At 68.7% G+C, this 224,197-nt stretch carries 204 protein-coding genes and 3 tRNA genes (1 of these 207 cut by a window edge); 113 read left to right on the plus strand and 94 right to left on the minus strand.

The window, feature by feature from the left end; translation table 11 throughout:
- From N8I71_RS02560 to N8I71_RS02585, 6 genes are all read right to left on the minus strand, one after another.
- On the minus strand, window positions 1–1,327 hold a 1,327-nt coding region (locus tag N8I71_RS02560; protein ID WP_262876364.1), incomplete at its 3' end, for a 2Fe-2S iron-sulfur cluster-binding protein.
- Window positions 1,324–1,590, minus strand: coding sequence for a sarcosine oxidase subunit delta (locus tag N8I71_RS02565; protein ID WP_262876365.1), 267 nt, complete (start codon window positions 1,588–1,590; stop codon window positions 1,324–1,326). The genes N8I71_RS02565 and N8I71_RS02560, both read right to left, overlap by 4 nt.
- A 50-nt stretch (window positions 1,591–1,640) precedes the next feature.
- On the minus strand, window positions 1,641–2,891 hold the full coding sequence (locus N8I71_RS02570) for a sarcosine oxidase subunit beta family protein (RefSeq protein WP_262876366.1): 1,251 nt from the start codon (window positions 2,889–2,891) through the stop codon (window positions 1,641–1,643).
- Window positions 2,888–3,541 carry a TetR/AcrR family transcriptional regulator gene (locus N8I71_RS02575; protein ID WP_262876367.1) on the minus strand — a complete coding sequence of 218 codons (654 nt, stop codon included), beginning with the start codon at window positions 3,539–3,541 and terminating at the stop codon, window positions 2,888–2,890. Before N8I71_RS02575 ends, N8I71_RS02570 begins: the two co-directional genes overlap by 4 nt.
- A gap of 21 nt (window positions 3,542–3,562) precedes the next feature.
- A complete protein-coding gene (locus N8I71_RS02580; RefSeq protein ID WP_406676069.1) occupies window positions 3,563–5,131 on the minus strand; it encodes a trimethylamine methyltransferase family protein in 1,569 nt (522 codons plus the stop codon).
- Window positions 5,132–5,136: 5 nt separating this feature from the next.
- Window positions 5,137–7,587 (minus strand): GcvT family protein, encoded by a 2,451-nt coding sequence (locus N8I71_RS02585; protein WP_262876368.1) that lies wholly within the window; start codon window positions 7,585–7,587, stop codon window positions 5,137–5,139.
- Window positions 7,588–7,863: 276 nt separating this feature from the next.
- Between N8I71_RS02585 and N8I71_RS02590 the strand changes: the two genes are divergently transcribed.
- The 4 genes from N8I71_RS02590 (at window position 7,864) to N8I71_RS02605 (ending at window position 11,893) form a co-directional block, all read left to right on the plus strand.
- The gene (locus N8I71_RS02590) at window positions 7,864–8,718 is read left to right on the plus strand and encodes a universal stress protein (RefSeq protein ID WP_262876369.1); all 855 of its coding nucleotides are present in this window, start codon (window positions 7,864–7,866) and stop codon (window positions 8,716–8,718) included.
- Between the two features lie 126 nt (window positions 8,719–8,844).
- On the plus strand, window positions 8,845–9,816 hold the full coding sequence (locus N8I71_RS02595) for a Bug family tripartite tricarboxylate transporter substrate binding protein (protein ID WP_262876370.1): 972 nt from the start codon (window positions 8,845–8,847) through the stop codon (window positions 9,814–9,816).
- Between the two features lie 40 nt (window positions 9,817–9,856).
- Window positions 9,857–10,360, plus strand: a complete 504-nt coding sequence (locus N8I71_RS02600) for a tripartite tricarboxylate transporter TctB family protein (RefSeq protein WP_262876371.1) — start codon at window positions 9,857–9,859, stop codon at window positions 10,358–10,360.
- 12 nt (window positions 10,361–10,372) lie between these two features.
- Window positions 10,373–11,893 carry a tripartite tricarboxylate transporter permease gene (locus tag N8I71_RS02605; protein ID WP_262876372.1) on the plus strand — a complete coding sequence of 507 codons (1,521 nt, stop codon included), beginning with the start codon at window positions 10,373–10,375 and terminating at the stop codon, window positions 11,891–11,893.
- A gap of 142 nt (window positions 11,894–12,035) precedes the next feature.
- Here the strand turns inward: N8I71_RS02605 and ggpS are convergent, their stop codons facing one another.
- The 3 genes from ggpS to N8I71_RS02620 are packed head-to-tail and all read right to left on the minus strand — an operon-like array spanning window position 12,036 to window position 15,454.
- Window positions 12,036–13,517 (minus strand): glucosylglycerol-phosphate synthase, encoded by a 1,482-nt coding sequence (ggpS, locus tag N8I71_RS02610; RefSeq protein ID WP_262876373.1) that lies wholly within the window; start codon window positions 13,515–13,517, stop codon window positions 12,036–12,038.
- A gap of 12 nt (window positions 13,518–13,529) precedes the next feature.
- A complete protein-coding gene (locus tag N8I71_RS02615; protein ID WP_262876374.1) occupies window positions 13,530–14,315 on the minus strand; it encodes an HAD family hydrolase in 786 nt (261 codons plus the stop codon).
- A complete protein-coding gene (locus tag N8I71_RS02620) occupies window positions 14,312–15,454 on the minus strand; it encodes an NAD(P)H-dependent glycerol-3-phosphate dehydrogenase (RefSeq protein WP_262876375.1) in 1,143 nt (380 codons plus the stop codon). The genes N8I71_RS02615 and N8I71_RS02620 overlap by 4 nt, the downstream gene beginning before the upstream one ends.
- 357 nt (window positions 15,455–15,811) lie before the next feature.
- Between N8I71_RS02620 and N8I71_RS02625 the strand changes: the two genes are divergently transcribed.
- The 3 genes from N8I71_RS02625 to N8I71_RS02635 all read left to right on the plus strand — a co-directional run bounded on the left by N8I71_RS02625 (window position 15,812) and on the right by N8I71_RS02635 (window position 17,487).
- Window positions 15,812–16,705, plus strand: a complete 894-nt coding sequence (locus N8I71_RS02625; protein WP_262876376.1) for a UTP--glucose-1-phosphate uridylyltransferase — start codon at window positions 15,812–15,814, stop codon at window positions 16,703–16,705.
- A 72-nt stretch (window positions 16,706–16,777) separates the two neighbouring features.
- Window positions 16,778–17,359 carry a histidine phosphatase family protein gene (locus N8I71_RS02630; RefSeq protein ID WP_262876377.1) on the plus strand — a complete coding sequence of 194 codons (582 nt, stop codon included), beginning with the start codon at window positions 16,778–16,780 and terminating at the stop codon, window positions 17,357–17,359.
- 52 nt (window positions 17,360–17,411) lie between these two features.
- Window positions 17,412–17,487 (plus strand) — tRNA-Val (locus N8I71_RS02635).
- A 25-nt stretch (window positions 17,488–17,512) separates the two neighbouring features.
- On the opposite strand, the gene N8I71_RS02640 is transcribed toward N8I71_RS02635, so the two are convergent.
- The 5 genes from N8I71_RS02640 to ppsA all read right to left on the minus strand — a co-directional run bounded on the left by N8I71_RS02640 (window position 17,513) and on the right by ppsA (window position 25,295).
- Window positions 17,513–17,761: an acyl carrier protein gene (locus N8I71_RS02640; RefSeq protein WP_262876378.1), complete on the minus strand. Its 249-nt coding sequence runs from the start codon at window positions 17,759–17,761 to the stop codon at window positions 17,513–17,515.
- A complete protein-coding gene (locus tag N8I71_RS02645; RefSeq protein ID WP_262876379.1) occupies window positions 17,758–18,993 on the minus strand; it encodes a dihydrolipoamide acetyltransferase family protein in 1,236 nt (411 codons plus the stop codon). The genes N8I71_RS02640 and N8I71_RS02645 overlap by 4 nt, the downstream gene beginning before the upstream one ends.
- 1 nt (window position 18,994) lies before the next feature.
- A complete protein-coding gene (pdhA, locus tag N8I71_RS02650; protein ID WP_262876380.1) occupies window positions 18,995–20,989 on the minus strand; it encodes a pyruvate dehydrogenase (acetyl-transferring) E1 component subunit alpha in 1,995 nt (664 codons plus the stop codon).
- Window positions 20,986–22,713, minus strand: coding sequence for an acetate--CoA ligase (acsA, locus tag N8I71_RS02655; protein WP_262876381.1), 1,728 nt, complete (start codon window positions 22,711–22,713; stop codon window positions 20,986–20,988). Before acsA ends, pdhA begins: the two co-directional genes overlap by 4 nt.
- A gap of 173 nt (window positions 22,714–22,886) precedes the next feature.
- Window positions 22,887–25,295 carry a phosphoenolpyruvate synthase gene (gene ppsA, locus N8I71_RS02660; RefSeq protein ID WP_262876382.1) on the minus strand — a complete coding sequence of 803 codons (2,409 nt, stop codon included), beginning with the start codon at window positions 25,293–25,295 and terminating at the stop codon, window positions 22,887–22,889.
- Between the two features lie 166 nt (window positions 25,296–25,461).
- Between ppsA and N8I71_RS02665 the strand changes: the two genes are divergently transcribed.
- From N8I71_RS02665 to N8I71_RS02690, 6 genes are all read left to right on the plus strand, one after another.
- Window positions 25,462–26,370 (plus strand): LysR family transcriptional regulator, encoded by a 909-nt coding sequence (locus tag N8I71_RS02665; protein WP_262876383.1) that lies wholly within the window; start codon window positions 25,462–25,464, stop codon window positions 26,368–26,370.
- Window positions 26,371–26,481: 111 nt separating this feature from the next.
- Complete coding sequence (locus N8I71_RS02670; RefSeq protein ID WP_262876384.1) at window positions 26,482–26,955, plus strand: formate dehydrogenase subunit gamma; 474 nt, start codon at window positions 26,482–26,484, stop codon at window positions 26,953–26,955.
- Window positions 26,952–28,466 carry a formate dehydrogenase beta subunit gene (locus N8I71_RS02675; protein WP_262876385.1) on the plus strand — a complete coding sequence of 505 codons (1,515 nt, stop codon included), beginning with the start codon at window positions 26,952–26,954 and terminating at the stop codon, window positions 28,464–28,466. Before N8I71_RS02670 ends, N8I71_RS02675 begins: the two co-directional genes overlap by 4 nt.
- A gap of 133 nt (window positions 28,467–28,599) precedes the next feature.
- Entirely contained in the window at window positions 28,600–31,509 is a 2,910-nt protein-coding gene (gene fdhF, locus N8I71_RS02680) for a formate dehydrogenase subunit alpha (protein WP_262876386.1), read from the plus strand.
- On the plus strand, window positions 31,506–32,339 hold the full coding sequence (gene fdhD, locus N8I71_RS02685) for a formate dehydrogenase accessory sulfurtransferase FdhD (RefSeq protein ID WP_262876387.1): 834 nt from the start codon (window positions 31,506–31,508) through the stop codon (window positions 32,337–32,339). The genes fdhF and fdhD overlap by 4 nt, the downstream gene beginning before the upstream one ends.
- The gene (locus N8I71_RS02690) at window positions 32,329–32,538 is read left to right on the plus strand and encodes a formate dehydrogenase subunit delta (RefSeq protein ID WP_262876388.1); all 210 of its coding nucleotides are present in this window, start codon (window positions 32,329–32,331) and stop codon (window positions 32,536–32,538) included. Before fdhD ends, N8I71_RS02690 begins: the two co-directional genes overlap by 11 nt.
- An 85-nt stretch (window positions 32,539–32,623) precedes the next feature.
- Here the strand turns inward: N8I71_RS02690 and N8I71_RS02695 are convergent, their stop codons facing one another.
- The 3 genes from N8I71_RS02695 to N8I71_RS02705 are packed head-to-tail and all read right to left on the minus strand — an operon-like array spanning window position 32,624 to window position 36,914.
- The gene (locus N8I71_RS02695) at window positions 32,624–33,835 is read right to left on the minus strand and encodes an efflux RND transporter periplasmic adaptor subunit (RefSeq protein ID WP_262876389.1); all 1,212 of its coding nucleotides are present in this window, start codon (window positions 33,833–33,835) and stop codon (window positions 32,624–32,626) included.
- Window positions 33,836–33,841: 6 nt separating this feature from the next.
- Complete coding sequence (locus tag N8I71_RS02700) at window positions 33,842–36,199, minus strand: ABC transporter permease (RefSeq protein WP_262876390.1); 2,358 nt, start codon at window positions 36,197–36,199, stop codon at window positions 33,842–33,844.
- A gap of 7 nt (window positions 36,200–36,206) precedes the next feature.
- Window positions 36,207–36,914, minus strand: a complete 708-nt coding sequence (locus N8I71_RS02705; protein WP_262876816.1) for an ABC transporter ATP-binding protein — start codon at window positions 36,912–36,914, stop codon at window positions 36,207–36,209.
- 175 nt (window positions 36,915–37,089) lie between these two features.
- Here N8I71_RS02705 and N8I71_RS02710 point away from each other — a divergent pair, with 175 nt between their 5' ends.
- The gene (locus N8I71_RS02710) at window positions 37,090–38,859 is read left to right on the plus strand and encodes an IlvD/Edd family dehydratase (protein WP_262876391.1); all 1,770 of its coding nucleotides are present in this window, start codon (window positions 37,090–37,092) and stop codon (window positions 38,857–38,859) included.
- A 247-nt stretch (window positions 38,860–39,106) separates the two neighbouring features.
- On the opposite strand, the gene N8I71_RS02715 is transcribed toward N8I71_RS02710, so the two are convergent.
- The 5 genes from N8I71_RS02715 to N8I71_RS02735 all read right to left on the minus strand — a co-directional run bounded on the left by N8I71_RS02715 (window position 39,107) and on the right by N8I71_RS02735 (window position 42,672).
- The gene (locus N8I71_RS02715; RefSeq protein WP_262876392.1) at window positions 39,107–39,733 is read right to left on the minus strand and encodes a DUF1638 domain-containing protein; all 627 of its coding nucleotides are present in this window, start codon (window positions 39,731–39,733) and stop codon (window positions 39,107–39,109) included.
- 67 nt (window positions 39,734–39,800) lie between these two features.
- On the minus strand, window positions 39,801–40,634 hold the full coding sequence (locus tag N8I71_RS02720; protein ID WP_262876393.1) for an EamA family transporter: 834 nt from the start codon (window positions 40,632–40,634) through the stop codon (window positions 39,801–39,803).
- Between the two features lie 23 nt (window positions 40,635–40,657).
- A complete protein-coding gene (locus N8I71_RS02725) occupies window positions 40,658–41,380 on the minus strand; it encodes a metallophosphoesterase family protein (protein ID WP_262876394.1) in 723 nt (240 codons plus the stop codon).
- 46 nt (window positions 41,381–41,426) lie between these two features.
- Entirely contained in the window at window positions 41,427–41,831 is a 405-nt protein-coding gene (locus N8I71_RS02730) for a GNAT family N-acetyltransferase (protein WP_262876395.1), read from the minus strand.
- Window positions 41,832–41,964: 133 nt separating this feature from the next.
- A complete protein-coding gene (locus tag N8I71_RS02735; protein ID WP_262876396.1) occupies window positions 41,965–42,672 on the minus strand; it encodes a corrinoid protein in 708 nt (235 codons plus the stop codon).
- 151 nt (window positions 42,673–42,823) lie between these two features.
- Between N8I71_RS02735 and N8I71_RS02740 the strand changes: the two genes are divergently transcribed.
- Window positions 42,824–43,927 carry a PA0069 family radical SAM protein gene (locus N8I71_RS02740; protein WP_262876397.1) on the plus strand — a complete coding sequence of 368 codons (1,104 nt, stop codon included), beginning with the start codon at window positions 42,824–42,826 and terminating at the stop codon, window positions 43,925–43,927.
- Window positions 43,928–44,156: 229 nt separating this feature from the next.
- Here the strand turns inward: N8I71_RS02740 and N8I71_RS02745 are convergent, their stop codons facing one another.
- Entirely contained in the window at window positions 44,157–44,408 is a 252-nt protein-coding gene (locus N8I71_RS02745) for an N-(5'-phosphoribosyl)anthranilate isomerase (RefSeq protein ID WP_262876398.1), read from the minus strand.
- A 65-nt stretch (window positions 44,409–44,473) separates the two neighbouring features.
- Here N8I71_RS02745 and N8I71_RS02750 point away from each other — a divergent pair, with 65 nt between their 5' ends.
- Window positions 44,474–45,076, plus strand: coding sequence for an SAM-dependent methyltransferase (locus N8I71_RS02750; protein ID WP_262876399.1), 603 nt, complete (start codon window positions 44,474–44,476; stop codon window positions 45,074–45,076).
- A 68-nt stretch (window positions 45,077–45,144) separates the two neighbouring features.
- On the opposite strand, the gene bmt is transcribed toward N8I71_RS02750, so the two are convergent.
- Complete coding sequence (gene bmt, locus N8I71_RS02755) at window positions 45,145–46,161, minus strand: betaine--homocysteine S-methyltransferase (protein WP_262876400.1); 1,017 nt, start codon at window positions 46,159–46,161, stop codon at window positions 45,145–45,147.
- 228 nt (window positions 46,162–46,389) lie between these two features.
- On the opposite strand from bmt, the gene N8I71_RS02760 reads away from it, so the two are divergent.
- Window positions 46,390–47,058 (plus strand): NYN domain-containing protein, encoded by a 669-nt coding sequence (locus N8I71_RS02760; protein WP_262876401.1) that lies wholly within the window; start codon window positions 46,390–46,392, stop codon window positions 47,056–47,058.
- 21 nt (window positions 47,059–47,079) lie between these two features.
- On the opposite strand, the gene N8I71_RS02765 is transcribed toward N8I71_RS02760, so the two are convergent.
- The gene (locus N8I71_RS02765) at window positions 47,080–47,394 is read right to left on the minus strand and encodes a DUF1476 domain-containing protein (protein ID WP_262876402.1); all 315 of its coding nucleotides are present in this window, start codon (window positions 47,392–47,394) and stop codon (window positions 47,080–47,082) included.
- 173 nt (window positions 47,395–47,567) lie between these two features.
- On the opposite strand from N8I71_RS02765, the gene purC reads away from it, so the two are divergent.
- The 8 genes from purC (at window position 47,568) to N8I71_RS02805 (ending at window position 56,777) form a co-directional block, all read left to right on the plus strand.
- A complete protein-coding gene (gene purC / locus N8I71_RS02770; RefSeq protein WP_262876403.1) occupies window positions 47,568–48,329 on the plus strand; it encodes a phosphoribosylaminoimidazolesuccinocarboxamide synthase in 762 nt (253 codons plus the stop codon).
- Between the two features lie 49 nt (window positions 48,330–48,378).
- On the plus strand, window positions 48,379–48,609 hold the full coding sequence (gene purS, locus N8I71_RS02775; protein WP_262876404.1) for a phosphoribosylformylglycinamidine synthase subunit PurS: 231 nt from the start codon (window positions 48,379–48,381) through the stop codon (window positions 48,607–48,609).
- Window positions 48,609–49,649, plus strand: a complete 1,041-nt coding sequence (locus N8I71_RS02780) for a zinc-binding dehydrogenase (protein ID WP_262876405.1) — start codon at window positions 48,609–48,611, stop codon at window positions 49,647–49,649. The genes purS and N8I71_RS02780 overlap by 1 nt, the downstream gene beginning before the upstream one ends.
- A 13-nt stretch (window positions 49,650–49,662) precedes the next feature.
- Window positions 49,663–50,331 (plus strand): phosphoribosylformylglycinamidine synthase subunit PurQ, encoded by a 669-nt coding sequence (gene purQ, locus N8I71_RS02785; RefSeq protein ID WP_262876406.1) that lies wholly within the window; start codon window positions 49,663–49,665, stop codon window positions 50,329–50,331.
- A gap of 132 nt (window positions 50,332–50,463) precedes the next feature.
- Window positions 50,464–52,170, plus strand: coding sequence for a sensor histidine kinase (locus N8I71_RS02790; protein ID WP_262876817.1), 1,707 nt, complete (start codon window positions 50,464–50,466; stop codon window positions 52,168–52,170).
- Between the two features lie 19 nt (window positions 52,171–52,189).
- Window positions 52,190–53,506, plus strand: a complete 1,317-nt coding sequence (locus tag N8I71_RS02795) for a sigma-54-dependent transcriptional regulator (RefSeq protein ID WP_262876407.1) — start codon at window positions 52,190–52,192, stop codon at window positions 53,504–53,506.
- A gap of 7 nt (window positions 53,507–53,513) precedes the next feature.
- On the plus strand, window positions 53,514–53,657 hold the full coding sequence (locus N8I71_RS02800; protein ID WP_262876408.1) for a hypothetical protein: 144 nt from the start codon (window positions 53,514–53,516) through the stop codon (window positions 53,655–53,657).
- A 483-nt stretch (window positions 53,658–54,140) separates the two neighbouring features.
- Window positions 54,141–56,777 carry an Rne/Rng family ribonuclease gene (locus N8I71_RS02805; RefSeq protein ID WP_262876409.1) on the plus strand — a complete coding sequence of 879 codons (2,637 nt, stop codon included), beginning with the start codon at window positions 54,141–54,143 and terminating at the stop codon, window positions 56,775–56,777.
- A gap of 66 nt (window positions 56,778–56,843) precedes the next feature.
- On the opposite strand, the gene N8I71_RS02810 is transcribed toward N8I71_RS02805, so the two are convergent.
- On the minus strand, window positions 56,844–57,593 hold the full coding sequence (locus tag N8I71_RS02810) for a DsbA family protein (protein WP_262876410.1): 750 nt from the start codon (window positions 57,591–57,593) through the stop codon (window positions 56,844–56,846).
- Window positions 57,594–57,597: 4 nt separating this feature from the next.
- Window positions 57,598–58,944, minus strand: coding sequence for a M48 family metalloprotease (locus tag N8I71_RS02815; RefSeq protein WP_262876411.1), 1,347 nt, complete (start codon window positions 58,942–58,944; stop codon window positions 57,598–57,600).
- Between the two features lie 55 nt (window positions 58,945–58,999).
- Here N8I71_RS02815 and N8I71_RS02820 point away from each other — a divergent pair, with 55 nt between their 5' ends.
- Window positions 59,000–60,145, plus strand: a complete 1,146-nt coding sequence (locus N8I71_RS02820) for a pyridoxal phosphate-dependent aminotransferase (RefSeq protein ID WP_262876412.1) — start codon at window positions 59,000–59,002, stop codon at window positions 60,143–60,145.
- Window positions 60,146–60,221: 76 nt separating this feature from the next.
- Window positions 60,222–61,448, plus strand: coding sequence for an N-acetylmuramoyl-L-alanine amidase (locus N8I71_RS02825; RefSeq protein WP_262876413.1), 1,227 nt, complete (start codon window positions 60,222–60,224; stop codon window positions 61,446–61,448).
- 8 nt (window positions 61,449–61,456) lie between these two features.
- Here N8I71_RS02825 and N8I71_RS02830 read toward each other — a convergent pair whose 3' ends face one another.
- On the minus strand, window positions 61,457–62,101 hold the full coding sequence (locus tag N8I71_RS02830; RefSeq protein WP_262876414.1) for a class I SAM-dependent DNA methyltransferase: 645 nt from the start codon (window positions 62,099–62,101) through the stop codon (window positions 61,457–61,459).
- A 182-nt stretch (window positions 62,102–62,283) separates the two neighbouring features.
- Here N8I71_RS02830 and N8I71_RS02835 point away from each other — a divergent pair, with 182 nt between their 5' ends.
- The 4 genes from N8I71_RS02835 (at window position 62,284) to N8I71_RS02850 (ending at window position 68,448) form a co-directional block, all read left to right on the plus strand.
- Window positions 62,284–64,893, plus strand: a complete 2,610-nt coding sequence (locus N8I71_RS02835) for a penicillin-binding protein 1A (RefSeq protein ID WP_262876415.1) — start codon at window positions 62,284–62,286, stop codon at window positions 64,891–64,893.
- A gap of 86 nt (window positions 64,894–64,979) precedes the next feature.
- Window positions 64,980–66,107, plus strand: coding sequence for a peptide chain release factor 2 (gene prfB, locus N8I71_RS02840; protein WP_262876416.1), 1,128 nt, complete (start codon window positions 64,980–64,982; stop codon window positions 66,105–66,107).
- Between the two features lie 106 nt (window positions 66,108–66,213).
- Window positions 66,214–67,590 (plus strand): amidase, encoded by a 1,377-nt coding sequence (locus N8I71_RS02845; RefSeq protein WP_262876417.1) that lies wholly within the window; start codon window positions 66,214–66,216, stop codon window positions 67,588–67,590.
- Between the two features lie 63 nt (window positions 67,591–67,653).
- Window positions 67,654–68,448 (plus strand): DUF2189 domain-containing protein, encoded by a 795-nt coding sequence (locus tag N8I71_RS02850; protein ID WP_262876418.1) that lies wholly within the window; start codon window positions 67,654–67,656, stop codon window positions 68,446–68,448.
- On the opposite strand, the gene N8I71_RS02855 is transcribed toward N8I71_RS02850, so the two are convergent.
- The 5 genes from N8I71_RS02855 to N8I71_RS02875 form a co-directional block, all read right to left on the minus strand.
- Window positions 68,418–69,926: an MFS transporter gene (locus N8I71_RS02855; protein WP_262876419.1), complete on the minus strand. Its 1,509-nt coding sequence runs from the start codon at window positions 69,924–69,926 to the stop codon at window positions 68,418–68,420. The two genes, N8I71_RS02850 and N8I71_RS02855, sit on opposite strands and share 31 nt — an antisense overlap.
- Window positions 69,927–69,932: 6 nt before the next feature.
- The gene (locus N8I71_RS02860; RefSeq protein WP_262876420.1) at window positions 69,933–70,523 is read right to left on the minus strand and encodes a bactofilin family protein; all 591 of its coding nucleotides are present in this window, start codon (window positions 70,521–70,523) and stop codon (window positions 69,933–69,935) included.
- Window positions 70,513–71,853, minus strand: coding sequence for a DUF5930 domain-containing protein (locus tag N8I71_RS02865; RefSeq protein ID WP_262876818.1), 1,341 nt, complete (start codon window positions 71,851–71,853; stop codon window positions 70,513–70,515). The genes N8I71_RS02860 and N8I71_RS02865 overlap by 11 nt, the downstream gene beginning before the upstream one ends.
- 306 nt (window positions 71,854–72,159) lie before the next feature.
- On the minus strand, window positions 72,160–72,993 hold the full coding sequence (locus N8I71_RS02870; protein WP_262876421.1) for a ferritin-like domain-containing protein: 834 nt from the start codon (window positions 72,991–72,993) through the stop codon (window positions 72,160–72,162).
- Window positions 72,994–73,107: 114 nt separating this feature from the next.
- Window positions 73,108–73,569 (minus strand): peroxiredoxin, encoded by a 462-nt coding sequence (locus tag N8I71_RS02875; RefSeq protein ID WP_262876422.1) that lies wholly within the window; start codon window positions 73,567–73,569, stop codon window positions 73,108–73,110.
- Between the two features lie 138 nt (window positions 73,570–73,707).
- Between N8I71_RS02875 and N8I71_RS02880 the strand changes: the two genes are divergently transcribed.
- From N8I71_RS02880 to N8I71_RS02895, 4 genes are all read left to right on the plus strand, one after another.
- Entirely contained in the window at window positions 73,708–77,034 is a 3,327-nt protein-coding gene (locus N8I71_RS02880) for an AsmA-like C-terminal region-containing protein (protein WP_262876423.1), read from the plus strand.
- Window positions 77,035–77,040: 6 nt separating this feature from the next.
- Window positions 77,041–78,096, plus strand: coding sequence for a tRNA preQ1(34) S-adenosylmethionine ribosyltransferase-isomerase QueA (gene queA, locus N8I71_RS02885; protein WP_262876424.1), 1,056 nt, complete (start codon window positions 77,041–77,043; stop codon window positions 78,094–78,096).
- Between the two features lie 79 nt (window positions 78,097–78,175).
- A complete protein-coding gene (locus N8I71_RS02890; RefSeq protein WP_262876425.1) occupies window positions 78,176–79,483 on the plus strand; it encodes an MFS transporter in 1,308 nt (435 codons plus the stop codon).
- Window positions 79,484–79,529: 46 nt separating this feature from the next.
- Entirely contained in the window at window positions 79,530–80,111 is a 582-nt protein-coding gene (locus N8I71_RS02895) for a DUF924 family protein (RefSeq protein WP_262876426.1), read from the plus strand.
- Between the two features lie 14 nt (window positions 80,112–80,125).
- Here N8I71_RS02895 and N8I71_RS02900 read toward each other — a convergent pair whose 3' ends face one another.
- The gene (locus tag N8I71_RS02900; RefSeq protein WP_262876427.1) at window positions 80,126–82,093 is read right to left on the minus strand and encodes an acetoacetate--CoA ligase; all 1,968 of its coding nucleotides are present in this window, start codon (window positions 82,091–82,093) and stop codon (window positions 80,126–80,128) included.
- Between the two features lie 199 nt (window positions 82,094–82,292).
- Here N8I71_RS02900 and lpdA point away from each other — a divergent pair, with 199 nt between their 5' ends.
- The 4 genes from lpdA to N8I71_RS02920 all read left to right on the plus strand — a co-directional run bounded on the left by lpdA (window position 82,293) and on the right by N8I71_RS02920 (window position 88,885).
- Window positions 82,293–83,687 carry a dihydrolipoyl dehydrogenase gene (gene lpdA / locus N8I71_RS02905; RefSeq protein ID WP_262876428.1) on the plus strand — a complete coding sequence of 465 codons (1,395 nt, stop codon included), beginning with the start codon at window positions 82,293–82,295 and terminating at the stop codon, window positions 83,685–83,687.
- A 43-nt stretch (window positions 83,688–83,730) separates the two neighbouring features.
- Complete coding sequence (locus N8I71_RS02910; RefSeq protein ID WP_262876429.1) at window positions 83,731–84,861, plus strand: MFS transporter; 1,131 nt, start codon at window positions 83,731–83,733, stop codon at window positions 84,859–84,861.
- A 123-nt stretch (window positions 84,862–84,984) separates the two neighbouring features.
- Entirely contained in the window at window positions 84,985–87,843 is a 2,859-nt protein-coding gene (gene uvrA, locus N8I71_RS02915) for an excinuclease ABC subunit UvrA (protein ID WP_262876430.1), read from the plus strand.
- Window positions 87,844–87,991: 148 nt separating this feature from the next.
- Window positions 87,992–88,885 (plus strand): patatin-like phospholipase family protein, encoded by an 894-nt coding sequence (locus N8I71_RS02920; RefSeq protein ID WP_262876431.1) that lies wholly within the window; start codon window positions 87,992–87,994, stop codon window positions 88,883–88,885.
- Here N8I71_RS02920 and N8I71_RS02925 read toward each other — a convergent pair.
- The 5 genes from N8I71_RS02925 to N8I71_RS02945 form a co-directional block, all read right to left on the minus strand.
- Complete coding sequence (locus N8I71_RS02925) at window positions 88,882–90,057, minus strand: cytochrome P450 (RefSeq protein ID WP_262876432.1); 1,176 nt, start codon at window positions 90,055–90,057, stop codon at window positions 88,882–88,884. The genes N8I71_RS02920 and N8I71_RS02925 overlap by 4 nt on opposite strands.
- Before the next feature lie 113 nt (window positions 90,058–90,170).
- Window positions 90,171–92,666: a TRAP transporter permease gene (locus N8I71_RS02930; protein WP_262876433.1), complete on the minus strand. Its 2,496-nt coding sequence runs from the start codon at window positions 92,664–92,666 to the stop codon at window positions 90,171–90,173.
- 116 nt (window positions 92,667–92,782) lie between these two features.
- Window positions 92,783–93,778, minus strand: a complete 996-nt coding sequence (locus tag N8I71_RS02935) for a TAXI family TRAP transporter solute-binding subunit (RefSeq protein WP_262876434.1) — start codon at window positions 93,776–93,778, stop codon at window positions 92,783–92,785.
- Window positions 93,779–94,112: 334 nt separating this feature from the next.
- The gene (locus N8I71_RS02940) at window positions 94,113–95,477 is read right to left on the minus strand and encodes a sigma-54-dependent transcriptional regulator (protein WP_316249111.1); all 1,365 of its coding nucleotides are present in this window, start codon (window positions 95,475–95,477) and stop codon (window positions 94,113–94,115) included.
- Entirely contained in the window at window positions 95,474–97,378 is a 1,905-nt protein-coding gene (locus N8I71_RS02945; RefSeq protein ID WP_262876435.1) for a sensor histidine kinase, read from the minus strand. Before N8I71_RS02945 ends, N8I71_RS02940 begins: the two co-directional genes overlap by 4 nt.
- A gap of 147 nt (window positions 97,379–97,525) precedes the next feature.
- Between N8I71_RS02945 and N8I71_RS02950 the strand changes: the two genes are divergently transcribed.
- Complete coding sequence (locus N8I71_RS02950; protein ID WP_262876436.1) at window positions 97,526–98,797, plus strand: PPC domain-containing protein; 1,272 nt, start codon at window positions 97,526–97,528, stop codon at window positions 98,795–98,797.
- Window positions 98,798–98,800: 3 nt separating this feature from the next.
- Here N8I71_RS02950 and tpiA read toward each other — a convergent pair whose 3' ends face one another.
- Window positions 98,801–99,550, minus strand: coding sequence for a triose-phosphate isomerase (tpiA, locus tag N8I71_RS02955; RefSeq protein WP_262876437.1), 750 nt, complete (start codon window positions 99,548–99,550; stop codon window positions 98,801–98,803).
- Window positions 99,551–99,719: 169 nt separating this feature from the next.
- On the opposite strand from tpiA, the gene N8I71_RS02960 reads away from it, so the two are divergent.
- The 6 genes from N8I71_RS02960 (at window position 99,720) to lon (ending at window position 105,886) form a co-directional block, all read left to right on the plus strand.
- On the plus strand, window positions 99,720–100,082 hold the full coding sequence (locus tag N8I71_RS02960; RefSeq protein WP_262876438.1) for an SUF system Fe-S cluster assembly protein: 363 nt from the start codon (window positions 99,720–99,722) through the stop codon (window positions 100,080–100,082).
- A 159-nt stretch (window positions 100,083–100,241) separates the two neighbouring features.
- Complete coding sequence (locus N8I71_RS02965) at window positions 100,242–100,943, plus strand: DUF3307 domain-containing protein (protein ID WP_262876439.1); 702 nt, start codon at window positions 100,242–100,244, stop codon at window positions 100,941–100,943.
- A gap of 51 nt (window positions 100,944–100,994) precedes the next feature.
- On the plus strand, window positions 100,995–101,381 hold the full coding sequence (locus N8I71_RS02970; RefSeq protein ID WP_262876440.1) for a HesB/IscA family protein: 387 nt from the start codon (window positions 100,995–100,997) through the stop codon (window positions 101,379–101,381).
- Between the two features lies 1 nt (window position 101,382).
- Window positions 101,383–101,706: a TfoX/Sxy family protein gene (locus N8I71_RS02975; protein WP_262876441.1), complete on the plus strand. Its 324-nt coding sequence runs from the start codon at window positions 101,383–101,385 to the stop codon at window positions 101,704–101,706.
- A gap of 45 nt (window positions 101,707–101,751) precedes the next feature.
- Window positions 101,752–102,882, plus strand: a complete 1,131-nt coding sequence (gene tgt, locus N8I71_RS02980; RefSeq protein WP_262876442.1) for a tRNA guanosine(34) transglycosylase Tgt — start codon at window positions 101,752–101,754, stop codon at window positions 102,880–102,882.
- A gap of 604 nt (window positions 102,883–103,486) precedes the next feature.
- The gene (gene lon / locus N8I71_RS02985) at window positions 103,487–105,886 is read left to right on the plus strand and encodes an endopeptidase La (RefSeq protein WP_262876443.1); all 2,400 of its coding nucleotides are present in this window, start codon (window positions 103,487–103,489) and stop codon (window positions 105,884–105,886) included.
- A 147-nt stretch (window positions 105,887–106,033) separates the two neighbouring features.
- Here lon and N8I71_RS02990 read toward each other — a convergent pair whose 3' ends face one another.
- Window positions 106,034–106,219, minus strand: coding sequence for a hypothetical protein (locus N8I71_RS02990; protein ID WP_262876444.1), 186 nt, complete (start codon window positions 106,217–106,219; stop codon window positions 106,034–106,036).
- Between the two features lie 290 nt (window positions 106,220–106,509).
- Here N8I71_RS02990 and N8I71_RS02995 point away from each other — a divergent pair, with 290 nt between their 5' ends.
- Complete coding sequence (locus tag N8I71_RS02995) at window positions 106,510–107,295, plus strand: polysaccharide deacetylase family protein (protein WP_262876445.1); 786 nt, start codon at window positions 106,510–106,512, stop codon at window positions 107,293–107,295.
- On the opposite strand, the gene N8I71_RS03000 is transcribed toward N8I71_RS02995, so the two are convergent.
- Window positions 107,292–107,630 carry a hypothetical protein gene (locus tag N8I71_RS03000; protein WP_262876446.1) on the minus strand — a complete coding sequence of 113 codons (339 nt, stop codon included), beginning with the start codon at window positions 107,628–107,630 and terminating at the stop codon, window positions 107,292–107,294. The genes N8I71_RS02995 and N8I71_RS03000 overlap by 4 nt on opposite strands.
- 16 nt (window positions 107,631–107,646) lie before the next feature.
- On the opposite strand from N8I71_RS03000, the gene N8I71_RS03005 reads away from it, so the two are divergent.
- From N8I71_RS03005 to N8I71_RS03025, 5 genes are all read left to right on the plus strand, one after another.
- Window positions 107,647–107,964: an HU family DNA-binding protein gene (locus tag N8I71_RS03005; protein WP_262876447.1), complete on the plus strand. Its 318-nt coding sequence runs from the start codon at window positions 107,647–107,649 to the stop codon at window positions 107,962–107,964.
- Window positions 107,965–108,058: 94 nt separating this feature from the next.
- A tRNA-Val gene (locus tag N8I71_RS03010) sits at window positions 108,059–108,133 on the plus strand.
- Window positions 108,134–108,265: 132 nt separating this feature from the next.
- Window positions 108,266–109,177: a BKACE family enzyme gene (locus tag N8I71_RS03015; protein WP_262876448.1), complete on the plus strand. Its 912-nt coding sequence runs from the start codon at window positions 108,266–108,268 to the stop codon at window positions 109,175–109,177.
- Complete coding sequence (locus N8I71_RS03020) at window positions 109,174–109,935, plus strand: SDR family oxidoreductase (RefSeq protein WP_262876449.1); 762 nt, start codon at window positions 109,174–109,176, stop codon at window positions 109,933–109,935. Before N8I71_RS03015 ends, N8I71_RS03020 begins: the two co-directional genes overlap by 4 nt.
- On the plus strand, window positions 109,935–111,362 hold the full coding sequence (locus N8I71_RS03025; RefSeq protein WP_262876450.1) for a carnitine 3-dehydrogenase: 1,428 nt from the start codon (window positions 109,935–109,937) through the stop codon (window positions 111,360–111,362). Before N8I71_RS03020 ends, N8I71_RS03025 begins: the two co-directional genes overlap by 1 nt.
- Window positions 111,363–111,365: 3 nt before the next feature.
- Here the strand turns inward: N8I71_RS03025 and N8I71_RS03030 are convergent, their stop codons facing one another.
- The 6 genes from N8I71_RS03030 to N8I71_RS03055 form a co-directional block, all read right to left on the minus strand.
- The gene (locus tag N8I71_RS03030; RefSeq protein WP_262876451.1) at window positions 111,366–112,979 is read right to left on the minus strand and encodes an ABC transporter ATP-binding protein; all 1,614 of its coding nucleotides are present in this window, start codon (window positions 112,977–112,979) and stop codon (window positions 111,366–111,368) included.
- Between the two features lie 5 nt (window positions 112,980–112,984).
- Window positions 112,985–113,899, minus strand: a complete 915-nt coding sequence (locus tag N8I71_RS03035) for an ABC transporter permease (RefSeq protein ID WP_262876452.1) — start codon at window positions 113,897–113,899, stop codon at window positions 112,985–112,987.
- Between the two features lie 4 nt (window positions 113,900–113,903).
- A complete protein-coding gene (locus N8I71_RS03040; protein ID WP_406676070.1) occupies window positions 113,904–114,839 on the minus strand; it encodes an ABC transporter permease in 936 nt (311 codons plus the stop codon).
- Window positions 114,840–114,924: 85 nt separating this feature from the next.
- Window positions 114,925–116,499, minus strand: a complete 1,575-nt coding sequence (locus N8I71_RS03045; RefSeq protein ID WP_262876453.1) for an ABC transporter substrate-binding protein — start codon at window positions 116,497–116,499, stop codon at window positions 114,925–114,927.
- 196 nt (window positions 116,500–116,695) lie between these two features.
- Window positions 116,696–117,826 carry a mandelate racemase/muconate lactonizing enzyme family protein gene (locus N8I71_RS03050; protein ID WP_262876454.1) on the minus strand — a complete coding sequence of 377 codons (1,131 nt, stop codon included), beginning with the start codon at window positions 117,824–117,826 and terminating at the stop codon, window positions 116,696–116,698.
- A gap of 4 nt (window positions 117,827–117,830) precedes the next feature.
- Window positions 117,831–119,429 (minus strand): GMC family oxidoreductase, encoded by a 1,599-nt coding sequence (locus N8I71_RS03055; protein ID WP_262876455.1) that lies wholly within the window; start codon window positions 119,427–119,429, stop codon window positions 117,831–117,833.
- 84 nt (window positions 119,430–119,513) lie between these two features.
- Here N8I71_RS03055 and N8I71_RS03060 point away from each other — a divergent pair, with 84 nt between their 5' ends.
- Window positions 119,514–120,416 carry a LysR substrate-binding domain-containing protein gene (locus N8I71_RS03060; protein ID WP_262876456.1) on the plus strand — a complete coding sequence of 301 codons (903 nt, stop codon included), beginning with the start codon at window positions 119,514–119,516 and terminating at the stop codon, window positions 120,414–120,416.
- Here N8I71_RS03060 and N8I71_RS03065 read toward each other — a convergent pair.
- The 5 genes from N8I71_RS03065 to N8I71_RS03085 are packed head-to-tail and all read right to left on the minus strand — an operon-like array spanning window position 120,408 to window position 125,285.
- Window positions 120,408–121,217, minus strand: coding sequence for an ABC transporter permease (locus tag N8I71_RS03065; protein ID WP_262876457.1), 810 nt, complete (start codon window positions 121,215–121,217; stop codon window positions 120,408–120,410). The genes N8I71_RS03060 and N8I71_RS03065 overlap by 9 nt on opposite strands.
- A complete protein-coding gene (locus tag N8I71_RS03070; protein ID WP_262876458.1) occupies window positions 121,214–121,990 on the minus strand; it encodes an ABC transporter permease in 777 nt (258 codons plus the stop codon). The genes N8I71_RS03065 and N8I71_RS03070 overlap by 4 nt, the downstream gene beginning before the upstream one ends.
- A complete protein-coding gene (locus tag N8I71_RS03075; RefSeq protein ID WP_262876459.1) occupies window positions 121,983–122,771 on the minus strand; it encodes an ABC transporter ATP-binding protein in 789 nt (262 codons plus the stop codon). The genes N8I71_RS03070 and N8I71_RS03075 overlap by 8 nt, the downstream gene beginning before the upstream one ends.
- Entirely contained in the window at window positions 122,768–124,222 is a 1,455-nt protein-coding gene (locus N8I71_RS03080) for an amidohydrolase family protein (protein WP_262876460.1), read from the minus strand. The genes N8I71_RS03075 and N8I71_RS03080 overlap by 4 nt, the downstream gene beginning before the upstream one ends.
- A 4-nt stretch (window positions 124,223–124,226) precedes the next feature.
- On the minus strand, window positions 124,227–125,285 hold the full coding sequence (locus N8I71_RS03085; protein WP_262876461.1) for an ABC transporter substrate-binding protein: 1,059 nt from the start codon (window positions 125,283–125,285) through the stop codon (window positions 124,227–124,229).
- Between the two features lie 228 nt (window positions 125,286–125,513).
- Between N8I71_RS03085 and N8I71_RS03090 the strand changes: the two genes are divergently transcribed.
- A complete protein-coding gene (locus tag N8I71_RS03090; RefSeq protein ID WP_262876462.1) occupies window positions 125,514–126,365 on the plus strand; it encodes an alpha/beta fold hydrolase in 852 nt (283 codons plus the stop codon).
- Window positions 126,362–127,042 carry a pyroglutamyl-peptidase I family protein gene (locus N8I71_RS03095; protein WP_262876463.1) on the plus strand — a complete coding sequence of 227 codons (681 nt, stop codon included), beginning with the start codon at window positions 126,362–126,364 and terminating at the stop codon, window positions 127,040–127,042. Before N8I71_RS03090 ends, N8I71_RS03095 begins: the two co-directional genes overlap by 4 nt.
- Here the strand turns inward: N8I71_RS03095 and N8I71_RS03100 are convergent.
- Window positions 127,005–127,739, minus strand: a complete 735-nt coding sequence (locus N8I71_RS03100) for a glutamine amidotransferase-related protein (RefSeq protein ID WP_262876464.1) — start codon at window positions 127,737–127,739, stop codon at window positions 127,005–127,007. The genes N8I71_RS03095 and N8I71_RS03100 overlap by 38 nt on opposite strands.
- Before the next feature lie 32 nt (window positions 127,740–127,771).
- Here N8I71_RS03100 and N8I71_RS03105 point away from each other — a divergent pair, with 32 nt between their 5' ends.
- The gene (locus N8I71_RS03105; protein ID WP_262876465.1) at window positions 127,772–128,815 is read left to right on the plus strand and encodes a M29 family metallopeptidase; all 1,044 of its coding nucleotides are present in this window, start codon (window positions 127,772–127,774) and stop codon (window positions 128,813–128,815) included.
- Window positions 128,816–128,821: 6 nt separating this feature from the next.
- Here the strand turns inward: N8I71_RS03105 and N8I71_RS03110 are convergent, their stop codons facing one another.
- On the minus strand, window positions 128,822–129,787 hold the full coding sequence (locus N8I71_RS03110) for an isopenicillin N synthase family dioxygenase (protein WP_262876466.1): 966 nt from the start codon (window positions 129,785–129,787) through the stop codon (window positions 128,822–128,824).
- A gap of 198 nt (window positions 129,788–129,985) precedes the next feature.
- On the opposite strand from N8I71_RS03110, the gene N8I71_RS03115 reads away from it, so the two are divergent.
- From N8I71_RS03115 to N8I71_RS03125, 3 genes are all read left to right on the plus strand, one after another.
- Window positions 129,986–130,768, plus strand: a complete 783-nt coding sequence (locus N8I71_RS03115; RefSeq protein WP_262876467.1) for an SDR family NAD(P)-dependent oxidoreductase — start codon at window positions 129,986–129,988, stop codon at window positions 130,766–130,768.
- A 72-nt stretch (window positions 130,769–130,840) separates the two neighbouring features.
- Window positions 130,841–131,632 (plus strand): SDR family NAD(P)-dependent oxidoreductase, encoded by a 792-nt coding sequence (locus tag N8I71_RS03120; RefSeq protein WP_262876468.1) that lies wholly within the window; start codon window positions 130,841–130,843, stop codon window positions 131,630–131,632.
- A gap of 23 nt (window positions 131,633–131,655) precedes the next feature.
- Window positions 131,656–132,069, plus strand: coding sequence for a DUF3830 family protein (locus tag N8I71_RS03125; protein WP_262876469.1), 414 nt, complete (start codon window positions 131,656–131,658; stop codon window positions 132,067–132,069).
- 6 nt (window positions 132,070–132,075) lie between these two features.
- On the opposite strand, the gene N8I71_RS03130 is transcribed toward N8I71_RS03125, so the two are convergent.
- Complete coding sequence (locus tag N8I71_RS03130) at window positions 132,076–132,768, minus strand: GntR family transcriptional regulator (RefSeq protein WP_262876470.1); 693 nt, start codon at window positions 132,766–132,768, stop codon at window positions 132,076–132,078.
- Window positions 132,769–132,922: 154 nt separating this feature from the next.
- On the opposite strand from N8I71_RS03130, the gene allB reads away from it, so the two are divergent.
- Window positions 132,923–134,347 carry an allantoinase AllB gene (gene allB / locus N8I71_RS03135; RefSeq protein WP_262876471.1) on the plus strand — a complete coding sequence of 475 codons (1,425 nt, stop codon included), beginning with the start codon at window positions 132,923–132,925 and terminating at the stop codon, window positions 134,345–134,347.
- Window positions 134,348–134,413: 66 nt separating this feature from the next.
- On the opposite strand, the gene N8I71_RS03140 is transcribed toward allB, so the two are convergent.
- From N8I71_RS03140 to N8I71_RS03150, 3 genes are read right to left on the minus strand one after another with little or no spacing between them, the layout of a single operon-like run.
- Window positions 134,414–135,211: a metal ABC transporter permease gene (locus tag N8I71_RS03140; protein WP_262876472.1), complete on the minus strand. Its 798-nt coding sequence runs from the start codon at window positions 135,209–135,211 to the stop codon at window positions 134,414–134,416.
- Window positions 135,211–135,981 (minus strand): ATP-binding cassette domain-containing protein, encoded by a 771-nt coding sequence (locus N8I71_RS03145; protein WP_262876473.1) that lies wholly within the window; start codon window positions 135,979–135,981, stop codon window positions 135,211–135,213. Before N8I71_RS03145 ends, N8I71_RS03140 begins: the two co-directional genes overlap by 1 nt.
- Window positions 135,978–136,496 carry a Fur family transcriptional regulator gene (locus tag N8I71_RS03150; protein WP_406676066.1) on the minus strand — a complete coding sequence of 173 codons (519 nt, stop codon included), beginning with the start codon at window positions 136,494–136,496 and terminating at the stop codon, window positions 135,978–135,980. Before N8I71_RS03150 ends, N8I71_RS03145 begins: the two co-directional genes overlap by 4 nt.
- Window positions 136,497–136,552: 56 nt before the next feature.
- Here N8I71_RS03150 and N8I71_RS03155 point away from each other — a divergent pair, with 56 nt between their 5' ends.
- A complete protein-coding gene (locus N8I71_RS03155) occupies window positions 136,553–137,581 on the plus strand; it encodes a zinc ABC transporter substrate-binding protein (RefSeq protein WP_262876475.1) in 1,029 nt (342 codons plus the stop codon).
- A gap of 42 nt (window positions 137,582–137,623) precedes the next feature.
- On the opposite strand, the gene N8I71_RS03160 is transcribed toward N8I71_RS03155, so the two are convergent.
- The 8 genes from N8I71_RS03160 to N8I71_RS03195 form a co-directional block, all read right to left on the minus strand.
- The gene (locus N8I71_RS03160; protein ID WP_262876476.1) at window positions 137,624–138,331 is read right to left on the minus strand and encodes an RraA family protein; all 708 of its coding nucleotides are present in this window, start codon (window positions 138,329–138,331) and stop codon (window positions 137,624–137,626) included.
- Entirely contained in the window at window positions 138,328–139,026 is a 699-nt protein-coding gene (locus tag N8I71_RS03165; protein ID WP_262876477.1) for an alpha/beta fold hydrolase, read from the minus strand. Before N8I71_RS03165 ends, N8I71_RS03160 begins: the two co-directional genes overlap by 4 nt.
- The gene (locus tag N8I71_RS03170) at window positions 139,016–139,819 is read right to left on the minus strand and encodes an HpcH/HpaI aldolase family protein (protein WP_262876478.1); all 804 of its coding nucleotides are present in this window, start codon (window positions 139,817–139,819) and stop codon (window positions 139,016–139,018) included. Before N8I71_RS03170 ends, N8I71_RS03165 begins: the two co-directional genes overlap by 11 nt.
- Entirely contained in the window at window positions 139,816–140,943 is a 1,128-nt protein-coding gene (locus N8I71_RS03175; RefSeq protein WP_262876479.1) for a cupin domain-containing protein, read from the minus strand. Before N8I71_RS03175 ends, N8I71_RS03170 begins: the two co-directional genes overlap by 4 nt.
- Before the next feature lie 24 nt (window positions 140,944–140,967).
- Entirely contained in the window at window positions 140,968–142,023 is a 1,056-nt protein-coding gene (locus tag N8I71_RS03180; protein ID WP_262876480.1) for an ABC transporter ATP-binding protein, read from the minus strand.
- 11 nt (window positions 142,024–142,034) lie between these two features.
- Complete coding sequence (locus N8I71_RS03185) at window positions 142,035–142,850, minus strand: carbohydrate ABC transporter permease (protein ID WP_262876481.1); 816 nt, start codon at window positions 142,848–142,850, stop codon at window positions 142,035–142,037.
- On the minus strand, window positions 142,847–143,731 hold the full coding sequence (locus N8I71_RS03190) for a carbohydrate ABC transporter permease (protein WP_262876482.1): 885 nt from the start codon (window positions 143,729–143,731) through the stop codon (window positions 142,847–142,849). The genes N8I71_RS03185 and N8I71_RS03190 overlap by 4 nt, the downstream gene beginning before the upstream one ends.
- 74 nt (window positions 143,732–143,805) lie before the next feature.
- The gene (locus N8I71_RS03195) at window positions 143,806–145,086 is read right to left on the minus strand and encodes an ABC transporter substrate-binding protein (RefSeq protein WP_262876483.1); all 1,281 of its coding nucleotides are present in this window, start codon (window positions 145,084–145,086) and stop codon (window positions 143,806–143,808) included.
- A 136-nt stretch (window positions 145,087–145,222) separates the two neighbouring features.
- On the opposite strand from N8I71_RS03195, the gene N8I71_RS03200 reads away from it, so the two are divergent.
- The 9 genes from N8I71_RS03200 to N8I71_RS03240 all read left to right on the plus strand — a co-directional run bounded on the left by N8I71_RS03200 (window position 145,223) and on the right by N8I71_RS03240 (window position 154,035).
- Entirely contained in the window at window positions 145,223–145,876 is a 654-nt protein-coding gene (locus tag N8I71_RS03200; protein WP_262876484.1) for a GntR family transcriptional regulator, read from the plus strand.
- A 238-nt stretch (window positions 145,877–146,114) separates the two neighbouring features.
- Complete coding sequence (ltnD, locus tag N8I71_RS03205; protein ID WP_262876485.1) at window positions 146,115–147,017, plus strand: L-threonate dehydrogenase; 903 nt, start codon at window positions 146,115–146,117, stop codon at window positions 147,015–147,017.
- Window positions 147,018–147,031: 14 nt separating this feature from the next.
- Window positions 147,032–148,018, plus strand: a complete 987-nt coding sequence (gene denD, locus N8I71_RS03210; RefSeq protein ID WP_262876486.1) for a D-erythronate dehydrogenase — start codon at window positions 147,032–147,034, stop codon at window positions 148,016–148,018.
- Window positions 148,015–149,283 carry a 3-oxo-tetronate kinase gene (gene otnK / locus N8I71_RS03215; RefSeq protein ID WP_262876487.1) on the plus strand — a complete coding sequence of 423 codons (1,269 nt, stop codon included), beginning with the start codon at window positions 148,015–148,017 and terminating at the stop codon, window positions 149,281–149,283. Before denD ends, otnK begins: the two co-directional genes overlap by 4 nt.
- Window positions 149,280–149,927, plus strand: coding sequence for a 3-oxo-tetronate 4-phosphate decarboxylase (gene otnC, locus N8I71_RS03220; protein WP_262876488.1), 648 nt, complete (start codon window positions 149,280–149,282; stop codon window positions 149,925–149,927). Before otnK ends, otnC begins: the two co-directional genes overlap by 4 nt.
- On the plus strand, window positions 149,924–150,709 hold the full coding sequence (locus N8I71_RS03225; protein WP_262876489.1) for a hydroxypyruvate isomerase family protein: 786 nt from the start codon (window positions 149,924–149,926) through the stop codon (window positions 150,707–150,709). Before otnC ends, N8I71_RS03225 begins: the two co-directional genes overlap by 4 nt.
- A 653-nt stretch (window positions 150,710–151,362) precedes the next feature.
- Window positions 151,363–152,361: a tRNA dihydrouridine(20/20a) synthase DusA gene (dusA, locus tag N8I71_RS03230; protein WP_262876490.1), complete on the plus strand. Its 999-nt coding sequence runs from the start codon at window positions 151,363–151,365 to the stop codon at window positions 152,359–152,361.
- Between the two features lie 73 nt (window positions 152,362–152,434).
- On the plus strand, window positions 152,435–153,259 hold the full coding sequence (locus N8I71_RS03235) for a sulfite exporter TauE/SafE family protein (RefSeq protein WP_262876491.1): 825 nt from the start codon (window positions 152,435–152,437) through the stop codon (window positions 153,257–153,259).
- Window positions 153,256–154,035: a hypothetical protein gene (locus tag N8I71_RS03240; RefSeq protein WP_316249120.1), complete on the plus strand. Its 780-nt coding sequence runs from the start codon at window positions 153,256–153,258 to the stop codon at window positions 154,033–154,035. Before N8I71_RS03235 ends, N8I71_RS03240 begins: the two co-directional genes overlap by 4 nt.
- A gap of 24 nt (window positions 154,036–154,059) precedes the next feature.
- Here N8I71_RS03240 and N8I71_RS03245 read toward each other — a convergent pair whose 3' ends face one another.
- Genes N8I71_RS03245 through ccmI form a run of 3 tightly spaced genes read right to left on the minus strand, consistent with a single transcriptional unit; the run spans window position 154,060 to window position 156,013 of the window.
- A complete protein-coding gene (locus N8I71_RS03245) occupies window positions 154,060–154,299 on the minus strand; it encodes a DUF1289 domain-containing protein (protein ID WP_262876492.1) in 240 nt (79 codons plus the stop codon).
- Window positions 154,296–154,781 (minus strand): Holliday junction resolvase RuvX, encoded by a 486-nt coding sequence (gene ruvX, locus N8I71_RS03250; protein ID WP_262876493.1) that lies wholly within the window; start codon window positions 154,779–154,781, stop codon window positions 154,296–154,298. Before ruvX ends, N8I71_RS03245 begins: the two co-directional genes overlap by 4 nt.
- Window positions 154,778–156,013: a c-type cytochrome biogenesis protein CcmI gene (gene ccmI, locus N8I71_RS03255; RefSeq protein ID WP_262876494.1), complete on the minus strand. Its 1,236-nt coding sequence runs from the start codon at window positions 156,011–156,013 to the stop codon at window positions 154,778–154,780. The genes ruvX and ccmI overlap by 4 nt, the downstream gene beginning before the upstream one ends.
- Before the next feature lie 200 nt (window positions 156,014–156,213).
- Between ccmI and N8I71_RS03260 the strand changes: the two genes are divergently transcribed.
- The 4 genes from N8I71_RS03260 to N8I71_RS03275 all read left to right on the plus strand — a co-directional run bounded on the left by N8I71_RS03260 (window position 156,214) and on the right by N8I71_RS03275 (window position 161,470).
- Window positions 156,214–157,458, plus strand: coding sequence for a sarcosine oxidase subunit beta family protein (locus tag N8I71_RS03260; RefSeq protein ID WP_262876495.1), 1,245 nt, complete (start codon window positions 156,214–156,216; stop codon window positions 157,456–157,458).
- A 100-nt stretch (window positions 157,459–157,558) separates the two neighbouring features.
- Complete coding sequence (locus N8I71_RS03265) at window positions 157,559–157,879, plus strand: sarcosine oxidase subunit delta (RefSeq protein ID WP_262876496.1); 321 nt, start codon at window positions 157,559–157,561, stop codon at window positions 157,877–157,879.
- Complete coding sequence (locus N8I71_RS03270; protein ID WP_262876497.1) at window positions 157,876–160,914, plus strand: sarcosine oxidase subunit alpha family protein; 3,039 nt, start codon at window positions 157,876–157,878, stop codon at window positions 160,912–160,914. Before N8I71_RS03265 ends, N8I71_RS03270 begins: the two co-directional genes overlap by 4 nt.
- On the plus strand, window positions 160,907–161,470 hold the full coding sequence (locus N8I71_RS03275; RefSeq protein ID WP_262876498.1) for a sarcosine oxidase subunit gamma: 564 nt from the start codon (window positions 160,907–160,909) through the stop codon (window positions 161,468–161,470). Before N8I71_RS03270 ends, N8I71_RS03275 begins: the two co-directional genes overlap by 8 nt.
- A 36-nt stretch (window positions 161,471–161,506) precedes the next feature.
- On the opposite strand, the gene N8I71_RS03280 is transcribed toward N8I71_RS03275, so the two are convergent.
- Window positions 161,507–162,205 (minus strand): substrate-binding domain-containing protein, encoded by a 699-nt coding sequence (locus N8I71_RS03280; RefSeq protein ID WP_262876499.1) that lies wholly within the window; start codon window positions 162,203–162,205, stop codon window positions 161,507–161,509.
- A gap of 164 nt (window positions 162,206–162,369) precedes the next feature.
- Here N8I71_RS03280 and N8I71_RS03285 point away from each other — a divergent pair, with 164 nt between their 5' ends.
- The 4 genes from N8I71_RS03285 (at window position 162,370) to rarD (ending at window position 165,314) form a co-directional block, all read left to right on the plus strand.
- Window positions 162,370–162,978 carry a superoxide dismutase gene (locus N8I71_RS03285; protein ID WP_262876500.1) on the plus strand — a complete coding sequence of 203 codons (609 nt, stop codon included), beginning with the start codon at window positions 162,370–162,372 and terminating at the stop codon, window positions 162,976–162,978.
- A 121-nt stretch (window positions 162,979–163,099) separates the two neighbouring features.
- Window positions 163,100–163,615: a host attachment family protein gene (locus tag N8I71_RS03290; protein WP_262876501.1), complete on the plus strand. Its 516-nt coding sequence runs from the start codon at window positions 163,100–163,102 to the stop codon at window positions 163,613–163,615.
- A gap of 84 nt (window positions 163,616–163,699) precedes the next feature.
- A complete protein-coding gene (locus N8I71_RS03295; RefSeq protein WP_262876502.1) occupies window positions 163,700–164,395 on the plus strand; it encodes a cyclic nucleotide-binding domain-containing protein in 696 nt (231 codons plus the stop codon).
- Between the two features lie 31 nt (window positions 164,396–164,426).
- Window positions 164,427–165,314, plus strand: coding sequence for an EamA family transporter RarD (gene rarD / locus N8I71_RS03300; protein ID WP_262876503.1), 888 nt, complete (start codon window positions 164,427–164,429; stop codon window positions 165,312–165,314).
- Here the strand turns inward: rarD and N8I71_RS03305 are convergent.
- Window positions 165,274–165,834 (minus strand): LOG family protein, encoded by a 561-nt coding sequence (locus N8I71_RS03305; protein WP_262876504.1) that lies wholly within the window; start codon window positions 165,832–165,834, stop codon window positions 165,274–165,276. The genes rarD and N8I71_RS03305 overlap by 41 nt on opposite strands.
- 130 nt (window positions 165,835–165,964) lie before the next feature.
- On the opposite strand from N8I71_RS03305, the gene N8I71_RS03310 reads away from it, so the two are divergent.
- Both N8I71_RS03310 and N8I71_RS03315 read left to right on the plus strand, forming a co-directional pair.
- Window positions 165,965–167,488, plus strand: coding sequence for a LysM peptidoglycan-binding domain-containing protein (locus N8I71_RS03310; RefSeq protein WP_262876505.1), 1,524 nt, complete (start codon window positions 165,965–165,967; stop codon window positions 167,486–167,488).
- 76 nt (window positions 167,489–167,564) lie between these two features.
- Entirely contained in the window at window positions 167,565–169,442 is a 1,878-nt protein-coding gene (locus N8I71_RS03315; protein ID WP_262876506.1) for an ABCB family ABC transporter ATP-binding protein/permease, read from the plus strand.
- 18 nt (window positions 169,443–169,460) lie between these two features.
- Here N8I71_RS03315 and N8I71_RS03320 read toward each other — a convergent pair whose 3' ends face one another.
- Complete coding sequence (locus tag N8I71_RS03320) at window positions 169,461–170,153, minus strand: winged helix-turn-helix transcriptional regulator (protein WP_262876507.1); 693 nt, start codon at window positions 170,151–170,153, stop codon at window positions 169,461–169,463.
- A 167-nt stretch (window positions 170,154–170,320) separates the two neighbouring features.
- Here N8I71_RS03320 and N8I71_RS03325 point away from each other — a divergent pair, with 167 nt between their 5' ends.
- Entirely contained in the window at window positions 170,321–170,647 is a 327-nt protein-coding gene (locus tag N8I71_RS03325) for a DUF1330 domain-containing protein (RefSeq protein WP_262876508.1), read from the plus strand.
- A gap of 58 nt (window positions 170,648–170,705) precedes the next feature.
- Here N8I71_RS03325 and N8I71_RS03330 read toward each other — a convergent pair whose 3' ends face one another.
- Both N8I71_RS03330 and N8I71_RS03335 read right to left on the minus strand, forming a co-directional pair.
- Window positions 170,706–174,557 (minus strand): efflux RND transporter permease subunit, encoded by a 3,852-nt coding sequence (locus tag N8I71_RS03330; RefSeq protein ID WP_262876509.1) that lies wholly within the window; start codon window positions 174,555–174,557, stop codon window positions 170,706–170,708.
- On the minus strand, window positions 174,554–175,813 hold the full coding sequence (locus N8I71_RS03335) for an efflux RND transporter periplasmic adaptor subunit (protein ID WP_262876510.1): 1,260 nt from the start codon (window positions 175,811–175,813) through the stop codon (window positions 174,554–174,556). The genes N8I71_RS03330 and N8I71_RS03335 overlap by 4 nt, the downstream gene beginning before the upstream one ends.
- A gap of 249 nt (window positions 175,814–176,062) precedes the next feature.
- Here N8I71_RS03335 and N8I71_RS03340 point away from each other — a divergent pair, with 249 nt between their 5' ends.
- Both N8I71_RS03340 and N8I71_RS03345 read left to right on the plus strand, forming a co-directional pair.
- Complete coding sequence (locus N8I71_RS03340) at window positions 176,063–176,902, plus strand: hypothetical protein (RefSeq protein ID WP_262876511.1); 840 nt, start codon at window positions 176,063–176,065, stop codon at window positions 176,900–176,902.
- Window positions 176,903–176,948: 46 nt separating this feature from the next.
- Complete coding sequence (locus N8I71_RS03345; RefSeq protein ID WP_262876512.1) at window positions 176,949–178,340, plus strand: outer membrane protein assembly factor BamB family protein; 1,392 nt, start codon at window positions 176,949–176,951, stop codon at window positions 178,338–178,340.
- Between the two features lie 9 nt (window positions 178,341–178,349).
- On the opposite strand, the gene N8I71_RS03350 is transcribed toward N8I71_RS03345, so the two are convergent.
- Genes N8I71_RS03350 through N8I71_RS03360 form a run of 3 tightly spaced genes read right to left on the minus strand, consistent with a single transcriptional unit; the run spans window position 178,350 to window position 180,802 of the window.
- Window positions 178,350–179,009, minus strand: coding sequence for a YdcF family protein (locus N8I71_RS03350; protein ID WP_262876513.1), 660 nt, complete (start codon window positions 179,007–179,009; stop codon window positions 178,350–178,352).
- Window positions 179,006–180,583 (minus strand): glutamine-hydrolyzing GMP synthase, encoded by a 1,578-nt coding sequence (gene guaA, locus N8I71_RS03355; protein ID WP_262876514.1) that lies wholly within the window; start codon window positions 180,581–180,583, stop codon window positions 179,006–179,008. Before guaA ends, N8I71_RS03350 begins: the two co-directional genes overlap by 4 nt.
- Before the next feature lie 48 nt (window positions 180,584–180,631).
- Window positions 180,632–180,802 (minus strand): hypothetical protein, encoded by a 171-nt coding sequence (locus N8I71_RS03360; protein ID WP_262876515.1) that lies wholly within the window; start codon window positions 180,800–180,802, stop codon window positions 180,632–180,634.
- A gap of 185 nt (window positions 180,803–180,987) precedes the next feature.
- Here N8I71_RS03360 and N8I71_RS03365 point away from each other — a divergent pair, with 185 nt between their 5' ends.
- Window positions 180,988–182,535 carry a trimethylamine methyltransferase family protein gene (locus N8I71_RS03365; protein WP_262876516.1) on the plus strand — a complete coding sequence of 516 codons (1,548 nt, stop codon included), beginning with the start codon at window positions 180,988–180,990 and terminating at the stop codon, window positions 182,533–182,535.
- On the opposite strand, the gene N8I71_RS03370 is transcribed toward N8I71_RS03365, so the two are convergent.
- Window positions 182,528–182,794 (minus strand): DUF6477 family protein, encoded by a 267-nt coding sequence (locus tag N8I71_RS03370; protein WP_262876517.1) that lies wholly within the window; start codon window positions 182,792–182,794, stop codon window positions 182,528–182,530. The genes N8I71_RS03365 and N8I71_RS03370 overlap by 8 nt on opposite strands.
- 207 nt (window positions 182,795–183,001) lie before the next feature.
- On the opposite strand from N8I71_RS03370, the gene N8I71_RS03375 reads away from it, so the two are divergent.
- The 3 genes from N8I71_RS03375 (at window position 183,002) to N8I71_RS03385 (ending at window position 186,615) form a co-directional block, all read left to right on the plus strand.
- Window positions 183,002–184,147, plus strand: coding sequence for a DUF6456 domain-containing protein (locus N8I71_RS03375; RefSeq protein ID WP_262876518.1), 1,146 nt, complete (start codon window positions 183,002–183,004; stop codon window positions 184,145–184,147).
- A gap of 109 nt (window positions 184,148–184,256) precedes the next feature.
- Window positions 184,257–185,207, plus strand: coding sequence for a lipoyl synthase (gene lipA, locus N8I71_RS03380; RefSeq protein WP_262876519.1), 951 nt, complete (start codon window positions 184,257–184,259; stop codon window positions 185,205–185,207).
- A 19-nt stretch (window positions 185,208–185,226) separates the two neighbouring features.
- On the plus strand, window positions 185,227–186,615 hold the full coding sequence (locus N8I71_RS03385; RefSeq protein ID WP_262876520.1) for a tetratricopeptide repeat protein: 1,389 nt from the start codon (window positions 185,227–185,229) through the stop codon (window positions 186,613–186,615).
- Here N8I71_RS03385 and N8I71_RS03390 read toward each other — a convergent pair.
- From N8I71_RS03390 to hpt, 4 genes are all read right to left on the minus strand, one after another.
- The gene (locus tag N8I71_RS03390; protein WP_262876521.1) at window positions 186,590–187,480 is read right to left on the minus strand and encodes a cytochrome c; all 891 of its coding nucleotides are present in this window, start codon (window positions 187,478–187,480) and stop codon (window positions 186,590–186,592) included. The genes N8I71_RS03385 and N8I71_RS03390 overlap by 26 nt on opposite strands.
- A 42-nt stretch (window positions 187,481–187,522) precedes the next feature.
- Window positions 187,523–187,990 carry a c-type cytochrome gene (locus N8I71_RS03395; RefSeq protein ID WP_262876522.1) on the minus strand — a complete coding sequence of 156 codons (468 nt, stop codon included), beginning with the start codon at window positions 187,988–187,990 and terminating at the stop codon, window positions 187,523–187,525.
- 133 nt (window positions 187,991–188,123) lie between these two features.
- Entirely contained in the window at window positions 188,124–188,309 is a 186-nt protein-coding gene (locus tag N8I71_RS03400; RefSeq protein WP_262876523.1) for a hypothetical protein, read from the minus strand.
- On the minus strand, window positions 188,309–188,869 hold the full coding sequence (gene hpt / locus N8I71_RS03405; protein ID WP_262876524.1) for a hypoxanthine phosphoribosyltransferase: 561 nt from the start codon (window positions 188,867–188,869) through the stop codon (window positions 188,309–188,311). Before hpt ends, N8I71_RS03400 begins: the two co-directional genes overlap by 1 nt.
- A 91-nt stretch (window positions 188,870–188,960) precedes the next feature.
- On the opposite strand from hpt, the gene N8I71_RS03410 reads away from it, so the two are divergent.
- Window positions 188,961–189,425: a type II toxin-antitoxin system RatA family toxin gene (locus tag N8I71_RS03410; protein ID WP_262876525.1), complete on the plus strand. Its 465-nt coding sequence runs from the start codon at window positions 188,961–188,963 to the stop codon at window positions 189,423–189,425.
- Between the two features lie 7 nt (window positions 189,426–189,432).
- Here N8I71_RS03410 and N8I71_RS03415 read toward each other — a convergent pair whose 3' ends face one another.
- From N8I71_RS03415 to N8I71_RS03425, 3 genes are read right to left on the minus strand one after another with little or no spacing between them, the layout of a single operon-like run.
- Entirely contained in the window at window positions 189,433–189,897 is a 465-nt protein-coding gene (locus N8I71_RS03415) for a CinA family protein (protein ID WP_262876526.1), read from the minus strand.
- On the minus strand, window positions 189,894–190,391 hold the full coding sequence (locus N8I71_RS03420) for a phosphatidylglycerophosphatase A family protein (RefSeq protein WP_262876527.1): 498 nt from the start codon (window positions 190,389–190,391) through the stop codon (window positions 189,894–189,896). The genes N8I71_RS03415 and N8I71_RS03420 overlap by 4 nt, the downstream gene beginning before the upstream one ends.
- Window positions 190,388–191,572: a bifunctional 2-C-methyl-D-erythritol 4-phosphate cytidylyltransferase/2-C-methyl-D-erythritol 2,4-cyclodiphosphate synthase gene (locus N8I71_RS03425; protein ID WP_262876528.1), complete on the minus strand. Its 1,185-nt coding sequence runs from the start codon at window positions 191,570–191,572 to the stop codon at window positions 190,388–190,390. The genes N8I71_RS03420 and N8I71_RS03425 overlap by 4 nt, the downstream gene beginning before the upstream one ends.
- 202 nt (window positions 191,573–191,774) lie before the next feature.
- Between N8I71_RS03425 and dusB the strand changes: the two genes are divergently transcribed.
- The 9 genes from dusB (at window position 191,775) to hflX (ending at window position 203,614) form a co-directional block, all read left to right on the plus strand.
- The gene (gene dusB / locus N8I71_RS03430; protein WP_262876529.1) at window positions 191,775–192,740 is read left to right on the plus strand and encodes a tRNA dihydrouridine synthase DusB; all 966 of its coding nucleotides are present in this window, start codon (window positions 191,775–191,777) and stop codon (window positions 192,738–192,740) included.
- The gene (locus N8I71_RS03435; protein WP_262876530.1) at window positions 192,737–193,807 is read left to right on the plus strand and encodes a two-component system sensor histidine kinase NtrB; all 1,071 of its coding nucleotides are present in this window, start codon (window positions 192,737–192,739) and stop codon (window positions 193,805–193,807) included. The genes dusB and N8I71_RS03435 overlap by 4 nt, the downstream gene beginning before the upstream one ends.
- 33 nt (window positions 193,808–193,840) lie before the next feature.
- On the plus strand, window positions 193,841–195,217 hold the full coding sequence (locus N8I71_RS03440) for a sigma-54 dependent transcriptional regulator (protein WP_262876531.1): 1,377 nt from the start codon (window positions 193,841–193,843) through the stop codon (window positions 195,215–195,217).
- 126 nt (window positions 195,218–195,343) lie between these two features.
- Window positions 195,344–197,560 (plus strand): sensor histidine kinase NtrY-like, encoded by a 2,217-nt coding sequence (locus N8I71_RS03445; protein WP_262876532.1) that lies wholly within the window; start codon window positions 195,344–195,346, stop codon window positions 197,558–197,560.
- Window positions 197,561–198,961, plus strand: a complete 1,401-nt coding sequence (ntrX, locus tag N8I71_RS03450) for a nitrogen assimilation response regulator NtrX (protein ID WP_262876533.1) — start codon at window positions 197,561–197,563, stop codon at window positions 198,959–198,961.
- A gap of 48 nt (window positions 198,962–199,009) precedes the next feature.
- Window positions 199,010–200,422, plus strand: a complete 1,413-nt coding sequence (gene trkA / locus N8I71_RS03455; protein ID WP_406676067.1) for a Trk system potassium transporter TrkA — start codon at window positions 199,010–199,012, stop codon at window positions 200,420–200,422.
- A gap of 3 nt (window positions 200,423–200,425) precedes the next feature.
- The gene (locus N8I71_RS03460) at window positions 200,426–201,943 is read left to right on the plus strand and encodes a TrkH family potassium uptake protein (RefSeq protein ID WP_262876535.1); all 1,518 of its coding nucleotides are present in this window, start codon (window positions 200,426–200,428) and stop codon (window positions 201,941–201,943) included.
- A 126-nt stretch (window positions 201,944–202,069) separates the two neighbouring features.
- Entirely contained in the window at window positions 202,070–202,303 is a 234-nt protein-coding gene (gene hfq / locus N8I71_RS03465) for an RNA chaperone Hfq (protein WP_262876822.1), read from the plus strand.
- 60 nt (window positions 202,304–202,363) lie between these two features.
- A complete protein-coding gene (gene hflX / locus N8I71_RS03470) occupies window positions 202,364–203,614 on the plus strand; it encodes a GTPase HflX (protein WP_262876536.1) in 1,251 nt (416 codons plus the stop codon).
- A gap of 53 nt (window positions 203,615–203,667) precedes the next feature.
- On the opposite strand, the gene N8I71_RS03475 is transcribed toward hflX, so the two are convergent.
- The 5 genes from N8I71_RS03475 to mazG all read right to left on the minus strand — a co-directional run bounded on the left by N8I71_RS03475 (window position 203,668) and on the right by mazG (window position 207,893).
- A complete protein-coding gene (locus N8I71_RS03475; RefSeq protein ID WP_262876537.1) occupies window positions 203,668–204,768 on the minus strand; it encodes a hypothetical protein in 1,101 nt (366 codons plus the stop codon).
- Window positions 204,769–204,913: 145 nt separating this feature from the next.
- On the minus strand, window positions 204,914–205,813 hold the full coding sequence (locus N8I71_RS03480; RefSeq protein WP_262876538.1) for a DMT family transporter: 900 nt from the start codon (window positions 205,811–205,813) through the stop codon (window positions 204,914–204,916).
- 4 nt (window positions 205,814–205,817) lie between these two features.
- Entirely contained in the window at window positions 205,818–206,075 is a 258-nt protein-coding gene (locus tag N8I71_RS03485) for a hypothetical protein (protein ID WP_262876539.1), read from the minus strand.
- Window positions 206,076–206,277: 202 nt separating this feature from the next.
- Window positions 206,278–206,889, minus strand: coding sequence for an outer membrane protein (locus N8I71_RS03490; RefSeq protein WP_262876540.1), 612 nt, complete (start codon window positions 206,887–206,889; stop codon window positions 206,278–206,280).
- Between the two features lie 212 nt (window positions 206,890–207,101).
- On the minus strand, window positions 207,102–207,893 hold the full coding sequence (mazG, locus tag N8I71_RS03495; protein WP_262876541.1) for a nucleoside triphosphate pyrophosphohydrolase: 792 nt from the start codon (window positions 207,891–207,893) through the stop codon (window positions 207,102–207,104).
- Window positions 207,894–207,960: 67 nt separating this feature from the next.
- Between mazG and N8I71_RS03500 the strand changes: the two genes are divergently transcribed.
- On the plus strand, window positions 207,961–209,124 hold the full coding sequence (locus N8I71_RS03500) for a M20 aminoacylase family protein (RefSeq protein WP_262876542.1): 1,164 nt from the start codon (window positions 207,961–207,963) through the stop codon (window positions 209,122–209,124).
- On the opposite strand, the gene N8I71_RS03505 is transcribed toward N8I71_RS03500, so the two are convergent.
- Window positions 209,121–209,639 carry a flavin reductase family protein gene (locus N8I71_RS03505; protein WP_262876543.1) on the minus strand — a complete coding sequence of 173 codons (519 nt, stop codon included), beginning with the start codon at window positions 209,637–209,639 and terminating at the stop codon, window positions 209,121–209,123. The genes N8I71_RS03500 and N8I71_RS03505 overlap by 4 nt on opposite strands.
- Before the next feature lie 127 nt (window positions 209,640–209,766).
- Between N8I71_RS03505 and speB the strand changes: the two genes are divergently transcribed.
- The 6 genes from speB (at window position 209,767) to N8I71_RS03535 (ending at window position 214,506) form a co-directional block, all read left to right on the plus strand.
- Window positions 209,767–210,729, plus strand: coding sequence for an agmatinase (gene speB / locus N8I71_RS03510; protein ID WP_262876544.1), 963 nt, complete (start codon window positions 209,767–209,769; stop codon window positions 210,727–210,729).
- A 66-nt stretch (window positions 210,730–210,795) separates the two neighbouring features.
- Window positions 210,796–211,761: a lysophospholipid acyltransferase family protein gene (locus N8I71_RS03515; RefSeq protein WP_262876545.1), complete on the plus strand. Its 966-nt coding sequence runs from the start codon at window positions 210,796–210,798 to the stop codon at window positions 211,759–211,761.
- 27 nt (window positions 211,762–211,788) lie between these two features.
- The gene (locus N8I71_RS03520; RefSeq protein WP_262876546.1) at window positions 211,789–212,607 is read left to right on the plus strand and encodes a glutamate racemase; all 819 of its coding nucleotides are present in this window, start codon (window positions 211,789–211,791) and stop codon (window positions 212,605–212,607) included.
- A 277-nt stretch (window positions 212,608–212,884) separates the two neighbouring features.
- Window positions 212,885–213,334, plus strand: coding sequence for a cytochrome c maturation protein CcmE (gene ccmE / locus N8I71_RS03525; RefSeq protein ID WP_262876547.1), 450 nt, complete (start codon window positions 212,885–212,887; stop codon window positions 213,332–213,334).
- A gap of 75 nt (window positions 213,335–213,409) precedes the next feature.
- Complete coding sequence (locus N8I71_RS03530; protein ID WP_262876548.1) at window positions 213,410–214,021, plus strand: holin-associated N-acetylmuramidase; 612 nt, start codon at window positions 213,410–213,412, stop codon at window positions 214,019–214,021.
- Entirely contained in the window at window positions 214,012–214,506 is a 495-nt protein-coding gene (locus N8I71_RS03535) for a holin family protein (protein WP_262876549.1), read from the plus strand. Before N8I71_RS03530 ends, N8I71_RS03535 begins: the two co-directional genes overlap by 10 nt.
- 10 nt (window positions 214,507–214,516) lie before the next feature.
- Here N8I71_RS03535 and N8I71_RS03540 read toward each other — a convergent pair whose 3' ends face one another.
- Entirely contained in the window at window positions 214,517–215,938 is a 1,422-nt protein-coding gene (locus N8I71_RS03540) for a M20/M25/M40 family metallo-hydrolase (RefSeq protein ID WP_262876550.1), read from the minus strand.
- A 293-nt stretch (window positions 215,939–216,231) separates the two neighbouring features.
- Window positions 216,232–216,321, minus strand: a tRNA-Ser gene (locus N8I71_RS03545).
- A gap of 225 nt (window positions 216,322–216,546) precedes the next feature.
- On the opposite strand from N8I71_RS03545, the gene N8I71_RS03550 reads away from it, so the two are divergent.
- From N8I71_RS03550 to N8I71_RS03590, 9 genes are all read left to right on the plus strand, one after another.
- Entirely contained in the window at window positions 216,547–217,425 is an 879-nt protein-coding gene (locus tag N8I71_RS03550; protein WP_262876551.1) for a hypothetical protein, read from the plus strand.
- 213 nt (window positions 217,426–217,638) lie between these two features.
- Window positions 217,639–218,298: a 50S ribosomal protein L21 gene (locus N8I71_RS03555; RefSeq protein WP_262876552.1), complete on the plus strand. Its 660-nt coding sequence runs from the start codon at window positions 217,639–217,641 to the stop codon at window positions 218,296–218,298.
- 11 nt (window positions 218,299–218,309) lie between these two features.
- Entirely contained in the window at window positions 218,310–218,579 is a 270-nt protein-coding gene (gene rpmA, locus N8I71_RS03560) for a 50S ribosomal protein L27 (protein ID WP_262876553.1), read from the plus strand.
- A gap of 142 nt (window positions 218,580–218,721) precedes the next feature.
- The gene (locus tag N8I71_RS03565; protein ID WP_262876554.1) at window positions 218,722–219,261 is read left to right on the plus strand and encodes a GNAT family N-acetyltransferase; all 540 of its coding nucleotides are present in this window, start codon (window positions 218,722–218,724) and stop codon (window positions 219,259–219,261) included.
- A 101-nt stretch (window positions 219,262–219,362) separates the two neighbouring features.
- Window positions 219,363–220,400 carry a GTPase ObgE gene (gene obgE / locus N8I71_RS03570; RefSeq protein ID WP_262876555.1) on the plus strand — a complete coding sequence of 346 codons (1,038 nt, stop codon included), beginning with the start codon at window positions 219,363–219,365 and terminating at the stop codon, window positions 220,398–220,400.
- Window positions 220,388–221,518: a glutamate 5-kinase gene (gene proB / locus N8I71_RS03575; RefSeq protein WP_262876556.1), complete on the plus strand. Its 1,131-nt coding sequence runs from the start codon at window positions 220,388–220,390 to the stop codon at window positions 221,516–221,518. Before obgE ends, proB begins: the two co-directional genes overlap by 13 nt.
- Window positions 221,519–221,525: 7 nt before the next feature.
- Complete coding sequence (locus tag N8I71_RS03580; RefSeq protein WP_262876557.1) at window positions 221,526–222,050, plus strand: antibiotic biosynthesis monooxygenase family protein; 525 nt, start codon at window positions 221,526–221,528, stop codon at window positions 222,048–222,050.
- 61 nt (window positions 222,051–222,111) lie between these two features.
- Window positions 222,112–223,377, plus strand: coding sequence for a glutamate-5-semialdehyde dehydrogenase (locus tag N8I71_RS03585; protein WP_262876558.1), 1,266 nt, complete (start codon window positions 222,112–222,114; stop codon window positions 223,375–223,377).
- A 140-nt stretch (window positions 223,378–223,517) separates the two neighbouring features.
- Window positions 223,518–224,197 carry the 5' portion of a trans-sulfuration enzyme family protein gene (locus N8I71_RS03590; RefSeq protein ID WP_262876559.1) on the plus strand. 511 nt of this gene lie beyond the right edge of the window, so 680 of the gene's 1,191 nt are visible here — the first part of the coding sequence; the start codon lies at window positions 223,518–223,520; its stop codon lies beyond the right edge, outside the window.

Consider the following 224,197-nt stretch of genomic DNA (forward strand, 5'->3'; position numbering starts at 1 on the left):
GCCCCTCGGCGAGCGCGCGGGCGAGGCCGAAGCCGCCGTTGGCCGCGCCCGCCACGCGCATCGGCGCACTGTCGGGGCGGGGCACCAGCGCATCGGCCTCCGCGTCGAAGTCGAGCTTGCCGCCGGCCTGGCAGAACAGGTGAACCGAGGGCGTGTAGCCGCCCGAAACGAGGATCGTGTCGGCGTCGACGTGTTCGCCGCTGACCGTGGCCGCGCCGACTTCGCTCTGCCCGTGCGCCCGCGTCAGCCGCCCGCCCCGGATGAGCCTGACGCCCTCGGGCGGGTCCGGGACCCCGTCGTGCCGGGCATCTGCGATGGTGACGCGGGCGCCGGCCTCGGCCAGGGCGCGGGCCACGGCATGGCTCGCGTCATTGGCGGTGGCCAGCAGGATGCGCCGCCCCGCCACCGCGCCATGAAGCGCGAGGTAGTGCAGTGCCGCCTCGGCCGAGAGGATGCCGGGCCGGTCGTTTCCGGCGAACCAGAGCGGCCGCTCGATCGCTCCCGCGGCCAGCACCGTCTCCTTCGCGCGGATGCGCCAGTGCAGGTCGGGCCGTCCGTCGCGCCGCTGCCAGGCGGCGAAGGTTCCGTGATCGAAGGCGCCCCAGAGCGTCGTGTCGGTCAGCACCCGGCCACCCGCGGCCTCCACGGCGGCGCGCGCGTCGGCGGCGAAGTCGTGCCACGGCCCGCCGTCGATATTGCCCCCGCGCCAGCGCAGCGTGCCGCCGATCTTGCGCGCCTCGTCAAGGAGCCAGACCGTCCGTCCCGCCCGCGCGGCGGCCCGTGCCGCGGCAAGGCCCGCGGGCCCTGCGCCGATCACCAGCAGATCGCAGGCGCCGTCGATGTGCGGATTGTCGGCCGGTGGGGCATGGCCGGGATCGAGCCTGCCGAGCCCGGCCATGGAACGGATCATCGGCTCCCACCGCATCCAGCCGCCGGCCATGAAGGTCTTGTAGTAGAACCCCGCGGGCAGGAACCGGTGCAGGAGGTCCAGGACCTGCAAGCGGTCGCGCCTTGCGTCGGGGGCGGTGTTGACCGACCGCAGCGCCATGCCCTCGCGCAGCGGGACCAGCGTCGCGCGCTGGTTCGGCGTGGTCACGCCATCCTCGGTCACGTCGAGGATCGCGTTCGGCTCCTCCCCGCCCATGCCCCAGAGACCGCGGGGCCGGTGATACTTGAAGCTCCGCCCCAGGATGCGCGGTCCGCCCGCCAGCAGTGCCGAGGCCAGCGTGTCGCCCGCGTAGCCCCGAAGCGGCATGCCGTCGAAGGTGAAGGACAAGGGCCTGTCGCGGTCGATCCGGCCGAGATCCGGGTGCCGCCAGCCGCTCATGGCGTCCGTCCCGGCAGGGCTGCCACATCCGTCACCGCGCGGGTGGCGGTGTCCCGCGTCATCACGAAGAACTCGCCGCAGGTCAGGTGAACCCAGACCTCGCGGGCCGTGCCCTTCGGTGCGTCGTTCATGTAAAGATAGTCGGCCCAGGCGGCATCGGTGACGTCCGGCGCCGGCTCTGGCCGGTGCTTGCCCGCTTCGGCGGCGAAGTGGAACTCCGTCTCGTCGCGCGGGCCGCAGAAGGGGCAGGGGAAGCGTTGCATGTTTGTCTTTCCCGCCTATCGCTTCGCTACCTGAGGCATGGTCCGTCTCCCTAGTGCGCGATGCCGGAGCCCGCGGCCTCGTCGATCAGGCGCCCCTCGGCAAAGCGGGACAGGTCGAAGGGGCGGCTGATCTCGTGGTGGCGGCCTTCGGCAAGCAAATGCGCCAGCAGCCAGCCGCCGGCGGGGATCGCCTTGAACCCGCCGGTGCCCCAGCCGCAGTTGACGTACAGGCCCTCGGGACCCACGGGGCCGAGGATGGGCGAGCTGTCCGGCACGACGTCGACGACGCCCGCCCATTGCCGCAGGAGCTTCAGCTGCCCGAAGGCCGGGAACATCTCCAGCAGTCCCGAGATCACCGTCTCCTGCACCGGCAGGTTGCCGCGCTGGCCATGGGTCGGCACCCGGTCGAGCCCGCCTCCGAAGACCAGTTCGCCCTTGTCCGACTGGCTCACGTAGGTGCCGGTCCCGAGGTAGAGCAGCACCGTGTCGAGGACCGGCTTCACGGGTTCCGAGACGAAGGCCTGCAGCGCGTAATCGTGGATCGGAAGACGCGCGCCCGCCATCGCGGCGAGGGCCGGCGTCGCCCCCGCGGCGGCGAGGCCCAGTCGCTCGGTGCGGATCGGGCCCAGTGTCGTTTCCACGCCCGTGACCGCGCCGCCCTCGATAGCGATGCCCGTGACCTCGCAGTTCTCGACGATATCCACGCCGAGGGCGCTTGCCGCCCGCGCATAGGCCCAGGCGACCGCATCGTGACGCGCCACGCCCGCACGCCCCTGCCAGACGCCGCCGAGACACCGATAGCGCGCATCCGACCCCTGGTTGAGAAGCGGCACGCGCTCCAGCGCCCGGCGGGCGTCCATCAGCTCCCCATCCACGCCGTTCAGCTGCATCGCGTTGGCGATCCGGGCGCAGATCTCCATCTGCGCGGGCGTATGCGCCGCGATCAGCATGCCGCGCTGGCTGAGCATGATGTTGTAGTTCAGCTCCCGGCTCAGGTCCTCGTAGAGCCTGAGCGCGAGATCGTAGAGCGCGACGCTCTCGGGATAGAAGTAGTTCGACCGGATCACCGTGGTGTTCCGCCCGGTGTTGCCGCCGCCGATCCAGCCACGCTCCAGCACCGCGACCCGGCGCATGCCATGGTTCTTCGCGAGGTAGTAGGCCGTGGCGAGCCCGTGCCCGCCGCCCCCCACCACGACCGCGTCATAGGCGGCGGCGGGCCGGACGCGCCTCCAGGCCGCGCGCCAGCCACGGTGGCCGAGCAGGCCCTCGCGGGCCAGCGCGATGGCCGAATACCGTGTCATCGGGCCGCCACCCCGCGCGCGTGCGCCTCGAACTCGGCCACTTGCTCAGGCCGGGGGCGGACGCCCGTGAAGGCGTGCAGGTAGCCCGGGACGCGCGACAGCCGTTCCTCCAGCGTCTCGTTCAGTTCCAGCGCGTAATACCCGATCTGTTGGTAGTAGAGCACGCGGGCGCGGATGTCGGCCTCCTCCGGCGGATATCCGTGGCGGCGGAACATGGCCGCGATCGCCTCGGTCCGGGCGGTGTCGGACCGGTCGATCACGCGGCGCACCGCGCCGTCGCGGCGGGCCCATTCGCGGACCGCGAAGTCGAGCTGATGGTTGAAGCCGTCGGGATCCACGATGCAGCGGAAGAAGTTGTTGACCGCATCGATGATGTCGGCCGAGGGCATCGCGGCATGGGCGAGCAGTATGCCGGTATTGCCGCGTTCCCATTCCGCAAGCAGCTGGTTCAACAGGTCCTTGCGGCTCTTGAAATACCAGTAAAAAGACGACCGCGAGACGCCCAGGCGTTCCCCGATGGTGAGGACCTTCACCTCCGACACGCCGTCCGAGACCAGAAGGTCCATCGCCACGCGCAGCCAGTCCTCCCGCGTGACCTTGACGTTGCCCGCCAGCGGCTCGACCGTGGCGGAGGGGGAGGTGCGAGGCATGCGTTCGGGCTCCGCCATGGCTCAGCTTTCCGGGGCCGCGCCGCCCTCGGCCTCGCGCCGGGCGATGAAGGCATCAAGCGCCTCGTGCCGGTCCTGGGGCAGGACGGGCTCGGCGGGGCGGTCGAGGATGGCTTCCCAGACGCCCGCGGCGCGCTCGGTGGCGTCACGCGCGCCGCGCTCGGTCCAGGTGCCGAAATTTGCGTAGTCGTGCACCAGGGGGGCGTAGAACTCGGTCCCGTAGCGCTCCATCGTCTGCGGTGCGGCGAAGAAATGGCCCATCGGCTCGACCGCGGCGAGGGCGGTGTCGAAGCCGATCTCGGAAGGTCCGGCGCGCTGCCCGGCGCAGAGTTCGGCCACCATGTTCAGGACGTCCACATCGGTCACGATCTTCTCGTAGGATACCGTGAGCCCGCCCTCAAGCCACCCCGCCGCATGAATGACCACGGTCGCGCCGGCCAGAAGGCACCCCCAGAGCCCGAACTGGTTTTCGTTGGCCGCCTGCGCGTCGTTGAGGTTCGAGGCCGATCCCGCGGCCGACCGCCATGGAAGGCCCAGGAGCCGCGCCATCTGACCGGCCGCCAGCGAGGCCTGGAAATGTCCCGGCGTCCCGAAGGCGGGCGCGCCGGACTTCATGTCGACGTTCGAGGTGAAGGTGCCGTAGCAGACCGGCGCGCCCGGGCGCACCAGTTGCGTCAGCGTGATCGCGGCGAGGCATTCGGCATGGCTGAGCGTGATCGCGCCCGCCACCGTGATCGGCGCCATCGCCCCCATCAGCGTGAAGGGCGTCACGATCGAAAGCTGCCCGGCGCGGGCGAAGTCGATCAGGCCCTGCGCCATGGGCACGTCGAGCGTGCGGGGGGAATTCGTGTTGATGATGGTGTAGGCGTAGACCTCGCTGTGGAATGCCTCGTCCGAGAGACCGCGGGCGATCGCCAGCATCTCGAAATTGTCCAGGGTCTGCGGCGTTCCGCGGGCGAAGAGGAAGGGGAACTTGTCCGACAGCTCAAGCTGGGTTCGCGTCGTGAAGTAGTGGCGCAGATGGGTCGGCACGTCCTGCGGCTCGACCGAGGGCGAGAGCATCTGGAAGACGTCGAATTCGTGGGTCAGGCGCGTGAAGTCACGGAAATCGCTGGCCGAACCGGGCCGCCGCCCGCGACGGATGTCGGTGGCATGCGGCGCGCCCGCGCCCGGCTGGAAGTTTAGCGCGCCAAGCTCCAGCGTCACGTCGCGGGGCCGCGCGCCCGCGTTGCACCGGATCGAGCGTGGCGCGGTCGCCAGCGCCGCCTCCACCATGTCGCGCCCGATGAAGACCATCTCCGCCTCGACGCGCGCGCCGCCCGTGGCGAAGATCCGGCGCGCCTCGGGCAGGAGGACCTTCACGCCGAGTTCCTCCAGCGTGCGGAGCGCCGTGAGGTGCATGTTCGCGGCCTCGTCGTCGGAAAAGACCGACATGACCGGGAAGGGGTTGCGCAGCTGACGGTAGTTCACCTCGCGGGGCGGCGTGGCGCCCGCGCCGCCGGGCCGCCCCTCGCCGCCCTCCATGCGGCGGCGCCGCCGCCGGCGTGGGGACGGCGGCTCCGCGACGTCCATCGACGTCATACCGGCCCCATCGCGCGCCGGGGCAGGCCGCGCATGGCGCGTCCCTCGGGATCGTAGGGCGAGGCGGCGATCACGCGCGCCCCGCGCTCGACCCCGACGATATGCGTGCTGAGCGCCGTGCCCTCCGCCGCCGCGTCCCGGTCCACCATCGCCATGGCGAGCGATTTGCCCAGCGTGTGCCCGTAGCCGCCGGAGGTGACGAAGCCCACGCGCTTTCCGTTCCGCCAGACGGGTTCGTAGCCGCTGGCATCGGCGTCGCCGTCCTCGACTTCCAGCGTGACGACCACCTGCGCCGGTCCCGGCCCGCCCCGTTCGGCCAGCGCCGCCTCGCGGCCGACGAAATCGCCCTTCTCCCAGTCGATCCAGCGATCCATGCCGGTCTGGCCGGGCGTGTAGCCTTGCGTGAATTCCGCCGACCAGATCCCGAAACTCTTCTCCAGTCTTAGCGACAGGAGCGCGTTGTAGCCGATCTCGCGCAGGCCGAGGTCGGCGCCCGCCTCCAGCAGCGCGCGGCGCAGCCCGGCATGATCGGCGGCGTTGCAGTGCATCTCGTAGCCAAGCTCTCCCGCCACCGACAGACGCCCGATCTTGCAGCGGTGCAGCCCGATGTCGAAATGCCCGCAGCCCATGAAGGGCAGGGCGCCGATCGGGCCGTCGGTCAGCCGCTCCACGATCTTCAGGCTTTCCGGTCCGGACAGGGAGAACCCGACGACCGCGTCGGAGATGTCGCGCACCTCGACGCCCTCGGTCCCGTGGTCCCAGAACCAGCGCATGTGCCATTCGCGCAGGTAGTAGGACCCCATGATCCACCAGGTGTCGTTTCCATCGGCGTCAGGCCCCCAGTTGAAGACCGTCAGGTCGCCCTTGAGCCGCCCCGTTTCTGACAGCATCGGCGCCAGCCGCGCGCGGCCCGGCCTGGGCAGTCGCGAGGCCATGATCCGGTCGAGCCAGGCCCGCGCCCCGGGGCCGGTGACCTCGAACCGCGAGAAGCCGGTGATGTCGAGCAGGCCCGCCGCCTCGCGCACGGCCTCGCATTCTTCCGCCACGATCGGCATGGCGTTGGAGCGTTTCAGCGTCGGCTTCTCCTCGAAATCCGGCGTCGGCGCGAAGTAGAGCGGCACTTCCAGTCCGTAGCTCACGCCCCAGCGGCAGCCTGCCGCCTCCATCTCGGCGTGCGCCGGCGCCATCTTCAGCGGGCGGCCCGCGGGAAGCTGCTCGTTGGGATAGGTCATCACGAAGCGGCGGGTGTAGAACTGGCCCGTCGTCTCGCGGATGAAGCGCTTGTTCTGCGCGTAGTCGCCATAGCGCGCCACGTCCATCGCCCAGGCATCCGCCTCGGGCTCGCCGTGGATCATCCACTCGGCCAGCGTCTTGCCGACCCCTCCGCCCTGCAGGAAACCAGCCATCACGGCGCAGGCGCACCAGTAGCCGCGCTTGCCGCGCACGGGCCCGACGAGCGGGTTGCCGTCGGGCGAGAAGGTGAAGGCCCCGTTGACCCATGTCTTGACGCCCACTTCCTGTAGCGCGGGATATCGCTCGAAGCCCAGCGTCAGTTCGGTCTCGATCCGGTCGGTCTGTTCCTGGAACAGCTCCATCCCGTAGTCCCACGGCGCGCCGTCCATGGCCCAGTGTTCGTGCTCGATCTCGTAGATGCCGAGCAGCACGCCCTTCTGATCCTGCCGGAGATAGGTAAACCCCTCGAGATCGACGGTCATCGGGACCTCGAAGTTGATCCGCTCCAGTTCGGGGATCGTGTCCGAGATCAGGTAGTGATGCTTGAGCGGCGAAACCGGAAGCTCGATCCCCGCCATGCGTCCGACCTGCTTGGCCCAGAGGCCGGCGGCGTTGACCACGTGCTCGCAGGTGATCGTGCCCTTGTCGGTCACGATGCGCCAGCCCTCGGCGGTCTGTTCCAGCGCCTCGACCCTTGTATGCTCGAAAACCTCCGCCCCCCGCTTCCGGGCGGCTTTCGCATAGGCGTGGACGGTGCCTGTCGTGTCGAGATAGCCCTCGCGGTCGGCCCACATGCCACCGAGAATGCCGTGGGTCGACATGATCGGGTTCAGCTCGCCGCATTCCTCGGGCGTCACCAGGCGGCAGTCCTCGATCCCGATGGACTGGAAGATGCGATAGGCCGATTGCAGCCATTCCCAGCGGTCGGGCGTGCCGGCAAGGGTCAGGCCGCCGGTCATGTGCAGGCCGATGTCCTGTCCCGATTCCTCCTGGATCTCGGACAGTAGGTCGATCGTGTAGGCCTGCAGCGCGGCCATGTTCGGATCCGCGTTGAGCGCGTGGAACCCGCCCGCCGCGTGCCACGACGAACCCGCCGTCAGGACCGAGCGTTCCAGCAGGCACACGTCCGTCCATCCGAATTTCGCCAGGTGGTAGAGAACCGAGGCGCCTACGACGCCGCCCCCGATGACCACGACACGATACTGCGATTTCACGGCGAATCCTCCCTCGGCGAGCCTGTCCGGCAAAGGCTAAGGGCGGCCTCGGCGCCATGTCTAGACATAAGTGTCCACACCGCGCGGACGCCCCCGTCCGGGTCGTTCCCGGCCGCAAGACGCCGCCGCGTCTTGGGCGCCCCGACCGGCGGGATGCGCGGTCTGCAACGATTTCATCAGATATCGTCGGCAAACGCGCTATACCTTCGTCCGGAGATTCCGCACCCGACCGGAAATCAGGAACCGGGGGGCGGGGCAGGTTAGGGAGGACCAGCCATGCTCAAGAGAATACTCGTGCCCGTAAGCGGCGATGGCATGGGAGAAACCGCGCTTGCCCATGCGGCTGCGCTGGCCCATCGGCACAAGGCGCATATCGTCGTCGCCCATTGCCGCGCGCGCCCCGAGGACATGATCCCCTACAGCACGCTTCTGCCGTCCTTCGCGCGCGAGACGATCATGACCCAGGCCTCGGAACTGGCCGACCAGGAGGAGAACGCCCTGCGCGAGGCGCTCCACGGGATGGCGGGGTCGCTCGACCTCTCCGAGACGGAGAGTCCCGACGGCACGCGGGCCACCGTGGAATTCGTCGAGGAATTTGGCCGCGTCACCGACATCGTGAAACACAACGGGCGCCTGGCCGACCTTGTCGTGGTGGTTCAGCCTGACCGCGACCGCAACCTCGGGACCAACGCGCTGAAGGCGGCACTGTTCCAGACCGGGCGGCCCGTCCTGATGTGCCCGCGCACCGACGGCGTCGATCCGGACTTCGGCGCGCGGATCGCGGTGGGCTGGAACGGGTCGCTCGAAGCGGCGCGGACCGTGGCCCTGACGCTCGATCTGGCTGTCGCCGCCGACAGCGTCACGATCCTCGCCGGCGGGCGCGGGGAACCCCACGGAGCCACCACCGAGGAACTGGCGGACTACTACCGGTTGCGGGGCATCGCCGCCGTGATCCACCGGTTCGAGGCCCGCAAACCCGGCCTCGCTCTGTTGGAGAAAACCACCGAAACGGGGGCGGGTCTGCTGATCATGGGCGCCTACGGGCACAGCCACGAGCGCGAGACGCTCTTCGGAGGCAACACCCAAAGCGTTGTCGACAAGGCGAAAATTCCCGTGGTGATGGCCCATTGAAAGAAAATTTCGCGGCGAAATAAAATAAGGCTTGAAGGAAAGCGGTTGTAATTTAGTTACTCCCTTGGCGAGGGGGCCGGACAGGTCCGGCACCTCGCCCGTTTCTGCGAGAGGGGAGGTTCTATCATGACGAAGACGATGCGCGGCCTTGTTCAGATGTCCTGCGCGGCACTCATTGCGATGTCGCCCATGGCGGCCTTCGCCCAGGATTGGGAGCCCCGGCGTCCCATCGATTTCACCATCATGGCCGGCCCCGGCGGCGGCGCCGACCAGATCGCCCGCTTCATCCAGTCGGTGGCCGAACAATACGACATGACCAACCGTCCGCTTGTGCCGACGAACCGCGGCGGCGGGTCGGGTGCCGAGGCGCTGATCCATGTCAGCAGCACGTCCGACCCCGATCACACGATCCTCGTGACGCTGAACTCCTTTTTCACGACGCCGCTTCGGCAGGAAAACCTCGGCATCGACATCCAGACCTTCACGCCGGTCGCGATGATGGGCGTCGATCCCTTCGTCCTGTGGGTCCACACCGACAGCGGCATCACCAATTTCGAGCAGTTCCTCCAGCAGGTTCGCTCGATGGACGGCGAGTTCGTGATGGGCGGCACGGGCACAGGCCAGGAGGACTCGATCGTCATCGCGTTCATGTCGGGCGCCTACGACCTCGACATCAACTACATCCCCTATGACGGCGGCGGCGCGGTGGCCCGCGATCTCGCCGGTCAGCAGATCATGGCGACGGTGAACAACCCCGCCGAAGCCAAGGGCTTCTACGAGGCGGGCCAGTTCGTGCCGCTCGTGGCCTTCTCGGACGAGCGTCTGCCGGCCTATCCCGACGTGCCGACGATGCGCGAGATGGGGCACGACTTCTCCTACTACAACCAGCGGGCCGTGGTCGGCGCGCCGGGCATGTCGGACGAGGCGGCGGCCTACTACGCCGATCTCTTCACCCGTATCTACGAAAGCGACGAATGGCAGGCCTATCTCGAATCCGAGAGCCTCTCGCCGCTGTGGATGAATGCCGACGAGCAGCGCGCCTACTGGGCGACACAGGTCGAAAGCCATCGGGAGCTTCTCGCCAGCCTCGGCGAATGATCCCGCCCTCCGTCAACGTGCCTGGCGAATAGAGGGCGACATGCGCAACGGCGAAATCTTCGTGGCCGGGATCCTGGCGCTCTTCTCCGTATACCTGATGGTGAAGAGCGCCGAACTCCCCATAGGCTTTGTCTCCGGCCGGGGACCGGGCGGCGGCGCCTGGCCCTTCTGGCTGTCGGCGATCATGCTGGTCTGTTGCGGCTTCATCGCCTTCAACTGGTGGCGCGGCACCAGCCCGCCTTCACGGTCGGAAGAGCCGTTTCTCGACAGCTACGGCTGGCGCATGGTCATCACGGTGGGCGGCGCGCTGATCGTGTTCGTGGCCCTCATCGAGGTCATCTCGATGTACGGCGCGATCGCGGTCTTCCTGCTCTACTACCTGCGGTTCCTCGGGCGCCATTCCTGGGGCCTCAGCCTCACGATCTCGCTGGCCACGCCGCTGATCTTCTTCTTCTTCTTCGAGGGTGCGATGCGGATCACGATGCCCACCGGCCTGCCGTTCACCGATCCGTTGTTCGATCTGCTCTACGAAATCATCTACTAGGCGGCATCCGACATGGAAATCCTGTCCCTTCTTGGCGGCGGCATGTTGCTGGCGCTTCAGCCCCTCAACCTCGCGCTGATCCTGATCGGCGTGACGGTGGGCCTGTTCATCGGCGCGATGCCGGGGCTCGGTTCGGTCAACGGGGTGGCGATCCTGCTGCCCATCACCTTCCTCGTGCCCCCGAGCGGGGCGATCATCTTCCTCGCCGCGATCTACTACGGGGCGATGTATGGCGGGGCGATCTCGTCGATCACGCTCGGCATCCCGGGCGCCTCGACGGCGGTCGCGACCACCTTCGACGGTCGACCGCTCGCGCGGCAGGGCAGGGCGAGCCTGGCGCTGGTGACAGCCGCCATCGCCTCGTTCATCGGCGGCACGGTGGCGAACGTCTTCTTCACCGCCTTCGCACCGCTTCTGGCCAGCGTCGCGCTCGCCTTCGGGCCGCCCGAGATCTTCGCGCTGATGCTGCTGGCCTTCGCCACCTTCGTGGGGCTCGGGGGCGACGACATCCCCAAGACGATCTTCTCGATCTGTTTCGGCCTCGTCCTCGGCGCGATCGGCTTCGACCAGATCTCGGGCGCGCCGCGCCTCGTGCTCTTCGACATGAACGGCTTCCTGCAGGGCATCGGCTTCCTCGTCCTGGCCATCGGCGTCTACGGCATCGGCGAGATGATCTGGACCATCGACCAGGCCCGCGGCGAGGTCGAGACGAGCACGCCCAAGATGACCATGCGCGGCATGGCATCGGACGCCGCCGAGGCCACGCGCCGCGGATGGAAGGGCACGGCGATCGGTTCGGTCCTGGGCTTCTTCGTGGGCATTCTGCCCGCCGCCGGCGCCACGCCCGCCTCGCTCATGTCCTACGGCGTCGCCAAGATGATGTCGCGCGTGCCGGAGGAATTCGGCCGCGGCAATCCCGACGGCGTCGCTGCGCCCGAGGCCGCGAACAACTCCGCCTCCACGGGCTCCATGCTGCCGATGCTGACGCTCGGCATCCCCGGCTCGCCCACCACCGCGATCCTGCTCGGCGGCATGGTGATCTGGGGGCTGACGCCCGGACCGCTCCTTTTCGTTCAGGAGACCGAGTTCGTCTGGGGCCTGATCGGATCCTTCTACATCTCGAACGTCGCAGCGCTCCTGATAAACCTCGCCTTCATCCCGCTCTTCATCTGGATGTTGCGGATGCCCTTCACGATCCTCGCCCCGATGATCTTCGTGCTGTCCATCGCCGGCGGCTACGCGGCCACGCGGGACATGTTCGACATCTGGCTGATCGTGATCTTCGGACTCGGAGCCTTCGTCCTGCGCCGCTTCGACTATCCGCTGGCGCCCGCGGTCCTTGCCATCGTGCTCGGCCCCATCGCCGAGCCGACCCTGCGCCAGTCGCTGCTCCTGTCTTCGGGCGATCCCTCGATCTTCTTCACCCGTCCGATTGCCGGGCCGATCACGGTGGTGGCGCTGATCCTGCTCCTGCTGCCCGCGCTGAAGCTCCTGCGCCGGCGCCGGGGCAAGGCGGAGGACGGGGCCGCCTGAGGCATCGGCGTCCTCGTCCGCCTGCCCCCTTCATCCTGGCAAAAAACTCCGGGGGTCCGGGGGCTGGCCCCCGGCGTCGAAACGTTGCCGACGTTCCGACGGTTTCGACTGCCGCGCGCCGGCGCGGCGCGGCCCTTGGTCCTCAGGCCGCGGGTGCCCTGACGCCCGGCCGAAGGGTGCCGGGCGTCCAGCACCGCACGGAATTGGCGTGCACGGCCTTGCGCAGCCGGGCCATGCGTCCGCGCCGTTCGGACGTCTCCATGCGCAGCGCCGAGAGGATGGAGCTGTCCATGGACCGGTTCGAGAAGGGGTTGGTCAGGACCGCGCCACCAAGCTCGACCGCGGCGCCCGCGAATTCCGACAGGACCAGCACCCCGTCGCCATCGACCCGCGCGGCGACGAACTCCTTGCACACGAGGTTCATCCCGTCCGCCAGCGGCGTGATCCAGGCCACGTCTGCAGCCCGGTAGAGCGAGACGAGTTCGGTGAAGGGGATGGCGCGCGAGATCAGCGTGATCGGTTGCCAGTCGAGCGTGCCGAAGCGGCCGTTGATGCGGCCCGCGGTCTGCTCGATCTCGTTCTGGATGCTTTCGTAGGCCGTCATGTTGCGGTTGGCCGAGACCGACACGTGCATCAGGCGCACCTTGCCGATCAGTTCGGGATTGGCCTCCAGCACGCGCTCGAAGCTCGATAGCTGCTCGATCCCGCCCTTGGTATAGTCGGTCCGCCCGACCGAGAGGATCAGGCGGGCGTCGCCGAGGTCCTCGCGGATGTCGCGCGCCTTCTGCGCCGCTTCGGGCGCCTCGGCCTGACGTTCGATGAAATCGACATCGACCCCGACCGGCGTGACGCTGATGTTGACCCGGCGGCCGCCATAGCTCAGCGCCTGCGGCATCGCGCGCTCGGTCAGGGCGGTTCCCTCCGCGATCCACTTGTCGGGAACCGCGACGCGCTCGACGCCGCCGACGTCGAACAGGCTCCGGGCGACGGAGACGAAGTTCGCGGCATAGCGCGGCACATGGAATCCGACGTCGTCGCATGCCAGCAGGCTCTGGACGATCTCCTTGCGCCACGGCAGCACGTTGAACGTGTCGGCGGAGGGAAAGGGCGTGTGGTGGAAGAAGGCGATGCGCACGTCGGGGCGCAGCTTGCGCAGGTAGCCCGGCACGAGCCAGAGGTTGTAGTCGTGCACCCAGACGAGCGCGCCCTGCGAGGCCTCGGCGGCCGCGGCCTCGGCGAAGGCCCAGTTCACCTCGCGGAAATTCGGCCAGTCGACGGGATCGTAGTTGTAGCGTTCCTTGAAGCTGTGAAGGATCGGCCAGAACGCCTCCTTGGAGGTCACGTGGTAGAACTCGCGCACCTGGTCGGCCGAGAGCGGCAGGCGGGAGACCGAGTATTTCCCGTAGGCGTCGTCGATCTCGATCACCTGCTCGAAGCCGGGATCGGAGGGGTCCTCGGCCAGTTTCCAGGCCACCCAGGCGCCGTGGTCGACCGAGCCGAAATAGCTTTTCAGCGTCGGCACGATGCCGTTCGGGCTCGAGTTCTCCTTGAGGACGATGCGCCCGTCCTCCTCGACTTCCTCGTAGGGCTGGCGGTGGTAGACGATGACGAGATCGGATGCCATGGCTGTGCTCCTTCAGGCGGCGTCGCGGCGCAGGACGTCCAGCGCGAGAATGGCCTCGGCGATGCCGGCCGCCCCCTCGCCGGAGGCGAAATGGACATGCTCCTTGCCCTGCAGTTCCGCGACCAGCGCGGGCTCGGAGTTGCCCACGGCGACGGCGGGAAGGCCGAGCGCGAGCATCGACAGGTCGTTCAGCGTGTCGCCGGCCACGAGGCAGCGCTCGTTCGGGACATCGAGATGGGTCAGAAGGCGCAGGAGCGAGGGACCCTTGCTGACCCCTTTCGGCAGCACGTCGAAATAGCGGTCGGCGGACACCAGCGCGTCGAGCCCGAGGCTTGCCACGATGTCGAAGGCGCTGCCGTCGAAGCGCTCGGGGTCCATGTCGTAGCTCACCCGGTAACGGAAGCCGGTGGATTGCAGGCGCAGGCCCGCGACCCGGTGAAGCGCCGCCTGCACGCGCGCGCTCGCCTCGCCCCAGGCTTCCGCGATGGAGGCCTCGAGTTCGGCGATGGGGGACAGCAGGTGATCCTCGTCCACCGAGGCGATGGTGGTGCCCACGTCACCCACCACGTAGTCGGGGCGCGGCACGCCTCCCTTGCGCGTGAGGTTGCGGATGAAGCCCGGGTCGCGGCCCGTCACGAAGATCAGCCCCACATGCGTGCGGTTTCCCTCGATCCAGTCATAGAGGCGCGCCCGCGATGCATCGGAGCCTCCGAGAAACGTGCCATCGAGATCGGTGGCCAGGACAAGCGCCTTGCCGGACATGTCGGGGTGCTGAGCGGTCGTGTGGGCCTGGGTCATGAGAACCTTTCTGCAAATTGTTGAATGGCCGTGTCAGAGGCCGGGTGATCGAAGGAGAGATCCATCGCGCGCGGCTCGGCCTCGATCGGGCGGGACCAGAGCGCGGCGAAGGTGGCGCCGGGTTCGGCGCCATGGTGAAGGATTTCCCGCACCGCCTCGCAGATCGGCATCGAGACGCCGACACGGCGGGCGAGGTCGGTGACCGAGCGCGCATTCATCTCGCCTTCCACGACGACCGGGCGGCCGTCGAAGCATTCCGCGCGCGGGATGCGCTGTCCGAGTTGCAATCCCAGCGACATGTTGCGGGACGTCGGGCTGGAGCAGGTGAGCGTCAGGTCGCCCATGCCCGACAGTCCCGTGACGGTCTCGCGGCGGCCGCCGAGCGCCTCGGCCAGGGCCTTCATCTCGTCGACGCCCCGGGTGATGAGCGCGGCGCGCGTGTTCTCGGCAAAGCCCGCGCCCGTCATCATTCCGCAGGCGATGGCGATGACGTTCTTGACCGCGCCGCCGATCTCGACGCCCACGAGGTCGTCGGAGATGTAGGCGCGGAAGCTCTCGGTGGTCAGGGACATGGCCATCCGCGCGGCCGGGCTTTCGTCCGGGCGCAGACGGTCGGCATAGGTGAAGGGGAAGGCGACGGTCGCGGCGGTCGGATGACCAAGTGCCGTCTCTGTCGCGAAGGTCGGCCCCGAGACGCAGCCCACCGGGCGGTGGCCAAGTTCCTCTTCGGCGACCTGGGTCATAAGAAGTCCGGTCTCGGCCTCAATCCCCTTGGCGCAGATGGCGACGGGAATGCCGTCCGGCGCGTGTTCGGCCACCTGCCTTGCGACCGAGCGCACCGAGCGCGAGGGCACCACGATCACCGCGGCCTCAGCACCGTCGAGCGCTCCGCGCATCTCGTGCACGGCGTGAAGGTTGTCCGGCAGGGCGATGCCGGGAAGGTAACGCGGGTTCTCCGAGCGGGCGTTGATCGCGTCGCAGACCTGCGGATCGCGGCCCCAGAGACGCGCCTCGACCCCGGCGCGGGCGATGGTCGCCGCAACGGCCGTCCCCCAGGACCCTGCGCCGATCACGGCGATGCGCTTGAAGGATGTGGGACGGAACGGGCGCGGAACCCCCGCCAGAGGCTGGTGTTTCATGTCGTCTCGCTGGATTTCAGAGCCTTGCGGCGAGGCGTTGCGACGCGATGGTCGGGCTGCCGGTCTGCCCACCATGTGAGCGGGCGCTCTATGTCGCTTATGAAGCAAACATGTCGCTAAAGGTACATGTCTTTGCGGAAAGGTCAATGCCGCAGCTGCGAAACGACCCCTGTTTTCGGTACCGGCACGGTATGGCACCCCCCGATATGACCACAAAATGCCTGCAGAATGCGCTCATCCGGCGCAAAATGTAGCAGGGAGGTGACGAAAAGCGACAAGTCGGTGTCGTTTTTTGACATCTGCGCCGAGACCCTTAGGTTGCGCTGCATAGCAGCAATCACAAAGAGGGGTTTTCGAATGACATCCGACGTCCGTACCGCCATCTTTCCCGTCGCGGGCCTGGGCACCCGGTTTCTTCCGGCGACCAAGGTCACGCCCAAGGAACTGCTGCCAGTCATAGACACGCCGCTCATCCAGTATGCCATCGACGAGGCACGCGCGGCCGGCATCGAGCGCATGGTCTTCGTCAGCCACCCCTCCAAGGCCGCGATCGAGCGTCACGTGATGGACGACCGCGACCTGCGCGCGACGCTCCGGGCGCGGGGGAAGTCGAAGGTCGCCGCCGAGCTTGCCGAGACGGCGCTTTGCCCCGTGGACGACGACGTGCGCTTCGTGATGCAGCACGAGCCACTCGGACTGGGCCATGCCGTGAACTGCGCGCGCGACGACGTCCTGCCGGGGCCCGTGGCGGTGCTGCTGCCCGATGACCTGATCCTCGGCAAACCGGGCGCGCTGACGGAAATGGTGTCCGCCTATGGCAGGACCGACGCGGGCCACCTCGTCGCCGCGATGACCGTCGCGCCGGAAGAGACGTCGAAATACGGCATCCTTTCGGTCACGCGTCGGGCCGGGCAACTCCTCGAAGCCGACGGCATGGTCGAAAAACCCGCGCCCGAGGCGGCGCCGTCGCGCGAGGCGGTCGTCGGCCGCTACGTTCTCGACGCCTCGATCTTTGACGCGCTCGATGGCCAGGCGCCCGGAGCGGGCGGCGAGATCCAGCTGACCGACGCCATCTCCGAAGGCGCGTCCCGCGTTGGTCTTGCGGGCTTCCGCTTTTCCGGGCGCAGGTTCGACTGCGGATCGAAGACCGGCATGCTGGCGGCAACGCTGCACCTCGCGCGTCAGGACCCCGAATACGCGGCGGTGCTCGCCGAGCTCGATGCGGAGATGGCGGCCGAACGCGCGGCCTGACGGTCTCCGGACGGCTCGGCACGGCGGCGCGCGGCTTGTCCCCGGCGGGCGGCGCGGCTATCGCTCGGCGCCATGACCCCGATGCTTCCACCCCTGTTCGTCCTGCGCCATGGCGAGACCGAGTGGAACCGCGACGGCCGGATGCAGGGCCATCTCGATTCCGCCCTCACCCGACTGGGGCGGGAGCAGGCGGCCCGCCAGGGGGCTATCCTCTCCCGGATTCTGCCCGATGGGTCCCAGGCCGTCTCAAGCGACAGCGGACGTTCCGTGGAGACCGCGCGTATCGCGCTCTCCGGCCTCGGCCTGTCCCTCGCGCTCGACCCGCGTCTGCGCGAGGTCGCGCTCGGCGAGTGGCAGGGTCTGACGCTGGCCGAGATCGAGGCGGGGTGGGCGCCTCTCGTGGCCGGGCGCGATCCGATGGAATGGAAGTTCGACGCGCCGGGCGGCGAGACGCTCGGCGCCCTTGCCGCGCGGGCGCGTGCGATCCTGGCGGACCTGTCGGCCCCCACGGTGATCGTGACCCATGGTCTGACCTCGCGTGTCCTGCGCTGCCTCGCCCTTGGCCGTCCGCCCGAGGATCTGGGCAGGGTTCCGGGGGGACAGGGAGTGGTACACGTGATCGAGAACGGCACGGCGCACCTGATCGCGCAGTAGGCGCGTCGGGCCTTGCCATGGCCGAGGCGCCCGGTCTATGACCCGCCGCGTCGGGTGGTTAGCTCAGTTGGTAGAGCGCTTCGTTTACACCGAAGATGTCGGGGGTTCGAGTCCCTCACCACCCACCATCGGACCGGCAAGCCGACCGGCCGCCTAGGCGGTCGCGTGCCGCGCGAGATAGGCGGCAGCGAGCGCCGGTGTCGCGATCTCGGGATAGTCGCGTTCGGGGATATCGACGCCCAGACGTTCGTGCAGCGCGGCGACGAGGTTCAGGACATCCATCGAGTCGAGTTCAAGGTCCTCCTGGATATGGTCGTCGTCACCCACCGTGTCGGGGTCGATGTCGGGGGCGACGCGGACCAGTTCATCGAGGAACACGGCGCGGAAATCGGTGGCTGTCATAGGTCCTCCGGTCGTTGCATGAGATCTTCGAATTCGGCGATGAAGCGGGCCACCTGGCGGCCGTCGCTGACCCGGTGATCGGCCGACATGGTGAGCGTCACCACGTGGCGCGGCACGACGGACCCCTCCACGACCCAGGGGCGCAGATGCGGCGCGCCGATGCCCACGAGCGCCACCTGCGGCGGGAAGATGACGCCGGTCATCGCCTCGGCCCCCGTGTCGCCGAGGCTCGAAATCGTGATCGTGCCTTCCGTCATCTCCGAGCCGCGAAGCCGCCCGGCGCGGGCGCGGGTCACGAGGTCGCGCATGCCGGCCATGGTCTGCTCCAGCGTCATGGCGCCCGCGTCCATCAGCGCGGGCGCAACGAGGCCGCCGCCCCGCAGCGCGATGGCGACGCCGGGGTTCACGACCTGAGCCGGCACGTAGCCGCGATCCTCCAGGTAATGGCCGTTCATCGTTTTCACCTTCGCCGCGGCGAGCGTCGCGGCGCGCACGAAAAGCGCGCCGAGGAGAATGCGCTCGGCCGGCGGGCACCCCTCGTTCCGCGTCTCGAGGAAGGCGATGGCGGGGTCCACGTCGATGGTCTCCGACAGGTAGAAATGCGGGATCGTCCGCTTGGCCCGCGTCATCGCGGCGGCGATGGCCTTGCGCATCTCCTCCATGGGCGAGGCGCTGGTCTTCGGTTTGCCGGGGGCCGCGTGTTCCACGTCGGCCAGCAGGATCGCGCCGCCCGGGCCGCTGCCCTTCAGCGCGGCGATGTCGACGCCAAGCTTTTCGGCTAACTGTCTTGCGGCGGGCGAGGCGGGCCGCGCTCCGGTTCTGACGGGCGGCGCGGGCGCGGCCGGTCTAGCCGGCGGTGTCCTGGGTGTTTCCGGCGCAGGGGGCGGTATGGGCGGGGCCATCGCGGGCGCGCGGTCCTCGGCAGGTTCCGGCTCGGGCTCAGGCTCAGGCTCGGGCGCCCTTGGCGGCGCTGCTGTCGTCGCGGGTGGCGCCTCGCCCTCGGCCAGCACGGTGGCAAGCGGCGCGCCGACGGGCAGTTCGCGGCCCAGCTCCGCCAGAAGCTCCGTCACCGTCCCGTCCTGGAAGATCTCGATCTCGATCGCGCCCTTCTGGGTCTCGACCACCGCCACCACATCGCCGCGATGGACGGTGTCGCCGGGCTTGACCAGCCATTCGACCAGCTTGCCGGCCTCCATGTCGGCCCCGAGCGACGGCATCGTGAAGACGCCCATCTCAGCGCCCCATCTGCGCGCGCGCGGCGGCGACGATCTTCTCCGCCTGCGGGATCGATGCCTGTTCGAGATGGGCGGGGTAGGGGATCGGAACCTCTTCCGAGCAGACGCGCGAGACGGGGCCATCGAGCGACCAGAACCCCTGTTCCATGATCCGCGCCATGATCTCGGCCGAGAGCGAGCCGGTGCGCCAGCCTTCGTCGACGATCACCGCGCGGCGCGTCTTCGCCAGCGAGGCGAGGATCGTTGCGTCGTCGAGCGGGCGGAGGCTGCGCAGGTCGATCACCTCGGCCTCGATCCCCTCTCTGGCGAGGATTTCGGCGGCCTCCAGCGTTTTCCAGAGCGAGCCGCCATAGGTGACGAGGGACACGTCCTTGCCCTCGCGCCGCACGGCGGCCCTGGAGATGTCGACCGGCCCCGCCGCCTCGTCGATCTGCCCGCTCATGTTATAGAGCATGACGTTCTCGAAGATCAGCACCGGGTCGGGGTCCTGAAGCGCCGTCCAGAGCATGCCGCGCGCGTCCTCGAGCGTCGCGGGCGCCAGCACCTTCAGGCCGGGGATGTGGCCATACCAGCCCTCGAGCGAATGCGAGTGCTGCGCGGCGAGCTGCTTGCCCGCGCCCGTCGCCATCCGGATCACCAGGGGCACGCCGAACTGCCCGCCCGACATGTGCCGGATCGTGGCGGCGGTGTTCATGATCTGGTCGAGCGCCAGCAGGCTGAAGTTGACGGTCATCAGCTCGACGATGGGCCGCATCCCGGCCGCCGCCGCGCCGATGCCCGCGCCCGTGAAGCCGGATTCCGACAGCGGCGTATCGCGGATGCGGTCTTCGCCGAACTCGGCCATCAGGCCCTTCGAGACGGCGTAGCAGCCGCCATACGCGCCCACGTCCTCTCCCATCAGGAAGACGCGGTCGTCGCGCAGCATGGCGTCGCGGATCGCCTGTTTCACGGCCTCGCGGTAGGTCATCTCGACCGTCTTGCCGGAAGGCGCCGGCGGGGCGGGGGGCTCGGGCTGGGGGCCGAGGACATGGTGCGTCAGCGTCTCCACCGGTTCCCAGGTGCCGGCCTCGGCGAAGTCCACGGCCTCCGCGATCTCGGCCGCGACGCATGTCTCGATCTCGTCCACGTCCGACTGGTGGATCAGTCCGTTGTCCAGAAGCCACCCCTGGAAGCGCACGATGGGACCCTTCGGTCGCCATTCCGCGACCTCTTCCTTGTCGCGGTAGAGCTGCGCGTCGAACATGGAATGGGCGCGGAAGCGGTAGGTCTTGCATTCCAGGAAATGCGGGCGCCCGGTCTCGCGGATGCGGGCGATCGCGCGGCGGGCCGCGGCCTCGACGGCGACCACGTCCATGCCGTCCACCCGCTCGGCCTCGATGCCGTAGCTTGCGGCCTTCTCGAAGACATCCGTCTCCGACTCCGTCCGCGCGATTGCGGACCCCATTGCATAGCCGTTGTTCTCGCACACGAAGAGGACCGGCAGATCCCAGAGCTCGGCGAGGTTCATCGTTTCGTGGAACTCGCCCTCTGCGACCGCACCCTCGCCGAAGAAGCAGGCGGTGACGTTCGCCTCGCCCCGCATCCGGTCGGCGAGCGCGAGGCCCCCGGCAAGCGGCAGGCCGCCGCCGACGATGGCGTTCCCGCCGTAGAAGTTCGTGGCGGCGTCGAAGATGTGCATCGACCCGCCGCGCCCGCCGGAACAGCCCTCGGCCTTGCCGTACATCTCGGCCATGACGGCGGTCATCGGCACGCCGCGCGCAAGCGCATGGCCATGCTCGCGGTAGGTGGCGACCACGCGGTCCCTTTCGTCAAGCACCGGGATGACGCCCGCCGCGATGGCCTCCTCGCCGTCGTAGAGATGCAGGAAGCCGCGGATCTTCTGCTGGGTGTAGAGCTCGGCGCACTTGTCCTCGAAGCGGCGGATGCGGATCATGTGACCGAGCAGGTCGAGGACATGTTTCCGGTCGAGGCGGGGTTTGTCTGTCACGGTCATGTCTCGTCGGTCTCCAGCGTGGAAATGTCCCCCTCGGGCAGGCCCAGTTCGCGCGCCTTCAGCAGACGGCGCATGATCTTGCCCGATCGGGTCTTGGGGAGCGTCTTGCGGAACACGACCTCGCGGGGCGCGACTGCGGGGCCGAGTTTCTTGCGCGCATGGCCCCGGATGTCGCGTTCGAGGTCCTCGGACGGCTCATAGCCGGGGTTCAGCGTGACATAGGCCTTCACGACCTCGCCCGCGGTCTCGTCGGGCACGCCGATCACGCCCGCCTCGGCGACCGCGTCATGCTCGATCAGCGCGCTTTCGACCTCGAAGGGGCCGATCAGGTGTCCGGAGGTCTTGATGAGGTCGTCGGCCCGGCCCACGAACCAGAAATACCCGTCCGCGTCCCGCATCGCGAGATCGCCCGACAGGTACCAGCCATCGACGAAGCACTTGTCGTAGCGGGCCTGCTCATGGAGGTAGGCCCGCATCATCGAGGGCCAGCCGGGGCGCAGCGCAAGCTCCCCGATCTTGCCGGGGCCGAGTTCCCTGAGCGTGCCGTCCTCGCGCTCGACGATGCCCGCCTCGATCCCCGGCAGCGGCTTGCCCATCGAGCCCGGCTTCACCTCCATCCCCGGGCGATTGGCGATCATGATGCCGCCGGTCTCGGTCTGCCACCAGTTGTCGTGGAACGGCTGACCGAAGACCTCCGCGCTCCAGATCACCGCCTCGGGGTTCAGGGGCTCGCCCACCGAGGCGAGGAATGTCAGGGACGAGAAGTCATAGGGTTTCGCCACCTCCGAACCTTCGCGCATCATCATGCGGATGGCGGTGGGGGCGGAGTACCAGATCTCCACCTTCTCGTCCTGCACCGTGGAATACCAGCGTTCGAGGTCGAATTCCGCCTCGTCGATCAGCATTGCCGCCCGGTTCACCAGAGGCGAAATGATCCCGTAGGACGTGCCGGTGACCCAGCCCGGATCGGCCGTGCACCAGTATTTCACGCCCGGTTCCAGCCCCAGCGCCTTGCGCCCCGAAAACGCGTGGTAAAGCACGGCGTTGTGGACATGGACCGCACCCTTGGGCTTTCCGGTCGTGCCCGAGGTGAAGTGGATGAGCGCGGGGTCCTCGGGCTTCGTCGCTACCGTCTCGAACTCGGGCGAGGCGGCCGCCATGGCGGGACCAAGCGCGACACAGCCCTCGGGCGCCTCGTCGCCGAGGATCAGGATCAGCCTCAGCGTGTCGATCTCGCCCGCCCAGGGCGCGATCTTGCGGCGGTAGATACCCTCGGTCGTGACCAGCACATTGGCGCTGCCGATCTCCATGCGGGTGCGAACGGGTTCCGGTCCGAAGGCGGAGAAGAGCGGCGTGAAGATCAGCCCGGCCTTCAGCGTGCCAAGTGCTGCCGCGTAGAGTTCCGGCACCCGGCCCGCCATGGCGAAGACGCTGTCACCGGGCTTCAGGCCATGGGCCGCCAGCACGTTGGCGAAGCGGTTCGCCTCTGCCTGCAGGTCGGCATAGGTCAGGTCGCGCCGCTCGCCCGACTTGCCGAGCCAGCGGATGGCGAGGTCGGCGCCGTGGCCGGCGTTCACGTGCCGGTCGAGCGCCTCGTGCGCGATGTTGAGGCCGCCCTTCCACCCTTCCACAAGGCTCCGCGCCTCGTCCCAGGCGTCCGGTGACGCGGTGGCCGGACCGCGCGCGGGGGCGCCGGCCTGCAGGGTTTCGTCCTGATGTGCCATGGTCTTCCTCCCGTCCCGAGCCTGCGGAAGGTTGGCCATCGTGAACATGACCCAGATCAATTACCTGCGCGTGAAACAGCCGGGGTGATCGCAAAGGGAGAACAGGGTGTCTGGCGCAGGAAAGGGACGCCGCCCGGTGACGGGCGGGTCCCGGTTCCGCCGTGCGGCGCCTCTCAGCTGCGCTTCTTCTTCTCGGCCTCCGCCACGTTGCGCTTCACGTCGAGGAAGCTGTCGGGCGTGACCGAGATGGAGTGGATGCCCGCCTCCACCAGAAGCCGCGCGAAGTCCGGATCGTTGGACGGTGCCTGTCCGCAAAGGCCGATCTTTCGGCCCGCCGCGCGCGCCTTGGCGATCGCCGTCTCGATCATCCACAGAACCGCCGGGTCACGCTCGCGGAAGAGCTGCGACAGGCTCTCGCTGTCGCGGTCGATCCCGAGCGTCAGTTGCGTCAGGTCGTTCGAGCCGATGGAGAACCCGTCGAAGCGCTCGGCGAATTCCTCGGCCCGGATCACGTTCGAGGGCACCTCGGTCATGACGTAGAGCTCGAGCCCGTCCTTGCCGCGTTCGAGGCCGTGCTCGGCCAGAACCGAGATCACCTTGTCCGCTTCCTCCGGCGAGCGGCAGAAGGGCACCATCACGACCACGTTGTCGAAGCCCATGTCGCCGCGGAGATACCTCAGCGCCTTGCATTCCAGCGCGAAGGCCTCGCGGTAGAAGTCCGAGTAGTAGCGCGAGGCGCCGCGCAGGCCGATCATCGGGTTTTCCTCGTCCGGCTCGTAGTAGCTTCCGCCGACAAGCTCCGCGTATTCGTTCGACTTGAAGTCCGAAAGCCGCACGATGACCGGATTCGGGTACCAGACCGACGCGATCCGCCCCAGCCCGCGCGCCAGCGTGTCGACGAAATACTCCGACTTGTCCTCGTAGCCGCGCGTCAGCTTCGCGATCGTCTCCTTCGCCTCGCCCTCGGGAAGCGTGTCGTAGTTGAGAAGTGCCAGCGGATGCGCCCGGATCACGTTCGAGACTAGGAACTCCATCCGCGCAAGCCCCACGCCGTCGGCGGGCAGGCGCCACCAGCGCGTGGTCGAGGACGGGTCGGCCACGTTCAGCATGACCTTGGTCTCGGTCTCGGGGATCTCGTCGAGGCTCACGTCCTCGGTCGAGATCTCGCCGATGCCGGCATAGACCACGCCGCGGTTTCCTTCCGTGCAGGACACCGTCAGGTCCTGTCCGTCATGCAACTCGTGGGTGGCCGTGCCGGTGCCGACGATGGCCGGAAGGCCCAGCTCACGCGACACGATGGCGGCATGGGACGTGCGCCCGCCATGGTCGGTGACGATGGCCGCCGCGCGCTTCATGATCGGCACCCAGTCGGGATCGGTGATCGAGGTCACCAGGACCGACCCGTCGACGAACTTGTCGATGTCGGCGGCGGACTGGATCAGGCAGGCGCGTCCGGCGGCGGCGGCGGCGCCAACCGCGAGACCGTCGAGAAGGGCAGGGCCCGCCGGCGTCACGCTGTAGGATTGCAGCACATGGGCATTGGCGCGCGACTGCACCGTCTCGGGCCGGGCCTGCACGATGAACAGCTCGCCCGTGATCCCGTCCTTGGCCCATTCCATGTCCATCGGCAGGCCGTAATGCTCCTCGATGGTCTTGGCCATGCGGGCGAGCGACAGGACCTCCGCGTCGTTGAGCGTGAAGCGCGCGCGCTCGGCCTTCGAGGTCGGCACGTTGCGCGTCATCGCCTCGCCGGGGGCGCCGTAGATCATCTTGATCTCCTTGGCGCCCAGGTCCTTGGCGACGATGGGCGACAGGTCCGGGTTGTCGAGGAAGGGCTTGAAGACCTGGAACTCGTCGGGATCGACCGCGCCCTGCACCACGTTCTCGCCAAGGCCCCATGCCCCGGTGATCAGCACGAAACGGTCGCAGCCCGTCTCGGTGTCGATCGAGAACATGACGCCCGAGGACGCCATGTCCGAGCGCACCATCTGCTGCACCCCGATCGACAGCGCGACGTCCTCGTGGTCGAAGCCGTTGAGGTTGCGGTAGGTGATCGCCCGGTCGGTGAAGAGCGAGGCGTAACAGCGCCGGCACGCGGCCAGCAGCGCCTTTTCCCCGATGACGTTCAGAAAGGTCTCCTGCTGGCCGGCGAAGCTTGCGTCCGGCAGGTCCTCGGCGGTGGCCGAGGAGCGCACGGCGACAGAGGGCGCGTCCTGGCGGGTGCGGGTGGCGAGCTCGGCATAGGCCGCGCGGATGTCCGCGGCGATGGCCTCGGGCCAGACGCCCTTCTCGAAGGCCTTGCGGATCGCGGCGCCCGCCTCCTGCAGGGTGATGCGGTGCTCGTCCATGGCGGCCATGTTCTCGCGGATCACGTGGCGCAGGTCATTGGCCTCGACGAAGGCGCGGTAGGCGTCCGAGGTCGTGGCGAAGCCGCCCGGCACCTTGATGCCCTTCGCGCCGAGGGTCGCGATCATCTCGCCAAGCGAGGAATTCTTGCCCCCCACCTTCGCCACGTCGCCGCGGCGCAGGTCCTCGAGCCAGATCAGGGTGGTCGGCATGGTGATGTCTCCGAGCTTGGTCATTTCGGCCTCCGCCGCCGACGTCCGCCGGCGCGATCCTGTCGTCAGGGTGCACGCGTGGGCGGGGACGGCACCTTGATGCGTGTCAAGCTTCCGAAGGATTTTCCGGCAGGGGAGCATGATTGAGATTTTCTATTGAAATTCGTCTCAGTGATTGCAAGATCGCGGAATGATCGCGAAACTCGAGATGTTCCTGGCCGTCGCCAAGGAAGAGCATTTCGGCCGGGCGGCCGAGAGCCTCGGCATCACCCAGCCGACCCTGTCCACGGGGATCAAGCAGCTGGAGGAAATCCTCGGCGTGCAGTTGATCTTCCGCGGCCATCGCTATGGCGGGCTGACGCCCGAGGGGCAGCGCGCGCTCGTCTGGGCGCGGCAGCTCGTTTCGGACGCGCGCACCTTCCGCGAAGAGATGCGCGTCGCACGCCATGGCCTGTCGGGCCATGTCCGCCTCGCCGTGATCCCCACCGCGCTGACATGGGCGGCGGCCTTGTCCGCCCGCTTTGCCGAGCGGCATCCGAACGTGCGTTTCACGATCCTGTCGCGCACGTCCGCGGAGATCCTCGGGATGCTTGAGAACCTCGATATCGACGCGGGCCTGTCTTACCTCGACAACGAGCCGCTCGGCCGGGTCGTCACGGTGCCGATCTACCGCGAGCGCTATGTCCTCGTCTGCCGGTCCGATTGCGACCTCGCGGACAAGGCGCGGGTGGCCTGGTCCGACCTCGAGGGGCGGCGGATGTGCCTTCTGACGCCCGACATGCAGAACCGGCGCATCATCAACCAGAACTTCATGGCCGCCGGGGTGACCGCCGATGCGCAGGTCGAAAGCAACTCGACCCTCGTGCTGGCCGCCCATGTGCGCGAGGGCGACTGGGTGACGATCCTGCCCTCCGACATGGGGGGCATGCTGGCCGCCGGGGCAGGGCTGTGCATCCGTCCGATGGAGGGGCAGACGGCGCAGCATACCGTAGGCCTCGTCGCGCCCTACCGCGAACCGCACACGCCGGTGCTCGACGCGCTGCTGTCCGAGGCTCAAGCACTTCGCAAATCGGCGGAATCCGTCGCGGACGGGGCGTGAAACGTCGCCCCCGTTTCATTCGGAATTTCTATCACTCAACGGAATAACGATATTGAAACGCAATCGACTGGCGGGCAGGCTTGCGCGCGGAACACGACCGGAGCCCGCGCCATGTCCGCCAGCCACGCAAGCCCGCCCGTCCCGCAGGACGAAATCCGCGCCATCGTCGCGCGGCACCTGCACCTCGAGGGGCCGCTTCTGCCGATCCTGCATGCGCTCCAGGCCGAATACGGCCATGTGCCCGCCGCCGCGCATGGGCCGATCTGCGACGCGCTGAACATCACGCGCGCCGAGCTTCATGGGGTCGTCACCTTCTACCACGATTTCCGCGAGGCTCCCGCCGGGCGGCACGTGGTCAAGATCTGCCGGTCCGAGGCTTGCCAGGCCGTGGGGGGCGACGCGCTCTCGGCGCGGGTGCTGGACCTGCTGGGCCTGTCCTGGGGCGACACGTCGGCCGACGGGCGCGTGACGGTGGAGCCGGTCTATTGCCTCGGCCTCTGCGCCTGCGGGCCGGCGGCGATGGTCAATGGCGCGGTGCGCGGCCGCGTTACCGCCGAGGCACTGGTCGCGGAGGTGGCGTCGTGAAGCTTTACGTCCCGAAGGACGCCGCCGCGAAGGCGCTGGGCGCCGAGGCCGTCGTCGCCGCGATCCGGACCGAGGCGCAGGAGCGGGGCGTCGAGGTCGAGATCGTGCGCACCGGCAGCCGGGGCATGATCTGGCTGGAGCCGCTGGTGGAGGTGGAGCGCGACGGTGTGCGCCACGGCTACGGGCCGATGACGCCGGGCGATTTGCCGGGCCTCTTCGATGGCACGCTTCGGGGGCTCGGGCCGGTCGAGGAAATCCCCTTCTTCGCGCGGCAGACCCGCCTGACCTTCGCGCGGGTGGGGCGGATCGACCCGCTCAGCCTTGCCGATTACGAAGCGGAAGGCGGGCTGTCCGGCCTGCGCCGCGCGCTCGGGATGGAAGACGCGGCCATCGTCGCGGAGGTGCGCGAGAGCGGCCTGCGCGGGCGTGGCGGCGCGGGCTTTCCGACCAGCATCAAGTGGGAGACGGTGCGCACCGCGCCCGGACCACGGAAATACATCGTCTGCAATGCCGACGAGGGCGACAGTGGCACCTTCGCCGACCGGATGCTGATGGAGGGCGACCCCTTCTGCCTGATCGAGGGCATGGCCATCGCCGGTCTCGGGGTCAGCGCGGAGCAGGGTTACGTCTACATCCGCTCGGAATATCCCGACGCGATCGAGGTGATGGAGCGGGCCGTGGCGCTGGCACGCGAGGCCGGGATCCTGGGCGACGTGCTGGGCTCGGGGCGCCGCTTCGACATGGAGATCCGCGTCGGCGCGGGCGCTTATGTCTGCGGCGAGGAGACCTCGCTGCTGAACTCGCTCGAGGGCAAGCGCGGCGTCGTGCGCGCCAAGCCGCCGCTTCCGGCGCTGGAGGGGTTCCTCGGGCGGCCGACAGTGGTGAACAACGTGCTGTCCCTCGCCACGATCCCGGTGATCTTCGAGAAGGGTGCCGCGCATTACGCGTCCTTCGGGCTCGGCCGGTCGAAGGGCACGATGCCGATCCAGATCGCGGGCAACGTGAGGCACGGCGGCCTGTTCGAGACCGCCTTCGGCATGAAGCTTGGCGATCTTGTAGAAGATATCGCCGGTGGCACCGCCTCGGGGCGCCCGGTGAAGGCGGTGCAGGTGGGCGGCCCGCTCGGCGCCTATTTCGCGCCCGCGAGGTTCGACACGCCCTTCGGTTACGAGGAGTTTGACGGCGCGGGCGGGCTGATCGGGCATGCGGGGATCGTCGTCTTCGACGACACCGCCGACATGCGCGGCCTCGCGCGGTTCGCGATGGAGTTCTGCGCGGTCGAAAGCTGCGGGAAATGCACGCCCTGCCGGATCGGCGCGGTCAGGGGCGTCGAGACGATCGACCGGATCGGGGCGGGGGATGCCTCCGCCGTGCCGCTTTTGGTGGATCTTTGCGAGACGATGAAGGACGGCTCGCTCTGCGCGCTGGGCGGTTTCACGCCCTATCCTGTGATGAGCGCGCTGGAGCAATTCCCCGAGGAGTTCACCGGGCTCCGGGAGGCTGCGGAATGACCGGGTTTCACGGCCTGAGGCGCCAGGTTCCGTTTTGGTTTCGGCACCTGCGGTGCCGACCCGGGCGAGGGGGTTTCACCCCCTCGCGCTCCCCCGCGTATTTTGGGAAAGATGAAGGCAAAGGGTTGGTACCATGAAGGATTTCGTCATTCCCGCCTTTCCTCCCGGTGATGATCGCGACATGGGCACGCCCGCGAGGACGGGCGCACCGGTCACGCTCAGCATCGACGGTTTCGAGGTGACGGTGCCCGAAGGCACCTCCGTCATGCGGGCGGCGGCGGAGGCCGGGATCCAGGTGCCGAAGCTTTGCGCGACCGACAGCCTGGAGGCCTTCGGGTCCTGCCGCCTGTGCGTTGTGGAGATCGAGGGGCGGCGCGGCACGCCCGCCTCCTGCACGACGCCGGTGGCGCCGGGGATGGTGGTCCGGACGCAATCGCCCAAGGTGAAGAAGATCCGCCGCGGCGTGATGGAGCTCTATATCTCCGACCACCCGCTCGATTGCCTGACCTGCGCGGCCAACGGCGACTGCGAGCTTCAGGACATGGCGGGCGCGGTGGGCCTTCGCGACGTGCGCTACGAGGCGCCCGAGGGCGGCTCGCTGGCCAACCATTTCGAGGCGCGGAACACCTCGGGCGCGCCGAACCCCGAGTGGATCGCGAAGGACGACAGCAACCCCTATTTCACCTACGACCCGGCCAAGTGCATCGTCTGCAACCGCTGCGTGCGGGCCTGCGAGGAAGTGCAGGGGACCTTCGCGCTGACCATTGAAGGGCGCGGCTTCGACAGCCGGGTCAAGGCGGGCGGGGCGGGGGACGACTTCCTGTCCTCGGACTGCGTGAGCTGCGGTGCCTGCGTGCAGGCCTGCCCCACGGCGACGCTGCAGGAGAAGTCGGTGATCGAGCTCGGCACGCCCGAGCGGTCGGTCGTCACCACCTGCGCCTATTGCGGGGTGGGATGTTCCTTCAAGGCGGAGCTGAACGGCGACGAACTGGTTCGGATGGTGCCCTGGAAGCATGGCGGCGCGAACCGGGGCCATTCCTGCGTGAAGGGACGTTTCGCCTGGGGCTATGCCAACCATTCCGACCGCATCCTGCATCCGATGATCCGCGAGAGCATCGACTTGCCCTGGCGCGAGGTCAGCTGGGAGGAGGCGATCGGGTTCGCCGCCGAACGGCTGCGCGGCATCCAGGAACGCCACGGACGGAAGTCGGTGGGCGTCATCACGTCGTCGCGCTGCACCAACGAGGAAACCTTCCTCGTGCAGAAGCTGACGCGGGCCGTCTTCCTCAACAACAACACCGACACCTGCGCGCGGGTCTGCCATTCGCCCACGGGCTACGGGCTCGGCCAGACCTACGGGACGAGCGCGGGCACGCAGAACTTCGACAGCGTGATGCAGAGCGATGTCATCATCGTCATCGGCGCGAACCCGACGGACGGCCACCCCGTCTTCGCCTCGCGGCTGAAGAAGCGGCTGCGCGAGGGGGCGAGGCTGATCGTGATCGACCCGCGGCGGATCGACCTGGTGAAATCGGCGCATGTGGAGGCGGCCCATCACCTGGCCCTGCGGCCCGGGACCAACGTCGCCGTCGTCACCGCGCTCGCCCATGTGATCGTCGCCGAGGGGCTGTTCGACGAGACCTTCATCCGCGAGCGCTGCGACTGGGACGAGTTCCAGGAATTCGCGGAGTTCGTCTCGGACATCCGACATTCCCCCGAGATGACCGAGATGCTGACCGGCGTCCCGGCCGAGGACCTGCGGGCTGCCGCGCGCCTCTATGCGACCGGCGGGAACGGGGCGATCTACTACGGTCTTGGCGTGACGGAACACAGCCAGGGTTCCACCACCGTCATGGGCATCGCGAACCTCGCCATGCTGACCGGCAACATCGGCCGCGAGGGGGTGGGGGTGAACCCGCTCCGCGGCCAGAACAACGTTCAGGGCTCCTGTGACATGGGCAGTTTCCCGCACGAATTGCCGGGCTACCGCCACGTCAAGAACGCCGACGTGCGCGCGATCTTCGAGAGCGCCTGGGGCGTCGAGATCGACCCCGAGCCGGGGCTCAGGATCCCCAATATGCTGGATGCCGCCGTGGGCGGGTCCTTCAAGGGCCTCTACTGCCAGGGCGAGGACATCCTGCAATCCGATCCCGACACCAAGCATGTCGCGGCGGGCCTTGCGGCGATGGAATGCGTGATCGTCCACGACCTCTTCCTCAATGAGACGGCGAACTACGCCCATGTGTTCCTGCCGGGTTCCACCTTTCTCGAGAAGGACGGAACCTTCACCAATGCCGAGCGCCGCATCAACCGCGTGCGGAAGGTGATGGCGCCCCGGAACGGCTATGCCGACTGGGAGATCACGCAGATGCTGGCCAACGCCATGGGGGCCGGGTGGCACTATACCCACCCTGCCCAGATCATGGAGGAGATCGCCGCGACGACGCCCTCCTTCGCCGGCGTGACCTACGACATGCTGGAGGAAAAGGGCTCGGTCCAGTGGCCCTGCAACGCGGCCAATCCCGAGGGTTCGCCGATCATGCATGTCGACGGTTTCGTGCGCGGCAAGGGGCGCTTCATCGTCACCGAATACGTGCCGACGGACGAGAAGACCGGACCGCGCTTTCCGCTTCTGCTGACGACGGGACGCATCCTCAGCCAGTACAATGTCGGCGCGCAGACGCGGCGGACGGAAAACACCGTCTGGCACAAGGAGGACGTGCTGGAGATCCATCCCCATGACGCCGAGGTGCGGGGCATCAAGGACGGCGACTGGGTGAGGCTCGCCTCACGCTCGGGCGACACCAGCTTGCGCGCGGTCCTGACCGACAGGGTCAGCCCCGGCGTCGTCTACACGACCTTCCACCACCCCGGCACGCAGGCCAACGTCATCACCACGGATTATTCCGACTGGGCCACGAACTGCCCGGAATACAAGGTGACGGCGGTGCAGGTCTCGCTGTCGAACGGGCCGACGGAGTGGCAGAAATCCTATGCCGAACAGGCCGAGCGGGCGCGGCGCGTCCTGCCGGCGGCGGAATGAAGATGGCCGGGGCGCTGAAAGGATCGGTGACGGGCATCCGGGGGCTGGCGCTCGCCGGCGCCGAGCGGCGGGACATCGCCCGCGCGCTGCCCGAGGAAACGCCCGTGGCGATCACCGTCAACGGCTCCACCCAGGCGGTGATGATGGCGAGCCCGGCCGATATCGAGGATTTCGCCGTGGGCTTCGCGCTCAGCGAGGGGATCGTCGGCCGGCTCGACGAGATCGAGGCGGTGGAGGCGCTGGAACTGCCGGGCGGCATCGAGGCGCGGCTCTGGATCGCGCCGGAGAAGGCCGAGGCGCTGGGTGCGCGGCGGCGCGCGATGCTGGGGCCGGTCGGCTGCGGACTTTGCGGGATCGACAGCCTCGAGGAGGCGATCCGCCCCTTGCCGAAGGTGACGGACGCCACGCGTTTCGCGTTCGCCGAGATCGCGGCGGCGGCCGAGGCGCTGCGCGCCCATCAGCCGCTTCACGATCTGACCCGCGCGGTGCACGCGGCGGGCTTCCTCGTGCCGGGGCGGGGCATCGTCGCCGCACGCGAGGATGTGGGCCGGCACAACGCGCTCGACAAGCTGATCGGGGCGCTGGCGCGGGCGGGGGTGGATGTCTCGGGCGGCGCCTTCGTGCTGACCAGCCGGGTTTCGGTCGACATGGTGCAGAAGGCCGCCATTGCGGGCGCCGGCACGATCGTCGCGGTCTCGGCCCCCACGGCCCACGCGCTGCGGCTGGCCGAGGCGGCGGGCATGACGCTTGCCGCCTTTGCCCGGGCCGGGGCGGTGGAGATCTATTCGCACGCCCAGAGGATCACGGAGGATACCAGCGATGTTGCCTGAGAAGAAACTCCTGCGCATGGCCAACCAGATCGCGACCTTCTTCGCCAGCCAGCCGGGGCCCGACAAGGCCGAGCGCGTGGCCGCGCACCTGAAGGATTTCTGGGGCCCCGAGATGCGGGCGGAACTGAAGGCGCTGGCCCGCTCGGGCCACGAGCGCGATCTGGACGACCTGGTGCGCCGCGCGCTGCCGATGATCTGAGGCGGGAAGGCCCTTGCAAGGGCCTTGACCCGCGCCTTGCAAGGCGCGGAGGAAGAGGTTTCGAAACCTCTTCCCCGGCGGCGGATCAGAGCGTGCCGCGGTCGACCACCGCCACGCCGTCGCTGACCGCGTCGCTCGGGTGGGTGACGATCGTGGCGCCGTCCTCCAGCCCGCCCGTGATCTCCGCCGTCCGCGCGCCGCGCCGCCCCACCTCCACTTCGCGTTCCCGCGCGACACCGTTCTCCACCACGAAGACCGACCACGCCTCGCCCCGCCGGAACAGCGCGCCGAGCGGAACCTGCAGCGCGGCATCGCTCTCCCATTCCACGACCCGCAGGAAGACCGAGAAGCCGTGGCCGAGACCCTGGCGCTCGCCGGGCGGTGTCTCGATGCTGAAGATCGCGTCGACGCGCTGCTCCTCGATGCCCAGTGAGGAGACGCGCGTCTCCGCGGCCGGTTCGATCCGTTCGAGCACCGCCTCGAGCGGATCGGGCCCGCCCCAACGCTCCACGATGGCGCGTGTCCCGGCACCGATGCGGACTGCGTCGGACGACAGGAGGTCGGCCACGATCTCGAGGTCGCTCGGGTCCCCCACCGTCACGAGCGGCGTGCCCGCCTGGACGGGATGTTCGCTGATCGTTGCGATGGACAGGACCACGCCATCGGCGGGCGCGGTGAGGACGACGCAGCAATCGTCATCGGCCACGGACCCTGCCACCGGGCCGACCAGCGCCGCCTCGGCCCGTTCCAGCGTGCCTTCCGACATCGCCACGCGGGATTGTGCGGCGGCGACGGCGGCCTCGGCGACGGCCAGCTGCTGCGCCGCCGTCTCCATCTGCGTGACCGTGGAAACCCCGCGCTCGAGCAGCGTCTGGGTCCGGTCGAACTGCAGCCGGGCGAAGGCCTCCTCCTCTCCGGCGCGCAGCAGGTCCGAGCGCGCGACGTCGAGCGCGGCCTCCGCCTCGGCGACGGCGGCCTCGGCCTGCGCCCGGGTGCGCGCGTCGAGAAGCGAGGGGCTGACCGGCTCGACCCGCGCCACGACCGTCTGGCCCGCGATGACGGGGTCGCCCACCGCCACCGGCGCGCGTCGCGCGGTGCCGGCGATGGGGCTCGCCACCTCGAAAAGGTCGCGGATGCGCGTCTGTCCATCGGCGTCGATCGTCACCTGCATCGGCGCACGCACGACCTCGACAATGTCCACGGGCACCGGGTCCGTGCGAAAGGCGACATAGGCGAGCCCGCCGATCAGGGCCACGCCCGCGAGGCTGAGGCCGACGGTTCTCGTGGTCCAGACCATTTGTCGTTACTCCCTTGTTTTCATGACCGCGACCAGGTCCATCCGGTCGATCCGCCGCCGCACCAGCATCACCGACGCGAAGCTTGCGATCAGCACGATGAGGCTGGCGCGGGCGAAGATGTCGGGGCTGAGCACCAGCGGAATGGCGTAGAGGTCCGAGGTGAAACTGTTGGACAGGGCGCGCGCGATCCACGCCCCGAAGAGCCAGCCGAGGGGTTGCGCGAGCAGCGCGAGGAGCATCGTCTCGCCCACCAGCACCGAGGAGACCTCGGCCCGGCTGAAGCCGAGGATGCGCAGGCTGGCCAGTTCCCGTGCGCGTTCGCTGAGCTGGATGCGCGCGCCGTTATAGGCCACGCCGACCGTGATCAGGACGGCGATGGCGGCATAGATCGTGTTCACGACGCTCACGTTCTGGCTGATCGTCTCCTCGAAGGAGCGGCGGTTCTCGTTCATCAGGATCAGTCCGGACAGTGCGGGCGTCTCCTGCAACGCGGCGTGCAGATCGGGCAGGCGGTTCTCGTCGACGAGGACATTGGCGACCGACATGTGGCCCGAGCGGCGGAAGACCGTGTCGAGGAAATCCATGTCGGCATAGGCGCCAAGACCCAGGAACTGCTCGACAAGGCCGGTCACGACCATCTCGTGGGTCTCGCGCCGGCCGGTCATGAACTCGACCTCGACGTTGTCGCCCACGCTCAGCTCCAACTGCTCGGCCAGCCTCTCCGACAGGAGCAGGCCGCCCGGGGGCGCGACGATGGGCTCGCCCTCGGCGCCGATGACGCGGCTGAGCGTGGCGTCCTCCGGCCGCGCCTCGAGCGCCACGCGCTTTTCGCGCGGGCCGTTGCGCAGCGTCGCGGAATGGAATTGCTGCGGCTCGACCTGCAGGACGCCCGGCAGCCGCGCGATCTCGGACAGCGAGGTCTCGGGCAGATCGTGGGAGAAAAGGATCATGGCGTCCTGGCGGTAGGACTGGTTGAAGGCGAGGTCGATGATCCTGGTCAGCGCCCCGAACATGAAGCCGGCGGCGATCACGGCGGAGGTGGCGGCGCCAAGCCCCGCGGCGGTCAGAAGGCTCCGGATCGGCCAGCGGACGATGCTGCGCAGGACCATGATCGTGGTCTGTTTCAAGGCCATCGCCGACATCATCCGGTCGAGAAACCCGCGCCGGAACATCGGTGGCGCGGGCGGCTGCATCGCCACCGCGGGCGCGAGACGCGCCGCCATCAGGGCCGCGCGCGTCGCCCCCAGCATCGTCGTCAGGAGCGCGGCAAGCCCCGACATCGCGTAGACCCAGACCGGCACCCGGAAGATCAGGTAGGGGAAGTCGAAGAAGGTCGCGTATTGCATCGCCATGGCGCGCGCCAGGATGGTCCCGAGGCCCCAGCCGATCCCCGTGCCCAGAAGCGCGATCATCGCCGCGAGCAGGAGGTAGTGCAGGCACACCTCGAGGTCCGAGTAGCCGAGCGCCTTCAGAAGCCCGATCTCGGCCCGGTCGAGCGCCACGATCCGGCTGATGACCATGCCCACGAGGAAGGCGGAGATGGCGAAGAAGATCGGCGGCACGACCATCGCCATGCCCTTGAGCTGGTCGATCTCGGCCGAGACGAAGGCATCGCTGACCTGCGAGGAACGATCGTAGGCGCCCAGGCCCCCGTAGGCGTCGAGGGTGGTGTCGAGCCTGTCCATCACGTCTTGCGGGTTCGCCTCGGCACTGATCCTCAGTGCGAGGTGGTTGAAGGCGCCCGCCATGTCGTAGGCGGCGGCCACGGCGGCCTCGGTCATCCACAGGATGCCGTAGCCTTCGTTGTCGGGCATCAGCGCGCCGGGGCCGATCGTGTAGATGAACTCGGGACTGAGCGCGGTGCCCGTGATCGTAAGCGCCCGGCGCTGGCCGTTGAGATTGGCGTGAAAGACGTCGCCCGCCACGAACCCGTTGGCCTCGGCGAAGGCGGTCGTGACCATGACCTCGTCGGCGCCGGCCGGGTAGGTGCCGCTGCGCAGGACCGGCACGTTGAGAAGCGGCGCGTCATCGGCGGGCCAGGACAGGATCTGACCCATCGCCACCTCGTCCCGGCCCGGCAGGTCCAGGATGGCGCCGCCTTGGACGCGCGGCTCGGCGGTGTAGACGCCCGGGATATCGAGGATTTCGGGCAGAAGCGTGAGCGGTGCGCGGCGCGTGTCCACGAAGATCTCGGCGAAGCGGTTGCGCTCGTAATAGGCGGCGCGCGTGTCGGTGAGCGCGGCGTTCATCCCGAAAGCCGTCAGCAGGATGGCGACGCCGCAGGCGAGCACGACGGCGATGGCCAGTCCCTGCAGCCACAGCCGCGCGAAGTCCCTCACCAGTTTCTTGTCGAGCGCCTGCATGTCCGGGCTACCACGCGATCTCGTGCGGGGCGACGCGGGTCTCGTTGACCTGCACACCCGCGATCTTGCCGTCGGCGAAGAGGATCACGCGATGCGCCATGGCCTGGATGCCCGCGTTGTGGGTGATGACCACGGTCGAGGTGCCGAGCTCGTCGTTGATCGTCTTCAGGACCTCCAGCACCTGCACGCCCGTCTTGCTGTCGAGCGCGCCCGTGGGCTCGTCGCAGAGCAGGACCTCGGGCCGCTTGGCGATGGCGCGGGCGATGGCCACGCGCTGCTGCTCGCCGCCCGAAAGCTCGGCCGGGAAATGGTCCAGCCGGTGCTTCAGCCCCACCATCTCCAGCGCCTCGGCGGCGTCCATCGGCTGCCGCGCCACGTCGGTGACGAGCTGCACGTTCTCCCGCGCGCTGAGCGAGGGCACGAGATTGTAGAACTGGAAGACGAACCCCACGTGATCGCGCCGGTAGCGCGTGAGCGCCCGGTCGCCGAGCTCGGTCAGTTCCAACTCGCGGAACCAGACCCGTCCCGAGGTCGCGTGATCGAGCCCGCCGAGGATGTTCAGAAGCGTCGACTTGCCCGAGCCCGAAGCGCCCAAAAGGACGGCAAGCTCACCCGCGTAAAGCTCCAGATCCACACCCGCGAGCGCGTGGACCTGGACACCGCCCGTGTCGTAGGTCTTGCGCAAGGCTTCGGTGCGGAAGACGTACTGCACCATGTCGTTCACCCCTGTTGGCTCCCGTGTCGCAGATTCGGGAAGGCGACGACTTGATTTGCCTCAAGAGTGGCGGCGCAGGGGCCCGGCGGGGCCTTGCCGGTTGCGGATGCGACCGGTAAAACTGTCGCCAGCCGTCTCACTATTCGGCCCCGAGTTTCAAAATATGGAACCAGCCATGGGCAATACCCGCGCCAATCGCCGCTACCGCAGCCAGGAATGGTTCGACAATCCCAACAACCCGGGCATGACCGCGCTCTACCTCGAGCGCTACCAGAACCAGACCTTCACGAAGACCGAGCTGCAGTCCGAGCGCCCGATCATCGGCATCGCCCAGACCGGCAGCGACCTGGTGCCCTGCAACAAGATCCACGTCTTCCTTATGGACCGGATCAAGGCGGGCATCCGCGACGCGGGCGGCATCCCGATGGAGTTTCCGGTCCACCCGATCCAGGAAACGGGCAAGCGGCCGACGGCCGCGCTCGACCGCAACCTGCAATACCTGAGCCTCGTGGAGGTGCTGCACGGCTACCCGATCGACGGCGTGGTGCTGACCACCGGTTGCGACAAGACCACGCCCGCGATGCTGATGGGGGCCGCGACCGTGGACCTGCCCGCCATCGCGCTCAATGGCGGTCCGATGACCGATGGCTGGTGGCAGGGCAAGCGCGCAGGCTCGGGCACGATCATCTGGGAATCGCGCCGCCTCCTGGCCGAGGGCAAGATCGACTATGCCGAGTTCATGGAACGCGCCTGCGCCTCGGCGCCGTCGCTGGGGCATTGCAACACGATGGGCACGGCCTCGACCATGAACGCGCTCGCGGAGGCGCTGGGCATGACGCTCCCGGGCGCCGCGGCGATCCCCGCACCCTTCCGCGAGCGGATGGAAATGGCCTATCTCACCGGCCGGCGCATCGTGGAAATGGTCGAGGAGGATCTGAAACCCTCCGACATCCTGACGCGCGCGGCCTTCCTGAACGCGATCAAGGTGAACACGGCGATCGGCGGCTCCACCAACGCGCCGCCCCACCTTCAGGCCATCGCGCGGCACATGGGCGTGGAGCTTCATGTCTCCGACTGGCAGGCACATGGACATGACCTGCCGCTCCTCGTGAACATGCAGCCCGCGGGCGAATACCTCGGCGAGAGCTTCTTCCGCGCGGGCGGCGTTCCGGCCGTGATGGGCGAGCTCATCGCCGCAGGCCAGCTCGACGGAAGCGTGACGACCGCCTCGGGCAAGCCGCTCGCGGAGGCGCTGGGCGGTGCCCGCAGCCGCGACGCGGACGTGATCCGGCCCTTCGACCGGCCGCTCCGGGAACAGGCCGGGTTCCTCGTCCTCTCCGGCAACCTCTTCGACAGCGCGCTGATGAAGACTTCGGTCATCAGCGCCGATTTCCGCGCGCGGTTCCTCGAGGACGGTGTCTTCGAAGGCCGCGCCGTGGTCTTCGAAGGGCCCGAGGACTACCACGAGCGGATCAACGACGAGAGCCTCGGGATCGACGAGCGCACGATCCTGTTCATCCGGAACGTGGGATGCGTCGGTTATCCGGGCTCGGCCGAGGTGGTGAACATGCAGCCCCCCGACGCTCTGATCCGGGCCGGGGTCCGGCATCTGCCCACGGTGGGCGACGGACGGCAGTCGGGAACCTCGGAAAGCCCCTCGATCCTGAACGCCTCGCCCGAGGCGGTCGTCGGCGGCGGCCTCGCGCTCCTGCAAACGGGAGACCGGGTGCGTCTCGATCTCGGGGCCGCGACGCTCGACGCCGTGGTGCCGGAGGAGGAGTGGGAGGCACGCCGTGCGGCCTGGAGCCCGCCCGACATCCGCCACCAGACACCCTGGCAGGAGATCTACCGGAGCCATGTGGGCCAGCTCGCCGATGGCGGCTGTCTCGAGTTGGCCACGGCCTACCAGAGGATCGCGAAGGACCTGCCGCGGGACAATCACTGAACGGTCGCCGCCCGGGGATTGCGCCGGCTGCGCCGCCGCCCGGGGATTGCGCCTTCTCCGGGCCTGAAGGCCCCTCGTCGGCGCTGGCCTCCGGCGGGAGTTTTTCTTCCAGGATGAAGGGCCTGACGCGCGATCTTCATCCTGGCAGAAAACTCTCGGGGGATCGCAAAGGGGGCAGACGGCCCCCTTTGCCGGGGGTGCGGGGGCTGGCCCCCGTGGGTCGCCGCGCTTGCGCGGGGATCCTCCGTCAGAGCTCCGACATCGCCGTTTCGAGATCGCCATAGCCGGTGAAGCGCCGCTCGAAGGCGAGGCCGAGGCGCTCCGCGCAGGCCCTTGCCTTGGCGGTCAGGTCCGGGTCTTCGGTTTGCGCCTGGTAGACCAGCGTCGTGTAATTGCCGAAGTACATGTCCCGCAGTTCGGGGTGCCGGTCGAGGCCGAGGGGTTTCGTCACGAAGGCGTCGAACTGGCGGACGAGGAAGTCGGTAAGGTAGAAGGCCGTGATCTCGTCGCGGGCGGCGAAGGCCTCGTTGCCCTCGAAGAAGCTGTAGCAATGCGGCCCCGCGAGCATCTCCACGCCGAGCGCCGCGCAGCGCGCCTGCAGCAGGCCCCCGGTGCCGCAATCGGCGTAGAGTACGAAGATCTCGTCATGGGTCTCGCGCCCCGCCTCGACGGCGCGCGCCACCGCGTCGGGGATCTTCTCGGGGTGGTTGTGGAGGATCGCGGGCAGGCATTGGAGATCGAGATGATCCCAGCCGTTGGCCGCCTTCAGCGCCAGCACCTCGTGCGCGAGCGCGCCGCATCCGATCAGGAGCACGCGGCCCCGTCGCTCGGGCGGAAGCCCCGTGCGGAGGAGTTCCTCGTCGTCGATCCGCATCACCTCCACGCCTCCGCCATGCCGGCCGCCAGTATGCCGCGCGCGGCCCGCGCCGCAAGTTCCGCGCTCATCGCCGGGCGAACCTCGGGCCGAGGACCGCGAGGGCGAGGCCCGCCAGAACGACGACGGCGGCCGCGGCCTCGCCCCGGCTGACGGTTTCGCCAAGGACCAGCGCCGCGACGCTGAGACCCACGACCGGGATCAGCAGCGCGAAGGGCGTGATCGCCGCGGCCGGGTGGCGGGCGAGCAGCGTGCCCCAGATCGAATAGCCGAGCACGGTGGACAGGAGGGCGACATAGACGACCGCGATCCAGCCCTGTGCCGTCAGGGCGGCGATGTCCGCGAAAGGCGCGGGGCCTTCGATCAGGACCGAAAAGCCCAGCATCGGCAGGGGCGGCACGAGGCTCGCCCAGATGAAGAGCGCGGTCATGTCGACCCCCGGCAGACGGCGCAGGACGAGGTTGCCGCAGGCCCATGAGAGCGCGCCGCACAGGACGAGCGATAGGCCGAGGCCGGTCACGTTGCCGCCGCCCGAGATCCCGAAGAATGCAAGGCCCGCGCAGGCGAGCGCGATGCCCGCCGCCTGCACCGGTCGCACGCGCTCTCCGAACAGGAGCGCCGCAAGCACGATGGTCATGGGCGCCTGGCTCTGGATGATGAGCGAGGCGAGGCCTGCCGAAACGTCGGCCTTCATCGCGCTGAAAAGAAAGGCGAATTGCCCGGTGTTGATCAGCAGGCCTATGGCGAGGATCGCGCCCCAGCCGGCGGGTTTGGGGAAAAAGGCGATCAGCGGCAGGAGGATAGCGAAGCGCAGTCCCACGAACAGCAGCGGCGGCAACTCGTCCAGCGCGAAGCGCATCGCGGTGAAGTTCGACCCCCAGGCCAGCACGACCAGGAGCACGAGAGCGAGATCGCGCGGGGGGATCAGCGCAGCCTCGCCACGGGGACGCGGCCCTCTTCGGTCAGGACGAAGGCATCGCGCCCCTCGATGGCCACGGCGGTGACGGGTCCGTCCCAGGCGGCGCCGGTGTCGATGGCGAGCCTGTTGCCATGATGCTCGACCGAGACGACGGGCGTGTGGCCGTGCACGACGAGGGGCCCGTGATCGCCCGGATCGAGCAGGAACCTGTCGCGGATCCAGATCAGGTCGGCCTCGTCCTGTTCTTCCAGGGGCACGCCAGGCCGGATCCCGGCATGGACGAAGAGGCAGTCGCCGGCGAGGTGGGTCAGGGGCAGTCCGGAAAGGAAGACGCGGTGTGCCTCGGGCACGGCCGCGATGGCGTCGTCGTGCAGGCGGCGGGCGGACGTCGTCGCATCGATCCCGTAGGAGGCCAGCGTGGCGCGTCCGCCGATGTTGTCGCCGACATAGCGGCTATCGGACCAGCGGCCGGGTCGGCTTGCCAGAAACTCCACGAACATCGCGTCGTGGTTGCCCTTGAGGATCACGAGGCGCGGATCCTCGGCAGCCGTGGTCCGGAGGTATTCCACGACCCCCGCGCTGTCCGGCCCGCGGTCGACCAGGTCGCCGACATGGACCAGCGGGGCGGCGCCGGTGCCTTCGCGCGCCCGGTCGGCCTCCACGGCGTCATGGGCGGCGCGGAGCTTGTCGAGATGGCCGTGGATGTCGCCGATGGCGTAGATCGTCATGGCCGCGTCATGGCGTAACGGGGGCGTGGAGCGCAAGGGGGCGGTGTCATGCGACGAGCCGCCGGGAGAACATCGCGAGCCGCTCCCCGGTCCTCGCCCAACCGAGGCTCTGCCAGAACCCTTCGGCCATGGGCGTGGGATCGGCGACGACCCAGATCTCGCTGCAGCCCTGCCGCAGGGCCTCCGTGATGCAGGTCTCGACCAGCCGCGTCGCAAGGCGCTGCCGCCGCCATGGCGCGGCGACGCCGATCTCGTTGACCCACCATTGCGGCGGCTTGTCGGGGTGGTGGTAGACGACGCCCGAGCACATGCCGACGGTCAGGTCCCCCTGGATCGCCAGGGCAATGTTCAGGTGCGGTGCGGCGAGGAAAGCGCGCGTCAGTTCGGGATCGACCTGCTCGTCGAAGACATCGGGATGCACCCGCTCGAAGAGCGCTTCGTCCCCGGCCATTGCGAGACGGATGCAAGGAGGCATGCCGCGACTCCCCGTTTGCGAAAGCCACGGGACAGGTCCGCGGCACGGTCGCGTGTCCTGGCCCGTCCCGGGCGTCCGTGAATGACACGGGCGCCCGGATCCCTGCGCCTCAGGCGCCCGCGGCGAGCTGGTTGTGCTTGCGCTTGACGAAATCCTTCGCCGTCTCCACCGCCACGGCGGCGTCGCGGCAATAGGCGTCCGCCCCGATGGCGCGGCCGAATTCCTCGTTCAGGGGGGCGCCGCCCACCAGCACGATGTAGTCGTCGCGGATGCCCTTGTCCTTCAGCGTGTCGATCACGACCTTCATGTAGGGCATCGTCGTGGTCAGAAGCGCCGACATGCCGAGGATGTCCGGCTGCTCGGCCTCGAGCGCGTCGAGATACTTCTCGACGGCGTTGTTGATGCCGAGGTCCACGACCTCGAAGCCCGCGCCCTCCATCATCATCGAGACGAGGTTCTTGCCGATGTCGTGGATGTCGCCCTTGACCGTGCCGATCACCATCTTGCCGATGCGCGGCGCGCCGGTCTCGACCAGCAGCGGCTTCAGGATGGCCATGCCGCCCTTCATGGCGTTGGCGGCCATCAGCACCTCGGGCACGAAGAGGATGCCGTCGCGGAAGTCGTTGCCGACGATGGTCATGCCGCCGACAAGCGCCTTGGTGAGGATGTCGTAGGGGGTCCAGCCGCGCTCGAGCAGGATGTTCACACCCTCCTCGATCTCCTCCTTCATGCCGTCATAGAGGTCGTCGAACATCTGCGCGACGAGTTCCTCGTCATCGAGTTCCGACAGGATGATGTCTTCTTCTTCATCGGACATGGGCGCGTCTCCCGTGATCTGGCTCCGCGCTGCGCGCGTTGGAGCGAAGTGGTAGTGATATGGTGGGAATTCGAATGGCGAATTGCGACATGGGCCATGCGCGGCGCGACCTGCCCTTGCCGATGTTCCGCTTTCGTTCTATTTCTGCGCAATGCATCGAGGTTTCGATCCATCCACGGGCAGGGACGTGGCGCCGCGTGGTCGCGCGGCGCGCTCGAACGAGGCCGGCCGTTTCGAGCGGCACGACCGCGTCGCCGAAGCCGACGGATGGGAGGTGCAGGACCCCGACGCGGTGTCGCCGCCCGCGCTCCGCACCGAGGTGCGCGAGGAGAGGCCGCGCCGCGCGATCACGCGCAACACCTCGCCCGACATCTCCTTCGACCGGTCGGTCAATCCCTACCGGGGCTGCGAGCATGGCTGCATCTACTGTTTCGCGCGTCCGAGCCATGCCTATCTCGGCCTTTCCCCCGGGCTCGACTTCGAGACGAAGCTGATCGCCCGGCCCGATGCGCCGCGCGTGCTGGAGGCCGAGCTTCGGCGGCCGTCCTACCGGCCTGCGACCCTGGCCATCGGCACGAACACCGACCCCTACCAGCCGATCGAGCGCGAGCGCCGGATCATGCGCGGCTGCCTCGAGGTGCTGCAGGGGTTCCGGCATCCGGTGGCGGTGGTGACGAAGGGAACGCTGGTGGAACGCGACGCCGACATCCTGGGCGAGATGGGGCAGGCGGGGCTTGCGCGCCTCGGCATCTCGGTGACGACGCTGGACCCCGACCTCGCACGTCGGATGGAGCCGCGCTGTCCCTCGCCCGCGCGCCGCCTTCGGGCGATCGAGCGGCTCGCCCACGCGGGCTGTCCCGTGCGGGTGATGGTCTCGCCGCTGATCCCGGGGCTGACGGATCACGAACTGGAGGCGATCCTGCAAGCCGCCCGTGACGCCGGGGCGGTCGCGGCGAGCACGATCCCGCTGCGCCTGCCGCGGGAGGTCTCGGGCCTCTGGCAGGACTGGCTCGGCGCGCATTACCCGGCGCGGGTGACCCGTGTCATGGACAAGGTCCGAGACATGCATGGCGGGGCGGACTACGACCCGGCCTGGGGCAGCCGGATGACGGGGCAGGGCATCTGGGCCGACCTGATCCGGGCGCGGTTTCGTCGCGCCACGCGGGCATTGGGCCTTGCCGAACGGCTGCCGCCGCTGCGCACCGACCTCTTCGCACCGCCCCTGGCGCGGGACGGACAACTGAGCCTGTTCTGAGCCCGGGAGAGTTTTGCAAAACTCTCCCCACGCCCTTGGAAGGGCGTTGGCCAAAGCCTTGCAAGGCTTTGGCGCGGCGCACGAGGGAGACGGGCCGCGAAAGCCGTCCAGCGGGCCGCGCCGAGGGCCAGACCCCCGCGGCGCCGGCAGTGCGACGCCTCCGCTCCGCGCGGGTGCCGGGGCGCCGGACAAGGCAGCGGCCTCCAGGCTCGGGACGGGCCGCGTCGTCTCAGTCGAGAAAGCGCACCGGCTGCGCGTTGCAGAACACGACGACCTGCCCGCCATTGACCACCGCGCGATAACCCCGCCGGCGCAGTTCGTGTCGAAAGCGGGGCCAGCCCACGATGCGCTCCACGTCGCGGGCGCTGCGGCGCACCACGCCGCCGCGGATCGCGGAACGGGCCGAGAAGAGATGCACGAGCCACGCCTCGGCCTCCAGGGTGGCGGGACGCGGCGGTGCGATGGAAAAGAGGTCGGCCATGGGCGACAAGCCTGCCCGAATCCGGTTAACGCGATGCTACGGGACAGAAGGATCGGGAGGACGACATGGACTGGAACACGCGCTACGCCGGGCCGGATTTCCTGTTCGGCCGAAAGCCCGCGGCCTTCCTGGTGCGCGAGGCGGATCGACTTCCGCCCGGATCCCGCGTGCTGTGCGTCGCGGACGGAGAAGGGCGGAACTCGGTCCATGTCGCGGGTCTCGGCCATACCGTCACTGCCTTCGACCTCAGTGCGAACGCTGTCGCCAAGGCGCGGCGTCTGGCCGAGGAGGCCGGGGTCGCGGTCGACCTGAACGTCTCGGGTCTCGAGGACTGGGACTGGTCGCAGGAGGTCGATGCCCTGGTCGCGATCTTCATCCAGTTCCTCGCGCCGCCGGCGCGGGCCGAGGCCTTCGCCCGGTTCTCGCGCGCGGTCCGGCCCGGCGGTCTCCTCCTGCTGCATGGATACGCGCCACGACAGGTGGGCTACGGCACGGGCGGGCCGGGCGCGGTCGAGAACATGTACACCCTGCCGATGCTGCAGGACGCCTTCGCCGGCTGGGAGGTGCTCGTCGCCGAGGACTACGATGCCGTCATCGAGGAAGGGGCGGGCCATTCGGGGCGCTCGGGTCTGATCGATTTCGTGGCTCGCAGGCCGGAGGGGCGCTAGGCCGCCGCATGCGCCCGCCTGGGGCGCGGCTTGTGCGACAGGGATGCGCGGCGCGCGGTCAGCCGGCGTCAACCACGCGCACGCCGCCGTCCGCGGCGTTCCCGTGAGGGCGCGCCGCCCTCGGTCCCGTCCGAGCCCGAGGAGAAGCCGCCAAGCTCTGCCGCGATCACCTCGAGCGTCGGCGCCTCGCCGCGCGGCTCGCTTTCGAGCGCGGCCCGCATCGCCCTCAGGTGGTCCGTCTGTGTGCCGCAGCAGCCGCCGATGATCGTGGCACCCGCGTCCCGCGCCAGCACCGCGTACCGCGCCATCAGCTCCGGTGTGCCGTCATAGTGGATGTGCCCGTCGACGTATTTCGGGATGCCCGCATTGCCCTTGGCGATCACCGGCCGCTCGGTCCCGGCGGCGCGGAAACCCAGCACCGTGCGCAGGAGATCCGAGGCGCCGACCCCGCAATTCGCGCCGAAAGCCAGCGGCGGCGGGTCGAGCGTTTCCACGAGATGCGCGAGATCGGCGGAGGTGAAGCCCATCATCGTCCGGCCCGCCGTGTCGAAGCTCATCGTCCCGCACCAGGGCATGCCGGCGAGCCGTGCCGCCTCGGCGGCCGCCTTGTATTCCTCGGGGGCGGAGATCGTCTCGACCCAGAGCACGTCGGCGCCCCCGGCCTTGAGGCCCTCGGCCTGCTCGTGGAACATCTCGACCGCGCGCTCGTGGGTCAGGGGGCCCATCGGCGCCATGATCTCGCCCGTGGGCCCCATGGAGCCCGCGACGACCACGGTGCGGCCCGACGCATCGGCCACCTCGCGCCCGATCTCGGCGGCGAGCTTGTTCAGCTCGAAGACCCGCGACTGCGCGTCATGGAGCTTCAGCCGCGCGGCGGTGCCGCCGAAGGAGTTCGTGAGAAACAGGTCCGAGCCCGCATCCACCGCGCCCTTGTAGAGCGTCGCGATCCGGTCGGGATGGTCGACGTTCCAGAGCTCGGGCGCGTCCCCCGATTGCAGCCCCATGTTGAAAAGCGTCGTTCCCGTCGCGCCGTCGGCGAGGATCCAGTCGCGCTCGGCGAGCAGGGCGGAAAGGGCGTTCGTCATCTGCGGCTCCGTTCGGGGCAGGGTGGGGCGTGGATGCCCCGCATCGCGTCCCATGTGACGCCTCGCCGGCAAAGGGGCAAGGTGGAAATCCTGCATGTTGGTCATGAGGCGGGCTCAAGTTGTGCGGGGAGGGGTGGCCACAAAACTGGCCAAATGCAGTGCCAATCAAGGGTTATGAAAGCAGAAACGACCTTCGCGACCCGCCTGGATGCTCCGCTCGCCCTTTTCGTGGATGGCGAGAACCTGTCGCACGTCCATGCCGATACGATCATCGATCAGGCCGGGCGTCTCGGACCTCGCGCCATCCGCCGCGTCTACGGGGCCGCGGCGAGAGTCGCGAAGTGGAGCGAGCAAGGGACCTTCCGCATCGTGGATTGCGGTTCGGGAAAGAACGGCGCGGATGTCATGCTGGCGCTTGAAGCCTTGGAAGCGGTTCTCCTTGCGGGCTTTCGTCATGTTGCCATCGCCAGTTCCGACGGGGACTTCACGCCGCTGGCCCTCAAGCTTGCCGAGCACGGCGTGCGCGTGACCGGGATCGGCGAAGCCAAGGCGCCCGAGGCGTTCCGGAAGGCCTGCGCGCGCTTCGTCGTTCTGCCAGAGGGCACCCCTCCGAAAACACCGTCATCGCCAGCGCCGATCGACCCCAAGAAGATCGAACGTTGGCTGGAAACCGAGATCGGGCAGGCCAGTGAGCAGAAGATGTCGCTTCAGGCACTCGGATCGCGGATGGCGCAGAAATACGGGGTTACCAAGGCGCAGCTACCGGTCGCCGATTGGGTGACGTTCCTCAGGCAGCTGGAGCGCTTTGAACTGGTCGAAACCGACGGCCACGGCAGAATTGTCATGTTCGCGAAGAAAAGGCCCCCGGGCGACGGGGGCCTCACGGTCATCGACTAGTCGGGTTGATCCGGCCCTGGCTCAGGCCTCGTCCATCAGCTGGCTCTTGGCCACCGCCAGAAGCTCGTCGTATTTCTTGCGCACCTCGGTCTCGGAGACCCGGTCGCCGAGGTCGCCCAGGACCTTTCGCATCACGTCCTCGTGGCCGGCTTCCTCGAAATCCGCCTTGACCACGGCCTTGGCGTATTCGGCGGCCTCGTCCCCGGTCTTGCCGAGGATCTCGGCGACCCAGAGGCCCATCAGCTTGTTGCGGCGCGCCTCGGCCCGGAACATCATTTCCTGGTCGTGGGCGAACTTGTTCTCGAAGGCGTTCTCGCGATCGTCGAAGGTGGTCATCGGGATCTCCGTCTCGAAAGTCTTGCGGTCGGACCAGACCTTACGGCCCCGCGCAAGGGGGCCGCAAGGCGCGATCGACGGCCCGCCTTGCGACACAGCGCGCTTTGGCCTATAGCCTCGCGCATCGACAAGGGGCGTCGCCGACGCCCCGTCTACCCGTTTCCGGAGAGCACATGGCACGCCGCAAGAAGGTCTACGAGGGCAAGGCCAAGATCCTCTATGAAGGTCCCGAGCCCGGCACGCTGGTGCAGTATTTCAAGGACGATGCCACGGCATTCAACGCCGAGAAACGCGCCACGATCGAAGGCAAGGGCGTCCTGAACAACCGCCTGTCGGAGTTCTTCATGACGGGGTTGAACGCCATCGGCGTGCCGACCCACTTCATTCGCCGCATCAACATGCGCGAGCAGCTGATCCGCGCGGTCGAGATCATCCCGCTGGAAGTCGTGGTGCGCAACGTTGCGGCCGGCTCCATCTCCAAGCGCCTCGGGATCGAGGAAGGCACGCCGCTGCCGCGCCCGATCGTCGAATTCTACTTCAAGAACGACGAGTTGGGCGATCCCCTGGTGGCCGAGGAGCATATCCTCGCCTTCGGCTGGGCCGCGCAGCAGGACCTCGACGACATGGTGTCGCTCGCGCTCAGGGTGAACGATTTCCTGTCGGGGCTGTTCCTCGGCGTCGGCATCCGCCTGGTCGATTTCAAGATCGAGATCGGCCGGATCTGGGACGGCGACTACATGCGCCTGATCGTCGCCGACGAGATCAGCCCCGATTCGTGCCGCCTGTGGGACATCGAGACGGGCAAGAAGCTCGACAAGGACGTGTTCCGGCGCGACCTCGGCAATCTCGCCGATGCCTATACCGAGGTTGCGCGGCGCCTGGGCGTGATGCCGCAGGGGCCGACCGGCGTGACCAAGCCCACCCTCATCAACTAGGGCCGGGCGCGGACTTGCGTATTTGAAGAAAGATGAAGGACAGGGTGCGATGAAGGCCACCGTGACCGTGATGCTGAAGCAGGGCGTTCTCGACCCGCAGGGCGAGGCGGTGAAATCGGCGCTCGGCGCCATGGGGTTCGCCGGTGTCGAGGGCGTTCGGCAGGGCAAGGTCATCGAGCTCGACCTAGCGCCGGGCACGACCGAGGCGCAGGTGACCGAGATGTGCGAGAAGCTGCTCGCCAATACCGTCATCGAGAGCTACCGGGTGGAGATGGCCTGATGCGGGCGGCCCGGCTCACGGGCTGGCGTCAGCCGCTCGAGGTGGGCGAGGTCGCCGATCCGTCCTGCCCGCGCGACGGGGTCGTCGTGGAGGTGCTGGCCTGTGGCATATGCCGGTCGGACTGGCACGCCTGGACCGGGGCGGACCCGGTGCCGCTTCCGCATGTGCCCGGGCACGAATATTGCGGCGTCGTGGTCGAGGCGGGACCGGAGGTCCGCTCCTGGGCGGCGGGCGACCGGGTGATCGCGCCCTTCATCCTGGCCTGCGGCACCTGCGGCGACTGCCGGTCGGGCAACCAGACGATCTGCGCAAGCCAGGTGGTGCCGGGCTTCACCTGCGACGGGGCCTTCGCGAGCCACGTGGCCGTGGCCCATGCCGACGCCAACCTCACGCGCCTGCCCGAGGGGATGGATCCCGCACTCGCCGCGGCCCTTGGGTGCCGGGTGACGACGGCGTGGCACGCCCTGACCGGGCGCGCGGCGCTCCGGCCCGGCGAGTGGCTGGGTGTCTGGGGCGGCGGCGGCATCGGGACCGCGGCGCTGATGCTGGCGCGCGCCATGGGGGCGCGCGTGGCGCTGGCCGATGTCGTTCCGGAGAAGCTCGCGCAGGCGCGCGCGCTCGGAGCGGAGGCGGTGATCGATGCGCGCGGCGACGATCCCGCGGGTGCGATGCGGGCCGTGACAGGCGGCGGTGTCCATGTCGCCGTGGAGGCGCTGGGTTTTCCCGAGACGACCGCCAACGCGCTGCGATCGCTCAGAAAGCTCGGGCGCATGGTGCAGGTCGGCATGCCGGCGGGTGAGCATCTGAACATGACGCTGCCCTGGGACGCGGTCTATTCCGGACAGCTTGCCATCTACGGCACGCGGGGGATGCCCGCCCACCGCTATCCCTCGCTCCTCGATTTCCTCGCCGCCACCGGCCTCGACCTCTCGCCGATGATCGCGCGCCGCGTGCGGCTGTCGGACGCTTCGGCCGAGCTTGCCCTGTTCGACGGGCCCGCGCCGCCGGGCGTCGCCGTCATCACCGATTTCGCCGCCTGAAAGGATCAGACCGATGAAAGCCGCCGTCCTCGTCTTCCCCGGATCCAATTGCGACCGCGACCTCGCCGTGGCCTTCCGCGCCGCGGGCTTCGACACGGCGATGGTCTGGCACAAGGAGACGGAGCTGCCCGCGGGTCTCGACGTCATCGGCGTGCCGGGGGGCTTTTCCTACGGCGACTACCTGCGCTGCGGCGCGATCGCGGCGCAATCGCCGATCATGCGCGCCGTGGCGGGTTTTGCCGGGCGGGGCGGTCATGTGCTCGGCATCTGCAACGGCTTCCAGGTCCTGTGCGAGACGCGGCTTTTGCCGGGCGTGCTGATGCGCAACGCGGGGCTGAAGTTCGTCTGCCGGATGCAGGGCCTGCGGGTGGCCACGACCGACAGCCCCTTCACCAGCGCCTACCAGCCGGGGCAGGAAATCGACGTGCCGATCGCGCACCACGACGGCAACTACCAGATCGACGCCGAGGGGCTTGCGCAACTCCGGGACGAGGACCGCATCGCCTTCAGCTATGTCGGCAACCCCAATGGGTCGGTCGGCGATATCGCGGGCGTCCTGTCGGCAAACAGGCGGGTTCTGGGGCTCATGCCGCACCCCGAGCGGGTGGTGGATGCGGCCCATGGCGGCACCGACGGTGCGCCGCTGTTCGCGTCGCTCGCCGCCGCGTTCGTCGCGGCCTGACTTGAGCGGGCCCCGCGCCGCGCATAGTCTGCGCACATGAGCGCGACCGACACCAGGCGCGGCCCGACTGCCGTGGCGCGCCGCGACAGCCAGGAGCCGAAGCGGCGCAGGACATGGGTCCTGCGCATCACCATGGTGCTGTTCCTCGGCATCGCGGTCGCGGTGATCTGGATCTCGAACATCTGGCTGACGGACCGCTTCACCGAGAGCACGCGCAACCGCTCGGAGCTGCGCCTCGCGCTCTACTCGGGCTCCATCATGTCGGAGCTGCAGCGCCATTCGGTCGTGCCGCTCCTGCTGTCGCGCGATCCTGTGCTGATCCGCTCGCTCGAGCAGGACGACTTCACCAGCACCTCGCAGCGCCTGATCTCCTATGTCGAGGAAATCGGCGCGGCGTCGATCATCCTGCTGAGCCGCGAGGGCCGCGTGGTGGCCGCGACCGACCGGCAGAGAATCTCGGAGCTGCGCTCCTCCGATCCTTTTTTCGTTGAGGCCCTGCGCTCTCCGGACACGGTATTCACCTCGAACGAGCCCGAGACTGGGCGCTTCGATTTCACCTTCTCGCGGCGCATCGAGGTGGAGAACCGGCTTCTCGGCGTGATCCTCGTGGAGGTGGATCTTGCGCGGATCGTGGACCAGTGGCGCGGCACGACCGAGGCGGTGTTCCTCACCAATTCCACCGGCGAGATCATCCTGTCGACCGAGCCGCGCTGGCGCGGACGGACGGAGGAGGAAGCGCTCGAGCTCGAACCTGCGCCCTCGGCCATCGAACGCGCGATCGAGGCGACGGGCAACTGGGCCTTCGGCGACCAGGCGGCCATGTTCTTCGGCGCCGAGACGATCCGGCTCGAGGCGCGCATCCCGTTCCGCGGATGGCGCATCGTCAGCTACACCGCCTATGCCTCCGTGCGGGAGCGCGTGAACGGCGTTCTGGCACTCGAGATCATGGGATTCGCGCTGCTGCTGGCGGGCGGTTTCTACGTTCTGAGCCGCCGGGAGCGGTTGAAGTCCGCGGTGCTCTTGCGGGAGTCGGCGGAGCTTCGCCGGCTAAACGCCCGCCTGCAGCGGGAAATCGCCGAGCGCCAGAAGGCCGAGAAGAACCTCGAGGAGGCCGAGCAGAGCCTCGCCCAGAGCCAGAAGCTGGCCGCGCTCGGCGAGATGTCGGCGGCGGTCAGTCACGAGCTGAACCAGCCGCTCGCGGCGATGAAGACATACCTCGCAGGGGCCCGCCTCCTGCTGCAGCGGCGGCGCTTCGAGGAGGCGGGATCGTCCTTCCAGCGCATCGACGACCTGATCGAGCGGATGGGGGCGATCACCCGGCAGCTGAAGTCCTATGCCCGAAAGGGCGGAGACGCGTTCGAACCCGTTGATCTGCGCGACGCGCTGAAGGGGGCGATCACGATGATGGAGCCGCAACTGAGGACCATGAAGGTCGAGATCGACCAGAGCCTGCCGCGCCGTCCGGTGATGGTGCTGGCCGACCGTCTCCGGCTGGAGCAGGTCATCATCAACCTCCTTCGGAACGCCCTCGACGCGGTCAAGGAGATCGAGCCGCGCGAGATCGACCTCATCATCGCCGAAGGGGACGAGGCGGTCCTGACGGTGCGCGACAACGGACAAGGGATCGAGGATCTGGAGAACCTCTTCGAGCCGTTCTTCACCACCAAGAAGCCCGGCGACGGCGTCGGGCTGGGGCTTGCCATTTCGTCGGGGATCGTGTCCGACCTCGGGGGGCGGCTGACCGCGCGCAACGGCGAGACCTGCGGCGCGGTCTTCGAGATACGGCTGCCGCTGTTAGCTGCGGGCGATGCACGGCCCGGCGGGCAGGCGGCGGAATGACCATGGAAGGGATGTCGCGATGAAGGTTGCGATCGTTGACGACGAACAGGACATGCGCCAGTCGATCAGCCAGTGGCTGACGCTGTCGGGCTTCGAGACCGAGACCTACGCCTCGGCCGAGGACGCGCTGAAGTCGATCGGGTCCGACTTCGGCGGTGTCGTGGTCACGGACGTGAAGATGCCCGGCATGGATGGCGTCACCTTCCTCAAGCGGCTGATGGCCCAGGACAGCGGTCTACCCGTCATCCTCATCACCGGCCACGGCGACGTCCCGATGGCCGTCGAGGCGATGCGCATCGGCGCCTACGACTTCCTGGAGAAGCCGTTCAACCCCGACCGGATGACCGAACTCGCCAAGAAGGCAAGCCAGCAGCGGCGCATGACGCTCGACAACCGGGCGCTCCGGCGCGAGTTGTCTGATGGCAAGGCGGTGATGAAGAAGCTCATCGGCTCCTCGCCCGAGATGGAGCGGCTGCGCGAGGATATCCTCGATCTCGGCCAGGCCGACGGCCATGTGCTGATCGACGGCGAGACCGGGACCGGCAAGACGCTGGTCGCCCACGCGCTCCATGCGGTGGGCCCGCGCGCTTCGAAGAAGTTCATCTCGATTTCCTGTTCGGCCTGGAGCGAGGAGCATCTCGCCCAGAAACTGTTCGGTCCCGACCCGAACGATGCGCTGCCGCTGGTCGAGGAGGCCCGCGGCGGGACGCTGTGCCTGGAGGACATCGAGGCGCTGCCGAACGCGCTGCAGGCCCGGCTCCTGACCTTCATCAACGAGCAGGAGACGCCGCCGCAAACGCGGATCATCGCCATCTGCAACGAACACACTCAGGGAAAGACGCTCGAGGACTCGCTCCGGCCCGACCTGTTCTTCCGGCTCTCGGCGATGACGATCATCTGCCCGCCCTTGCGCGCACGCGGCGAGGATATCCTGACGCTTTTCAACCGGATGTCCGAGACCTTCGCCGAGGAATACGGATGCGACGCGCCGCAGGTGACCGCGCAGGAGGCCGCGCAGCTTCTGCAGGCGCCCTGGCCCGGCAACGTTCGCCAGCTCGTCAACATCGCCGAGCGCGCGGTCCTGCAGAACCGCCGCGGCTCGGGCTCGATCACGTCGCTCCTGATGGCCGACAACGAGGCCACCGGCCCGACGATGACGACCGAGGGCAAGCCCCTGAAGGAATACGTCGAGGCCTTCGAGCGCATGCTGATCGACAACACGATGCGGCGACACAAGGGCTCGATCTCGGCGGTGATGGACGAGCTCTGCCTGCCGCGCCGGACGCTGAACGAGAAGATGGCGAAGTACGGGCTGAGCCGCTCGGACTATCTGTGAGGGTGCGATGAGCAACGTCTTTGCCTGGGTCACGAGCGCGCTGATCGTCTCGGGGATCGGCGCCGCGGGGTGGGTTTTGTCGCAAAGCCTTGTCGTTGCCCTTCTGGCCGCGCTGGTGGCTGCCTCCTTCGTGCGTCCCGGCCGCGCCTGAGGCGCCCGTCGCGGGCAACCGTTCCGGGACGCGGTTCTGGGGCCGTTCCGGCCCCCGGCCTTGCCGTAAGCGCACGAAGGCCATTGTCAATTGCACGCGGCTGACCTTAATGTGACGGAACCGGCATCGCGCCGGTGGACCAGTTTCTCTGCATCCCATCCGTTCGCCGCGCAAAAAATCCGCCGCGACAGGGCTCGCAGGTCACTCGGGCGACGGGACGCAAACAGCGTCCGGCCCAACCGCAACCGCCCCTTACGGGGTTTGATGGGCCGCGAGGGTTTACCCGGTGCGGCCGGAGACAGACGCGATGCATGGCGCAGCAGCAGTCGGGGTGAGAAGGCAAGGGGCCGAAGGGCCCTGCGCGGGTCTCACCGGGCGGCGGGCCGCGTCCCTCGCGCTCACGCATGATCGCAACCGCTTGTCCCGTCCTTCCGGCGCCGTGGCGCCCGGGGCGCCGCCAGGTGGTTTGCGGGCAAGGACAAAATGGCAAAGAAGATGCTTATCGATGCCACGCACCCGGAGGAAACCCGGGTCGTCGTGGTCGACGGAACCAAGGTCGAGGAGTTCGATTTCGAGTCGCTGAGCAAGCGGCAACTGGCAGGAAACATATATCTGGCAAAGGTCACGCGGGTGGAGCCCTCGCTCCAGGCGGCCTTCGTCGATTACGGCGGCAACCGCCACGGCTTCCTCGCCTTCTCCGAAATCCACCCCGACTATTACCAGATCCCCGTGGCCGACCGCGAGGCGCTCCTCGCCGAGGAACGTGAATACGCCGAGGCCATGGCCGCCGAGGCCGAGGAGGAGCAGAAACCCAAGCGCCGCCGGTCGCGCCGCCGCAAGTCCCCGGACACGCGGGCGGAAAGCACGGGGTCGGACGCGGTCGCGCGCGGCACGCCGTCCGGCATGGACGTGGTCGATCTCGGCGACACCGAGGAAGAGGATGACACCGCCAAGATGGCCTCCGACGAGGCCGATGGCGCGTCCGACGCCGAAGGGGACGCCGCCTTCGATCATGGTTCGGAGAGCGACGACGTCTCCGCCGACGAGGCCATCGACGACGCATACGAAGATGCCGCCGACGAGGATGGCGAGGACGGGGATGAGGGCGCCGCGCCTTCCGCCGAGACCGTCGCCGACGACGACACCGAGGAGGATTTCCGCCCGGCGCGCAAGCCGCGCCCGCGCAAGTACAAGATCCAGGAAGTCGTGAAGGTCCGGCAGATCATGCTGGTCCAGGTCGTGAAGGAAGAGCGCGGCAACAAGGGCGCGGCGCTCACCACCTATCTCAGCCTCGCGGGACGTTACTGCGTGCTGATGCCGAACACGGCGCGCGGCGGTGGCATTTCCCGCAAGATCACCAACGCGGCCGACCGCAAGAAGCTGAAGGAAATCGCCACGTCGCTCGATGTGCCGCAGGGCGCGGGCCTCATCATCCGCACCGCCGGCAGCCAGCGCACCAAGACCGAGATCAAGCGCGACTACGAATACCTTCAGCGCCAGTGGGAGCAGGTGCGCGAGCTCACGCTCAAGTCCATCGCGCCCGCGCCGATCTACCAGGAAGGCGACCTGATCCACCGCGTGATCCGCGATCTCTACAACCGCGACATCGACGAGGTTCTGGTCGAAGGCGACGCCGGCTATCGCCAGGCGAAGGACTTCATGAAGATGATCATGCCGTCCCACGCCAAGAACGTGAAGCACTACGCCGATCCGCTGCCGATCTTCGCGCGATACAAGGTCGAGGGCTACCTCGCCGACATGTTCAACCCCACGGTGCAGCTGCGATCCGGGGGCTACATCGTGATCGGCGTGACCGAGGCGCTGGTGGCGATCGACGTGAACTCGGGCCGGGCCACCAAGGAAGGCTCGATCGAGGAGACGGCGCTCAAGACCAACCTCGAAGCCGCCGAGGAAGTGGCCCGCCAGCTGCGCCTGCGCGACCTTGCGGGCCTTATCGTCATCGACTTCATCGACATGGACGAGCGGCGCAACAACGCCGCCGTGGAAAAGCGCCTGAAGGACCGGCTCAAGACCGACCGTGCGCGTATCCAGGTGGGTCGCATCTCGGCCTTCGGTCTGCTGGAGATGAGCCGCCAGCGCCTTCGCCCCGGCATGCTGGAGGCCACGACGCAGCCCTGTCCGCATTGCCACGGCACCGGGCTTCTGCGGTCCGATGACAGCCTCGGCCTGTCGATCCTGCGCCAGCTGGAGGAAGAGGGCACGCGCGGACGCGCGAGAGAGGTCCTGCTGACCGCGCCCGTCGGCATCGTCAACTTCCTCATCAACCAGAAGCGCGACTATATCGAGACGATCGAGGGCCGCACCGGCCTGTCGATCCGGATCGAGGCGGATGCGCGGCTGGTCTCGCCCGATTACAAGATCGAACGCTTCAAGACCGCCACGCGCCGCATCACGGCCACTGCGCCGGTGTCCTCGATGGACCCCAGCCTGATGGAAGAGATCGAGGAGGAGGCACAGGTCGAAGAGGCCGAGATCCTCGAGGACGAGGAAGAGGTCACGACGGTCGCCGATACCGAGGAAAACCCCAGGAAGAAGCGTCGCCGCCGGCGTGGCGGACGTGGCCGCCGCAAGGGCGCCAACGGCGAGGATGTCCAGGGGGCCGAGGGCGACACCGCTGAAGGCGACACCTTCGAGGCCGAGACGGCCGAGGAGGAGGCCGACGCGCCCGAGAGCGCCGATGCCGAGGCGTCGGAGGCCGAGGGCGACGACCAACCGAAGAAGAAGCGCCGCGGACGGCGGGGCGGACGCGGGCGCAAGGGCGACAAGGCCGGTGACGACGCGGCCGAAGCCGACGCCGACGCCGGCCCGGGCGATGCGGAACCGGTCGAGCCCGTTGCGGTCGAGGCCGAACCGGCGGCGGAACCTGTCGGCGAGAGCCCCGAGCCCGAACCCGCGCCTCAAGTCGAGCCGGAGCCGGTCGCGGAGGCGGAACCCGCGCCTGAACCCGAGCCCGAGCCCGTTCAGGCGGCAAAGGCCGCGCCCGAACCCGAAGCGGCGCCCGAACCGGAACCCGCGCCCGAACCCGAACCGGAAGCCGAAACCGAGGGCGCCGGGGCCGACGACAAGCCCAAGCGCCGCGGCTGGTGGTCGCTCGGATAGGTCCGGACAGAAAAAGGGCGCCCCGCGGGGCGCCCTTCTTTCTTTGCCGAAGTCGCCTGCGCGGCGTCAGTTCGTTTCGGACCGCACCGCCTCGATGATCTGCAGCATTCCGTCGAGTGGCACGTAGCCCCGCACCAGCTGATCGCCGAAGACGAAACTGGGCGTGCCCGAAATCGACAGCCGCGTGGCCAGATCGCGGTTGTAGGAAATTGTCTGCGCCACGAGCGGGTCGTCCATCGCCTCCATGATCGGGCCGGGATCGAGGCCAAGCTCGTTTGCGGTGGCCATCAGCGAGGCTTCGGTCACATCGCCCCGCATCACCATCAGCGCGTCGTTCATCGCGCCATAGGCGTCGTCGCCATGGACGATGCGCGTGGCGATGGCGAAGCGCGAGGCCAGAACCGACTGTTCGCCGAGGATCGGGAATTCCTTGACCACGTAGCGGATGTTGCCGTCGAGCGCGATCAGGTCCTCGACCTCGGGATGCGCCCGCCGGCAGAAGCTGCAGCGGTAGTCCATGAATTCGACCAGCACCACGTCGCCGTCGGGATTGCCGCCGACCCAGTCGAAGGCCGAGTTGAAGATGGCATCCGCATTGGCGGCGAGGGCCATCGCGTCACGCTCGCCCTCGGCTGCGGCCTGGCGCTGCTCCAGCACGCCGATCGCCTCCATCAGAACCTCGGGGTTCTCCAGAAGGTAGGCGCGGACCTCGGCCCGGAAGGCGTCGCGCTCGGCGGCGCTGAGGTCGGTGAGATCGGCGGCGGCGGGGCCCGCTGCGAGGATGCCGGCAAACGCCAGCGGGGCGAGGTATTTCATGCGCTCATCTCCGTCGTTGGGCGGCTTCGGCCACGCGTAACACATCCTGCGCCCGAATCCACCCGGGCGACCCCTGCGGCAGAAGGGCGATCGCCCGGTTGGCCAGCGCTTCGGCATCGTCCATCCTGCCGAGGATCGCGTAGCGCTCGGCGGTGACGGTGGCGGCGAGGCCCGGCTGACCGGCGCGGGCATGGGCGAGCCCGAGGTCGCGCAGCATCCTGGGGTCGAACGGGTCGCGGGCCTGGGCACGTGTCAGCACCTCGAGCGCGCGCGCGTTCAGCGTCGCGGTGTCCGGGGCCAGAAGCGCCCGGCCGTAGCCCGCGAGGATCAAGGCCTCGTTCGGCGCAAGTTCGGCCGCGCGCGCATAGGCAGCGATGGCGGCGTCATAGCGCCGGCTCTCGAACAGGATCTGGCCCTGCAATTCCTGGTAGAAGGGATCGTTCGGGCGCATCTGCAGAAGGCGGCCCACCTCCGAAAGCGCGCGGTCGGCATCCGGGGTCCGGTGATAGGCGATGGCGCGGCGGAGCGTGGCGATCTCGCCCATGTCGCCCCGGTCGACCCGGTTCAGCGTCCAGGACGGCGCGCGAAGGAAGGCCGAGAGCTTGCCGGTCAGCCGCGCATACCAGTAGAGGCTGGCGGCCGGAGGCTCCGCTCCCGGCGCTTGCGTGGCGAGGAAGGCCTCCACGTTGCGATACCGGTCGCGGCTCAGCGGGTGGGAGCGAACGTAGGGGTCCTGCCGCCCGGCCGACAGCGCCTCCTGCCCGCGGAACAGGTCGAGGACCTCCAGCATCGCGCGCGGGTCGATGCCCGCCGTGACCATGGTGCGCAGCGCCGACTGGTCGGCGCTCGCCTCCTCGGCGCGGGTATGGGCGAAGAAACTGCGCTGTGCCGCGCTCATGCCGCCCGCGGCCAGCCCCACCGCCGCGCCGCCCTCGCCGCTGGCGGCACCCGCGGCTATCGCCAGCAGAAGCCCCATGCGCGCTGCCGTCTGGGCCGAGGCCGCGGCGGCGGGGCGGCTGGTGAGGTGCCCGTTGGCGATATGCGCGGCCTCGTGGGCCAGCACGGCCTGCACCTGGTCGGGACTGTCGAGCCGCAGGAGCAGGCCGGAGGTCACGAAGATGTGACGCGCATCGGCGACGAAGGCGTTCATGGCGCCGTCGTTGACCATGATCACGCGCGTCGATTGCGGCAGGCCCGCGACGCGGAAGACGGGCGCCGCCAGCTCGCGCAGCGCGCGTTCGATCTCGGCGTCGCGGATGATCGACTGCGCGGCGGCCGACAGGGGCGCGAGGCAGGCGAAGGCGGCCAGCATCGCGGCCGCGGCGATGCGACGGGGCAGGCGGCCCGGCATTGACGATCCTTTCCTCGGCTGCTTTGAACCTTCCGGGCAGGATAGGATTTGCACCATGCGGCATTCAAGGCGATCCGAGGTCGATCCCTTCATCGTGATGGACGTGATGGAAGCCGCCCGCGCCGCCGAGGAGGCGGGACGCGACATCGTACACATGGAAGTCGGTCAGCCCGGCTCGGGCGCGCCCGAGGCCGCGCGCCGGCGCCTGGCCGAGGAGATGGAAAAGGGACCGCTCGGCTACACGGTGGCCCTCGGGCGTCCCGACCTGCGCGCCGCCATCGCGGCGCTCTACGGCGAGTGGTACGGGATCGACCTTGACCCGTCCCGCGTGGTCCTGACCTCGGGCGCCTCGGGCGGGTTCCTCCTGGCATTCACCGCGCTTTTCGACGCGGGCGACCGGGTCGGGCTGGGCGAGCCCTGCTACCCGTCCTACCGCCAGATCCTCACGGCGCTCAGCCTCACGCCCGTTGGCCTCGTGACGCAGGCCGAGACCCGGTTTCAGCCGGTGCCCGCGCACCTCGCCGACGATCTCGCGGGGCTGATCGTGGCAAGCCCGGCGAACCCCACGGGCACCATGCTGGGCCGAGACGAATTGCGCGCCTTGTCAGAGGCTTGCGATGCGAAGCGCATCTCGCTTGTCTCGGACGAGATCTACCACGGCCTGCAATACGAGGGGCCCGCCGTCAGCGCGCTGGAAGTCACGGACGAGGTCTACGTCATCAACTCCTTCTCCAAGTATTTCTCGATGACGGGCTGGCGGCTGGGCTGGATGGTCGTGCCGCCCGAGCATGTGCGCATCGTCGAGCGGCTGGCACAGAACATGTTCATCTGCCCGGCCCATGCCAGCCAGGTCGCGGCCTTGGGTGCCCTCAGCCCCGAGGGGCGGGCCGAACTGGATGAGCATCGCGCCACATATACCCGGAATCGCGACATCCTTCTGGCCGGTTTGGCCGAGGCCGGGCTGACCCGGACGGCGCCGGCCGATGGCGCCTTCTACGTCTATGCCGATGTCTCGGACCTGACCGAAGACAGCAAGGCCCTCGCGTCGCGCATTCTCGACGAGGCGGGCGTCGCCGTGACGCCGGGGCTCGACTTCGACAAGACGCGCGGGCACGGGACGCTGCGCTTTTCCTATGCCCGGGGCACGGTCGAGATCGAGGAGGGCGTGGCGCGCCTTGTCCGGTTCTTCAAGGGCGGCTGACGCCTCCAACACGCTTGGGTCCCGCCCGCCGATCTGCTAGACATGGCGCAACCGACAGACATGGGGTCACGAGCCCGTGCGCCGAGCAGTCCAGACGATCCTTTTCGCCCTCGTGGCGTGCCTGTCCGCCTTGCCGCTTGCCGCGCAGGGTTTCGGCGCGCTGGCCCGCGTGGTCACCGAGGAAACCCGCGTCATCATGGCGGCCGATGAAGGGGGCGGTGTCGATCTGACCCTCGGCCTCAGCCAGCCGGTGCCTTTCCGCGTCTTCACGCTCGCCGATCCCTGGCGCGTGGTGCTCGATTTCCGCGAGGTTCTTTGGGACGGCCTGCCGCAGGGGTTCGGCGAGGTTCCGGGCCTGGCCTCGGTCGAGGCGGGGGCGGCCTATGATCCGGGCTGGTCGCGCATGATCCTGACGCTCGAGGCGCCGATGCTGCCGCGCATCGCGGCGATGGAAACGGACCGGGCGACCGGTGCGGCGCGCGTGCGCCTGTCGCTGGAGCCAGCCGGAGACGCGGCCTTCCTTGCCCGCTCGGGCATGCCACCGGGTCTCGCGGCGGGGATCGCGCCGTCGCAGCCCGCCGCCGCGGGGCGGCAGGACGGCCGGCTCGTCGTGGTGCTCGACCCCGGCCATGGCGGCGTCGATCCCGGTGCGGTCCGGGGCGATCACACCGAGGCCGACCTCGTGCTGACCTTCGCCCGGGAACTGGCCGAGGCGTTGCGCCGGACGGGCCGGGCCGAGGTGGTCCTGACGCGCGAGGCCGATGTCTTCGTGCCGCTGCCGACCCGCGTGACGCTCGCCCGCGCCGCCGGGGCCGATGCGCTGATCTCGATCCATGCCGACGCGCTGGCCGAGGGCAGGGCACAGGGCGCCACGGTCTATACGCTGGCCGAGACCGCGTCCGACGCGGCCTCCGCCGCGCTCGCCGAACAGCATGACCGCGCCGATATCCTCCAGGGCATCGACCTGTCCCTGAGCGACGACGTCGTGGCGGGCGTGCTGATGGACCTCGCCCGCGCCGAGACGGTCCCGCGCGCGGATGCCCTGGCCGAAGGGCTGGTGGAGGCGATCGCCGCGGGCAACCTGAGGCTCCATTCCCGGCCCAGGATGGAGGCGGGTTTCACGGTGCTGCGGGCCGCCGACATTCCCTCGGTGCTGCTCGAGATCGGCTTTATGTCGGACGCGGGCGACCTCGAGAACATCCTGGACCCCGACTGGCGGGTGTCGATGCAGGCAGCCCTCGTGGCGGGCATCCTCGACTGGGCCGAGACGGACGCGTTGCGCGCGGACCTCCTGCGCCAGTAGCCGCCGGTTCAAGGCCGGACGTTCGGGCCCTTGGCGCGGGCAAGCCACACGCTGTGTCCCGAAAGGCGCGTATCTTCGGGGCGGAACCACACAAGGTCGAAGCCGTGACGCGCCAGCAATTCGCGGTATTCGCCGGGATCGAGCGAGGCGTGGTAGACCACCGATCCGGCGACCCGGCCCCAGCGTTCGTCCGCCTCGGATCCCGACGTGAACAGGAGTGTCGCGCCCGGCGCGGCGTGTGCGGCGAAAACCGCGAACATCGCGCGCTGATCCTGCGGCGCGAGGTGAAAGAACGAGTTGAAGGCGAGGATCACGTCGAAACGCCGGCCAAGGGCGAGCCCGCGCATGTCGGCATGGATCGCCTCGGCCCCGGGCACACGCGCCCGGAACTCCGCGATCATCGCCGCCGCCCCGTCGACCCCGGTCACGCGGTCGCCGCGTGCCGCGAACCACGCCGCGATCGGCTCGCCCGCGCCGCAGCCGAGGTCGAGCACGGCGAGACCCGGCCCGCGCCCGGAAACGGCGGCGCGAAGCGCGGGGGCCTCCCAGAGGCTCCGGTCGCGCATCCGCGCCCAATCCCTGGCCTCGCGGTCGTAGGCCGGCAGGATCGCCTCGGGACCTGGCCGGTCGGGTAAATCGTCGGCATTTGTCATCCTGCGATCCTGCATCCATCACGATTGCGCGAAAAGCCGCTGCAGGGTGCCACCGGCAGCTTTTGACCCGTTGTGCCGAAGGGCGTATAAGGCCAAAGACCCGGCGTCAGATCGGGCCATGGGGCAGCCGCGCATGTTCGGGCGGAATGCAGGCACAGGATCGGCAGCGAAGGGTTTCTTGAATGCTCCGTTTCATTTTCGGGATTTTCGGCGCCGGGTTCAGCGCGGTGACGCTTGGCCTCGTCTTCGGGGCGCTGGGGCTCGGGGGGCTTCTGTTCCTCTATTCCCATGACCTGCCCGACCACGAAACGCTGTCGAACTACGCGCCCCCCACGATCAGCCGCATCTATTCGCGCGAGGGCGTCGTCGTGGACGAGTTCGCCACCGAGCGCCGCATGTTCGTGGCAGCCGCTGAAATCCCCGATGTCGTCGCGGATGCCTTCATTTCGGCCGAGGACCGCAATTTCTGGGAGCACCAGGGTTATGACCCCCGTGCCATCGTCGCGGCCTTCGTCGAGGCGGTGCGCTCGCGCGGGCGGGACGTGCGCGGTGCCTCGACCATCACCCAGCAGGTGATGAAGAACTTCCTTCTCGACGGCTCGCGCACGATCGAGCGGAAGGTGCGCGAGATCATTCTCGCCGCCCGGATCGAGCGGAGCCTCTCGAAGGAGCGCATCCTCGAACTCTACCTCAACGAGATCTTCCTCGGGCAGAACTCCTACGGTGTCGCGGCCGCGGCGCAGACCTATTTCAACGCGCCGCTCGAGGACCTGACGCTGGAGCAGGCGGCCTATCTGGCCGCGCTTCCGCAGGCGCCCTCGAACTTTCACCCTGTCCGCGACTACGAGCGCGCGGTGAACCGGCGCAATTACGTGCTGCGCGAGATGTACGAGAACGGCTATATCTCCCAGGCCGAGATGGAGCGCGCCACCGCCGCGCCGCTCGAGACGGTGCAGGGTGGGCATATCGAGCCCTACCGCGCGGCCCAGCCGCCGCGGAACTACTTCACCGACGAGATCCGCCGCCAGCTTTCGGCCCAGTACGGCGAGGACGACTTCTTCACCGGCGGCTATGCCGTCCGCGCCTCGATGGACGAGGACCTGCAACTCGTGGCGCAGCGCGCGCTGCGCCGGGCGCTGGAAAGCTTCGATCGTGCGCAGGGCCGCTGGCGCGGGCCGGTCGACCGGATCGACCCGGCGGAGCTCGAGGGCGGGGAGGAGGTATGGCGCGCCGCGCTGGCCGCCGCCGAGATCCCGCGCGACATCGACGGCTGGCACGCCGCGGTGGTCCTTTCGGTCGGTGACAGCAGCGCGCGCATCGGCATCGAGGACATCCCCGAGGACGAGGACGGGCATTTCATCCCCGCCGAGGACGTGACCTGGGCCCGCCCTTTGGACGAGGACGGCAATGCCGGCCCGCAGGCGCGGGTGGCGGGCGATCTGTTGTCGGTGGGCGACGTGGTCCATGTCCGCGCCATGACGCGCGACAGCGATGGCGCCTTCATGCGCTGGACCCTGCGCCAGATCCCCGAGGTGCAGGGCGGGTTCATGGCGATGGACGTGAACACGGGCCGCGTGATCGCCATGCAGGGCGGGTTCTCCTACCAGCATTCGAGCTTCAACCGCGCCACGCAGGCGACGCGGCAGCCGGGGTCGTCCTTCAAGCCCCTCGTCTATGCCGCGGCGCTCGATTCGGGCTACGGGCCGAACACCATCGTCATCGACGCGCCGATCGAGGTGCAGACGCCGGAAGGGATGTGGCGGCCGACCAACGCCTCCAACCAGTTCTACGGACCCGCTCCCCTGCGCACTGGGATCGAGCGGTCGCGGAACCTCATGACCGTGCGCCTCGCGCAGGATGTCGGCATGGATGTCGTCGCCCGCTACGCCGAGCGCTTCGGCGTCTACGACGACATGCAGCCGTTCCTCGCCAACGCGCTGGGGTCCCAGGAAACCACGCTCTACCGGATGGTCGCCGCCTACGCGATGTTCGCCAATGGCGGCGAGCGGGTGGAGCCGACGCTGGTCGACCGTATCCAGGATCGCTACGGACGAACCGTCTACCGCCACGACCAGCGGTTCTGCCCCGATTGCGAGCTTGCCTCGCTCGACGCCGGGCTCGGGCCGCGGATCGTGTCGAACCGCGAGCGCGTGATCGACCCGGTGACCGCCTACCAGATCACCTCGATGATGCAGGGCGTCGTGCAGCGCGGCACGGCCTCGGGCACGGTCGGCGCCGCCGGCATTCCCGCCGCGCTCGCCGGCAAGACCGGCACCACGAACGATGCGCGCGACGTCTGGTTCGTGGGTTTCTCCTCGACCATCGTGGCCGGCTGCTACATCGGCTACGACCAGCCGCGCAGTCTCGGGCGCGGGGCCTCGGGCGGCGGCATGTGCGGCCCGGTCTTCGCCGAGTTCATGCGCGAGGCGGTGCGCGAATACGGCGGCGCGCCCTTCACGGTGCCGCCGGGCGGCGTGTTCTACCCGATCGACCGCTATTCCGGTCAGCGCCTGCCCCCGGGCAGCGCCGGCGAGCACGTGGTCTACGAGCTGTTCCGCGAGGGCGAGGCGCCCTACGAGGGGCTTCTGGCCGTGATCGACGGCGGCTGGGGCATGGGCTCGGACCTGCCGATGTTCGGGCGCGGCGAAGGCGAGGTCGACGCGGCCTCGATCCAGCCGGGCGCGGCCACCGAGGAGCGGCAGGAAACGACGGTCACGACATCGACGGGCGGCGCCGTGCGGGTGCCTACCGGCACGGGTTTCGGCACGCTCAGCGCGGGCGGGCTCTACTGACATTCCGGCGATGACGATATGCGGTCCGCCTTGAGGGGCGGGCCGCGATTGGCTATCTGTCCGGGACCGAAAGACGAGGCAGGACGATGCGCGCAGAGACGCAGGCCAATATCGAGAAGATCCGCAAGTCGCTTGCGCTGCTGGGGCAGCGCATGGGGCTGGAGACGGCGCAGCACCGGCTTGAGGAATTCAACGCCCGCGTCGAGGACCCGAACCTCTGGAACGACCCGGAAAAGGCGCAGAAGCTCATGCGCGACCGGCAGATCCTCGTCGACCAGATCGGTACCTACGACGCGATCAGGTCGGGGCTGGAGGACAACGCCGAGCTGATCGAGCTTGGCGAAGCCGAAGGCGACAAGGAAGTGGTGGCCGAGGCCGAGGCGGCGCTGGCGGATCTGGTGAAGATGGCCGCGGCCAAGGAACTCGAGGCCCTTCTCGACGGCGAGGCGGACGCCAACGACACCTTCCTCGAGGTCAACGCGGGCGCGGGCGGCACGGAAAGCTGCGACTGGGCGGGCATGCTCGCGCGGATGTACACCCGCTGGGCCGAGAAGCACGGCTACGAGGTGGAGCTTCAGTCGGTCAGCTACGGCGAGGAAGCGGGGATCAAGTCGGCGGTCTACAAGATCACCGGCCACAACGCCTATGGCTGGCTGAAGTCGGAGTCGGGCGTGCACCGGCTGGTCCGCATCTCACCCTACGACAGCGCCGCGCGGCGGCACACGTCGTTTTCTTCGGTCTGGGTCTACCCGGTCGTGGACGACAACATCGAGATCGAGGTGAACCCCGCGGATATCCGGATCGACACCTACCGCTCGTCCGGCGCGGGCGGGCAGCACGTCAACACGACAGACTCCGCGGTGCGGATCACGCACCTGCCCACCGGGATCGTGGTGACCAGTTCCGAGAAGTCGCAGCACCAGAACCGCGACATCGCCATGAAGGCGCTGAAATCGCGGCTCTACCAGATGGAGCTGGAGAAGCGCACCGCCTCGATCCAGGAGGCGCACGAGGCCAAGGGCGAGGCGGGTTGGGGTAACCAGATCCGGTCCTACGTGCTGCAGCCCTACCAGATGGTGAAGGACCTGCGCACGAACTACGAGACCTCGGACACGCAAGGCGTTCTCGACGGCGACCTCGACGGGCTGATGGCCGCGACACTGGCGATGAGCGCCAGCGGCAAGAGCCGCGCCGACGCGCGCGCCGGGGCCTGACGGGCATGCGCACGGCCTCGGGCCCCCTTGCGGGAGCCGCTCGGCCGCACGCGGCCTCCGGCGGGAGTTTTTTTGCCAGGATGAAGGGCGGGACGGGGAGATCTCGATGGACCTGATCGGGCTTGGGGCGCGGGAGCTTTCGGCGCAGATCGCGCGGCGCGACGTGTCGCCCGTGGAGGTGATGCGCGCGGTTCTGGAGCGCATCGGTGCGGTGAACGGGACGGTGAACGCCATCGTCAGCCTGCGCGACCGCGAGCGGCTGATGGGCGAGGCGCGTCTCGCGGAGACGGCGCTCAGGGGCGAGGGGCCGCGCGGATGGCTTCATGGGATCCCCGTCGCGGTCAAGGACCTGACCGACGCCAAGGGCCTGCCGACGAGTTCGGGCGCGCCCTTCCTCGCGGGAGAGGTCGCGCAGTCGGATGCCGGGATCGTGGCGCGGATGAAGGCCGCGGGCGCCATCGTCATCGGCAAGACCAACGTGCCGATGTTCGGACTGGGCGGGCATTCCACGAACCGGGTCTTCGGCGTCACCCGCAATCCCGCCGACACGTCGCGGACCGCGGGGGGCTCCTCGGGCGGTGCGGGGGCCGCGCTCGCCACCGGGATGGCCTGGGTCGCGGACGGGTCGGACATGATGGGCTCGCTTCGCAACCCCGCGGCCTGGTGCGACGTCTACGGGTTCCGGCCCACGGTGGGGCTGATCCCGCGCGACGACGCGGCCGCGGCCTTTTCGCCGCGCATCTCGACGGCGGGGCCGATGGCCCGCAACGTGGAGGATCTTGCTGCGTTCCTAGGCACGTTGTCGGGCGGGGCCTTTGCCGGGATCGGAGAGATGCCGCGGCAGCCGCGGATCGGCTGGCTCGGCGACTGGGGCGGCGCCTATCCGATGGAGCCGGGGATCATGGACCTGGCCGAGGCGGCGCTTGCACGGATGGCGGACCTCGGCTGGGCGGTGGAACCCGTTGCGCCGCCGGTGAGCCGGGAGCTTTTGTGGGACAGCTGGACGGAGCTGCGCGCCTTCATCATGGCGCAGGAACTGTCCCCGCATTGGCGCGATCCGGCGCGGCGGGCGCAGTTGAACCCGCAGGCGATCCATGAATGCGAGCGCGGGTTCGCCCTGACCGGCGAAGGCTTCGCGCGCGCCGTCGCACTCCGCGAGGAATGGCTGGCGGCGCTCGATGCGCTGTTCGCCCGCTTCGACGCGCTGGTCCTGCCCTCGACCCAGCTCTGGCCCTTCCCGGTGGAGTGGGACTGGCCGCGCGAGATCGCGGGGCAGGCGATGGACACCTATCACCGCTGGATGGAGGTGGTGGTGCCCGCAAGTCTCGCCGGACTGCCCGTGATCGGGATGCCCGCCGGATGGGGCGAAAACGGCCTGCCGGGCGGCATTCAGATGATCGGGCGGCGGGGCGGGGACGCAGGCCTCCTGGCGCTTGCGCGTGCCTATGGCGAGGCGATCGGGCCGCGGGCGCTGCAACTCTGACGTTCCTTTCGCTTTACGTGTGACCCGGCCCTCCGCTACGCTTTCTGCGGGAGGAGGCGGGAGATGACGGACGCGACCGGGCCGCAGGCGGCGCCATCGAGGGTGCCCGAAATCGCCCAGATGCAGATGGGCGACATCGGCCATGCCCTCAGGCGGGGGCTGAGCGACTTCTGGCGAAAGCCCATGATGGGCCTTTTCTTCGCCAACGTGGCGGTGATGGGCGGCTGGCTCATCTACCTGATGCTGTTTCTGTGGCACATGGAGTGGCTGGCGATCCCGCTGACCTTCGGCTTCCCGCTGATCGGTCCGTTCCTGGCGGTGGGCCTCTACGAGGTGTCGCGGCGCCTCGAGGCGGGGCAGGCGGAATGGCGGCGCAACGACATCTTTGGCGTGATCTGGCGCCAGAGACTGCGGCAATTGCCGCTCATGTCCTGGGTCATCATCGTCTATTACCTCTTCTGGTCCTTCTTCGCGCATATGCTTTTCGCGCTGTTCATGGGGCCATCGGTCCTGACCAACGTGACCTCGTCCTATTCCTACCTGTTCCAGCCCGAAGGCGTGACGATGCTGCTCGTGGGCACCGCCTTCGGCGCGGTCTTCGCCTTCGTTCTTTTCGCGCTGACGGTGGTGTCGCTGCCGCTCCTGCTCGACAAGGAACTGGACTTCGTGACTGCGATGCTGACCTCGATCGCGGTGGTGCGGAAGAACCCCGGCGTGATGCTGGCCTGGGGCGCGACGATCGCGGGGCTGACCTTCCTTGGGATGCTGCCGGGGCTTTTCGGCCTGTTTGTCGTCCTGCCGGTGCTGGGGCACGCGACCTGGCACATCTACCGCCGTGCGCTGATCTCGCGCGACTGAGGCGGTGACGGGATCAGGAGCCATCCGATCGCAGCCCCCGCCGCGCTCAGGGCGGCCGTCGTCCAGGCGAGGCCCGCGAAGGCCTGCGTCATCGCCGTGGCGTGCGCGGGGTCATCGGCGATCGCGCCGAAGCTTCCGCTGCCGCCCGCCGCGGAATAGAGCGCCGCGGCGAGGCTGCCCATCGACGCCACGGCAATCAGGCCGGCCACCCGGGAGACGGCGTTGTTGATGCCCGAAGCGGTGCCGGAGCGATCCTCGGGCAGGCTCGTCATGATGGCGGTCGAGAGCGGAGCCACCACGAGCGCCATGCCGAGCCCCATCAGCGCGGTCGCGGGCAGGACGCCGGTCCAGAGGTTGCGGGTGCCGATCCCGAGCGCCAGCCCCGCGAAGGCCAGCGCCACCAGCGCGCCGCCCGCGCCGATCAGGCGGCCCGGTCCGTAGCGGTCGGCCAGCCGCCCGGACGTCGCCGAAAGCGTGGCGATGAAGACGGAGAGCGGTGCGAAGACGGCCGAGGCCAATGCCTCGGACGTTCCCCATCCGGCGATGAGCGTCATGGGCAGGTAGAACAGAACCGTCGTGAGGGCGAAGTAGACGAGAAACGTCGCGAGATTCGCCGCGGCGAAGGCCCGGTCCGAGAAAAGGCCGAGCGGCACCATCGGATAGGCGGTCCGCGCTTCGCGCCAGACGAACCAGGCGAGGAAGAGTGCGGCGGCGCTGAAGGGTCTGGGGTCCGTGACGCCCTGCGGCCCGGTGAGCCCGTAGGCGAGGCTGAAGAGGCAGGCGGTGATCAGTGCGGCCCCGGGCCAGTCGAGCGGGGTGGGCGGCCCTTTCGGATCGTGGCGTACGTTTCGCCTCAGAAGCCAGAGGGCCACGGCGCCGAGCGGGAGGTTGATCGCGAAGAGAAGCCGCCAGGTCTCGGGGCCGCCAAGGCCGAGGGCGAGGCCGCCGAGGATCGGACCGAGGGCGGTGGTCAGCGCCGAGGCGGCGGCCCAGACGCCGATCGCGCGGCCTCGGTCCGCGCGTGGGTAGGTGCGCGCGATGAGCGAAAGGCTTCCCGGGATCATGAGCGCCGCGCCGATGCCCTTGAGCACCCGGCCGGCGATCATCGTCTCGGCCGTCGGCGCGACGGCGCAGAGCAGCGAGGCGGCCATGAAGACCGCGATCCCGGACCCGAAGGCGCGCGCCACGCCGAAGCGGTCGCCGAGCGCGCCGCCCAGCAGGATCAGCGCCGAAAGCGGAAGGAGATAGGCGTTGTTGATCCAGAGCGCCTGACCGAGCGAGGCACCGAGCCCCGCGCGGATTGCGGGCAGGGCGATGGCGATGATCGTGCCGTCGATGAAGCCGAGCGCCGAGGCGAGGATCGCCGCGATCAGAAGGAAACGCCGGTCCCCTTCACGACAGAAGCCGGGCAGATGGCCCGGCTTCGTCGTCGTTTCATTTTCTGGTTCCGGCCCTCGAGGGCCGGGTCCGGATGCCATTCCGGCTCAGTCCTCGGCGGGTTTGGCCGACCCCATCGGGGCTGCCGCGACGGGACGCGCCATGCCGGGAGCACCGGGGCGCGACTGGCCGCTGGCGAAGGACGACCGTGCGCCCCCGCTCTCGTTGCCGGCGAGCGGATCTTCGGCGCGCTGAACCGAGCCCTCGAAATGGGCGCCCGACTCGATCGCGATGGTCTTGTGGATGATGTCGCCCTCGACGCGCGCCGTCGATGTCAGGCGCACCTTGAGGCCGCGCACGCGGCCCGTGACCTTGCCGGTCACGACGATGTCGTCGGCAACGATCTCACCCTCGATGTTGGCGCTTTCGCCGACGGTGAGGAGATGGGCGCGGATATCGCCCTGGATCGTGCCCTCAACCTGGATGTCACCGGTGGTGCGAAGGTTGCCCACGATGGTCAGATCGGAACTCAGCACCGAAGGGCTGGGCTTCGATTTGCCGCTCTGGGGGGAAGGCTTGTTCATGGAATCTCCCGGATTGGTGGAGCCGGACGATGCCGAGGACCCGGAGCCCTGCGCGTCGCCCTCGGCGCCGCCCTGCTTGGGGCCGGGTTCGTTGATCTTGGATTTAGAAAACATCGCGTCCTGCCGTGATGAAGGTCATCGGGTTCACGGGGTCGCCGTTGCGACGCACTTCGTAGTGAAGATGCGTGCCCGTGGACCGTCCAGTGTTGCCCATATCACCGATGCGATCCCCGCGCGAGACCCTTTCACCCTCACTGACGTGGAGGCGGGACATATGGGCGTAGCGGGTGGTGATTCCGAAGGGGTGCTGGATCTCGACCATGAGGCCGTAACCGCTTTGCCTGCCGGCGAAAATCACGGTTCCGTCGCCGCCTGCATGGATCGGCGTTCCGCGCGGTCCGGCGAAGTCGGTGCCGGCGTGAAGCCGCCGACCGCCGTTGATCGGATCGCGGCGATAGCCATAGCCCGAGGTCAGGCGGAAGTTGGATCGCACGGGCATCGAGAAGGGAAGCTGCTCGGCGGCGATCCGGTAGAGGTTCAGCTCGTCGAGCGCCGCCAGCACCTCGTTGGCGCGGAGCGACATCGCGTCGGGCTCCTCGCCACGGGAGGACATGGTGATCGGCATGAGCGGGCCGCCCTGGCCGGAATAGGTGGAGCGGACCTGCCCGATGATCTGTTCGGTGGCGAGGCCCGCGGCGCGGAACATCTCGTCCAGCGGTTCCATCGACATGGAGACCGCATCCTCGATCTGGCGGAACACGCGTTCCTGCCGTTCCGAGGAGAGCGCCGCGGCGAACTGGAGGTTCTCGACCTCGGACCGCGCCTCGGCCATCTGCGTCAGGCTCAGGTCACGCTCTTCGGCGGTGTCCTCCAGTGCCTCGGTCAGGAAGGCGAGCGTGCGGGCCAGCTCGCGTTCACGGGCAGCGGCGGTCTGCACGGTGCCCGTTTCGGCCTGCAGTTCGGCCTGGAGCGCGGCGAGTTCGGTGCGCGCGGCATCGCGCGCCTGCCGGGTGTCGCGCAGGCCGAGCTGGATGACGTCGATCGCGGTTTCCAGTTCGCGGCGCCGCTCCTCGCTGTCGAGAAGGCGCGTCTGCATTTCCGAGACCTGGTCCATGGCAAGGGCGAAACGCTCCTGCGCCTGGCGCGACTCGGCCGCGCGCAAGTTCAGCGCAAGCTCAAGCTCCGACAGCCGGTCCTGCACCCGCAGTTCCTCGCGCTGTGCCTGCTCCCGGACATTGCCGGCCGAAATCGTGTCGATGAGGAAAATGGATGTGACGATGATCGTCCAGCCGACGAAGAGGCCGAGCCCCCCGATGAGCGCCGCCTGCGTGCCGGGGCGAAGACGGATGAACCGCGTGCCCTCGTCGGATTTCAGGAATAGCCGTTGTTCCGGCAGGTGCCGCTCGAGCATCACATGGATGCGGGTCGTCAGCCGTGATGTCACTGTCAACGCCTCGTGTTCCCCAGTTTCTTTTTTCTACGTTGCCCTGCCGCATCTGCCCGACTGGTCCCATACCGGGTTGGTATGTGCGGTTCCCGTCAGGGAACCCTTCGGGCCAGCCCCTGCAGCTTCGGGCACGATCAAGCCTGCAGCGGGGATAAGCCAGCAGGCGAGCCGTCTCAACACACTACCCTGTCGCGGCGGCCCTGACAGCCGTATGTGCAGGTTTTGAGCGATTTTTCGCCGAGCGTGAGGGGGCGATAGGAACCTTTCCGCCCATCGCGGCGGCCCGGGGGCCACCTTGCCACCTCAGGAAACGGCCTTCCGGTCCTCGGCAAGCGGCCAGTAGAAGTCCGGCGGCAACCCGGCCTCCGCGCGCTTCTCCTCGTTGAAGGGCGGTTTGAGAGCGCCGTGGAAATGGCGCCGGACGAGCGTATGGAACGCATCCTTGGGATCGGTATCGGCGCGGCCGCACAGGAAGTGGAACCATTTCGCGCCATAGGCGACGTGGTGCACCTCTTCGGCATAGATCACCTCCATCGCGGCGACGGCCTGCGGCGCGGCGGGCTCGTCGGTGGCGCGGCGGAAGATGTCGATCATGCCGGGGGTCACGTCGAGGCCGCGCGCCTCCAGCACCATGGGCACAACGGCGAGGCGCGCCATGAGGTCGTGGGCCGTGTCCTCGGCCGCGCGCCACATGCCGGCATGGGCCGCAAGCGTGCCATAGGGACAATCCATCGCCTCAAGAACGTCGCACACAAGATTGAAATGCTTCGATTCCTCGTCAGCGGCGCGAACCCAGTCGTCGTGGAACCCGATAGGCATCGGAACCCCGGAAAACCGGGCGATGATGTCCCAGTGCAGGTCCACGGCGTTCAGCTCGATATGAGCGACGGCGTGCAGGATCGCGCGCCGGCCCTGTGCGCTGCCCGGGCGGCGGCGGGGCACGTCGCGCGGATCGAGAAGCTCGGGCCGGGCGGGCCGGGCCGGGCGGTCGGGCGGCGTGGCGTGGCCGATCGGAGGCGTTTCGCCCGCCTCGCGCGCCGCCTGCCATTCGGCCGCGAACCGGCGGGACAGCGCCGTCTTCTCGCGCCCGTCGGCGGTGCGCAGCACGGCATCGGCCATTTCCGCCAGGGGCATCATCGCGGGAGTATCCACTTCATTTCCGGGCCGTAACATACCGGCATGGTGTGTAAAAACGAAGGGGGCGCCCTCGGGCGTGGCGCCCCCCGCGTGATCCGCCATGCCGTCGGCAGATCAGAGGCCGCGAACGGCCTCCAGCACTTCCTCGGCATGGCCGGGAACCTTCACCTTCTCCCAGACGCCGGCGATCTTGCCGGTTCCGTCGATAAGGAAGGTCGAACGTTCGATCCCCATGTACTTCTTGCCGTACATGCTCTTTTCTTTCCAGACGTCGTAGCGCTCGCAGACATCGCTGTCCTCGTCGGAGGCGAGGATCACGCCCAGCCCGTGCTTGGCGATGAACTTGTCATGCTTGGCGACGCTGTCCTTGGAGATTCCGATGACCGTGGCGCCGGCGGCCTCGAACTCGGCGGCGAGGTCCGTGAAGGCGATCGCCTCCTTGGTGCAGCCCGACGTGTCATCCTTTGGGTAGAAGTAGACAACGACCGCCTTCGGCCTGAGCGCCGAAAGCGTGATCTCGCCGCCGCCGTCGCGGGGCAGTGTGAAATCGGGGGCCATTTCGCCGTTCTGGGGCATGGACCTGTCTCCTTGGCTCGAGCTTGCATGAGGACCGTCGGCGGGGCCGCGGACGGGTTTGCAAGCTAGGCGGTTTGGCGCGAGAATAAAGGGCAAGATCGCGCCACATGACGACCGAGGCAGGACCCCGCCCCAGCGATGCAGGACGACACCGACCAGATGGCCGGCCCGACACCCGCGCCCGCGGACGCCGAAGTGGCGCGCGCGCGCGGCATGCTCTGGTGGTTGGGCTGGACCCTCGGCTTTCTCTCGTTGGCGGCCCTGGCGCTGGCGGGCGGGCTCTGGCTGCGGCTGACGATGGGGCCGCTGACCCTGCCCGAGACACTGCGCGACCGGATCGAAGCGCGGATCGACGACGGCATGGCGGCGGGGCGGCTCCAGATCGGCGAAGTGGCGCTCGACCTGCCCGAGGGCGGCCGCGCCCCGGTGCTGGAGTTCCGCAACCTGCGGCTCAGCGATCGCAGCGGCGCGCCGCGTGCGGCCTTTCCCGCGGTCCGCGTCCTGATCGATCCCGCGCCGCTTCTGTCCGGGCAGGTCCGGCCGCGCCGCGTCGAGATCGCGGGTGCCGGCCTGCGGCTGTCGCGGGATGGTGCGGGGCGTTTCGATCTCGACCTGTCCGGGGCCGCTTCGCCGGCCAGGGTGACGGTTCCCGACACGATGGCGCGGCTCGACGCGATGTTCTCCTCACCGGTCTTCGACGCCTTGCAGGAGGTCACCGCGACCGGTCTGCAGCTTTCCCTCGCCGACGAGATGACCGGCCAGATCATGCGCATCGAAAGCGCGACCGCCCGGCTGACGCGGAGTGGCGGGCAATTGGCGCTGACGGTGGGCGGCGCGCTGTCGGGCAGCCGCGACACGATCCTCGACATCGCCGTTCTGCGCAGCGCGGGCAACGGCGAGACCGAGATCGCCACCGTCTTCCGCGACCTCGCCGCGCGCGATCTCGGCACGGCGAGCCCTGCGCTCGGCTGGCTCGACCCTGTGCGCGCTCCGATCTCGGGGCGGCTTGCGCTGTCGCTCTTCGACGATGGCACGGTCGGGGACCTCGAGGCCCGGCTCGATATCGGGGCGGGGCGCGTTTCGCTGGCCGAGAACGCGGCACCGCTGGAGTTCGACCGGATCGCCGCCGACATGGTTTATGACCCCGATACGCGGCGGATCGCCTTCTCCGCCTTCCGTCTCGATGCTCCGGGTCTCGCCTTCGACGCGGCGGGGCATGCCGACGTGGCGCCGGACGGCAGTTCCTTCGTGACCCAGTTCCGCCTTTCGGACATCGAGGTGGGGCCGGCCGGGCTCTATCCCGAACCGCTCCGGATCGAGGGGGCGACGGTCGATCTGCGCCTGACGCTCGCGCCGCAACTGAGCGTCGAGCTGGGCGAGGCCGTCCTTCACGACGGCGCCTTCCGCTTGGTTGCGCGCGGCCGCGCCTCGGCCGAGGCCACGGGGCTCGCGGTCGCCGTGGACGCTTCGGTGGCCCAAACGGATTTCGCGACGGTGCTCTCCTACTGGCCGGTGTCCGTCGTGCCGGAAACGCGCGAATGGATCGAGCGCAACATCGCCAGGGGCCGCCTTTCGGGCGTCGATTTCGCGGTCCGGGCGCGGCCCGGGATGCCGCTTCTGCGCCACCTGCAGGCCGATTTCGACGGGCTCGAGATGACGCCGTTGCGCCAGGGGCCTCCGGTGCGCGGTGCATCCGGCTATCTGGAACTCGACGGTCCGGGCCTGATGCTGCGGCTCGACGGTGGCGTGATGTCGGCCGGAGGGGACGGCGCGCCGGGGATCGACCTCGGAGGAAGCCTGATGGAGGTCGCCGACGTGACGCGGCGTGGCCCGGACGCACGCTTCCGCATCGAGGGGCGCGGCGGACTTCAGGCGCTCCTCGGCGTGCTCGAAGGCCCGCCCTTCCGGGTCTTCCGCAACAGCGAACTGGAGATCGACCGCATCGGCACGGGCGACGTTGCGCTCACGACGACCTTCACCAGCCGGCTGGAACGCCGCGACACACCCGCGACGCTGGCCGAACTGGGGCTGGAGGGCCGCGCCGAGGTGAGCGGTTTCGCATCGGACGGCCTCGTCCCCGGGCGGCAGCTTTCGGCGGAACGCCTGACCGTTTCGCTCGACCCGGAGTTGCTCCGCGTGAGCGGACCGGCCGATCTGTCGGGTGTTCCCCTGGCCGGGACGTTCGAGCGGCCGATCGGTCCCGACGCGCCGAGGGCCTCGCGGTTGCAGGCCCGCGCGCCCCTGACGCGGGAGGGGCTGGCGCGGCTCGGCGTGGCGTTGCCGGACTGGCTCATGTCGGGACAGGGCGCGGCGGACGTGGTTCTCGACATGCCGGACGGGGCACCCGCGCGGCTCTCCGTCGAGAGCGATCTCGACGGTCTCGCCATGTCGGTGCCCGCGCTCGGCTGGCGGATCGGGCAGGGCACGACGGGGCGCCTCTCGGCGGAGATCATGCTCGGTCCCGAGCCCGAGGTCACCGCGCTCGATCTCGACGCGCCGGGGCTGTCGCTCGATGCGGGGGCCACGCTCCTGCCGGGGGGCGGGCTTGCCCGGCTGACGGCGGCGCGGCTGGTGGCGGGCGAATGGGTCGACGTGCAGGGCGCGCTCGTGGGGCGCGGTCCGGGCATCGCGCCGGCCATCGAGATCACCGGCGGCACGGTCAGTCTCGACCGGGCGCCCGAGCTGTCGTCCGGCGCGGGCGAGGGGACGGCGCCGCTTTCGGTCCGGCTCGACCGGCTGGAGGTGTCGCGCGGCATCGCGCTGACGGGGCTTTCGGGAAGCTTCGACACGGGCGGCGGCGGCCTGCAGGGAGAGTTCCGGGCGGCGGTCAACGGCGAGGCGGAGATCGCGGGGGCGATCCTGCGCGGCGCGAACGGGCCGGACATCCGCATCCAGTCCGAGGATGGCGGCGCGGTCCTGCGCGCGGCCGGCATCTTCCGTACCGCTTATGGCGGGCGCATGACCCTCGGCTTGCAGTCGGCCGGGCCGCGTCGCACCTATGACGGGACGCTCCGGATCGATGGGCCAAGGCTCCGGGACGCGCCGGCGATGGCGGAGCTTCTGAATCTCATCTCGGTCGTGGGCCTGCTGGAGCAGCTTTCTGGCGAGGGGATCAACCTCGGCACGGTCGATGCGCGCTTCCGGCTGTCGCCGGACCGCCTGACCCTGGCGGAAGGGACCGCGGTCGGCCCCTCGCTCGGCATCTCGATGGACGGGATCTACGACATCCCGACCCGGCGTTACGAGATGCAGGGGGTTGTCTCGCCGCTCTACATGGTCAATGGGCTCGTCGGCGCCTTCTTCGCGCCACGGCGCGAGGGGCTGTTCGGGTTTTCCTACCGGCTGACCGGTGTCGGCGATCAGAGCAACGTGGCGGTTAACCCGTTGTCGATCCTGACGCCCGGCATCTTCCGGGAGATCTTCCGCCGCCCGCCGCCCGAATTGACAGAAACGCCCTCGAACTGAGCCAAGATGAAACTCGACGATTTCGATTTCGACCTGCCCGAGGGGCTGATCGCGACGCGGCCCGCGCGTCCGCGCTCCTCCGCGCGCCTGCTGGTGGCCGACGGTCCGATGACCCGTGACGCCCATGTCTTCGACCTGCCGGCGATCCTGCGCCCCGGCGACCGGCTGATCCTGAACGACACCCGCGTGATCCCCGCGCGGCTGACCGGCAAGCGCACGCGGTCGAGCGCGCAAGGGCCGGTCACCGCGAAGATCGAGGTCACGCTGATGGAGCCGCAGGCGGACGGCACGTGGTCGGCGCTCGCCAAGCCGATGCGCAAGCTGGCGCTTGGGGAAACGGTCGTCTTCTCGCCCGAGCTGTCCGCCGAGGTGGCATCGCTGGAGGGGCGGCTCCGGCTTCGCTTCAACATTGCGGGCGAGGATTTCGACGCTGCGCTGAATGCCTCGGGCGCGATGCCGCTGCCGCCCTACATCGCGGGCAAGCGGGCACCCGACGAGCGCGACCGCGAGGATTACCAGACGATCTGGGCGAAGCGCGCGGGCGCGGTGGCCGCACCCACGGCCTCGCTCCATTTCGACGAGGCTCTGATCGAGGCGCTGACCGGGGCCGGGATCGACTTCACCTTCGTGACCCTTCATGTCGGTGCGGGGACCTTCCTGCCGGTGACGGTGGAGGACGTGACCACCCACAGGATGCACGCCGAGTGGGGCGAGGTGCGCGAAAAGGCGGCCGACGAGATCAACGCGACGCGCGCGGCGGGCGGCCGGATCATCCCAGTCGGCACCACGGCGCTGCGACTGATCGAGACGGCGGCGGCGCTGGACGGCACGATGCGGCCCTTCGAGGGGGACACCGACATCTTCATCTACCCCGGTTATGCCTGGAAGGTGACCGACGCTCTGATGACCAATTTCCACCTGCCGAAGTCCACGCTCATGATGTTGGTCTCGGCGCTGATGGGGCGCGACAGGGTGATGGAGATCTACGCCCATGCCGTCGCCACGGGCTACCGGTTCTTTTCCTATGGCGACGCTTCCCTTCTGATTCCGTCGCGAATCTGACAGACGGGAGGGGTCTCGCATCGCGAGGCTTGGGCCGGAGACCGGCGCAGACGCGGATCGAAGGGAAGGAACCACCTCCATGCTGTCTGTTCTGCGCGCTTCCTGGGCGCTGCTTCTGGGCATGTTCATCCTGCAGATCGGCAACGGCCTGCAGGGCTCGCTGATGGGTGTGCGCGGCGCCATCGAGGGGTTCTCGACCTTCGAGATCTCGCTTGTCGCCTCGGCCTATTTCGTGGGTTTCCTCGGCGGCAGCCGCGTCGCCCCCCGGATCATCGCCCGTGTCGGCCACGTGAGGGTCTTCGCCGCGCTCGGCTCGCTCATCTCGGCGGTGCTGATAACTTATCCGGTGATCACAGACCCCTATGCCTGGATGGCGCTGCGCGTGCTCATCGGCTTCGCGCTCTCGGGGGTCTACGTCACCGCCGAGAGCTGGCTCAACAACGCGGCCACCAACGAAACGCGGGGCCAGTCGTTGTCGGCCTATTCGCTGGTGCAGATGTTCGGCCTCGTGGGCGCGCAGGCGATCCTGTCGGCGGGCGATCCCTCGGGGTACCTGCTGTTCATCATCCCCTCGATCCTCGTATCGCTCAGCTTCGCGCCGATCCTGCTGTCGGTCTCGCCGACACCGGCATTCGAGGCCTCGCGCCCGATGAGTCTCAGGCGGCTTTACGACGCCTCGCCCTTCGGCGTGGTTGGCATGACGCTGATGGGCGCGGTTTTCGCCGGGCAGTTCGCCATGGCAGCGGTCTATGCCACCGAGCAGGGGTTGAGCCTCGGGCAGCTTTCTGGGTTCATCTCGTCGTTCTTCGTCGGCGCGATCTTTCTGCAATATCCGATCGGCTGGCTGTCGGACCGGATGGACCGGCGCAAGCTGATCGTGGGGGCCTCGGCGCTTGGCGGGATCGTGGGGCTGGGCGGCGTGTTGTTCGCCGACATCTACCCGGTGCTCATCGCGATCGGCGTGTTGTCCGGCGGGCTGACGCAGCCGCTCTATGCCATGTTGATCGCCTACACGAACGATTATCTTGAGGTCGAGGACATGGCGGGGGCCTCGGGCGGCCTTGTCTTCGTGAACGGGCTCGGCGCCATCGCGGGCCCGCCGATCATGGGCATCCTGATGGCGCAGATCGGGCCCGGGGGCTTCTGGCTCTTCATGTCGGCGGTCCTGCTGCTGATCACGGCCTACGGCCTGTGGCGCATGACGCAGCGCGCGTCCCTCTATGCCGACGAGGAGGACTACGAGGCGGTCTCCTATGCCTCGCTCATGCCCGGCGCCGCCTCGATGGTTGCCGTGGAGGCCGCGCAGGAGTTGTATGCGGAGGCGGCCGAGGAACAGGCCGAAAACGCCGAGGAGGCGCGGGCGGACGCGGAGAAGTCCGCACAGTGAGTTCCGCGTTTCGCGGGACGGAGAAGGCAAGGGAGGAACGGGCAGCATGGAGACTTCCGCAACAGGACCCAAGACGGTCCTGGATTTCTGGCTCGGGGCGGGACCCGAGGCCTGGTATCGGCAGGACGATGCGTTCGACGCCGTGATAAGGGACCGGTTCGGGGCGCTCTGGGAGGAGGGGGCCGGGGGCGGTCTGGACGAGAAATGGGCGACGAACCCGCAGGGCGCCCTGGCGCTGATCGTGCTTCTGGACCAGTTTCCGCGCAACATGTTCCGGGGCGACCCGCGTGCCTTCGCCAGCGACGACCGCGCGCTGTCGACGGCATGCTACGCGATCGACCGGGGCTGGGACCTGCGCATCGACCCGCCCGAGCGTCAGTTCTTCTACATGCCGTTCATGCATTCGGAACGTCTGACTGACCAGGATCATTGCGTGCGCCTGATGGCCGAGCGGATGGCGGGCACCGACAACCTTCTGCATGCGCGCGCCCACCGGGAGATCATCCGGCGCTTCAGCCGGTTTCCCTACCGGAACGAGGCGCTGGGCCGCAAGACGAGCGAGGCCGAGCGCGCGTTCCTCGACGAGGGCGGTTACGGTGCGATCCTGAACGAGCTGAAGGACGCCTGACGGCGGATCGGGGATCACCCGGCCAGGTGATCCTCGGCGAAGCGGTCGAACCAGTCGAGGCAGCCGGGATTGGCCATCGCGTCGGGGGTCGCGACATCCGCCATGGCCCGGCCCAGGAGGCGCTTCTTGATCGGCACCTCCATCTTCTTCCCGGTCAGCGTGTAGGGAATGTCGGGGGCCACGGCGATCCGGTCGGGCACATGGTGCGGGGACACGCGGCTTTTCAGGGCCTGAAGGATCTCGGTCTTCAGCGCCTCGGACCACCCCGATCCCGGCGCGAGCTTGAGAAACAGGATCATGCACGACGGTCTGCCGAGGTATTCGAGATCGACCACGAGGCTGTCGGCCACGGCCGGGTTGTCCTCGACCACGCGGTAAATGTCGGCGGTGCCCATCCGGATGCCATGGCGATTGATGGTGGCGTCCGAGCGGCCGTAGATGATCGCGCCGCCATGGGGCGTGATGCGCACCCAGTCTCCCTGCCTCCAGACGCCGGGATAGGTGTCGAAATAGCTGCCGCGGAGCCGTGTGCCGTCCGTGTCGCCCCAGAGGCAGAGCGGCATCGACGGCATCGGCCGCGTGCAGACCAGTTCGCCCACGTCGTTCTCCACCGGGTTGCCGTCCTCGTCGAAGGCCTCGACCGCGGCGCCAAGCGCGCGCGCCTGCATCTCGCCGACATGGACGGGCAGGGTGGGACTGCCCGCGAGAAAGGCGCCGGAGAGGTCCGTGCCGCCCGCTATGGGCGAAATCCAGAGGTCGTCCCGGATGGTCTCGTAGAGCCATGCGTAGGCTTCCGGCGGAAGCGGCGACCCGGTGGAACCGATGAGCTTGATCCGGCTGAGGTCCGCCTCGTTCCGGGGAACCGTGCCCGCCTTCATGCAAGCGGTGTAATAGGCCGCGCCCGCGCCGAAGACGGTGACGCCCATGGCCTCCGCAAAGCGCCACAGACGGCCCATGTCGGGCGTGCCGGGGCTCCCCTCCGCGAGCGCGATGGTCGCCCCCGTCAACAGCCCGCCGACCTGCGCGTTCCACATGATCCAGCCGGTCGAGGAATACCATGCGAAGGTGTCATCGGGACCGACATCGCAATGCAGCCCCACTAGCTTGGCGAGTTCGAGGATCACGCCGCCATGGCCATGCACGATGGGCTTGGGACTTCCGGTCGTGCCGGAGGAATAGACCACCCAGACCGGATGATCGAAGGGCAGCATCAAGGGCGCGGCACGCTCGCCCCCGGCCATCAGCCGGTGCCAGTCGTGGCGCTGCACGTGGCCCGGCTCCACCGCCTCGGCGGCATCCATCGTGATCCAGTGCGCGACGCTCGGCAGGCCCTCGAGAAGGGCGGAGACCTCCGCGCTTCGGTCATGCCACTTGCCTCCGAAGCGGTAGCCCGACGCGGTGATGAGCGCTTTGGGCCCGATCTGGCGGAACCGCTCCAGCACCGTGGGCGCGCCCATGTCCGGCGCGCAGAGCGACCAGGTGGCCCCGATCGAGGCGCAGGCGAGGAAAGCGACGATCGTGTCGGGCGTGTTCGGCAGGTAGCCGACGACGCGGTCGCCCGTTTCAACGCCGATCCCGCGCAAGGCGGCCGCCATCGTGGCGACACGTTCGGCGAGGTCCGTCCATGCCAACTCATGCCGCGTCCCGTCCTCCGCCTCGTGGCGGATCGCGATGCGGCCTGGCTTTTCATTTCGCAGGACCTCGGCCGCGAAGTTCAGGGTCGCGCCGGGAAACCACTCGGCGCCCGGCATCGCTTCGCGTGCGAGGCCCGCGCCGGGCGGTGACCCGAACGCCAGGCCATGCCATTCCGCGAAGGCCAGCCAGAACGCGCCCGGATCCTCGACTGACCACGCCCACAGCGCGTGATAGTCCGGAAAAGTCCTGCCCGTGCGCTGTCCGGCCCAGTCCATGAAGGCGGCCATGCGGCTGGCGGCGGCGAAATCCGGTCGGGGCGTCCAGGCGGGCGCGGTTGCGTCGGGCATCTTCCGGATCTCCGTAGGGGGGCGCAGGGGTGCCGGAAGAAGCGTAGCGCCCGTGCGCGGGCGGCCAAAGGAAAAATCCCGCCCGCCCGCCGCAGCCATGACCCACGTGCAATGCCGCCCGCCTGCGACCGATCGGCCTTTGCGCCGGATTGGCAGATTGTTTAAGGGTAAACAAACGACTTTCCGCGGGAGATCGAACGTGGCTGCACAGAATTTCGACGTCATCGTGATCGGGGCGGGTCCCGGCGGCTACGTGGCCGCCATCCGCGCCAGCCAGCTTGGCCTGAAGGTGGCCATCGTCGAACGCGAGCACATGGGCGGCATCTGCCTCAACTGGGGCTGTATCCCGACGAAGGCGATGCTGCGGTCCTCCGAGATCTTCCACCTGATGCACCGCGCAAAGGAATTCGGACTGTCGGCCGACAATATCGGCTACGACCTCGACGCCGTGGTGAAGCGCTCGCGGGGTGTCGCCAAACAGCTCAATTCCGGCGTCGGCCACCTGATGAAGAAGAACAAGATCACGGTCTTCATGGGCGAGGCGACGCTGCCCGCGCAGGGCAAGGTCAGCGTGAAGACCGAGAAGGGCACCGAGGACCTGACAGCGAAGAACATCATCCTCGCCACCGGGGCGCGCGCGCGCGAATTGCCTGGGCTCGAGGCCGACGGCAAGCGTGTCTGGACCTACAAGCACGCGCTCGTGCCCCCGCACATGCCCAAGAAGCTTCTCGTGATCGGTTCGGGCGCCATCGGGATCGAGTTCGCGAGTTTCTACAACACGCTCGGCGCCGACACGACGGTGGTCGAGGTCATGGACCGTATCCTTCCCGTCGAGGACGCCGAGATTTCCGCCTTCGCCAAGAAGAGCTTCGAGAAGCAGGGCATGAAGATCATGGCCAAGGCCATGGTGAAGAAGCTCGACCGCAAGGCCGACAAGGTGACTGCGCATATCGAGGTCGGCGGCAAGGTCGAGACGATGGATTTCGACACGGTCATTTCCGCCGTGGGGATCGTCGCCAACACCGAGAACCTCGGTCTGGAAGCGCTGGGCGCGAAGATCGATCGCAGCTTCGTCGTCACGGACGACCATTGCCGGACGGGGGTCGAGGGGCTTTTCGTCATCGGCGACGCGACGAACGGGCCCTGGCTCGCGCACAAGGCGTCCCACGAGGGCGTCATGGTCGCTGAGATCATCGCGGGCAAGAAGGTCCATCCGGTCAAGCCCGAGAGCATCCCGGGCTGCACCTACTGCCACCCGCAGGTGGCGAGCGTCGGCCTGACCGAGGCCAAGGCGAAGGAGCGCGGGCACGAGGTGCGCGTCGGCCGCTTCCCCTTCATCGGCAACGGCAAGGCCATCGCGCTCGGCGATCCCGAGGGCATGATCAAGACGATCTTCGATGCCAAGACCGGCGAGCTTCTGGGTGCGCACATGATCGGGCCGGAAGTGACCGAGATGATCCAGGGCTATGTCGTGGGCAAGCAGCTCGAGACCACGGAAGAGGACCTGATGCACACGGTCTTCCCGCATCCGACGATCTCCGAGGCGATGCACGAGGCCGTTCTCGACGCCTATGACCGCGTGATCCATATCTGAAGCCGTCGCCCCTGTGCCGGGGCGCAGGGCGAGAGGACGGCAGATGCAGGACGGGCGCACGCCCTGGCCCCTGATGGGCGCGCTCTACCTCGGCGGGCTGCTCGCCGCGGGACAGTTCGCGAAGGTGTCCCTCACCCTCGGAGCGCTGGCGCAGGCCTATCCCGGGGCCCCCGTGGCCTTCGCGGTGTCGGGCGTTGCGGTCATGGGCATCCTGTTCGGTGTGCTCGCGGGCGGGATCACGGCGGCGATCGGGGCGCGGCGCGCGATCCTCATCGGCCTTGTCATCTCGGCGGTCGCGGGCGGTGCGCAGGCGATCCTTCCGGCCTTCCCGCTACTCATGGGGCTGCGCGTCGTGGAAGGCGCGGGGCATCTCCTGCTCGTCGTGGCGATCCCGACGCTGGCGGCGGCGCTGGCGGCAGAGCGTGACCGGGCCTTCGTCATGGGCATCTGGGCGACGTTCTTCGGTGTGGGTTTCACCCTTGCGGCGCTCGTTATCGGACGGGCCGGGGCAGGGACCGTCTTCGCGGTCCATGGTGGCCTGGCCGCCGCGCTGGCGCTGCTCTTGTGGTGGATGCTGCCGCGCGGCGTCACGAACGAACGCCGGCCGCTGCCGAGGATTGCCGATCATCTCACGATCTACACCACCCCGCGTCTCTTCGCGCCGGGCCTCGGCCACGGCATCTACGCGATGATGTTCCTCGCGCTCGTCACCTACCTTCCCGCCGCGCTTGAGGCTCCCTGGCTCTCGCCCGTCCTGCCGTTGGCGGGCCTCACGGGCTCGCTCCTGACCGGGCCGCTCGCGCGCCGGATCGTGCCGGGCCGTCTGGTCTGGGGCGGGTTTCTCGCGGTGGTCGCGCTCTTCGCGCTGACCTGGCTCGCCGGGCCGCTCGCGCCCTGGGTGGCCATCGTCGCCATGGCGGTCTCGGGCATCGTCGCCGGCGCGGGGTTCGCGGCCGTTCCCTGGCTCAACAGCACCAATTCGGACCGCGCCCTCGCCAACGGAGCGCTGGCGCAGCTCGGCAATGTCGGCACGTTCTCGGGCACGCCCGTGCTTGCCGCGCTCGGGCTCGGCGCCGCGATCCCGATGGCCCTGGTCATCGGCCTTGTGGGCGCCGGGATGACCGCGATCGCCTATCGCGCGGCCGCCCGCGCGCTGCCGATCCGCCCTGTCTGACCCTCCTCGCGCCAATGTTCCTGTGCGGAACTCGGCCTGTTCACTTTCCGTTCTCATTTTTCGGTTGGAGACTCGCCGAGGCTCCCCTAGGTATGACCGAGTGGTTAACCGGGGATTGGCGGCATGCCCGAGCTGAAGTCAATCGAGGTGCGCGGCGCACGCGAGCACAACCTCAAGAACATCGACCTGGACATTCCCCGTGACCGGCTCGTGGTCATCACGGGGCTGTCGGGGTCGGGCAAGTCCTCGCTGGCTTTCGACACGATCTATGCCGAGGGCCAGCGCCGCTATGTCGAGAGCCTGAGCGCCTATGCGCGCCAGTTCCTCGACATGATGCAGAAGCCGGACGTCGACCATATCTCCGGCCTCTCGCCCGCCATCTCGATCGAGCAGAAGACGACCTCGAAGAACCCGCGCTCGACCGTCGGCACGGTGACGGAGATCTACGACTACCTGCGTCTCCTCTTCGCCCGCGCCGGCACCCCCTACAGCCCCGCCACCGGCCAGCCCATCGAGGCGCAGCAGGTGCAGGACATGGTCGACCGCGTCATGGCGATGGAGGAGGGCACGCGCGCCTATCTCCTCGCGCCCATCGTGCGCGACCGGAAGGGGGAATACCGCAAGGAGTTCCTGGAACTCAGGAAACAGGGGTTTCAGCGCGTGAAGGTGGACGGACAGTTCCACGAGCTCGACGATCCGCCGACCCTCGACAAGAAGTTCCGCCATGACATCGACGTCGTCGTCGACCGCATCGTGGTGCGCGAGGGGGCGGAGACGCGGCTCGCCGACAGTTTCCGCACTGCGCTCGACCTCGCCGACGGGATCGCGATCCTGGAAACGGCCCCGGCCGAAGGGGAGCCCGAGCGCATCACCTTCTCCGAGAATTTCGCCTGTCCCGTCTCGGGCTTCACCATCCCCGAGATCGAGCCGCGCCTCTTTTCGTTCAACGCGCCCTTCGGCGCTTGCCCGTCCTGTGACGGCCTCGGCGTCGAACTCTTCTTCGACGAACGCCTGATGGTGCCCGATGCGGCCCTCAGCCTCGAGGACGGCGCCATCGCGCCCTGGCGCAAGGGCAAGTCGCCCTATTTCCTGCAGACGATCCAGGCCATCGCGCGGCATTACGGCTTCGATCCGAAGGCCGCGTGGAAGGACCTGCCGGAGGAGGTTCAACAGGTCTTCCTGCGCGGCTCCGGCGAGACGGAAATCCAGTTCCGCTACGACGAGGGCGGGCGCGTCTACCAGGTGAAGCGCACCTTCGAGGGCGTCATCCCCAACATGGAGCGCCGCTACCGCGAGACCGACAGCGCCTGGATCCGCGAGGAATTCGAGCGCTACCAGAACAACCGCCCCTGCGGCGCCTGCGGCGGTTATCGCCTGCGGGAGGAGGCGCTGGCGGTCAAGATCGCGGGCCTGCACGTGGGCCAGGTCGTCGAGATGTCGATCCGCGAGGCCTTCGCCTGGTGCGAGACGGTCCCCCGGCACCTCTCGAAGCAGAAGAACGAGATCGCCCGCGCGATCCTGAAGGAAATCCGCGAGCGGCTGGGCTTTCTCAACAACGTGGGCCTCGAATACCTGACGCTCAGCCGGAACGCCGGCACGCTTTCGGGCGGGGAAAGCCAGCGCATCCGGCTCGCCTCGCAAATCGGTTCCGGCCTCACGGGCGTGCTCTACGTCCTCGACGAGCCCTCCATCGGGCTCCACCAGCGTGACAACGACCGGCTGCTCGGCACGCTCAAGAACCTGCGCGACCAGGGCAACACGGTCATCGTGGTCGAACACGACGAGGAGGCGATCCGCGAGGCCGACTACGTCTTCGACATCGGCCCCGGCGCGGGCGTCCATGGCGGGCGGATCGTGTCCCACGGCACCCCGGCCGAGATTGCCGCCGACCCCGCCTCCGTCACCGGGCAATACCTGTCGGGCACGCGCGAGATCGGCGTGCCGGCGGAACGGCGCGCGGGCAACGGCAAGGCCGTCACGGTGGTGAACGCCACCGGCAACAACCTCAGGAACGTGACCGCCGAGTTCCCGCTTGGACGGTTCGTCTGCGTCACCGGGGTCTCGGGCGGCGGCAAGTCGACCCTCACCATCGAGACGCTGTTCAAGACCGCTTCGATGAAGCTGAACGGCGCGCGCCAGACGCCCGCGCCCTGCGAGACCATCACGGGCCTCGAACACCTCGACAAGGTCATCGACATCGACCAGCGCCCCATCGGGCGCACGCCGCGCTCGAACCCCGCGACCTACACGGGCGCCTTCACGCCGATCCGCGACTGGTTCGCGGGCCTCCCCGAGGCCAAGGCGCGCGGCTACAAGCCCGGGCGCTTCTCGTTCAACGTGAAGGGCGGCCGCTGCGAGGCCTGCCAGGGCGACGGCGTCATCAAGATCGAGATGCACTTCCTGCCCGACGTCTACGTCACCTGCGAGACCTGCAAGGGCAAGCGCTACAACCGCGAGACCCTGGAGGTCCAGTTCAAGGGCAAGTCCATCGCCGACGTGCTCGACATGACGGTCGAGGACGCGCAGGACTTCTTCAAGGCGGTGCCCTCGATCCGCGAGAAGATGGATGCGCTCGTGCGCGTGGGGCTGGGCTACATCAAGGTCGGCCAGCAGGCCACGACGCTTTCGGGCGGCGAGGCGCAGCGCGTGAAACTGTCGAAGGAGCTGTCGAAACGCTCCACGGGCCGCACGCTCTACATCCTCGACGAGCCCACGACCGGCCTGCATTTCGAGGACGTGAAGAAGCTCCTCGAGGTGCTGCACGAGCTTGTCGACCAGGGCAACACCGTCGTCGTGATCGAACACAACCTCGATGTGGTCAAGACCGCCGACTGGATCGTCGACATCGGACCCGAGGGCGGCGACGGCGGTGGCGAGATCGTCGCGGTCGGCACGCCCGAGGACGTGGCCGCGGTCGAACGCTCCCACACGGGGCGCTATCTCGCGCCGATGCTGAAGGCGCGCAAGCACGCCGCCGAATAGCGCGGGCGCCTTGCCCCTTCATCCTGGCGAAAAACTCCGGGGGTGAGGCCGCAAGGCCGAGGGGGCAGCGCCCCCTTTTCGTGCGGTACGACTTCCCGTGGTCCGGTCGCTCCGATAGGGTCGGTTCGGCATACGAAAGGGTGGCGGCATGGCCCGTAAACCGAAAATCGGTCTGGCACTCGGCTCGGGCGGCGCGCGGGGCTGGTGCCACCTGGGCGTCCTTTCCGTACTGGACGAGATCGGCTGCCATGCCGACATCATCGCGGGCTGCTCGATGGGTGCGCTCGTGGGGGCGGCCGAGGCGGGCGACGCAAGGGCCGAGCTCGAGGCCTGGGCGATGGGCCTCACGCGCGGGACCTTCCTCAAGCTCATGGATTTCACCCTTTCCCGGGGTGGTCTCGTGGCCGGAAAGGGCATCGCCGACGTGCTGGGCGAGTGGGGTCTCGATTGCGACATCGGCGATCTGCCGCGCCGGTTCGTGGCGGTGGCGACCGACCTGCAATCGGGCCGGGAGGTCTGGCTTCAGGACGGGCCGCTCCTTCCGGCGGTGCGCGCCTCGGTCTCGCTGCCAGGCCTCTTCTCGCCGCAGCTGATCGAGGGCAAGTGGCTGCTCGATGGCGGGCTGACCAACCCCGTGCCGATCTCGGTGGCCCGGGCGCTCGGGGCCGACGTGATCGTGGCGGTGAACCCCAACGCCAAGCCGACCGGGCGCGTCTGGGTGCCCGAGCGCGGCGGCGATCTCTGGGACGGGATCGTCGAGGGGCTTGGCAGCATCCTGCCCGACGCGCTTCTCGGGTCCGAGCCCGACGGTCCGCCCGCGCCGCAGGGAACGGAAGTCGTGAACGCCTCGATCGACATGCTGATGGACTACCTGCGCCGCACGCGTCTGGCGGCCGATCCCCCCGACGTGATGATCGACGTGGACCTCAGCGGCCTGTCCGTCATGTCCTTTTTCCAGGCCGAGGAGGCCATCGCCGCGGGCCGGGCAGCCGCCGAGGCCGCGGCCGACGACATCCGGAAGGCGCTCGAGGCGGTCCTCTAGCGCGCGGCCCGGCGCACGCGCAGCGCCTCGAGGCCATGGAAATGGTAGATGTCGGCGTAGCTCGGGGCCTCGGCCAGCGCGAGGCCGGGCCAGGTGTCGAACAGGATCGGCAGCGCGATCTGCAATTCGAGCCGCGCGAGCGGCGCACCGACGCAGAAATGCAGCCCCGCCCCGAAGGCGAGGTTGGCGGGACCGTCCGTCCGGTCGGGCCGGAACGCCTCCGGCGCGTCGTAGGCGCCGGCGTCACGGCCGGCGGAGGCGAGGAGCAGGCCCACCTCGTCGCCGCGCCGGAACGTGTGGCCGAACATCTCGACATCCTCATAGGCCCAGCGGGTGAAGAGGTGCAGCGGCGGATCGAAGCGCAGCACCTCCTCGACGAAACGCTCCGCTCCCGCGCCGGGGCGCGTGCCGGTCTCCAGCGCCAGCTTCACCGCGTTGCCCATCGTGTGGACCGTCGCCTCGTGCCCCGCGTTCAGAAGCAGGATGCAGGTCGTGATCATCTCGTCCGTGGTCAGGCGGTCGCCGGCCTCTTCCGCCGCGATCAGGGCCGAGATCAGGTCGTCGCGCGGCTCGCTGCGTCGGCGGTCGACATAGTCGCGCATGAAGGCCACGAATTCCTCGGTTGCGGTCACGGCCGCGTCCTCGTCCCCGCGCGTCCGTCCCGCCTGGTACATCATCACCATGGCGTTGGACCACCTCAGGAGATCGGGGGCCATCGCCTCGGGGACGCCCAGAAGACGGGCGATGACGATGACGGGGATCGGTCGGCAGAAGGCGTCGAGCAGGTCGAAATCGCCCTCCGGGAAGGCGGCCGCGAGGTCGCCTGCGAGCGTTGCGATCTCGGGCGCCATGGCCTTGATGCGCCGCGACGTGAAGGCGCGCAGCACGAGGCTGCGCAGGCGGGTATGGCGAGGCGGCTCCAGTTCCAGCATCGAGTGCGCCTCGACGGCATAGAACGGGGCGAGGTGGTCGGGGATGGCGCGGGGGTGGACCGGCTCGCGTCCGAAGCGCCGGTCCCGCAGGAGCGTGTTGACCGCCTCGTGGGTCGTGGCCACGGGCATGGCGTAGTCGTCCCAGTGGACGAGCGGTCCCGAGGCCCGGGCGCGGGCGTAGAACGGGTAGGGATCCTGGACGAAGGCCTCGTCCGTGGGCGGCTGGCGGAGCGTCTTCATGGCGCCTTATTGGCAGCACCGCGTGCCCTTGGCCATGGCTGCGATGCGTATTTGGGGAAAGATGAAGGGCAGGGCGCGCCGAACCCGGGCGCGCCCCGTCCGCCCGGGTTTCCTCAATCCGCGCCGCGCACCGGGATCGTTGCGTCGGGGCTCGGGTGGAAGACCCGCTGGATCAGGTAGACCGCCACCGCCGCGCCGATGCCGACAAGGTCGGTCACGAGGCCGCCCTCGATCATGAAGAGCGCCGCGAGGACGAGGCCGACCCTGAGGAACCAGGCCGCGCGCCCGCCGATGAACCAGCCCTGCACGCCGGCCGAGAGCAGGAACACCCCGAAGGTCGCCGTGATGCCTGCGCGGATGACCTCGAACCACGTTCCGTCCATCAGGATCGCCGAGTTGTAGAAGAACATGAAGGGCACGATGAAGGCCGCGATGCCGATCTTGAAGGAGGCGACCGAGGTCTCCATCGGGTTCGCGCCGGAGATGCCGGCGGCGGCATAGCTGGCCAGCGCCACGGGCGGCGTGATGGCCGAGACGACAGCGAAGTAGAAGACGAAGAAATGCGCCGTGAGTTGCGGGATGCCGAGCTGGACGAGGCCCGGCGCGACGACCGAGGCCGCGACCGCGTAGGCCGCCGTCGTGGGCATGCCCATGCCGAGCAGGATCGCGATGCACATGGCGAAGAACAGCGCCAGGAGCTGCGAGACGCCCGCGAGATCGAGCAGCACGTTGGAAAAGCGCGCCCCGACGCCTGTCAGGCTGATGACGCCCACGATGATGCCGGCGCAGGCGCAGACGGCGATGATCTGGATCGACATGACGCCGGCCAGTTCGAGGGCGCGCAGCATGCCCTTGATGCCGAGCCCGGTCTCCGTTCCGCCTGCGAACTCGCGCAGGGAGATATAGGCGAAGGTCACCACGACGACGAGCGATGCGATCAGCGACAGCGTGGTGATGGAGGCGGGCGCGGCCGCCCCGGGTTCGCTTGCGGGCGACAGGATGTAGAGCAGGAACAGCCCGACCGACAGCGCCGCGATCGTCAGCACCAAGAGCCGCTGCAATGTCCATTGCCCGCCGGCGTAGAGCGAGAAGTGCTCGGGGCGGGCCCAGCTGACGACGACCGCGGCGACGGTGGCCAATGTCCCGGCGCGGATCACCGAATAGCCCATGAAGAGGGCGGCGATCAGGATCACGATCGGCAGGAACAGGAAGACCTTGCGCGCCATCTCGCGCACCTTGGGCAGTTCGTCCTCGCGCATGCCGCGCATGCCGAGCTTGGCGGCCTCGAAGTCGACCATGAAGTAGATCGAGGCGAAGTAGAGGATCGCGGGGATGATCGCGGCGATGGCGATCTCCTGGTAGGGGATGCCGGTGATCTCGGCCATGATGAAGGCGCCCGCGCCCATGATCGGCGGCATGATCTGTCCGCCCGTCGAGGCGGCGGCCTCGATCGCGCCGGCGGTCCGCTTGTGGTAGCCGACCTTCTTCATCAGCGGGATGGTGAGCGAGCCGGTGGCGACCACGTTGCCGGCGGAGGTGCCGTTGATCATGCCCATCAGGCCCGAGGCGAAGATCGCGACCTTGGCAGGGCCGCCGCGGGCGCGCCCGGCTGCGGCGAAGGCGAAGTTCACGAAGTAGTCGCCGACCTTCGAGGCCTGCAGGAATGCCGCGAAGATGATGAAGAGGATGATGTAGGTGGAGGAGACCGCCGTCGTCGGCCCGAGGATGCCCGCATCGGTGTAGACGAAGCCGAAGAAGCGCTGCCAGGTGAAGGGCTGCTGCACCGCGAGGATGCCGGGCAGGAGATGCGCGGTGAAGGTGTAGACGAGGAAGATGCCGGTGATGATGACGAGCGCGAGGCCCGCGACCCGGCGCGTCAGCTCGAGGATCATGGCGGAGCCCGCGGTCGCTGCGAAGGCCACGCCGATCGGAACGAAGGGCGTGCCGACGGAGTTCCGCGCCGCGGTGCCGTAGATCGGGATGAGGTAGAGCGCCACGACGATCCCGCAGAGCGTGAGGACGGCGTCCGATGCGGTGAAGCGTTCACGCCCCCGCCGCTCGAACCAGCCGGTGACGATGGCGCCGAAGGTGGCCAGAAGGAGCGGCAGGCCGAACCAGCGCACCTCGGTCTGGTAGATCTCGGTCCCCGGGAAGGCGGCCCAGGTGGTGAGCCCGCCCATCTCCGGCATCTCGCCCGATGCGATCATGTTGGCGAAACCGATCGCCGTGGCGCCGGCCACCAGCGCGGGGATCGCCAGAAGCGCCGCGATCAGCGTGACAATCTTCGTGTCCGGGCGAACGGGCCCGTTCTCGGAGAAGGTATGGGCCGAGAACAGCAGGAAGCCGAGCCCGAGCGCGCCCGCGATATGCAGGATGCGGAAGTTCCACGTCTCCATCGGCAGGGAGGGCAGGAACGGGATGTCGACGCCCGTCCAGTCCGAGATCGACACGCCGTTCAGCGCGATCATGTGGAAGGCCGCATAGACCGTGGCGATGAGCGCGACGACAAGCTGCGCACGTCCCGTGAAGAGGCGGCGGTTCCCCTCGATGGGTTCCTCGTCGACGCCCTCGGCAAGGACCTGTTCGCTGGCGGTGGTTTCTGTCGTCATGATCCGTCCCCCGGGGCGCCGGCGCGCGCTCTCGTTCGTTGTGCGGGTCGCGCCCCTCGGGTGGGCGCGACCTCGTTTTTTCTTTGGTGTGCGGAGCCCCTGGGGCCCCGCCGGGATCACATGGCCGAGTGGATCATGTCGTCGGGGATATCGGCCCCGGCGTTTTCCTCGAACCAGCGTGCCGCACCGGGGTGCCACATCATGACGCCGTTCTTGTCCCAGTGCTCGGCCAGCGTCTCGCGGGCGGCGGCGTGGATGCCGACCATGCGCTCGTTGTCGGACATGACCGTGTCAACGACGGCGTAGACGAAGCTCTCGGGCAGGTCGCAGTTGGCGATGGCGAAGTTCCACATCGCCACCGAGCGCGCGGGCGCCTCGAGCGTGGTGTAGGTATCGGCCGCGATGTTGTAGGCCGAAACCGGGAACGCCGCCATGATCTGGGCCTGCTCTTCCTCGGTGAACTCGATGATGTTCACGTCGGTCTGCACCTCGAGCTGCGACACGGCCGGAACCGGCACGCCCGCGGCGAAGGCGATCACGTCCAGGACGCCGTCCTGCAGCTGCGTGCCGAGGTCGGCCCAGCCGCCGTTGCGGCGCTCGAATTCGACGCCGAGCGCTTCCATCATGCGCGGGAAGTAGGTGTCCGAGGTCGAGCCCGCGGGGCCGAAGCCGATGCGTGCGCCTGCGGGGATGTCGGAGATCTGCGTGATGCCCGTGGAAGACAGCGCCGTCACCGAGAAGGGCGTCTGGTACATCGGGAACATGGCGCAGGCGTTGGTCATCTGCAGGCCGGGCGCGATCGGGTTGGTGCCGGCGAGCGATTCCGCGGCCGGGCCCATGGTGGTCATGCCGAACTGTGCCTCGCCGGTATGGACGAGCGCCATGTTCTGCATCGGTCCGCCGGTAACCTCGGCGCCGCCGGACAGGCCCAGTTCCTCGGCCACGAGGTTGGCCCAGCCCGAGCCGTAGACGAAGAAGGTGCCGCCCTGCGAGGCGGTGCCGACGGTGAAGCTTTCGGGCCAGCCTTCGCGGTCGGCATGGGCGTCGGCGAAGACGGCGGTGGCGGTCAGCGCGGTCGTGGCCGCGAGTGCGGCGATACGGGTCAGTTTCATCGGGTGTCTTTCCCTCCAGGTCGGTGTTCGCACCGTCGGGACATGGAAATGCGCGGGACGGGGCACGCCGCGTGCGGCGTCCGGACCGTCTCGTCTCCTCCCTGCCGTCCTTCCGGCGTTGATGCGGGCCGGGCTCCCTCCCGGTCCGTCGCGGTGCGGGATGGACCGATCCGCCCAGCCATGCAACCGCTGCAGACCCGGTTTGCGCTAACGTCAGCGGTTTTCAGGGGGCGAGGGGTCGATATCGACCCAAACGCGCGTCGGCTGTGTTACCGACAGGTGACATTGCGCGGGATCGGGGCCGCGCCGCGGCCGTGCCGGCCCATCCGGCGTTTCAGTCCGGACGGAAATCCTGCCGGTCGAGACCGTGTTTCTGCATCTTCTCGTAGAGCGCCTTGCGGCTCAGGCCGAGCGCTTCGTAGGTCGCCTTGACGCTGCCGCCCTGCGCGGCGAGCGCGGCCGCGATCAGCGCCTTCTCGTGGGCCGCGACACGTTCGGCGAGGCTTTCGCCCGGGCCGGCCTGGCCGGGCCCGCCTTCGAGGCCGAGGGCATAGCGCTCGGCGGCGTTGCGCAACTCCCGCACATGTCCCGGCCAGTCGCGCGCGGCCAGCGCCGCCAGCACGGCGCCCGGCACCTGGGGCGTGTCGCGTCCCGCCCGCGCCACCGCATCGGCGAGAAACCCCATGAAGAGCGCCGGGATGTCCTCGCGCCGCGCGTCGAGACCGGGCACCCGGAGCGTCACCACGTTCAGCCTGTAGAGCAGGTCGGCGCGGAACTCGCCTGCGGCGGCGGCGGCCTCGAGGTCGCGCTTGGAGGCGGCGACGAAGCGCACGTCGAGCGGCATCGCCTCGTTCGAGCCGAGCCGCGTGATCTGCCGGTCCTGGATGGCGTGCAGAAGCTTGGCCTGAAGCGGCATCGGCAGGCTGTCGATCTCGTCGAGAAAGACCGTGCCGCCGCGGGCATGCTCGAATTTGCCATAACGCGCCCGCGTCGCGCCGGGAAACGCGCCGCTTTCGTGGCCGAACAGCTCGCTTTCGATCAGCCCCTCGGGAAGTGCGGCGCAATTGACCTGCACGAAGGGCATGCCGGCCCGCCTGCTGGCCTCGTGAAGCGCGCGGGCGACCTGTTCCTTGCCGGTGCCCGTCGCGCCCTCGATCAGGACGTCGGCATCGGTGCCGGCCACGGCCCGCAACCGCTCGCGAAGGGACCGCATGGCGCCGCTCTGGCCGCTCAGGCGGGCCGCGATCGGGTCGGGCAGGGCGCCGCCCGCCGCCGCCACGCTCCGCAATGCGCGGTTTTCCAGCGTCAACCGCCGCTTGTCGAGCGCGCGCGCCACGCTCTCGGTCAGGCGGGCCGGGGCATATGGTTTTTCGAGAAAGTCATAGGCGCCCTCGCGCATCGACTGCACCGCAAGCTCCACGTCGCCGTGGCCCGTCACGAGGATTACCGGCAGGTCGGGATCGCGCGTCAGGCTTTCCCGCATCAGGCTCAGCCCGTCCATCCCCGGCATGCGGATATCGGTGACGAGGATGCCCGGAAACCCGCGCGAGAGATGCGCGAGCGCGGCCTCCGCCCGGTCGCAGAGGATCACGTCCAGATCGGCCAGTTGCAGCGTCTGCGCCGCGGCATGGCGCAGGTGGCCCTCGTCGTCGACGAAAAGGACGGGCCCCGGCGGCATCCCGATGACCGGACCGCTCATTCCGCCGCCATCCCGCCTTGCGTCTCTGCGGGCGCCGCGCTCCGCCTCAGCGTCACCGAGAAGACGGCGCCGCCCTCGGGGTGGTTGAGAACCGACAGGCGCCCGTCGAAATCGCGCACGATGTTGTAGGAGATCGAAAGCCCCAAGCCGAGGCCCTGTCCCGGCTCCTTTGTGGTGAAGAACGGGTCGAAGGCCTGCGCGAGCGCGTCCTTCGACAGGCCCGGACCGTGGTCGCGGACATCGAGCCGGCAGGTGCCATCCTCCGGCCCGCCCTCGGAAATCAGCGCCATCTCGATCCGCGGCACGTCGTTGTCCGCCATCGCATCGAGCGCGTTGCTGAGGAGGTTCACGATGACCTGCTGCAGGCGTACGCGCCCCCCGAGGACCCAGGTCTCGGGGTCCGGCGCGAGGTGGCGAACCTCCGCGCCCGCCTTGGACAACCGCGGCTGCATCAGTTCCAGCGCGTCGGCGATCACCGCGCCCAGCGGCACGGGGCCGGTCTTGTCCTGCGGGCGGCGCGCGAAGTTCCTCAGGTGCCGGGAGATCGTCGCCATCCGGTCGGCCATGGCCGAAATGCGCCCGACATTCTCGCGCGCCTCGGCCGCCCGCCCCCGGTCGAGGAAGGTCGCGGCATTGTCGGCGTAGGACTTCACCGCGGCGAGCGGCTGGTTGAATTCGTGACTGAGCGCGGCCGACATCTGTCCAAGTGCCGCGAGCTTGCCGGCCTGCACCAGTTCGGCCTGGGTTCGGCGCAGACGCTCCTCCGCCGCGCGGCGCTCTTCCACCTCGCCACGCAGGCGCGCGTTGGCCTCGTCGAGGTCGCGCGTGCGGTCGCGCACCCGGGCCTCCAGTTCGGCCTGCTGGCTGTGCTGCCGCGCGAGCCGTTCCATCAGTTGCGCGCGCCGTTGCACCACCACCGCCGCGATCAGGCCGCTGACGACAATCAGAAGCAGGACGAGGCCGAGCACCGTCCAGGCCTGGGCTATGGCCGGCGCCGTCGGCGTCAGGATCGACACCCGCCAGCCCGGCGCGGCGATCAGCGCGGTCTGGAACACGAAGTCCTCGGCGCCCCCCTCGGCGTCCGTGACGGTCATCCGCTCCATGTCCGGGCCGAGAGGCGTCCGGCGCGCCTGAAGCGGTTGCAGCGCGTCGAGCGGGTATTGCCGCGTCGCCGCGATCGCCTCGATCGCGGGTTCGGGCACGGGGCCGAGCGTCCGGAAGTGCCAGTCCGGACGATCGGACAGGAAGATCACGTTGCTCGTATCGGTGACGATGATCGTGCTTTCGGAGTTGGCCCAGGTCTCCTCGTACCCGTCGAGCGTGATCTTCACGGCAACGACGCCGAGCCGCTCGGTCTCGGCGATGACCGGGGCGGCGAAGAAATAGCCGCGCTGGTTCGACGTCGTGCCGAGGGCGTGGAAACGGCCGACGCCCTCGGACAGCGCCTCGGTGAAATAGGGGCGGAACGCGAAGTTGCGCCCGAGAAAGGACGCCTCCGAGCGATAGTTCGAGGTCGCCACGGTCCGCCCCTCGAGGTCCATGACGTAGATGTCCGACACGTCGAGCGACAACGCGCTCTGGCGCAGAAGTTCGTTGGTGAACGGCACCAGGCCGGCGTTCTCGGGCTCGCGCAGGAGCTGGACGAGGATCGGGCGTTCCGCGATCAGGGCGGGCAGCGCCTCGGTCCGCTCCAGCGCGCCGCGCAGCACCTCGGTGGCGAGCCTGAGCGTGGCCCGGTCGGACGCGCCCGCGCGCTCCAGGTAATGCGCCTCGATTCGGGGCAGCGCCGCGAAGGCGAGAAGAACCGCGGCCGCCAGCACGGCCAGAAGCCCGCGCAAGGCGCGCCGCGGGCGTGCGGCGGACGGGTCGGGCAGGGGGGCGGTGGCGGTGCGGTCGATCATGGCCGCCCGAGTATGGCCCTGTCGGCAAGGGCTTACCAGCCTGCGCGCGCGCGATGCCAGAGCTTTCGCTGGCGCGGCGGTGCGCAGCCGGTCTATCGTCGGCCCGGGCCGCGGCGAGAGCGCGGCGTCCGAACCGGAGGAGTCGCGATGAAAGCCCAGTCCACCGCATTGAGCCTTGCCGCGCTCTGCCTGCTTGCCCATCCCGCGCTGGCCCAGGCGCCCGAGTGTGGCGGGATCGGTGCCGGGGGGGCATGGATCGGCGGGACGCCCGAGGCATCGGACCCTGCCATGGCGGCCGATGCCCTGACGCTCGGCGGGGTCTCCGTGCCGCTGGGCGCCCCCGCAGTGGCGCTGTTCACGCTGTCCGCGCCCATGCCCCTCAGGCTCGAGGCGGCCTCGGCGAACGGGGACCCGGTTCTGGAACTCTACGACGCGTCGGGCGCGCTGATCGTCACCGATGACGATTCCGGAGGCGGCCTCGACTCGCGCGCCGAGACCGAGCTGGCTCCGGGTGGCTATTGCCTTGCCGTGCGCGGCTTCGGGGGCTCGACGCTTGCCGCCGATATCCGGGTGGGCCGTCTGGAGCACGAGCCGCTGACGGTCGGACTTGCCGGCGGCTTCTTCGAACCCGGTGGCGGGCTGACCGGCCCCGAATTCGTCGGCATCCAGCCCTGCACCGCCGATACGCCGGCTGTCGCCCTGACGCAGGGTCCGATCGAGGCCGCGCTCGATCTGGGCGGGGCGCAGGCGACGGGGACCGTGACAGACACGCCCTATTACAGGTTCACCCTCGCCACCCCGCAAAGCCTGTCCCTGCGCGCCCATAACGAGGCCGCGGACCCCTACATCTACCTCTTCGACGGATCGGGTGCGCTTCTTGCGGAGAACGACGATTACGCCAGCCTCAACTCCCGCATCGACATGACCGACCCGCCGTTGCAGCCCGGCACCTATTGCGTGGGCATGCGCGCGCTTTCCGATCCCGACCTTCCGGTGACGCTCCAGGTTCTGCGGTTCGATGCGGCGGCGGCCGAGGCGGAACTGATCGCATCGGGCGAGGCCGCGCCGCCGCTCGACGGCTCCTGGCCGGTCACCGCGATGGGGCTCCTGCCGCCGGTCTCGGTGCGCGACCTGCAGGTGCAGGGCACCCAGGCGGTTTGGCTGTCCTTCGAGGTGGGCGCGCCCACGCTTCTGGTGATCGACGCGGTGGAGGTGCGGGACTCGGACCCCGTCATCATCCTTTACGACGCGGGCGGCCAGGAGATCGCCTACAACGATGACAGCAACGGGACGCTGAACAGCCAGATCCTGACACGGCTCGATGTCGGCATCTATCTTCTGGCCGTGCGGCAATACTCCGATGGCTACATGGGCACGATCCGCCTGTCGGCCGAGCGTTTCGTGCGCGCGCCGCAGTAGCGCTCAGGCTTCGTCGAGCGCGGCGATGATCGCGCCGAAATCGGTGGCCTTCAGCGAGGCGCCGCCCACAAGCGCGCCGTCGACGTTCGACACCGCGAAGATCTCGGTCGCGTTGCCGGGCTTGACCGACCCGCCATAAAGGATGCGCACGGACCGTCCCACGCCCGCGCCGAAGCGCGCCTCCAGCCGCGCGCGGATGAAATCGTGCACCTCGCCGATCTGGTCCGTGGTGGGCGTGCGGCCCGTGCCGATGGCCCAGACCGGTTCGTAGGCGATCACGAGGTTGTCGCCGGTGACGAGGTCGGGCACCGAGCCCGCAAGCTGGCCCGAGATGATGTCGAGCGTGTTCGAGGCGTCGCGCTGTGCCTCGGTCTCGCCGACGCAGACGATGACCCGAAGTCCCGCCGCAAGGGCCGCGCGGGCCTGCGCGCGGACGTCGTCATCGCCCTCGCCATGGTCGGCGCGCCGCTCGGAATGTCCAACGATGACGTAGGACGCGCCCGCGTCGGCCAGCATCGCAGCCGAAAGATCGCCGGTATGGGCACCGCTTTCGGCCGGGTGACAGCATTGCGCACCAACCTTGACCGGGCCGCCGGCCGCACGCGCGGCCATGAGCGAGATCAGCGTCGCCGGCGGGCAGATCAGCACCTCGGACCGTGGCGCGGGGTGAGCGGCGGCAAGCGCGTCGATCTCCGCCAGGTCGGCGGCGAGGCCGTTCATCTTCCAGTTGCCCGCAGCCAGTTTCACGCGCATCGGCCCGTTCCTTTCCGTGTGGGAGGGGTGCGGCCCCGTGGATGGCAAGATAGGCCCCCGGGGTCAAGCCGGGCGTCCCGGACCGGCGGGTCTTTACCCCCTGCTCGGTAATCCTTATATCTTTGCTCAGATTTCGCCGACGGATACCAGAAGGCAGAGGACCGGACGCATGGCCGAGAACCCCGAGATGATGGAAGGCGCGCCGCTGATCCGGCCGTCGAGCACCGACCATCCCCTCTACGACACCATCGTGGAGGCGTGCCGGACGGTCTACGACCCCGAGATCCCGGTGAACATCTTCGACCTCGGGCTGGTCTACACGATCGACATCGCGCCCGACAACGCGGTGAACGTCGTGATGACGCTGACCGCGCCGGGCTGCCCCGTCGCCGGAGAGATGCCGGGCTGGGTCGCCGATGCCATCGAACCGCTCGAAGGCGTGAAGCAGGTCGATGTCGAGATCACCTGGGATCCGCCCTGGGGCATGGACATGATGTCGGACGAGGCGCGCCTCGAGCTTGGCTTCATGTAGGCCATCGCCTGCGATCCAACCTGTTGCGGCCTCTCCCCACCCCAGACACTATCGCCGTCCAACCGACGGAGCGCGCCTTGCCCCCATCCCTGAGATCCGGTGGTGCGCAAGCGCCCCGAGCGGTCCATCCGGGCTGCGAACGGTCGGGAACGCCGCGCCATGCTTGAGACCTTCGCGGCACTTCTGCTGGCCCATGTCCTTGCCGACTATGTCCTGCAGACGCGCTGGATCGTCGTGTCCAAGCGTGGCCCGGGTTTCGCCGTGCATATCGGCCTCGTCTTCGTCACCGCCCTGCTTTGCCTCGGGCAGGTCTCCCTGCCGGTCCTTGTCGTGACGGCGGCGCATCTCGCTATCGATGCCACCAAGACCCTGCTGATGCCCTCGCGGCTCTGGAGCTATCTCGCCGATCAGGCGCTGCATCTGATGTCCATCGCGACGGTCGCCGCCCTGTTCCCGGAGGCCTGGGCGCTCGGGGTCTGGGCCGACATGGCGCCGGCCTGGATACCTGCCGCGATCGCGGGACTGGCCGGACTGATCTTCGCCACGCGCGCAGGCCAGTTCGCCATCGATTATCTCGTGGGCGGGAAGGCCGGCGAGGCGTCCTCCGGGCAGGGGGCGCAGACCGGCCTCGTCGAACGCGCGCTGGTCTTCATCAGCGTGACGGTCGGTCAGCCCTGGTGGGCCGGCGCGCTCCTTGCGGCCAAGGCCGCCTGGATCGGCCTGTCCGGCGCGCGCCGTCCGGCGGCGCTCGGCCGGATCGCGACCGGAACGCTGGCAAGCTTCGGTTGGGCGTTCGCCACCGGTCTCGCGACTGCGGCAATCGTCACGCGTCTTGCCGCCGCCTCCCTTGGCGGCCCTTGAGAAAAGGCGGTTTCGCACATACACTCAAGTGGGAGCAGAAAGGACGCATCCATGTTCGGCATTCCCGGCAAGCAGGCCGTTTCCATCACACCGGCCGCCGCCAGGCAGATCGCGAAGCTGATGGCGCGCGACGGGTCGCAGGGCCTGCGCATCGGCGTGAAGAAGGGCGGCTGCGCGGGCATGGAATACACCATGGACTACGTGACCGAGGTCGATCCCCATGACGAGATCGTGGAACAGGACGGCGCCCGCGTGATGATCGCCCCCATGGCGCAGATGTTCCTGTTCGGCACCGAGATAGATTACGAGGTTTCCCTGCTCGAAGCGGGCTTCAGGTTCCGCAACCCCAACGTCGCGGATGCCTGCGGCTGCGGCGAGTCGATCAAGTTCAAGGATGTCGAGGAACTCGAGGCCGAGCAGGCCGCCGCGCGCGGCTGAGATGGCCGTCTCGCAGGGCGATATCGACCGTGCGGTCGAGTTGTTCTCGGGCCTTGGTGACATCGCCACGCGCAAGATGATGGGCGGTCTCTGCCTTTATCACGAGGGCACGATCTTCGCGATCCTGATGTCCGACGGCGCGCTGCTTCTGAAGGGCGCCGGGGATTTCATCGACGAACTCGAGGCTGCGGGATGCACCCGCTGGACCTATTCCCGCGAGGGGGGCAAGCCGACCGCTATGCCCTACTGGTCCATGCCCGATGCCGCTTTCGACGATCCCGACCTCGCCTGCGACTGGGCGCGAAGGGCGCTGGCGCATCTCTGAGGCGCGGGACTTGTCCCGCCGCGCGAAACGCGCGACAGGGGTGCCATGGCTGACCGTTTTTCCTTCTCTCTCAAGGCCACCTCCGGCAAGGCGCGCGCAGGCGTCATCTCGACCCCGCGCGGCGAGATCCGCACGCCCGCCTTCATGCCGGTGGGGACGGCCGCCACCGTCAAAGCGATGCTGCCCGAAAGCGTCGCGGCCACCGGCGCCGACATCCTGCTCGGCAATACCTATCACCTGATGCTGCGCCCCACGGCCGAGCGCATCGCGCGGCTGGGCGGCCTGCACCGCTTCATGAACTGGGAAAAGCCGATCCTCACCGACTCGGGCGGTTTCCAGGTGATGAGTCTCGCGGACCTCAGGAAGCTGAGCGAGGAGGGGGTCCAGTTCCGCTCCCACATCGACGGATCGCGGCACATGCTGAGCCCGGAGCGGTCGATGGAGATCCAGAAGCTTCTCGGCTCGGACATCGTGATGTGCTTCGACGAATGTCCCGCGCTGCCTGCCACCGATGACGAGGTGGCCCGTGCCACGCGGCTTTCCATGCGGTGGGCGGAGCGGTCGAAGGCGGCCTTCGGGGATCGGCCGGGGCACGCGCTCTTCGGGATCCAGCAAGGTGGCGTGACGCGCGAGCTTCGCGAGGAAAGCGCCGAAAAACTCAGGGAAATCGGGTTCGACGGCTACGCGGTCGGCGGCCTTGCCGTGGGCGAGGGGCAGGAGGCCATGTTCGGCGTTCTCGACTATGCGCCCGATATGCTGCCGCAGGACCGCCCGCGCTACCTGATGGGCGTGGGCAAGCCCGACGACATCGTGGGTGCCGTGGCACGCGGGATCGACATGATGGATTGCGTCCTGCCTTCGCGTTCGGGGCGGACCGGGCAGGCCTTCACCCGCCATGGCGTCGTGAACATCAAGAACGCGCGGCATGCGGACGATCCGCGCCCGCTTGACGAGGCGTGCGCCTGTCCCGCCTGCCGTGGATATTCCCGCGCCTATCTGCACCACGTCTTCCGCGCGGGCGAGATCATCGCCTCGATGCTCCTGACCTGGCACAACCTGCATTACTACCAGGAATTGATGGCGGGGATGCGCGCCGCGATCGCCGAGGACCGGTTCGCCGCCTTCGAGGCGGCGTTCCACGCGCGCCGCGCCGAGGGTGATATCCCCCCGCTCTGACACGCCGCAGCCTCTCCCGCGTCGACACGCCGCCAGCCAAAAACAATGGCCCGCCGGAGGGTGAAAACCGGCGGGCCTAGTCGAGTGGGAACAGGGGCAGTCCCACCCAAGTTCAGGGTTTGGTGTCCCGCTGTTAACCTCGCGGTCGGCCGTCGGGATCGTGGATGACTATGCTCCCTTGGACCCGCGGGAAGACAATTCCCCCCGTTTGTTGGTCGGCCATAAATCCGCCGGACCGGTCCTTCCCCCAGATCGGCCTCCACGCGACGTTGGAGACACCTGAACCATTGCATACGAAAAAGTTGCAGGAAATTGATCCATGTCAACTTTCCCGCGGATACCGCCGAAATCTGTGGATAGCTCGTGCCGTGAACCTTCGTCGCAGCATGGTGCCGGGTTCGCGGCCGGTTTCGCCATTGTGGCCGCAGGCCGGGGGATGCAGACTGTTCCCCATTCCGGGCGCATGGGCAGAAGCGGTTGAAACCGACGGGGCCGCGCCCCAGATTCCACTCTCCTGACCGGGGAGGGCCAGGAGGCTGCCGCATGACGGGGCCGACGCACCGCGAAAAGGTGGGCCCTTCTGCCAAGAACCGAGGAAGGCAAGATGCCAGAGCATAACGCAACCTATCCTGTCCTGCCGCTGCGCGACATCGTGGTGTTTCCCCACATGATCGTGCCGCTCTTCGTCGGGCGCGAGAAATCCGTTCGCGCGCTGGAAGAGGTGATGCAGGACGACAAGCAGATCCTCCTGTCGAGCCAGATGGACCCTGCCGTGGACGATCCGACGCCCGACGGCATCTACCGCGCCGGCGTGCTCGCCAACGTGCTGCAACTGCTCAAGCTCCCCGACGGCACCGTGAAGGTGCTGGTCGAGGGCCGCGCGCGCGTGCAGATCGAGGAATTCACCGCGACCGAGGATTTCTTCGAGGCCCGGGTGTCGCCCCTCGCAGAAGAGCCGGGGGACCCCGCGGCGGTTACCGCGCTGACGCGGTCGGTGGCCGAGGAGTTCGAGAAATATGCCAAGGTGAAGAAGAACGTCCCCGAGGACGCCCTGACCAGCGTCTCGGAGACGACCGATCCCGCCAAGCTCGCCGACCTCGTCTCGGGGCATCTCGGTATCGAGGTGGCACAGAAGCAGGACCTGCTGGAGACGCTCGACGTGGCCGAGCGGCTGGAGAAGGTCTATGGCCTGATGCAGGGCGAAATGTCTGTTCTGCAGGTCGAGAAGAAGATCAAGACCCGCGTGAAGTCGCAGATGGAGCGCACGCAGCGCGAGTATTATCTCAACGAACAGATGAAGGCGATCCAGCGCGAGCTGGGCGATGGCGACGAGGGCGGCGAAGTGGCCGAGCTCGAGGAGCGTATCGCCAGGACGAAGCTGTCGAAGGAGGCCCGTGAAAAGGCCGAGGCCGAGATCAAGAAGCTCAAGTCGATGAGCCCGATGAGCGCCGAGGCGACCGTCGTGCGCAACTACCTCGAGTGGATGCTGTCGATCCCGTGGGGCGTGAAGTCGCGCACCAAGAAGGACCTTGGGCGCGCCCAGAAGGTGCTGGATGACGACCACTTCGGGCTTGAGAAGGTCAAGGAACGGATCGTCGAATACCTCGCCGTGCAGCAGCGTTCGGCCAAGCTGAAGGGGCCGATCCTGTGCCTCGTCGGCCCGCCCGGCGTGGGCAAGACCTCGCTCGGCAAGTCCGTCGCCAAGGCCACGGGGCGCGAGTTCATTCGCATATCGCTCGGCGGCGTGCGCGACGAGAGCGAGATCCGCGGCCACCGCCGGACCTATATCGGCTCCATGCCCGGCAAGATCATCCAGGCGCTGAAGAAGGCCAAGACGACGAACCCGCTCATCTTGCTCGACGAGATCGACAAGATGGGACAGGACTTCCGCGGCGATCCGGCCTCGGCGATGCTGGAGGTTCTGGATCCGGAGCAGAACTCGACCTTCGCCGACCATTACCTCGAGGTGGAATACGACCTCTCGAACGTGATGTTCATCACCACGGCGAACTCCTACAACATGCCCGGGCCGCTTCTGGACCGGATGGAGATCATCCCGCTCGCCGGCTACACCGAGGACGAGAAGCGCGAGATCGCGCGGCGGCACCTGCTGCCCAAGCAGATCAAGAACCACGGTCTGAAGGCGAGGGAATTCGCCGTCACCGATGAGGCGCTGACCGACGTGATCCGCTACTACACCCGCGAGGCCGGTGTCCGGAACCTCGAGCGTGAACTGGCCAAGCTTTCTCGGAAGGCGCTGACCAAGATCCTCAAGAAGGAGACGGACCACGTCGAGGTGACGCCGGATACTCTCGAGGACATGCTGGGCGTGCGCCGCTTCAAGTACGGCCTCGCCGAGAAGGAGGACCAGATCGGCGTCGTCACGGGGCTTGCCTGGACGTCCGTCGGCGGCGACCTCTTGTCGATCGAGGCGCTGCGTCTGCCGGGCAAGGGCCGGATGAAGACCACGGGCAAGCTCGGCGACGTGATGAAGGAGTCGATCGACGCGGCCGCCTCCTACGTCCGGTCCATCGCGCCGAAGATCGGGGTGAAACCGCCCCGGATCGACCGCTGGGACATCCACGTGCACGTGCCCGAGGGCGCGACGCCCAAGGACGGGCCGAGCGCGGGGATCGCGATGGTGACCTCCATCGTCTCGGTCCTGACGCAGATCCCGGTCCGCAAGGACATCGCCATGACGGGCGAGGTCACGCTGCGCGGAAACGTCCTGCCGATCGGCGGGCTGAAGGAAAAGCTTCTGGCGGCCCTGCGCGGCGGGATCACCACGGTGCTGATCCCGGCAGAGAACGCGAAGGACCTGCCCGAGATCCCCGACAACGTGAAGGAGGGGCTGACCATCATCCCCGTCGCGCACGTGTCGGAGGTGCTGGAGAAGGCGCTGGTCCGCGCGCCCGAGCCGATCGACTGGGACGAGGAGGCCGAGGAGGCCGCCGCGGCGCAGGCGAAGCTCGAAGGCGGCGGGGAGGCAGCGGTCGCGCACTGAGCGCGGTCGCCCACCGACCAGTGACATGAAAAAGACCCGCCGCGTTCCATCGCGGCGGGTCTTCTTTCTTAGCCCATTGGGCCATCCGCGGGCTTGGGTTTCGCGGGCGGCACCCCCGGGCTGCCGTCATCGAGGCCCTGGGGCCTGTCAGTGATGCGTGACTGCCGCCACGAAGATCAGGAACAGGATCGGCACGAGGATCCCGCCGCTGCTTGCGGCCGTGTCCTCGATGATCACGGCGGGGGTCATGGCGGGTTCGACCATGCCACCGGCATGGGCAGTTCCGGCGACGAGCGCGAGGCTGATCGCGGCGGCAGAGGCGAGTCTTTTCATGGGTTTGGTCCCTGGCAGCTGGTAAAAAGTTCGTGGCCACCCCGGCACGTGCGGAGGGCGCAGGCCAACTGTCGGAGGTGACGCGGGCCCTTTGCAAGCGATGGGCGGAATCTTGCCGGCAACGAGTCACCGAAATGACACTGGTTTGCCGTTCTGCGTGGCCTGCGGACCACGATCGACGGCTCGCGCCGCTTTTTTCGGGGCCTCTTCTTGATCGGCTCGCGGCAAAACGGAACCTGTGGATAAAATTGACGCAGGCGATTCTCCCGTCGCCGCCAAGAGAGTTCTTCATGCCGGATCTCAGCCGACGCCATCTGCTTCTGACCGCGACTGCCGCGCTGGCGGCGCCGGCGCTCGTCGGGCGCGCGGAAGCGCAGTCCTTCGTCGAGGCGGCCTTTCCCGGCCGTGGCTCGATCGACTCGGGCATGCAGGCGACGGTCACCCGGATCTCGACACGCCAGCCGCTGGTTGCATTGACGTTCGATGACGGGCCGCACCACAGCCTGACGCCGCAGCTGCTCGACCTGCTTGCGGGTTACAACATTCGCGCGACCTTCTACGTGATCGGATCGCGCGTGGCGCAGCATCCCCAGCTTGCCGCGCGCATCGCCTCCGAAGGGCACGAGATCGGCAACCACACGTGGTCCCACCCGAGCCTTTTCGGCCATTCCGATGCCAGCATCCTGAACCAGGTGGACCGGACCAACGAGGCGGTGATGAACGCCGTGGGGCGCATCCCGGTCACGATGCGGCCACCCTATGGCAACCTCTACCCCCAACAGCGTCTGATGCTGCACGCGGCCCGCGGCATGCCGACCGTCCTGTGGTCGGTCGACCCCGAGGACTGGCGCCGCCCCGGCAGCTCGGTCGTGGCGCAGCGCATCGTCAACCGGAGCCATCCGGGCGACGTGGTGCTGGCCCACGACATCCATGGCGCCACGGTCCGGGCGATGCCGGCGACGATCGAGGGGCTGGCCTCGCGCGGTTTCCGGTTCGTCACGGTGTCGGAACTGATCGGATGGCCGCGCTGGGATAGCCGGCGCATGCGCATCGCGGCGCGGAGCCAGCAAGGCTAGGACAGCCCGCTCAGCCCCCTTACGCAAGAAAGCTGGCCAGTGCGCTGCCGGTCGGTTACGCTGTATCTCAAGCGGAAACAATCAACCGCAGAGGACCAGAGCAGAAAAATGGCGACATCGACGAAGACTGGCGCGGCGCGCAAATCGACCCCCGCGGGATCCCGGAAGAAGACGACAGGGACGGCCAGGAAGACCGCGGCTTCTAAACCGGCATCCGCGGCCACTGCGGCCAAGACGGCGAAGGCGCCCGCGACCGGCAAGACCCCCGCGAAGACCACCACGGCGAGGACCGGCAAGGCAACCTCCGCTTCCGCCGCCGCGAAGGATGCGCCCAAGGCGCCCGCGAAGGCCGTGACGACACCGGCGTCCGGCGCCGACACTGCCGCAGGCCCCGATGTGGCGGTCGCGGCGACCGCTCCGTCCGCCGAACCGGTGCGCCGCGGCGACCTGCTCGACGCCGTCGCCAAGCGCAGCGCGATGCGGCGCTCGGACCTCAAGCTCGCCATGGAACTCGTCCTCGAAGAGGTCGGCCGGATGCTGGAGGACAGCGACGAACTCGTCGTGCCGCCGCTCGGCAAGATCTCGGTCAAGAAGCGGGTTCCCCGGCCCGGCGGCGACATCCTGACGCTCAAGCTCAAGCGGACCGGAGGCGGCGGTCCGGGCGCCTGAGCCCGGCCGGCCGGCCGCACCGGTCGCGCGCCGCAGGTGCCCGATTGCCCCCTTGCGAACCCATCCGAGGATGGCTAAACCGCCTCCACTCGGCGGGTGATTAGCTCAGTGGTAGAGCGCTTCGTTCACATCGAAGATGTCGGGGGTTCAAATCCCTCATCACCCACCAGTTCCCTCCTGATCGCCAACTTTGCCGGGCGCCGTGTCGCCGCGGTGCCGATCCCGCGCACGGGTTGTGGACGCCGCGTCTGACTTGTCCTACCACCTTGGCTCGAGGGCGGAGGACAAGGGAGGGACCGAGATGCCACTGACCATGACCCGAGAGGTCTTCATCACCTGTGCCGTCACCGGCTCGGGCGGCACCCAGGACCGAAGCCCGCATGTCCCCCGCAGCCCCAAGCAGATCGCCGACAGCGCGATCGACGCGGCGCGGGCCGGCGCCGCGATCGTGCATTGCCACGTGCGCGACCCCGAGACGGGCGCGCCCTCGCGCAGGCTCGACCTCTACCGCGAGGTGACCGAGCGCATCCGCGAGGCCGAGGTCGACGTGGTCCTGAACCTCACCGCCGGCATGGGGGGCGACATCACCTTCGGCCCGACGGAGCGCCCGCTGCCGCTCAGCGAGGCGGGCACCGACATGGCGGGCGCCGCCGAGCGCGTCGAGCATGTGGCGCAATGCCTGCCCGAAATCTGCACGCTCGATTGCGGGACGATGAACTTCGCCGAGGCCGACTACGTGATGACCAACACGCCCGGCATGCTGCGCGCCATGGGGCGGATGATGACCGCGCTCGGCGTGAAGCCCGAGATCGAGGCCTTCGATACCGGGCACCTGTGGTTCGCCAGGGAACTGGTGAAGGAGGGCGTGCTCGACGCCCCCGCGCTGGTGCAGCTGTGCATGGGCGTGCCCTGGGGCGCGCCGGACGACCTCAACACCTTCATGGCGATGGTCAACAACGTGCCCGAGGACTGGACCTTCTCGGCCTTCTCGCTGGGGCGGAACCAGATGGCCTATGCCGCCGCGGCCGTTCTCGCGGGCGGGCATGTGCGCGTCGGGCTCGAAGACAATCTCTGGCTGGAGAAGGGCGTGCTCGCGACGAACGCGCAGCTCGTGGAACGCGCGGTCGGCGTGGTCGAAGGCATGGGTGCGCGGGTGATCGGCCCGCAGGAGGTGCGCGAGAAGCTCGGGCTGACGAAACGGGCACCGAAGTGAGTCGCCGGATCGTCATCACGGCCGGCGCTTCGGGGCTGGGCCTCGCCATGGCGGAGGCGTTCCTCGAGGCGGGCGACCGGGTGGCGGTTTGCGACGCGGATGCCGATGCCGTGGCCAGCGTGACGAAGGCCCATCCGGGCATGCGGGCGGAGGTGGCGGACGTCACGGACCCGGCCGCGCTCGGCACCTTCTTCGCGCAGGTGGAGGCCGATTGGGGCGGGGCGGACGTCGTCTGTTCCAACGCGGGCGTCGGGGGGCCTGCGGGCCATATCGAGGATATCGGCTACGAGGACTGGAAGCATTGCCTCGCCGTGAACCTCGACGGCGCATTCCTGACCTGCCGATGGGCCGCGCATGTGATGCGGGCACAGGGCAGCGGGCTGATCCTGCTGACCAGTTCGATCTCCGGCCTTTTCGGCTTTCCGCAGCGCACGCCCTACGTGGCTGCGAAATGGGGGATCGTCGGGCTGACCAAGGCGCTGGCTTCCGAGCTTGGCCCGGCGGGGGTGCGCGTCAACGCGATCTGCCCCGGCGCGGTCGAGGGGCCGCGCATGGACAGGGTCATCTCGATGGAGGCGGCCGCGCGGGGCGTGAGCGAGGAGGACGTGCGGCGCGGTTTCACCGACGGTGTCGCGCTCCGCCGTTTCGTGCGCAAGGACGAGGTCGCGGCAATGGCGCTGTTTCTCGCCTCCGACGGGGCGGCGGCGATCACGGGCCAGGCGCTGGTGGTGGACGGACATACGGAACGGGTGACGTGATGGCGAAGAAGGCAGCGATTATCGGCGGGGGCGTGATCGGCGGCGGTTGGGCCGCACGGTTCCTGCTGAACGGCTGGGACGTGGCGGTGTTCGACCCCGACCCCGAGGCGGAACGCAAGATCGGCGAGGTCCTCGCCAATGCCCGCCGGTCCTTGCCGGGGCTCTACCAGCGTGCGCTGCCGCCCGAGGGGACGCTCAGCTATCATGGCGAGCTGGCGGCGGCGGTCGCGGGGGCGGAGTGGGTGCAGGAAAGCGTGCCTGAGCGGCTCGACATCAAGCATCGCGTCTTCGCGGAGATCATGGCAGCGGCGCCTGAAGGGGCCGTGATCGGAAGTTCAACGTCGGGCTACAAGCCTTCGGAACTGAACGAGAAAGGTGCGCGCGCGATCGTCGCTCACCCGTTCAATCCCGTCTACCTTCTGCCGCTTGTCGAGCTGGTCGGCGACCCTGCCGAAACCGCCCGCGCCGCCGACGTGCTGCGGGGGATCGGCATGTACCCCCTGACCCTGCGCCGCGAGATCGACGCCCATATCGCCGACCGTTTCCTCGAAGCCGTCTGGCGCGAGGCGCTCTGGCTGGTGAAGGATGGCGTGGCCACGACTGCGGAGATCGACGAGGCGATCCGCATGGGGTTCGGCCTGCGGTGGGCGCAGATGGGCCTGTTCGAGACCTACCGCATCGCCGGTGGCGAGGCGGGGATGCGGCACTTCCTGGCGCAGTTCGGGCCCTGCCTGACCTGGCCGTGGACGAAGCTGATGGACGTGCCGGAATTCACCGACGAACTCGTGGACCTGATCGCCGGCCAGTCCGATGCGCAGTCCGGCCACCGCAGTATCCGCGAGCTCGAACGCCTGCGCGACGACAACCTCGTGGCGATGATGCGCGCGCTTCGCCGCACGGGCAGCGGGGCGGGCGGCGTGATCCTTGCGCACGAGGCCACGTTGCCGGTTGCCGCGGAAGGGCCGGATGGCCTGCCCGTGACGCTTCAGATGCAGATCCCGACAAGCTTCGTGGACTACAACGGCCACATGAACGAGGCGCCTTATCTCGAGGTGGGCGCCCGCGCCTCCGACCGGCTGATGGAGATGGTCGGCGCCGACGCCGAGTATATCGCCGGGGGTCTCAGCTACTTCACCGCCGAGACGGATATCCGGTATCTCGACGAGATCGATATCGGCGACAAGGTGACTGTGACGACGCAGATCGTGGGCGGGGACGGGCGCAAGCTGCACCTCTTCCACCGCTTCTGGATCGGGGGCGAGGGGCCCGCGGCGACCGTCGAGACGGTGATGCTGCACGTGGATCTCTCCACCCGCCGCGTCGTGGCGCCCACCGGGTCCGTGGCCGAGCGCGCGGCCGCAATGGCCGCCGCCCATGCCGACTATCCGATGCCGGAACGCCTCCTTCTGAACCGGCCGCGTGCCTGAGTCTCAGGCCGCGCCGCGCCGCTCCAGGAGGCGGGTAAGCCAGTCGGGGTCCATCTCGGGCACCGAGGACAGGAGGAGTTCCGTGTAGGGTTCGTGCGGCGGGGCGAACATCTCGGCTTTGGTGCCCTGCTCGACGACACGGCCCTGCTGCATCACCACCACCTCGTCGGCGATGGCGCGCACCGTGGCCAAGTCATGGGTGATGAACATGTAGGCCAGCCCGAATTCCTCCTGCAGCCGGTTCAGGAGCTTCAGGATCCCCTCCTGCACGATCTGGTCGAGCGCGCTCGTCACCTCGTCGCAGATGATGAGCTTGGGTTCGGCCGCCAGCGCGCGCGCGATGCCGATGCGCTGCTTCTGCCCCCCCGAAAGCTCGCCCGGGAGCCGGTCGATATAGGTCGCGGGGTCAAGTTCGATCAGGTTCAGAAGCTCCTTCACCCGCTCTTCCAGCACGCGCCCCTTGAGGCCCAGGTACATCTGCGCCGGACGTCCGATCAACTCGCGCAAGGTGAGCTTGGGGTTCAGCGCGGTGTCGGCCATCTGGTAGATCATCTGCACCTGGCGCAACTGCTCGCGCGTGCGGCGGCGCAGTGCGGCGGGCAGGGCGTTTCCCTCGAAAAGCACCTCGCCCGATTTGGGCGGCAGAAGCCCCGTGATGACTCGCGCCGTCGTGGATTTGCCCGAGCCGCTCTCGCCCACGACGGCGACGGTGCGCCCGGCATGGATGTCGAAGCTCACGTCTTCCAGAACGTTGACCGTGCCGTAGGCGGCGGTCACGTTCCGCACGGAGACGATGGGCGTTCCCGAGGCGGGCGGCTGTTCGGCGCGGGCGAAGGTGCGCACGGCCCAGAGGCTCTTGGTGTAGTCCTCGCGCGGGGCATCGAGCATCTGCCGCGTTTCGGCCTCCTCCACCTCGTCGCCGCGCAGGAGCACTTTGATCCGGTCGGCCGCCTGCGCCACCACCGCGAGGTCGTGGGTGATGTAGATGGCCGCCGTATCGAACTGCCGGACGATGTCGCGGATGGCGGCCAGCACCTCGATCTGCGTCGTGACATCGAGCGCGGTGGTGGGCTCGTCGAAGATGATGAGGTCGGGGCGGCAGGACATCGCCATCGCCGTCATTGCGCGTTGCAACTGTCCGCCCGAGACCTGGTGCGGATAGCGGAAGCCGATGCTCTCGGGATCGGGAAGCTGCATCCGGCGGTACAGGTCGATGGCGTCGCGCTCGGCCTCTTCCCGGCCCATGACGTGGTGGACCACGGGCGCTTCGCAATACTGGTCGATCAGCTTGTGGGCGGGATTGAAGCTCGCCGCCGCGGACTGGGCCACGTAGGCGATGCGCGCGCCGCGAAGGTCGCGTTTTTGCTTCTCGGAGATGGTGCGCAGGTCGATCCCGTCGAAGACGATGGACCCGCCCGAGATCCGGCAGCCGTCGCGCGCGAAGCCCATCGCGGCAAGTCCCACGGTCGACTTGCCCGCGCCGCTTTCCCCGATCAGGCCCAGAACCTCGCCCTTGTGGAGTGTCAGGTCGATGCCCTTGACGATCTCGGTCCACTCCTCGCCCGAGCGGCCCTCGATCCGCAGACCCCTGATCTCCAGCAATACCTCACGGTCCATCGCGATCACTCCTTCAGGCCCGAGGCGCGGTAGAGCTGCCAGTCCACCACGAAGTTCACCGCCACCGTTAGCAGCGCGATGCATCCCGCCGGCAGAAGCGGCGTGATGTCGCCGAAGGTGATGAGCGTGGCGTTGTCCCGCACCATGGAGCCCCAGTCGGCGGTCGGCGGCTTGATCCCGAGGCCCAGGAAGGACAGCGACGAGATGGTGAGGAAGACGAAGCAGAACCTGAGCCCGAATTCGGCGACCAGCGGGGCGAGCGCGTTGGGCAGGATCTCGCGCCGGATCAGGAACCAGGCCCCTTCGCCGCGCAACTTCGCGGCCTCGATGTAGTCCATCACGACGATCCCCTGCGCCACCGCCCGCGCAAGGCGGAAGACGCGCGTGGCATCGACCGCCGCGATCACGAGGATCAGCGTCAGGACGGAGGTGCCGAAGATCGTCAGCAGCAGCAGCGAGAAGATCAGCGCGGGGATCGACATGAACGCATCCACGATGCGCGACAGGACCTGGTCGAGCCAGCCCCCCGTCAGCGCCGCCCAGAGCCCGAGGATGGAGCCCACGACGAACGCGAGGGCCGTCGTTGCGAAAGCGATGCCCACGGTATTCCGGGCGCCGTAGATCAGCCGTGAGAGCATGTCGCGGCCGATCCTGTCGGTGCCCAGCAGGTGTTCCGCGCTCCAGGCCTCGAACTGGTTGCCGACGATCTCGCGCTCGGCGAACGGGGCGAGGGCGGGGGCGGCGATGGCCACGGCGGCATAGATCGCGATGACCAGGAGGCCGAAGGCGGCGGTCAGGGGGATGTCGTTGGCGATGCTGCGGGCCCGCCCGGACAGGCCGGCACGGGCGGCTGCGCGCAACGCGGCGGCCAGTGCGAAGAGGCCCGCAAGGCCGATGATGACGGAGACGGCGAAACTCATCGGCCTACCTCCTGTGCATCAGGCGCGGGTTCGTGATCGTCGAGAGCACGTCCGCGAGGAGGTTGAGCGCGATATAGGCCGCCGCGAAGATCAGCGCGACCGCCTGCACCACGGCGATGTCCCGGTTCGACACCGCGTCGACCATCAGTTGTCCGAGGCCGGGATAGACGAAGACGACCTCGACCACGACGACCCCGGTGATGAGGTATGCGAGGTTCAGCGCGATCACGTTGATGATCGGGGCCAGCGCGTTGGGGACCGCGTGGCGCAGCACGATGCGCAAGGGCGAGAGGCCCTTGAGGCGCGCCATCTCGATATAGGGGCTGGCCATCAGGTTGATGATCGCGGCCCGCGTCATGCGCATCATGTGCGCCGTGACGACCAGCGTCAGCGTCAGCGCGGGCAGGAAGGTCATGTAGATGCGATCGCCGAAGGTGGTGGTCGGGTTGATCCGCACCATCGAGGGGAAGATGCCCGTCTGCGCAAGCCAGAGCACGAGGATGTAGGCGACGAAGAACTCGGGGAAGGAAATCGCGGTCAGCGCGCCGGCATTGGCCGCGCGGTCGAAGATCGAGTTGCGCCAGAGGGCCGCGAGGATGCCGAGCACGAGCGAGATAGGCACCGCCAGCGACGCGGCATAGAGCGCAAGGAACACGGTGTTGCCCAGCCGCGCGCCGATCAGCTCCGAGATCGGGCGGCCGTTCGAGAGCGAGACGCCGAAATCACCCGTCAGCGCGCCCGAAAGCCAGTTCCAGTAGCGCACCGGCGCTGGATCGTTCAGGCCCAGCTGTTCGCGCAGCGCGGCCAGCGTCTCGGGCGTCGCCCCCTGACCGAGCAATTGCTGCGCGAGGTCGCCCGGCAGCAGTTCCGTCGCGCCGAAGATGATCAGCGAGACAATGAAGAGAAGTCCGATCCCCAGCGCGACGCGCAGGGCGATCATCCGGATCACGTTCGACAGGGGTCCGTCCTCCCTCGGGGCTTAGGAAGGCCCCCGGCGCTGGTCGCGCCGGGGGCGAGGGAAGGGATCAGGCCATCCACCAGCGCTCGACGCAGCGGAAGCCGTCGAAGTTCCAGTTGGCCGAGATCTGCTCGGGCGTGCCGATCTCGTTGGCCACGGCCATCACGTAGTTGTTGTACATCGGGATGATGGTGGAGCCTTCGAAGGACACGATCTGCTGCATCTCCATGTACATCTCGCGCCGCAGCTCCTCGTTCACCTCGGAGCGGGCCGCCACGAGAAGCTCGTTGAACCGGTCGTTCGACCAGAAGCTCTCGTTCCAGTCCGCGCCGGCCGCGTAAGCCGTGGTGAACATGTGGTCCTCGACCGCGCGTCCGCCCCAGTAGGTGGCGCAGAAGGGCGTGTCGCCGTTGGGGTTGAGCCAGACGTTGGACCAGTAGCCGTCATTGGGCACGCGGTTGACGGTCATGTTGATGCCCGCCGCCCGCGCGGTTTCCGAGAACATGGCGCCCGCGTCGACCGCGCCCGAGAAGGCCGCATCGGCCACCGCGATGGTGACATCGAGGCTGTCGAGCCCCGCCTCGCGCAGGTAGAAGCGCGCGCGGTCGGGATCGTAGGTCTTCATCTCCATTTCGGTATTGAAATAGCGGTTCGCCGGGCCGATCGGGTTGTCGTTCGACACCGCGCCATGGCCGCCGAGGATCACGTCGACCATCGCCTCGCGATCGATCGCGTATTTCAACGCGAGCCGGATGTTGTTGTCGTTGTAGGGCGCGGCGCGACTGTCCATCGGGAAGCCGTAGTGCGCGTTGCCGGGGATCGACAGGATGCGCGCGACGCCGCGGCCTTCCAGCATGCCGATGGTGGCCGGATCGACCTGGTCGATCAGGTGAACCTCACCGGTGATCAGGGCGTTCAGGCGCGCGGCGGGGTCGAGGATCGAGACAAGCTCGATGCGGTCGAACCATGCGCGGTCCGACTTCCAGTAGTTGGGGTTGCGGTTCAGCGTCGACTGCACGCCATGCTCGAAGCTTTCGACGATGTAGCCGCCGCAGCCATCGGTGGAGGCGGGGTCGATGCGCCCGTCCATGCCCGGCATGATCGGGACGTGGTAGTCCGTCATGAGGTAGGGCAGGTCGGCGTTCGGCGCTTCCAGCGTGACGATCACGGTGTTGCCGTCCGCGCGCACGTCGGTGATGGCGGCCAGCAGCGGCTTGACCACCGAGGTGCTGTCTTCGCCACGGTGATGGTTGATCGAGGCGACCACGTCCTCGGCGGTGACATCCTTCCCGGAGTGGAAGGTCACGCCCTGCCGGATCGTGAAGACCCAGTTGGTGCCGTCGTCGGTGTCCCAGCTCTCCGCGATCTCGGGCAGCAGCTGACCGTCGGCGCCGACCTCGATCAGGTAGTTGTGCCGCGCCGCCGCGAAGGTCTGCACATAGAGGTTTTCCCACAGGCCGGGGTCGAGGCTGTCGGTGGTGGAGCCGTGGCCGATGCCGACGCGGAAGGTTCCGCCGCGGCTCTGGGCGCGGGCGGCGCCTGCCGTGTGCGGCAGGATGAGCCCCGCGGCCGTCACGGCGGCGGCCCCCTTCAGCACGCCGCGGCGCGACAGCGGCATGGCCGGAATTCTGAGTTTGGTCATGGTCGGTCTTCCTCCCGTTGGTCTGCCCGTTTCGCGGTCTTGCGCGGGCATGGTTCATTCGGTTTTCCCGTTGGACCCCGGAGCGGCTTCGGCATCGCGAACGCGGACCGGGTCGTGATGGGTGCGATCATACATGCCAAGGCCGCGCGACAAAGCCTTGATTTGCCCCGGAAGGACGGTTTTCCGGCAGCGGCGGTCATGGCGCGGGCCAGGATGCTGCGTCCTCCGGCCAGGCGCTGATCTGCGCCCTGGCGCGGGCCAGCCATTCGGGCGCGATCTCGACGCCCCAGCCGGGCGCATCGCCGAGGATCGCGTGGCCATCCTCGATCACGTAGGGGTCCTGGGTGAAAAGGCCGTATTGCCAAGGATAATACTCCGGTCCCTCGATCGAGAACTCCAGGTATTTCCCCGCGTTCGGGATCGCCCGAAGCAGGTGCATCGTGAAGAGCGTCACCATCGACAGGTTCGCGCAATGCGGCGTCACCGGAAGTCCCGCGGCCTCGGCCATGCGGCAGACGCGCAATGTCCGGGCCATGCCGCCCAGATACATGACATCGGGCTGAACCACGTCGACGGCGCGCATGTCGATCATCCGCCGCCAGTCGGTGAGGTGGCAGTCCTGTTCGCCGCCCGTCACGTCGATCTCGAGCGCGTCGGCCACGGCCTTCGTCTGCTCGAATTCCCAGTAGGGGCAGGGCTCCTCGTAGTGGCAGAAGCCGTGGTCTTCCAGCATCCGGCCCACCTCGATGGCGCGCGGGACGGAATAGCAGGAATTGGCGTCGATCAGGAGGTCGGCCTGGGGCAGGGCGCGGCGCATGGCGGGAATGACCGCCTCGGTCCGGCCGGGCCACTCGTCGCGGTCGCGCCCCACCTCGGACCCCGCGCGCACCTTGAAGGCGGTATAGCCATGCTCGCCCGCAAGCCGTGTCAGCCGCTCGGCCTCGTCCTCCGGCGTGATGTCGCGCCGCATCGAGGAGGCGTAGGCGCGGATCTTGCCCGGGCTTCCCCCCAGAAGCGAGACCACCGGCAGGCCGGCGCGCTTGCCGCGCATGTCCCAGATCGCGGTATCCACGCCGCCCATCGCGCGGCGCAGGTAGGAACCGGGGAACTTGTGTTCGCGCTCGGTCACGAAGTCGAGCAGGTCGTCGAGGTCGGTCGCGTCCCGCCCCAGCACCCAGGGCGCAACCTGCCGGTGCAGCACCGTGCAGGTGATGTCGGAATGGTAGGTCGAGACCTGCCCCCAGCCCTGCGCGCCGTCCTCCATCGTCACCCGGACGAAGCCCACGTCAGGGGTCGAGAAGGTCTCCAGTTTCGCGATCCGGTCCATTCCGTCAGGTCCCTGCGAGGATGAGGTCCGCGGCGCGCATCGCCGCCATGATCGTCGGCGCGTTGGTATTGGCCGAGGTGATGTTGGGGAAGATCGAGGCATCGACCACGCGCAGGCCTTCCGCGCCCCAGACCCGCAGGCTGGGATCGACGACGCCGCCTGCCTCGCGCGGGGCCATGCGGCACGTGCCGCAGGGGTGATAGACGGTCGCGGCGCGGGCACGGATATCGGCCAGGAGCGCGTCATCGCTCTGTCCCACGGGGCTGAAGCCGTTCGGCCCGGCGATGAGCCCGCGCATGGCCGATGTCTCCAGCATCCGCTCGATCAGGCGCGCACCCGCGATCATGTCGGCGATGTCCGTGTTCGTGGACAGCGAGTTGGGCGTGATCGCGGGCTGTGCCGTCGGATCGGGGCTGTCGATGTCGATACGCCCCCGGCTGGTGGGGCGGCAGGGGTTGTAGCCGAGGATGAAGCCGGGCCAGCGGTCGGGTTGCAGAAGCGGCCGCCGGTCGCGGTAGACCGTCGAATAGGACAGCGGGTTGCAATAGAGCTGCGTGTCGGCCCGCGCGAGTCCCGGACGCGAGCGGACGAGGCCGCCCATCTGGTTCACGCTCAGGCTGAGGGGGCCGTCTCGGCGCAGGAGATAGCGCAGCGCCGCGCCCACCTGGCCCGGCAGACCGCCCAGCACCTGGTTCAGCGTGGGCTCGGTGCAACGGAAGCTGTAGGTCATCGACAGGTGATCCTGCAGCGCGCCGCCGACGCCCGGCGCATCGAGCCGCACCTCGATGCCGAAGCGGGACAACAGCGCGCCGGGCCCGATCCCCGACAGTTGCAGGAGTTGCGGCGACTTCACCGATCCCGCCGAAAGGATCACCTCGCCCCGGCAGTCCGCGCGCCGCGTCTCGCCGCCCTTGCGATAGCGCACGCCGGTGGCGCGCAGGTCGCGGAACTCCAGGCCCAGCACCTCGGCGCCGGTGATGACCTTGAGGTTTCTCCGGGCCATGGCCGGGCGCAGGAAGGCGTCGGCGGCCGAGTGGCGCCTGCCGCCCTTCGTCGTCGTCCAGTACGGGCCGACACCCTCGCCGGTGACCGTGTCGCCCTCGGGCAGGCCGAGCGTCTGCGCGGCCTTGAGGTAGTGCCGGCCGAGCGGATGATACTCGGCCCTCCGGTCGCTGACATGAAGCGGGCCCTCTCCCTCGGTGCCGGCGGGGGTGATCCGCCGCTCGATCCGGTTGAAGACCCCGGCTGCGGTCGCGGCGCCCCATCCCGGGTTGCCGGCCGCCTCCCAGTCGTCGAAATCGCCGGGCAGGCCCCTTGCGTAGACCATCGCGTTGATCGCGCTCGACCCGCCAAGGACCTTGCCGCGCGGCCAGTACATGCGCCGGTTGTCCAGTTCGGGGTCGGGCCCGGCCTGGAAGCGCCAGTTCACGCGGGGATCGTGGAAGGACATGCCGTAGCCGATGGGCACGCGGATCTTCGCGCGCCGGTCGCTGCCGCCGGCCTCGAGCACGAGAACGCGGGCGCGTCCGTCCGCGCTCAGCCGTTCGGCCAGCACGCAGCCGGCCGAGCCCGCGCCCACGATGATGTAGTCGAAGATGTCCATCCGCGCCCCTTCCCGTGACCGCGAGGATTGCAGGCTTGTTGACCGCGCACAAACAATGGAAAATGCCGGTAAGACCCAAGTTGAATGAGGTCATTCATGCGCAACCTGCCGCCTCCCGCCTGGCTGAGGACCTTCGAGGCCGCCGCCCGTCTGGGGGGCTTCACCGCCGCCGCCGAGGAATTGCGCCTCACGCCTGCCGCCGTCAGTCAGCAGATCCGCGCGCTGGAGGCGCAACTGGGCTATCCGCTGTTCCGGCGCCTGCCGCGCGGTGTGAGCCTGACCGAACTCGGGCAGGCCTATGTCCCGGCGGTCCGGCGCGCCTTCGACGATCTCTCCAGCGCGACGGCGGGTCTGTTCGGCGTCGCGCAGGGCCGGCCTCTGGTGGTGCGGGCGCCGCCGAGCTTCTCGTTCCTGCGCCTGGCCCCGGCACTTGGCGGGTTCCGGGCCGCCCATCCCGGCATCGCCGTGCGCCTGTGCAGCGCGACCTGGGCCGAGACCGCGCCGGAAGAGCGCGTGGATATCGACATCCGCTATGGCGACGGACGCTGGACCGAGGCGGAGATCCACCGCCTGACGGCGTCCGGCTCCGTTCTCGTCGCCCCGCCCGGCACCTCGTTCGGTCCGGGTCCGCGCGCCGATGTCCGGGCGCTGGCCGCGCTCGGGGCGATCCATATCATCGGATGCGAAAGCTTCTGGCAGCTCCTCGGGCGGACCGAGGGGCTGGCGGAGGCCGAGATCGCCTGTGCGCTCAGCGTCGACTCATCGGCGGCCGCGCTGGAGCTTGTGGCGGCGGGGCAGGGCGTGTCCCTCATCGCCCCGGACCTTGCAGAACCCATGGTGCGGGCGGGCCGGGTGGTCATCGCGCCCGGTGTCCTGCTCGAACATGAACAGGCCCACTACGCCGTGCTGCCCGCGCAATCGGACAGGCGGCCCGAGGCGCTCTTGTTCCGGGACTGGTGCGTCGCGGAATTCGCCGCCTCACCGTGACAGCCGCCGCTCCGCCGCCGTGGCGATGCCGAAAAGGACGAAGGCCGTGCCCATCGACAGCGCGACGGCCGCGAACATCAGGCCCATGTCCCGGTAGCCGAGCGCGTCGTAGATGAGCCGCCCGATCCCGGGCGCCCCGCTCAGCCATTCCGCCAGCATCGCCGAGAGAAGCGCGCTGGTCGTGGCCACGCGGAGCCCGGTGAAGATGAACGGCAGCGCGAAGGGAATGCGCGCCTTCAGCAGGAGTTGCCACCACTGCGCGCCCGCGACGTGGAACAGTTCTTGCACCGTCGGGCTGACGGACCGGAAGCCGCGCATCGCGTTCACCATGATCGGGAAAAAGCCGACGATCACCACGGTGGCGATGGTCGTCCCCTGTCCGCGCCCGAAGATCATGATGAGCAGCGGGGCGACGGCGAGAACCGGCACGGTTCGCAGCCCGATCACGAGCGGCATGAAGGCCCGCGACGCCGGGGCGGAGAGCGTGAAGACGACGCCAAGCGACAGCGCGATGGCGATGGCGAGCGACAGACCGATGCCGACGCCCGTCAGCGTGAAGCCGAGTGCCGCGAAAAGCTGGCCGGAATGTTCCCGGAAGGCCTGCCAGGTCGCCAGCGGGCCGGGGGCGACGAAGGGCGGCACCTCGAACACCTCGATCGCCGCGCCCCAGAGCAGGACGACAAGCGCCACGCCGAACCCCACGCGCAACAGGAACGCCCACGTCGCCGCGAGGCGGCGCTCGGCCTCCTGTCCGCGTGTCGGCAGCGCGCGCCAGTCGGGCGTGTCGACGGGGCGGCTCATGTCGGCGCGGCCTCCATGCCGGTGCGCCTGAGATAGGCCCGCTCGATCAGCGCGAAGAGGCCGTAGCCCCCGATCGCCATCAGGCAGACGGCGAGGATCGTCATCCAGACCTGCGGCACGTCGAAGGAGAACATGGCGTAGATCATCATGATCCCCACGCCGCGCTCCGCGCCCATCCATTCCGCGATCAGCGTGCCGAGGACGGCGAGCGGCGCGGCGATCTTGAAGCCCGAGAAGAGGTAGGGAAGCGCGCTCGGCAGCGCGAGTTTCACCAGCCGCTGCCAGCGCGAAGCGGCCAGGACATGGAACAGTTCGTCGGCGTTCCGCTCCACCGCGCGGAAGCCCCGGCTCATTCCGACGAGAAGCGGGAAGAAACAGGCCGTCGCCGCGACGATGACGTGCAGCGTCATGCCGCCGCCGACGAAGACGATGAGGATGGGCGCGACGGCGATCAGGGGCGTGCTGTCGATGAGGATGCCGAACGTCATCACCGGGCCGCTGGCCTTGCGCCAGGCCGCGCCGATGCCCGCGAGAAGGGCGGCGAGGGATGCCGAGATGAGAAAACCAAGGGCCGTCGCAGCGACCGAGGGCCCCAGGTGATAGAGGAGGTCGCCCCAGCTGTCCGCGAATTCCGCCGCGACCGCGCTTGGCGCCGGGATCGTCACCGGCGTCATTCCCGCCGCCACCGCCGCCTCCAGCGCGGCGACCAGCGCCGCGAGCGTGAGGGCGGGCGGCCAGGCCTCGGCGATCCAGCTTCGCCTCGCCTCAGCCATGGGCGCGCGCCTTCGCCGCGCCGTTTTCCTCTTCGTCGAAGAGAAGCTGGCGCACCGCGTTTTCCAATGCGTTGAAGCGGGACGTCTTCATCAGCCCGAAGTCGCGCGGGCGGGGCAGGTCGACATCCACCACGCCGGTGACGCGCCCCGGGTTCGCGGACAGGACGTGAACCCGGTCGGCCATGAACACCGCCTCCGAGATCGTGTGCGTGACAAGGACGGCGGTCGTCCCGCTCTCGCGCCAGATGCGCAGAAGCTCCACATTCATGCGCTGCCGCGTGATCTCGTCGAGCGCACCGAAGGGCTCGTCCATCAGCAGGACCTTCGGCTCCAGCATCAGGGCGCGGGCGATGGCGACGCGCTGCTGCATGCCGCCCGAAAGCTGCGCGGGCTTGGCGTTCTCGAAACCGTGCAGCCCGACGAGGTCGATCAACGCCTCGGCGCTCCGGCGCGGCGTCACGCCCGCGATCTCGGCGGGAAGCGCCACGTTCTCGCGCACCGTGCGCCATGGCAGAAGCGTCGCGGCCTGGAAGACGAAGCCGATCTCGTGAGACAGCCGCGCCTCGCGCGGGGGACGTCCGCCGACGGCGATGGCCCCCTCGGACGGGGCGAACACGTCGGCGATGAGCCGCAGGAGCGTGGACTTGCCACAGCCAGAAGGGCCGATCAGCGCGGCGAAACTGCCTTCGGGCACGCTGAGGTCGATCCCCTCGAGGGCCGTCAGGCTGCGCCCGTCGAGGTCGAAGCGCTTGGTCACATTGCGGATGTCGATCCCGGTCATGCCGTCTGCTCCTCGGGCGCGATCTGCCGGTGGCAGCCGCAGCGGTAGTAGACGGCCAGCGCCGCGCGCAGCCTTTCAAGGGCCGCGTCGGGCGGAATGGCACCTGCGGCGCGGGCCTGCGCCATCAGCTCGGCCTCGGCGGCGGGGCGGTCGATGCCGGTCGCGCGGCCGTCCGCCACGACCGCGCGCCCCGCGACGAGAAGGCTGCGCACGTCCTCGGCCCGTGCGCGGGCGAGCGTCAGGTCCAGCAGATCGGCGCAGCCCTCCAGCACGTCGCCCGTGATCCGCCCGGTGTCGAGCACGAGGACATCCGCGGGCGCCCCGGGCACGAGTTGGCCGCCCCGGTCCTTGTCACCGAGGATCGCGCGCCGCCCGTCGATCAGGGCCGCGTCGAGCAGCCGGTCGCGGGCCAGCACCTCCTGCGTGCCCCAGCCGCGCTGAAGCCGCCACGCGACGCGCAGTTCGCGAAGCGCGTCCTCGTCGTCATCGAAGGCCATCCCGTCGAGCCCGAGGCCGAAGCGCAGTCCATGGCGGAGGTAGCGCTCGACCGGCGCGATCCCGGAGCGGAGCCGCAAGTTGGAAGACGTGTTGAGCGACACCCGCACGCCGCGTTCCGCCAGCAGCGCGCAATCGTCCTCGTCGAGGTGAACGCCATGGGCGACGGTCAGCCGCTCGGACAGAAGGCCGATGGCGTCGAGATGGGCGAGGAGCCCGCCCGGATACGCCGCCTCGGCCCATTCCTTCTGATAGCGGGTCTCGAACAGATGCATGTGAACGCGGCGTCCCGTGCGCGCCGACCCCTCGGCGATCCTTTCGAGGATCGTGTCGTCCACCCATTGCGGGCCGACGGGGCCGTACTGCACCTCGAAGAGGTCGTGTTCGAAGGCCGCCGCCTCTTCGACCAGCGCCAGCTGCGCCATCGCCGAAGGCAGGCCGCGGGGTTTCGACAGCCGCGCCGCCTCGTCCGCGGGAAGACGCGCGAGCAGGGGGGCGGGATCGCCGTAGGTCAGAGGGTTCCGCCCCATGATGGGCAGTGCGAAGGCGACCCGCACGCCCACGTCGCGCGCGGCGCGCGACACCGCCTCGGCCTCGGTCAGAAGCGCGTGGGGGTCGGCGGTGTTGTGGCAATGGTTCAGCGCGGCGATGCCCGCCTCGGCCATGCGGGCGAAGGCCACGGCGGCGCGCAGCCAGGGGTCCGTCCGAGGCTCGCGCCCCAATGCGGCGATCCAGATTTCGAGCGCGTCGTCGCCCGCGCCGAAGGCCACCGTCCGCATGCCCCGCCCGTGGTCATGGGCGTTCGACAGCGCGGGCAGGATGAGGCTGCCCGCGTCGTCCGCGTCCGCATCGGGTGTCAGCGCCCCGATCCGCCCGCCGGACAGCGACAGGCGGCCCGGGGCCGCCCGCCACCGGCCCGCATCGTCGCGGACCGCGCAATGGCCGGTGAGCGTCACGCCCTCACGCGGCGCCGTGAGCGGCGGCAATGAGGTCCTGGGTTACCACGTCCTCCAGCGACACCGCAGCGGCCTCGAGCCCGCCCGAGGCGACCTCGAAATCGATGCCCTGCTGGAAAACCCCGGGGTCGAGCCACAGAAGGCCGTTCTCGGCGGCGTCCCCGATCGGCACGAAATCAGCCATCAGACGGCTTTCGACGGTCTGCGCCTCCAGGTCGAGGCCGCGCTGGCCGTAGGTCGACACCATCAGTTCCGCCATCTCCTCGGGGTTCTCGAGGTGCCACTGCCAGCCGCGGATCTCGGCCTTGAGCCAGCGGATCAGGACATCTCCGCGCTCGGCGATGGTCTCGTCCGTGGCGGTGATGACGCCCGCATAGCCCGGGATGCCGAGGTCGTTCATGTAGGCGATGTTGATGTCGACGCCGCGCGTCATCAGCATCACGCCCTGGTTCGTGGCCCAGCCGTAGTAGCCGTCGACCTGCCCGGCGGCGAGCATGCCGGGATCGGTGCCCACGGGCACGTATGTGACCGAGGCGGGATCGAGGCCGGCACTCGTCATCAGCGCGTCGATCTGCGGCTGCAGGCCCGTGGGGATCGCGATGGTCTTGCCGGGGAAGTCGGAGATCGAGGACAGCGGGCTTTCGGCGAGGCTCATGATCGCGCCCGGCGCACGCTGCATGATCGCGGCGAAGGCCTTGATCGGCATGCCGCCCGCGCGCGAACGGATCGTGCCCGGCACGTCGGTGTCCGAGGTGTCCGCCTGGCCTGTCGCGATGGCGACATCGGTGCCGATGGCGTTGGGGCCGCCGGTGAGGAACTCGGCCTCGATGCCTTCCTCCTCGAAATAGCCGTTGTGAATAGCCGCGAAATGCCCGCCGAACTGGATCGACTTGATCCAGCCGAGCTGGTGCACGACGCTGTCGAGGCTCTGGGCGCGGAGCGGCCCGGCCGCGCCGAGCGTCATGTAGCCAAGGCCGGCGAGCGCACCCGCGCCCTGCAGAAGCTCGCGCCGCTTGAGATGCAGCGCCGGTGTGGGGGATCGATGAAAGACAGGACGGGTCATGGGAGGGTCCTTTCCGGAAAGATGACGGGAGAAGCCGTGGTCCTGACAAAAGCGTACCGAGCGCGCGTCTCGGCCTGTCAAGTTGCAACACCGGAGCGATCCGCGACTGTCCGGGTTTTGCCGCAAAATGAAGCAGACTGCTGTCTGCGGCTGCATTTTGCAGATTTTACGTTTCGTAGAATGAATGGGATTTGGTGCGATGAAATTGCTTTGATAGAGAATCATGGAGTGAGCGAGAAACCCTGCACGATGCGAGGCGCGATGAAGCGGATCGAAGCGAACGGCATCGTCATGTCCTATGCCGAGGCCGGGCCGGAGGAGGCGCCGGCGGTTCTTCTGATCCATGGCCTCGGCTGGGATGCCTGGCGTCTCTGGTCGGGCGTTCTGGCCTCGCTGGCAGGGGCGGGGTTTCGCGTGCTTGCCCCGAACCTGCGCGGTGTCGGTGGCACCCAGGCGACCGGGGAAGCCTATTCCACGGCGCTCTATGCCGAGGATCTCCTGGCCTTTCTCGACGCGCTCGGCCTGTCCCGCGTCCGCGTCGTGGGCTTCTCCATGGGCGCCTCGATTGCCGGAAAACTTCTGGAACGGGCGCCGGAGAAGGTCGCTTCGCTGAGCCTCGCCTGCGGCGGGCTTCACGCCACCGAGGAGGGGATGCGGGGCGTCGAGGCGATGCTTTCGCGCGCGGAAACGCTCGGGCCCGACGCCTTCGCGGCCGAGCAGGCCGAGGCGATCTTCCGCCCCGCATGGGCGGCGGCCCATCGCGGCGAGGTCGAGGACTTCAAGCGCTGGCGCGCCGGGATGGACCAGTCCGCGCTCTTTCGCGCCTTCCGCTCTGGCCGCGGCACGGACCAGCGGGCCACCGTGAAGACGGCCGCCGCCGACGGGCTGCCCGTGCAGGTGATCGCCGCCGATGCCGACACCTTCCTGCCGCTCGACGATCTGCGCGCGCTGGCCTCCGCAATCCCCGGCGCGCGGCTCGACGTGATTTGCGCCTGCGGCCACATGGCCACGATCGAACAGCCCGAAGCCTTCGAGCGCGCGCTTCTGGAATTCCTTCTGTCCCAGGGAGACGGGTCATGAACGGTGACGCGCCCATCGGCCTTCTGACGGGCTCCGCGCCCTTCGCGGGCCTGCCCGACAGTCCCGCCGCCGCGCTTGTCGCCGCCTTCGACGGGCGCAGGATCGGCGGCGTCACGATCCGCGGCGTCGAGAAACCGGTCAGCCTCGCCCGCCTTCCGGGTATCGTCGAGGAACTCGTCGCGACCCATCGTCCGGTCTTCATCGTCTCCCTCGGTCTCGCCCCCGGCGAGGCGGTGTTCCGGCTGGAGACGACCGCGATCAACCGCGTCGATTTCGGGGTGGCCGACAACGAGGGCGCGCGCCCGACCGGTGGCGGCCCGATCGAGGAGGGCGGTCCGCCCGCGCGCTTCGCCACCTGGGACGCGAGGGCGCTTGCCGACGGGTTGCTGGACAAGGGGCTGCCCGCGGTCGTCTCGCACCACGCGGGCACGCACCTTTGCAACCTCGTGCTCTATTGCGCGCTCGGCGCCATGGAGCGGGCGGGGCTGTCCTTCCCCGTGGGCTTTCTGCACCTGCCGTACGCGCCGGGACAGGTGGCGCGGTTCCTGCGCGAGGGGCCACCGGGCGGGGACACCGCGCCGATGACGCCGCGCGCGCTGCCCAGCCTTCCGATGGACACGCAGGAGGCGGCGCTCGACCTCATCCTGACGCGCCTTGGGGGACAGACGCTTGGCTAGCCCCGCCCTTGCCGAAATGCGCGGCCAGCAGCGCCTCGAACCAGGCGGCCTGCGGCGCCTGCGCAGCTTCGATCAGGGCCTCCTGTCGGGCCCGGTCCTGGCATCCGGGCCTGCGATAATGGCCGGGATAGGCGGCCTGCCATTGCCGGAACTGCTCGGCGGTGGCCTCGGGGTGGAACTGAAGCCCGAGGACTGCGGGACCTGCGCGGAAGGCCTGGTTGGGAAAGAGGTCGCTTTCCGCCAGCCGCTCGGCCCCGGCCGGCAGGTCGAAGCCGTGGAAATGCGACTGCGTGACGGTCAGGGGCGCTGGAAGGAAATCCTCGGCCCCCGCCACGGGCCGGACCTCGTAGAAGCCGAATTCCACGCGCCCGTCGGGCAGGGGGCCGACCGCCGCCCCCATGTGCCGCGCGATCATCTGCGCGCCGAGGCAGATGCCGAGGATCGGGCGCCCGGCCTCCAGCGTTTCCGCGATCCAGCGGTACTCGTCGCGCAGGAAGATGTTGACGTCCTCGCTGTCGGCATTGAACCGGCCGCCATAGACGATGGTTCCGGCATAGTCCCCGGGACGCTCGGGCAGCGGATCGCCGAGATGCGGGCGGACCACCTCGACGGCGTGGCCATTGGCGTGAAGCCAGGCGTGTGCCCGGTCGATCATCGGCGGCGGATTGTGACTGATGAGAAGGATGCGGCGCGTCATGTTGCTTCTCCTTGCCGACAGAGGTGGCTTGCATGCGTATCGACAACCTGACCGAGACACGCGACGAGTATCTCGATCTCGAACTCGCGTCCGCCGCAAGTCGGTTCGTGCGCGACGTGATCGCCATGGCACCGGGCGCCGAAGTGCTCGTCACGACCGACAGCCGGACGGACCTGCGGGTGCCCCGGGCCATTGCGCGTGCGGTGGCGGCGGCGGGTGGCGTGCCCGTCACGCTGCATTACCCCTCGCCCGGCGCGTCCTACGGGGCCTCGCCCGCGCTTGTGGGTGCGGCGGCGGCGGCGGCCGACATCTGGGTCGCCTGTTCCTGGAACGAGCTGATCTATACCGAGGCCTGGTCGGCGGCGATGGCGAAGGGCGTTCTCTACGTCTCCTATGGCGGGCTCGACGTCGATGGCTTCGTGCGATGCGTCGGCGGGGTGGATGCGCCGCGGCTGGAGGAAATGGGCTTTGCCTTGATGGCGCTTCTGCGGGATGCGGATGTCCGGGTGACGAGTGCCGCGGGAACCGACATCGCCTTTCACAACCGCGGCGGCGAGATGGGCAAGTTCCGCATGACGGCGAGCCCCGAACGCAGGCCGATCATGCTGGCCGGACAACTGACATGGGAGGCGAACGAGGCTTCCATGGCGGGCGTCCTCGTCGCCGATGGCGTGCTGTCCCCGCCGGAGGAGGTGGGCCTGATCGCCCGGCCGGTGCGCCTGACGGTCGAGGAGGGGCGCATCATGTCGATCGAGGGTGGGCGCGAGGCTGCGCTCCTGACCCGGTGGCTGGAGCACAAGGGCGACCCGACGTTGCGCAGGACCGCCCATGTCTCGCTTGGCTTCAATCCCGGCGTGCCGGTGCCCACGGGTCGGCTTCTGGAGGACGAGCGCGCCTTCGGCGATATCGACTTCGGCTGGGGCGCCTGGGTCGACAGGCCGGCGGCGGGGCATTTCGACTTCACCTGCCGGCAGGTCAGCCTCTGGGCCAATGGCCTGGAGGTCCTGCGCGAGGGCCGTTTCGTCGAACCGACCCTCGCCCGGATATGCCGCGAGATGGGCGTCCCGGGCCACTGAGGCGGCTCAGGGAAGCTGCGCCTTGTAGAAGTCGTCCATGTAGCGGCCGAAATGGATCGGGCCGGTGATCGGGTCGGTGCCGGGTTCGATCAGTGCGGGAATGGGGGCGATGATCGAGTCGTAATCGGCATTCGCGAAATGCGGCAGCGACATGCGATCCTGCTTCTTGCGGTTCACGACGCGGTGCAGGTTCGAGACGTAGCGCCCGTTGGTCCAGTTCATCATCACGTCGCCGATATTGACGACGAAGGTCCCTTCGATCGGCGTGGCCTGAACCCAGCCCTTCTCGCGGTGCTTCACCTCCAGCCCGCCGACCTGGTCCTGCATCAGGATCGTGAAGGCGCCGGTATCCGAATGCTCGCCCGCGCCGATCTTCAGGTCCTTGGGGTCGACGCTCGCCGGCGCGGGATAGTAGAGCAGGCTCTGCTGGATCAGCGGGCGGCGGTAGAAGGGCTCGAAGAAATCCTCGGGCAGGTCGAGGCCGAGGGCGAACATCTGGCGCAGGTGCACCGACAATTCCAGCATCGCGTCCTGGTAGGCGGTCACCACCTCGCGGAAGCCCGGCAGGTGGTCGGGCCAGCGGTTGGGCGCATGCATCGGCTTGCCGCGCAGGACGTCGGGGTCGTCGGCGGGCAGTTCGAGCATGGTGCGAAAGGTGCCGAGCCCGCCGTTCTTCGTCGGCACGTAGCCCCGGAACCACTCGGCCGTGGCGAGCGTGCGGCGCCGCTCTTCCTCTGGCTGGGCGAAGAAGCGCTGCGTCTGGGCGAAGGTGTCGTCGACCAGTGCCGGGCTGAGGCCGTGGCCCGCCATGTAGAGGAACCCGACCGTGGAACACGCCTGCGCCACCTCGTCGGCGATGGCCTTGCGCCTGGCCGGGCTGCCGCCGACGAAGCCGGTCATGTCGATCACGGGGATCTCGTTTTCGTTCAGCCTGGGGGCTTCCTCGTAGACCTGTTCGGCGGCGTCGGACATGCGTGCTCTCCTGTTCGGACGTGCGGGCCGGCGCGCCACTGCCTTTTTCGGCGGCATCGGGCCCGGAGGGGTGCGTATATCCGAACCACATCAGACATTATTTCCAGATAGTAGAAAAAATGCCGGATTTGCTGGACAGCCTTTCGCCAGTGATTAAACCTTGCGCAACGGAGCACGATTTGCGCGGGAGACGGCCTTTTGCCGAACCAGTTCTCACTCGATGGCATGGCGGTGTTCGTCACCGGGGCGGCCAACGGCATGGGGGCGGGAATCAGCCGTGTCCTTCACGAGGCGGGCGCAAGGGTGATCCTGTCTGGCCGCGATGTCCCGGCGCTCGAGGCGCTTGCGACGGAGCTTCCGGGCTCGGTCGTCGTGCCCTGCGACGTGACCGACGAAGCCAGCGTTGTCGCCGCCGTCGCTGCCGCAAGGGCGGCGGCCGCGGGCATGCGCTGGGGCCTTGCGAACGTTGCCGGTGGCACCGGTCCGGACGGCAAGACATTGTGGGAGCACAGCCTGGCCGAGGTGGAGGAGATCTTCGCCGTCAATGTCCACGGTCCCTTCCTTACGATGAAGCATTTCCTGCCCATCATGATCGCGGCGGGGCAGGGGACGATCGTGAACGTCGGCGGCACGTTCGGCTTCAAGGGCGCGCCGCTGTCCTCGGCCTATGGCGCGACGAAATGGGCGCTGCGCGGCTTCACGCGCACCGCCGCGCTCGAGGCCGGACCCCATGGCGTGCGCGTCAACTCCGTGAACCCCGGCGGGGTCGACGGGCCGCGCCTGATGCGCCAGCTTGGCGAGGCGGCCGAGCGGACGGGCCAGGACGCCGACCGGCTCTATGCCGATTTCGCCGCGCGCTCGGCGCTCGGCAAGATGAGCAGCGACCGCGACGTGGCGAATGCCGTCCTCTTCCTTCTGAGCGATGCGGCGGGCAACATCACCGGCCAGGACATCCTGGTGGACGGCGGAACCGTGGTCTGATTTGCGCCGCGACACACACAGAGGACTGGGAGCATCCATGACCCTTTTCCGCCTATCCCCATGTGGGCGTCCATGAGGCTCGGGCTGTCCGGACAGGTGGTCCTGCTGACCGGACCCACGAGCGGCATGGGCCCCGACATCGCGCTGGCCTTCGCCGAGGAAGGCGCGCGGCTGGGGCTTCTGACGCGCGAGCCTGCGTCCGTCGAGGGGCTTGCGGCCGACATCGCCGCGCTCGGGTCGGAGGCCGAGGTCTTCGCCTGCGACATCACCGATGAGCAGAGCTGCGCCGCCGCCGCGGCCGCCGCGCGCTCGGCGCTTGGCCCGGCCTATGCGCTCATCAACGTGGCCGGAGGATCGGGTCCCATCGGCAAGACCGGGGTGGAGACGACGCGCGACGAGTTCCACGATATCCTCGATCTCAACACCACCGGGATCTTCAACATGATCCGCGCCGTCGCCCCCGCGATGATCGCCGAGGGCCGTGGCCGGATCGTCAGCGTCGGCGGCACGTTCGGAATGCGCGGCCGCGCCGGGCGGCTGGCCTATTCGGCCTCGAAATGGGGCCTGCGCGGGGTGACGAAAAGCTTCGCGCTGGAGCTTGGGCCGCATGGCATCACCGTCAACACGGTCGCCCCCGGGATGGTCGACGGCCCGAGGTTCCGCGATAAGGTCTGCGCCAACATGGTCGCCACGCAGGGCATCACGATGGACGAGGCCGCGCGCCGCCATGCCGCCGATTACGCGCTCGGCCGGGTCTCGACGGCGCGCGACGTGGCCAACGCCTGTGTCTTCCTCGCCTCGGAAGCGGCGCGCCAGATCACCGGCGTCGATCTGCCCGTGGACGGCGGCTGGGCCGCACTTTGACACATGATACGAAAGGACCCGACATGACGGAACTCAGGATCACCGCAGGCGACTTCGTCTTCGACGCAAGGCTGGAGGAGGAGAAGGCGCCAATGACCTGCGCGGCCTTCCGCAAGGTGATGCCGTTCTCCGGCCAGATCGTGCATGTCCGCTGGTCGGGCGAGGGGGTCTGGATCCCGCTTGGCGATACCGATTTCGGGGTCGGCTACGAGAACCACACCACCTATCCCTCGGCCGGCCAGATCGTACTCTATCCCGGCGGGATCAGCGAGACGGAGATCCTGCTCGCCTATGGCGGGATATCCTTTGCCTCGCGGATGGGACCGCTGGCCGGAAACCACTTCATCACGCTGACGAGCAACCTCGACCGGCTGATGGAGCTGGGCAATTCCGTCCTGTGGAAGGGCGCCCACGATATCCGGTTCGAGTTCGCCTGACGCCGTCTAGCCGAGCTTCTCGGCAAGGGCCGCGCGCACCACGCGCGCCGTGCGCTCGACATGCTCGGTCAACATCGCCTCGGCGCGCGCGACGTCGCGGTTGACCGCGCAATCCGCCAGCGCCTTGTGCTGGGAGGCGAGGCGCTGTTGCGCGTCGGGGTCGAACCCGATGAGGCGGCGGTAACGGTCGAAATGATCGTAGAGGACGCCGCAGAAATGCCGCGTCATGGCCGAGCCGCAGGCGTCGATCAGCGCCTCGTGGAAGGCCCTGTGCCGCGCTTCCCATTCGTCGTGGACGGCATTGACCGTCCCGGCCTCGTAGCGGCGCGACGCACGGTCGAGACGGTGGGCCGCGATCAGGATCCGCTCCTCCCACTCCTCGTCGCCGTTCTCGACCGAGACACGGAAGGCCCCGGGCTCGAGCCGCAGGCGCATCGCGGCGATGTCGTCGAAATCGGCGAGGCTGACCTCGGGCACGCGGAATCCGCGGTTGATCTCGCGCACCACGAGCCGGTCCGCGGTCAGTTGCGCCAGTGCCTCGCGCAGCCGGCTGACCCCGAGGTCGTACCGCTTCTGCATGTCGGCGAAGCGAAGGGCGCTGCCCGGCGGATAGGCCCCGGCGATGATGTCGGCGCGCAGCCTCTCGTAGACCGGCGAAGCCTCCTCGCCCTCGGTCTGCATCAGGTCGTGGTCGCTCAAGGTCCGTGGTCTCCTGTTGCCTTGTTGCGCGCCGGATCGCGTGTTTTTTCCGCGTTGGCAAGCCATCACCCGCGGTGGCGCCCAAGCTGCGTTGCGCCCCAGAATTTGCTAGTCTAGGCTGATTTTATACAGTTCGAAAAGAGTGGAATATCCGATGGGTCTGGACCTGCTGCTCAAGAATGCCAGGGTCGTCACCGAGACGCGCGTCTTCGAGGCAGCCGTCGGCGTCGCGGACGGGCGCATCGCCTACATCGGTGCGGGCCCGGAGTATCCCCGGGCGCAGCGGATCATCGACCTCGAAGGACGCCACCTTCTGCCCGGCTGCATCGACGTTCACGTGCATTTCCGCGAGCCGGGCATGACCCAGAAGGAGGATTTCGGCACAGGCACCGCGGCCGCCGCGGCCGGTGGCGTAACCTGCGCCTTCGACATGCCCAACACGCTTCCGCCCACCGACAGCGCGGCGCGGCTGGCCGAGAAGCGCGCGATGGCCGAGGAGAAGGCGCTGATCGATTTCGGGCTTTACGGGCTTCTGGGCGAGCACAACCTCGCCGAGCTTCCCGCCATGGCCGAGGCGGGCATGATCGGCACGAAGCTGTTTCTGGGGAACACCACGGGCGACAATCCCTGTCCCTCGGACGGCGCGGTTCTGGAAGGCTTCGAGATCCTCGCCGCCCTGGGACTGCGCTGTTCCATCCATGCCGAGAATTCGCCGATCCTGTTCTGGCGGCAGAACCGGCTGAAGGCAGCGGGGCGGAACGATCCCCTGTCCCATCTCGCCGCGCGCACCGACGTCGTGGCCATCGAGGCGCTGAACCGCGCCGCGACGCTGGCCGACTGGACGGGCGCGCGCATCCACATCGTGCACGAAAGCTGCGCGGGGTCGGTCCCCTTCATCCGCTTCTGGAAGGACCGCGGCGTCGACATCACCGTCGAGACCCTGCCGCAGTACCTGTATCTCGACGCCGAGAGCATGAGCGCCCCCGGCGGCCACCTGCTCCGGATGAATCCGCCCATCCGGCAGAAGGCCCACCAGGACCCTCTCTGGGCCGCGCTTCTCGACGGGACCATCGACTTCGTCGCGACCGATCACGCCCCGCATACCGTGCAGGAAAAGGAGGGCGCCACGATCTGGGACATGGCCTGCGGCTTCCCCGGCGTGCAGACCTCGCTGCCGCTGATGCTGGAGGCGGTGTCGGCGGGGCGCATGGGCCTCCGGGACGTGGTGCGGATCATGGCGGGCGCGCCGTCGCGTGCCTTCGGGCTGTCGGACCGGAAAGGCGCGATCGGGGTCGGGATGGATGCCGATCTCGTTGTCGTCGACATGGGAAAGACCGGAACGCTCGGTGCCGAAAGCCTTCTCTCGCGGGGCAAGATCTCGGTCTACGAGGGGCGCGAGGTCCGGGGCATGCCGGTGATGACCTTCCTGCGCGGGCACCTCGTGGCCCAGGACGGGGCCATCGTCGACGAGGCACCGCGCGGCCGGATGCTGCGCCCGAACATGCCTCTGCCCGCGCCGCGCAACACGGCCACAACGATGCAGGCGGTCCTTCGGCCCGGAAACGTTCCCTGGGATTGAAGTGCGCCCTGAAATCTATTCTTTGGAAAGGCTTGCGGGGCGAATTTCAGGTGCTTCACCGCCGCGTCAACCGCCCGCCCGCCGCGTGGATCGAAAAAGACTCGTGAGGAGAAAGCAGATCGCCGCCACACAGACGATGGTCGGTCCGGCGGGCGTATCGAGGACATAGGCCGTCCTGAGGCCCACGACCGCCGAACCCGCGCCGATGGCCGCCGCGATGAACGCCATTCCCTCGGGCGTGCGTGCAAGCGGGCGCGCCGCCGCCGCAGGAATGATCAGCATAGCCGCGATCAGGAGGACACCCACGACCTTGATCGCCACGGCCACCGTGATGGCCAGCGCCAGTGTCAGGATCAGCTGCTCGCGCCTGGGGTCGATGCCGCTGGAATAGGCCAGATCCTCGTTCAGGGTCGCCGTCAGAAGCGGTGACCAGCGCCACGCGATGAGGCCCACGACCATCGCCGCGCCGCCCCAGATCACGGCCAGGTCGCCCCGCGACACGGCAAGGATGTCGCCGAAGAGATAGGCCATAAGGTCGATGCGGATCCCCGACAGGAACGACACGGCGACCAGCCCGAAGGCCAGCGCGGAGTGGGCCAGCACACCCAGAAGCGTGTCCATCGCGTAGCCGCGCCCCGACAGGATCGTGACCGTCAGCGCCATGGCAAGCGCCACCGCCATCGCGCCGGCGAAGACCGAGATCTGCAATGCCAGCGACAGGGCGACGCCGAGGATCGCGGCATGCGCCGTCGCATCCCCGAAATAGGCCATACGGCGCCAGACGACGAAACTGCCGAGCGGCGCCGCCGCCAGCGCCACGCCGATCCCGGCCAGCGTCGCGCGCGTCATGAAATCGTCCAGCATCACTCCGCCGCCTCCGTGGCCTTGTCGCCGTGCGCATGGTCGTGGTCGTGGCCGCAACTGGCGTCGTGCTGGTGGTCGTGCTCGTGCCGGTAGAGGGCCAGCGCGCCGCCGGTACCCGTGCCGAACAGCGCGCGATACTCCGGGGCCGAGGACACGATCTCGGGCGTTCCCTCGCAGCAGACATGCCCGTTGAGGCAGATCACCCGGTCCGACGCGCTCATCACGACGTGCAGCTCGTGGCTGATCATGACGACGGCGCATCCGGTTTCGCGGCGCACTTCCTCGATCCGGCGGTAGAAGGCCGCGGACCCGGGCTGATCGAGGCCCTGTGTCGCCTCGTCGAGCAGCAGCAGCTCGGGCCGGTTGATCAGCGCGTGGGCGAGAAGCACCCGCTGGAACTGGCCGCCCGACAGCGAGGACATCTGCTGCCGCGACAGGCCGGGCACGCCGGCACGCTCCAGCGCGGGGGCGCAGGCGCTGTGGGGAATGCCGCCGGGCAGGCGCAGGAAGCGTTCCACGCTGATGGGCAGGGTCGGGTCGATATGAAGCTTCTGCGGCACGTAGCCGATTCGGAGGCCGGGCTTGCGGCGGATCCGGCCCGAGGTCGGTTTCACCGCCCCGATCAGGGCACGCAGCAGGCTTGTCTTGCCGGACCCGTTCGGGCCGACGACCGTCACGATCTCACCCGGCGCGATGCTGAGCGACACGTCCCGGAGCACCGGAGCCGCGCCGTAGCCCACGCTCAGCCCCTCGACATCGAGCAGGGTCATGCTTCGGCCTTTTCCGCGCAGGCGGGGCAGACGCCCTCGGCTTCCACGACGGTCCGTTCCACCTGGAACCCGGCCGATTTCGCGGCATCCTTCAGGACCCTGCCGACCGGCGCGGACTGCGCCTCGGCGACGGAATCGCAGATGCGGCAGATCAGGAAGGCAGGCGAATGCTCGGCGCCGGGATGGGCGCAGGCGATGAAGGCGTTCAGCCGTTCGATCTTGTGCGCGAGCCCGTTGGCCACGAGGAAGTCGAGCGCGCGGTAGGCCACCGGCGGCTGCGAGCCGAAACCTTCCGCCCTGAGCCGGTCGAGCACATCGTAGGCACCGAGCGCGCGGTGTTCCTGCAGCAGGATTTCGAGCGTCCGGCGCCGCACCGGCGTGAAGCGAAGACCATCCTCGGCACAGATCGCATCGGCCGCGGCGATGGCGCTGTCCATGCACTGTGCGTGGTCGTGGGCCTCGAACCCGACTGCGTCGGTGGGTCCGGCATCCTGCATTCGGCCGCCACTTGTCATGTTATTTCATTTCCTGTATCGGGCACGTAACGTTATAAGATCACATGGAGTGCCCAATGTCCAGAAACCTGTTTCCTCTGTCCCTGACCGCCGCGCTTCTGGCGGGAACGGCCATGGCGGAGGTGCCCCGCGTGGCCGCCGATATCGCGCCGGTGCATTCGCTGGTGGCACGGGTGATGGACGGCGTGGGCGAGGCGCAGCTGATCGTCGCGCCGGGGGCCAGCCCGCACGAATACAGCCTGCGCCCCTCCGAGGCGGCGGCGCTGCAGGAGGCGGATCTCGTGTTCTGGGTCGGCGCCGACCTGACGCCCTGGCTCGAGGGCGCGATCGCCACGCTCGCGGGTGACGCCAACGTCACGGCCCTGATGGAGGTGGACGGCACGGTCGAGCTTCCCTTCCGGGAAGGCGCGCTCTTCGAAGCGCATGTTCATGGCGACGACGATCACGACCACGATCACGACCACGACGATCACGACCACGATCATGACCACGACGACCACGGCCACGACGACCACGGCCACGACGACCACGCGCATGACGAAGACCATGCCGACGCGCATGGTCACGACCACGGCGCCTACGATCCCCACGCCTGGCTGTCGCCCGACAACGCGGCGGTCTGGCTGAATGCGATCGCCGCCGCCCTGTCGGCGGAAGACCCGGACAACGCGGGTGCCTATTTCGCCAATGCCGCCGCAGGTCGCGAGGAGCTGGCCGCGCTCGCCGAGGAGATCGACGGCATTCTCGGCCCCGTCCGTGGACGCAACTTCATCGTATTCCACGACGCCTACCAGTATTTCGAGGTCGCCTTCGACTTCCCCGCGTCGGGTGCGATCTCGCTCTCGGACGCGACCGACCCGAGCCCGGCGCGGATCGCCGAGATCCAGGGCCGCGTCGCGGAGCAGGGCGTAACCTGCGTCCTGTCCGAGCCGCAGTTCGACCCCGGCATCGTCGCCGCCGTCATGGACGGTTCAGAGGCGCGCACCGGCGTGCTCGATCCGCTCGGTTCTGACCTCGAACCCGGTGCCGCGCTTTATCCGCAGATGCTGCGCAACCTCGCCAACGCGCTGGCCGATTGCCTCTGACGGCCGGGCGGCGACGCGCGGCGCTCGGGGTTCAACCCCGCGTCAGGTCCGCGCCTTCTCGAAGGCGGCCCAGTGGGCGGTGAAGGTCTCGAAATCGACCTTCCCCGCACGCAGCGGCCCCAGGACCAGCGCCTCGCTGGCGGCCAGCCGGTCCAGCGCTGTGGCGAGGTGCGGCCAGACCTCGGGCGGGATGACCAGGGCGCCGTGGCGGTCGGCGTGGAGCAGATCGCCCTCGGACACCTGCAAGCCGAAAATCTCCACCGGCTCCCCGATCCGGCGGACATGGACGAAGCCGTGACTGGGGCCGATCCCGCCCGCGAGGACGGGAAAGTCGTCTGGCAGGTCGCCGAGGTCGCGCATCAGCCCGTTGGTCACCGCCCCCGAAAGGCCGAAGACGCCGCCATGGACGCGGGCGTGCACCTCGCCCCACCACGCGCCGAGCGCGGCCTCGCCATCGAGATCCTCGACCACGGCGACGCCGGGGCGCGGGCCCTCGGACATCGACCGGAAATAGGCGAGACGACGCGCGCGGAGCACATCGGCCGGGTCTTCCGGGGGCAGCCGCCCGGCGATATGCGCGGTGCGGGCGAAGCCGACGATGCGCGCCTCGGACGGGCCGGCCCAGTGCATCGTGGCACGGGTGAAACCGGAGAAGCCGCGCCGCCCCTGGGCAACCTCGATCGCGTTGCAGACGGTGGGCGTGTCGCAGGCCCGGAGCCGGGCCAGCAGCTCGGCGGGAAAATCGGTCATTCCGGCCTCCATGCCTCGGCCACGGCACGCGCGCAGGACGCGGGGTCTTCCACCAGCGCGTAGTGCCCCAGCCCCGTCAGCGGCACGACGCGGCCCCGGGCCGCCGCCTCGGCCGCTTCGCGGGCCAGGGCCAGGGGCGCCTGCACGTCGTCCGTTCCGGTCAGGATCGTCACGGGTATCGCGGCACGGGCGAGGGCGGGCAGGGCGCCCGGACGCTCCAGCGCGAGCCTGGTCTGGGCCTCGATGCATCCGGCGGTCTCGTCGGCCATGGCGAGAATGCGGGCCCGCGCGGCTTCGGGATCCGGCCCCGCGAGCGCGCCGAGGCGTGGCCCCAGCGCCGCTGCGCCGCCCAACCGCGCGACGTCGGCGGCAAGCGCGAGCCGCCCGTCGCGCTTGGCCGGATCGTCGGCGCGGGGCGTCAGTCCGAAGAACAGGCACTCGGCCGCCTCGATCCGGTCGGCCAGGTGCGCCGCGACGATGGCGCCGAGCGAGAAGCCGCAGATGATGGCGCGCGGGTCGCCGAGGGCCGTCAGCGGGCCGAGATAATCGCCGATCTCGGGATGGCGCAGGTCCACCGTGTGCCGGGCGCCGGGCGGCACGCCCAGCGCATCGAGAAACGGCCCGAAGACCGCGCCGGTGCACAGCGTGCCGGGCACGAGGACCCAGGGCCGCCCGTCGGCCGGATCAATAGCCATGGCCCGCCGTGGCCGGGGCCTTTTCGGCGGTTTCGTCCCGGTCCAGCAGGTCGCGCACGGCCCCCGAGATGCTGCGCGTCAGGTGGGCGAAATCGTTGCCGGGCGTGACCAGCGCATAGCCCTGTTCCAGACGCAGTGCCGCCTCCTTCGCATCGGCGCAGAAGATGCCGACCGGAACGCCCTTCGCCTGCGCACGTTCCAGCACGCGGGCCATGGCGATTTCGGATGCAGGCCGGGGAAAGCGCACGTGCCCCTCGATGGCGAAGGCCATGTCGTTCGGTCCGAGGTAGAGCAGGTCGATCCCCTCGACGTCGAGGATCTCGTCGATCCGCTCGACCGCCTGCGCCGTCTCGATCATCGGAATGGCCATGACCGTTTCGTTGGAATGGGCGACGTAGTCGGCGCCGCCATAGAGAAGGCCGCGCGACGGCCCGAAACTGCGGCTGCCATGGGGTGGGTACCTGCAGGCCGAGACCAGCGCCGCGGCTTCCTCGGGGGTCGATATCATGGGGCAGATGACGCCGTAGGCGCCCGCGTCCAGCAGATGCATGATCTGCGCGGGGTCGAGCGAGGGCACCCGCACCATCGGCACGGCCGGCGTGGCCGAGATCGCCTGCATCATGTGCAGCGCCTCGGAAAAGCCGAACATGCCGTGCTGCAGGTCGACCGTGACGGAATGCACGCCGGAATGCCCCACGCCCTCGGCCGAATAGCTCGACCCGATGGACAGCCAGGCGTTCACGACGCTCTCTCCGGCGGCGAGGCGGGATCTGACCAGGTTCGTCCGCATCATCCCGCCCGCCTGTACTGGGGCAGCAGCGCCGCCTTGGCCACGAAGCCGCCCGCGTCGAGGCCGAGACCGCCCGCCTGCGCCTCGGCCAGCACCTCGGCGGCGAAGACAGGGCGCTTGCGGTGGTCGCCCGAGACGACGACCAGCGCTTCGGCGGCCTCGTCGCCGAGCGCCGCGATGGAGCGCACGACACCGGCGGGGATCGAGTAGGTGTCCCAGGCGTCGAGGTCGACGGTCACGTCCGCGCCGTCGTTCAGGGTCAGCCGCATCCGCCCCTTGCGCAGGATGAGCACCATCTTCTCGGCGAGGGTGAAGGCGCTGACCCGGTGGCCCGGCGCGATGCGCAGCCATTCGACGGAGAAACCGTGCGGATTGGTGATCGGCGCGGCATGCTCCCGGTTCTGGGTCATTCCATGCCCGATGACCGGCGCCAGTTCCGCGCCACAGCCCGGCAGGTCGCGGTCGATGAACGCGGGGCGGAAATCGCGGTCGGCCTCGGTCACGATGCGGCGGCGCATTTCCTCGTGGCTGACGTCGCGCAACTCGGCCACCTCGGCCTCCGGCATCGGTGGAATGCAGGCGTCGGGCCCGGGCACCGGGTCGCCGCGCGAGGTGTCGATCAGCGTATTGTCCGACGAGATGTAGAGGCCGTAGTCCGCCGCCTCGCGGATGATGTCGGGATGGAAGATCACGCCACCCGTGTTGTCGCCGCCCAGCACCGTGAACAGCCAGCCATCATCCGGCCCGGTGTTGGTGAAGCCGCGGAAGATCCATGTCGGCACCGAGAGGATGTCGCCTTCGCGCCCCACGAATTCGTTTTCCCCGTTCGAGCCCCAGCGGAAGGTCCACTCGCCCTTCTGCACGATGAAGACCTCGGCGGTGAAGTGGATGTGCAGGTTGTTGGTGATCCCGTTCGGCATCGCCGCCGCGCCGATGTTGAAGCCATGCGCCTCGGGCAGGTTGATGACCTGTTCCGAGGACGAGGTCACGCCGGGGCCGATGATCGAGTAGTTCTCCTTGAGGTGCGACCCAGGTTTCTTGCAGTCGATGAAGGCGACCGTGCAGGAGACGTAGTCGGAGCGCTTGACCCTTCTGGCCTCGGCCTCGTGTTGGGAAAGCGTGGTCATGGGGTGGTTTCCCTTCAGCTTGGATCAGGCGGCGATGCGCTGACCGGTGGTCTTGTCGAACAGGTGGATGCGCGCGCCGGGGCGCGGCGCCAGCGCGCAGGCGGCGTCGATTTCGGCCTCGAACTCGGCGGGCCCGCGCGCGCAGATCGAGGTTGCCCCCTCCCGCAGCGTCACCAGCGTGGCCTCGCCCGTCAGTTCCAGCGCGTAGAGCTTGCCCCGGATCGGCGGCGCCTCGGCCGTGGTCAGTTCGAGATCCTCGGGGCGTATGCCCAGCACGACATCGCCACGTTCCGCCGCCGCGACGGGGATCGAGACGCCCGGCGCCTCGAAGCGGCCGCCGGTAATGTGCCCCTCGACAAGGTTCATCGAGGGCGAGCCGATGAAGCCCGCGACGAACAGGTCTGCCGGTTCGGAGTAGATCTTCTTCGGTGTGTCCAGCTGGACGATCCGCCCCTCGCGCATGACCGCGACGCGGCTGGCGAGTGTCATCGCCTCCATCTGGTCATGGGTGACGTAAACGGTGGTGACGCCCAGCTCATGGTGCAGGTGCTTCAGCTCGGCCCGCATGCTGACGCGCAGCTTGGCGTCGAGGTTGGACAGCGGCTCGTCCATCAGGAAGATCTTGGGCGTGCGCACGATGGCCCGCGCCAGCGCCACGCGCTGCCGCTGCCCGCCCGAGAGCTCCGATGGGCGGCGGTGGAGCAGGGCGCCGAGCTCGACCTTCTCGGCGGTCTCGCGCACCCGCGCCTCGCGCGCCTTGCGGTCCACCCCGCGCAGTTTCAGCGGGTATGCGATGTTCTGCTGCACCGTCATGTGCGGGTAGAGGCCGTAGTTCTGGAACACCATCGCGATGTCGCGGTCCTTGGGCGGCTTGTCGTTGACCCGCTCGCCACCGATCAGGATGTCGCCGGACGTGATCTCCTCCAGCCCCGCGATCATCCGCATGGTCGTGGTCTTGCCGCAGCCCGAGGGCCCGAGCAGCACGAGGAATTCTCCCTCCTCGATGGTGAGGCTCTGCTTCGGCAGGGCCAGGAATCCGCCATAGCGTTTCTCGACATCGACAAGCCGGACTTCGGCCATTTCCCCGCCCCCTATTTCACCGCGCCGGCCGTCATGCCGCGCGTGAAGTGTTTTTGTATAAGAAGTGCCATGATGAAGATCGGCACCGTGATCATCACGCCGGCCGCGCTCATCAGCTCCCACAGATCGCCGCGCTCGGTGCGGAAATTCACCAGACCCACGGGCAGGGTGACCGCATCGCGCCGCGTCAGGATCAGCGAGAAGAGAAACTCGTTCCACGTCAGGATGAAGCAGAAGATGGCCGAGGTCAGGATACCGGGTGCGGCCACCGGCAGGACGATGTCCCAGATCACCCTCAGCCGCGAGGCGCCGTCGATCATCGCGGCCTCCTCGCTGTCGGTGGGGATCGCGTCGATATAGCCCTTGATCATCCAGATCACGAAGGGCGTCACGATGGCGAGATTCACGATGATCAGCGCGATGCGCGTATCGAGCAGCCCCAGCTGGCGGAACATCAGGAAGAAGGGCAGCACGATCACCACCGCCGGGATGAACTGCGTCGACAGGACGAGAAAGAACAGGAACTTCCGCCCCCGGACCCGGAACCGCGAGAAGGAATAGGCCGCGAGCGACGCGCAGGGCACCGCGATCAGCACCGTGACCGAAGCCACGACGACCGAGTTCAGCACCATGTCACCAAGGTTCCACGGGTGCGAGAAGACCGTGACGAAGTTGTTGAAGGTCGGGGTGAAGTTCAGCGACAGCGAATAGGCGTCGCGCGGGCTTTTGAACGCGGTGAGGAACATCCACGCGATCGGGAACAGCACGATCACCGAGACGAGGACCAGAAGGGCGCGTTCCGCCCACCACAGCAGGATGCGTTTCATGCCGTTGCCATCTTTCTCTCGCTGAGCAGCATCCGGACGTACCAGATCGAGATCGTCATCATGATCGCAGTCAGGATCCAGGCCAGCGCCGAGGCATAGCCCATGTCGTACCACTCGAAGCCGACGTTGAAGATGAAGTAGGCCAGCGTTTCCGTGGAGGTGCCGGGCCCGCCGCCCGTCAGCGTCACGACCTGGTCGAACATCTTGAGGGCGAAGATCGTCTTGAGGATCGCCGTCACCAGCAGGACGCCCTTCATCTGCGGCAGGATGATGCCGAAGAAGATGCGGATGTTCGACGCGCCGTCGATGCGCGCGGCTTCCTCGGTCTCGCGCGGGATCGAGGCGAGGCCGCCGAGGCACATGAAGGTCATGTAGGGCGCCCAGTGCCAGACATCGGTCAGCACGAGGATCGCCATGGCCAGCTCGGGATCGGCAAGCCAGGCCGTGCCTTCGAGCCAGGGGAAGATCGCGGCGAGGCCGTTGGACAGGACCCCGAACTCGGGGTTGAACATGAAGCGGTAGCTTACCCCGATCAGGGCCGGGCTCATCGCGAAGGGCAGGATCAGGACGACCCGCGTGAAGGTGTGCATCCGTCCCTTGCGGCGCAGCAGGAGCGCCAGCGACATCGCGATCACCAGCGTCAGCGCGACGCTCGTCACCACGAAGATCGTCGTCACCCAGAGCGAGTTGAGGAAGTGCGATTCCGTGAAGGCATGGGCGAAGTTGTCGAAGCCCACCCAGCCCTCGGGCCGGCGCGACCGCGTGAGATCCCAGTCCCGGAAAGCGGTCGTCAGCGAATAGGCCAGCGGGTAGAAGGTGGTCGCCAGCACGATGACGAAGGCCGGCACCAGCAGGACATATTGCAAGGATCGGTCGCGCATGCGCCGGGTGCCTCCGCCGGAGGGGTGAAACGGGCAGGCCCTTTCGGGGCCCGCCCGCGCTCAGTCTACAGGGTTCAGCCGCGGATGCGGGCGATTTCCTCGGCTGCGGCATCGAGTGCGGCCTGGACGTCCGTCTGTTCGCCCGAGGCGAGGCTCGAGATCGTGGTCTCCAGCACCTCGACGATGCGCAGCCAGTCCTCGCCGAACTCAACGCCCTCTGCCGTTTCCAGTGCGTCGGCAGCCGCGGAATGAATGCCGCCCCACCGCGCGTTCACTTCCGGGTCGCGCATGTTCGACAGGTGCACCGCCACCAGCTCGTTCAGCTCGGGGTCGAGGAGCACGTCACGCTCCAGCTCGGGATCCGTCAGCCAGCCGAGATACTCGATCGCCGCGTCGGGGTTCTCCGAGCCTTCGGTCACGCCGAAGATCCAGGTGTTGGTGAAGGTCGTGCGCGCGGCCCCGCCCACCGTCGGCAGCGCGGCGAAGCCAAGCTGATCGTCGGTGATCGTCGACTGTTCGGGGTCGGTCAGCTGCGAGCGGACCCACCACCAGACCGGCAGCATCGCGGAATTGCCCTGCTTGAAGCTGTTGACGGCATCCTGCTCGACGAAGACGGCGGACCCTGCGGGGGCCACCTGATGCTCGATCAGCATGTCGATATAGGCCTGCGTCGCCGCGACCCCGGCCTCGGAGTTGAAGATCGGCGCGCCGGCATCGTCGAAGAGATCGCCGCCATTGCCCCAGAGCATGTTGATCCAGACCATCAGGTTCTGGCCGTTGAGCCGGCCATAGGGCAGGGCGATACCTGCCACATCGCTGTTGGCCTGCACCGCCGCGCTGACGGTCAGGACATCGTCCCAGGTCTGCGGCGGCTCGACGCCCGCGGCCTCGAGCAGATCGGTCCGATAGAACAGAAGCTGGACGTGACCGCGCACGGGCAGGCCGTAAAGCGCTCCGTCGATCATGCCGTGGCGCATGTGGGCCGCGGGGAAATCCGACAGGTCGGTGCCCTGGGCCGCGACGCCCTCGTCGATCGGCTGCAGCAGGTTGCGCAACGACACGACCCACTGGTCCATGATCGACACGACGTCATAGTCGCCGCCGCCCGCGATCATCTCGGCCGTCAGCGCCTCGCGCATGTTGGCGAAGGGCACGTAGTCGATGACGACGTCGATGCCGGTTGCCTCCTCGAATGCCCCCACGCGCGCTTCGTGCGCCTGGAACTGGCTCGAGGTCACCGCCAGTACGCGAACCGTTTCGCCCGCGTAGGGCATGCCTTCCGTCGGCTCCCACGCCACTGCCTGGCCTGCCGCCAGGACGGCCGTGATCGCCAGTCCGCTGGTCCAGAGTCTCATCCTATCCTCCCTGAATGGATTTTCCCATGGTTACGGCCCGCACCGATCATCGTCAATAAGATTATCAATAATAATATCGATGACATTTCCCGCGGCGAGTTGCTAGAGTGGGAGCGACCGCCCACCGGAGGACTGCATGTCGACTTCATTGGAAACCGACCTGGAAAACGACATCATTTTCGGGTTCTACGCGCCCGGCATGCGGATCACCGAGGACAGCGTGATGGAGCACTACGGCGTGAAGCGTCACGCCGTGCGCACCGCCTTCGCCCATCTCGAGGCGCGGGGTTTGCTGGTGCATCGGCCCAACCGCGGGGTCGAGGTGGTGGAGTTCACGCCCGACGAGGTCGACGCGCTCTATGACGTGCGGATCGTGCTGGAAAGCGCGGCGGCCGAGCGGACGCCGCTGCCCGTCGCGCCCGAGATCATCCGAAACCTCGAGGATATCGCGACCCGCCACGCCGAAGCCGTGGAACGCGAGGATTTCCGCGAGGTCTTCTGGCTGAACCAGGAATTCCACGAGCTGCAGTTCTCGTGCTGCGACAACCCGCGGCTGGCGGGCCTGATCGCCACGCATGCCCGCATGGCCCAGCCGATCCGGGTGGTGAAATACGACGACAGATCCCACATGGCGACGGTCGTCGCGCAGCACCGGGCGATCATCGACGCGATGCGGGGCGACGATCAGTACGCTTACGTGAAGGCCACGCGGGAGCACCTTCCGGCATCGGCCGAGGCGTACCGGAACCTTCACGCGCGCCGCTTCGGCGGCCTGCGTGCGGCGGGATGAGCGCAGGACGCGCGCGGTCGGGCGGCGCCTGCGGGCACGGCCTGACGGCGACGGGGCAAGGTCGTGCAATAGCTGCGCCGGCCTGCCGCGACCGGAGGCCGGAGACGCGCGATACGCGCTTGCGTCCGGGGTGGCGCTCGTCACCTTGTGCATCCGGGCGAAGCCGCCCAAGGATGGATGACAGCACCGCACCCGCCCCCCGGGGACGGCCGGTGCCCCGGCGATCGAAGTGAGGGACATGGGCGATTTCGCGGTTCAGGTGATCGGGCTGGGCTCGATGGGATTCGGCATGGCGCAATCCTGCCTCAGGGCCGGATTGGCGACATGCGGCGCGGACATGAATCCCGAGGCCGAGGCGCGGTTCGCCGCGCTCGGAGGGCAGGCGGGGTTTGCGTCCTCGGGCGCGGACAAGATCGATGCAGTTGTGGTCGTTGTGCTCAACGCCGCGCAGCTCGAGGCGGTTCTTTTCGGCCCCGAAGGCATCGTTCCGCGACTGCGCGAGGGGGCCGTCGTCATCGCTTGTCCCACGGTTGCGCCCTCGGTCGCACGGGACCTGGCGGGGCGCTGTGGAGCTTACGGGGTGCATTACCTCGACGCGCCGATATCGGGCGGCGCTGCGAAGGCCGCCGAAGGGGCGTTGTCGATCATGGCCGCGGGCCCAGCCGAAGCCTTCGCCGCCGCGCGCCCCGTTCTGGACGCGACCGCCGCGAAGGTCTTCGACCTGGGGCCCGAGCCCGGGGCGGGATCGGCGATGAAGGCGGTCAACCAGCTGCTGGCGGGCGTCCATATCGCCGTGATGGGCGAGGCGATGGCCTTCGGCATGACGCAGGGCGTGAGCCCGGCGGCCTTCCTCGAGGTCATCAGCCAGTGCGCCGGCACCTCCTGGATGCTGGAGAACCGCGCACCCCACGTGATCGACGGCGATTACACGCCGCGCAGCCAGATCAACATCTGGCCGAAGGACCTGGGCATCGTGCTGGACATCGCCAGGGAGGCCGGGTTCAGTGCGCCCATCACCGCCACGGCGTTGCAGCAATACATGGTCGCGGTCGGCATGGGCCTGGGCGCCGAGGACGATGCCGCGATCACCAAGGTCTATGCGCGCAACGCCGGGATCGAGCTGCCCGGCGGGGACGATTGAGCGAGGGGGCGGCGATGCGGGTTCTCATCATCGGGGCGGCCGGAATGATCGGCGCCAAGCTGGCGCGACGGCTGGCGGAAGACCGGCAGATCGCGGGACGGCCGATCACGGCACTGGAGCTGGCCGACCTCGGTCTGCCGGTCGCACCGCCGGGCGACCTGCCGTGCCGATGCCGCGCGCTCGACATCACCGCCGAGGGGGCGGCGGAAGACCTCGTATCGAACCGCCCCGACGTGATCTTCCACCTCGCGGCCATGGTTTCGGGCGCGGCCGAACGGGATTTCGAGGGCGGCTACCGGGTGAACGTCGACGCCAGCCGCGCGCTGTTCGAGGCGATCCGCCGGGCCCACGAGGCCGAGGGCTATGCGCCGCGGCTGGTCTTCGCCTCGTCGCTCGCGGTCTACGGCGCCCCGCTTCCCGATCCCGTGCCCGACGACCAGATCCGCACGCCCCGCAGCAGCTACGGCACCCAGAAGGCGATCGTCGAGCTGTTGCTCGACGACTACTCGCGGCGTGGCTTCTTCGACGGGATCGGCCTGCGCCTGCCGACGATCGTGATCCGTCCGGGCGCGCCGAACGCGGCGGCCTCGGGGTTCTTCTCGGGCATCCTGCGCGAACCGCTCGCGGGACTGCCGAGCACTCTGCCGGTCAGCCGCGAGGTCAAGCACTGGCTCGCCAGCCCGCGCGCGGCCGTCGGCTTCCTCGTGCGGGCCGCGGGCCTCGACACGGCGCAGCTCGGCCCACGGCGCACGATGACCATGCCGGGGGTGGCAACCACCGTGGGCGGTCAGATCGAGGCGCTCGGGCGTGTGGCGGGCGCCGAGGCCGTGGCCCTGATCGAGGAGGTGCCGGACCCCCAGATCGCCGCCATGATCGGAAGCTGGCCGCGCGCTTTTTCGCCCGACCGCGCGACCGCCCTCGGCTTCGAGGCGGAGGGGTCGGTGGACGAGCTGATCGCCGTCTACCTCGAAGACGATGCGCCGGGCTGGACGGCACGATGAGCACGCTTCTGGGATGCATCGCCGACGATTTCACGGGCGCGACGGACCTCGCCGGCCTGCTGGCCCGCAGCGGTTATCCGGTAAGCCTCAGGATCGGCGTGCCCGATGCGCCGCCGGCCGAAACCGCGCCCTTCGAGGTGATCGCGCTCAAGTGCCGGACGGCGCCCGTGGCGGAGGCCGTGGCCGAATGCCGGGCCGCATGGCGGTGGTTGCAGGCGGCGGGCGCGCGGCAAGCCTTCTGGAAATACTGCTCCACGTTCGATTCGACGGCCGAGGGCAATATCGGCCCGGTGGCCGAGGCGCTGATGCAGGACCTCGGCGCGCTGCAGACGATCTATTGCCCGGCCTTCCCCGAGAACGGGCGGTCGATCTACATGGGGCATCTCTTCGTCGGACGTCAGCCGCTGCACGAAAGTCCGATGAAGGATCATCCGCTCACGCCGATGCGCGACAGCAGCCTTCTGCGCCTTCTGGAGCCGCAGGTGACGCGGCCCGTGGGCCTTGTCGACCGGCTGACGGTGGCGCGCGGGGCAGACGCCGTGCGCGAGGCGATGGAAGCGCTCGCGCGGGAGGGCGTCGCGCATGTGGTGACCGATGCGGTGGCCGACGCCGACCTTCGCGTGATCGCCGAGGCCTGCCGCGACATGCCGCTGCTGACCGGGGGCAGCGCGGTCGCCAGTCCGCTGCCGGACCTTCTGGCCGCACGGGCGGGCCTGTCCCGGGCCCCGGCCGGCGCCCGCCGCGACCGAATCGAGCCGCCGGCCATCGTGCTCTCGGGCAGTTGCTCCGCGATGACGCGGGCGCAGGTGGCAGCCTACGCGCCCCACGCGCCCCATCACAGGCTGGACCCCGTCAATCTCGCGGCGCACGGGCCGGGCGAGGCGCTCGACTGGCTGTCGCGGGTACCGCTTTCCGACACACCCCTGATCTACGCGACGGCGGACCCCGACGCCGTCGCCGCGGCGCAGGCGAAGCTGGGCGTCGCCGCGGCCGGGCAGCTTGTCGAGGACGCGCTGGCCGAGCTGGCCATCGCCGCGCGGGAGGCCGGGCGCCGGCGCTTCGTCGTCGCGGGCGGCGAGACCTCGGGCTCGGTGACACGGGCGCTTGGCGTGACGCGCCTCGACATCGGGGCCGAGATCGCGCCGGGCGTGCCCTGGACCTATGCCGAGAGCGGTGGTGCCGCAATCGCCCTGACCCTCAAGTCCGGCAATTTCGGCGGGCCCGGCTTCTTCGCCGAGGCGCTGGCGAAACTGGAGGCAGAATGAGCGACACGGCGCTGCGCGAACAGATCTGCGTCCTTGCGAAGTCGATGTTCGACCGCGGTCTGACCGGGGGCAGCACCGGCAACATCTCGGCCCGGACCGCCGATGGCGGCCTGCTCGTCTCTCCCACGGGCACGAGCTTCGGCAGGCTCGATCCCGCGCGGCTGAGTTGTTTCGACGCGACGGGGCGGCTGATCGGGGGCGACCCGCCGACCAAGGAGATGCCGCTGCACGCGGCCTTCTACGAGACGCGCGGCACGGCCGGTGCGGTCGTGCATCTTCATTCCTGCCATTCCGTCGCCCTGTCGATGATGCCCGACGCGGATCCCGACAACTTCCTGCCGCCGCTCACGCCCTACGCCATCATGAAGCTGGGCAAGGTGAAGCTTCTGCCGTTCTTCCTGCCCGGCGACCCGGCCATGGGCGAGGCGGTGCGGGGGCTCGCAGGCAAACGGTCGGCCGTGATGCTGGCCAATCATGGGCCGGTGGTGGCGGGCAAGAACGTGGAGGCGGCCTGCAACGCCATCGAGGAGCTCGAGGATACCGCGCGCCTTGCGCTTCTGACCCGGGGCATGGGCGCACGCGGCCTGACTGAGGCGCAGGTGCGCGACGTCGTGACGACCTTTGACGTGGAGTGGGATGATTGAGGTTTTCTGCCAACCTGGGATTTCTCTGGACTGACCGCCCCCTTCCCGACGCGATCCGCGCGGCCGGCGCCGCGGGCTTCGACGCGGTGGAACTGCACTGGCCTTACGACGTGCCGGCGGCCGATGTGGCGGCCGCGCTTCGGGAAACCGGGCTGCCCTGCCTCGGCCTCAACACCAGGCGCGGCGATGTCGCGGGCGGGGAAAACGGCCTCGCCGCGCTGTCCGGCCGCGAGGCGGAGGCGCGGGCGGCCATCGACGAGGCGCTGGCCTACGGGGCCGAGATCGGGGCCGGGATGGTCCACGTGATGGCGGGCTTCGCCGAAGGGCCCGAGGCGCACGCCACCTTCATCGCAAATCTCGCCTATGCCTGCGACCGCGCCGTGCTGCGCGGCATGGGCATCCTGATCGAGCCGCTCAACCGATACGACGCGCGGGGCTATTTCCTCAGGACCACCGGACAGGCCACGGCGATCATGGACGAGGTCGGGCATGACGCCCTGAGGCTCATGTTCGACTGCTACCACGTGCAGCTGATGGAGGGGGATCTGACCCATCGCTTGCGGGATCTCTTGCCGAGGATCGGTCACATCCAGTTCGCCTCCGTGCCCGACCGCGGTGCGCCCGACCATGGCGAGGTCGATTTCAATTACCTCTTCAGGGTGATCGAGAGGCTTGGCTACGACCGCCCGCTTGGCGCCGAATACAAGCCCGGCGGCGACACGGATGCCACGCTGGCCTGGCTGCGCGCGTATCGGGAGAGCGGCGCGGGGCCGGCCGCGTAGCTCGCGGATCGGGTGGCGGCCAGGCCCCCGCCTGTCCCGAATGAGCCTCGGCGGTCATGGATACGGAGGCGCTCTCCGGATGCCCTTGTGCTCGCCGAAGGCGGTGGAACCTTCATTACCGATGGCGAGAATTGCTGTTTTATCAATTGTTTACATGGGGCCGCGAAAGTCCCGACGATCGTTCGTTCCGGGTTCGTTTCCCGCAGCGGGACGGCAGCATGTCGACGGGCTGCTGCCTAGGGGCTGCAAGCTTCGTGAACCGGTGAGAACCGCATGCTGATGCGTCGCCCTCCAGGGTGGTTCATCCGCGCTTGTCCTGCTGCGATGGCCGCGACGGGAAGTTACTCTGTGACGTCACCCCTCCCGAGTGTGCCCAGTTTGGCCCAGAGCCGTATGCGACCCGCTTGCCGCGCCTGCTCATCGGAGTCATGGCCGCAGTCCTCGCAGCATCGTTCCTGTTCGCGCTCTTCGCCGGTGAAGTCTTTTCCAGGCTTCGCTCGAAACGAACCTCGATCGCCGCGTCGGGACACGTGGTTCCACGTTTCCGCGATTTGCCTGTCCTTGCACGGGGCAGGCTGGCGACGCTGGGCTCGAATGCATATGATGTGCGGAGCCGCACCGTTGACCGTTGGCGGCCCCGAGGAGATCGCTGAATGCCATTGAACGCAGCCACCCGTGCCGCGCGTCTGTCCGTTGCGCCGATGATGGACTGGACCGACCGTCACTGCCGGGTCTTCCACCGGCTGATGTCGCGGCATGCGCTGCTCTACACCGAGATGGTCACGGCGCCCGCCATCGTGCGGGGTGATCACGCGCGGCTGCTCGCGTTCGACCCGTCCGAGCACCCCGTCGCGGTGCAGCTTGGCGGTTCGGACCCGGACGAACTGGCCGAGGCCGCCCGGATCGCCGCCGACTATGGCTATGACGAGATCAACCTCAACGTGGGATGCCCCTCCGACAGGGTGCAGTCGGGCTGTTTCGGCGCCGTCCTGATGGAACGTCCGGGCCTTGTCGCCGAATGTGTCGCGGCCATGATCGCGGCAAGCCCCGTGGAGGTCACGGTGAAATGCCGGATCGGCGTGGACGACCAGGTCCCCGAGGAGGTGCTGCCGGCTTTCCTGCGCACCGTTTCCGAGGCCGGTGTCACGCGTTTCGCGATCCATGCCCGGAAGGCCTGGCTGCAGGGGCTGAGCCCGAAGGAGAACCGGGACGTTCCGCCGCTCGATTACCCGCTCGTCCATGCGATGAAGCGGGAGTTCCCGCATCTGCACCTGTCCATCAACGGCGGGATCGGCAGCCTGCAGGAGGCGCGCGCGCATCTCGAGGCCGGACTGGACGGGGTGATGATCGGGCGCGCCGCCTATCACACGCCCTACGACATTCTGGCCCGGGCCGATGCGGAGGTGTTCGGCGCCGACGCGCCCGTGCCCTCGGCCGAGGAGGTCGCGCTTGCCATGTTGCCCCACATCGAGGAGCACCTGGCGCACGGCGGCAGGCTTGCGCAGGTGACGCGGCACATGCTGGGCCTGTTCGCGGGCCGCCCCGGCGCACGCGGATGGAAGCGCGTCCTGTCGGAGGGCGCGCATCGCGACGGCGCGGGGCCCGCGCTTGTCGAACGCGCGCTTTCGGAAGTGACGGCGCGCGCGGCCTGAGGGCGCATCCTGGGGCTTTCCCTCGCCTCGGGCCTGGGCTAGGCGGACGGCGACGGACTGCGCGCGGGGGATCATGCCGGACATCGCCGAAGTGTTGCCCATGCTGGGCCTCGTCCTCTTGGTCGGGGCCTTCGCGGGGCTGATCGCGGGCCTTCTGGGCGTGGGCGGCGGCATCTTCCTGGTGCCGACATTCTATTTCGTGTTCGAGCGGCTGGGCTACACCACGCCAGATCTCATGCAGATCTGCCTTGCCACATCGCTTGCCACGATCGCCGTGACCTCGGTCAGGTCGCTTCTCGCGCATAACCGGCGCGGCGCGGTCGATTGGAGCATTCTCAAGGGCTGGGGGCCCGGCATCGCCATTGGCGCGGGGCTGGGCGTCGTTGCGGCCTCCGGGCTGCGCAACGAGGTGCTGATGACGATCTTCGGGATCCTCGGCATCACCGTGGGCCTCTACCTCGCCTTCGGACGCGAGGGATGGCGGCTGGGATCGACGATGCCGCGCGGTCTCGCCCGTGCCGCCGTGTCACCCGTGATCGGCTTTCTCTCGGTCCTCATGGGGATCGGCGGCGGAAGCTTCGGCGTGCCCCTGATGACGCTCTACTCGGTGCCGATCCACCGGGCGGTGGCGACGGCGGCGGGCTTCGGCCTGCTCATCGCCGTGCCCGGCGTCATCGGCTTCCTGCTGGTGCCGGGGCAGGGGCCGGCGCGGCCGCCCTTCACGCTCGGGCAGATCAACCTCGTGGCTTTCGCGGCGGTCGTCCTCATGACCTTCATCACCGCCCCGATCGGCGCGCGCCTGGCCCATGCGACCAATCCCAGGCCGCTTCGGCTGATCTTCGCGGCCTTCGTCGGGGTCATGGCGATCAACATGCTGCGGAAGGCGGCGGGCTGGTGAGCTGGCTCGCGCGTGGCTGGGAGGTCTTCGCGCCCGATGCCCTCGTCCTGCGCTGGCTCGACAGCGCAAAACCCGCCGCCCTCGCGGCAAGCCGCGACCCCGATGCGCGCGCCCGGTGGCTGCGCCATGGCGGCACGTGGTTCGTGGGCGTGGATGTCCTTCCGAACGGCCCTGATGGCGCGGTCGCGGGCGGCTGTCCCCTTGGCGGCGCGGCGCAGCAGGCCGCGTTCGCGGTGACGGGGCCGCTGCCGCTTCACCGGGGCCAGGTGTCGGTCACATGGCCGGGCTACCCGGCACGCGACCCCGACGAAAGCGAGGCCGCCCACCGCTACCGGCGCGAGCGCGACGCCGCGCATCTCGACGGTCTTCTGCCTGTCGGATCAGGGAAACGGCGCTTTCTCAAGGAGATGCACGCCTTCATTCTCGGAATCGCAGTGACCGAAGCGGAGGCGGAAGCCGCGCCGCTGGTGGTCTGGGAGGGAAGCCATGCGCTGATCCGCGCGGCCTTCGCGGAGGCGTTGAGAGGGCATCCGCCCGAGGACTGGTCGGACATCGACCTGACGGACGTCTACCAGGCCACGCGGCGTGAGGTCTTCGCGCGGTGTCCCCGCGTGTGCCTTCCCCTGCGACCCGGAGAGGCGGTTCTCCTGCACCGGCACATGATCCACGGCGTCGCGCCCTGGGCGGACGGCGCGCGGGCCGAGGCGGACGGTCGCGCAATCGTCTACTTCAGGCCGGAAGTCGCCCGGCCAACGGACTGGCTCGATCTGTATTGAAATCAGAAGGTTCGGGCGTAATGCTCAGGTAATCCGGCGCTTCAGCCTGGCGTCGCGTCCGCCACGGCGCACGGCGATCTTCGCGCGGCGTTCCGGCAGTTCTTCCATTATTGCGCGGCGTTCCTCGCGCGTCATGCGGCCCCAGGTCGTGATCTCGTCGATCGAGCGGAGGCACCCGGTGCAAAGCCGCGCCTCGGGATGGACCACGCAGATCTTGACGCAAGGGCTCTCGATCTCTTCGCGCTTCCAGATCTCGTCGCTCATCGTGCCGCCCCGATATGCGCCAGCCGGTCCAGCGCTCCTTGCAGGATATAGCCCGCCGCGACCGCGTCGATCACCTCCGCGCGACGTTTTCGGGACGTATCCGCCTCCAGCAGTGCCCTTTCTGCCGCAACCGTGCTCAGTCTCTCGTCCCAGAACGCGATGGGCAACCCCGCGAAGGCAGGAAGGCGGGCCAGGTTCCGGGCGAAAGCGCGGGTCGACTGGGCGCGCGGCCCCTCGCTTCCGTCCATGTTGCGCGGCAGGCCGAGGACGATCCCGCCCAGTTCGCGTTCTTCAACGATCACCGCGAGCTGTTCGGCGTCCTTGGTGAACTTGTCGCGCCTGAGCGTCACGAGCGGCGTCGCGACGGACAGAAGCCGGTCCGAGACCGCGACGCCGATGGTCTTCGTCCCGAGGTCGAGGCCTGCAATCCCGCGCGCCCGCGGCAGCGCGGCTGCGAATTCGGCCATGTCCTCGCAGATCACTGCGCGGCACCGGGAAGGCGCGCGCCTGCCTCTTCGATCAGCGCCAGCGCGTCCGGCGCATCGGCGAAGACGGTCAGCGCCTCTTCGTAGATCGCCTGCGCCGCGTCGGCCTGTCCCAGGACGCCATAGGCGGTGATGAGACGCGCCCAGTCCTCGGGCGGCCCTCCTTCTGTCGCAAGCCGGTCGGCCAGTCCCGCGACCATGCCCTCGACCATCGCGGCGCGGTCCTCCGGCGCCATTTCCTGCGCCGCCTCGACATCCGCGGCGCTCGGCCCGCGCGGCGCGGAGGGCTGCGGCAGGTCGGCCAGTGTGACGCGATGGCCGGCGAGGACCGCGACCTCCTCGATCTGCAGACGGATCGGTTCGAGCCAGGGCGCGTCGGGCGTGCTTTCGGCCATCAGGTTGCGCCAGATCGGGAAGGCCAGGTCGGGCCGGCCCTGCTGCGCGTACATGAGGCCCGCATAGTAGCGCGCGGTGCCGTTGCGCGGCTCCAGCGCGAGGCCCTCGGTCAGCGCCGCCTCGGCCTCGGGGCTGACATAGCCGCCGGCGGACAGGATCATCATTTCCGCGAGGTCGATATAGTGATTGCCGGTCGCCTCCTCGCCGAGGATCTCGATCAGTCGCTGCTGAGCCAGCCGGGCCGCCCGGAAATTGCCGAGCGCCGCCTCGTTCGAGGCCAGAAGCGCCATGCCCTCGGGATCGTTGGGACGGTTCTCCATGATCGTGCGCAGTTCCGCCACCAGCGCCTCGCGTTCGGGCTGATCGGGAATGGCCGGGCGCATCGTCACCTCGGCTTCGGCCTGCTCCTGCGGCGGCCGGTTGGCGCGCGCCTCCTCCACCAGCGAGATGCGGGTCTGCAGCGGCACGTCGGGATAACCCGGCTGCCCGATGCGCATGTAGACGAAGACCGTTCCGGCCAGCACCGCGACAAGCCCGGCGGTCACGATCCAGCGGTCGGCGCCCGCCCGGCGGGCCTGCGTGGCCTCGGCGATCTGCAGGGCCCGGTCGGCCTCGAGGATACGCCGCGACACCTCGGTTCGGGCGCGGGCGGCCTCGCCCTCGGTAAGGATGCCGCGCTCCAGGTCGCGGTCCACTTCCTTCAGCTGGTCGCGGTAGACCTGAAGGTCATAGGCCGCCGCCGGCACGGCTTCGCGCCGGGGCCGCAGAAAGGCCATGAGAATCAGGAAGGCCACGAAAAGCGAGATTGCGCCCGCCGCGATCCAGAACCCCATCTTCCACCTCGTGCTCCACCACTTCGTCGACGCTATGTAGGGGACGCGGGCGGCCGTTGAAACCGGGCAAAGCCGCGCGGGGGTCCGGAGGCCTGCGGCGTCTTGTGGCGGCGTCGCAAATTGGCGAAGAGGTGTCGGCCCTGTACGCCTGCGCAGACGCCTCCTGCGACAAACGGAGGCCACAGAACAGGAGGCTGCCCATGCGCCGCTATTCCGCATTCGCCATCGCCCGCGAGGCCGCGCGCCACCATCTCGGCTGGGAACGTGCCTGGGCCTCGCCGACCCCGAAGGCGTCCTATGACGTCGTGATCGTCGGCGCGGGCGGACACGGCCTCGCGACCGCCTACTACCTGGGCCGGAATCACGGCATCCGGAACGTCGCGGTGATCGAGAAGGGCTGGCTCGGCGGCGGCAATACCGGCCGCAACACGACGATCATCCGCTCGAACTACCTGCAGGACCCCTCCGCCGCGATCTACGAGAAGGCCCGCAGCCTCTACGAGACGCTGAGCCAGGACCTCAACTACAACGTCATGTTCTCGCCCCGCGGCGTCATGATGCTCGCTCAGACCGAGCACGAGATCCGCGGCTACCAGCGCACCGCGCATGCCAACGCGCTGCAGGGCGTGGCGACCGAGTTCATCGGCCCCTCGAAGGTGCGGGAGCTTTGCCCGATCATCAACATCAGGGGGCCGCGCTACCCGGTGCTGGGCGCGCTCTGGCAGCCCCGCGGCGGCACCGCGCGCCACGACGCGGTGGCCTGGGGCTACGCGCGGGCCTGTTCCGACATGGGCATGGACATCATCCAGCAGACCGAGGTGACCGGCGTGCGCCGCGAGGGGGGCAGGGTCGTCGGCGTCGACACGACGAGGGGCCATATCGGCTGCGGCAAGCTCGGCATCGTCGTCGCGGGGCATTCGGGCGTGATGGCCGAGCGCGCGGGCTTCCGCCTTCCGATCGAGAGCGTCGCGCTCCAGGCGCTGGTCTCCGAGCCGATCAAGCCGGTCATGGACGTGGTCGTCATGGCCAATACCGTGCATGGCTACATGAGCCAGTCCGACAAGGGCGAGATGGTCATCGGCGGCGGCGCGGACGGCTACAACAACTACACCCAGCGCGGGTCCTTCCATCACGTCGAGGAAACCGTCCGCGCGCTGGTCGAGACCTTCCCGATCATCTCACGTCTCAAGATGCTGCGCTGGTGGGGCGGGATCGTCGACATGACGGGCGACCGTTCGCCGATCATCTCGAAGACGCCGGTCGAGGGGGTCTTCGTCAACTGCGGCTGGGGCACGGGCGGCTTCAAGGCGATCCCCGGCTCGGGCTGGGCGATGGCGGAGCTCATGGCCAAGGGGCATTCCCCGCTCGCCGCCGAGTTCTCGCTCGACCGTTTCCGCGAAGGCAAGTTCATCGACGAGAGCGTCGCGGCGGGGGTGGCGCATTGACCATGCCGGATCCGCGCCAGCTTCATCTTTCGAAAAATACGCTCGGGGGGTCCGGGGGGCGGAAAGCCCCCCGGCGTCCTACAAGAACGGAGCGGTCGACATGCTGACCCTGACCTGCCCCTATTGCGGCGTTGCCGCCTGCGAGACGGAACTCAGCCCCGGCGGCGAGGCGCATCTCAAGCGCTTCGGTCCCGGCTCCTCGGATGACGATTTCGAGGCCTATCTCTTCCTGCGCCCGAACGTGAAGGGCGTTCATTTCGAGCGCTGGCGCCACGCGATGGGCTGCGGCAAGTGGTTCCTCGCCGCCCGCGACACCGCCACGCTCGAGGTCTTCGGCACCTATTCCGCCCAGACCACCGAACCGCCGCCCGGGATCGTCGAGGCGATCCGCGCGAAACGACCCGACTGGAGCCCGACATGAGCACGCGTCTCTCCGAAGGCGGCCGCCTGATCGACCGCAGCCGCAAGATCGCGTTCCGTTTCGACGGCAAGCGCCTCACCGGCCATCCGGGCGACACGCTGGCCTCGGCGCTGATGGCCAACGGCCAGCGGATCGTCGGGCGATCGTTCAAGTATCATCGCCCGCGCGGCGTGGTGGCCTCCGGCGCGGAGGAACCCAACGCGCTCGTCAACCTCGGCGAGGGGGGGCGGCACGAGCCCAACCAGCGCGCCACGACGACCGAGCTCTTCGAAGGTCTGGCCGCCACGTCGCAGAACCGCTGGCCGAGCCTCGATTTCGACATCGGCGAAGTCAACGCGCTCATCCCGCGCTTCCTGCCGGCGGGCTTCTACTACAAGACCTTCATCCACCCGCGGCCCTTCTGGAAGCACGTCTTCGAGCCGTTCATCCGGCATTCCGCGGGTCTCGGCCGGGCGCCCGACCCCAGGACGACCGATCCCGACCGCTACGAGCATTTCTACGTCCATACGGACCTCGTCATCGCCGGCGGCGGCATCGCCGGGCTTCAGGCCGCACTCGAGGCGGGCCGCGCCGGGGCGAAGGTGCTCCTGTGCGAGCAGACCGCCCATTGGGGCGGCCGCGCGCCGGTCGATGGCGTCGAGATCGACGGCGCCCCGGCGGAGGCTTGGATCGCCGCCGCCCTGGCCGAGCTGGAAGGCATGGAGAACGTCCACCTTCGCCTTCGCACCATGGTCGCCGGCGTCTACGACCACGGCTATGTCATCGCCTACGAGCGTGTCGCCGATCACGTCGCCGCGCCCGATGCCCCGCGCCACCGGCTCTGGCGGATCCGGGCGGCGCAGGTCGTCTCGGCCACCGGCGCCTTCGAGCGGCCGCTGAGCTTTCCCGGCAACGACAAGCCGGGCGTGATGCTGGCCAGCGCGATGCGCGATTACCTGGTCAACTGGGGCGTCAGTCCGGGCGACCGCACCGTGGTCGTGACCAACAACGACGATGCCTATCGCACCGCCATCGCCATCCGGAAGGCCGGGCTCGACGTACCCTGCATCGTCGATGCGCGGGACACGGCGGACGGGCCCCTGCCGCAGGAGGCGCGCGCGCTCGGCATCCCGGTGAAGACCGGCATGGCCATCGCCAACGTCAAGGGCCTGCGCGGGGTCGTCGCAGTCCAGCTCTGCCGCCAGGCGGGCGAGGGCGCGGTGATCGAGGACGTGATCTGCGAGGCCGTCGCCATGTCGGGCGGCTGGTCGCCCGTCGTGCACCTCTGGTCCCACTGCGGCGGCAAGCTCGCGTGGGACGCGGGCGGCGCCTTCTTCCGCCCCGACCATGAGAAGCCCCCGACCTCCCATGACGGCGAGGGGTTCGTCGTCTGTGCCGGCGCGGCCGACGGCGCGCTCCATGCCTCGGAGGTCCTGGGCAATGCCGGGGCCGCCACGGGCCGCGCGCTGGCGAGGCTGGGCCTGTCGGCTCCGGGCCGCGTCGCGACGGCCTCCGCCCCGGACGAGGCGGCGCTGTCGCCGGTCTGGATGATGCCGCAGGGCGCAGGCCCGAAGAAGCGCGCGAAGATGTGGCTCGATTTCCAGAACGACGTGAAGGTGTCGGACGTGCAGCTCGCCGCGCGCGAGGGTTACGAAAGCGTGGAGCATACCAAGCGCTACACCACGCTCGGCATGGCGACCGACCAGGGCAAACTGAGCAATATCAACGGTCTCGCGGTCCTTGCGGACGCGCTCGGCGCGCCGATCCCGCAGGTCGGCACCACGACCTTCCGCCCGCCCTTCACGCCCATCTCCATGGGCGCGATCGCGGGCGAGGCGCGGGGTGCGGTGTTCCAGCCGATCCGGCGCACGCCGATCCAGGATTGGCACGAGCGGAACGGCGCGGCATGGGAGCCCGTGGGCCACTGGCGGCGCCCCTACTGTTTCCCGCGCGACGGTGAGACGAAGCGCGACGCGGTCAACCGCGAGATCCTGGCGACGCGGACCTCCGTGGGCCTTCTCGACGCCTCGACGCTGGGCAAGATCCTCGTGAAGGGCGCCGACGCGGGCCGCTTCATGGACATGCTCTACACGAACATGATGAGCACGCTGAAACCGGGGCGTTGCCGCTACGGGCTGATGTGCTCCGAGAACGGTTTCCTCATGGATGACGGCGTGGTGGCGCGGCTCGACGACGAGACCTTCCTCGTCCACACCACCACGGGAGGGGCGGATCGCATCCATGCCCACATGGAGGACTGGCTGCAGTGCGAGTGGTGGGACTGGAAGGTCTATACCGCCAACGTGACCGAGCAATGGGCGCAGGTCGCCGTGGTCGGCCCGAACGCGCGCAAGGTGCTGGAGAAGCTCGGCGGCGACATCGACCTGTCGAAGGAGGCGCTGCCATTCATGGCCTGGGCCGAGGGCCGGATCGGCGGCTTTGACGCGCGCGTCTTCCGCATCTCGTTCTCGGGCGAGCTGTCGTTCGAGGTCGCCGTCCCGGCCAGCCAGGGCCGCGCCTTCTGGGATGCGCTTCTGGATGCGGGGGCGGAATTCGGCATCACCCCCTACGGCACCGAGGCGCTGCACGTGATGCGCGCCGAGAAGGGCTTCATCATGATCGGGGACGAGACCGACGGGACGGTGATCCCGCAGGACCTGGGCCTCGACTGGGCGATCTCGAAGAAGAAGGACGACTACCTCGGCAAGCGCGCGCAGGAACGGGCGCACATGACCGACCCCGCGCGTTGGAAGCTCGTGGGGCTGGAGACGCTGGACGGCTCGGTCCTGCCGGACGGGGCCTACGCCATCGCCGAGGGGGTGAACGACAACGCACAGCGCAACACCCAAGGCCGCGTCACCTCGACCTACTGGTCGCCGACGCTGGAGAAGGGCATCGCCATGGGGCTCGTCCTCAACGGACCCGACCGGATGGGCGAGGTGCTGGAATTCAACACCACCAGGAAAGCCGCCCGCGGCGAGGACGCGCCGACCGTGAAGGCGCGGATCGTCAGCCCGGTGTTCTACGACGCGCAAGGGGAAAAGCAGGATGTCTGATCTGGCAAGAAGCGCGCTGCCCGGCGCCGAGGCCGGTGGTATCGTCTCCGTGCGCGAGATGGGGCTTCAGGGCATGGTGACGCTGCGCGCCGACCTGTCCGTGGCTGCGAAGGCGCTGAAAAAGGTGACCGGCGCGGCGATGCCGGAGGTTCGGGGCATGACGGAAGGCGAGGGGACCCGCGTCGCCTGGATGTCGCCCGACGAACTGCTGATCCTGTGCGATCACTCCGCCGCGGGAGAGATGGCGCGCGGGCTCACCGAGGCGCTCAAGGGACAGCATCACCTCGCCGTCGATGTCTCCGACGCCCGCGCGATGTTCTCGCTGACCGGCGAGGCCGGGGCGCTGCGCGACGTGCTGGCCAAGGTCACGCCCGCCGATCTCGCCGCGTTGGCCCCGGGAGAGATGCGCCGCACCCGCCTGCAGCAGGTGGCCGCAGCGCTCTGGTTCGAAAGCGGGACGGAGGCGCGCGTCGTCTGCTTCCGCTCCGTGGCGCAGTATGTCTTCGACCTGCTGGCGTTGTCGGCCAAGGACGGCGGGGCGGTCGGCTACCACTGACCCTCGCAAAGGGGGAAGCACCGGTCTAGTGCGCGTTCAGCCCGGAAGCGTGAACCGTTCGACGCCCGCCCGCTCGAGCCACGCGTCCCGCTCCGGGTCTGCCAGGAAGGACAGGAAGTCCCGGGCTTCGGGCCGGTCCGCAGACCTGCTCGACAGGAACATCGACATCTCGATGTCGGTCTCCGTCTCCGGCGGACAGATCGCCGCCGGCAAGACGCCAGCCGTGGTCCGCACGACGGTGAGAGGTGCCGCAGCCATCTGGCAGACCCCCTCGGCCACTGCGCGGATCGGCTCGCCCGCGCCCATGGGGCGCAGCCTGTCCTCGATCTGCGCGCGCACGCCCAGCCTGTCGGCCAGGTCCCGGAACACGCTGCCGCTGGTGCCCGTGCCGGTATAGGCGATGCTGTCCGCGCGGAGCAGTAGCGCCGCGATGTCTTCGGCCGAGGTGGCGCAGGCGCCCGCCACGGACCCTTCCGCAACCGCGAAGGCAAGCGGAACGCGCCCGAAGGCCCGGTGGCTGTCTCCGTCGGCATGGCCCGAGGCCACGAGGTCGGCCACGTACCAGGGATTGGTGATGGCCACGTCGAAATGCGCGCCGTTCAGGATCCGTTCGGGAACCTCGGGGTTCAGGACGATCTCGGTCTCGACCTGCTGGCCCGACGCGCGTCGATAATCGGCGATCAGCGCCGGAAGGAGCCCGTTCAGCGCGACCGGGCCAAGAAGTGCAACCGTCATGGGTGATCTCGGTCCGCGTTGTTCGCCTTGAAGTAAAGCATAGCAGGTCCGCGCGGGCGGGCTATATCGGATTTCTGGGCCATGTCGCGCTCCGCCGGGTTGACGTCACCCCGCCCGGACCTCCATCTGTGCCGCAACGAAAACCGCAAACGAGGGGGGCCCAAATGGCTTTCGAACTTCCCGATCTTCCCTATGCCCACGACGCGCTGGCCGGTCTCGGCATGTCGAAGGAGACGCTGGAGTATCACCACGACCTGCATCACAAAGCCTATGTCGACAACGGCAACAAGCTGATCGCGGGAACCGAGTGGGAAGGCAAGTCGCTCGAGGAGATCATCACCGGCACCTACCAGGCCGGGGCGGTGGCGCAGAACGGCATCTTCAACAATGCCTCGCAGCATTGGAACCACAACCAGTTCTGGGAAATGATGGGTCCCGGAGAGGGCGGCATGCCCGGTGAGCTGGAAGCCGCCATCGTCGACAGCTTCGGCTCGGTCGACGAGTTCAAGTCGCAGTTCTCGGCCGCAGGCGCCGGACAGTTCGGCTCGGGCTGGTGCTGGCTGGTGAAGGACACCGACGGCGGCCTCAAGGTCACCAAGACGGAAAACGGCGTGAACCCGCTTTGCTTCGGGCAGACCGCGCTTCTGGGCTGCGACGTGTGGGAGCATTCCTACTACATCGACTTCCGCAACAAGCGCCCCGCCTACCTGTCGAACTTCCTCGACAAGCTGGTGAACTGGGAAAACGTCGCCGCACGGCTCGCCTCGGCCTGAGCGGGACCCGATCCGATTCCGAAAGGCCCGCCACATGGCGGGCCTTTTTCGTTGATCGGGGTCAAGGACCGGACCCGCACAGGTGCGCTAGTCTCGGTATGATCGATGAGGGGAGACAGACATGACCGATCCATCGCCGACACCGACGCCCGTTCACCAGGTGCGCCGCTCGCAATCGCCCTTGACCAACGGCACATGGGTGCTTGTGGCCGATGGGCAGAAGGCGTTGTTCCTGGAAAACGTGGGTGACGCCGAGCTGCCGCTTCTGGAGGTCCGCCGCGAGGAGCACCATGACAATCCGGCAACCTCCGAACAGGGGACCGACCGGCCGGGGCGCCGTTCGGACGGCATGTCGGGCCACCGCTCCGCGATGGAGGAGACCGACTGGCACCGGCTGGAGGAGGAGCGTTTTGCCGAAGGCCTCGCCGAAATGCTCTATGTCCGCGCGCACCGGGGCCGTTTCTCTCGGCTGATCGTGGCGGCAGGCCCCCGTGTCCTCGGCGAGTTGCGCCGCGCGATGCACAAGGAGGTCGCGGACCGCGTGGTGGGCGAGGTGGCGCTGACGCTGACGAACCATCCCGTGGACGAGATGGCCCGGCGCATCGCCGCGGCACTGGTCCCGCCCGAGGCCGAGTGACCCGTCGGCGCGGCGCCCTGCCTTGACGCCGCGTCGCAATCGCCGCTTGATGACCGCGACGGACCTACTCGGAACCCCGCCGCAATGGAACTCACGCTAGCCTCGGCCCTTTCGACAGAAGGGCTCTTGGGCCATCTGGCCTATGTCGTCCTCGTGGCCTCGATGCTCATGCGCTCGCTCACGTGGCTGCGCATCCTCGTCATCGTCTCTGCGCTTCTGGCCATTTCCTATGGCTGGTTCATCATCCGCGACCCGGTGACCGTGATTTGGGAGACGATGCTGGTCCTCGTGAACGTCATACAGCTTGCGATCACGCATTGGCGCAATATCCGTGCGCGCTTCTCGGATGACGAGATGGGGCTCCTCTCGCGGCATTTTCCGGGGCTGACGCGGGGCGAGGCGCGAGGGCTTTTCGATGCGGGCGAATGGTCCGATCTGGCCGCCGGCGGCATTCTCGCGACCGAGGGCGCGGCGGTCGACCACCTGAGCTACCTCGCCCATGGCAGCGCGTCGGTCGAGGTTGGCGGCGTGCGGGTCTCGCTCTGCGGCGAGGGGGATTTCATCGGAGAGATGACCGCGTTGACCGGCCTGCCGGCCACGGCGACGGTCCGCGCAGACGGGGCCTGCCGCGTCTGGCGGATCGAGGCCGGCCGCCTGCGCGAGATTGTCCGGCGCCGCGACGCGCTCGAACGCGAAGTCGACGCCGCCTTTGCGCGGAACTACCGCGAGAAACTCCTGCAGATGAACGCGCTCGTGGCCGCGGGGCGGGTTCCGTCCTGAAACCGCGAAACGGCATCCGGAGGACAGCCGCATGAGCGAGGCCGCGAAAGGCGTGATCGCCATGGTGGTGGCCTGCACGATCTGGGGGCTGTCGCCGCTTTTCTACGCGCTCTTGTCCCACATTCCGCCGCTCGAGGTGCTGGCGCACCGCACGCTCTGGTCGCTGGTGGCCTTCGCGGGTCTTCTCGTCCTGCAGGGCCGGATCAGGCTTCTGCCGGCCGCGCTGAACACGCCGCGGCTGTTCCTGCTGACGGTGGCAGCGGCGGGGATGATCTCGATAAACTGGTTCCTGTTCATCTTCGCCGTGGGGGTCGGACGCACGGTGGAGGCGTCGCTCGGCTACTACATCTTCCCGCTCGTGGCCGTGGCCATCGGCGCGATCGTCCTGCGCGAGCCGCTGGGGACCGGGCAGAAGGTGGCGGTGGCCATCGCCGCGCTGGCGGTCCTCGTCCTGACGGTCGGCCTTGGCGCGGCGCCCTGGATCTCGCTGGTGCTGGCCACGACCTTCGGGCTTTACGGCCTTCTGAAACGATGGGTCCTGGCGGGGCCGGTCGTCTCGGTCACGGCGGAGGTCCTGGTCCTCATGCCGCTGTCGCTGGGCTACCTCGCGTGGGGGATCGCCGCCGGCAGTCTCTCGTTCGAGCCGCTCGACCTTGCGCTTTTCGTGGCTTCGGGACCGCTGACGGCGATGCCGCTGATCCTGTTCTCCTACGCCGCGAAACGGGCGGCGATGGCGACCGTGGGTCTGATCCAGTATCTCAATCCGACGCTGCAATTCGCCTGCGCCGTGATCGTCCTGAACGAGGTGGTGACGGGATGGCACATGATCGCCTTCCCGATGATCTGGGCCGCGCTCGCCGTCTATTCCTGGTCGACGCTCACCGCGCCGCGGAAAGAGAAGACTCCAGCGCCTCCATGAGGGCGGGGACGGTCGGCACCGACCGAAAATACCCCAGGAGGCTTTCCTCGGCGAAGCCCTGCGCCACGACATGGTCGAGCAGCGCGCGCATCGGCGCCCAGTAGCCCGCGGTATCGAGCAGGAACACGGGTTTCTGGTGCAGCCCGAGCTGGCGCCAGGTCAGCACCTCGAAGAATTCGTCGAGCGATCCCGCGCCGCCGGGCAGCATCACGATGGCGTCGGCGTTCATGAACATGACCTTCTTCCGCTCATGCATCGTCTCGGTGACGATGAAGGTCGTCAGGTCCCGCTTGCCCACCTCGAGGTTCAGAAGGTGGCCGGGGATCACACCGAAAGTTTCTCCTCCCGCCGCCTGCGCGGCGCGCGCCACGGCCCCCATCAGCCCCACGTCGCCCGCGCCGTAGACGAGGCGCAGGCCGGCATGGGCAAGTTCGGTGCCGAGCGCTGTCGCGTCGGCCATGTATTCGGGGTCCGCGCCGGTCCGCGAGCCGCAATAGACACATATGGATGAGGTCGGCATCGGGTCCCTTGCGCTTGGCCTGCTTTTCCGTCCTGATAGTCGCGAACAAGCGCCGGCTCAAGCCGCCCGGGGGACGGGCGAGGGACGGCGCACGACCCCGGTTCGGGGGGATGAACCCGGGAGGATGCCCATGAGGCTCGGTGCCGTTTTCGGCGAAAGCAAGGGGCCGCTGGCGATCGCGGCGCTTCTGGGCGTGGGCCTCGTTGCGGCCGTGCTCGGTTTCGTTCTGCTGCGCGGCGGCGAACCCGCGTCGGAAGAGGCCGCCGTGCCCCTTGCGTCCGCGCCGGAAATGGTTGCCCCAGAGACCGAAACCGGGGCAGAGGCCGAAGTAGAAGAACAGCCTGTCGCCGAGGCGCCCGCCGAGGCGGAAGCGGAGCCCATGGCGCCGCGGTTCGACCAGGTTCGGGTCGCGCCCGACGGCTCCACCGTGATCGCGGGCCGCGCCGAGCCGGGGGCGGAGATCTCGCTGCGTCTCGACGGCGCCGAAGTGGCGTCGACGCGGGCCGGTGGCGATGGGGCCTTCGCCTCGATCCTGACGCTGCGGCCCTCGCAGTCCCCGCGCATCCTCAGTCTTCTCGCCACGGACGGGGCGGGCGTCGAGATCCCCGGCGCGGACACCGTGATCGTCTCGCCCTTTGGCAGTCCGCCCGCCGCCGTGGCGGAAGCGGTCGAGCCCGCGCCGGCACAGGAAGCCGCTGAGGAGACGGACGTGGCCACCGCGCCGGAGGCAGAGCCGGCCGCAGGGGCCACTGACACCGCGCCAGGCGCGACGGAAACCGCCGAACTCGCCGAGGCCGCGCCAGAGGCGTCTGCGCCCGAGTTGACGGCGGAGGCGCCCGCGCAAACGGTCGCCGAGGGGACGGAGGTCCAGGACGAGGCCGTACCCGAGGCCACGGAGCCCGTCACCACGGTCGCCGAAGCGGATGCGGACGTTGCGGGACCCGACGCGGACGCCACGGCGGCCGATGTCGCGGAGGTCGCGCCGGAACCCGTAATCGTGGCCGAGCCGACCCCGCCCGCCGCCCCGCAGGCAGAGGTCGCGGATGCGCCCGAGATCGCCGTGGCGCAGGCGCCGTCGGTCGTGATCGCCGGCCCCGAGGGTCTGCGCGTCGTGCAGGGCGCTGGCGCCGCGCCAGACGGTGGCAGCCCCGGTGCGCCGCCCAGCGTCCAGACCGAGGTTCAGCTCGACGCCATCGCCTACAACACCGAGGGCGAGGTGATCCTGTCGGGGCGCGGCCCGGCGGATGGGCGGGTGCAGATCCTGCTCGACAATCGCGCGGTCGAACTGGGCGAGATCGGGCCGGGCGGCAACTGGTCGCTCGACCTGCCGGACGTGGACCCCGGAACCTACACGCTCAGCGTCGAACAGCTCTCGCCCGAGGGGGTGGTCGAGGCGCGGATCGACACGCCCTTCCTGCGCGAGGATCCCGCGCGGATCGCCGCCTCGCCGATGCAGGTCGATGTGGGGGTTTCCGTCATCACCGTGCAGCCGGGCTTCACGCTCTGGGGGATCGCCGAGGCGAATTTCGGGGAAGGCATCGCCTACGTCCAGATCTTCGAGGAGAACCGCGATCGCATCCGCGATCCCGACTGGATCTTCCCGGGCCAGATCTTCCGCCTGCCGGACCTCCCGCGTGCCGTCAACGAGGAGTGAGACGCAGGGTCGCGCGCCACTGGTCATCCCGGCGCGCGGGCCTTAGGTAGTGGCCGAGCCAGCAGTGCGAGGGCCGATGCCAGCCGATACGACCGCGACAGCAGGGACCAATGCCCCGCCCTCTCCCGCTCCCGAGACGGCCGCCGATGCCGTCGAGGCGGCCGAGCGTCGTTCGGGCCTGCGGACGATCCGCAAGGTCGCGCCCTATCTTTGGCCCGACGATCAGCCATGGGTGAAACAGCGCGTGGTCCTCGCGCTGATATTCCTCGCGATCGCCAAGGCGGTGACGATCGGCACGCCTTTCCTCTACAAGGCCGCGGTCGATGCGCTGGCGGGGGAAACCACGGGCTCGCCCGCCTGGCTTCTGGGCATGGGCGCGGTCGGGATCACGGTGGCCTACGGCGTTGCGCGCGCGGCCAGCGTCGGGTTCAACCAGCTCCGCGATGCGGTCTTCGCGCGGGTGGCGCAGCGGGCGCTGCGGCAACTCGCGCTCGAGACCTTCCGGCATATCCACGCTCTCAGCCTGCGCTACCACATCACGCGCAAGACGGGCGGGCTGTCCCGCATCATCGAGCGCGGCGTGAAGGGGGTGGAGTTCCTCCTGCGGTTCCTGCTCTTCTCCGTCGGTCCGCTGATCCTGGAACTGGCGCTGACGGGGATCGTCCTGGCATGGGCCTTCGATCTCAGCTACCTGCTCGTCCTCGTGATCACCATCGCGCTCTATATCTGGTTCACCTTCGCGGTGACGGAGTGGCGGGTGAAGATCCGCCGCGAGATGAACGCGCAGGACACCGACGCCAACCAGAAGGCCGTCGACAGCCTCCTCAACTTCGAGACGGTCAAGTATTTCGGGGCCGAGTCCCGCGAGGCAGACCGCTATGACCGCGCCATGGAAGGCTACGAGGCCGCCGCGATCAAGACCGGCGTGTCTCTGGCCGCGCTGAACTTCGGCCAGTCGCTGATCATCACGACTGGGCTGGTCATCGTCATGGTCATGGCCGCGATCGGCGTGAACGCGGGCGAGTTGACGGTGGGCGACTTCGTCATGGTCAACGCCTTCATGATCCAGATCACCATGCCGCTGAACTTCCTCGGCACGGTCTACCGGGAGATCCGGCAGGCGCTGGTGGACATGGGCGAAATGTTCGACCTGCTCGAACAGCCGCAGGAGGTCGCCGACCGGCCCGGCGCGCCCGCGCTGGAGGTCACCGGCGGCGAGGTGGTGTTCGAGGACGTCCGCTTCGCCTATGACGCCGCGCGTCCCATCCTCAAGGGCGTTTCGTTCCGCGTCGCGCCCGGCGAGACGCTGGCGCTGGTGGGGCCATCGGGCTCGGGCAAATCGACCATCGGACGGCTGCTGTTCCGCTTCTATGACGTCACGGGCGGGGCGATCCGCATCGACGGGCAGGACCTCCGGGAGATCACGCAAGAAAGCCTGCACGCGCAGATCGGCGTGGTGCCGCAGGATACCGTGCTCTTCAACGACACGATCCGCTACAACATCGCCTATGGCCGCCCCGAGGCCGGCGAGGCCGAGGTCGAGGCCGCCGCGCGGGCGGCGAAGATCCACGATTTCATCCTCGGCCTGCCGGACGGCTATGACACGACGGTGGGCGAGCGCGGGCTCAAGCTTTCGGGCGGCGAGAAGCAGCGCGTGGGCATCGCGCGCACGCTCCTGAAGGACCCGCCGATCCTGCTTCTGGACGAGGCGACGAGCGCCCTCGACACCGAAACGGAACGCTCGATCCAGTCGGAGCTGAAGATGATGGGGCAGGGCCGTTCGGTCATAACCATCGCGCACCGGCTTTCGACCATCGTGGACAGCGACCGCATTCTCGTGCTGGAGGCGGGCGAGGTCGTGGAGAGCGGAACCCACGACGAACTTCTGGCGCGCGGCGGGCGCTATGCCTCGCTCTGGGCGCGGCAGAGCGCGGGCGAGGACCTGGACCGGTAGCGGCGCCCTTGCCGCCGGTCAGCCGACGAGTTTCTTCTGCACCGCGAAGGGGCTGAGGCCGAGCCAGCTCTGCATCCTTGCGGCGATCTCGCGGGAGCCGTTGAACTCGAACTTGTCGCGCTCGGCCTCCACGTCGGTCACACCCATCCAGATCGCCGTCATAGTCCCGAGGTCGGTGGTGACGTAGAGATCCACCTCGAAACCCGGATCGGCCCAGCACAGGTCGACCTCTCCGTCGGGCTCCACCACCACCCACCAGTCGCGTTTCGTCGACGGGAGGTCGTGGTACAGGAACTGTATCACCGTGCGCCGTTTCGGAAGCGGATCGGGGTTGAGGTTGCGCCGCATGTCCCACATCAGGAGGGACGGGTCGAGGTTCTTCAGCGACAGCGAGGACTCGATCCACTTCTGCCCCCACATGCCCATCGCCATGATGACCTCGCGCAGGTCCTGGCCGGCCGGTGTCAGGTGGTACTCCAACACGCCGCGTTCGGAGGCCACCGGTTTTCTTTCCACGATTCCCGCCTGTTCGAGGTCCTTCAGGCGCTGCGACAGCAGCGTGGGCGACATCTTCGGCACCCCGCGCCGGAGGTCGTTGAACCGCGTGGAACCGGCGACGAACTCTCGCAGAAGCACCATGGTCCAACGTGTGCAAAGCACCTCGGCGGCCATGGCGAGCGGACAGAACTGCTTGTAACCGTGGTTTGTCATGGTCCCACCTCCCATGGGTGGCGCCAGTCTAGCGGGGCGTCACCTTGCCGCTAGTCCAGAAACTGTACCGGCCGCTCCAGTCCCGTGACTGGAGGCGCGGTGCCATCCCCGGGCAAGGTCGGTCCCGACGGCGCGGCCAATCCGGTCGGCCGGACAAGGAGGATGCCATGAGCGTTTATCTTATCGCGGATATCGAGATCACCGATGACGGCTGGGTGCCGGGCTATGCGAGCGAGGCCCACAAGATCGTCGAGCGGCATGGTGGCCGCTACCTGTCGCGCAGCGGCAACATCGCGACGCTGGAAGGCAAGGGCCCGGACAGCACGCTGATCGCCATCATCGAATTCCCCACGCGCGCGGCGCTCGACGGTTTCGTTGCCGATCCCGACTATGCGCCCCATGCCAGGGCACGTCAGGCCGGGGCGATCTCGGTCTTCCGGGTCATAGACGACACGGATCTGGCGGGGACGATTTCCTACCTGAAGGCGGGCTGATCCCCGGGGCGGGCGGCGGGCTCCGTCCCCGGCGCCCGTCACCGTCGCTCTGGCCTGCCTACTCGGCCGCCCTCAGGGGCGGCTTGGGGCTGTCCTGCTCGGGGGCCTCGTCCGGCGCTTGCCCGGGCTCGTCGGTTCCGGCCGTATCCGCTTCCGGGGCAGGCACGGCCGTCCCCGTCTCCGCCGCATCCGGGTCGGCGTCCGCTTGGTCCGCAGGCGCGGGGTCCACTGGCGCGGGGTCCGCCGGTCGGGGATCCTCGTCCCAGAAGATCACCGGGTCGCGGGTCTGGCGCGCGGCGCGGGCCAGCGCCCAGTCCTGCGCCGTCTGGCTCGCCCGGGTTGTCCCCATGCGCGCGAGGCCGCGGCCGATCCAGCCGACGATGGTTGCCGACCACACCCGAAGCGCCAGAAGCGACGGCGTGAAGACCAGCGTCAGAACGGTTGCGATCCCGAGGCCGAAGACGACCGCAGTCGCCAGCTGCTTCCACCAAAGTGCCGTGGGGCTGTCGATGGTGTAGCCGCCATTGGCGAAGTCGAGCGAGATGCCGAACATCATGGGCGCGAGGCCCGCCATCGTCGTGATCGTCGTCAGGAGAACGGGCCGGATCCGCGCCTCGGCGGTCCGCGTGATCGCCTCCAGCCGCGGCATGTAGCGGGCGTATTCCTGGTAGGTGTCGATCAGGACGATGTTGTTGTTCACCACGATCCCGGCCAGCGCGACGATCCCCGTCCCGGTCATGATGATCGAGAAGGTCTGATCCATCACCAGCATGCCGATGAGGACACCGGTGGTGGACAGAACCACGGCCAGAAGTACGAGAACCGCGTTGTAGATCGAGTTGAACTGCGCCAGCAGGATGATGAACATCAGCCCCAGCGCCGCCGCGAAGGCCTGGCTGAGGAAGGCCTGGCTCTCGGCCTGGTCGGCCTGGTCGCCGGACCATTCCCAGTTGACGCCCGCCGGGAAGGGCGAGGTCGTTTCGATCCACTCGGTGATGGCCTCGATCCGCTCGTTCGGCGTGACCGCGACCAGCGCCAGGTCGCCGGAGGTCAGACCGGCCTCGACGGCCGCGGCATCGGTTCCGCCATAGAGCGTGTAGACCTGCCAGCCGGTTTCACCCACGGTGAAGTCCGCCTCGCCGGTCACCGTCGGCTCGGCGGTATCGAGCAGCATGGCCACCGCTTCGCCCTCGGCGTCATTCACGCGGAACAGGCCCGCGCGGGTGTTGGCCTTCACCTCGAAGATGCGGCGCTGGTCGACGCGGTTGATCTCGGCCAGTTGCGGCTGCGCACTGTAGCTGACGAAGTTCGACAGCGGCACGAGCCCGTCGCGGGTGCGCACGCGCAAGGTGTCGAGTGTCGAGAGAACGCGCGCTTCCTCGGGAAAGCGGACGCGGATCTCGATTTCCTCGTCGGAAGTCGGAACGCGCATCGTGTCGAGCAGGATCCCGCGCGTGACAAGTTGCACCATCGCGCCCACGGTAGCCACGTCCGCGCCGAAGCGCCCCGCGGCCTCGACGTCGACGTCGATCTGCCAGTCGATACCCGGCAGGGGCAGCGTGTCCTCGACGAGGATCAGGCCGTCCAAGTCGTCGAAGTAGGCCCTGGCGGTGTCGGTGGCCGTGCGAAGCGCCTCCCAGTCATCGCTGGACAGTCTGAGGCTGACGGGTTTCGCGTCGCCCGGACCCTGCGATTGTTCGAAGATCTCGGTCTCGATTCCGGGCAGCGTGTCGAGGCGGGCCTGCAACGCGTCGAGGATCGAGTTGCCGTCGGGCCGCTCGCCCCACGGCGCGAGATCGACCTGGATCTGGCCGATCGTGTCGCCCGGCGCGCTGACGCCGCCGGTGTTGTTGTTGAGGCCGCCGTCGCCGGCGAAGGCGAAGATGTCCCGGATACCCTCCTGCTGGAGGACGATGGCCTCGGCCTGCCGCACCAGTGCGTCCTGCTCCTCGATGGAGAGGTTGCCGCGCGCACGGACGTAGACGATGGCCTGTTCCGGCTCGGTCTCGACGAAGAATTCCACGCCGTTGTTGTTGGCGCCGAAATAGCTGAAGACCGTGACCACGAAGACAGCGACGGCGGCGATCGTGACGAGCGGCATCACCGGGTTGCCGACGATGGCGTGGATGAACCAGCCGAAGACGGTCCGCCGATAGCCCGCGCGGATCGTGCGCTGGCGCCGGGCGAACTGCAGCGTTCCCATCACCACCGACATCGCCGCGGCGCAGACCACGAACAGAAGCGCGCCGGGCAGCATCGCCAGCATCGGCGCCGTGCCCGCGGGCGGCGCGGGGAAGAGGGCGCCTGGATTGATCGTCTGCATCGCGGCCATGAACATCAGCCATGCCAGACCGGCGGCAAGGACGATCCGCGCGATGGTCCACGGCACCACCGCGCTCAGCATGGCCGCCGCGCGATCCACCTGCCGGGTGAAGCGCGCCGCCACGCCGCCGAGAACCGGCAGGTAGATGAGTGCAACGATCAGCGAGGCGGAGAGCACGAAGATGAGCGTGACCGGCAGCATCCCCATGAACTCGCCCGCGACACCGGGCCAGAACAGCATTGGCAGGAACGCGCAGAGCGTCGTTGCGGTCGAAGAGACGACGGGCCAGAACATCCGCTTGGCGGCGTCGGTGTAGGCCTGCATCGGCCGCGCGCCCTCGCTCAGGCGCTTGTCGGCGTATTCCACGACGACGATGGCCCCGTCGACGAGCATCCCCACCGCGAGGATGAGGCCGAACATCACGATGTTCGAGATCGCGACGCCCATGATGCCGAGGAGGATGAAGCACAGAAGGAACGACGTCGGGATCGCGAAGCCCACGAGCATCGCCGAGCGCGTTCCGAGCGAGGCGAGCACCACGATCATGACGAGCGCGATGGCGGTCAGGACCGAGCTTTCGAGCTGGGTGACCATGCTGTCGACGCCGACCGACTGGTCGAGCGTGGTGTCCACCCGCACCGCTTCCTGCAACTCCGCCGGCCAGGTGGCGCGTACCTGCTCGACGGTCTCGCGGACCAGGGCGGCGGTGTCGATCACGTTGAACCCTTGCCGCTTCACGACCTGGAGCGCGATCGTCGGCTCGCCGTTGAAGCGCGCCGTGCCCGCGCGGTCCTGGTAGGTCAGGCGGATCTCGGCAAGCTCGCCCAGCGTCACCACCCTGTCGCCGTTCACCGTGATGGGGAGGTTGTAGACATCCTCGGCCGTGTCGAAACTCGACGGGATCTTGATCGCGATCGAGCCGCTCGCGGTCTCGACCTCGCCCGCCGCGATCAACTGGTTGTTGTTGACGACCGCGTTGATGAGGTCGGCGGCGGTGACGTCGTAGGCCTCGAGCGCGAGGGGGTCGAGGATGACCTCGAGCATCTCGTCGCGCGTGCCGGCAAGCCCGGCCTCGAGGACCGGCGACAGGGCTTCGAGGGCCGTCTGCATCTCGTTGGCCAGCCGGATCAGCGTGCGTTCGGGCGCCGCGCCCGACAGCGCCACGACGATGATCGGGAACTCGGAGAAGTTGATTTCCGAGATCTGCCAGCTTTCGGCCCCCTCGGGGAATTCGGCCTCGGCGCGGCCCATCGCGTCGCGGACGTCGGCGATGGTCGCCGACTTGTCCCAGCCGAACTCGAATTCGAGGAACAGTCCCGCGAACCCCTCCGAGGCGGTCGCGGTGATCGTCGTCAGGCCGTCGAGGTCCTGGAACTCCGATTCCATCGGCCGGATCAGAAGGCGCTCGCTGTCCTCGGCGGAGATGCCGGGGAAGGGGACCGAGACGAAAAGGCCCGGGATGTCGATGTCCGGCTCGCCTTCCTTCGGCAGGCCGACATAGGCCGCGGCACCCACGGTGAGCGACAGGATCACAAAGGCGACGACCATTCGCGCCCGGCTGGCGGCCCAGTCGATCACGCCGATCATTGCGTCAGCTCCTCGTAGGTGACCCTGACCTCGACGCCGTCGGTGACGAATTCCTGGCCCACCGTGATGACGTCGGCCACCTCGGGCAGGCCGGTCAGCCAGACACCCCGGACCGTGTCGCGCAGCATCCGCACCGGCACGAAGCGCACGACGCCCTCCTCGACGATGCGCACGCCGAGCTGCCCGTTATCGTTCAGCGTCATGGCGGAGGTTGGCAGAAGATGCGCGGGCGTCCCCTCGCTCTGGACGAGGATATCGGCGGTCTGTCCGTCGCGGATCGCCATGTCGGGGTTCGGCACGGTGATCTCGACGCGGAAGGTCCGCGTGCTCTCGTCGGCGGAGCGGCTGAGGAACGTGACCTCCCCCATGACCTCGCGGCCGGAGGCGAGCCTTGCGCCGGCCGCCGCACCAAGGGCGACGCGATCGACCTGCGCCTCGGGCACGAAGCCCACGAGCTTGATCGGGTCGAGCTGGATGATCGTCGCGCAGAGCGCGCCGGGCTGCATCAGCGTGCCGAGTTCGGCCGTGTCGCTCTCGAGGTGGCCGGAGAACGGCGCCACGATCGTCAGGCGCGCGATCTCCTCCTGCGCGCGGGTCACTGCCGCCTCGGCCGAGCGGATGCCCGACTGTGCCTGCGCGACACCCGCGGTCGCGGATTGGATGTTGGCGAGCGCGCCCTCGCGCGTGGCCTCGGCGCTTGCGGCCCGGGTCTCGGAGGCGAACCCGGACTCGCTCAGCCGCGAGGCGGCATTGGCATCAATTTCGGCGGCCGTCAGCTGCGCGCGCGCGCCGGCAAGCTGGGCCTCCGCCTCGGGCAGGCGGGCGCGCGCGGTGTCGAGCGCCGCTTCGGCCTCCTCCAGCGCGCTCAGGCGCGTCCCCGGATCGATCTCGCACAGGATGGTGCCCTCCTCGACGAAGGCGCCGGCGCGGATCGGGTCGGAGATGATGCGCCCCGAGGTCTCGGAGGCGACGCTCACCTGGCGCAGCGCCTCGGTCCGGCCGCGGAGCAGGACGGCGTTCTCGGCGATCTGGGCCTCGGAGCGGCGCGCGGTGACGTGCACGCGCGTATCGCTGTCCGGAATGGTTTCGGCCACCTGTTCGGTATCGGGCGCGACGGCCGCCGCGCCGTCCGTGTCCGCCTCGGACGTCTCGGAACCGAAGCCGCCGGCAAACCGCACAAGGGTGTCGCGATCAAGGATAACGAAGTACAGGGCGACGCATACAAGCGCCGCGATGATCAGCGGAAAGGGTTTCATGCCTGTCTTTCTGGCGGGACGGCCGGTGCCGTACCGTCGCTACACGGTTTGACGTCCTGGGTGGTACGCTGAACGGACCAGTTCAGATTAGTTTCTTCGTGCTGCACGTGCAAGACTGAACCGGACGGTTCAGTTCCGTCCGGAGAGCCGCGCGGTGCTTGCAGCCGGGGCGTCCGCCGCGCTAAGAGCGGCTCGACACGCGAGAGCGGGGCGGGGGCCGGTCGGGCCGCCCCCCATGGGAGGGCAGGCATGGCCAATACAGACAGTTTCATCGACGAGGTGACCGAAGAGGTTCGCCGCGACCGTCTGTTCGCCTTCTTCCGCAAGTGGGCCTGGCTAGCCGTCCTGATCGTCGTCGTCCTGGTCGGTGGGGCGGGTTTTCTCGAATATCGCCGCGCGCAAGCGGTGGCGACCTCCCAGGCCTTCGGTGACGCGGTGATCGCGGCGCTCGATCAGGCCGATTCCGCCGCAAGGATCTCCGCGCTCGAAGCGGTCGATCCCCCGGGCGCGGCGGGCGAGGTTCTCCTGGCCCTTCTGGCCGCCGGCGAGGCGGCAGAGGACGAGGATCGCGTGGCGGCGGCAGCGCGGCTTCGCGCGGCGGCTGAGGCGCCTGACCTGCCGGTCCGCTACCGGCATCTCGCGCTTCTCAAGGCACATCTGCTCGACCAGGGCGATCCGGCCGAGGCGCGCCTCGTTCTCGGCGTCCTGGCCGAGCCCGGCGCGCCCTATGCCGCCCTTGCCGAGGAACAGCTTGCGCTGCTCGACATTTCGGAGGGCGATCTCGAGGCCGGGATCGAGCGTCTGCGTCGGCTTGAAATCGCCGCCGAGGCCACGCCCGGGTTGCAACAGCGCGCCGGTCAGTTGATTGTGGCGCTGGAAAGCGGTGCGGCGCTGGTCGACACGGCGCCCGAACCCGTGGCCGAACCGGACGCAGGTCCGGTCGACCCGGCGGACGCACTTGGCGGTGATGGCGCGCTTCTGCCGCCGACCGACGGGGACGCCGCCGACGGTGCGGTGGAGGACGGGACCGCGGCCGAAGCCGGCACCGGCGACGGCGAAGAGGGGGCGGAGGCGCCCGCGGATCAATGACCGGACGGAATTTCCGGACGGAGACGGTAAGGGAAGGGCGCACGCGATGAGCCTTGGCGAGACGCTCGGAAACAGCGGAATGCGCATCACGGACAGGCCGCGCCGGGGAGCCCTCGGGCTGGCTCTGGCGCTGGCTTCGGTGACGGTGCTGGCGGGCTGCGGCAACCGCGAAGTGATCCTTCCCGGTGAGCGCTTCGGCACGCGCGTGCCGTTGGTGGAAACGCTGAGCGGCGGCGCATCGGCGGGGGCGGAAGAACAGGTGGACGCGGCCCGCGCCATCAACCTCCCCGCGGCGAGCACCTATGCCAGCTGGACGCAGCGCGGCTTCGACGCGCAGAACCGGACGCCCCATGCCGCGCTGTCCGCGTCGCCGACGCAGGTCTGGTCCGCCAATATCGGGCAGGGCAACAGCCGCCGCAATCGCATCACCGCCGACCCCGTCGCAGGCAGCGGCGCGGTCTTCACGCTCGACGCCTCGGCGGGCGTCAGGGCGCATTCGATCTCGTCGGGCGGCCTGCTCTGGTCCGCCGACCTGACGGCAGGGTTCGACCGGGGCGGCAACGTCTCGGGCGGCGGCCTCTCTCTCGATGGCGACACGCTCTACGCGACCACCGGCTACGGTGAGCTTGTGGCGCTCGATGCCTCGTCCGGCGCCGTGCGCTGGCGCCAGCGCCTCGGTGCGGGCCTGGGCACGCCGACCGTGTCCGGCAACAGCGTCTTCGTCGTCAGCCGCGACAACCGCGCCTGGGCCATCAGCACCGATGTCGGGCGCATCCAGTGGGAACTGCCCTCCGCTCCGGCGCAGGCGCTGCGCGCAGGCGGCGCGGCCCCGGCCGTCGCCGACGGCACTGTGATCTTCCCCTATGGCTCGGGCGAACTGGTGGCCGCGCGGCGTGACACCGGCGTGCGGACCTGGGCCACGGCGGTTGCCGGGGGGCGGCTCGGCGTCGCCTATTCCAACATTTCCGACATCACCGGCGACCCGGTCGTGGCCGGCGGGACCGTCTATGCGGGGAACCAGTCGGGCCGCGTCGTCGCGCTGAGTGCCGCGACGGGCGAACGGCGCTGGACCGCGACCGAAGGCGCCTACTCCCCGGTCCTCGTGGCAGGCGGCAGCCTTTTCTTCGTCTCCGACCGGAACGAGCTGATCCGGCTCGACGCCGAGACGGGTGATCGCATCTGGGGCACCGAGCTTCCGCTTTACGTCCGCGAGCGCGAGCGGCGCCGGCGCGCCGTCTTCACCCATTACGGGCCGATCCTTGCGGGCGGCCGTCTTGTCGTCGCCTCGGGCGACAACCAGATCCGCTTCTTCGATCCGGTGGGCGGCAACCTCGTCGGCTCGGTCAACCTGAGGGGCGGCGCGGCCTCGCATCCCATCGTCGTCAACAATACGCTGATGGTGGTGACGGGCGACGGACGGCTCGTGGCCTACCGCTGAGACGCTGTTTCAGTTGAACCAGCCGATGCGGGTGGCCCGGTCGACCCCGGCCAAACCACCGGCCCAGTAGGCGACGAGGCGTCCGAGGTTCGACCAGACCGCGAACGATTCCCGGAATACCCACTCCACTTCGCGCCGCTCGCCGCGGCCCCGGTCCTCGGTGTCGGCCGCCGCGTAGACCGAGACGTCCGGCACTTCTCCGAAGATCCGGAAGATTGCCCAGGACCTCGGCAGGTGGAACGGATCGGAGACGACCACGACGCGCTGCGGCGGCGTCTCCAGCATGTTCAGCGAAAAGACCGCGTTCTGGATGGTCGACTTCGCCCGCGGCTCGATCAGCGCGGCCTGACGCGGAAGGCCCTCGGCGCGCGCAACCTCGGACATGGCCCGCGCCGCCGAGGACACGGCGTGCCCGTAGCCGGTGAAGATCACGACCGGCGCGACGCCCGCGGCATAGAGGTCCGCGCAGGTCCGCGCGCGCCGGGTCGAGGCGCTGTCGGGCAATTCCCACCCCTGGTAGGACATTCCGGCGCCGAGGCAGACGATGGCATCCGCGGGCTCGGGCGGGGCGGCGTCGGCCGGCCAGAACACCTGAACGCCGAGAAGCGCCACGAACCCGGCGGCCCAGGTCAGAACACCGAGACGAAGCAGCTTGAAGAGCCGCTTCACTCCCACTCGATCGTGCCCGGCGGCTTGGAGGTGATGTCGTAGGTCACCCGGTTGATGCCCTTGACCTCGTTGATGATCCGCGTCGCGGTCTCGCCGAGGAACTCGTGGCTGAACGGGTAGTAGTCGGCGGTCATGCCGTCCACGCTCGTCACCGCGCGAAGGGCGCAGGCGTAATCGTAGGTCCGGCCGTCGCCCATCACGCCGACGGTCCGCACCGGCAGGATCGCGACGAAGGCCTGCCAGATCTCGTCGTAGAGCCCGTGCTTGCGGATCTGGTCGATATAGACCGCGTCGGCCTTGCGCAGGATCTCCAGCTTCTCGCGGGTGATCTCGCCGGGGCAGCGGATGGCGAGGCCGGGGCCGGGGAAGGGGTGGCGACCGATGAAACTGGCGGGCAGGCCCAGCTGATGCCCCAGCGCGCGGACCTCGTCCTTGAAGAGTTCGCGCAGCGGCTCCACCAGCTTCAGGCCCATCTTCTCGGGCAGGCCGCCCACGTTGTGATGCGACTTGATGGTGACCGAGGGGCCGCCCGAAAAGCTTACCGATTCAATGACATCGGGGTAGAGAGTACCCTGCGCCAGGAACTCCGCCCCGTCGATGCCGTCCGCATAGTGCTGGAACACGTCGATAAACAGTTTCCCGATCGTCTTCCGCTTCGTTTCCGGATCGGAAACACCGTCGAGCGCGGTCAGGAACCGCTCGCTCTCGTCGGCGTGGATGAGGGGAATGTTGTAGTGGTCGCGAAACATGGAGACCACTTCCTCGGCCTCGTTCTGGCGCAGGAGGCCGTGATCGACGAAGACGCAGGTCAGCTGATCGCCGATGGCCTCGTGGATCAGGACCGCGGCCACGGACGAGTCGACCCCGCCCGACAGCCCGCAGATCACCTTGGCGTCGCCCACCTGCTCGCGGATCTGGCGGATCGCCTCGTCGCGGTAGGCGGCCATGGTCCAGTCGCCCTTGAAGCCGGCGAGACGCACGAAGTTTTCATAGAGCGTCTTGCCGTTCGGGGTGTGATGCACCTCGGGATGGAACTGCACCGCGTAGAAGTTGCGGGACAGGTCGGCGGTGATGGCAAACGGCGCGCCGGGGGAGGTGGCGTAGACCTCGAACCCCGGGGCAAGGCGGCTCACGTGGTCGCCATGGCTCATCCAGACCTGTTCGCGGCCTTCGAGGAACCATCCGTTCAGCAGGTCGATGCGCTCTGCACCGTGCTCCACGTAGGCGCGGCCGAATTCCGCCGTCCCCTCGCCGCGCACGACCTTGCCGCCCAGCATCTCCATCATCACCTGCTGGCCGTAACAGATGCCGAGGATCGGAACGCCGAGGGCGAACACGGCCTCCGGCGGGCGGGGGGAGTCTTCGTCGATCACGCTGGCCGGGCCGCCCGAGAAGATCACGGCCTTCGGTGCGAACTCCGCAAGGAAGTCCCCGGTCACCTTCTGGAACGGGTGTATCTCGCAGTAGACGTTCAACTCGCGCAGGCGCCGCGCGATCAGTTGCGTGACCTGGCTGCCGAAGTCGATGATCAGCAGGCGTTCGTGATGGCGGGCGGGATCGGTGCTTTGCGTCATGGCAGAGCCTTAGGACCACGCACCGTCACGTGCAAGATGCGGCCTCGGTCAGGAGGCCAGAACGTTGACCAGCGTCGCGCCCACGATCCAGATGGCGAAGGCCAGCGCGATCGACAGGCCGAGGGAATAAAGCCCGCCGACGGCGCCCAGCAGGAATACGGCGACCCCTGTTCCGCCGACCAGCCCCATGAGCGGTGTCTTCTTTTTCTTCCAGTCCATACCTCGATCCTCCCTGCGTTCATTGTGCCAGACCGGGTGGCGATGCCCTTGATCCTGATCATTATGTCGCGTGGGCGTCGCGCGATGTCGCTTTCCCCCCCGGAATGCCGCAATCCGCACTCAGCGTTGCCAAGCGGCGGGATATCTCCCAGCGCACGAGCAAGGGCGCAATCGGAGGGGACGGCATGGCCGAGGCGGAACGTGTGGGACGGCGCGGGCGTGGCGGTGGCGGTGCGGCACGGCGGGCGGAACGCTCGGCGGTGCGCTTTGAAACCGCGCGGTTCATCGAACGCAACATCCCCAATCTCGAGATCCTGAACGAGGAAGCGCTCCAGATCATCGAGCACAATGCCGAGACGGTGCTCGAGGAGATCGGTGTCGCCTTCGTCGAGAATCCCGCCGCGCTGCAACGCTGGCGGGATGCCGGCGCGGATGTAAGCGGCGAACGCGTGCGCCTGCCGCGCGGCCTTGCCCGCAAGCTCTGCGAAACCGCGCCCTCGCGATTTACCCAGATCGCCCGGAACCCGGCGCGCAACGTCGAGATCGGCGGCAACTCCCTCGTCCTGGCGCCGGTCTACGGCCCGCCCTTCTGGCGCGACCTCGACAGCGGCCGGCGCTACGCGACGATGGCGGATTTCGAGACGCTGGTGAAACTGGGCTACATGTCGGAGTGGCTGCACCATTCCGGCGGAACGGTCTGCGAGCCCACCGACGTGCCGGTGAACAAGCGGCATTTCGACATGCTCTACGCGCACATGAGCCTGTCCGACAAACCCTTCATGGGCTCGGTGACGGAACCCTCGCGCGCCGCGGATTCGGTCGAGATGGCGAAGATCCTCTTCGGCGAGGATGTCGTCGATCAGAACTGCGTCATGACCTCCCTCATCAACATCAACTCGCCGCTGACCTTCGACAGCGTCATGATGGGCGCGCTCGAGGAATATGCCGCCGCGGGGCAGGCCTGCATCATCTCGCCCTTCATCGTCGGCGGCGCGATGGCGCCCGTCTCGGTCATGGGAACGCTCACGCAGGTTCTGGCCGAGGTGTTGGCCGGCGTCGCCTATTCGCAGCTGGTCCGGCCCGGCGCGCCCGCGATCTTCGGCGCCTTCGTGACCTCGATCGACATGAACTCCGGCGCGCCCACCTTCGGCACGCCCGAGGCGCAGCAGATCACCAATGGCGCGGGGCAGCTTGCCCGGCGTCTCGGGCTTCCCTACCGCTCGGGCGGGGCCTTCAACGGCTCCAAGCTGCCGGACGCACAGGCGGCCTATGAAAGCGCCAACTCGCTGCAGAACGCGCTTCTGTCGGGTGTGAACTTCATGCTGCACGCCTGCGGTTGGCTGGAGGGAGGGCTGGTGGCCAGCCCCGAGAAGTTCGTCATGGACGCCGACCAGCTCGGCATCCTGCACAAGTTCGCCGAAGGCGTGCCGATCGACGCGAACGCCCAGGCCATGGACGCGCTGCGCGAGGTCGGGCCGGGCGGTCACTTCCTGGGCTGCGCGCACACGCAGGCGAATTACCAGTCCGCCTTCTGGCGTACCAAGCTTCTCGATTACCGGCCCTATGAAACCTGGGCCGAGGATGGCGGGCACAGCACCTTCGAGCTGGCCTCGGCGCGGGTGCAGAAACTTCTGCGCGACTACCAGGCACCGATGCTCGATCCCGGCGTGGACGAGGCGCTCAAGGACTACGTCATCCGCCGCAAGGCCGAGATGCCGGACGCCTTCATCTGAGATCCCGCGTGGCGCGGTCCGGGCTTCGGACCGCCGCCGACATCAGCGCACTCATCACCTGGACGTGGCGGCGCGGCGAGTAGCCGGGTCCCCCGTCCAGCCGGGTGGCGTTCAGCGCCGCCTCCTCCGCAAGCAGCCGCGTCACGGGACGCCTTTGCGCACGCCGTGCGGCACAGGGCGCTGCGGCGGCGATCTGTGCGGCACGCACCAGAAGGGCAGGACGATGGAGCCGTGCAAGCACCTCGGCGAGATCGGACATCGGTGAACTCCAAGAAAGGTTTTTCCGGAGGTCGAGCCTGCGCCGGCCGGACCGCGCGTTGCGCCAAGCCGCCACGCGCCGGTCGCTCCCGTCCAATTGTTCATTATTGAGAAACAATTTTCTCAAATTGGATGGATTTTAACGATTCAGTAATCAATCCACGAAAATTCTGCCCCGGTCGATCAGGAACGCGAGGGGGACCGGGTCATGACTTCGACCCTGCCGGAGCGCTGTTCCGGCCTTTCCACACACATGCCGGGCTGGGTGCCCGAGGCGGCCTGCCAGTATCTCGCGCACGTCGCGGCGGGGCAGCCGCTCCGGCGCATCGCGGCGCTGGACGGGCAGGCGGCCTCGACCGTCTGCCGGCGTGTGCGCCGCATCGAGGCACGCCGGGACGACCCGTTGATCGATGAAGCGTTTGACGCCCTCGCGGCACTTGCCGTGCGGGCTGTCGGGCGCGCCAACGCACAACAGGAGTCCAAAGACATGACCGCGCCATTCCGTTCGCCGATTGTTTCCGATGAATCGACGATCTCCCGTGAAGCCCGCCGTATTCTCCGTCGTCTCTGCGAGACCGGCGCGATGCTGGCGGTCGCCCGGGACATGGAGAAATCCGTGGTTCTGCGGCCCGGTCCGGCCGGTGAGCAGACGCGAACCGCCGTTGTCGACCGCACGGTCGCCCAGGCCTTCGCGGTCAAGGACTGGATCGCCTGCGTGAAGCCGGGCCGGATCGCCCGCTACACGATCACGCCTGCGGGCAAGTCGGCGCTGAAGCGCCTGCTCGAGGAAGACCGTCGCCGCCGGTCCGCCATCGGCATGGCCGAACCGGCCGGCCTTTTCCAGGCGCAGCACGCAACCTGGGGCGAAGCCGAGATCTCCACCGGCGCGGGCCGGCGCGAGAAGGTCCGGGTGAACCTCTCCGAATGCCCGCTTGCGGCTTTCGCGCGCCGCAAAGGGCCCGATGGCAAACCGTTCCTGACCCCCGACCTCGTGCAGGCGGGCGAGAAGCTGCGCGAGGACTTCGAGCGCGCGCAGATGGGGCCGCGGACCGGACAGAACTGGGAGCGTTTCCTGACCGCCGGCACCGACCGGGGCCATTTCTCGTCCGATGCCGGCCTTGCCGAGGGACCGCGCGCCGCGCGCGAGCGGGTGTCGGCGGCCCTGGACGATCTCGGGCCGGGCCTGTCGGACATCGTGCTGCGGGTCTGCTGTTTCCTCGAAGGGATCGAATCGGCCGAACGTCGGCTCAACTGGTCGGCGCGGTCGGGCAAGGTCGTGCTGAAGATCGGGCTGCAGCGCCTTCTGAAGCATTACGAGGATCGCTACGGCTTCGTGCCCGCGCTCCGGGAGTAGGGGCCTTGCGTGCCGCGCAACCCGCCTGTGCGCAAGTTGCGCGGTTACATTCGCCGCGTCCTCGATTATTTAAGGGTGAACAATCTGCCCGAGGATCCGCGAGACATCCATGCGTGACCTGAAGTTGCCCGATCAGCGCCACCCCGAGAAGGCGCATCGCGCCGACAACGCCCAGCCCAAGAAACCCTCGTGGATCCGGGTCAAGGCGCCCGTGGGCGAGGGATATCGCAAGACGCACCAGATCATGCGCGAGCACAAGCTGGTGACGGTCTGCGAGGAGGCGGGTTGCCCCAATGCCGGCGAATGCTGGAGCCAGGGGCACGCGACCATGATGATCATGGGCGAGATCTGCACGCGGGGCTGCACCTTCTGCAACGTGGCCACGGGCCGGCCGCAGGACCTCGACCTGTTCGAGCCGGGGCGCGTCGCGGACGCGGTCCAGAAGCTCGGGCTGAACCATGTCGTCATCACGTCCGTCGACCGCGACGACCTCGAAGATGGCGGCGCGGAACATTTCGCCATGACGATCCGCGCGATCCGCAAGCGTTCGCCGGAGACCACGATCGAGATCCTGACGCCGGACTTCCTGAAATGCGACGCCGGTGCGCTGGAAGTCGTGGTGGAGGCCAAGCCCGATGTCTTCAACCACAACCTCGAGACCGTGCCCGGCCTCTACCCCGAGGTGCGGCCAGGGGCGCGCTATTTCCACTCGCTTCGGCTGCTGCAGCGGGTGAAGGAACTCGACCCGTCGATGTTCACGAAGTCGGGCATCATGGTCGGCCTCGGCGAGGACCGCCAATCGGTCCTGCAGGTGATGGACGACATGCGCGCTGCGGATATCGATTTCCTGACCATCGGCCAGTACCTGCAGCCGACGCCCAAGCATCACGCCGTCGATCGTTTCGTGCATCCCGACGAGTTCGCCGCCTACGAGAAGGCGGCCTACGGCAAGGGCTTCCTCATGGTCTCGGCCACGCCGCTGACGCGGTCGAGCTACCATGCGGGCGACGATTTCGCCCGGCTGCGCGCGGCGCGGCTGCAGAAGCTCGGGATCGCCTGAGGCCTCGGTCGGGCCGATGATGCGTCACGTTTTTTTCAGGGGGCTCGCCGCGACGCTGACGGCGACCCTTTCGATGTCGGCGTCTCTGTCCGCGCAGGGCATCGACGCCGCCCGCGCAGCCTTCGCCGAGGGCCGCTTCGAGGAGGCGGCGCGCATCTCCCGTCCGCTGGCCGAGGCGGGCGCGGCCGAGGCGCTGGCGATCCTCGGCCTGCTCGCGCGGGATGGCGATGCGCCCGATCCCGCGACGGCCCTCACGCTCTTGCAGACGGCGGCGGCGTCGGGGTCGGTCACGGCCGCCGTCGCGCTTGGCCGGGCGCTGGAGGAAGGCGCACTGGGTTTGGACGTTGACCCCTCGGCGGCCGCCCGCCTTTACGAACAGGCGGCGGGTCTGGGAAGCCGGGCAGCGGAGGTCAACCTGATCCAGCTCATCGCCTCGGGCGTTTTCGGGCGGCCCGACTGGGCCTCGCTCCGGGCGCGGCTCGACGTGCTGGCGGCCGAAGAGACACCGGGCGCGGCGACGGCGCTGGCCGGGATCCTGGCGACGGGGCAGGCGGGCGATGCGGAGCCTGACCGCGCCCGTGCACTGGCCGAGGCCGCCGTGGCAAGGGGCGAGGCGGGTGCGCTTCGGCTTCTGTCCTGGATGCGGCTTCAGGGGGTGGGCGGCCCGCCGGACCCCTCGGGCGGGCGCGCGGGGCTTGCCATGGCCGCGGAGGCCGGGGATGCGGCGGCGGCGACCGATCTGGGCCTTCTGCACCGCGATGGCGGGGCGGGTCTTGCACCGCGCCCGACGCGGGCCGCGGACTGGTTCGCCCGCGGCGCGGAAGCGGGCGATGGCTGGGGCGCGTACCACCTCGCCCGGATGCTGTCCGACGGTGACGAGGCGGTGCCCGACGATCCCGAGCGCGCGCTGTCGCTTCTCTCGCTCGCCGACGCCCGCGGCATCGGAACGGCGACGCACCGGCTGGCGCTTGCGTATTGGGACGGGATCGGAACTCAGGTCGACCACCTCGCGGCCCGGGCGGCGATGGAGCGTGCGGCGGCCCTTGGCCTGCCCGAGGCGCTGAACGATCTCGGCGTCATGGTGGAGACCGGTGTGGGCGCCTTGCCCGATCCCGGGGCGGCGCCGGCGCTCTACGAAGCTTCGGCGCGGGCCGGCTACGTGCTGGGCGGATGGAACCTCGCCGATCTCCTGCTGAACGACGGTATCGCACCGGTCGACCGGGCCGAAGGCTATGCCTGGTGCCTCTGGGCCATGTCGCACGAGACGGATGAGGCGCTTCTGCAGGGCTACCGCGAGAGTTGCGCGGCCCATGCCGCGGGCCTCGCCCCAGACGAGCGTGCCGAGGCCGCCGCGCGCTTCCGCGCCCTTCCACCGCCCGGGGCTACTCCGCCGGAGGCAGCGCCTTGAGATAGGCCGCGATCGCCAGCCGGTCGGCATCCGAAAGGTTGGCGAGGTTGCGGATGACGTCCGCCATGTGTCCGCCCGCACTGTCGAAGGAGGGCGTGAACCCGTCGGCGAGATAGGCGGCGATCTCTGCCTCGCTCCATCTCAGTTCGTCGGGCGTGAGCGGGGGGATCGTGCCGGTGCCGGAGGGGTTCGGCGCACCCGTCATCCACGCCGCCCGGTCGAGCCCGCCGAGCGCGTCGCGCGGCGTATGGCATTCGGCGCAATGGGCCAGCGCCTCGGCGAGGTAGCGGCCGCGCTCCGCCTCGGCGCTCAGCTCGCCGGTCACGGTGAAGCCGTCGGGCATGTTGAGAAGGTTCCAGACCCCGACCGTCCGCCGGATCGAGAAGGGGAAGCCGATGTCGTGGGGCAGGGACGGCGTGTCGGAGGCTGGCAGCGTCTGCCAGAAGGCCCAGAGATCGGCGAGGTCCTGACGCTCCGCCAGGCGATAGGCGGTGTAGGGGAAGGCCGGGTAGTAGTTGCGGCCCTCGGGGCTGACGCCTTCCTGCAGCGCGGTCACGAAATCGGCGAAGGACCACGCGCCGATGCCGTGCTCGGGGTCCATCGAGATGTTCGGGGCACGGAAGGTGCCGAAATCCGACGGGAAGGCGCGGCCACCCGACAGCACGAGCCTGTCTTCCCCGCGCGCCTCCTCCGGGGCGTGGCACGATGCGCAGCCCGCCGCCCAGAACACCGCCTCGCCCGCCACGGCATCGCCGCTCAGCCCCGCAAGCTCTTCCGGCGGAACGCGCGCCGGAAGCGTCAGGTAGAACAGGATGCCGAGCACGGCGACCGCGACGGCGAGAAAGAGGAGGAAAACGCGGCGCATGGACAGGACGGGCCAGGGCGCGGGGCCCCGGCCCGAAGTGCCTTACTGCGACTGCCGGAAGTCGTCGTGGCAGGCCCCGCAGGTACCGCCGAGCGGCCCGAGCGCGGCCTGTACCGCCTCCAGCCCGTCGCCGGCGACGGCGGCCAGGCCCGTGGCCGCGGCCCCGAAGGCCACGTAGTCCTCGGTGAAGCCGGCCATGTTCTCCCAGATCGCGGGCAGGGCGCGCGAGCCGTCGAGCGAGAAATTGTCGGTGCCTTCGGGCCAGCTGAAACGCTGGTCGATCTGCGACAGGGCCACGAGGTTGTTGGCCGCTGCCTGCGCCGCTTCCGCATCGTATTCGGTATTGCCGCGCGCCATGCCGGCGAGAACGCCGATGTTCAGCGCCATGGCGTCCATCTGCCCCTGGCGGGCCTGGACGGGCGCGGGAAGGTCCTGCGCAAAGGCGGACGGAGCGGATGTGGCCAGTGCGGCAAGCGCCGCGAGGCCGAAGGCTGTTTTACGGATGGTCATGGTCACTATGGCTCCCTGTGGGTGGCAAAACGTTGGACGCTCCGGGTAGGACGGTAAGGTGGTGACGGCATGCGTCAACCTAAGCTTCTGTGAACGCCCGCACGGACCCTGTGCAGAACGCGGCGAAGCCGGCCTACGGCGCGGTGAAACGCGGACCGCGCGGCACCCGCTCGGGCGTCAGCCATTCGGGCCATCCGAAGACCAGTTCGATCGCCGCGAAGGCGAGGCCGATGCCGATGACGACCGCGAAGGCGATCTGCTGCCTGCGCGATGGGGGCCTGCGCGCCCACAGGAGCATCCGGATCAGGAAGGGCGGCATCAGCCCGCGGGCGCACGCATCCGCACCTTGCCGATATAGGGCAGGTTCCGGTTGCGCTGCGCGTAGTCGATCCCGTAGCCGACCACGAACTCGTCGGGGATCTCGAAACCGGTCCAGTCGGCGCGGATGTCCACCTCGCGCCGCGTCGGCTTGTCCAGAAGCGCGATGGTCTTGAGCCGCGCGGGACCCTTGGAGCGCAGGAGGTTCACCACATGCGCCAGCGTGTGGCCGGTGTCGACGATATCCTCGACGACCAGCACGTCGCGCCCTGCGATCTCGCCGCGCAGGTCCTTGATGATGCGGACCTCGCGCGAGCTTTCCATCGCGTTGCCGTAGGAGGAGGCCTCGAGGAAATCGACCTCGACGGGCAGGTCGATCTCGCGCACGAGGTCGGCGATGAAGACGAAGGACCCGCGCAGAAGGCCGACGACGACCAGTTTCTCGGTGCCGGCGAAATCCGCCTCGATCTCGCGGGCGAGTTCCTCGATCCGTGCCGCGATGGACTTCGCCGAGATCATCTGGATGACCTGGTAGTCGGGGATCTGCCCGGGCTGCGCCATCATGTCCCCCTGCCGAAACTTGCCGCAAAGCTTGATTTCCGGACGCGTATTTATGACATGGCGCTGGCAGGCGAAAGAAGAAAGGCGAGGCATGCCCGCCCATTCCGAGACCCGGAAACTGCCATACACGGCCGCGCAGATGTACGCGCTCGTGGCCGACGTGGCGCGTTATCCCCAGTTCATTCCATGGATCGCCGCTTCGCGCGTGCGGTCCGTGACGCCCGAGGGGGATACGGAAGTGATGCTCGCGGACCTCATCGTGGGCTTCAAGATGTTCCGCGAGCGGTTCCTGTCGCGCGTCACGATGTGGCCCGGGACCCGCCGCATCGACACCGAGTACATCGAGGGGCCGTTCCGGCACATGCACTCCACCTGGGCCTTCCGCGACCTGCCCGAAGGCGGCTGCGAGGTGGCCTTCGACGTGGATTTCGAGTTCCGCAACAAGCTTTTGCAGGGGGCGGCGGGGCTCTTTTTCCACGAGGCGATGCAGCGGATCGTGCGCGCCTTCGAGGCGCGCGCCCGCGATCTCTACGGCAAGGGCGCCGCGAGCGCCTGAGCCCGCCTCAGCCGAGCGCGTCCAGCACCAGCTTCAAGGCGTGGTCGACGCTGGCCCGCCGGACGGCGTCGCGGCCGAGCGCGCCGAATTCCACGGTTTGCGTGGTCACGCCGTCCCCGGTCGCCAGCCCGAAGCACACCCGGCCCTCGGGCTTCTGCCCGGACCCTCCGGGGCCCGCGATGCCGGTCACGGAGACGGCGATCCGGGCATGGGATAGGGCCAGCGCGCCCTGCGCCATCTCGGCGGCCACCGGTTCGGACACCGCGCCATGGGTGGCGAGCGTCGCCTCCGCGACGCCCAGCATTTCCATCTTGGCCGCGTTGGAATAGGTGACGAAGCCTCTGTCGAGCGCCCTGGACGAACCCGGCACGTCGGTGACGGCCGCGGCGATCAGGCCGCCGGTGCAGCTTTCGGCGGTGACGAGCATCCAGCCGCGCGCCGTCAGGGTCTCGACGACTTCCCGCGCGCTCATGAGCCGAGGATCATCGGGACATGGGCGACGACCGCCGCGACCGCGACCACGAGCGCCGCCATCCAGCCCGCGATCAGGTCGTCGGCCATGACGCCCATGGCGCCCTCCTGCCGGTCGGCCCATCCCACCGGCCCGGGTTTCCAGATGTCGAAGACGCGGAAGGCGAGGAAGGCGGTCACAATCCCCGGCCAGAGGTCGAGAAAGCCGACGCCCGCGAAGACCGCGCCGTAGGAGACCGGCCAGAGCGCGATCCACTGGCCCGCGACCTCGTCGATGACGATCTCGGAAGGGTCCTTGTCGGCGCGTCCCGCCGTCTCGCGCGCCACAGCCCACCAGCCGACCACGGTGACCGCGACGGTCGCCGCGGCAAAAAGCCAGAAGCCGCCGAGCACATGCACCGCCCAGGCCAGCGGAAGGGCGACGAGGCTGCCCCAGGTTCCGGGCGCGGGGCGCAGGTAGCCGATGCCGGCCAGCGTGGCGACAAGCCGGCTCATGGCTTCACCAGCGTCACGGTGGCCAGCGCCGCGATCCCTTCCTCACGACCCGTGAAGCCGAGCCGTTCCGTTGTCGTGGCCTTGACCGACACGCGGTCGACACCGATCCGCAAAAGGGATGCCAGCGCCGCGCGCATCTCGGCGGCATGGGGCCCGATCTTCGGCCGTTCGCAGACGAGCGTCAGGTCCGCGTGGGTGATGACGAAGCCCCTGTCGGCCGCCAGATCGACGGCGTGGGTCAGGAAGATGTGGCTTTCGGCACCCTTCCACTGCGGATCGGAGGGCGGGAAATGCGTGCCGATGTCGCCTTCGGCCAACGCGCCGTAGATCGCGTCGGTGACCGTGTGCAGGCCCACGTCGGCGTCGGAATGGCCCTGAAGCGCGCGGTCATGCGGGATCTTCAGACCGCACAGGACAACGTGATCCCCCGGTCCGAAGCGGTGCACGTCGTAGCCGTTGCCGGTACGGATATCCATCGTCTCTCCATCGTTCAGGAAGCGCGCGGCCCGGGCGAAATCGCCGGGCGCGGTGATCTTCATGTTGGCCTCGTCGCCTGGCGTGATCGCCACGGCAAGGCCATGGGCGCGGGCAACCTCCACGTCATCGGCGGCGGGGCCGCCGCGCGCGGCATGGGCGGCATGGGCCGCGCGGATCGCCTCCAGCCGGAAGCCCTGCGGCGTCTGCGCCCGCCAGAGGCCCTCGCGGTTCTCGGTGCCGTCCACCGTCTCCGCCCCGCGCCAGAGCGCGTCGGTGACGGGCAGCGCGGGGGCCGCGCCTTCGTGGGTTTCAAGCGCCGCGAGAACGCCGTCGATCACGGTACGCGGCACCAGCGGGCGCGCGGCGTCGTGGATCAGCACGAAGGGGAACCGGCCAGAAAGTGCGGCAAGCCCCGCCCGGACGGAGGCGTCGCGACTCGCACCGCCTTCCACATCGGCAAGCGGCTTCTTCGCGGTGATCCCGGCGGCGGCGTAGTGCCCGGCATCCTCGCTGTTGCGGACAACGACGATCTCGCCCACGCAGGGGTGCGCATCGAAGGCCTCGACCGTGCGGGCGAGCACGGTTCTTCCGAACAGGCCTCTGTATTGCTTGGGTAATCCACCGCCCGCGCGCAGTCCGCGACCGGCCGCGACGATCACCGCGGCGGCGACGGGAGTGGTGGGAGTCGTGGCCTCGTCCGACATGGACCGTGGTGTAGGGGCAAAGCGTCAGACGCACAATGCGGCGCGGCGACTGCCTAAAAATTGTGCGACATGGTCAAAACCTGTACTGCAGTCCGGGGCTCGGTTTGAAAGTCCGGGCTTTTCTTTGAACTCTCCGGGTTCGCGCACTATCGACAGTAACGCATGCACAAGGATTGAGCATTTGTCTGTTTCACTGGCAGGGATGGAGCTGACACCGCCCGTGTTCCTCGCGCCGATGGCCGGGATCACGGATCTGCCGTTCCGTCGGCTGGTCGCCTCCTTCGGGGCGGGCCTCGTCGTCTCGGAGATGGTGGCGAGCCGGGAAATGGTCGAGGCCAAGCCGTCCGTTCGCGCGCGCGCCGAGCTTGGGTTCGGCGAGGCGGCGACTGCCGTGCAGCTGGCCGGCCGCGAGGCGCACTGGATGGCGGAGGCCGCGCGCATCGCCGAGGGGCAGGGCGCGCGGATCATCGACATCAACATGGGCTGCCCGGCCAAGAAGGTCGTCGGCGGTCTGTCCGGCTCCGCACTGATGCGGAACCTCGACCATGCGCTGTCGCTGATCGAGGCCGTGGTCGGTGCGGTCTCCGTCCCCGTGACGCTCAAGACACGGCTGGGCTGGGATGGCGACTGCCTGAACGCGGCCGAACTTGCGTCGCGCGCCGAGGGTGCGGGCGTGGCGATGGTGACGATCCACGGCCGCACCCGCTGTCAGTTCTACAAGGGCGCGGCCGACTGGGCCGCCATCCGGCAGGTCAAGGACGCCGTGACGATCCCGGTCATCGCCAATGGTGACATCCTCGACGCCGAAGCCGCTGCGCGCGCACGGTCCTTGTCGGGCGCCGATGGCGTCATGATCGGCCGCGGCGCGCAGGGACGGCCCTGGGCGCTGGCCGAGATCGGCGCGGCGCTTTTCGGGACCGCGACGCCCAGGGTGCCCCGTGGCCAGGACTTCGCCGCCATGGTCGCCGGCCATTACGAGGACATGCTGGCCTTCTATGGCACCGCGCTCGGCCTGCGCGTCGCGCGCAAGCATCTCGGCTGGTACATGGACACCGCCGGCACGCCCTCGTGTCTGCGCCGCCGCCTCCTGACCGAAGGCGACCCGCGGCTTGTCCTGCGTCTTCTTCCGCTGGCGCTGACCGCGGAACCGGAGGCGGCCGCGGCATGACCGAGGTGACGCAATCTTTGTGGGTCTCGCTGCCTGTGCCCGCGCTCATCGTGGATGCACAGGACCGGATCTGCGACGTGAACCCCGCGGCCGAGACCTTTCTCAACGCCTCCAAGAAGTCGCTCGACGGTCATCCGGTCTGGGACAAGATCTTCGTCGATGCGCCGCTGGAGGAAGCGTTCGGGCGCATCCGCGAGGGTCACTCCGCGCTTTTCGTCAACGCCGTCGATGTCGGCACCGGCAGCCGCAAGCCCGTCTCCTGCGACGTGCAGATCGCGCCGCTCGCCGACAAGCCCGACCATGTGCTGGTGCTGCTCGAGAACCGGGAACTGGCCGGGCGGCTCGACCGGGCGATGCATTCGAAATCGGCCGCGAAATCCGCGATCGGCATGGCCGAGATGCTGGCCCACGAGATCAAGAACCCGCTGGCCGGCATCACCGGCGCGGCGCAGCTCATCTCGATGAGCGCGACCGGCGAGGAGCGGGAGCTGACCGATCTGATCGTCGAGGAAACCCGCCGTATCCTCAAGCTCCTCAGCCAGGTGGAGGAATTCGGCAATGTCCGTCCGCCCGAGCGGCGCGCGGTCAACATCCACGACGTGCTCGACCGGGCGCGCAAGCTCGCCGCCGTGGGGTTCGCCGCGCATATGGAGATCGAGGACGACTACGACCCCTCGCTGCCGCCCACTTGGGGCGATCCCGACCAGTTGCAGCAGGTTTTCCTCAACCTCCTCAAGAACGCCGCCGAAGCCGGGCGGCACGGTGGCACGATCCGCATCCGCACCTTCTACGAGCTTTCGCTGAAGGTCCGCCGCAAGGACGGCACCGGCGCCGCCGTGCCGCTTCAGGTCGAGGTGATCGACGACGGCCCCGGCATCCCGCCGGAAATCGCCTCGGACATCTTCGAGCCCTTCGTCTCGGGGCGTGAGAACGGCACGGGCCTCGGGCTCGCGCTGATCTCCAAGATCATATCGGACCATGACGGCTGGATCGCGGTCGATTCCGTGCCGGGCCGCACCGTCTTCCGCATCTCCCTTCCCATCGCGCCGCGCGAGGTTTCGCAATGAGCGCCAATTCCCTGACCACCGGAGCATTCTGACATGGACGGTACCGTTCTCGTCGCCGACGACGACCGCACAATCCGCACGGTCCTGACCCAGGCGCTGACCCGCGCGGGCTGCAAGGTGCATGCGACCTCGAGCCTGATGACGCTGATGCGCTGGGTCGAGGAGGGGAAGGGCGACCTCGTGATCTCCGACGTCATCATGCCCGACGGCAACGGGCTCGAGACGCTGCCGCAGATTTCCGAGCGGCGCCCGGGCCTGCCCGTCATCATCATCTCGGCGCAGAACACAATCATGACGGCGATCCAGGCCACCGAGGCCGACGCCTACGACTACCTGCCGAAGCCCTTCGATCTGCCCGACCTGATGAAGCGGGCGGCCCGCGCGCTCGACCAGAAGCGCCGCGCCACGCCCGCCGTGCGCACCCCGTCCGAGCCGGTCCCATCGGCGCAGGAGGATCTGCCCCTGGTGGGCCGGACGCCGTCGATGCAGGCGCTCTACCGGCTTGTGGCCCGTGTGATGAACACCGACCTTCCGGTTCTCATCACCGGCGAGAGCGGGACCGGCAAAAGCCTGATTGCGCGGGCGATCCACGACTTCTCGGACCGACGGACGCTGCCGTTCGTGGTGGCCTCGCCGGGCGACCTGGAGGGGATGGACGGGCCATCGGCGGTGCTTGCACGGGCGCGGGGCGGCTCGATCCTGTTCGACGAGGTGGGCGATCTGGGCGAGCTGGCGCAAGGCAAGATCGTGCGGATGCTCGACGCGATGGGCGACAGCGCGCCGCGCGTGATGGCCACCAGCCAGAAGGACCTGATGGAGCGGATGGAGGCCGGCGAGTTCCGGCAGGACCTGTTCTACCGCCTCGGCGGCGTGACCATCTCGGTTCCCTCCCTGCGCGAACGGGTCGACGATATCCCGTTGCTGGCCAACCATTTCCTCGCCCGGGCCGAGCGCGACGGAACCACCGTCCGGCGCTTTGCCAACGACGCGATGGACCTGATCCGCGCCTATTCCTGGCCGGGCAACGTGCGTCAGCTGGAAAACACCATCCGCCGGCTCACCGTCACCAGCCCGTCCGAGGAGATCACGCGCGCAGAGATCGAGATGGTTCTCGGCTCCCAGCCGGCGATCGAGCCGCTGATGGGCGGGGGGGCTGGCGACAAGCTCTCGGCCTCCGTCGGCAAACACCTGCGCCGCTATTTCGACCTGCATGGCGGAGTGTTGCCGCCGCCCGGTCTCTATGCCCGGATCCTGCGCGAGGTGGAGATGCCGCTTATCGAAATCGCGCTGGAAGCCACCGGCGGCAACCAGGCTAAATGTGCGGAGCTTCTCGGGATCAACCGCAATACTTTGCGAAAAAAGATCACCGATCTGGATATTCGCGTGACACGGCGCCGCAAGTTGATGTAAAAGCGCAACAGGCACGTGGCAGAATAGGCACGGCCGCCAAACGCTCCGGCGGATCATCCGCGGACCTTGGGGGAGCAGTGGCAGAGCGTGGTTGAACGTCCAGCCGACAGGCCGGCGCCCTCGTTGATGGAGCGCCTTTCGCACATGCGCAGGCAGCGCAAGTGGCGTTCCGCCGGGACGCTCGGCCTCGTGCTGCTCGGGCCTGCGCTGGCCATGGCGACGTTTCTCGTTCTCGGTCCGCTGGCCGAGTCGGTCGTCACGCCGGCCTTGCGCCTCGTGCTGCTGGCCGACCTCGTCTACATTCTCGTCGTCGCCGCGCTCGTCCTGCGGGAGGTCGCCCGGATCGTCGCTTCCCGCCGCGCGCGCTCGGCCGGATCGCGGCTCCATCTTAGGCTGACGGGTGTCTTCACGATCGTGGCGCTGGTGCCCACGATCCTCGTCGCCGTCTTCGCCACGATCACTGTGAACATGGGCCTCGAGGGCTGGTTCTCCGACCGGGTATCGACCGCACTTGGCAATTCGGTGGATGCCGCCGTCGCCTACCAGCAGGAGCACCGCGACGACCTGTCCGAGGACGCCCGCGCGCTGGCGGCCTTCCTCAACCTCAACCGGCGGGCCGCGCCCTTCCTGACCGACGGCGAGTTGCGGCAGCTGCTGAGCCAGGGGCAGGGGCGGATCCAGCGGGGCCTTCGCGAGGCTTTCGTGATCGATGGCGGCGGCGAGATCCGGGCGCGGGGCGAACGCTCCTACCTGTTCGATTTCGAGCGTCCCGACGACGAAGCGCTGTCGCGCGCCGAGGCGGGCGAACTTGTCCTCATCGAGGACCGGGCGCAGAACGAGTTCCGCGCGCTCCTGCGGCTCGACGCCTTCCCGGACCGGTATCTCTATGTCAGCCGCGACGTGGACGGCGAGATCATCGCGCTTCTCGACGAGACCCAGCAGACGGTCCAGCTCTATCGCCAGCTGGAACTTGACCGGGGGCGGGTGCTGTTCGAGTTCGGCCTCCTCTACCTCGGCTTCGCGATCATCATGGTTCTGGCCGCGATCTGGCTGGGCCTGTGGTTCGCCGAACGGTTGTCGCGCCCCGTGGGCCGTCTGGCCAGTGCCGCGCAGCGCGTGGGTCAGGGCGACCTCGATGTCCGCGTGGAGGAAGAGCAGACCGACGACGAGATCGCCATGCTCGGCCAGCTGTTCAACCAGATGACGCGGCAGCTGAAGGGCCAGCGCGACACGCTGATCGAGCAGAACGCGGCGACGGAGGCGCGGCGGCGGCTGTTCGATTCGGTGCTGACCAGCGTCACGGCCGGTGTCATCGGGTTGAACGCCGAGGGACGGATAGACTTCATGAACCGCTCCGCGCTCCGGCTTCTGGGCCTGGTGGATCAGCGCGATTCCGGCCTGTCGCTTCAGGCCGCCGTGCCGGAATTCGCGGCCCTCTTCGAGCGTCTCACCTCCAGCTTCAGCGAGAGCGTGCAGGAGGAGATCAAGCTGACGCGGAAGGGAAAACAGGAAAGCCTGCTCGTCCGCATGGCCACGCGGCGCAATACCGAGGGAACGCTCGAGGGCTACGTGGTCGCCTTCGACGACGTGACCGACCTGGTGTCGGCGCAGCGAATGGCGGCCTGGGGGGATGTGGCGCGCCGCATCGCCCACGAGATCAAGAACCCGCTTACGCCGATCCAGCTGTCGGCGGAACGGATCAAGCGCAAGTTCGCCCGCCATCTGTCCGAAGACGACGCGGCCCAACTGGAGCAGATGACCGAAGTCGTCGTGCGCCAGACCAACGACCTCAGGCGTATCGTGGACGAGTTCTCGAAATTCGCCCGCATGCCCGAGCCGGAGACCCGCGCCGAGGATGCAGTCCAGCTTCTGCGCGAGGCGGTGACGCTGCAGAAGGCGGGGCAGCCCGGCGTGGTCTTCACTGTGTCCCTGCCGGAAGAGCCGGTCATGGCCGAGCTGGACGCCACGATGATCGGACAAGCGCTGACGAACCTCATGAAGAACGGCGGAGAGGCCATTGAAAGCCTTGTGGAAAAAGGCGCGCCGGAAGGTTTCCGCCCCGAGCTTCGCGTGCGGATGACCACGACGCCCGACACGCTGGTCGTCGAGATCGCGGACAACGGCATCGGCCTGCCGCCGGACCGTGCGAAGCTGTTCGAGCCTTACGTGACGACACGCGAGAAGGGCACGGGCCTCGGCCTGCCCATCGTCAAGAAGATCGTCGAGGAGCATGGCGGGACGCTGGAGCTCGTCGATGCCGAGGAATTTTCAGAAGGCGCGCATCGCGGTGCGATGGCGCGTATCACTTTGCCGCGGCTTCAGGCCGAAACCCGGGAGGGATAGATGTCCGACATTCTGGTGGTCGACGACGAGCGGGATATCCGCGAACTGATCTGCGACATCCTCGAGGACGAGGGGTTCACGACCCGACGGGCGGGGACCTCGGACGAGTGCATGGCCGAGCTGAACAAGGCCGCGCCAAGCCTTATGGTCCTCGATATCTGGCTGAAAGACAGCAGCATGGACGGGATCGACATCCTGAAACATGTGCGCCAGGACAACCCCGACGTGCCCGTCGTCATCATATCGGGCCACGGCAACATCGAGATCGCTGTCGCGGCGATCAAGCAGGGGGCCTACGACTTCATCGAAAAGCCCTTCAACATTGACCAGCTTCTCGTGGTGATCCGCCGGGCGATGGAAACCTCGCGCCTGAGGCGGGAAAATTCGCAGCTGCGCCGGCAGGAGGTCCGCGCGACCGACATGGTCGGGTCCTCCGCCGGCATCCGGACGCTGAAGTCGCAGCTGGACAAGGTCACGAAGTCGAACGGCCGGGTGATGCTGACGGGCGGGCCGGGGTCCGGCAAGGAAGTGGCCGCGCGCTGGATCCACGCGAATTCCAACCGCGCGGGCGCCCCCTTCGTCACGGTCTCGTCCGCCGCGATCCAGCCCGACCACATGGAGGAGGTGCTGTTCGGCCGCGAAAGCCCCGAACGCGGTGTGGAACAGGGGCTTCTGGAACAGGCCCATGGCGGGGTGATCTACTTTGACGAGGTCGCGGACATGCCGCTCGGCACGCAGTCCAAGATCCTGCGCGTCCTCGTCGACCAGAGCTTTACCCGCGTGGGCGGGACCGCGAAGGTCCGGGTCGACCTGCGCGTGATCTCGTCCACCACCCGCGATCTCCTCGCCGAGATTGCCGCGGGCCGCTTCCGCGAGGAGCTCTATCACCGGCTGAACGTGGTGCCGATCGAGGTTCCGCCGCTGGAGGACCGGCGCGAGGACATCCCCGAACTGGCCCGCCATTTCATCGAGACCTTCAACCGCGACCAGGGCCTGCCGCTGCGCGAGCTTGGCGAGGACGCGGTCGCCATGCTGCAGACGATGAGCTGGCCCGGCAACGTCCGGCAATTGCGCAACGTGGTCGAGCGGGTGCTGATCCTGGGCGAGGGGACCGGTCCCATCGAGGCGCGCGACCTGCCGAGCCCCACCGATCACCGGTCCGACGGCGAGGGCGACCTGTCGCTCTCGGCCTCGCTCACCACGCTGCCCCTGCGCGAGGCCCGCGAACTGTTCGAGCGTCACTACCTCATGGCGCAGATCAACCGCTTCGGCGGCAACATATCCCGGACCGCGAGCTTCGTCGGAATGGAGCGTTCGGCCCTGCACAGAAAGCTGAAATCGCTGGGCGTAGTGACCTCCAACAAGGCCGGAAGCCGCGTGGCGGAAGTCGAGGAAGACTAGGCTGCCTCCGCCGGCTCGATTGACGCCCGACTGCCGCTCTGCCATGGCTTGGGGCTCAATTACACCTGTCCGGGCAATGGGCACATGAAGGTCATCATCTGCGGCGCGGGCCAGGTCGGTTGGCAGATCGCGCGTCACCTTTCGGGCGAGAACAACGACGTCACCGTGGTGGACAACAACCCCGCGCTCGTGCGCCGCGCGACCGATACGCTCGACGTGCAGGGCCTGACGGGCTTCGCCAGCCACCCCGACGTGCTCGACAAGGCCGGCGCGCGCGATGCCGACATGATCATCGCGGCGACCTTCTCGGACGAGGTCAACATGGTCACCTGCCAGGTGGCGCACTCGGTCTTCTCCGTGCCGCGCAAGATCGCCCGCCTGCGGAGCCAGTCCTACCTCGACGCGATCTATTCCGACCTCTACCGGCGCGACCACCTGCCGATCGACGTGGTGATCTCCCCGGAAAGGGAAGTGGCCGAGGCAGCGCTTCGCCGCATCGCCTCGCCCTCGACCTTCGACACCGAGACCTTCCTGTCGGGCGACGCGCAGATGCTGGGGATCGTGCTCGGTCCCGATTGCCCGGTCCTGAACACGCCGCTGCGCCAGCTTTCCGAACTGTTTTCGACGCTCAGGGCCATCGTGGTCGGCGTTCGTCGGGAGGGGACCCTCTTTGTCCCGGCGCCGGGCGACCAGCTTTTCGAGAACGATCAGATCTACGTCTTCACCCACGCGCAGGACAGGCTGCGGACGCTCGAGATCTTCGGCAAGGCCACCAAGGCGCCAGAGCGGGTCATCGTGATCGGCGGCGGCAACGTGGGCCTCAGCGTCGCGCGCGCGCTCGAGGGCGGGCCCCACCGCATCCGCAGCCGCGTGATCGAAGCCAGCCGCAGCCGGGCCGAGGTGGCCGCCGACGCGCTGGAGCGGACCATCGTCCTTCACGGCGACGGGCTCGACATGGATCTCCTGCGCGAGGCGGGGGTGGAGCGCACGGACGCCGTCCTGTGCGTCACCGACGACGACAAGACGAACCTTCTCGCCTCGGTCCGCGCGAAGTCCGCGGGCGCGCGCATGGCCATCGCGCTGGTCAACGATCCGACGCTTGTCCCCCTGATGGGCCCCCTGGCGATCGACGCCTACATCAACCCGCGTGCCACAACGGTAAGTTCCATCCTGCGCCATATCCGGCACGGGCGCGTGCGCGGCGTCTATTCCATCGGCGACGCGGAGGCCGAGGTGATCGAGGCGCAGGTCCTGTCGACCTCGTCCATGGCCGGGCGCGCGGTGCGCGACATCGGCTTTCCCGAGGGTGCGATCCTGGCGGCCGTGCAGAAGGGCGGCAAGGTCCTGCGGCCGACCGGCTCCACCCGCATCGAGGAGGGCGACGCGATCGTGATCTTCGCGCTCGCCGCCGACGTGCCAGCGGTGGAGACGCTCCTGCAGGTCTCCATCGACTTCTTCTGAGCGATGGTGGCCTGGTTCCGCAACCTTCCGTTTTTCGTGGTGCTCCTGTGGATCTCCGCCACGGCGATGCTGCTGCCGTCGGTGATGGCGATGGCGACGGAGGACTTCGCCACCGGACGACGGTTCTTCTATTCGAGTCTCCTGACCATGGTTGTGGCGACCCTGATCGGGATCGCCACGCAGGGCGGCAAGGGATCCGCGACCGAACGGCGGCAGCTTCTGACGCTGATCCTGTCCTACCTCCTGCTGCCGCTGGTTCTGGCCATTCCCATGGAACAGGCCGTGCCGACGACGCGCTTCATCAACGTCTATCTCGACATGGTTTCAGCGCTGACGACGACGGGCGCGGTGGTGTTCGATCCCGACAGGCTTCCGCCGGCCGTCCATCTCTGGCGGGGGACGGTGGGCTGGCTCGGCGGGCTGCTGATCTGGGTCACGGCGGCGGCGGTGTTGGCCCCCTTGAGCCTCGGCGGCTACGAGGTGACGTCGGAGGCCCGGATCGAGGGGCAGCTTCTGACCGGCGGCGCGCAGCGGGGCGCGTCCGGCCCGGGCGAGCGGCTGCGCCGGAGCGCGGCACAGCTTGCGCCGATCTACCTCGTCCTGACGCTGGCACTCTCGATCCTGCTGCTGGTGGCCGGTGAAACTCCGTTCGTCTCGCTGATCCACGCGATGTCGACCATGGCGACCTCGGGCATCACACCCGTGGACGGGCTGACCGGGCGGCCCGCGGGCATGGCGGGCGAGGCCATGATCCTGCTGTTCTTCGTCTTCGCGTTGTCCCGCAGAACCTTCTCGAACGGATTCGGGCGCGACTGGGCCGAGCGGGTGGGCCGCGACCGCGAGGTTCGGCTCGCCGTCTTCGCGGTTGTGGTGCTGCCCACGCTGCTCTTTGCGCGCCACTGGATCGGCGCGCTCGAGGTGGACACGGTCGCCAACCTGCGCGGTGCGCTGGCCGCGCTCTGGGGCGGCGCCTTCACGGTCCTGTCGTTCCTGACGACGACGGGATTCGTCTCGGAAAGCTGGGCGGAAGCGCGGGCCTGGTCCGGGTTGCAGACGCCCGGGCTTCTCCTCGTGGGGCTTGTCCTCATGGGGGGTGGTGTGGCGACCACGGCGGGGGGGCTAAAGCTTCTGCGGGTCTACGCGCTCTACAAGCACGGGGTCCGCGAGATGGGGAAACTGGTCTATCCTCACTCGGTGGCGGGCGCGGGGCGTCTGGGACGCCGGATCCGGCGCGAGGGCGCCTATATCGCCTGGATCTTCTTCATGCTGTTCATCCTGTCGATGGCGGCCGTCATGCTGGGGCTTGCCGCCACGGGCCTGGGGTTCGAGGAGGCGCTGATCCTGTCGATCTCGGCGCTGACGACGACCGGGCCGCTTGCCGAGGTCGCGGGCGAGGCGCCGATCTCCTATTCCATGCTCAGCGACCCGGCCAAGCTGATCCTGGCGGCGGCGATGATCGTGGGGCGCATCGAGACTCTGGTCCTGATCGCGCTGTTCAACCCCGCCTTCTGGCGGTCATGAATGCAATTGCGGCAAGTCCCGGAATGCGGGGTGGAAATTCCGCTTTTTCCGCCCCATAGTATACTCGGCGACACGTCCACCGGGCAAACGGGGGCGCCCCAGCTCAAAAGAAGGCGCAAAGAGAATATGGCGGAAAACAAACAGAATCTTCAGGACGCATTTCTCAACCACGTCCGCAAGACTAAGGTGCCGGTGACGATCTTCCTGATCAACGGCGTCAAGCTTCAGGGGGTGATCACCTGGTTCGACAATTTCTGCGTGCTCCTGCGCCGTGACGGGCAGAGCCAGCTCGTCTACAAGCACGCCATTTCCACTGTCATGCCCGCACAGCCGATCAACCTCTACGACGGGGAAGACTGAGCCTCCCGCGGGCCGGAGCCGATCATAGATCACGATACCGCCTCGACCGAACGTGCAAGGATGCGCACGCTCGTTCTGCATCCCGACATCAAGTCCGACCGCGACCGCCGCGAGGCCGGGGCCGCGCTCGAGGAGGCCGTCGCGCTTGCCGCGGCCTTGCCTGACCTCGACATCGTGGGGGCCGAGACCGTGCGCCTGCCCAAGGCGCAGCCCGGAATGCTGTTCGGCTCGGGCAAGATCGCCGAGCTGAAGGCCCGGATCGAGGGTGACGAGGTCGGCCTCGTCCTCGTCGACGGCGCCGTGACGCCGGTTCAGCAGCGCAACCTGGAAAAGGAATGGGGTGTAAAGCTCCTCGACCGGACGGGCCTGATCCTGGAGATCTTCGCCGACCGGGCACGCACGCGGGAGGGCGTGCTGCAGGTGGAGCTTGCAGCGCTCAGCTACCAGCGCACGCGCCTGGTCCGGGCCTGGACGCACCTTGAGCGCCAGAGGGGCGGGCTCGGCTTTGTCGGTGGCCCCGGCGAGACCCAGATCGAGGCCGACCGACGTGCCATCGACGAGGCGATCGCGCGGCTGAGGCGGCAATTGTCGAAGGTGGTGAAGACCCGCACGCTGCACCGCGCGGCACGCAAGAAGGTGCCTTATCCGATCGTCGCGCTGGTGGGGTATACCAATGCTGGCAAGTCGACGCTCTTCAACCGGCTGACCGGGGCCGACGTGATGGCCAAGGACATGCTCTTCGCCACGCTCGACCCGACGATGCGCGCGGTGAAGCTGGCCGGTGGCACCGATGTGATCCTGTCGGACACGGTGGGCTTCATCAGCGATCTGCCCACGCAGCTTGTCGCCGCCTTCCGCGCGACGCTCGAGGAGGTTCTTGACGCCGACCTGATCCTCCATGTCCGCGACATCTCGCATGCGCAGTCGGACGAGCAGGCCCGCGACGTGATGGAGATCCTCGAAGCGCTCGGCGTGGCCGAGACGACGCCGCTGATCGAGGTCTGGAACAAGACCGACCTCCTGCCGGGACCCGAGCGGGACACCAAGCTCACCGAGGCCGCGCGGCGCGAGGGGGTCTTCGCCATCTCGGCGCTGACGGGGCAGGGCCTCGGGCCCCTTCTGAAGGCGGTGGCGGCATCGGTGTCCGAGCCCCGGCACAGGGCGGAAGTGCGCCTTGCCCATGACGAGGGCCGCCGCCGGGCCTGGCTCTATGAACAGGGCATCGTCGAGGCGGAGCGCCGCGACGAGGAGGCGGCGCACCTGACGGTCAACTGGACCGACCGGCAGGCGCAGGCGTTCAAGGGGCTCTGAAACGAGAAAGGCCCCGCGAAGGCGGGGCCCTGTCCCTTGTAACGTTCAATCGATCAGAAGCTGAAGCCGACCCGGATGCCCGCGCCCACGGCGTAGTTCTCGGAGAAGTTCGCGTTGACCAGTTCGGTCGTCGCGTCGCCGAGATGCGTGAAGTTAAGGCCTGCCGTGATGCGCGCATTGCCGATGTCGTAGATGCCGGCGATCGAGAAGCCGAGCTGACCATCGGTCGGAGACAGGTTCGAGGCCAGGCCGCCATTCGCGCGCTCGTAGGAGACGCGCCCGAGAATTGCGAAGTCCTCGTTGAGGCGGCGGGCGACACCGGCCGACCAGGTCCAGACGTCGTTGTCGTAGTCGATCGTGCCCAGAGCGCTCTGCGTGTTGATGGCGGTCTCGGTCCACTCGGCCCAGCGCACCGATGCCAGCACGAGCGTCCCCTCGGCGACGCCGGTCTGGAAGTCGAGGTTGATCGATTGGGGAAGCGTGTACTCGCCCGTGCTCGTCGCCGCCGGCCCGATCCCCGCAACCGCGCCGAGCGAGGCAGAAATGATGTTGTTGTGGGTCGTCTCCGAGTTGTAGGTCAGGCTTGCCCGAAGCGCGATATCCGGGATCTCGTAGGCAACGCCGACGAGATATCCGAGGTCCGAGCTGTCGCCGTAGGTCAGGGTCTGACCGACGGTCGTGAAGTTGATCTCGCCGGTCATAGTCACGTAGCGAAGACCAGCATGAACGCTGAACCGGTCGGACAGTTCGTAGCGCGCGACGGCCGTGATGGCGTTGCCCGCGAGCTCGGCGTTGAACTCGCCGGGGCCCGCTGCGGGAGCTGCGGTGATCGGGTAGGTCGCATCCGAATTCGTGTAGTCCACGGCGGCGCCGAACGCGGTCTCGAAGATCAGCGCGATGGAGAAGTCGTCCGTGATGTCCTGTTTGTAGGCGAGGCCGAAATTCGAGTAGCTCGAGGCCATGTCGCCCGACGAGGCGCCGTTCACGGGGAACACGCCACTGACGGTCGGGGAGACGAAGCCGAAGCTCAACTCGGCATAGGTGCCATCTTCGAACAACGGCGAAATGCCGAGGCCCGTGCGGTCGAGACCGCCGGCATTGGCGATTGCGGTGGACGCGAGGAGCGTGGCGGTGATGGCTGCAAGACGGGTCAACTGGTTCCTCCCCCGAAAAGCCTTTTGCTGTTTTGCCCATCAAAAGCGGCAAAAGGTCCGGTTCGGTCAATTCTTCCCCGGCGTCACCGGCCTACAAGCCTCTCCACATGCGAAAAAATGTGACCGAAATGCTACATGTCGCGCCTCAGCGCCGCGCGAGGCCAAGGATGTTGACATAGTTGCCCGCGAAGATGAGGAGCGCGCCGCCAAGAACGCCCCAGGCCAAGGGCTCTCCGTAGAACAGCATGCCGACCACCGCGATCGCGGGCAGGCGGGCGAAGTCCATCGGCATCACCACCGAGGCGGGCGCGATCGACAGGGCCGTGGTCAGACAGAAATGCGCGGCCAGGCCCGCCACGCCGATCAGGACGACCCAGGGCAGGGTTGCGAGGCTCGGCATCGCCATGTCGCCGTCCCAGAGCGACGTCACGAGCCCCATGAGAAGCTGCATCGTCGTAAGCCAGAACAGGATGCATGTGATCGTTTCGGTCGCCGTCAGCTTCTTGGTGAAGATCGCGGAGGTGGCGAACATGACGGCTGCCAGCGCGGCGGTGAGCATGCCCGAGGACAAGGGCTGCGCCCCCGGCTGCACGATCAGCAGGACCCCGGCGAAGCCGAGGGCCCCGGCGATCGCCTTGACCCGTGTCATGCGTTCCCCGAGGAAGATCGCCGCCAGAAGCATCGTCCACAGCGGCGACGTGAATTCGAGCGCGAAGACGAGGGCCAGCGGGCTGACCGTGAGGGCGAAGAACCAGAGGTTCTGGCCGGTGAAATGCGCGAGGTTCCGGGCGAAGTGCAGGTGCAGGCTGCGGCGCGTGACCTGGCCCAGCGTCCCCGCGGCCGCGCCGACGGCCAGCACGATCACGAGGCCCACGGCGGAACGCCAGGTCATCATCTCGAAGGTGTCGAGCTCCAGGCTCGCGGCGCGGCCGGCGATGGCCATGGAGGAGAAGGCGAGGATCGCCCCCACCATCCAGAGCGCGGCGAGCCCCGGGCGGGCGGCCGGTGCCTGCACCTCGGCCGCGTCGTCGTTCACGGATGTCATCTCGTCAATCGGCCTCCCGGCAGCAGCCGGTCATCGGCTGGCCGCTTCTCGACGTTTCAATGCCGATCTCAACACGGAAAGCAAGGGTCGCGCCGAGGATCCGGCATTCGGCGGACTCGACGAAAACCGGGACCGGACCGCCATGGGTGCCGATCTCGAAACGTGCCACCGCGTCGCGCGGCAGCGACAGCTCGGGGCTGAGAGGGAAGATCCCGTCGCCCAGATAGTCGAGGCGCGCCGTGGCGCCGTCGAGGTCAAGCATGAAACCGGGCCCCGTGCCAAGGCACAGGAGCCGGTCCGCCATCGCCGGCTGGGCGAGCGTGAGAAGGACGGAAAGGGCGGCCGGGATCTGCGACATGCCCGATGACATAGTCCGGTTCGCGCGGAACGCCCGGGCCGGACGTCCAGAATCGAAAGACCGCGCCGAAGCGCGGTCCCAAGGGCCTTTGCGAGGCGGCAGTCCGTCAGAAGCGCAGGCCGAGGCGCAGCGTGACGGTGTCGATCTCCACATCGAGGTCGAGGCCGTTCTCGCTGATGCCCGAGACGTCACGACGGGTGTAGTCGGCGCCCACGAAGATCGCCTCGGTGATGTTGTATTCGACGCCGAAACCGTAGTTCATGCCGTCGAGGTCGGTAGAACCGAAGGGCGCGCGGTCATCGATCGTGGCCCAGGACCAGCCCAGCGCGCCATATGCGAGGAAGTCGCCCGCCGCGAAACCGCCGCGCGCGCGCAGGTCGATCACGCCATCGGTTTGTGACGAAGCCGAACGCAGGCCGTTGAAGCGCAGCAAACGCACTTCGGGACCGACGACGAGGTTGCCGAACTGGAAGTTGAAGCCCCCGAATGCGCCGACGGCGTTGCCTGCCGTCAGAGGGAACACCGTGCCGGGCGGGGTGTAGATCTTCTGGCCGTCCACGCCGCCGAACTCGAGGCCGGCGTAGAACCCGTCGAAGGGGTCGTCGGGCAGCGGCGCGATCAGGGGAGGAGGGGCGGCCGCCGCGATAAGCGGACCCGCCGCGACGGTTCCGGTTGTGCACAGAAGAACTGCGATCGTACTGATCGTTACGCGTTTCATGGATATTCCCCCAGTGTGTCTTGATTGCGCCATAATTCCCGGGGGTTGCGCATGAAACCGGGTTTGCACGCCATGGGCATCATATGCGCCGGAGCGTTTCCCGGAAGACACAGTTATGGCGCGAAAGACACGGATTGGGGCTTCAGACCCGGACGAGCGGCCGCGAGATCGTCATCCATGCCGCGCCTTCGGGACGCGGCGGAAAATGCGTCTCAGAGACCGCGCGCCTTCGCGGCATTCCACAGCGCGTCCATCTCGGCGAGGTCGCTGTCTTCCGGGCGTTTGCCGAGGGTCGCGAGTTCGGCCTCGATGAAGGCGAAGCGGCGGGTGAACTTCGCGTTCGCACGGCGCAGGGCGACCTCGGGATCGACCTTGAGATGCCGCGCCAGGTTCGCCATGACGAAAAGAAGGTCGCCCATCTCGGCCTCGATCTCGTCCTGCGGGGCGCTGTCACGTGCCTCGGCCAGTTCCTGCGCCTCCTCGGAGATCTTGTCGATGACCTGCCCGATCTCGGGCCAGTCGAAACCGACCCGCGCGGCACGCTTCTGCAGCTTCTCGGCCCGCATCAGCGCGGGCAGGCCGAGCGCCACGTCGTCGAGCACGCCGCCCTTGGCCCGCGCCTCCCGCTCGGCCGCTTTCACCGTTTCCCAGTCGGCGGTCTGTTGCTCGGCCGTCTTGTCGCGGCTCTCGTCGCCGAAGACATGGGGGTGGCGGGCGACCATCTTGTCGGCGATCGCGGTCGCGACCTCGTCGAAGGTGAAGTGCCCGGCCTCCTCGGCCATCTGCGCGTGGTAGACCGACTGGAACAGGAGATCGCCCAACTCGCCCTTCAGGTCTTGCCAGTCCTGCCGCTCGATCGCGTCGGCCACCTCGTAGGCCTCCTCGATCGTGTAGGGCGCGATGGAGGCAAAGTCCTGCTCGATGTCCCAGGGGCATCCGGTCTCGGGATCGCGCAGGCGAGCCATGATCGCGCGCAGGCGCTCGATGGGCGGGGTGTCGTGCATTGCGGAGCGGTCTGAATTGGGGCAGGGTCCGACCCTTAGACCGCAACCAGCCCGCCGGAGTCCAGCCATGCCCGTGGTGAACCGCATCGCGTCCTACGCCGAAGAGATGAAGGGCTGGCGCCGGCACCTGCACGCGCATCCCGAGCTGTCCTTCGCCTGCCACGAGACGGCGGCCTTCGTGGCCGAGCGGCTGAGCGAATTCGGCGTCGACCAGATCCACGGCGGCATCGGCGAGACGGGGATCGTCGCGATCATCGAGGGGCGGGGCGAGGGCCCGACCATCGGGCTGCGCGCCGACATGGACGCGCTACCGATGACCGAGACGACCGGCGCGGCCCATGCCTCGACCGTCGAGGGGCGCGCGCATGCCTGCGGGCATGACGGACACACCACGATGCTTCTGGGCGCCGCGAAATACCTTGCCGAGACGCGCAATTTCGCGGGTCGCGTGGCGCTCATCTTCCAGCCGGCGGAGGAGCATGGCGCGGGCGCCGAGGCGATGTGCCGCGAAGGGATCATGGAGCGGTTCGGGATCGGGCAGGTCTATGCGCTGCATAACGTGCCCGGGCTCGAGGAGGGGCGCTTCCTGACGACGCCGGGGCCGATCATGGCCGCCGTGGATACCTTCGAGATCTTCATCGAGGGCGTCGGCGGCCACGGTGCCATGCCGCACGAGACGGTCGATCCGATCCCGCCCGCGCTCGCCATCGCGCAGGCGATGCCGACGATCGTCTCGCGCAACAACTACGCGCTCGACGATCTCGTGATTTCGGTGACCCAGATCCACGCCGGCACGGTCGACAACGTGATCCCGGCCACCGCCTACATCAACGGCACGGTCCGGACCTTCGACCCGGCGGTGCAGAAGATGGTCATGCGCCGGATGGACGAGATCGTGGCGGGCCACGCCACGGCCTTCGGCGTCAAGGCGCGTCTCGACTACGTGGTGGGCTATCCGGCGACGGTGAACGACGCCGATGCGGCCGATTTCGCGGCCTCCGTCGCTGCCGAGGTCGTCGGCGAGGACAACGTCGATGCGAATTCCGGCCGGGAGATGGGGGCGGAGGATTTCGCCTACATGCTGGCCGAGCGTCCGGGCGCCTACCTGTTCCTCGGGGCAGGGGCCGGCGCGGGACTGCACCATCCCTCGTTCGACTTCAACGACGACATCGCGCCCATCGGGGCAAGCTTCTTCGTCCGTCTCGTCGAAACGGCGCAGCCCGCAGCCTAGTGCGCCTCGGGGCGCAGGTATTTCCGCAAGCCATAGAGCAGCGGTTCGCCCTCGTGCGCTGTTTTGACGGCGGCCACCTCGCCGATGCAGATGTGGTGCGTGCCGATCTTTTCGGCCGAGATCAGCCGGCAGTCGAAGCTGACGAGCGCCGAGGCGATGCGGGGCGCGCCCGTCGCCATGGTCTCGGTCGCCACGCCGCTGAACTTGTCGCCACCGGGCGCGGGCAGGCGGCCGGAGAAAACGTCCGAGATCTCCGTCTGTCCCGTCCGCAGCACGTTGATGCAGAAGCATCCGTTCTCGAGCACCAGCGGAAGTGTCGACGATGAGGCATTGAGGCACGTCAGCATGGTGGGCCGCGCACCGTCCGCCGAAATCGACGTCATCGCCGAGACGGTCGCGCCGCCGCGCCCCGCGGGCCCGTCGGTCGTGACGACCGAGACGGACGCGGCCGAGCGGCTCATCCCTTCGAGGAAGGCCTCGCGCAATTCCGGGTCCGGGGTCCTGTCGTCCTGCATCGCTGCCTCCTGAGGGTCGGCCCGTTCCTGCCCGATGCCCGTCGCGGGGGCAAGGAGGATGCACGGACGGGCTTGCGTTTCGCCTGAACTAGCGGCAGGCCGGTCGAAGGACAGGAGGAAAGCGGCGATGGCGCTTGAAGACGCGAAGAACGAGATCGACGGGGCCGTGACGCGCAGCGATCTCAAGGGCCTCAGCTTCGAGAACGTGTTCTCCGGCGCGCCGAGTTTCCTGCGCCGGCGCTACGGCAAGGACCTCACGGGCATCGATGTCGCGGTGACGGGACTTCCGTTCGACCAGGCGGTGACGAACCGGCCCGGCGCACGGCTCGGCCCCCGCGCGATCCGCGAGGCGTCGGCCCTTCAGCCCTTCGATCCGCCCTACGGCTGGGACGGGTATTCACCGCTCGAGGCGCTGGCGGTCCTCGACTACGGCGACATGGCGCTGGACTATGCGCACACCGCCGACGTGCCCGCCCGGATCGAGGCGCATGCGGCCAGGATCCTCGATGCCGGCGCGGCCTGCCTGGCGATGGGGGGGGATCACTCGGTCACGCTGCCGCTTCTGCGGGCGCACGCCGCGCGACACGGGCCGCTCGCGCTGATCCAGGTGGATGCCCATACCGACACCTGGCCCGATGACGACCCCTCGCGCATCGACCACGGGACCTTCGCCTACAAGGCGGTGAAGGAGGGTCTGATCGATGTCGCCCGCTCGACGCATGTCGGCATCCGGACGGTCGTCGAGGACAATCTCGGCATCGCGATCCACGATGCCCGCGAGGTCCACACCCGTGGCCCCGCCGCCGTGGCGCACGCGGTCCGGGAGCGGGCGGGCGGCGCGCCGGTCTACCTGTCCTTCGATATCGACGGGCTCGACCCCGCCTTCGCGCCGGGGACGGGCACGCCGGTCTGGGGCGGGCTGTCGAGCATGGAGGCCTCCATCTTCCTGCGCGAACTCGCGGGGATCCGGCTTGTCGGCGGCGATGTGGTGGAGGTGTCTCCGCCGTTCGATCACGCGGGCATCACGGCCGTGGCCGCGGCGCACGTCTTGATGGATCTTCTGTGCCTTTGGGGCTGGACGCGGCGCTGAGGCATCTGGACCGACTCGGAGCCGCGGGCTATGCGGGGCGCAGCGAAACGCCGGGAGTGGCCAAAGATGGGCCGACGCCGCCGAGACCCCGAAACGAGGACCGTCGCGCGGGAGATTTCCTACGCGTCCTCCGCCGCGTCGCGGGGCGGCCGGGCCATGATCCGCGTAATGGAGAACGCCACCGGCCGCCTCCGCCTGATCCGCCGCGCCGAGGGCTACGGCGAAGAGGTCGCGCGCGGCCGCGATTTCTGGCAGGTGATGGCCGAACGGTATGGCCTCAGCCTCGAGATCGCGGGTGGCAGCCTTTCGAACATCCCCGCCGAGGGGCCCGTGATCGTGATCGCGAACCACCCCTACGGCATCCTCGACGGCCTGATGCTGGGACATATCCTGAGCATGGCGCGCGGCGATTTCCGCATCCTCGCGCACCGTGTCTTCCGCAAGGCCGAGGACATCAACCGCATCATCCTGCCCATCAGTTTCGACGACACCAAGGAGGCGCGGGCGCTGAACATCGAGACCCGCAAGGAGGCGCTGCGCTTCCTGGCCGAGGGCGGGGCGATCGGTGTCTTTCCCGGCGGCACGGTCTCGACCGCGGCGAAGCCCTTCGGTCGTCCCATGGACCCCGGCTGGCGGAGCTTCACCGCGCGGATGATCGCCAAGTCGGACGCGACCGTGGTGCCGATCTTCTTCGAGGGGCACAACTCGCGCCTTTTCCAGTTGATGAGCCACCTTCACTCGACGTTGCGGATGGGACTTCTGATAAAGGAATTCCGCGCGCGCATGAACACGCCGGTCCGCGTCGTCGTCGGTCAGCCGATCCCGCGCGAGGCGCTTGATCCCTACATGCAGGACGCCCGGGGAATGATGGAATTCCTGCGCAAGACCACCTATGGCTTGAGCACGGTACCGCTCGACCCGGACTTGCGGGGTTTCGAGTTCGAGGAGCATCACCGCGACCGGGACGGACGGGACGACGGGCGTGCCGACCGCCGCAAGGGCCGGGCGGCGCGGTTCGTGGACAGGTACTAGGACGGGCTGAGAGGGACGGGCGACAACATGGCGGTTGGTGTATTCGATTCCGGCCTCGGCGGCCTCACTGTTCTCGAAGCGGTGACAAAGCGTCTGCCGGACGTTCCTTTCGTATATTTCGGCGACAATGCCCACACGCCCTACGGCGTCCGCGATCCGCAGGACATCTACGATCTGACCACCGCCGGTGTGCAGTGCCTGTTCGACGAGGGCTGCGACCTCGTGATCCTGGCCTGCAATACGGCATCAGCCGCCGCGCTCCGGCGGATGCAGGAGGGCTGGGTGCCGCACGAAAAGCGCGTGCTCGGGGTTTTCGTGCCGCTGATCGAGGCGCTGACCGAACGCAAGTGGGGTGACAACTCGCCCCCGCGCGAGGTTGGGGTGAAGCACGTCGCCCTTTTCGCCACGCCGGCCACCGTCTCCTCCCGCGCGTTCCAGCGCGAGCTCGCCTTCCGCGCCATCGGTGTCGACGTCGAGGCGCAACCCTGCGCGGGCGTGGTGGACGCGATCGAGATGGGGGACATGATCCTCGCCGACGCGCTGGTGCGGTCACATGTCGAGTCGCTTCTGCGGCGGATGCCGAAGCCGGAGGCGGCGATCCTCGGCTGCACGCATTACCCGCTGGTCGAGGACGTCTTCCGCGACGCGCTCGGGCCCGATGTGGCGGTTTATTCACAGCCCGACCTGGTCGCCGAAGCGCTGGCCGATTACCTCGGGCGCCATCCGGCGATGCGCGGGGCGGGCACCGAATCGAAGTTCCTCACAACCGGCGATCCAAGGCGCGTCTCGTCCAAGGCAACGCAGTTTTTGCGCCGGTCGATCCCCTTCGAGGCCGCGGATATCTGAGCGCGGCCTGTGGAAAAAGCTGGGGTCCGTTGCCGCACCCTCGCTTTCGGACTTTGAAAACAGTGAACGAAAACAATATCTCGGTGGCAGGAATTGAAGCGGGTGGTGCGAGTGAAGAAAATCGGTCGCCATCAACCTGCGCGTGCATCTTGGCCTGTCCACTCGACTTGGGTCGCGACATGCCCCAAATCAGGTAAGACGCCCGACCGGGCGTGACGGCGCAACGGAGTGACTGGAGACGCGCGGCCCGGGGCCGCTGCAGGGAGGCGAAGCACCGATGCGGGGATTGAAGAAGCAACGACGGATCCAGGTGATCGCGCTGGCGGCTGTGGCCCTGGCGCTCTCGGCGGGTCTGATCGGGTACGCGATGCGCGACGGGATCAACTTCTTCCGCGCGCCCACGGATGTGGCCGGCGCGCCGCCGCCGCCGTCCGAGGTGTTCCGCATCGGCGGCCTAGTGGAAGAGGGCACGCTGGTGCGCGGGCAGGGCGAGACGATCACCTTCAACGTGACCGATGGCGGGGCCTCGATACCGGTGCGGTACACCGGCGTTCTTCCCGACCTCTTCGGCGAGGGCGAGGGCATGGTCGGTACCGGGCGCCTGATCGACGGGACCTTCGAGGCCACCGAGATCCTCGCGCGGCATGACGAGACCTACATGCCCGAGGAAGTGATCGACGCGCTCGAGGCGCAGGGCGTCTACCGGCCGAGCACCCCCGAAAGCTGAACCGCACTTTAGGCAAATCTTAATCATCCCGCTGTCTTCTGCCTCCGTTCGAAACGGGAGCATGGAGGGCGGGCCATGCTGTCGGTTCGCGACATTGCAATGGATATCGTGGCCCGCGAGGGCGGCTTCGTGGACGACCCGGACGATCCGGGCGGCGCGACGAACCACGGGGTGACGATCGGCACGCTCCGGCGGCTGGGGCTCGACCTCGATGGCGATGGCGACGTGGACCGGGACGACGTTCGGGCCGTGACGCCGGAACGGGCGGCAGATCTCTTCGTCGAACATTATTTCGAACGCCCCGGCATCGGCGGCCTGCCCGAGTTGCTGCAGCCTTCGGTCTTCGACATGTACGTGAACGCCGGATCCAACGCCGTGCGTCTGTTGCAGACGCTTCTGCGCGACATGGGTTTCGAGATTGCGGTGGACGGGATCATCGGGCCGCAGACGCGCCGTGCGGCCCATGCCGCCTCGGTGCGCGCGCCCGAACATCTTGCCGACGCCTACGGAATCGCCCGGCGCAGTTACTACTACCGTCTCGCCGACAGGCGTCCGGCCAGCCGGAAGTACGCCCGAACGCGTGCGGGCGGCAAGGGCGGCTGGATCCTGCGGGCCGAGGCCTTCATCTCGCCGCGCTATCACCTCAGCATGGAAGAGCATCGCGAAAGGACCGTATCATGGGACTGATCGGACGGGCGCTGACATCGGGGGCGCTTGCCTCGGCGGGGCAGGCGGCCGAGGGGCTGTCGGAAGTCTTCGTGCCCAACGCCACGCGGCAGCTGGAACTGGGCCACGAGGCCTACCGAAGCGCGCTTGAGGCCGCGGCGGAGGAGTATCGCCACGCCGGCAGCTCCGCCTTCGACAGCTTCGTCAACGGCCTGAACCGCCTGCCGCGGCCGCTCCTCGCGCTCGGGACCCTCGGGCTTTTCGTCTACGCCATGGTCGATCCCATCGGATTCGCCGAACGCATGACGGGCCTCGCGCTGGTGCCGGAGCCGCTGTGGTGGCTGCTCGGCGCCGTCGTCGGCTTCTACTTCGGCGCGCGGGAATTGCACTACCTGCGCCGCCCGCCCGGCAGCGGCGCGCTCGGCGGCCTGTTGCGGCGCGGGCGGCCTGCGCGCGACGACAACCCCGCGCTTGCCGATTGGGCCGCGGGGCAGGGCGACGGCTGAGCCCGGAGGTTCAGTCGCGTCCGGTGTCCTCGGCCGCAGCCGGCTTGCGCAGGGCAAGCGCGTCCTCGGTGCCGAGATCCCAGTAAAGCCCCGCCATGACCCCGACCGCGTCGGGAAAGATGGCCGTGGGCAGATGCTCGTCCGGGGCGTGCTGCGAACATCCCGGATAGGAGTGGGGCACCCAGATCGTCGGCAGGCCGAGCGTGTCGGTGAAGACGTCGTTCGGCAGCGACCCGCCGAGAGAAGGCAGGATCGCGGGCGGCGCGCCTGTCGTCCGCTCGACGGAGGCGGCCGCGAAGCCGACGGCAGGATGGGTGGGCGGCGTCGCGGTGGCCGGGAAGGCCGCACGGTCCTCGCTGACCTCTATGTCGCCATGGCCATGCTTCGCGAGGTGCTCGACCAGGCGCGCGCGCAGGCCGTCGGCGTCGAGCCCCGCCACATGGCGCAGCTGCACCCAGGCCGTGGCCTCGGGCGGGATCGCGTTCACGGGATGGCCGGGATCGCCGCAGGTGAAGGCGAGGATCTCGGCAGAACACCAGCCATGGACCCGTTCGGCCGGACTGAGGCCGGGTGTACCCCAGCCCTCGTCGACCTCGCCGCCCGCGGGCTCGATCCCGGCCAGAAGGGTCCGTGCCGCCGGATCGATCCGCGCGGGCGTCCAGCCGGGCACCAGCACCTCGCCGCGCGGTCCCGCGATGGTCGTCAGCGCGTGGGCAAGTTCCAGCCCCGGATTTCTCAGCAGGCCGCCGAAATTCCCCGAGTGCCGCCCGCCCTCGCGCCGCCTGAGATGCAGCCGGAAGGTGCGCGCGCCCCGCGCGCCGAGAAAGATCGTCGGCCGGTCGGCGGAAACGCGCGGCCCGTCGGATGCGACCAGGATGTCCGCGGCCAGATTGTCCGCATGATCGCGGCAGAGCGTATCGAGGCCGGGCGAGCCGATCTCCTCGCCCATCTCGATCAGCCAGATCGCGTTGAACCCGAGCTTTCCGCGCGCCTCCAGCACCGCGCGCATGGCCGTCAGGTTGACCCAGAACTGCCCCTTGTTGTCGGCGATCCCGCGACCGTAGAGGCGACCCTCCGCCGGCGCCTCGGTCAGCGTCCAGGGATCGCGCCCCTCGCGCCAGCGGCCTTCCATGCCGGGGACGGTATCGCCATGCGAGTAGCTCAGGACGGTCGGCAGCGCGGGGTCCTCGATGCGCCGGGCAATCAGGAAGGGATAGCCGTCGGCCTCGGTGCGGATGAGATCGAAACCGATCTCCGACAGGAGCGTTCCGGCGTGATCGAGAAAGGCGGCGAGCGGGGCCTCCGCGCCGGGCGCCGTTGCATCGGTCGGAAAGGCGATCAGGCGCCCCAGCCCCTCTCGGAAGGGTTGGCTTGCGCCCTGGCTGCGCGCGGCGGCGATGGCGGCGCTCCTGTCGCTGTGCTGGTCCGTCATGTTGGCGTCCTGAGGTTCGTTTCGCGGGATGACCGGTATGTCGGCCCGTTCTGGCGTCAAAAGCGGTGCCTAGTCCATGGGTGCAGTGCGGGAATGCCATTTGCCCGGACATGCCGCCCGAGCCTCTGGAAGCAGGGGGTGGCAAACCACGCGCCCTGCCGGATGACCCGCTGGGCGGGTTTTCAGGTTCGCCGGGACGGTGGGAATGCCGTGCCGCTGCGCCGGTCGTTGCGGTCCGGCGGCATGACGGTCGGGACTCAGGGATCAGACAGCGCACGTCCGATGGACGTGGGTGGCGGAGAGACAGGGATTCGAACCCTGGGTGGACTTGCGCCCACAACGGTTTTCGAGACCGCCCCGTTCGACCACTCCGGCACCTCTCCGCAGGCTGGTGGCCTTGTGAGGGGGGCGTGTAGCGAAAGCCTAGCGGGCGTGCAAGAGGTCTGCGGGAAATCTCGAACGGTCGTGCGTCGGGGCGGCGTCAGAGGGGCCGGGGCCTCATCACGATACCGGCATTCCGCCGCCGACGGCGCGCCGCCGCGCTGGAAAAGGCGGAACACTCCGCCCATGTTCAGGCGAAGGAATAGACCGGTTCCACGGGAGGCCCCATGTTGCGCAATCTGACCCTCGCCCTGCCCATCGCGGCGTTTCTCGTCTTGCCGGGCCCCGGTGCCGCCGTGGCCCAGGCCGTCCCCGGCCAGTCCCTTCCGCCCCTGTCCGAGCGCGCGCCCGAGATCGCCGAGATGATCGATGCGATGGGTCTGCGCGACGTGATCGCCATCATGGCCAACGAGGGCGTGGCGGCGGCGACGAACCTTGAGTCAAGCATGTTCCCGGGAGACGGCGGCGCCGCCTGGGCGGCGGAGGTCAACCGCATCCATGGCGAGGGCCGGATGATCGGTCTGTTCGAGGATGCTTTCCCGGTCGATGCCATGAGCGCCGAGGAGGCCCGGACGATCACGGAATTCTTCGCCGCCGAGCCGGGCGCGTCCATCGCCCTGGCCGAGATCGCCGGGCGCCGCGCCTTTCTGGACCCCGATACCGAGGAACTCGCGCGCGAGGCGTTCCGGCAAGCGGTGGTCGACGAGGATCCGCGCATCGAGCTTCTGACCGACTTCATCCAGTCCAACGATCTCGTGGAGCGGAACGTCTCGGGCGCTCTCAACTCGAACTACGCCTTCTACCGGGGTCTTTTGGATGGCGGCGCCTTCCAGGTCGAGATCCCCGAGGAGCTTATGCTGGCCGAGGTCTGGGGCCAGGAGCCGGAACTGAGGCGCGAGACCATCGAATGGCTCTATTCCTTCCAGCTCTCGGCCTATGCCGGGCTGGAGGACAGCGCGATCGAGGCCTATACCGCCCTGTCGGAGACGCCCTCCGGACAGGCGTTGAACGCGGCGTTGTTCCGCGCCTTCGACACGCTGTTCGACCAGCTGAGCTATGAGCTCGGCGTCGCGGCGGCGGGGTTCATCGCGGGCGAGGATACCTGAACACGCAAAGGCCCCGGCACGGCGTGTCCCGGCCCTTGACAGGCGGGGCCGTCTGGGGCATTTGGCGGCCTCTGCCGGGCACAGCGATTGCGTGCGCGGCACGACGCATCTGACACACCGCTCCGAACGGGGCGCGCTGCCCGAGGCGGGGAAGACCCCGACAACACCGGGAAACCGGGGCCGCAGGGCGCGGAATATGAAAAGGACACGCGCATGTTCGCCGTGATGAAGACGGGCGGAAAGCAGTACAAGGTGCAGCCGGGCGACCGTCTGCGCATTGAAAAACTGGCCGCTGACGCGGGTGAGACCGTGCAGTTCAACGATGTGCTGATGGTGGGTGGCGATGCCCCCGTGGTCGGCAGCCCGCTGGTGTCGGGCGCCGCCGTGCAGGCGCTGGTCGTCGACCAGGTGAAGGGCGAGAAACTCATTCACTACGTCAAGCGCCGCCGGAAGCACTCGTCGCAGCGCAAGAAGGGTCACCGCCAGCAGCTGACGCTGGTCGAGATCACCGAGATCCTGCCCTCCGGCGCCGACAAGTCGGGTGTGAAGGCCGCGATCGGCGCGGGGTCGGCCCCGGCCGCCGTTTCAGCCGCACCCGCCGCTGCACCGAAAAAGGCCGCCACGAAGGCCGAAGCCCCCGCGAAGGCCGAGGCGGCGCCCGCCGCAGCCGCCGGCGCGGATGATCTGAAGCAGCTGTCGGGCGTGGGTCCGGCGCTGGAGAAGAAGCTGCACGCCGCAGGCGTCACCAGCTTCGCCCAGATCGCGGCATGGACCGAGGCGGATATCGCCGAGTTTGACGAGAAACTGAGCTTCAAGGGCCGGATCGAGCGCGAAGGCTGGGTCGAGCAGGCCAAGAAACTCGCCGAAGGCTGAGGAGAGACGACATGGCACACAAGAAAGCAGGCGGCAGCTCCCGCAACGGCCGCGACAGTGCGGGCCGTCGCCTTGGCGTGAAGAAGTACGGCGGCGAAGCCGTGATCCCGGGCAACATCATCGTGCGTCAGCGCGGCACCAAGTGGTGGCCGGGCGCGGGCGTCGACATGGGCAAGGACCACACGATCTTCGCGACCTCCGAGGGCCGCGTCGCCTTTGCCAAGGGGTTCAAGGGCCGCACCTACATCTCGGTCATGCCGGTAGCGGAGGCAGCCGAGTAACGCCGTATCCACACGGGTTTTTTCCGAGGGGCCGGCAGAACAGCCGGCCCTTTCGCATTTTCGCCATGCTCTTGTGTCAGGTCGCCCGTGGGCCCACCTGAGGCAGGGGAGAGGCCGGTTGGTTCGGAGGAGGACCAGACCAATGAAGCAGGAAACCATCATCGCCCAGCCGGTGATCGAGGCGCCGCGCATGATGCTCAGGCCGTTGCGTCCGTCTGACGCGGGGCTGATGACGCTTTATGCCGCCGACCGTCGTGTGGCCGAGATGACGACCACGCTCCCCCATCCGCTTCCGCCCGGGATGGCGGAGGGCTTCATCGCCCAGGCGATGCGCCCCGAGGCGGATGAAGCTGTGTGGGCCATGGACGCGACCGAGTTCGGCGGGTCGGAAATGCTGGGGCTCATCTCGCTAAAGCGGATGGACCGTGGCCAGTCCGAGATCGTCTACTGGGTGGCGCCCGCATTGTGGAACACCGGGTTCGCATCAGAGGCCGTCAATGCGCTTGTCGCAGCGAACCCGCTGCAGAACAAGACGATCTTCGGCTGCGTCTTCCAGGACAATCCGGGCTCGGCGCGGGTGCTGACCAATGCCGGCTTCGAGTATCTCGGCGATGCGGAGGCCTACTCGGTCGCACGTGGCGCCAAGGTGCCGACATGGACTTACCTCAAGCGTTTGGGGTAAGGGTCTGACGTCCGGCGGTGAGGGGCCAGCCCCTCACGCTCCCCGGAGTTTTTTTGCCAGGATGAAGGGGCACCCGCGGGGAAAGGCCCCGGGTGGAGCCCATGAAGTTTCTCGATCTCGCGAAGGTCTACATCCGGTCGGGCGGCGGCGGCGGCGGTGCCGTCAGTTTCCGCCGCGAGAAGTTCATCGAGTATGGCGGGCCCGATGGCGGCGACGGCGGGCGCGGCGGTGACGTCTGGGCCGAGGCCGTGGACGGCCTCAACACGCTCATCGACTTTCGCTATCAGCAGCACTTCTTCGCCAAGAACGGCCAGCCAGGTATGGGCCGGCAGCGCACCGGCAAGGATGGCGATGACATTCTGCTGCGCGTGCCTGCGGGCACCGAGATCCTGGAGGAGGACCAGGAAACGGTCATCGCCGACCTCGCGCAGGTGGGTGACCGCGTGCTTCTCGCCAAGGGCGGCAATGGCGGCTTCGGCAACCTGCATTTCAAGACCTCGACCAACCAGGCGCCGCGGCGGGCCAATGCCGGTTTGCCGGGGATCGAACGGACGATCTGGCTGCGCCTGAAGCTGATCGCGGACGTGGGGCTTCTGGGCCTGCCCAACGCCGGCAAGTCGACCTTCCTCGCCGCGACCTCGAACGCGCGGCCGAAGATCGCGGATTATCCCTTCACGACGCTGGTTCCAAATCTCGGCGTCGTGGGCGTCGACGGGGCGGAATTCGTCGTGGCCGACATTCCCGGCCTGATCGAGGGCGCGCACGAGGGCAGGGGCCTTGGCGACACGTTCCTCGGCCATGTCGAGCGTTGCGCGGTCCTGCTGCACCTCGTCGACGGCACCGCGGAGGACGTTGTGGCCGACTACGAGACGATCATCGGGGAGTTGGACGCCTATGGCGGCGGGCTGGCCGAGAAGCCACGGATCACGGTGCTGAACAAGATCGACGCGCTGACCGAAGAGGATATCGCCGAAAAGCGCGCCGCGCTGGAGGCGGCCAGCGGCGGAAAGGTCATGACCATGTCGGGCGTGGCGCGCACGGGCCTCGTGGACGTCCTGCGGGTCTTGCGGTCGCGGATCGACGCGGATCGCCTGAGGATGCGCGACGGGCGCGAGGAGACAGGTCAATGGCGGCCCTGACGGAAACGGCGCTTCCGACGCTTGCCGGAGCGCGGCGGCTGGTGGTGAAGATCGGCTCGGCGCTTCTCGTGGACCGGCAGAACGGTGCGCTCCGGGCCGACTGGCTTGCGACGCTTGCCGCGGACGTGGCGCGGATCAAGGCGCGGGGCGCCGACGTGATCGTGGTGTCCTCGGGGTCGATCGCGCTGGGGCGCGGCGCGCTGAAGCTCGGCTCGGGCGCGCTGTCGCTCGACGAGGCACAGGCGGCGGCGGCCGTTGGCCAGATCCGGCTCGCCCGCGCCTATGAGGAAGTGCTCGCCCCGCATGGAATCACGGCGGCGCAGATCCTTCTGACGCTGGACGATTCCGACGACCGGCGGCGCTATCTCAACACCCGGGCGACGCTTGCGGCCCTTCTCGGGCGCGGGGCGGTTCCGATCGTGAACGAGAACGACACCATCGCCACCGACGAGATCCGCTATGGCGACAACGACAGGCTCGCCGCGCAGGTCGCGGTGATGGCGGGGGCGGATGTCTGCGTGCTCCTGTCCGATGTGGACGGGCTCTATACCGCGAACCCGGTGACGGACCCCGGCGCGGTGCACCTGCCGGTGGTCGACGCGATCACGCCCGCGATCGAGGCGATGGCGGGCGACGCGGGCTCGGGCCTGTCGAAGGGTGGCATGAAGACCAAGCTGATGGCCGCGCGGACGGCGACAGCCGCGGGTTGCGCCATGGCGATCGCCGAGGGCGGCGTGCCGCATCCCCTGACGGCGCTGGAAGAGGGCGCGCGGGCCACCTGGTTCACCGCGACGCTCGACCCGCAGGCGGCGCGCAAGCGCTGGATCTCGGCGATGAAGCCGCGCGGGACGCTCAGGCTCGACGCGGGCGCGGTCGAGGCGCTTGGGCGGGGCAAGTCGCTTCTGCCGGCGGGCGTGACGGAGGTCACGGGCCGCTTCCGGCGAGGCGATCCCGTGACGTTGCAGGGGCCGGACGGCGCGGCGCTCGGCCTGGGGTTGTCGCGCTACAATGCCGAGGAGGCGCGCGCCATCGCCGGGCACCGGTCCGACGAGATCGAGGCGATCCTGGGCTATCCGGGCCGCGCCGCCCTGGTGCATCGCGACGACATGGCGGTCTGAGGCGGCGATGCTCGGCCTGTTCTTCGATGTCCTGCCCAAGCCCGGTCACATGGTGCATTACTTCGACCATGTGGACCGCCTGAAACCCGTTCTCGCGGGCCATGCCGGTCTGCTCTATCTCGAACGCTTCCGGCCGCTCGACAACCCGGACGCGCTCCTGTCGCATCAGCACTGGCGGGACGAGGCGGCGCTTGCCGGCTGGCGGAGGGAGGCCACGCATCGGGCAAGCCAGGCGGCGGGCCGGCGCGTGCATTTCGAGGACTACCGCATCCGGGTGGGGGCCGAGGGACTTCCCGGGGGGCAGGGACGTTTCGTCGTGACCATCGCCGGGACCGAGCCCTTCCCCTCGGGTCGCGCGTTCGAGAGCGTGACGCGGCCCGGCCATTTCCTGACCTTGGCCGAGGCAGGCGATGGCGCGCAGGCAACGGACCTCGCGGCAGGCGCGCGGGCCGCCGGGGCGGAGGCCGTGCATGTATTCGCGATCTCGCGGGATTACACGCTGACCGACCGCGCGGAGGCTCCGGTCGACTGACGCGGGCGAGGTGGACAGGCGGGCAGGGATTGCCTATGCGAAGGCCGATGGAGGGCAGGACATGGACGAAATGACCGATGTCTCGACGATGATGACGGCACTGGGGCGTGCGGCGAAGGATGCCGCGGCCGAGCTTGCCCATGCCCCGCCCGAGGCCAAGCGCGCCGCGCTCGAGGCCGCCGCCGACGCCGTGTCCGCCCGCAAGGACGAGATCATCGCCGCCAATGGCAAGGACATGGAGTTCGGGCGGAGCAAGGGCCTGTCGGCCGCCATGCTCGACCGCCTGATGCTCGATGGAAAGCGGATCGACGGGATCGTGGCGGGCCTGCGCGCCGTCGCGGCGCAGGAGGACCCCGTCGGCGCCGTGATCGCCGAGTGGGACATGCCCTCGGGCCTGCATATCCAGCGTGTCCGCACGCCGCTCGGCGTCATCGGCGTGATCTACGAGAGCCGTCCGAACGTGACGGCGGATGCGGGCGCGCTCTGCCTGAAGTCCGGCAACGCGGTGATCCTGCGCGGCGGATCGGAGAGCTTCCATTCGTCGGGCATTCTCGTGGACTGCCTGAAGGACGGCCTGCGAAAGGCCGGCCTGCCGCAGGACGCGGTTCAGCTGGTGCCCACGCGCGACCGGGCGGCGGTGCGCGAACTTCTGACCATGACCGATTACGTCGACGTGATCGTGCCCCGTGGCGGAAAGGGCCTCGTCGGTCTGGTGCAGGCCGAGGCGCGGGTGCCGGTCTTCGCCCATCTGGAGGGGATCTGCCACGTCTATATCGACGCCGCCGCCGACCCCGAGGTCGCACTGAAGGTCACGCTCAACGCCAAGACCCGGCGCACCGGCGTCTGCGGCGCGGCCGAGTGCCTGCTGATTCATCGCGCTGTCGTGGACACGATCGGGCAGGGCGTGGTGCGCGCGCTGATCGATGCGGGCGTCGAGGTGCGCGGGGACGAGACCCTGCAGAAGATCGAAGGCGTCGTGCCCGCAAGCGAAGACGACTGGGGGCGCGAGTTTCTCGACATGATCATCGCCGCGCGCGTGGTCGACGATATCGACGCGGCCATCGCCCATATCCGGCGCTATGGCTCGTCCCATACCGAGAGCATCCTGACCGAGGACGATGCCGCCGCCGCGCGCTTTTTCGAGCGGCTCGACAGCGCGATCCTGATGCGCAATGCCTCGACGCAGTTCGCCGACGGGGGCGAGTTCGGGATGGGTGGGGAAATCGGCATCGCGACCGGCAAGATGCATGCGCGCGGGCCGGTCGGGGCCGAGCAGCTGACCTCGTTCAAGTATCTCGTGACCGGGCAGGGGACGGTGCGGCCCTGACCGGCTGAGGGGGCGCTGCCCCCTCGGCCTTCGGCCTCACCCCCGGAGTTTTTCTGCCAGGATGAAGATGTGAGCGGAGGCGATTTTCCTCCGCACTGCAGGCTGTTGGAAGCAGCAGGCCCAGAAGTGGAGACATGAAGATGAGTGACGACCGCCGCAACGAAAGACCCCGGACGCTGGTGCGGCGGATGCCGCTGACCGAGGGGGTGAGCCGGCCGGTGGTCACGCCGATCCAGCCCTCCGTGGTCTATGCCTCCCCCTCGATCGACATGCTGCACGCCCAATACGAGGGGCGCGAGAAGGGCTATACCTACGCCCGCGAGGGGCACCCGAACGCGACGCTCCTGGCCGAGAAGATCGACGCCATGGAGGGGGCTTCGGGTGGCATCGTGACCGGCTCCGGAATGGCCGCCGTCACCGCCGCGCTGATGGGGGTGCTCGGGGCAGGGGATCACGTCATCGGGGGCAGCCAGCTTTATGGCCGGTCGCTGCGTCTGATGCACCAGGATCTTACGCGGTTCGGCATCGCCACGAGCCTCGCCGACCCGACGGACGCGGAGGCCTTCCGCGCCGCGCTGCGGCCGGAGACGAAGATGATCCTGATCGAGGTCGTGTCGAACCCGACGCTCAGGGTCGCCGACATGGAGGGGATCGCCGCCGTGGCGCGCGAGGCGGGCGTTCTGCTGGCGGTCGACAACACCTTCACCACGCCGCGCGGCTGGCGGCCCTTCGAGCACGGCGCCGATATCGTCATTCACTCGATCACGAAGCTTCTCGCCGGGCATTCCGACGTCACGCTCGGCTATGTCGCGGCGCGGGA

This window comes from Roseicyclus sediminis, from assembly GCF_025515305.1.
GTDB lineage: Bacteria > Pseudomonadota > Alphaproteobacteria > Rhodobacterales > Rhodobacteraceae > Roseibacterium > Roseibacterium sediminis.

Coding starts and splice junctions, on each gene's coding strand:
- N8I71_RS02565 (WP_262876365.1), bottom strand. CDS start 1,590: ATGCAACGCTTCCCCTGCCCCTTCTGCGGCCCGCGCGACGAGACGGAG.
- N8I71_RS02570 (WP_262876366.1), bottom strand. CDS start 2,891: ATGACACGGTATTCGGCCATCGCGCTGGCCCGCGAGGGCCTGCTCGGC.
- N8I71_RS02575 (WP_262876367.1), bottom strand. CDS start 3,541: ATGCCTCGCACCTCCCCCTCCGCCACGGTCGAGCCGCTGGCGGGCAAC.
- N8I71_RS02580 (WP_406676069.1), bottom strand. CDS start 5,131: ATGGACGTCGCGGAGCCGCCGTCCCCACGCCGGCGGCGGCGCCGCCGC.
- N8I71_RS02590 (WP_262876369.1), top strand. CDS start 7,864: ATGCTCAAGAGAATACTCGTGCCCGTAAGCGGCGATGGCATGGGAGAA.
- N8I71_RS02595 (WP_262876370.1), top strand. CDS start 8,845: ATGACGAAGACGATGCGCGGCCTTGTTCAGATGTCCTGCGCGGCACTC.
- N8I71_RS02600 (WP_262876371.1), top strand. CDS start 9,857: ATGCGCAACGGCGAAATCTTCGTGGCCGGGATCCTGGCGCTCTTCTCC.
- N8I71_RS02605 (WP_262876372.1), top strand. CDS start 10,373: ATGGAAATCCTGTCCCTTCTTGGCGGCGGCATGTTGCTGGCGCTTCAG.
- ggpS (WP_262876373.1), bottom strand. CDS start 13,517: ATGGCATCCGATCTCGTCATCGTCTACCACCGCCAGCCCTACGAGGAA.
- N8I71_RS02615 (WP_262876374.1), bottom strand. CDS start 14,315: ATGACCCAGGCCCACACGACCGCTCAGCACCCCGACATGTCCGGCAAG.
- N8I71_RS02620 (WP_262876375.1), bottom strand. CDS start 15,454: ATGAAACACCAGCCTCTGGCGGGGGTTCCGCGCCCGTTCCGTCCCACA.
- N8I71_RS02625 (WP_262876376.1), top strand. CDS start 15,812: ATGACATCCGACGTCCGTACCGCCATCTTTCCCGTCGCGGGCCTGGGC.
- N8I71_RS02630 (WP_262876377.1), top strand. CDS start 16,778: ATGACCCCGATGCTTCCACCCCTGTTCGTCCTGCGCCATGGCGAGACC.
- N8I71_RS02640 (WP_262876378.1), bottom strand. CDS start 17,761: ATGACAGCCACCGATTTCCGCGCCGTGTTCCTCGATGAACTGGTCCGC.
- N8I71_RS02645 (WP_262876379.1), bottom strand. CDS start 18,993: ATGGGCGTCTTCACGATGCCGTCGCTCGGGGCCGACATGGAGGCCGGC.
- pdhA (WP_262876380.1), bottom strand. CDS start 20,989: ATGACCGTGACAGACAAACCCCGCCTCGACCGGAAACATGTCCTCGAC.
- acsA (WP_262876381.1), bottom strand. CDS start 22,713: ATGGCACATCAGGACGAAACCCTGCAGGCCGGCGCCCCCGCGCGCGGT.
- ppsA (WP_262876382.1), bottom strand. CDS start 25,295: ATGACCAAGCTCGGAGACATCACCATGCCGACCACCCTGATCTGGCTC.
- N8I71_RS02665 (WP_262876383.1), top strand. CDS start 25,462: ATGATCGCGAAACTCGAGATGTTCCTGGCCGTCGCCAAGGAAGAGCAT.
- N8I71_RS02670 (WP_262876384.1), top strand. CDS start 26,482: ATGTCCGCCAGCCACGCAAGCCCGCCCGTCCCGCAGGACGAAATCCGC.
- fdhF (WP_262876386.1), top strand. CDS start 28,600: ATGAAGGATTTCGTCATTCCCGCCTTTCCTCCCGGTGATGATCGCGAC.
- fdhD (WP_262876387.1), top strand. CDS start 31,506: ATGAAGATGGCCGGGGCGCTGAAAGGATCGGTGACGGGCATCCGGGGG.
- N8I71_RS02690 (WP_262876388.1), top strand. CDS start 32,329: ATGTTGCCTGAGAAGAAACTCCTGCGCATGGCCAACCAGATCGCGACC.
- N8I71_RS02695 (WP_262876389.1), bottom strand. CDS start 33,835: ATGGTCTGGACCACGAGAACCGTCGGCCTCAGCCTCGCGGGCGTGGCC.
- N8I71_RS02700 (WP_262876390.1), bottom strand. CDS start 36,199: ATGCAGGCGCTCGACAAGAAACTGGTGAGGGACTTCGCGCGGCTGTGG.
- N8I71_RS02705 (WP_262876816.1), bottom strand. CDS start 36,914: ATGGTGCAGTACGTCTTCCGCACCGAAGCCTTGCGCAAGACCTACGAC.
- N8I71_RS02710 (WP_262876391.1), top strand. CDS start 37,090: ATGGGCAATACCCGCGCCAATCGCCGCTACCGCAGCCAGGAATGGTTC.
- N8I71_RS02715 (WP_262876392.1), bottom strand. CDS start 39,733: ATGCGGATCGACGACGAGGAACTCCTCCGCACGGGGCTTCCGCCCGAG.
- N8I71_RS02725 (WP_262876394.1), bottom strand. CDS start 41,380: ATGACGATCTACGCCATCGGCGACATCCACGGCCATCTCGACAAGCTC.
- N8I71_RS02730 (WP_262876395.1), bottom strand. CDS start 41,831: ATGGCCGGGGACGAAGCGCTCTTCGAGCGGGTGCATCCCGATGTCTTC.
- N8I71_RS02735 (WP_262876396.1), bottom strand. CDS start 42,672: ATGTCCGATGAAGAAGAAGACATCATCCTGTCGGAACTCGATGACGAG.
- N8I71_RS02740 (WP_262876397.1), top strand. CDS start 42,824: ATGCATCGAGGTTTCGATCCATCCACGGGCAGGGACGTGGCGCCGCGT.
- N8I71_RS02745 (WP_262876398.1), bottom strand. CDS start 44,408: ATGGCCGACCTCTTTTCCATCGCACCGCCGCGTCCCGCCACCCTGGAG.
- N8I71_RS02750 (WP_262876399.1), top strand. CDS start 44,474: ATGGACTGGAACACGCGCTACGCCGGGCCGGATTTCCTGTTCGGCCGA.
- bmt (WP_262876400.1), bottom strand. CDS start 46,161: ATGACGAACGCCCTTTCCGCCCTGCTCGCCGAGCGCGACTGGATCCTC.
- N8I71_RS02765 (WP_262876402.1), bottom strand. CDS start 47,394: ATGACCACCTTCGACGATCGCGAGAACGCCTTCGAGAACAAGTTCGCC.
- purC (WP_262876403.1), top strand. CDS start 47,568: ATGGCACGCCGCAAGAAGGTCTACGAGGGCAAGGCCAAGATCCTCTAT.
- purS (WP_262876404.1), top strand. CDS start 48,379: ATGAAGGCCACCGTGACCGTGATGCTGAAGCAGGGCGTTCTCGACCCG.
- N8I71_RS02780 (WP_262876405.1), top strand. CDS start 48,609: ATGCGGGCGGCCCGGCTCACGGGCTGGCGTCAGCCGCTCGAGGTGGGC.
- purQ (WP_262876406.1), top strand. CDS start 49,663: ATGAAAGCCGCCGTCCTCGTCTTCCCCGGATCCAATTGCGACCGCGAC.
- N8I71_RS02790 (WP_262876817.1), top strand. CDS start 50,464: ATGGTGCTGTTCCTCGGCATCGCGGTCGCGGTGATCTGGATCTCGAAC.
- N8I71_RS02795 (WP_262876407.1), top strand. CDS start 52,190: ATGAAGGTTGCGATCGTTGACGACGAACAGGACATGCGCCAGTCGATC.
- N8I71_RS02800 (WP_262876408.1), top strand. CDS start 53,514: ATGAGCAACGTCTTTGCCTGGGTCACGAGCGCGCTGATCGTCTCGGGG.
- N8I71_RS02805 (WP_262876409.1), top strand. CDS start 54,141: ATGGCAAAGAAGATGCTTATCGATGCCACGCACCCGGAGGAAACCCGG.
- N8I71_RS02810 (WP_262876410.1), bottom strand. CDS start 57,593: ATGAAATACCTCGCCCCGCTGGCGTTTGCCGGCATCCTCGCAGCGGGC.
- N8I71_RS02815 (WP_262876411.1), bottom strand. CDS start 58,944: ATGCCGGGCCGCCTGCCCCGTCGCATCGCCGCGGCCGCGATGCTGGCC.
- N8I71_RS02820 (WP_262876412.1), top strand. CDS start 59,000: ATGCGGCATTCAAGGCGATCCGAGGTCGATCCCTTCATCGTGATGGAC.
- N8I71_RS02830 (WP_262876414.1), bottom strand. CDS start 62,101: ATGACAAATGCCGACGATTTACCCGACCGGCCAGGTCCCGAGGCGATC.
- N8I71_RS02835 (WP_262876415.1), top strand. CDS start 62,284: ATGCTCCGTTTCATTTTCGGGATTTTCGGCGCCGGGTTCAGCGCGGTG.
- prfB (WP_262876416.1), top strand. CDS start 64,980: ATGCGCGCAGAGACGCAGGCCAATATCGAGAAGATCCGCAAGTCGCTT.
- N8I71_RS02845 (WP_262876417.1), top strand. CDS start 66,214: ATGGACCTGATCGGGCTTGGGGCGCGGGAGCTTTCGGCGCAGATCGCG.
- N8I71_RS02850 (WP_262876418.1), top strand. CDS start 67,654: ATGACGGACGCGACCGGGCCGCAGGCGGCGCCATCGAGGGTGCCCGAA.
- N8I71_RS02855 (WP_262876419.1), bottom strand. CDS start 69,926: ATGGCATCCGGACCCGGCCCTCGAGGGCCGGAACCAGAAAATGAAACG.
- N8I71_RS02860 (WP_262876420.1), bottom strand. CDS start 70,523: ATGTTTTCTAAATCCAAGATCAACGAACCCGGCCCCAAGCAGGGCGGC.
- N8I71_RS02870 (WP_262876421.1), bottom strand. CDS start 72,993: ATGATGCCCCTGGCGGAAATGGCCGATGCCGTGCTGCGCACCGCCGAC.
- N8I71_RS02875 (WP_262876422.1), bottom strand. CDS start 73,569: ATGCCCCAGAACGGCGAAATGGCCCCCGATTTCACACTGCCCCGCGAC.
- N8I71_RS02880 (WP_262876423.1), top strand. CDS start 73,708: ATGCAGGACGACACCGACCAGATGGCCGGCCCGACACCCGCGCCCGCG.
- queA (WP_262876424.1), top strand. CDS start 77,041: ATGAAACTCGACGATTTCGATTTCGACCTGCCCGAGGGGCTGATCGCG.
- N8I71_RS02890 (WP_262876425.1), top strand. CDS start 78,176: ATGCTGTCTGTTCTGCGCGCTTCCTGGGCGCTGCTTCTGGGCATGTTC.
- N8I71_RS02895 (WP_262876426.1), top strand. CDS start 79,530: ATGGAGACTTCCGCAACAGGACCCAAGACGGTCCTGGATTTCTGGCTC.
- N8I71_RS02900 (WP_262876427.1), bottom strand. CDS start 82,093: ATGCCCGACGCAACCGCGCCCGCCTGGACGCCCCGACCGGATTTCGCC.
- N8I71_RS02910 (WP_262876429.1), top strand. CDS start 83,731: ATGCAGGACGGGCGCACGCCCTGGCCCCTGATGGGCGCGCTCTACCTC.
- uvrA (WP_262876430.1), top strand. CDS start 84,985: ATGCCCGAGCTGAAGTCAATCGAGGTGCGCGGCGCACGCGAGCACAAC.
- N8I71_RS02920 (WP_262876431.1), top strand. CDS start 87,992: ATGGCCCGTAAACCGAAAATCGGTCTGGCACTCGGCTCGGGCGGCGCG.
- N8I71_RS02925 (WP_262876432.1), bottom strand. CDS start 90,057: ATGAAGACGCTCCGCCAGCCGCCCACGGACGAGGCCTTCGTCCAGGAT.
- N8I71_RS02930 (WP_262876433.1), bottom strand. CDS start 92,666: ATGACGACAGAAACCACCGCCAGCGAACAGGTCCTTGCCGAGGGCGTC.
- N8I71_RS02935 (WP_262876434.1), bottom strand. CDS start 93,778: ATGAAACTGACCCGTATCGCCGCACTCGCGGCCACGACCGCGCTGACC.
- N8I71_RS02940 (WP_316249111.1), bottom strand. CDS start 95,477: ATGAGCGGTCCGGTCATCGGGATGCCGCCGGGGCCCGTCCTTTTCGTC.
- N8I71_RS02945 (WP_262876435.1), bottom strand. CDS start 97,378: ATGATCGACCGCACCGCCACCGCCCCCCTGCCCGACCCGTCCGCCGCA.
- N8I71_RS02950 (WP_262876436.1), top strand. CDS start 97,526: ATGAAAGCCCAGTCCACCGCATTGAGCCTTGCCGCGCTCTGCCTGCTT.
- tpiA (WP_262876437.1), bottom strand. CDS start 99,550: ATGCGCGTGAAACTGGCTGCGGGCAACTGGAAGATGAACGGCCTCGCC.
- N8I71_RS02960 (WP_262876438.1), top strand. CDS start 99,720: ATGGCCGAGAACCCCGAGATGATGGAAGGCGCGCCGCTGATCCGGCCG.
- N8I71_RS02965 (WP_262876439.1), top strand. CDS start 100,242: ATGCTTGAGACCTTCGCGGCACTTCTGCTGGCCCATGTCCTTGCCGAC.
- N8I71_RS02970 (WP_262876440.1), top strand. CDS start 100,995: ATGTTCGGCATTCCCGGCAAGCAGGCCGTTTCCATCACACCGGCCGCC.
- N8I71_RS02975 (WP_262876441.1), top strand. CDS start 101,383: ATGGCCGTCTCGCAGGGCGATATCGACCGTGCGGTCGAGTTGTTCTCG.
- tgt (WP_262876442.1), top strand. CDS start 101,752: ATGGCTGACCGTTTTTCCTTCTCTCTCAAGGCCACCTCCGGCAAGGCG.
- lon (WP_262876443.1), top strand. CDS start 103,487: ATGCCAGAGCATAACGCAACCTATCCTGTCCTGCCGCTGCGCGACATC.
- N8I71_RS02990 (WP_262876444.1), bottom strand. CDS start 106,219: ATGAAAAGACTCGCCTCTGCCGCCGCGATCAGCCTCGCGCTCGTCGCC.
- N8I71_RS02995 (WP_262876445.1), top strand. CDS start 106,510: ATGCCGGATCTCAGCCGACGCCATCTGCTTCTGACCGCGACTGCCGCG.
- N8I71_RS03015 (WP_262876448.1), top strand. CDS start 108,266: ATGCCACTGACCATGACCCGAGAGGTCTTCATCACCTGTGCCGTCACC.
- N8I71_RS03025 (WP_262876450.1), top strand. CDS start 109,935: ATGGCGAAGAAGGCAGCGATTATCGGCGGGGGCGTGATCGGCGGCGGT.
- N8I71_RS03030 (WP_262876451.1), bottom strand. CDS start 112,979: ATGGACCGTGAGGTATTGCTGGAGATCAGGGGTCTGCGGATCGAGGGC.
- N8I71_RS03035 (WP_262876452.1), bottom strand. CDS start 113,899: ATGAGTTTCGCCGTCTCCGTCATCATCGGCCTTGCGGGCCTCTTCGCA.
- N8I71_RS03040 (WP_406676070.1), bottom strand. CDS start 114,839: ATGATCGCCCTGCGCGTCGCGCTGGGGATCGGACTTCTCTTCATTGTC.
- N8I71_RS03045 (WP_262876453.1), bottom strand. CDS start 116,499: ATGACCAAACTCAGAATTCCGGCCATGCCGCTGTCGCGCCGCGGCGTG.
- N8I71_RS03050 (WP_262876454.1), bottom strand. CDS start 117,826: ATGGACCGGATCGCGAAACTGGAGACCTTCTCGACCCCTGACGTGGGC.
- N8I71_RS03055 (WP_262876455.1), bottom strand. CDS start 119,429: ATGGACATCTTCGACTACATCATCGTGGGCGCGGGCTCGGCCGGCTGC.
- N8I71_RS03060 (WP_262876456.1), top strand. CDS start 119,514: ATGAGGTCATTCATGCGCAACCTGCCGCCTCCCGCCTGGCTGAGGACC.
- N8I71_RS03065 (WP_262876457.1), bottom strand. CDS start 121,217: ATGAGCCGCCCCGTCGACACGCCCGACTGGCGCGCGCTGCCGACACGC.
- N8I71_RS03070 (WP_262876458.1), bottom strand. CDS start 121,990: ATGGCTGAGGCGAGGCGAAGCTGGATCGCCGAGGCCTGGCCGCCCGCC.
- N8I71_RS03075 (WP_262876459.1), bottom strand. CDS start 122,771: ATGACCGGGATCGACATCCGCAATGTGACCAAGCGCTTCGACCTCGAC.
- N8I71_RS03085 (WP_262876461.1), bottom strand. CDS start 125,285: ATGACCCGTCCTGTCTTTCATCGATCCCCCACACCGGCGCTGCATCTC.
- N8I71_RS03095 (WP_262876463.1), top strand. CDS start 126,362: ATGAACGGTGACGCGCCCATCGGCCTTCTGACGGGCTCCGCGCCCTTC.
- N8I71_RS03100 (WP_262876464.1), bottom strand. CDS start 127,739: ATGACGCGCCGCATCCTTCTCATCAGTCACAATCCGCCGCCGATGATC.
- N8I71_RS03105 (WP_262876465.1), top strand. CDS start 127,772: ATGCGTATCGACAACCTGACCGAGACACGCGACGAGTATCTCGATCTC.
- N8I71_RS03110 (WP_262876466.1), bottom strand. CDS start 129,787: ATGTCCGACGCCGCCGAACAGGTCTACGAGGAAGCCCCCAGGCTGAAC.
- N8I71_RS03120 (WP_262876468.1), top strand. CDS start 130,841: ATGAGGCTCGGGCTGTCCGGACAGGTGGTCCTGCTGACCGGACCCACG.
- N8I71_RS03125 (WP_262876469.1), top strand. CDS start 131,656: ATGACGGAACTCAGGATCACCGCAGGCGACTTCGTCTTCGACGCAAGG.
- allB (WP_262876471.1), top strand. CDS start 132,923: ATGGGTCTGGACCTGCTGCTCAAGAATGCCAGGGTCGTCACCGAGACG.
- N8I71_RS03140 (WP_262876472.1), bottom strand. CDS start 135,211: ATGCTGGACGATTTCATGACGCGCGCGACGCTGGCCGGGATCGGCGTG.
- N8I71_RS03145 (WP_262876473.1), bottom strand. CDS start 135,981: ATGACCCTGCTCGATGTCGAGGGGCTGAGCGTGGGCTACGGCGCGGCT.
- N8I71_RS03150 (WP_406676066.1), bottom strand. CDS start 136,496: ATGACAAGTGGCGGCCGAATGCAGGATGCCGGACCCACCGACGCAGTC.
- N8I71_RS03155 (WP_262876475.1), top strand. CDS start 136,553: ATGTCCAGAAACCTGTTTCCTCTGTCCCTGACCGCCGCGCTTCTGGCG.
- N8I71_RS03160 (WP_262876476.1), bottom strand. CDS start 138,331: ATGACCGATTTTCCCGCCGAGCTGCTGGCCCGGCTCCGGGCCTGCGAC.
- N8I71_RS03165 (WP_262876477.1), bottom strand. CDS start 139,026: ATGGCTATTGATCCGGCCGACGGGCGGCCCTGGGTCCTCGTGCCCGGC.
- N8I71_RS03170 (WP_262876478.1), bottom strand. CDS start 139,819: ATGATGCGGACGAACCTGGTCAGATCCCGCCTCGCCGCCGGAGAGAGC.
- N8I71_RS03175 (WP_262876479.1), bottom strand. CDS start 140,943: ATGACCACGCTTTCCCAACACGAGGCCGAGGCCAGAAGGGTCAAGCGC.
- N8I71_RS03180 (WP_262876480.1), bottom strand. CDS start 142,023: ATGGCCGAAGTCCGGCTTGTCGATGTCGAGAAACGCTATGGCGGATTC.
- N8I71_RS03185 (WP_262876481.1), bottom strand. CDS start 142,850: ATGAAACGCATCCTGCTGTGGTGGGCGGAACGCGCCCTTCTGGTCCTC.
- N8I71_RS03190 (WP_262876482.1), bottom strand. CDS start 143,731: ATGCGCGACCGATCCTTGCAATATGTCCTGCTGGTGCCGGCCTTCGTC.
- N8I71_RS03195 (WP_262876483.1), bottom strand. CDS start 145,086: ATGAGACTCTGGACCAGCGGACTGGCGATCACGGCCGTCCTGGCGGCA.
- N8I71_RS03200 (WP_262876484.1), top strand. CDS start 145,223: ATGTCGACTTCATTGGAAACCGACCTGGAAAACGACATCATTTTCGGG.
- ltnD (WP_262876485.1), top strand. CDS start 146,115: ATGGGCGATTTCGCGGTTCAGGTGATCGGGCTGGGCTCGATGGGATTC.
- denD (WP_262876486.1), top strand. CDS start 147,032: ATGCGGGTTCTCATCATCGGGGCGGCCGGAATGATCGGCGCCAAGCTG.
- otnK (WP_262876487.1), top strand. CDS start 148,015: ATGAGCACGCTTCTGGGATGCATCGCCGACGATTTCACGGGCGCGACG.
- otnC (WP_262876488.1), top strand. CDS start 149,280: ATGAGCGACACGGCGCTGCGCGAACAGATCTGCGTCCTTGCGAAGTCG.
- dusA (WP_262876490.1), top strand. CDS start 151,363: ATGCCATTGAACGCAGCCACCCGTGCCGCGCGTCTGTCCGTTGCGCCG.
- N8I71_RS03235 (WP_262876491.1), top strand. CDS start 152,435: ATGCCGGACATCGCCGAAGTGTTGCCCATGCTGGGCCTCGTCCTCTTG.
- N8I71_RS03245 (WP_262876492.1), bottom strand. CDS start 154,299: ATGAGCGACGAGATCTGGAAGCGCGAAGAGATCGAGAGCCCTTGCGTC.
- ccmI (WP_262876494.1), bottom strand. CDS start 156,013: ATGGGGTTCTGGATCGCGGCGGGCGCAATCTCGCTTTTCGTGGCCTTC.
- N8I71_RS03260 (WP_262876495.1), top strand. CDS start 156,214: ATGCGCCGCTATTCCGCATTCGCCATCGCCCGCGAGGCCGCGCGCCAC.
- N8I71_RS03265 (WP_262876496.1), top strand. CDS start 157,559: ATGCTGACCCTGACCTGCCCCTATTGCGGCGTTGCCGCCTGCGAGACG.
- N8I71_RS03270 (WP_262876497.1), top strand. CDS start 157,876: ATGAGCACGCGTCTCTCCGAAGGCGGCCGCCTGATCGACCGCAGCCGC.
- N8I71_RS03275 (WP_262876498.1), top strand. CDS start 160,907: ATGTCTGATCTGGCAAGAAGCGCGCTGCCCGGCGCCGAGGCCGGTGGT.
- N8I71_RS03280 (WP_262876499.1), bottom strand. CDS start 162,205: ATGACGGTTGCACTTCTTGGCCCGGTCGCGCTGAACGGGCTCCTTCCG.
- N8I71_RS03285 (WP_262876500.1), top strand. CDS start 162,370: ATGGCTTTCGAACTTCCCGATCTTCCCTATGCCCACGACGCGCTGGCC.
- N8I71_RS03290 (WP_262876501.1), top strand. CDS start 163,100: ATGACCGATCCATCGCCGACACCGACGCCCGTTCACCAGGTGCGCCGC.
- N8I71_RS03295 (WP_262876502.1), top strand. CDS start 163,700: ATGGAACTCACGCTAGCCTCGGCCCTTTCGACAGAAGGGCTCTTGGGC.
- rarD (WP_262876503.1), top strand. CDS start 164,427: ATGAGCGAGGCCGCGAAAGGCGTGATCGCCATGGTGGTGGCCTGCACG.
- N8I71_RS03305 (WP_262876504.1), bottom strand. CDS start 165,834: ATGCCGACCTCATCCATATGTGTCTATTGCGGCTCGCGGACCGGCGCG.
- N8I71_RS03310 (WP_262876505.1), top strand. CDS start 165,965: ATGAGGCTCGGTGCCGTTTTCGGCGAAAGCAAGGGGCCGCTGGCGATC.
- N8I71_RS03315 (WP_262876506.1), top strand. CDS start 167,565: ATGCCAGCCGATACGACCGCGACAGCAGGGACCAATGCCCCGCCCTCT.
- N8I71_RS03320 (WP_262876507.1), bottom strand. CDS start 170,153: ATGACAAACCACGGTTACAAGCAGTTCTGTCCGCTCGCCATGGCCGCC.
- N8I71_RS03325 (WP_262876508.1), top strand. CDS start 170,321: ATGAGCGTTTATCTTATCGCGGATATCGAGATCACCGATGACGGCTGG.
- N8I71_RS03330 (WP_262876509.1), bottom strand. CDS start 174,557: ATGATCGGCGTGATCGACTGGGCCGCCAGCCGGGCGCGAATGGTCGTC.
- N8I71_RS03335 (WP_262876510.1), bottom strand. CDS start 175,813: ATGAAACCCTTTCCGCTGATCATCGCGGCGCTTGTATGCGTCGCCCTG.
- N8I71_RS03340 (WP_262876511.1), top strand. CDS start 176,063: ATGGCCAATACAGACAGTTTCATCGACGAGGTGACCGAAGAGGTTCGC.
- N8I71_RS03345 (WP_262876512.1), top strand. CDS start 176,949: ATGAGCCTTGGCGAGACGCTCGGAAACAGCGGAATGCGCATCACGGAC.
- guaA (WP_262876514.1), bottom strand. CDS start 180,583: ATGACGCAAAGCACCGATCCCGCCCGCCATCACGAACGCCTGCTGATC.
- N8I71_RS03360 (WP_262876515.1), bottom strand. CDS start 180,802: ATGGACTGGAAGAAAAAGAAGACACCGCTCATGGGGCTGGTCGGCGGA.
- N8I71_RS03365 (WP_262876516.1), top strand. CDS start 180,988: ATGGCCGAGGCGGAACGTGTGGGACGGCGCGGGCGTGGCGGTGGCGGT.
- N8I71_RS03370 (WP_262876517.1), bottom strand. CDS start 182,794: ATGTCCGATCTCGCCGAGGTGCTTGCACGGCTCCATCGTCCTGCCCTT.
- N8I71_RS03375 (WP_262876518.1), top strand. CDS start 183,002: ATGACTTCGACCCTGCCGGAGCGCTGTTCCGGCCTTTCCACACACATG.
- lipA (WP_262876519.1), top strand. CDS start 184,257: ATGCGTGACCTGAAGTTGCCCGATCAGCGCCACCCCGAGAAGGCGCAT.
- N8I71_RS03385 (WP_262876520.1), top strand. CDS start 185,227: ATGCGTCACGTTTTTTTCAGGGGGCTCGCCGCGACGCTGACGGCGACC.
- N8I71_RS03390 (WP_262876521.1), bottom strand. CDS start 187,480: ATGCGCCGCGTTTTCCTCCTCTTTCTCGCCGTCGCGGTCGCCGTGCTC.
- N8I71_RS03395 (WP_262876522.1), bottom strand. CDS start 187,990: ATGACCATCCGTAAAACAGCCTTCGGCCTCGCGGCGCTTGCCGCACTG.
- N8I71_RS03400 (WP_262876523.1), bottom strand. CDS start 188,309: ATGCCGCCCTTCCTGATCCGGATGCTCCTGTGGGCGCGCAGGCCCCCA.
- hpt (WP_262876524.1), bottom strand. CDS start 188,869: ATGGCGCAGCCCGGGCAGATCCCCGACTACCAGGTCATCCAGATGATC.
- N8I71_RS03410 (WP_262876525.1), top strand. CDS start 188,961: ATGCCCGCCCATTCCGAGACCCGGAAACTGCCATACACGGCCGCGCAG.
- N8I71_RS03415 (WP_262876526.1), bottom strand. CDS start 189,897: ATGAGCGCGCGGGAAGTCGTCGAGACCCTGACGGCGCGCGGCTGGATG.
- N8I71_RS03420 (WP_262876527.1), bottom strand. CDS start 190,391: ATGAGCCGGCTTGTCGCCACGCTGGCCGGCATCGGCTACCTGCGCCCC.
- N8I71_RS03425 (WP_262876528.1), bottom strand. CDS start 191,572: ATGTCGGACGAGGCCACGACTCCCACCACTCCCGTCGCCGCCGCGGTG.
- dusB (WP_262876529.1), top strand. CDS start 191,775: ATGGAGCTGACACCGCCCGTGTTCCTCGCGCCGATGGCCGGGATCACG.
- N8I71_RS03435 (WP_262876530.1), top strand. CDS start 192,737: ATGACCGAGGTGACGCAATCTTTGTGGGTCTCGCTGCCTGTGCCCGCG.
- N8I71_RS03440 (WP_262876531.1), top strand. CDS start 193,841: ATGGACGGTACCGTTCTCGTCGCCGACGACGACCGCACAATCCGCACG.
- N8I71_RS03445 (WP_262876532.1), top strand. CDS start 195,344: ATGGAGCGCCTTTCGCACATGCGCAGGCAGCGCAAGTGGCGTTCCGCC.
- ntrX (WP_262876533.1), top strand. CDS start 197,561: ATGTCCGACATTCTGGTGGTCGACGACGAGCGGGATATCCGCGAACTG.
- N8I71_RS03460 (WP_262876535.1), top strand. CDS start 200,426: ATGGTGGCCTGGTTCCGCAACCTTCCGTTTTTCGTGGTGCTCCTGTGG.
- hfq (WP_262876822.1), top strand. CDS start 202,070: ATGGCGGAAAACAAACAGAATCTTCAGGACGCATTTCTCAACCACGTC.
- hflX (WP_262876536.1), top strand. CDS start 202,364: ATGCGCACGCTCGTTCTGCATCCCGACATCAAGTCCGACCGCGACCGC.
- N8I71_RS03480 (WP_262876538.1), bottom strand. CDS start 205,813: ATGACATCCGTGAACGACGACGCGGCCGAGGTGCAGGCACCGGCCGCC.
- N8I71_RS03485 (WP_262876539.1), bottom strand. CDS start 206,075: ATGCTTGACCTCGACGGCGCCACGGCGCGCCTCGACTATCTGGGCGAC.
- N8I71_RS03490 (WP_262876540.1), bottom strand. CDS start 206,889: ATGAAACGCGTAACGATCAGTACGATCGCAGTTCTTCTGTGCACAACC.
- mazG (WP_262876541.1), bottom strand. CDS start 207,893: ATGCACGACACCCCGCCCATCGAGCGCCTGCGCGCGATCATGGCTCGC.
- N8I71_RS03500 (WP_262876542.1), top strand. CDS start 207,961: ATGCCCGTGGTGAACCGCATCGCGTCCTACGCCGAAGAGATGAAGGGC.
- N8I71_RS03505 (WP_262876543.1), bottom strand. CDS start 209,639: ATGCAGGACGACAGGACCCCGGACCCGGAATTGCGCGAGGCCTTCCTC.
- speB (WP_262876544.1), top strand. CDS start 209,767: ATGGCGCTTGAAGACGCGAAGAACGAGATCGACGGGGCCGTGACGCGC.
- N8I71_RS03515 (WP_262876545.1), top strand. CDS start 210,796: ATGGGCCGACGCCGCCGAGACCCCGAAACGAGGACCGTCGCGCGGGAG.
- N8I71_RS03520 (WP_262876546.1), top strand. CDS start 211,789: ATGGCGGTTGGTGTATTCGATTCCGGCCTCGGCGGCCTCACTGTTCTC.
- ccmE (WP_262876547.1), top strand. CDS start 212,885: ATGCGGGGATTGAAGAAGCAACGACGGATCCAGGTGATCGCGCTGGCG.
- N8I71_RS03530 (WP_262876548.1), top strand. CDS start 213,410: ATGCTGTCGGTTCGCGACATTGCAATGGATATCGTGGCCCGCGAGGGC.
- N8I71_RS03535 (WP_262876549.1), top strand. CDS start 214,012: ATGGGACTGATCGGACGGGCGCTGACATCGGGGGCGCTTGCCTCGGCG.
- N8I71_RS03540 (WP_262876550.1), bottom strand. CDS start 215,938: ATGACGGACCAGCACAGCGACAGGAGCGCCGCCATCGCCGCCGCGCGC.
- N8I71_RS03550 (WP_262876551.1), top strand. CDS start 216,547: ATGTTGCGCAATCTGACCCTCGCCCTGCCCATCGCGGCGTTTCTCGTC.
- N8I71_RS03555 (WP_262876552.1), top strand. CDS start 217,639: ATGTTCGCCGTGATGAAGACGGGCGGAAAGCAGTACAAGGTGCAGCCG.
- rpmA (WP_262876553.1), top strand. CDS start 218,310: ATGGCACACAAGAAAGCAGGCGGCAGCTCCCGCAACGGCCGCGACAGT.
- N8I71_RS03565 (WP_262876554.1), top strand. CDS start 218,722: ATGAAGCAGGAAACCATCATCGCCCAGCCGGTGATCGAGGCGCCGCGC.
- obgE (WP_262876555.1), top strand. CDS start 219,363: ATGAAGTTTCTCGATCTCGCGAAGGTCTACATCCGGTCGGGCGGCGGC.
- proB (WP_262876556.1), top strand. CDS start 220,388: ATGGCGGCCCTGACGGAAACGGCGCTTCCGACGCTTGCCGGAGCGCGG.
- N8I71_RS03580 (WP_262876557.1), top strand. CDS start 221,526: ATGCTCGGCCTGTTCTTCGATGTCCTGCCCAAGCCCGGTCACATGGTG.
- N8I71_RS03585 (WP_262876558.1), top strand. CDS start 222,112: ATGGACGAAATGACCGATGTCTCGACGATGATGACGGCACTGGGGCGT.